At 65.7% G+C, this 226431-nt stretch carries 213 protein-coding genes and 1 pseudogene (2 of these 214 cut by a window edge); 114 read left to right on the forward strand and 100 right to left on the reverse strand.

Annotated elements, in window-relative coordinates:
- The 5 genes from AXYL_RS34065 to AXYL_RS17645 form a co-directional block, all read right to left on the reverse strand.
- Positions 1-564 carry the 5' portion of a M15 family metallopeptidase gene (locus AXYL_RS34065; protein ID WP_013394188.1) on the reverse strand. It extends 210 nt beyond the left edge of the window, so the window shows 564 of its 774 coding nt (coding positions 1-564); its start codon is at positions 562-564; its stop codon lies off the left edge, out of view.
- Between the two features lie 212 nt (positions 565-776).
- Entirely contained in the window at positions 777-1418 is a 642-nt protein-coding gene (locus AXYL_RS17635; RefSeq protein ID WP_041653880.1) for an ABC transporter substrate-binding protein, read from the reverse strand.
- A gap of 86 nt (positions 1419-1504) precedes the next feature.
- The gene (locus tag AXYL_RS17640) at positions 1505-2068 is read right to left on the reverse strand and encodes a hypothetical protein (protein WP_013394190.1); all 564 of its coding nucleotides are present in this window, start codon (positions 2066-2068) and stop codon (positions 1505-1507) included.
- 302 nt (positions 2069-2370) lie between these two features.
- Entirely contained in the window at positions 2371-2754 is a 384-nt protein-coding gene (locus AXYL_RS34365) for a c-type cytochrome (RefSeq protein ID WP_013394191.1), read from the reverse strand.
- 90 nt (positions 2755-2844) lie between these two features.
- Positions 2845-3753 carry a LysR family transcriptional regulator gene (locus tag AXYL_RS17645; protein ID WP_013394192.1) on the reverse strand — a complete coding sequence of 303 codons (909 nt, stop codon included), beginning with the start codon at positions 3751-3753 and terminating at the stop codon, positions 2845-2847.
- 158 nt (positions 3754-3911) lie between these two features.
- Between AXYL_RS17645 and AXYL_RS17650 the strand changes: the two genes are divergently transcribed.
- Both AXYL_RS17650 and AXYL_RS17655 read left to right on the forward strand, forming a co-directional pair.
- Positions 3912-4832: an alpha/beta hydrolase gene (locus tag AXYL_RS17650; protein ID WP_013394193.1), complete on the forward strand. Its 921-nt coding sequence runs from the start codon at positions 3912-3914 to the stop codon at positions 4830-4832.
- Between the two features lie 101 nt (positions 4833-4933).
- On the forward strand, positions 4934-5581 hold the full coding sequence (locus AXYL_RS17655; RefSeq protein WP_013394194.1) for an SDR family oxidoreductase: 648 nt from the start codon (positions 4934-4936) through the stop codon (positions 5579-5581).
- Positions 5582-5628: 47 nt separating this feature from the next.
- On the opposite strand, the gene AXYL_RS17660 is transcribed toward AXYL_RS17655, so the two are convergent.
- The 4 genes from AXYL_RS17660 to AXYL_RS17675 form a co-directional block, all read right to left on the reverse strand.
- Positions 5629-6468 (reverse strand): hypothetical protein, encoded by an 840-nt coding sequence (locus AXYL_RS17660; protein ID WP_013394195.1) that lies wholly within the window; start codon positions 6466-6468, stop codon positions 5629-5631.
- A gap of 91 nt (positions 6469-6559) precedes the next feature.
- Positions 6560-7171, reverse strand: a complete 612-nt coding sequence (locus tag AXYL_RS17665; RefSeq protein ID WP_013394196.1) for an LON peptidase substrate-binding domain-containing protein — start codon at positions 7169-7171, stop codon at positions 6560-6562.
- 9 nt (positions 7172-7180) lie between these two features.
- Positions 7181-7588, reverse strand: a complete 408-nt coding sequence (locus AXYL_RS17670) for a carboxymuconolactone decarboxylase family protein (RefSeq protein WP_013394197.1) — start codon at positions 7586-7588, stop codon at positions 7181-7183.
- Positions 7589-7694: 106 nt separating this feature from the next.
- On the reverse strand, positions 7695-8039 hold the full coding sequence (locus AXYL_RS17675) for a GFA family protein (RefSeq protein WP_013394198.1): 345 nt from the start codon (positions 8037-8039) through the stop codon (positions 7695-7697).
- A 90-nt stretch (positions 8040-8129) separates the two neighbouring features.
- Here AXYL_RS17675 and AXYL_RS17680 point away from each other — a divergent pair, with 90 nt between their 5' ends.
- A complete protein-coding gene (locus AXYL_RS17680) occupies positions 8130-8558 on the forward strand; it encodes a VOC family protein (protein ID WP_013394199.1) in 429 nt (142 codons plus the stop codon).
- Between the two features lie 45 nt (positions 8559-8603).
- Positions 8604-10043 carry an MFS transporter gene (locus AXYL_RS17685; RefSeq protein WP_013394200.1) on the forward strand — a complete coding sequence of 480 codons (1440 nt, stop codon included), beginning with the start codon at positions 8604-8606 and terminating at the stop codon, positions 10041-10043.
- Between the two features lie 63 nt (positions 10044-10106).
- Here the strand turns inward: AXYL_RS17685 and AXYL_RS17690 are convergent, their stop codons facing one another.
- Entirely contained in the window at positions 10107-11297 is a 1191-nt protein-coding gene (locus AXYL_RS17690; RefSeq protein ID WP_013394201.1) for a M20 aminoacylase family protein, read from the reverse strand.
- A 96-nt stretch (positions 11298-11393) separates the two neighbouring features.
- Positions 11394-12365 carry a Bug family tripartite tricarboxylate transporter substrate binding protein gene (locus tag AXYL_RS17695; RefSeq protein WP_013394202.1) on the reverse strand — a complete coding sequence of 324 codons (972 nt, stop codon included), beginning with the start codon at positions 12363-12365 and terminating at the stop codon, positions 11394-11396.
- Between the two features lie 215 nt (positions 12366-12580).
- On the opposite strand from AXYL_RS17695, the gene AXYL_RS17700 reads away from it, so the two are divergent.
- Entirely contained in the window at positions 12581-13297 is a 717-nt protein-coding gene (locus tag AXYL_RS17700; RefSeq protein WP_013394203.1) for a GntR family transcriptional regulator, read from the forward strand.
- A gap of 27 nt (positions 13298-13324) precedes the next feature.
- Here AXYL_RS17700 and AXYL_RS17705 read toward each other — a convergent pair whose 3' ends face one another.
- A complete protein-coding gene (locus tag AXYL_RS17705; protein WP_041653882.1) occupies positions 13325-14170 on the reverse strand; it encodes an IclR family transcriptional regulator in 846 nt (281 codons plus the stop codon).
- Positions 14171-14350: 180 nt separating this feature from the next.
- On the opposite strand from AXYL_RS17705, the gene AXYL_RS17710 reads away from it, so the two are divergent.
- Both AXYL_RS17710 and AXYL_RS17715 read left to right on the forward strand, forming a co-directional pair.
- A complete protein-coding gene (locus AXYL_RS17710; RefSeq protein WP_013394205.1) occupies positions 14351-15988 on the forward strand; it encodes a GMC family oxidoreductase in 1638 nt (545 codons plus the stop codon).
- 87 nt (positions 15989-16075) lie between these two features.
- Positions 16076-17413 (forward strand): MFS transporter, encoded by a 1338-nt coding sequence (locus AXYL_RS17715; RefSeq protein ID WP_013394206.1) that lies wholly within the window; start codon positions 16076-16078, stop codon positions 17411-17413.
- Positions 17414-17466: 53 nt separating this feature from the next.
- On the opposite strand, the gene AXYL_RS17720 is transcribed toward AXYL_RS17715, so the two are convergent.
- The 3 genes from AXYL_RS17720 to AXYL_RS17730 all read right to left on the reverse strand — a co-directional run bounded on the left by AXYL_RS17720 (position 17467) and on the right by AXYL_RS17730 (position 21170).
- Positions 17467-18477 (reverse strand): aldo/keto reductase, encoded by a 1011-nt coding sequence (locus AXYL_RS17720; RefSeq protein WP_013394207.1) that lies wholly within the window; start codon positions 18475-18477, stop codon positions 17467-17469.
- A gap of 419 nt (positions 18478-18896) precedes the next feature.
- Positions 18897-19949, reverse strand: a complete 1053-nt coding sequence (locus tag AXYL_RS17725) for a serine hydrolase domain-containing protein (protein ID WP_013394208.1) — start codon at positions 19947-19949, stop codon at positions 18897-18899.
- A 24-nt stretch (positions 19950-19973) separates the two neighbouring features.
- Positions 19974-21170 (reverse strand): pyridoxal-phosphate-dependent aminotransferase family protein, encoded by a 1197-nt coding sequence (locus tag AXYL_RS17730; protein ID WP_013394209.1) that lies wholly within the window; start codon positions 21168-21170, stop codon positions 19974-19976.
- Positions 21171-21392: 222 nt separating this feature from the next.
- On the opposite strand from AXYL_RS17730, the gene AXYL_RS17735 reads away from it, so the two are divergent.
- The 7 genes from AXYL_RS17735 (at position 21393) to AXYL_RS17765 (ending at position 29046) form a co-directional block, all read left to right on the forward strand.
- Positions 21393-22127, forward strand: coding sequence for a GntR family transcriptional regulator (locus AXYL_RS17735; protein WP_413772874.1), 735 nt, complete (start codon positions 21393-21395; stop codon positions 22125-22127).
- Between the two features lie 100 nt (positions 22128-22227).
- A complete protein-coding gene (locus AXYL_RS17740) occupies positions 22228-23799 on the forward strand; it encodes an ABC transporter substrate-binding protein (protein ID WP_013394211.1) in 1572 nt (523 codons plus the stop codon).
- A 65-nt stretch (positions 23800-23864) separates the two neighbouring features.
- The gene (locus tag AXYL_RS17745; RefSeq protein ID WP_013394212.1) at positions 23865-24782 is read left to right on the forward strand and encodes an ABC transporter permease; all 918 of its coding nucleotides are present in this window, start codon (positions 23865-23867) and stop codon (positions 24780-24782) included.
- 1 nt (position 24783) lies between these two features.
- The gene (locus AXYL_RS17750; RefSeq protein WP_013394213.1) at positions 24784-25695 is read left to right on the forward strand and encodes an ABC transporter permease; all 912 of its coding nucleotides are present in this window, start codon (positions 24784-24786) and stop codon (positions 25693-25695) included.
- A 2-nt stretch (positions 25696-25697) separates the two neighbouring features.
- Positions 25698-26687 (forward strand): ABC transporter ATP-binding protein, encoded by a 990-nt coding sequence (locus AXYL_RS17755; protein WP_013394214.1) that lies wholly within the window; start codon positions 25698-25700, stop codon positions 26685-26687.
- Positions 26684-27655, forward strand: a complete 972-nt coding sequence (locus tag AXYL_RS17760) for an ABC transporter ATP-binding protein (RefSeq protein WP_013394215.1) — start codon at positions 26684-26686, stop codon at positions 27653-27655. The genes AXYL_RS17755 and AXYL_RS17760 overlap by 4 nt, the downstream gene beginning before the upstream one ends.
- On the forward strand, positions 27652-29046 hold the full coding sequence (locus AXYL_RS17765) for a M20 family metallopeptidase (RefSeq protein ID WP_013394216.1): 1395 nt from the start codon (positions 27652-27654) through the stop codon (positions 29044-29046). Before AXYL_RS17760 ends, AXYL_RS17765 begins: the two co-directional genes overlap by 4 nt.
- Positions 29047-29094: 48 nt before the next feature.
- Here AXYL_RS17765 and AXYL_RS17770 read toward each other — a convergent pair whose 3' ends face one another.
- Positions 29095-29991, reverse strand: coding sequence for a LysR family transcriptional regulator (locus tag AXYL_RS17770; protein WP_013394217.1), 897 nt, complete (start codon positions 29989-29991; stop codon positions 29095-29097).
- A gap of 112 nt (positions 29992-30103) precedes the next feature.
- On the opposite strand from AXYL_RS17770, the gene AXYL_RS17775 reads away from it, so the two are divergent.
- The gene (locus AXYL_RS17775; protein WP_013394218.1) at positions 30104-30499 is read left to right on the forward strand and encodes a hypothetical protein; all 396 of its coding nucleotides are present in this window, start codon (positions 30104-30106) and stop codon (positions 30497-30499) included.
- Positions 30500-30546: 47 nt separating this feature from the next.
- Here the strand turns inward: AXYL_RS17775 and AXYL_RS17780 are convergent, their stop codons facing one another.
- Entirely contained in the window at positions 30547-31167 is a 621-nt protein-coding gene (locus AXYL_RS17780; protein WP_013394219.1) for a TetR/AcrR family transcriptional regulator, read from the reverse strand.
- A gap of 77 nt (positions 31168-31244) precedes the next feature.
- Between AXYL_RS17780 and AXYL_RS17785 the strand changes: the two genes are divergently transcribed.
- From AXYL_RS17785 to AXYL_RS17795, 3 genes are all read left to right on the forward strand, one after another.
- Complete coding sequence (locus AXYL_RS17785; RefSeq protein WP_013394220.1) at positions 31245-31703, forward strand: hypothetical protein; 459 nt, start codon at positions 31245-31247, stop codon at positions 31701-31703.
- A 119-nt stretch (positions 31704-31822) separates the two neighbouring features.
- A complete protein-coding gene (locus AXYL_RS17790; RefSeq protein ID WP_013394221.1) occupies positions 31823-32404 on the forward strand; it encodes a hypothetical protein in 582 nt (193 codons plus the stop codon).
- A 128-nt stretch (positions 32405-32532) separates the two neighbouring features.
- A complete protein-coding gene (locus AXYL_RS17795) occupies positions 32533-33504 on the forward strand; it encodes a tripartite tricarboxylate transporter substrate binding protein (protein ID WP_013394222.1) in 972 nt (323 codons plus the stop codon).
- Positions 33505-33564: 60 nt separating this feature from the next.
- On the opposite strand, the gene AXYL_RS17800 is transcribed toward AXYL_RS17795, so the two are convergent.
- The 3 genes from AXYL_RS17800 to AXYL_RS17810 all read right to left on the reverse strand — a co-directional run bounded on the left by AXYL_RS17800 (position 33565) and on the right by AXYL_RS17810 (position 34739).
- Positions 33565-33882: a hypothetical protein gene (locus tag AXYL_RS17800; protein ID WP_013394223.1), complete on the reverse strand. Its 318-nt coding sequence runs from the start codon at positions 33880-33882 to the stop codon at positions 33565-33567.
- Positions 33872-34378: a DUF523 domain-containing protein gene (locus AXYL_RS17805; RefSeq protein ID WP_013394224.1), complete on the reverse strand. Its 507-nt coding sequence runs from the start codon at positions 34376-34378 to the stop codon at positions 33872-33874. The genes AXYL_RS17800 and AXYL_RS17805 overlap by 11 nt, the downstream gene beginning before the upstream one ends.
- 94 nt (positions 34379-34472) lie before the next feature.
- Entirely contained in the window at positions 34473-34739 is a 267-nt protein-coding gene (locus AXYL_RS17810; protein WP_013394225.1) for a hypothetical protein, read from the reverse strand.
- A gap of 98 nt (positions 34740-34837) precedes the next feature.
- Between AXYL_RS17810 and AXYL_RS17815 the strand changes: the two genes are divergently transcribed.
- Positions 34838-35632, forward strand: coding sequence for an AraC family transcriptional regulator (locus tag AXYL_RS17815; RefSeq protein WP_013394226.1), 795 nt, complete (start codon positions 34838-34840; stop codon positions 35630-35632).
- A 26-nt stretch (positions 35633-35658) separates the two neighbouring features.
- Here AXYL_RS17815 and AXYL_RS17820 read toward each other — a convergent pair whose 3' ends face one another.
- The gene (locus AXYL_RS17820; protein WP_013394227.1) at positions 35659-37389 is read right to left on the reverse strand and encodes an NYN domain-containing protein; all 1731 of its coding nucleotides are present in this window, start codon (positions 37387-37389) and stop codon (positions 35659-35661) included.
- Between the two features lie 102 nt (positions 37390-37491).
- On the opposite strand from AXYL_RS17820, the gene AXYL_RS17825 reads away from it, so the two are divergent.
- From AXYL_RS17825 to AXYL_RS17835, 3 genes are all read left to right on the forward strand, one after another.
- Entirely contained in the window at positions 37492-38055 is a 564-nt protein-coding gene (locus AXYL_RS17825) for a GNAT family N-acetyltransferase (RefSeq protein ID WP_041655700.1), read from the forward strand.
- Positions 38056-38281: 226 nt separating this feature from the next.
- A complete protein-coding gene (locus AXYL_RS17830; RefSeq protein WP_013394229.1) occupies positions 38282-39172 on the forward strand; it encodes a motility protein A in 891 nt (296 codons plus the stop codon).
- Positions 39169-40131: a flagellar motor protein MotB gene (locus AXYL_RS17835; protein WP_013394230.1), complete on the forward strand. Its 963-nt coding sequence runs from the start codon at positions 39169-39171 to the stop codon at positions 40129-40131. Before AXYL_RS17830 ends, AXYL_RS17835 begins: the two co-directional genes overlap by 4 nt.
- Positions 40132-40166: 35 nt before the next feature.
- On the opposite strand, the gene AXYL_RS17840 is transcribed toward AXYL_RS17835, so the two are convergent.
- Both AXYL_RS17840 and AXYL_RS17845 read right to left on the reverse strand, forming a co-directional pair.
- On the reverse strand, positions 40167-40598 hold the full coding sequence (locus AXYL_RS17840; protein WP_013394231.1) for a hypothetical protein: 432 nt from the start codon (positions 40596-40598) through the stop codon (positions 40167-40169).
- A gap of 108 nt (positions 40599-40706) precedes the next feature.
- Positions 40707-41258, reverse strand: coding sequence for a flagellar motor protein MotB (locus tag AXYL_RS17845; RefSeq protein ID WP_013394232.1), 552 nt, complete (start codon positions 41256-41258; stop codon positions 40707-40709).
- 319 nt (positions 41259-41577) lie between these two features.
- On the opposite strand from AXYL_RS17845, the gene AXYL_RS17850 reads away from it, so the two are divergent.
- Positions 41578-42495, forward strand: a complete 918-nt coding sequence (locus tag AXYL_RS17850) for a helix-turn-helix transcriptional regulator (protein ID WP_013394233.1) — start codon at positions 41578-41580, stop codon at positions 42493-42495.
- Here AXYL_RS17850 and AXYL_RS17855 read toward each other — a convergent pair.
- The 4 genes from AXYL_RS17855 to AXYL_RS17870 form a co-directional block, all read right to left on the reverse strand.
- Positions 42492-43265, reverse strand: coding sequence for a hypothetical protein (locus AXYL_RS17855; RefSeq protein WP_013394234.1), 774 nt, complete (start codon positions 43263-43265; stop codon positions 42492-42494). The two genes, AXYL_RS17850 and AXYL_RS17855, sit on opposite strands and share 4 nt — an antisense overlap.
- A gap of 10 nt (positions 43266-43275) precedes the next feature.
- Positions 43276-44718 (reverse strand): DUF1254 domain-containing protein, encoded by a 1443-nt coding sequence (locus AXYL_RS17860; protein ID WP_013394235.1) that lies wholly within the window; start codon positions 44716-44718, stop codon positions 43276-43278.
- A gap of 191 nt (positions 44719-44909) precedes the next feature.
- Positions 44910-45341, reverse strand: coding sequence for a hypothetical protein (locus tag AXYL_RS17865; RefSeq protein WP_013394236.1), 432 nt, complete (start codon positions 45339-45341; stop codon positions 44910-44912).
- 62 nt (positions 45342-45403) lie between these two features.
- The gene (locus AXYL_RS17870) at positions 45404-45856 is read right to left on the reverse strand and encodes an Lrp/AsnC family transcriptional regulator (protein ID WP_013394237.1); all 453 of its coding nucleotides are present in this window, start codon (positions 45854-45856) and stop codon (positions 45404-45406) included.
- 100 nt (positions 45857-45956) lie between these two features.
- Here AXYL_RS17870 and AXYL_RS17875 point away from each other — a divergent pair, with 100 nt between their 5' ends.
- Together AXYL_RS17875 and AXYL_RS17880 are read left to right on the forward strand one after the other, a co-directional pair.
- Positions 45957-46589, forward strand: coding sequence for a LysE family translocator (locus AXYL_RS17875; protein WP_013394238.1), 633 nt, complete (start codon positions 45957-45959; stop codon positions 46587-46589).
- A gap of 64 nt (positions 46590-46653) precedes the next feature.
- Entirely contained in the window at positions 46654-46956 is a 303-nt protein-coding gene (locus AXYL_RS17880; protein WP_013394239.1) for a flavin reductase family protein, read from the forward strand.
- Between the two features lie 478 nt (positions 46957-47434).
- On the opposite strand, the gene AXYL_RS17885 is transcribed toward AXYL_RS17880, so the two are convergent.
- A complete protein-coding gene (locus tag AXYL_RS17885; RefSeq protein ID WP_013394240.1) occupies positions 47435-49210 on the reverse strand; it encodes a SulP family inorganic anion transporter in 1776 nt (591 codons plus the stop codon).
- Positions 49211-49370: 160 nt separating this feature from the next.
- Between AXYL_RS17885 and AXYL_RS17890 the strand changes: the two genes are divergently transcribed.
- From AXYL_RS17890 to AXYL_RS17925, 8 genes are all read left to right on the forward strand, one after another.
- Complete coding sequence (locus AXYL_RS17890) at positions 49371-49799, forward strand: SgcJ/EcaC family oxidoreductase (protein WP_013394241.1); 429 nt, start codon at positions 49371-49373, stop codon at positions 49797-49799.
- Positions 49800-49918: 119 nt separating this feature from the next.
- Complete coding sequence (locus tag AXYL_RS17895) at positions 49919-50272, forward strand: YciI family protein (protein ID WP_013394242.1); 354 nt, start codon at positions 49919-49921, stop codon at positions 50270-50272.
- A gap of 220 nt (positions 50273-50492) precedes the next feature.
- Positions 50493-50903 (forward strand): YciI family protein, encoded by a 411-nt coding sequence (locus AXYL_RS17900; protein WP_013394243.1) that lies wholly within the window; start codon positions 50493-50495, stop codon positions 50901-50903.
- Positions 50904-50946: 43 nt separating this feature from the next.
- Complete coding sequence (locus AXYL_RS17905) at positions 50947-51474, forward strand: SRPBCC family protein (RefSeq protein ID WP_013394244.1); 528 nt, start codon at positions 50947-50949, stop codon at positions 51472-51474.
- A gap of 32 nt (positions 51475-51506) precedes the next feature.
- A complete protein-coding gene (locus AXYL_RS17910; RefSeq protein ID WP_013394245.1) occupies positions 51507-51914 on the forward strand; it encodes a VOC family protein in 408 nt (135 codons plus the stop codon).
- Positions 51911-53188 carry an RNA polymerase sigma factor gene (locus AXYL_RS17915; protein ID WP_013394246.1) on the forward strand — a complete coding sequence of 426 codons (1278 nt, stop codon included), beginning with the start codon at positions 51911-51913 and terminating at the stop codon, positions 53186-53188. The genes AXYL_RS17910 and AXYL_RS17915 overlap by 4 nt, the downstream gene beginning before the upstream one ends.
- Positions 53189-53237: 49 nt before the next feature.
- Positions 53238-54107, forward strand: a complete 870-nt coding sequence (locus AXYL_RS17920; protein ID WP_237709909.1) for an AraC family transcriptional regulator — start codon at positions 53238-53240, stop codon at positions 54105-54107.
- Positions 54108-54189: 82 nt separating this feature from the next.
- Positions 54190-55149: a DMT family transporter gene (locus tag AXYL_RS17925; protein WP_013394248.1), complete on the forward strand. Its 960-nt coding sequence runs from the start codon at positions 54190-54192 to the stop codon at positions 55147-55149.
- A gap of 56 nt (positions 55150-55205) precedes the next feature.
- Here AXYL_RS17925 and AXYL_RS17930 read toward each other — a convergent pair whose 3' ends face one another.
- Positions 55206-56384, reverse strand: coding sequence for a CynX/NimT family MFS transporter (locus AXYL_RS17930; protein ID WP_013394249.1), 1179 nt, complete (start codon positions 56382-56384; stop codon positions 55206-55208).
- Between the two features lie 107 nt (positions 56385-56491).
- Here AXYL_RS17930 and AXYL_RS17935 point away from each other — a divergent pair, with 107 nt between their 5' ends.
- Positions 56492-57436 (forward strand): LysR family transcriptional regulator, encoded by a 945-nt coding sequence (locus tag AXYL_RS17935; protein ID WP_013394250.1) that lies wholly within the window; start codon positions 56492-56494, stop codon positions 57434-57436.
- Here the strand turns inward: AXYL_RS17935 and AXYL_RS17940 are convergent.
- On the reverse strand, positions 57397-58194 hold the full coding sequence (locus tag AXYL_RS17940; RefSeq protein ID WP_013394251.1) for a DUF169 domain-containing protein: 798 nt from the start codon (positions 58192-58194) through the stop codon (positions 57397-57399). The genes AXYL_RS17935 and AXYL_RS17940 overlap by 40 nt on opposite strands.
- Before the next feature lie 173 nt (positions 58195-58367).
- On the opposite strand from AXYL_RS17940, the gene AXYL_RS17945 reads away from it, so the two are divergent.
- Positions 58368-59117: an SDR family oxidoreductase gene (locus AXYL_RS17945; protein WP_013394252.1), complete on the forward strand. Its 750-nt coding sequence runs from the start codon at positions 58368-58370 to the stop codon at positions 59115-59117.
- A 47-nt stretch (positions 59118-59164) separates the two neighbouring features.
- On the opposite strand, the gene AXYL_RS17950 is transcribed toward AXYL_RS17945, so the two are convergent.
- Complete coding sequence (locus tag AXYL_RS17950) at positions 59165-59944, reverse strand: DNA alkylation repair protein (protein WP_013394253.1); 780 nt, start codon at positions 59942-59944, stop codon at positions 59165-59167.
- Complete coding sequence (locus AXYL_RS17955; RefSeq protein WP_193353235.1) at positions 59941-60471, reverse strand: MarR family winged helix-turn-helix transcriptional regulator; 531 nt, start codon at positions 60469-60471, stop codon at positions 59941-59943. Before AXYL_RS17955 ends, AXYL_RS17950 begins: the two co-directional genes overlap by 4 nt.
- A gap of 125 nt (positions 60472-60596) precedes the next feature.
- Here AXYL_RS17955 and AXYL_RS17960 point away from each other — a divergent pair, with 125 nt between their 5' ends.
- Complete coding sequence (locus AXYL_RS17960; RefSeq protein WP_013394255.1) at positions 60597-61112, forward strand: GNAT family N-acetyltransferase; 516 nt, start codon at positions 60597-60599, stop codon at positions 61110-61112.
- Between the two features lie 18 nt (positions 61113-61130).
- A complete protein-coding gene (locus AXYL_RS17965; protein WP_013394256.1) occupies positions 61131-61604 on the forward strand; it encodes a bleomycin resistance protein in 474 nt (157 codons plus the stop codon).
- 48 nt (positions 61605-61652) lie between these two features.
- On the opposite strand, the gene AXYL_RS17970 is transcribed toward AXYL_RS17965, so the two are convergent.
- The 4 genes from AXYL_RS17970 to tetR all read right to left on the reverse strand — a co-directional run bounded on the left by AXYL_RS17970 (position 61653) and on the right by tetR (position 66308).
- Complete coding sequence (locus AXYL_RS17970; protein WP_013394257.1) at positions 61653-63632, reverse strand: TRAP transporter large permease; 1980 nt, start codon at positions 63630-63632, stop codon at positions 61653-61655.
- A complete protein-coding gene (locus AXYL_RS17975; RefSeq protein ID WP_013394258.1) occupies positions 63629-64252 on the reverse strand; it encodes a TRAP transporter small permease subunit in 624 nt (207 codons plus the stop codon). Before AXYL_RS17975 ends, AXYL_RS17970 begins: the two co-directional genes overlap by 4 nt.
- Positions 64253-64332: 80 nt before the next feature.
- On the reverse strand, positions 64333-65457 hold the full coding sequence (locus AXYL_RS17980; protein WP_013394259.1) for a TRAP transporter substrate-binding protein: 1125 nt from the start codon (positions 65455-65457) through the stop codon (positions 64333-64335).
- 197 nt (positions 65458-65654) lie between these two features.
- Positions 65655-66308, reverse strand: coding sequence for a tetracycline resistance transcriptional repressor TetR (tetR, locus tag AXYL_RS17985; protein ID WP_013394260.1), 654 nt, complete (start codon positions 66306-66308; stop codon positions 65655-65657).
- A gap of 120 nt (positions 66309-66428) precedes the next feature.
- Here tetR and tet point away from each other — a divergent pair, with 120 nt between their 5' ends.
- Together tet and AXYL_RS17995 are read left to right on the forward strand one after the other, a co-directional pair.
- Positions 66429-67610 (forward strand): Tet(A)/Tet(B)/Tet(C) family tetracycline efflux MFS transporter, encoded by a 1182-nt coding sequence (tet, locus tag AXYL_RS17990; protein WP_041653896.1) that lies wholly within the window; start codon positions 66429-66431, stop codon positions 67608-67610.
- A gap of 56 nt (positions 67611-67666) precedes the next feature.
- Positions 67667-68404: a hypothetical protein gene (locus tag AXYL_RS17995; RefSeq protein WP_013394262.1), complete on the forward strand. Its 738-nt coding sequence runs from the start codon at positions 67667-67669 to the stop codon at positions 68402-68404.
- Here AXYL_RS17995 and AXYL_RS18000 read toward each other — a convergent pair.
- The 4 genes from AXYL_RS18000 to AXYL_RS18015 are packed head-to-tail and all read right to left on the reverse strand — an operon-like array spanning position 68391 to position 72432.
- Complete coding sequence (locus tag AXYL_RS18000) at positions 68391-69056, reverse strand: glutaminyl-peptide cyclotransferase (RefSeq protein ID WP_041655708.1); 666 nt, start codon at positions 69054-69056, stop codon at positions 68391-68393. The genes AXYL_RS17995 and AXYL_RS18000 overlap by 14 nt on opposite strands.
- A 35-nt stretch (positions 69057-69091) precedes the next feature.
- Positions 69092-70321, reverse strand: a complete 1230-nt coding sequence (locus AXYL_RS18005) for a hypothetical protein (protein ID WP_013394264.1) — start codon at positions 70319-70321, stop codon at positions 69092-69094.
- Between the two features lie 51 nt (positions 70322-70372).
- Positions 70373-71773: an ATP-binding protein gene (locus AXYL_RS18010; protein ID WP_013394265.1), complete on the reverse strand. Its 1401-nt coding sequence runs from the start codon at positions 71771-71773 to the stop codon at positions 70373-70375.
- Positions 71770-72432, reverse strand: coding sequence for a response regulator transcription factor (locus AXYL_RS18015; RefSeq protein WP_013394266.1), 663 nt, complete (start codon positions 72430-72432; stop codon positions 71770-71772). Before AXYL_RS18015 ends, AXYL_RS18010 begins: the two co-directional genes overlap by 4 nt.
- A 429-nt stretch (positions 72433-72861) precedes the next feature.
- On the opposite strand from AXYL_RS18015, the gene AXYL_RS18020 reads away from it, so the two are divergent.
- The 13 genes from AXYL_RS18020 (at position 72862) to AXYL_RS18080 (ending at position 87827) form a co-directional block, all read left to right on the forward strand.
- A complete protein-coding gene (locus AXYL_RS18020; protein ID WP_237709910.1) occupies positions 72862-74559 on the forward strand; it encodes an HAL/PAL/TAL family ammonia-lyase in 1698 nt (565 codons plus the stop codon).
- A 40-nt stretch (positions 74560-74599) separates the two neighbouring features.
- Positions 74600-75583, forward strand: a complete 984-nt coding sequence (locus tag AXYL_RS18025; RefSeq protein ID WP_013394268.1) for a Bug family tripartite tricarboxylate transporter substrate binding protein — start codon at positions 74600-74602, stop codon at positions 75581-75583.
- Positions 75584-75596: 13 nt separating this feature from the next.
- Positions 75597-76601 carry an ornithine cyclodeaminase family protein gene (locus AXYL_RS18030; protein ID WP_013394269.1) on the forward strand — a complete coding sequence of 335 codons (1005 nt, stop codon included), beginning with the start codon at positions 75597-75599 and terminating at the stop codon, positions 76599-76601.
- A 10-nt stretch (positions 76602-76611) separates the two neighbouring features.
- Complete coding sequence (locus AXYL_RS18035) at positions 76612-77430, forward strand: phosphate/phosphite/phosphonate ABC transporter substrate-binding protein (protein ID WP_013394270.1); 819 nt, start codon at positions 76612-76614, stop codon at positions 77428-77430.
- A 194-nt stretch (positions 77431-77624) separates the two neighbouring features.
- Positions 77625-78554 carry a LysR family transcriptional regulator gene (locus AXYL_RS18040; protein ID WP_041655711.1) on the forward strand — a complete coding sequence of 310 codons (930 nt, stop codon included), beginning with the start codon at positions 77625-77627 and terminating at the stop codon, positions 78552-78554.
- Positions 78555-78711: 157 nt separating this feature from the next.
- Positions 78712-79545, forward strand: coding sequence for a DUF3348 domain-containing protein (locus AXYL_RS18045; protein ID WP_013394272.1), 834 nt, complete (start codon positions 78712-78714; stop codon positions 79543-79545).
- 10 nt (positions 79546-79555) lie between these two features.
- Positions 79556-83245 (forward strand): DUF802 domain-containing protein, encoded by a 3690-nt coding sequence (locus AXYL_RS18050; protein WP_013394273.1) that lies wholly within the window; start codon positions 79556-79558, stop codon positions 83243-83245.
- Positions 83242-83892, forward strand: coding sequence for an OmpA family protein (locus AXYL_RS18055; RefSeq protein WP_013394274.1), 651 nt, complete (start codon positions 83242-83244; stop codon positions 83890-83892). Before AXYL_RS18050 ends, AXYL_RS18055 begins: the two co-directional genes overlap by 4 nt.
- Positions 83882-84556: a DUF2894 domain-containing protein gene (locus AXYL_RS18060; protein WP_013394275.1), complete on the forward strand. Its 675-nt coding sequence runs from the start codon at positions 83882-83884 to the stop codon at positions 84554-84556. The genes AXYL_RS18055 and AXYL_RS18060 overlap by 11 nt, the downstream gene beginning before the upstream one ends.
- Positions 84557-84745: 189 nt before the next feature.
- Positions 84746-84991 carry a ParD-like family protein gene (locus AXYL_RS18065; protein ID WP_013394276.1) on the forward strand — a complete coding sequence of 82 codons (246 nt, stop codon included), beginning with the start codon at positions 84746-84748 and terminating at the stop codon, positions 84989-84991.
- Entirely contained in the window at positions 84992-85783 is a 792-nt protein-coding gene (gene map / locus AXYL_RS18070; RefSeq protein ID WP_013394277.1) for a type I methionyl aminopeptidase, read from the forward strand. It abuts the gene before it with no gap.
- A gap of 105 nt (positions 85784-85888) precedes the next feature.
- Positions 85889-87109, forward strand: a complete 1221-nt coding sequence (locus tag AXYL_RS18075; RefSeq protein WP_013394278.1) for an MFS transporter — start codon at positions 85889-85891, stop codon at positions 87107-87109.
- 94 nt (positions 87110-87203) lie between these two features.
- The gene (locus tag AXYL_RS18080) at positions 87204-87827 is read left to right on the forward strand and encodes a glutathione S-transferase family protein (RefSeq protein ID WP_013394279.1); all 624 of its coding nucleotides are present in this window, start codon (positions 87204-87206) and stop codon (positions 87825-87827) included.
- Positions 87828-87840: 13 nt separating this feature from the next.
- Here AXYL_RS18080 and sodC read toward each other — a convergent pair whose 3' ends face one another.
- From sodC to AXYL_RS18100, 4 genes are all read right to left on the reverse strand, one after another.
- On the reverse strand, positions 87841-88365 hold the full coding sequence (gene sodC / locus AXYL_RS18085; RefSeq protein WP_013394280.1) for a superoxide dismutase family protein: 525 nt from the start codon (positions 88363-88365) through the stop codon (positions 87841-87843).
- Positions 88366-88819: 454 nt separating this feature from the next.
- On the reverse strand, positions 88820-90139 hold the full coding sequence (locus AXYL_RS18090) for a DUF445 domain-containing protein (RefSeq protein ID WP_013394281.1): 1320 nt from the start codon (positions 90137-90139) through the stop codon (positions 88820-88822).
- A 58-nt stretch (positions 90140-90197) separates the two neighbouring features.
- A complete protein-coding gene (locus tag AXYL_RS18095; RefSeq protein WP_013394282.1) occupies positions 90198-91586 on the reverse strand; it encodes a GntP family permease in 1389 nt (462 codons plus the stop codon).
- Between the two features lie 159 nt (positions 91587-91745).
- On the reverse strand, positions 91746-92675 hold the full coding sequence (locus AXYL_RS18100; RefSeq protein ID WP_013394283.1) for a LysR family transcriptional regulator: 930 nt from the start codon (positions 92673-92675) through the stop codon (positions 91746-91748).
- Positions 92676-92879: 204 nt separating this feature from the next.
- Here AXYL_RS18100 and AXYL_RS18105 point away from each other — a divergent pair, with 204 nt between their 5' ends.
- The 7 genes from AXYL_RS18105 (at position 92880) to AXYL_RS18135 (ending at position 102803) form a co-directional block, all read left to right on the forward strand.
- Positions 92880-95000 carry a 3-hydroxyacyl-CoA dehydrogenase NAD-binding domain-containing protein gene (locus AXYL_RS18105; RefSeq protein WP_013394284.1) on the forward strand — a complete coding sequence of 707 codons (2121 nt, stop codon included), beginning with the start codon at positions 92880-92882 and terminating at the stop codon, positions 94998-95000.
- Positions 95001-95025: 25 nt separating this feature from the next.
- Positions 95026-96207 carry an acetyl-CoA C-acyltransferase gene (locus AXYL_RS18110; protein ID WP_013394285.1) on the forward strand — a complete coding sequence of 394 codons (1182 nt, stop codon included), beginning with the start codon at positions 95026-95028 and terminating at the stop codon, positions 96205-96207.
- Between the two features lie 9 nt (positions 96208-96216).
- Positions 96217-97413 carry an acyl-CoA dehydrogenase family protein gene (locus tag AXYL_RS18115; RefSeq protein WP_013394286.1) on the forward strand — a complete coding sequence of 399 codons (1197 nt, stop codon included), beginning with the start codon at positions 96217-96219 and terminating at the stop codon, positions 97411-97413.
- Positions 97414-97422: 9 nt separating this feature from the next.
- Complete coding sequence (locus AXYL_RS18120) at positions 97423-98556, forward strand: acyl-CoA dehydrogenase family protein (RefSeq protein ID WP_013394287.1); 1134 nt, start codon at positions 97423-97425, stop codon at positions 98554-98556.
- Between the two features lie 15 nt (positions 98557-98571).
- Positions 98572-100503, forward strand: a complete 1932-nt coding sequence (locus AXYL_RS18125; RefSeq protein ID WP_013394288.1) for an acyl-CoA synthetase — start codon at positions 98572-98574, stop codon at positions 100501-100503.
- 38 nt (positions 100504-100541) lie between these two features.
- Complete coding sequence (locus AXYL_RS18130) at positions 100542-101528, forward strand: tripartite tricarboxylate transporter substrate binding protein (protein WP_013394289.1); 987 nt, start codon at positions 100542-100544, stop codon at positions 101526-101528.
- Between the two features lie 291 nt (positions 101529-101819).
- Positions 101820-102803 (forward strand): tripartite tricarboxylate transporter substrate binding protein, encoded by a 984-nt coding sequence (locus AXYL_RS18135; RefSeq protein WP_013394290.1) that lies wholly within the window; start codon positions 101820-101822, stop codon positions 102801-102803.
- A 17-nt stretch (positions 102804-102820) separates the two neighbouring features.
- Here AXYL_RS18135 and AXYL_RS18140 read toward each other — a convergent pair whose 3' ends face one another.
- Positions 102821-103435 carry an ATP-binding cassette domain-containing protein gene (locus tag AXYL_RS18140; RefSeq protein ID WP_013394291.1) on the reverse strand — a complete coding sequence of 205 codons (615 nt, stop codon included), beginning with the start codon at positions 103433-103435 and terminating at the stop codon, positions 102821-102823.
- Positions 103436-103745: 310 nt separating this feature from the next.
- Between AXYL_RS18140 and AXYL_RS18145 the strand changes: the two genes are divergently transcribed.
- Positions 103746-111293 (forward strand): autotransporter-associated beta strand repeat-containing protein, encoded by a 7548-nt coding sequence (locus tag AXYL_RS18145; RefSeq protein WP_013394292.1) that lies wholly within the window; start codon positions 103746-103748, stop codon positions 111291-111293.
- Positions 111294-111425: 132 nt separating this feature from the next.
- Here the strand turns inward: AXYL_RS18145 and AXYL_RS18150 are convergent, their stop codons facing one another.
- Positions 111426-112022 carry a short chain dehydrogenase gene (locus AXYL_RS18150; RefSeq protein WP_013394293.1) on the reverse strand — a complete coding sequence of 199 codons (597 nt, stop codon included), beginning with the start codon at positions 112020-112022 and terminating at the stop codon, positions 111426-111428.
- Positions 112023-112150: 128 nt separating this feature from the next.
- Between AXYL_RS18150 and AXYL_RS18155 the strand changes: the two genes are divergently transcribed.
- Entirely contained in the window at positions 112151-113044 is an 894-nt protein-coding gene (locus tag AXYL_RS18155; RefSeq protein ID WP_013394294.1) for a LysR family transcriptional regulator, read from the forward strand.
- A gap of 30 nt (positions 113045-113074) precedes the next feature.
- Here AXYL_RS18155 and gcvA read toward each other — a convergent pair whose 3' ends face one another.
- Positions 113075-114010: a transcriptional regulator GcvA gene (gene gcvA, locus AXYL_RS18160; protein WP_013394295.1), complete on the reverse strand. Its 936-nt coding sequence runs from the start codon at positions 114008-114010 to the stop codon at positions 113075-113077.
- Between the two features lie 162 nt (positions 114011-114172).
- Here gcvA and AXYL_RS18165 point away from each other — a divergent pair, with 162 nt between their 5' ends.
- The 6 genes from AXYL_RS18165 (at position 114173) to AXYL_RS18190 (ending at position 120129) form a co-directional block, all read left to right on the forward strand.
- The gene (locus AXYL_RS18165; protein ID WP_013394296.1) at positions 114173-114847 is read left to right on the forward strand and encodes a cupin domain-containing protein; all 675 of its coding nucleotides are present in this window, start codon (positions 114173-114175) and stop codon (positions 114845-114847) included.
- Entirely contained in the window at positions 114844-115950 is a 1107-nt protein-coding gene (locus tag AXYL_RS18170; protein WP_013394297.1) for a flavin monoamine oxidase family protein, read from the forward strand. Before AXYL_RS18165 ends, AXYL_RS18170 begins: the two co-directional genes overlap by 4 nt.
- Entirely contained in the window at positions 115950-117002 is a 1053-nt protein-coding gene (locus AXYL_RS18175; protein ID WP_013394298.1) for an alcohol dehydrogenase catalytic domain-containing protein, read from the forward strand. Before AXYL_RS18170 ends, AXYL_RS18175 begins: the two co-directional genes overlap by 1 nt.
- Positions 117003-117027: 25 nt before the next feature.
- A complete protein-coding gene (locus AXYL_RS18180) occupies positions 117028-118251 on the forward strand; it encodes an MFS transporter (protein WP_013394299.1) in 1224 nt (407 codons plus the stop codon).
- Between the two features lie 57 nt (positions 118252-118308).
- A complete protein-coding gene (locus AXYL_RS18185; RefSeq protein WP_013394300.1) occupies positions 118309-119337 on the forward strand; it encodes a MerR family transcriptional regulator in 1029 nt (342 codons plus the stop codon).
- A 105-nt stretch (positions 119338-119442) separates the two neighbouring features.
- Entirely contained in the window at positions 119443-120129 is a 687-nt protein-coding gene (locus AXYL_RS18190) for a GntR family transcriptional regulator (protein ID WP_013394301.1), read from the forward strand.
- Positions 120130-120187: 58 nt separating this feature from the next.
- Here AXYL_RS18190 and AXYL_RS18195 read toward each other — a convergent pair whose 3' ends face one another.
- Complete coding sequence (locus tag AXYL_RS18195; RefSeq protein WP_013394302.1) at positions 120188-121075, reverse strand: LysR family transcriptional regulator; 888 nt, start codon at positions 121073-121075, stop codon at positions 120188-120190.
- Between the two features lie 154 nt (positions 121076-121229).
- On the opposite strand from AXYL_RS18195, the gene AXYL_RS18200 reads away from it, so the two are divergent.
- Positions 121230-122741 carry an MFS transporter gene (locus tag AXYL_RS18200; protein ID WP_013394303.1) on the forward strand — a complete coding sequence of 504 codons (1512 nt, stop codon included), beginning with the start codon at positions 121230-121232 and terminating at the stop codon, positions 122739-122741.
- A 33-nt stretch (positions 122742-122774) separates the two neighbouring features.
- Here AXYL_RS18200 and AXYL_RS18205 read toward each other — a convergent pair whose 3' ends face one another.
- The gene (locus AXYL_RS18205) at positions 122775-124058 is read right to left on the reverse strand and encodes a cystathionine gamma-synthase family protein (RefSeq protein ID WP_013394304.1); all 1284 of its coding nucleotides are present in this window, start codon (positions 124056-124058) and stop codon (positions 122775-122777) included.
- A 241-nt stretch (positions 124059-124299) separates the two neighbouring features.
- Between AXYL_RS18205 and AXYL_RS18210 the strand changes: the two genes are divergently transcribed.
- Complete coding sequence (locus AXYL_RS18210) at positions 124300-124728, forward strand: Lrp/AsnC family transcriptional regulator (RefSeq protein WP_013394305.1); 429 nt, start codon at positions 124300-124302, stop codon at positions 124726-124728.
- A gap of 49 nt (positions 124729-124777) precedes the next feature.
- Here AXYL_RS18210 and AXYL_RS18215 read toward each other — a convergent pair whose 3' ends face one another.
- The 13 genes from AXYL_RS18215 to AXYL_RS18275 form a co-directional block, all read right to left on the reverse strand.
- A complete protein-coding gene (locus AXYL_RS18215) occupies positions 124778-125791 on the reverse strand; it encodes a response regulator (protein ID WP_013394306.1) in 1014 nt (337 codons plus the stop codon).
- A 34-nt stretch (positions 125792-125825) separates the two neighbouring features.
- Positions 125826-126836, reverse strand: coding sequence for a chemotaxis response regulator protein-glutamate methylesterase (locus tag AXYL_RS18220; protein WP_041653914.1), 1011 nt, complete (start codon positions 126834-126836; stop codon positions 125826-125828).
- The gene (locus AXYL_RS18225) at positions 126833-129091 is read right to left on the reverse strand and encodes a hybrid sensor histidine kinase/response regulator (RefSeq protein ID WP_013394308.1); all 2259 of its coding nucleotides are present in this window, start codon (positions 129089-129091) and stop codon (positions 126833-126835) included. Before AXYL_RS18225 ends, AXYL_RS18220 begins: the two co-directional genes overlap by 4 nt.
- Positions 129088-129750: a chemotaxis protein CheW gene (locus AXYL_RS18230; protein WP_041653917.1), complete on the reverse strand. Its 663-nt coding sequence runs from the start codon at positions 129748-129750 to the stop codon at positions 129088-129090. Before AXYL_RS18230 ends, AXYL_RS18225 begins: the two co-directional genes overlap by 4 nt.
- Positions 129743-131017 carry a CheR family methyltransferase gene (locus AXYL_RS18235; RefSeq protein ID WP_013394310.1) on the reverse strand — a complete coding sequence of 425 codons (1275 nt, stop codon included), beginning with the start codon at positions 131015-131017 and terminating at the stop codon, positions 129743-129745. Before AXYL_RS18235 ends, AXYL_RS18230 begins: the two co-directional genes overlap by 8 nt.
- Positions 131014-131535 (reverse strand): chemotaxis protein CheW, encoded by a 522-nt coding sequence (locus AXYL_RS18240; RefSeq protein ID WP_013394311.1) that lies wholly within the window; start codon positions 131533-131535, stop codon positions 131014-131016. The genes AXYL_RS18235 and AXYL_RS18240 overlap by 4 nt, the downstream gene beginning before the upstream one ends.
- On the reverse strand, positions 131535-133154 hold the full coding sequence (locus AXYL_RS18245) for a methyl-accepting chemotaxis protein (protein WP_013394312.1): 1620 nt from the start codon (positions 133152-133154) through the stop codon (positions 131535-131537). The genes AXYL_RS18240 and AXYL_RS18245 overlap by 1 nt, the downstream gene beginning before the upstream one ends.
- Before the next feature lie 248 nt (positions 133155-133402).
- Entirely contained in the window at positions 133403-134869 is a 1467-nt protein-coding gene (locus AXYL_RS18250; protein WP_013394313.1) for an amidase, read from the reverse strand.
- A gap of 102 nt (positions 134870-134971) precedes the next feature.
- Entirely contained in the window at positions 134972-135367 is a 396-nt protein-coding gene (locus tag AXYL_RS18255) for a hypothetical protein (RefSeq protein WP_013394314.1), read from the reverse strand.
- A gap of 110 nt (positions 135368-135477) precedes the next feature.
- Complete coding sequence (locus AXYL_RS18260; protein ID WP_013394315.1) at positions 135478-137748, reverse strand: ATP-dependent DNA helicase; 2271 nt, start codon at positions 137746-137748, stop codon at positions 135478-135480.
- Positions 137745-139388 carry a VRR-NUC domain-containing protein gene (locus AXYL_RS18265; RefSeq protein ID WP_013394316.1) on the reverse strand — a complete coding sequence of 548 codons (1644 nt, stop codon included), beginning with the start codon at positions 139386-139388 and terminating at the stop codon, positions 137745-137747. The genes AXYL_RS18260 and AXYL_RS18265 overlap by 4 nt, the downstream gene beginning before the upstream one ends.
- Positions 139389-139457: 69 nt before the next feature.
- Positions 139458-139970 (reverse strand): AAA family ATPase, encoded by a 513-nt coding sequence (locus AXYL_RS18270; RefSeq protein WP_013394317.1) that lies wholly within the window; start codon positions 139968-139970, stop codon positions 139458-139460.
- Between the two features lie 259 nt (positions 139971-140229).
- The gene (locus AXYL_RS18275; protein ID WP_013394318.1) at positions 140230-141129 is read right to left on the reverse strand and encodes a LysR family transcriptional regulator; all 900 of its coding nucleotides are present in this window, start codon (positions 141127-141129) and stop codon (positions 140230-140232) included.
- 133 nt (positions 141130-141262) lie between these two features.
- On the opposite strand from AXYL_RS18275, the gene AXYL_RS18280 reads away from it, so the two are divergent.
- Both AXYL_RS18280 and AXYL_RS18285 read left to right on the forward strand, forming a co-directional pair.
- Positions 141263-141766, forward strand: a complete 504-nt coding sequence (locus AXYL_RS18280) for a carboxymuconolactone decarboxylase family protein (protein ID WP_013394319.1) — start codon at positions 141263-141265, stop codon at positions 141764-141766.
- Positions 141763-142122 carry an Atu4866 domain-containing protein gene (locus AXYL_RS18285; RefSeq protein WP_013394320.1) on the forward strand — a complete coding sequence of 120 codons (360 nt, stop codon included), beginning with the start codon at positions 141763-141765 and terminating at the stop codon, positions 142120-142122. Before AXYL_RS18280 ends, AXYL_RS18285 begins: the two co-directional genes overlap by 4 nt.
- A gap of 95 nt (positions 142123-142217) precedes the next feature.
- Here the strand turns inward: AXYL_RS18285 and AXYL_RS18290 are convergent, their stop codons facing one another.
- The 3 genes from AXYL_RS18290 to AXYL_RS18300 are packed head-to-tail and all read right to left on the reverse strand — an operon-like array spanning position 142218 to position 146036.
- Positions 142218-143531, reverse strand: coding sequence for a c-type cytochrome (locus AXYL_RS18290; protein WP_013394321.1), 1314 nt, complete (start codon positions 143529-143531; stop codon positions 142218-142220).
- Between the two features lie 12 nt (positions 143532-143543).
- The gene (locus AXYL_RS18295; RefSeq protein WP_013394322.1) at positions 143544-145319 is read right to left on the reverse strand and encodes a GMC family oxidoreductase; all 1776 of its coding nucleotides are present in this window, start codon (positions 145317-145319) and stop codon (positions 143544-143546) included.
- A gap of 3 nt (positions 145320-145322) precedes the next feature.
- Entirely contained in the window at positions 145323-146036 is a 714-nt protein-coding gene (locus AXYL_RS18300; protein ID WP_013394323.1) for a gluconate 2-dehydrogenase subunit 3 family protein, read from the reverse strand.
- A gap of 282 nt (positions 146037-146318) precedes the next feature.
- Between AXYL_RS18300 and AXYL_RS18305 the strand changes: the two genes are divergently transcribed.
- The 4 genes from AXYL_RS18305 (at position 146319) to AXYL_RS18320 (ending at position 148795) form a co-directional block, all read left to right on the forward strand.
- On the forward strand, positions 146319-146891 hold the full coding sequence (locus AXYL_RS18305) for a hypothetical protein (protein WP_013394324.1): 573 nt from the start codon (positions 146319-146321) through the stop codon (positions 146889-146891).
- A gap of 166 nt (positions 146892-147057) precedes the next feature.
- A complete protein-coding gene (locus AXYL_RS18310) occupies positions 147058-147654 on the forward strand; it encodes a hypothetical protein (protein WP_013394325.1) in 597 nt (198 codons plus the stop codon).
- Entirely contained in the window at positions 147651-148232 is a 582-nt protein-coding gene (locus AXYL_RS18315; protein WP_013394326.1) for a hypothetical protein, read from the forward strand. The genes AXYL_RS18310 and AXYL_RS18315 overlap by 4 nt, the downstream gene beginning before the upstream one ends.
- Complete coding sequence (locus AXYL_RS18320) at positions 148229-148795, forward strand: hypothetical protein (RefSeq protein WP_013394327.1); 567 nt, start codon at positions 148229-148231, stop codon at positions 148793-148795. The genes AXYL_RS18315 and AXYL_RS18320 overlap by 4 nt, the downstream gene beginning before the upstream one ends.
- A gap of 1 nt (position 148796) precedes the next feature.
- On the opposite strand, the gene AXYL_RS18325 is transcribed toward AXYL_RS18320, so the two are convergent.
- A complete protein-coding gene (locus AXYL_RS18325) occupies positions 148797-150089 on the reverse strand; it encodes a hypothetical protein (protein WP_013394328.1) in 1293 nt (430 codons plus the stop codon).
- Positions 150090-150196: 107 nt separating this feature from the next.
- Here AXYL_RS18325 and AXYL_RS18330 point away from each other — a divergent pair, with 107 nt between their 5' ends.
- Positions 150197-150652 (forward strand): GNAT family N-acetyltransferase, encoded by a 456-nt coding sequence (locus tag AXYL_RS18330; RefSeq protein ID WP_013394329.1) that lies wholly within the window; start codon positions 150197-150199, stop codon positions 150650-150652.
- On the opposite strand, the gene AXYL_RS18335 is transcribed toward AXYL_RS18330, so the two are convergent.
- Positions 150645-152258: an ATP-binding cassette domain-containing protein gene (locus AXYL_RS18335; RefSeq protein WP_013394330.1), complete on the reverse strand. Its 1614-nt coding sequence runs from the start codon at positions 152256-152258 to the stop codon at positions 150645-150647. The two genes, AXYL_RS18330 and AXYL_RS18335, sit on opposite strands and share 8 nt — an antisense overlap.
- Before the next feature lie 137 nt (positions 152259-152395).
- Positions 152396-153286 carry a LysR family transcriptional regulator gene (locus AXYL_RS18340; RefSeq protein ID WP_013394331.1) on the reverse strand — a complete coding sequence of 297 codons (891 nt, stop codon included), beginning with the start codon at positions 153284-153286 and terminating at the stop codon, positions 152396-152398.
- 184 nt (positions 153287-153470) lie between these two features.
- Here AXYL_RS18340 and AXYL_RS18345 point away from each other — a divergent pair, with 184 nt between their 5' ends.
- From AXYL_RS18345 to AXYL_RS18375, 7 genes are read left to right on the forward strand one after another with little or no spacing between them, the layout of a single operon-like run.
- Positions 153471-154415, forward strand: a complete 945-nt coding sequence (locus AXYL_RS18345; RefSeq protein ID WP_013394332.1) for an ABC transporter permease — start codon at positions 153471-153473, stop codon at positions 154413-154415.
- Between the two features lie 6 nt (positions 154416-154421).
- The gene (locus tag AXYL_RS18350; RefSeq protein ID WP_013394333.1) at positions 154422-155276 is read left to right on the forward strand and encodes an ABC transporter permease; all 855 of its coding nucleotides are present in this window, start codon (positions 154422-154424) and stop codon (positions 155274-155276) included.
- 1 nt (position 155277) lies between these two features.
- Positions 155278-156933 carry an ABC transporter ATP-binding protein gene (locus AXYL_RS18355; protein ID WP_013394334.1) on the forward strand — a complete coding sequence of 552 codons (1656 nt, stop codon included), beginning with the start codon at positions 155278-155280 and terminating at the stop codon, positions 156931-156933.
- 31 nt (positions 156934-156964) lie between these two features.
- A complete protein-coding gene (locus AXYL_RS18360) occupies positions 156965-158095 on the forward strand; it encodes a C45 family autoproteolytic acyltransferase/hydolase (RefSeq protein ID WP_013394335.1) in 1131 nt (376 codons plus the stop codon).
- 40 nt (positions 158096-158135) lie between these two features.
- Positions 158136-159689: an ABC transporter substrate-binding protein gene (locus AXYL_RS18365; RefSeq protein WP_013394336.1), complete on the forward strand. Its 1554-nt coding sequence runs from the start codon at positions 158136-158138 to the stop codon at positions 159687-159689.
- A 10-nt stretch (positions 159690-159699) separates the two neighbouring features.
- Entirely contained in the window at positions 159700-160740 is a 1041-nt protein-coding gene (locus tag AXYL_RS18370; RefSeq protein WP_013394337.1) for a CapA family protein, read from the forward strand.
- Between the two features lie 28 nt (positions 160741-160768).
- On the forward strand, positions 160769-161893 hold the full coding sequence (locus tag AXYL_RS18375) for a C45 family autoproteolytic acyltransferase/hydolase (protein WP_013394338.1): 1125 nt from the start codon (positions 160769-160771) through the stop codon (positions 161891-161893).
- Here the strand turns inward: AXYL_RS18375 and AXYL_RS18380 are convergent.
- A complete protein-coding gene (locus tag AXYL_RS18380; RefSeq protein WP_013394339.1) occupies positions 161878-162786 on the reverse strand; it encodes a LysR family transcriptional regulator in 909 nt (302 codons plus the stop codon). The two genes, AXYL_RS18375 and AXYL_RS18380, sit on opposite strands and share 16 nt — an antisense overlap.
- A 111-nt stretch (positions 162787-162897) precedes the next feature.
- Here AXYL_RS18380 and AXYL_RS18385 point away from each other — a divergent pair, with 111 nt between their 5' ends.
- The gene (locus AXYL_RS18385) at positions 162898-163512 is read left to right on the forward strand and encodes a nitroreductase family protein (protein ID WP_013394340.1); all 615 of its coding nucleotides are present in this window, start codon (positions 162898-162900) and stop codon (positions 163510-163512) included.
- Between the two features lie 40 nt (positions 163513-163552).
- Positions 163553-164539: a zinc-binding dehydrogenase gene (locus AXYL_RS18390; protein ID WP_013394341.1), complete on the forward strand. Its 987-nt coding sequence runs from the start codon at positions 163553-163555 to the stop codon at positions 164537-164539.
- Positions 164540-164694: 155 nt separating this feature from the next.
- Here AXYL_RS18390 and AXYL_RS18395 read toward each other — a convergent pair whose 3' ends face one another.
- The 6 genes from AXYL_RS18395 to AXYL_RS18420 form a co-directional block, all read right to left on the reverse strand.
- Positions 164695-165219 (reverse strand): helix-turn-helix transcriptional regulator, encoded by a 525-nt coding sequence (locus AXYL_RS18395; RefSeq protein WP_013394342.1) that lies wholly within the window; start codon positions 165217-165219, stop codon positions 164695-164697.
- Between the two features lie 4 nt (positions 165220-165223).
- Positions 165224-165499: a hypothetical protein gene (locus tag AXYL_RS35320; protein WP_041655717.1), complete on the reverse strand. Its 276-nt coding sequence runs from the start codon at positions 165497-165499 to the stop codon at positions 165224-165226.
- A gap of 240 nt (positions 165500-165739) precedes the next feature.
- Entirely contained in the window at positions 165740-166153 is a 414-nt protein-coding gene (locus AXYL_RS18405) for a PaaI family thioesterase (RefSeq protein ID WP_013394344.1), read from the reverse strand.
- 42 nt (positions 166154-166195) lie between these two features.
- The gene (locus tag AXYL_RS18410; protein WP_013394345.1) at positions 166196-167413 is read right to left on the reverse strand and encodes a multidrug effflux MFS transporter; all 1218 of its coding nucleotides are present in this window, start codon (positions 167411-167413) and stop codon (positions 166196-166198) included.
- Positions 167414-167444: 31 nt separating this feature from the next.
- The gene (locus AXYL_RS18415; RefSeq protein ID WP_013394346.1) at positions 167445-168578 is read right to left on the reverse strand and encodes a thiolase family protein; all 1134 of its coding nucleotides are present in this window, start codon (positions 168576-168578) and stop codon (positions 167445-167447) included.
- Between the two features lie 21 nt (positions 168579-168599).
- Positions 168600-169400, reverse strand: coding sequence for an SDR family NAD(P)-dependent oxidoreductase (locus tag AXYL_RS18420; protein ID WP_013394347.1), 801 nt, complete (start codon positions 169398-169400; stop codon positions 168600-168602).
- Positions 169401-169524: 124 nt separating this feature from the next.
- Between AXYL_RS18420 and AXYL_RS18425 the strand changes: the two genes are divergently transcribed.
- Together AXYL_RS18425 and AXYL_RS18430 are read left to right on the forward strand one after the other, a co-directional pair.
- Positions 169525-170478 carry a GlxA family transcriptional regulator gene (locus tag AXYL_RS18425; RefSeq protein WP_013394348.1) on the forward strand — a complete coding sequence of 318 codons (954 nt, stop codon included), beginning with the start codon at positions 169525-169527 and terminating at the stop codon, positions 170476-170478.
- 93 nt (positions 170479-170571) lie between these two features.
- A complete protein-coding gene (locus tag AXYL_RS18430; protein ID WP_013394349.1) occupies positions 170572-172185 on the forward strand; it encodes an NAD(P)/FAD-dependent oxidoreductase in 1614 nt (537 codons plus the stop codon).
- 63 nt (positions 172186-172248) lie between these two features.
- Here AXYL_RS18430 and AXYL_RS18435 read toward each other — a convergent pair whose 3' ends face one another.
- From AXYL_RS18435 to AXYL_RS18455, 6 genes and pseudogenes are all read right to left on the reverse strand, one after another.
- The gene (locus AXYL_RS18435; protein ID WP_013394350.1) at positions 172249-172485 is read right to left on the reverse strand and encodes a tautomerase family protein; all 237 of its coding nucleotides are present in this window, start codon (positions 172483-172485) and stop codon (positions 172249-172251) included.
- Between the two features lie 52 nt (positions 172486-172537).
- Positions 172538-172885, reverse strand: a complete 348-nt coding sequence (locus tag AXYL_RS18440) for a hypothetical protein (protein WP_013394351.1) — start codon at positions 172883-172885, stop codon at positions 172538-172540.
- 84 nt (positions 172886-172969) lie between these two features.
- Positions 172970-173050, reverse strand: a pseudogene (locus tag AXYL_RS35325) (VOC family protein); the annotation flags it as partial.
- Positions 173051-173110: 60 nt separating this feature from the next.
- Complete coding sequence (locus AXYL_RS18445) at positions 173111-174319, reverse strand: hypothetical protein (RefSeq protein WP_013394353.1); 1209 nt, start codon at positions 174317-174319, stop codon at positions 173111-173113.
- 59 nt (positions 174320-174378) lie between these two features.
- Positions 174379-175386, reverse strand: coding sequence for a hypothetical protein (locus AXYL_RS18450; RefSeq protein ID WP_013394354.1), 1008 nt, complete (start codon positions 175384-175386; stop codon positions 174379-174381).
- A 23-nt stretch (positions 175387-175409) separates the two neighbouring features.
- The gene (locus AXYL_RS18455; RefSeq protein WP_013394355.1) at positions 175410-176015 is read right to left on the reverse strand and encodes a hypothetical protein; all 606 of its coding nucleotides are present in this window, start codon (positions 176013-176015) and stop codon (positions 175410-175412) included.
- 158 nt (positions 176016-176173) lie between these two features.
- Here AXYL_RS18455 and AXYL_RS18460 point away from each other — a divergent pair, with 158 nt between their 5' ends.
- The gene (locus AXYL_RS18460; RefSeq protein ID WP_013394356.1) at positions 176174-176974 is read left to right on the forward strand and encodes an aminoglycoside adenylyltransferase family protein; all 801 of its coding nucleotides are present in this window, start codon (positions 176174-176176) and stop codon (positions 176972-176974) included.
- Positions 176975-177470: 496 nt separating this feature from the next.
- Positions 177471-179561 (forward strand): TonB-dependent siderophore receptor, encoded by a 2091-nt coding sequence (locus AXYL_RS18465; RefSeq protein ID WP_237709911.1) that lies wholly within the window; start codon positions 177471-177473, stop codon positions 179559-179561.
- Positions 179562-179676: 115 nt separating this feature from the next.
- On the opposite strand, the gene AXYL_RS18470 is transcribed toward AXYL_RS18465, so the two are convergent.
- The 4 genes from AXYL_RS18470 to AXYL_RS18485 all read right to left on the reverse strand — a co-directional run bounded on the left by AXYL_RS18470 (position 179677) and on the right by AXYL_RS18485 (position 184270).
- Positions 179677-180201 (reverse strand): sigma-70 family RNA polymerase sigma factor, encoded by a 525-nt coding sequence (locus AXYL_RS18470; RefSeq protein ID WP_013394358.1) that lies wholly within the window; start codon positions 180199-180201, stop codon positions 179677-179679.
- A gap of 64 nt (positions 180202-180265) precedes the next feature.
- A complete protein-coding gene (locus tag AXYL_RS18475) occupies positions 180266-182650 on the reverse strand; it encodes a TonB-dependent siderophore receptor (RefSeq protein WP_237709912.1) in 2385 nt (794 codons plus the stop codon).
- 124 nt (positions 182651-182774) lie between these two features.
- The gene (locus AXYL_RS18480) at positions 182775-183761 is read right to left on the reverse strand and encodes a FecR domain-containing protein (RefSeq protein ID WP_013394360.1); all 987 of its coding nucleotides are present in this window, start codon (positions 183759-183761) and stop codon (positions 182775-182777) included.
- Positions 183758-184270 carry a sigma-70 family RNA polymerase sigma factor gene (locus AXYL_RS18485; RefSeq protein WP_013394361.1) on the reverse strand — a complete coding sequence of 171 codons (513 nt, stop codon included), beginning with the start codon at positions 184268-184270 and terminating at the stop codon, positions 183758-183760. Before AXYL_RS18485 ends, AXYL_RS18480 begins: the two co-directional genes overlap by 4 nt.
- A gap of 382 nt (positions 184271-184652) precedes the next feature.
- Between AXYL_RS18485 and AXYL_RS18490 the strand changes: the two genes are divergently transcribed.
- Positions 184653-185861, forward strand: coding sequence for an MFS transporter (locus AXYL_RS18490; RefSeq protein ID WP_013394362.1), 1209 nt, complete (start codon positions 184653-184655; stop codon positions 185859-185861).
- A gap of 63 nt (positions 185862-185924) precedes the next feature.
- Positions 185925-186248 (forward strand): Rid family hydrolase, encoded by a 324-nt coding sequence (locus tag AXYL_RS34370; RefSeq protein ID WP_013394363.1) that lies wholly within the window; start codon positions 185925-185927, stop codon positions 186246-186248.
- A gap of 623 nt (positions 186249-186871) precedes the next feature.
- On the opposite strand, the gene AXYL_RS18500 is transcribed toward AXYL_RS34370, so the two are convergent.
- The 5 genes from AXYL_RS18500 to guaB all read right to left on the reverse strand — a co-directional run bounded on the left by AXYL_RS18500 (position 186872) and on the right by guaB (position 194002).
- Complete coding sequence (locus AXYL_RS18500; protein WP_013394365.1) at positions 186872-187765, reverse strand: LysR family transcriptional regulator; 894 nt, start codon at positions 187763-187765, stop codon at positions 186872-186874.
- A gap of 53 nt (positions 187766-187818) precedes the next feature.
- Positions 187819-189423, reverse strand: a complete 1605-nt coding sequence (locus AXYL_RS18505; protein ID WP_013394366.1) for a sulfatase — start codon at positions 189421-189423, stop codon at positions 187819-187821.
- Between the two features lie 8 nt (positions 189424-189431).
- Complete coding sequence (locus AXYL_RS18510) at positions 189432-190454, reverse strand: Bug family tripartite tricarboxylate transporter substrate binding protein (RefSeq protein WP_013394367.1); 1023 nt, start codon at positions 190452-190454, stop codon at positions 189432-189434.
- 377 nt (positions 190455-190831) lie between these two features.
- On the reverse strand, positions 190832-192424 hold the full coding sequence (gene guaA / locus AXYL_RS18515; protein WP_013394368.1) for a glutamine-hydrolyzing GMP synthase: 1593 nt from the start codon (positions 192422-192424) through the stop codon (positions 190832-190834).
- Between the two features lie 117 nt (positions 192425-192541).
- Positions 192542-194002 carry an IMP dehydrogenase gene (guaB, locus tag AXYL_RS18520; RefSeq protein WP_013394369.1) on the reverse strand — a complete coding sequence of 487 codons (1461 nt, stop codon included), beginning with the start codon at positions 194000-194002 and terminating at the stop codon, positions 192542-192544.
- 192 nt (positions 194003-194194) lie between these two features.
- On the opposite strand from guaB, the gene AXYL_RS18525 reads away from it, so the two are divergent.
- Positions 194195-194839 (forward strand): DUF2239 family protein, encoded by a 645-nt coding sequence (locus AXYL_RS18525; RefSeq protein WP_013394370.1) that lies wholly within the window; start codon positions 194195-194197, stop codon positions 194837-194839.
- A 63-nt stretch (positions 194840-194902) separates the two neighbouring features.
- On the opposite strand, the gene AXYL_RS18530 is transcribed toward AXYL_RS18525, so the two are convergent.
- Positions 194903-195496, reverse strand: coding sequence for a LysE family translocator (locus AXYL_RS18530; RefSeq protein ID WP_013394371.1), 594 nt, complete (start codon positions 195494-195496; stop codon positions 194903-194905).
- A 120-nt stretch (positions 195497-195616) separates the two neighbouring features.
- On the opposite strand from AXYL_RS18530, the gene AXYL_RS18535 reads away from it, so the two are divergent.
- Entirely contained in the window at positions 195617-196567 is a 951-nt protein-coding gene (locus AXYL_RS18535) for a GlxA family transcriptional regulator (RefSeq protein ID WP_013394372.1), read from the forward strand.
- Between the two features lie 120 nt (positions 196568-196687).
- The gene (locus AXYL_RS18540) at positions 196688-197068 is read left to right on the forward strand and encodes a DCC1-like thiol-disulfide oxidoreductase family protein (RefSeq protein WP_013394373.1); all 381 of its coding nucleotides are present in this window, start codon (positions 196688-196690) and stop codon (positions 197066-197068) included.
- A 453-nt stretch (positions 197069-197521) separates the two neighbouring features.
- On the opposite strand, the gene AXYL_RS18550 is transcribed toward AXYL_RS18540, so the two are convergent.
- On the reverse strand, positions 197522-198241 hold the full coding sequence (locus AXYL_RS18550) for a carbonic anhydrase (protein WP_013394375.1): 720 nt from the start codon (positions 198239-198241) through the stop codon (positions 197522-197524).
- Between the two features lie 192 nt (positions 198242-198433).
- Between AXYL_RS18550 and AXYL_RS18555 the strand changes: the two genes are divergently transcribed.
- The 3 genes from AXYL_RS18555 to AXYL_RS18565 all read left to right on the forward strand — a co-directional run bounded on the left by AXYL_RS18555 (position 198434) and on the right by AXYL_RS18565 (position 199904).
- Positions 198434-198646 carry a hypothetical protein gene (locus AXYL_RS18555; RefSeq protein WP_013394376.1) on the forward strand — a complete coding sequence of 71 codons (213 nt, stop codon included), beginning with the start codon at positions 198434-198436 and terminating at the stop codon, positions 198644-198646.
- A 155-nt stretch (positions 198647-198801) separates the two neighbouring features.
- Complete coding sequence (locus tag AXYL_RS18560; RefSeq protein WP_237709914.1) at positions 198802-199302, forward strand: hypothetical protein; 501 nt, start codon at positions 198802-198804, stop codon at positions 199300-199302.
- Between the two features lie 2 nt (positions 199303-199304).
- A complete protein-coding gene (locus AXYL_RS18565) occupies positions 199305-199904 on the forward strand; it encodes an OmpA family protein (RefSeq protein ID WP_013394378.1) in 600 nt (199 codons plus the stop codon).
- A gap of 27 nt (positions 199905-199931) precedes the next feature.
- On the opposite strand, the gene AXYL_RS18570 is transcribed toward AXYL_RS18565, so the two are convergent.
- Genes AXYL_RS18570 through AXYL_RS18580 form a run of 3 tightly spaced genes read right to left on the reverse strand, consistent with a single transcriptional unit; the run spans position 199932 to position 202445 of the window.
- Positions 199932-200432, reverse strand: coding sequence for a RidA family protein (locus AXYL_RS18570; protein WP_013394379.1), 501 nt, complete (start codon positions 200430-200432; stop codon positions 199932-199934).
- 8 nt (positions 200433-200440) lie between these two features.
- Complete coding sequence (locus AXYL_RS18575) at positions 200441-201412, reverse strand: Bug family tripartite tricarboxylate transporter substrate binding protein (protein ID WP_013394380.1); 972 nt, start codon at positions 201410-201412, stop codon at positions 200441-200443.
- Positions 201413-201437: 25 nt separating this feature from the next.
- A complete protein-coding gene (locus AXYL_RS18580; protein WP_013394381.1) occupies positions 201438-202445 on the reverse strand; it encodes a membrane dipeptidase in 1008 nt (335 codons plus the stop codon).
- Positions 202446-202543: 98 nt separating this feature from the next.
- Here AXYL_RS18580 and AXYL_RS18585 point away from each other — a divergent pair, with 98 nt between their 5' ends.
- From AXYL_RS18585 to AXYL_RS18595, 3 genes are all read left to right on the forward strand, one after another.
- Positions 202544-203425 (forward strand): LysR family transcriptional regulator, encoded by an 882-nt coding sequence (locus tag AXYL_RS18585; protein ID WP_013394382.1) that lies wholly within the window; start codon positions 202544-202546, stop codon positions 203423-203425.
- Positions 203426-203441: 16 nt separating this feature from the next.
- On the forward strand, positions 203442-203651 hold the full coding sequence (locus AXYL_RS18590; RefSeq protein WP_013394383.1) for a hypothetical protein: 210 nt from the start codon (positions 203442-203444) through the stop codon (positions 203649-203651).
- A gap of 283 nt (positions 203652-203934) precedes the next feature.
- A complete protein-coding gene (locus tag AXYL_RS18595; RefSeq protein WP_013394384.1) occupies positions 203935-204165 on the forward strand; it encodes a hypothetical protein in 231 nt (76 codons plus the stop codon).
- A gap of 71 nt (positions 204166-204236) precedes the next feature.
- On the opposite strand, the gene AXYL_RS18600 is transcribed toward AXYL_RS18595, so the two are convergent.
- Complete coding sequence (locus tag AXYL_RS18600) at positions 204237-204587, reverse strand: hypothetical protein (RefSeq protein WP_013394385.1); 351 nt, start codon at positions 204585-204587, stop codon at positions 204237-204239.
- A gap of 223 nt (positions 204588-204810) precedes the next feature.
- Between AXYL_RS18600 and AXYL_RS18605 the strand changes: the two genes are divergently transcribed.
- From AXYL_RS18605 to AXYL_RS34375, 9 genes are all read left to right on the forward strand, one after another.
- Positions 204811-205788, forward strand: a complete 978-nt coding sequence (locus AXYL_RS18605; protein ID WP_013394386.1) for a LysR family transcriptional regulator — start codon at positions 204811-204813, stop codon at positions 205786-205788.
- Complete coding sequence (locus AXYL_RS18610) at positions 205785-207248, forward strand: flavin-containing monooxygenase (RefSeq protein WP_013394387.1); 1464 nt, start codon at positions 205785-205787, stop codon at positions 207246-207248. Before AXYL_RS18605 ends, AXYL_RS18610 begins: the two co-directional genes overlap by 4 nt.
- Entirely contained in the window at positions 207245-208219 is a 975-nt protein-coding gene (locus AXYL_RS18615; RefSeq protein ID WP_013394388.1) for an ABC transporter permease, read from the forward strand. The genes AXYL_RS18610 and AXYL_RS18615 overlap by 4 nt, the downstream gene beginning before the upstream one ends.
- Positions 208216-209130: an ABC transporter permease gene (locus AXYL_RS18620; protein WP_013394389.1), complete on the forward strand. Its 915-nt coding sequence runs from the start codon at positions 208216-208218 to the stop codon at positions 209128-209130. The genes AXYL_RS18615 and AXYL_RS18620 overlap by 4 nt, the downstream gene beginning before the upstream one ends.
- Positions 209127-210134 (forward strand): ABC transporter ATP-binding protein, encoded by a 1008-nt coding sequence (locus AXYL_RS18625; protein WP_013394390.1) that lies wholly within the window; start codon positions 209127-209129, stop codon positions 210132-210134. The genes AXYL_RS18620 and AXYL_RS18625 overlap by 4 nt, the downstream gene beginning before the upstream one ends.
- On the forward strand, positions 210131-211144 hold the full coding sequence (locus AXYL_RS18630; RefSeq protein ID WP_013394391.1) for an ABC transporter ATP-binding protein: 1014 nt from the start codon (positions 210131-210133) through the stop codon (positions 211142-211144). Before AXYL_RS18625 ends, AXYL_RS18630 begins: the two co-directional genes overlap by 4 nt.
- A 65-nt stretch (positions 211145-211209) precedes the next feature.
- Positions 211210-212781 (forward strand): ABC transporter substrate-binding protein, encoded by a 1572-nt coding sequence (locus tag AXYL_RS18635; protein ID WP_013394392.1) that lies wholly within the window; start codon positions 211210-211212, stop codon positions 212779-212781.
- Positions 212782-212784: 3 nt separating this feature from the next.
- Positions 212785-214092: an acyl-CoA thioesterase/bile acid-CoA:amino acid N-acyltransferase family protein gene (locus AXYL_RS18640; RefSeq protein ID WP_013394393.1), complete on the forward strand. Its 1308-nt coding sequence runs from the start codon at positions 212785-212787 to the stop codon at positions 214090-214092.
- Positions 214093-214110: 18 nt separating this feature from the next.
- Positions 214111-215280, forward strand: a complete 1170-nt coding sequence (locus tag AXYL_RS34375; RefSeq protein WP_013394394.1) for a CMD domain protein — start codon at positions 214111-214113, stop codon at positions 215278-215280.
- A gap of 87 nt (positions 215281-215367) precedes the next feature.
- Here the strand turns inward: AXYL_RS34375 and AXYL_RS18650 are convergent, their stop codons facing one another.
- Together AXYL_RS18650 and AXYL_RS18655 are read right to left on the reverse strand one after the other, a co-directional pair.
- Positions 215368-215997, reverse strand: a complete 630-nt coding sequence (locus AXYL_RS18650; protein WP_013394395.1) for a LysE family translocator — start codon at positions 215995-215997, stop codon at positions 215368-215370.
- Positions 215998-216031: 34 nt separating this feature from the next.
- On the reverse strand, positions 216032-216436 hold the full coding sequence (locus AXYL_RS18655; protein ID WP_013394396.1) for a VOC family protein: 405 nt from the start codon (positions 216434-216436) through the stop codon (positions 216032-216034).
- Between the two features lie 230 nt (positions 216437-216666).
- Here AXYL_RS18655 and AXYL_RS18660 point away from each other — a divergent pair, with 230 nt between their 5' ends.
- The 5 genes from AXYL_RS18660 (at position 216667) to AXYL_RS34885 (ending at position 223847) form a co-directional block, all read left to right on the forward strand.
- Entirely contained in the window at positions 216667-217527 is an 861-nt protein-coding gene (locus AXYL_RS18660) for a class I SAM-dependent methyltransferase (protein ID WP_013394397.1), read from the forward strand.
- 109 nt (positions 217528-217636) lie between these two features.
- Positions 217637-218212 carry a hypothetical protein gene (locus tag AXYL_RS18665; protein ID WP_013394398.1) on the forward strand — a complete coding sequence of 192 codons (576 nt, stop codon included), beginning with the start codon at positions 217637-217639 and terminating at the stop codon, positions 218210-218212.
- A gap of 1770 nt (positions 218213-219982) precedes the next feature.
- A complete protein-coding gene (locus AXYL_RS34385) occupies positions 219983-221449 on the forward strand; it encodes a GNAT family N-acetyltransferase (RefSeq protein WP_202798609.1) in 1467 nt (488 codons plus the stop codon).
- 423 nt (positions 221450-221872) lie between these two features.
- Complete coding sequence (locus AXYL_RS18675; protein WP_041653939.1) at positions 221873-222454, forward strand: ATP-binding protein; 582 nt, start codon at positions 221873-221875, stop codon at positions 222452-222454.
- 394 nt (positions 222455-222848) lie between these two features.
- Positions 222849-223847 (forward strand): hypothetical protein, encoded by a 999-nt coding sequence (locus tag AXYL_RS34885; protein ID WP_148260611.1) that lies wholly within the window; start codon positions 222849-222851, stop codon positions 223845-223847.
- A 550-nt stretch (positions 223848-224397) separates the two neighbouring features.
- Here the strand turns inward: AXYL_RS34885 and AXYL_RS34890 are convergent.
- Both AXYL_RS34890 and AXYL_RS18685 read right to left on the reverse strand, forming a co-directional pair.
- Positions 224398-225378 (reverse strand): hypothetical protein, encoded by a 981-nt coding sequence (locus AXYL_RS34890; RefSeq protein WP_013394405.1) that lies wholly within the window; start codon positions 225376-225378, stop codon positions 224398-224400.
- A 359-nt stretch (positions 225379-225737) separates the two neighbouring features.
- Positions 225738-226431, reverse strand: the 3' portion of a protein-coding gene (locus AXYL_RS18685) for a hypothetical protein (RefSeq protein WP_041653945.1). Its footprint extends 197 nt past the window's final position; the window shows 694 of its 891 coding nt (coding positions 198-891); its start codon lies off the right edge, out of view; its stop codon occupies positions 225738-225740.

The raw sequence follows: 226431 nt of genomic DNA on the forward strand, positions 1-226431 counted from the left end.
GCCGGGTTTCGCAGCCAAATTGAATCCGGGAAGACGCTTGACATACCCATCCCACAACATCTTCTGCTCCGGATAGGATCGGAACCCGCTATTGATAGTGAGGTTGACCCCCGACGACTTCGCCTCACCAACCATTTCCAGATATGGCGAAACAGTATCAATGGAAAGACGCTCAATTTCCATCTTCGAATCGATTATTTCGACGACGTCAATCTGGCCAATGTAGGCGCCATGCGACCAGGCGGCATTAGAACCGAACTTTCCACTTCCAGCCGCGGGCTTGAGCAGATCCAGTGTCTCATTGATAAACCCGCCGTCGACGTTCTTTGTCGAGGTCCAGCCAAGTGGCTCGCCATCTTCTCGGACGGCATGCGCAAACAACGCGACCTTCTTTGCTCCAGTCTGCAAGCGTTGAATCGCATCAACACGTACGACAGTCCCTTTCGGTATTATTCGGATTTTTCCGTTGGCCGTTTCGAAAGCCATGAGATTGTTTGCTTGCCTCAACCGCGCGTCGGGATCCGAGACGGTGAAGCTGTTGCTGAGATAGCTACGTTCAAGCATAGGTCCTCCATTTAGGCGCTTGCCTGAAATCAGATCGGAACACTACGACACACCTAGCTGTGCAAAAAATAAAATGGGTACCAGACTAAAATTTCCGCAATATCCAGATAGCGAAACTGTTGTCCAACACCATTTCCTGAGCGCGGATCAGCCGGCCGGTAGCAGACCGGGCGGCTTTCGAATTCGGCCGCATGACCGGCATTGTGGCCAGATCAGTTATCGACCCGTGCGCGAAGTTTTTCCAGAAAACTTTCGACCGAACTGGACTTGATAATGGACTTGAAATTCGAATAATGGGCCTGCTGAACGGACATCCCGCTCACATACATTTCGACCATCTGCCATTTACCATCTATATAGAGAAGTTGAAACTCCATGGTGAACTCGTTGGCCTTCGATTTCGCCGAATAGTAAATGCAGTCCGCCATCTTCAGCGTGAGGCAGGTGATCTGGATCACAGCAACCGAGCTTGGCTTGCTTCGGAACATCTCCCCAGACTCCAATACAAACTGCGAGGGCAACAGGCCTTCGAAGGCGCCTTGGAGGGTCCTCATCAAGAACCGGCTATAAAGTTCAACGGCTTCTGCCTGCCTTGCCGCTGACATCGATCCCCATGCGGGTCCCAGTACAACTCGCGTCATGGTCTCGGTTGCTACCAGGCGCTTGAAGGTGGGGCCAACACGTTGAGCGAACGCTTGCTTGGTCTCTTTCTGCGGGTTCGCCATAGCTAGAAGTGCCACTGCAACCCCTTTGGCATCGGCATCCGGTTTTTGAGAGGGCTGCGCGGTTCCACTTCCGGGCGATCCCATCAAAAGAAAGCTCAGCAGCAGAAGTTTCGCAAGCACGTATTGCATCTTTTTTTCATCCAGCAGCCGTGGAGAATGCACGCGTCCTACGCAAGACGCCTGTGCTCGGTGAGCAAACTTCGAGTCGCGGGACACTACTGTTTAGCGCTCGCGGCCTCCCGGCCAGGCTTTGCCGCGTTGCTGCCGGCCTTTAACTTCGCGCGCTCCGCGTTGCAGTCGAGTTCCAGCACCACCTTCCCGGTATTCTTTTCCGTGACCTTCGACGCCAGCTTCAGGTCTTTCGGATTGCCCCGATCCTTGCATGCTTCGTATGCATAGCCTTTTGCGGAAGAGAGTAGTAGCCCAGGATGGCGCGGAGCGGTAACCGCCGCTTTCCACTGGCCGGATTGTTCCTGCCAGTACGCCTGATACATCGTGGTGTCCTGCGGCGGGTTTGTTGCCGCCTGGAGTTCCTTGGTTTTAGCTCGCTCCGCGTTGCAGTCCAGTTCCAGCACGACCTTCCCGGTAGCCTTCTCCGTCACTTTCGCGGCGCGGTTCCAAAGCTTGGGGATACCGCGATCCAGGCAGGCCCGATGCGCAGCTCCTTCTGCAAAATTCAGATCGGTCCCAGGTTGATTTGCCGCAGGCCCCTTCCACACTCCCGCAGGATCCTCCCAGGTGGCGACGTATTGCGCGTCAGCCGGACCAGCCAGCAGCATGCCTATCACGCCCGCACCGCATAGCCAATTCCTCATGATCGCCCCCCATTCTCTTTTTGAACGAGTAGGTTATTCGTGATCGCGGTGTAAGTAACTAGCCCGGAAGGAGCAATCCGATGCTTCCGGGCGATACGGTGACACAGCCCTAAGCTCCCCTTTCCCGGCCCGATCCATCAAGTCCGTCGAATCTGATGCAGGCCACCTCGTCCGCCTTGATCCGGATCGCAAAAACTGACCAGTCTCAGCCCTGGCGGCTCGATTTCGAACGAGTTAGATAGCGCAGTCAGCCTGTCAACACGCCATCATCGGCTTTTGGAAATCACATCGCTCATGTACTTGTTCAAATCCCGAAAATCCTGAACGGTCCAGGAGTGCGGCGCCAGCTTCACGCCGTTCTCTCTCAACGTTCTCGGAATCAGATCTCCGTTCGGACGAAGGATTACCGACGAGACTATGACGCCCGGATATTCATTGAGTCGCTTCTTGAACGCAGTCGTTGTGAGGTCGGGCGTGGGAGGATTGCTTTTCTTGGCCAGTGGCCCCGAGCCCTTGATATCTGCGCCGTGGCACATCGCGCATCTCTGGGTGTAGAGATTCTTCCCGTTGAGGCTCTGTGCGAAAGATAGTGATGGTTGAGTCAACACCCACGCTCCTAGCGTGGCGAGGACTAATTCTCTTGCTTTCATTTGTCCTTGTCGTATCAGGCAAATTGGCGGGCCGCCGAGTATAGACTCGTAGCAAGAAAATTGGTGCCAGACTACAGTTCCGAAGCACAGTCAGCGGCCCTCGCGCTTCTCGACCAGAAAATCAATCAACGCGCGCACCTTGGCGGGCATCTGAGCCCGAGTTGGCGCATAGATATAGAACCCCGCGAAGGGCTTGCACCAGTTGTGCAGCACACGCACCAGCGCGCCGGACTCCAGATGTTGCTGGACAGCGATGTCGATGTGCTGCATGAGTCCAGCGCCTTGCAACGCGGCACGGATCATTCCGTCGTCGTCGTTGGTGATGATGCGGCCCTGAGGCTCCACGGTGAAGGTGTGGCCGCCGGCCTCGGGCGAGGTGAATTCCCACGGGTGGATCGCACCCCGGGTCTGCCTGAAACGCAGGCAGTTGTGCCGGGACAGGTCTGCCGGTGTGACGGGCAAGCCATGTTGCTCGAAGTACGCGGGCGTGGCCACTACCGCCATTTCCAGCGCTGACGTGATCGGCACCGCCACCATGTGTTCGGCCAGGCTCTCGCCTATGCGTATGCCGGCATCACAGCCTTCGGCCACGATGTTGGCCAGCGCATCGTCCATGACCAGTTCCAGTTGGAGTCTGGGGTAGCGCGTACAAAACTCCTGCAAATGGGGGTCCAGCAGCGTTTTGGCCGCTACGCGCGAGGTGTTCACCCGCACCAGCCCGGAGGGCTCGTCACGCATGTCGTGCATGGTGCGTACCGTGCGCTCCACCGCGATCAATGCCGGATACCACACGTCATAGAGACGCTGGCCTTCTTCGGTCAGCGACATGTCCCGCGTCGTGCGGTACAGCAGCTTGACGTTCAAGCGGCGCTCCAGTGCCTTCACGTTCTGCGACAGATTGGCGCGAGAGACCCCCATTTCAGCCGCGGCTTTGGTAAAGCTGCGGTGGTGGGCCACATGGGCGAACCAGGCCAGGGAAGGAAGCAATGACGGGTCCATGCAACGCTCATTGTCAATTTGGAAATACTACTGTAGTTCGAATTGGGGGCTATGGCTAACCAAATGCACGGCGTACAGTGCATTCATCGGGCTTGGGCTTGCGCCTTCAGACAGAAGTGGCCCGGCAATTCCTACTTAGCGGCCACCAGGAGCGCATCATGCAAAGCGTCAAGATCAAGCACACCTACTGGGACATTGCGGCGGACCTGTACTTCCCGCCGGATTTCGACAAAAGCAGGAAGTACCCGGCGATCATCAGCGCGCACCCCATAGGAAGCTGCAAGGAGCAGACCTCGGGCAAGGTCTACGGCGAGGCCCTGGCCAAGGCAGGTTTCGTCGTCATCGCCTTCGATGCCAGCTTCCAGGGCGCCAGCGGCGGCGAACCGCGTTTCACCGAAGACCCCACGCTGCGCGTCGAGGACTTTCGGGTGGTGTGCGACTACCTGGTGACGCTGCCCTATGTGGACGAAGAACGCATCGGCGTGCTGGGTATTTGTGGAGGCGGCGGCTACTCCATCAACGCCGCCATGACCGAGCGCCGGATCAAGGCCGTGGGCACCGTCACGGGCGCGAACTATGGCCGCCTGATGCGCGAAGGCTTCAGCGGATTTGATCCTATCGGCGCGCTGGAGGCCATGGCCAAGCAGCGCACGGCAGAGGCCCGGGGGGCCGCGCTGCGCGTTGACGACCTGCTGCCGCCCTCGCCCGAGGCAGCCAAGGAAGCGGGCATCAAGGAAATTGACGTGCTTGGCGCCACCGAGTACTACCGCAGTGACCGTGGCCGCGCGCCCAATGGCCTGAACCGTGCGCTGCTCTCGCACCAGTCCGCGGCCATAGGCTGGGATGCTTTTCACCTCTGCGAGACCTTGTTGACGCAGCCCTTGATGGTGGTGGTCGGCGATCAGGTCGGGGCCTTTGGCGCCTACCGCGACGGCTGCGAGATCATTGGCCGCGCCGCCTCGAAGAAGAAGGAGTTGGTCGTGGTCGAAGGCTGGTCGCATTATGACCTGTACGACAAGCCCGAGCCCGTCGGCCAGGCGTTGGCCAAGCTGATCCCCTTCTATCAGGAAAACCTGTAGACGCAGGCTGAGCGCGAGCCTGCTGCTCCCCGGCCTTCTGCGAGAACAAGCCATCGGCCCCGCCGGAGACGGCTGGGCCGATTCATTTGGAGAGGAACAACATGACCAAGGCCATGACCAAGGTATTGATCCTGGGCGCGAGCGGCCAGATTGCCCGCTGGGTCGTACAGATGCTGGGCGAGCGCAAGGATCTCGAACAGACTCTGCTTGTGCGCGACCCCAAGAAGCTCACCAGCGCGGAACCCGCCAACGCCAGAATAGCCATCGGCGATGTGATGGACAAGAAGCTGCTGCCCCAGCTTATGGAGGGACAGGATGTGGTCTATGCCAATCTGGCGGGTGACGTGGACAAACAGACTGCGCACATCCTGGCGGTGATGAGGTCCAAGGGCGTCAAGCGCCTGATCATCGTGAACTCGCTGGGCATCTATGACGAAGTGCCAGGCAAGTTCGGCGAATGGAACCGCCACGAGATCGGCCAGTACCTGCCGCCTTACCGCAAGTCAGCGGATCTGATCGAGGCGTCCGATACCGACTACACCATCTTGCGTGCTGCCTGGCTGCAGAACGAAGAGGAAGTGGACTACGAGATCACCGGGCGGGACGAGCCATTCAAGGGCACCGAAGTATCGCGCAAGAGCGTGGCAGCGTTGGTGACGGAACTGGTAGCGCACCCCGAGCGGCTGGTGCGCGCCAACGTGGGGGTGAACAAGCCCAATACCGCCGGCGACAAGCCAGCTTTCGCTTGATTCGAAGCTTCTCTACTCAGTTCCCGCCCCCTACGCCACCCAAGCCTTCAATCATCCCCTCCCGCCGACGCATTCCGAGCCTCAGCCAGCGCCACCGTCAAATGCATCACCTTCTTCTTAAGCTGATCCCGCTCATCCGTCAGCCGGGTCAGCAGTTCGCGCAGCCGCACCACCTCGGCCGGCAAATCCGCAATATTCTCAACAGGAATATCCGGCACAGCCTCCCGCGGCGGCGGCGCCTTGGCTTGGCGGACTTCCCGGGCAGCCTGCTGCAATTCCTTCCTGCCGCCAGCCACTGCCGCAGCCTGGCGCTCGGGCGGCAACGTCGCCACAGCCGCCGCAGCATTGATGGAGATAGCCCCATCCTTGACCGCCCGCACCAGTTCCGGCGCTGCAGCCTTCTGTATCTTCTCGATCTGCCCCAAGGTATTGCTGCTGATACGCGCAGCCCGAGCCAGAGCCTGGCGGCTCAGCGCCTGCGACACGACTGCGGCCGGCAACGGCGGCGGTTCGCCGGAGTCTTCGTCCCAAGGCGGATCGTCGGACGCGGGCGCCGAGGGGGTGCGCGCCTGCAGGATTTCCTTCTTGCGCAACGCCAGCACCCCACGCTGGAAGTCGGACACGCTACGCCGGCCCAGGTGGTTTTCGATCATCCATAGGTGCACGTCCTCGATGGACTTGAACGAGGTGTTCTGGCGGGTCTCGAAGGGGATGCCGTGCTGCATGCAGAGCGCATGGCGGTTGTGGCCGTCGACCAGCAGATCGCCCCATAGCACCAGGGCGTCCCGGCAGCCTTCGGCCAGCAGGCTGCGTTCCAGCGCTTCGCGCTCGTCGTCGGTCAAGGGGTCTATGTAGGCGCGCAGGCCCTCGTCTATCCTGATTTCCATGGTGTCCAAATACGGTTACGCCGAGGCCCGGCACGCAATACGAGCCATACGAGGCCCCTGGCATCTGCCCTAAACCAGCCCTTGATCTGTCCTAAGCCAGCCCCTGCCCCCGCAGCACGTCCTGGATTGCCGCCAGGCGCGCCACCGGATCGGTCATGGCGAGCAAGGCGGCCTTGTCGTCGGGCGGCAGCGGCAGCAGTTCGCACCAGCGATCGGCGACCCAGCCGCTGTCGTCGAGCCGGAACGGCGGGCCCAGGGGCATTCTTTCGGGGGACACCCCGTCTTGCTGCCATTGGGCGACCAGGCGTCCCAACGCGTCGGCGCTAGGCTGCATGGCCGCCGGCACGGGCGCGGGCGGGTCGTCGGGGATGGGCTCGGCCTGGCCCATCCAAAGGCCGTATTTTGCCACCTCGCTGGAAAGCAGCCGGAAGCGGCTGGTGCCGACGCAGCGCAGCTCCAGCAGGGCCGGCATGGGCGCGTCCCACGATTCGATGCGCGCCATCGTACCGACCGGCGCCAGCGTCTCCATGCCCTCCGGCGTGCGAACCTCCTGGCCCGACAGCAGGCCCACCACGCCGAACTCGCTGCCGTCCGCGATGCATCGTCGGATCATGTCCAGGTAGCGCACCTCGAAGATGCGCAAATGCAGCACGCCGGCGGGAAACAGCGCGTTGGATAGCGGAAACAGCGGAATCAGAGACATGGCGGCCTCCTATTTCACGATGAATGCCTCGTCGACAGGCACCTGCATGGCCGTGACCATGGCGTTGGTCTGCGCGGCCATGCCGATCACGCCCAGCAGTTCGGCATGCTGGCCGTCGGTCATGCCCTTGGCGCGGGCGGCGGCGGTGTGGGAGTGGATGCAGTAAGTGCAGCCGTTGGCGGTGGACACGGCGATGTAGATCATTTCACGCACCAGCGGCGAGAGTTCGCCGTCGGCCATCATGACCTGTTTGAGCTGGCCCCAGACCCGCTCCAGCTGCGGCGGATCGTTGGCCAGGGCGCGCCAGAAGTTGTTGATGAAATCCGACTTGCGCGTGGCGCGAATGTCTTCGAACACGGCCCAGGCTTGCGGGCTTTTGCGTACGTCTTCGTCGGACAGCAGTGTTACGGTGCTCATGCGGCGCTTCCCTGGAAACTAGTTCAATTCGATGAAAAGACATGTCACGCACTCGCCATATCGCGCGGCGCGGCCATGCCCTATGATGTAGCCCGGTTCGCGGCGCTCAGACGCTGCGGCCGTCGTACGGAATGCGGGGCCAGGCGTTCAGATCCACGTTTTCCAGGCAGCGCACGTTCACCGCCGCGGTCTCTTCGCCCTTGGCGCCTACGCCAAAGCCGAATGGCGCGCAGCCGCAATTGGCGCAGAAATGGTGTGAGATCACGTGCTTGTTGAACCGGTAGGTCGACAAGCCGCTGGCGGGCGTGGCAAGGCGCACGCTGGCGCGAGGCACGAACCACAGCAGATAGCCTTTACGGATGCAGTGCGAGCAATTGCATTCCAGGACCTGGGACGGTTCGCCGTCGACTTCAAATGCGATCTGTCCGCAATGGCAGCTTCCTTTCAGCATGGCCGGGCTCCTTGGTATGTGAGGGTCGGGCTTCCATCATAGAGCGGCGCCGCCCTCCTGGCACCGTCCGTTCACCACTCTGGAGAGATCATGCCCCAACTATCCGCCTACCTCAGCTTTGACGGCAATTGCGCCGAAGCCATGCAGTTCTACGAACGCGTGCTGGGCGGCCGGATGGAGGCCATGATCCGCTATGCGGACGCGCCGCCCGACGCCGCCATGCCGGTCCTGTCGGACGAAGACGCCGGGCGCATCATGCACGCACGCCTGGGCCTGGACGAGCAGACGCTGATGGGCAGCGATGCCACCGCCGGGCATCCTTACCCTGGCAAACAGGGCGTGGCCCTGTCCCTGGCCTATCCCACGGTCTCGGACGCGCAGCGCGTCTTCGAGCTGCTGGCCGATGGCGGCAGTATTACGATGCCGCTGCAGAAGACCTTCTGGGCCGAAGCCCATGGCTCGCTGATAGACCGCTACGGCACCCGCTGGATGGTCAGCGGCGGGCGCGTTTCCCACTAAGAAGCAAGACGGCGGATCGAGCCGCCATCCACGGAGCAACAACTGATGACGCATGGAATACACGGCAAGCAACGCTGGTGGGCGCTGATGGTGCTTTGCCTGGGCGTGTTGATGATTGTGCTGGACACCACCATCGTGAACGTCGCCCTGCCCTCTATTCGCGAAGACCTGCATTTCACCGAGACCTCGCTGGTCTGGGTGGTGAATGCCTACATGCTGACGTTCGGCGGCTTCCTGCTGCTGGGTGGGCGGCTGGGCGACCTGCTGGGCCACCGCCGCATGTTCCTGGCGGGCCTGGTGGTCTTCACCATCGCCTCGCTGGCCTGTGGCCTGGCGCAGAACCAGGCCCTGCTGATCGGCGCACGCGCCGCGCAGGGGTTGGGCGGCGCGGTGGTGTCGGCGGTGTCGCTGTCGCTCATCATGAATCTGTTCACCGAAACGGGCGAACGGGCGCGCGCCATGGGCGTGTACGGCTTTGTCTGTGCAGGCGGCGGCAGCATCGGGGTGCTGTTGGGCGGGCTGCTGACCAGCGCACTGTCCTGGCACTGGATCTTCCTGGTCAACCTGCCTATCGGCGTAGTGGTCTATGCGCTGTGCCTGCGGCTGATTCCGGCCGCCCGGCCCGCCGCCGCGGGTACCCGGCTGGACGTGGCCGGCGCGCTCAGCGTCACGGCCTCGCTCATGCTGGCGGTGTATGCCGTGGTCAATGGCAATGAAGCCGGCTGGACGTCGACGCAATCGCTGACCCTGCTGGGCGCGGCCGCCGCGCTGATGATCCTGTTCCTGACCATCGAGGCGCGGGTGGAATCGCCGCTGATGCCGCTGGGCCTGTTCCGCCTGCGCAACGTGGCCACCGCCAACGTCGTGGGCGTGCTGTGGGCTGCTGCCATGTTCGCGTGGTTCTTCGTGTCGGCGCTGTACATGCAGCTGGTGCTGGGCTATAGCCCTATGGAAGTGGGCCTGGCCTTCCTGCCGGCCAACCTCATCATGGCGGCGTTCTCGCTGGGCCTGTCGGCCAAGCTGGTGATGCGCTTCGGCATCCGCGCGCCGTTGGCCACGGGCCTGTTCATGGCAGCGTTGGGACTGGCGCTGTTTGCGCGCGCGCCGGTGGACGGCAGCTTCGCCGCGGACGTGCTGCCCGGCATGCTATTGCTGGGCCTGGGCGCGGGCGTGGCCTTCAATCCCATGCTGCTGGCCGCGATGAGCGATGTGGAGCCCAGCCAGTCGGGCCTGGCTTCGGGCGTGGTCAACACCGCTTTCATGATGGGTGGCGCATTGGGCCTGGCGGTGCTGGCCAGTCTGGCCGCGGCGCGCAGCGCGGGCCTGGCCGCCGCAGGCGCGGCGCCGAGCGTGGCGCTGAATGGCGGCTATCAGCTGACCTTTCTGGCGGGCGCGCTGATCGCGGGGCTGGCCGCGGTGCTGAGCGCGCTGCTGGTGCGCACACGCAACCATGAGTTGTCGGTCCAGGCCGGTACCACACACTGAACCCGGATTTTGCGGCACGCGGGCGGACAGGCATTGCCCTGCCCGCCCGCGCCGCCATTGCCGCTACTTGCGCGGCATCCAGTTTTCCGCCAGCTTCACGAAGGCGCTGGCGCCGATCGGCAGCAGCGCATCGTTGAAGTCGTAGCTGGTGTTGTGGACCAGGCACGGACCTTCACCGTGGCCAGGTTCGCGGTGGTCGCCTTCGCCGTTGCCGATGAAGCAATAGCTGCCGGGCACCTCTTCCAGCATGAAGGAAAAATCCTCGGCCGCCATGATGGGCGCCTGCACCAGCACGCGCTCCTGCCCCACCACCTGGGTCAGCGCGTTGCGCATGAAGGAGGTCTCGGCTTCGTGGTTGATGGTCGACGGATAGTGCCGCGTGAAAACGAATTCGCACTGCGCGCCGAACATGCCAGCCACGTGCTGCGCGACCTCGCCCATGCGGCGCTCGATCAGGTCCAGCGTTTCGCGGGTGTAGGCGCGCACCGTGCCGCGCAGTTCGCAGGTGTCGGGGATGACGTTGACGACCCCGCCCGCCTGCACTGTGGTTACCGAGATGACTGCCGTCTCCAGCGGTTTCTTGTTGCGGCTGATGATGGTCTGGAAGGCCTCGATCATCTGGGCCGCCGCGGGTATGGGATCGATGGCCAGGTGCGGCATGGCCGCGTGGCCGCCCTTGCCGCGTATGGTCACGTGGAATTCGCTGTTGGACGCCAGCACCGGCCCCGCGGACGAGGCGAAGCAGCCGACCGGGATGCCCGGCATGTTGTGCATGCCGAACACGGCTTCCATGGGAAATTTCTCGAACAGGCCGTCGCGCATCATCTCGCGCGCGCCGCCGCCGCGCTCTTCGGCCGGCTGGAAGATCAGGTAGACCGTGCCGTCGAAGTTGCGATGGCGCGCCAGATGCTGGGCGGCGCCCAGCAACATGGCGGTGTGGCCGTCGTGGCCGCAGGCGTGCATCACGCCGGGATGCTTGCTGGCGTGGCTGAACTGGTTGACCTCGTGCATGGGCAGCGCGTCCATGTCGGCGCGCAGGCCCAGGGTGCGGCCGGAGTCGCCATTGCGGATCACGCCCACCAGGCCGGTCTTGCCGAAGCCCCGATGCACCGGGATGTCCCAGCTTTCCAGCAGCTGGGCCACCAGGTCGGAGGTGCGGTTCTCTTCGAACGCCAGTTCCGGATGCGCATGGATGTCCCTGCGGATGTCGCGGATGGACGGGGAGTTTTCAACAATCTCTTCGATCAGGTTCATAAGCTGCTGCGGGCTCCGCAAGCGGAGCCCGGAATTAGAGGGCTGTTACGCACTGACGCGAGCCTTGCGCAGGCCCTCGGGTTGGAAAGGGGGAATTCAATCGGGCTTGATGCCCAGCTTGCGCAGCACGGGACCGGAAGTATCCCGCTCTGCAGCAACCCGCTGGGCAAAGGCCGCCGCCGCCAGATGGTACGGCAGCGAGCCGTGGCTGGCGTACATCTGCTTGAGCGCGCCGTCCTGCTGCGCGCGGCCGATTTCTTCGTTGAGCCGCTGCACGATGGCGTCCGGCGTGCCGGCGCGCGCGGCCACGCCCAGCCACACCGCGCCCTCGAAGCCCGTGAAATGGCTGGCGGCCAGCGTCGGCGCCTTGCCGAAAGCCGCATCGGGCACGGTTTCGCTCATGGCCAGCACGCGCAAGCGTCCTTCCTTGACCATGGGCTCCACCAGGGCGGTGCCGGCGAAATAGATTTCCGTGTCGCCCGCCAGCACGGAGTTCAGCGCGCCGGTGCCGGTCTTGAACGGCACGTGCATGATGTCGACGCCGGCCTGTTCACGCAGCATCTCGAACAGCACATGGGGCGGGCTGCCGTTACCCGAGGACGCGTAATTCAGCCGGCCAGGCTTCTGGCGCGCCAGCGCCAGCAACTGGTCCAGGGACTTGGCCTGCAGCTTGTCATTGACCGTGAGCGCCATGGGGATGACCGCCAGCGGGCTGACCGGCTGCAGGTCGCGCGCCGGATCGTAGGTCAGGGCCGGAAAAATGTAGGGGTTCCACACCAGGTGGGCGTTGGTGACCAGGGCCAGCGTGTGGCCGTCGGCCGGCGCGGATTTCAGCTGCTGCATCGCCAGCATGCCGCCTGCGCCGGGCTTGTTTTCAACCACCACAGGCTGGCCCAGGGCGTGGTGCAGGCGCTCGGCCAGGGGCCGGGCGAACAGGTCCGGCAAGCTGCCGGGACCGCCGTTGACCAGGATCGTCACGGGCCGGGCGGGCCAGTTCTCGGCGCTGGCCCAGGGGCTTGCGGCAAGCGCCGCGAACGCGGCCACGCAGGCCGCCATGCGGCGCAACATCGGTCTCCGCGCGGGCGTTTTGGACGGATTGCGGGTGCGCAGCCGGGCCTGCCGGACGTCGTGTAGCCGTATCACTCTGCTTGTCTCCTGGTTGCGCCTGCCGCCGGCTTCATGCCGGTCGTCGTCTCGACGCTTTTTTCTACGATAAGCAGCATAAATCTCGGCGTCAATAATTTTTATCGAGATTTTTTTATCACAGTGATAAAGTAGCCCCCATGTCAGAAGGCGCCACCCTCCCTCCGCTTGCCCATTCCGCCTCGGCCAACACCCTGGTCGGCGCGGCCTATGTCAACCTGCGCCGCGACATCATCCAGGGCGTGCACCCGCCAGGATCGCGCTTGCGGGTCGAACACCTGAAGGACGATTACGGCGTGGGCGCGGGCACGCTGCGCGAAGCGCTGGCGCTGCTGGTGTCGGATGCACTGGTCATCGCGCAAGGCCAGCGCGGCTTTCACGTCACGCCGATTTCGCTGGAAGACTTCCGCGACATCACCGAGAACCGGGTGCTGCTGGAAACCCAGGCCTTGCGGCAGTCCATCGCCCTGGGCGACGACGACTGGGAAAGCGCCGTGCTCGCCGCCTTCCACCGCCTGAGCAAGGCCGAACAGCGCCTGGCCGCTGACCCCGACACCCGATTCGAGGAATGGGAACAGCGCAATCGCGAATTCCACCGCGAACTGATCCGCGCCTGTCCCTCGCGCTGGCTGCATCATTTCCTGGGCATCCTGTACCAGCAGGCCGAGCGCTACCGCCGCCTGACCGTCACGCGCAAGCCCATCGCCCGTAACCTGGACGACGAACACAAGGGCATTCTGGACGCCACGCTGGCCCGCGATGCCGACCGCGCCTGTGACCTGCTGGCTGCTCATATCCGGCTTACCTACGACGCGGTGGCGCGCTTGCCGCCGGACCTGTTCAATCCTCAAGCCTGAACCGCGGCCCGCCCGCGAAGCGCGCGGTCAAGCCGCGCCGGCGCGATGCTGCGCCAGCACCTCGTGCATGGATCTTGCCGCGCGTTCCAGTACGGGCACCGCGCGCAGCAGATCATCGAGCATGACCCGGGCGGTCGGTGCATGGCAGGCCACCGCCGCCACCACCCGGTCGTCCGCATCGCGCACCGGCACGGCCACGGCGCTCATGCCGCGCACGAACTCCTCGTTGTCGATGCCTATGCCGCGCGCGGCCAGCCGCTCAAGCTCTTCTTCCAATCGGGCCGGGTCCGTCAGCGTGCGCGGCGTGTTGCGCGTGAGCGGCAGGCGCGCCAGCACCCGCCCGCGCTCCAACCGATTCATGGACGCCAGGAACAGCTTGCCGCTGGCGGTGCAATGCATGGGCACATGGCTGCCCACCGCGAAGAACAGACGTAGCGGCTCCTCCGTTTCCACCCGCTCCATGTAGATCACGCGATCGCCGTCAGGCGCCGTCAAGTTGCAGGTTTCGCCCAAGGTGCCGACAAGCTGTGCCAACACGGCGCGGCAGGCGCGCGAGAAGGCAGATGCGCGCAAGGTGGCGAGCGCCAGCGTGGCGGCCTGCGGCCCGGGCACGAAGCCGTTCTCGGTGGGCGTGGCGGCGACATAGCCGGCGCGCTGCATGGCCGCCAGCAGGCGCATCAAGGTGGTCTTGGGCATATCCAGCCGCTGCGCCAGTTGCGCCAGGGTGGGCGGATGCTGGGCTCGCGCCAGGTGGTCCAGCACCACCAGCGCGCGCAGCGAACGCGCGGCTTCCTGTTGGGTCGCGGCGTCGTCGGCCTGCTGCGCCGATGCTGCACCGCGATTTTGAAACTGAATCTGCATATTCTGTTCCACTTTTCCGCCCCTGCGCCTGTTGTGCTTTGTTCTGCGCGCGTGCTTCCTAGAATCGCCACAAATGACGGAGCACCCAAGCCCCGGCATCGATCCAGTATATAAGTGCGCCCCACAACGACAAGCAGGGTAAACGCGCCGTAGGCCAGGCGCAGCGCCCGGCTGCAGGGAGAGCTTGCGGACATGTCCGATACCGTGGATTACATCGTGGTTGGCGCCGGCTCGGCCGGATGCGTGATGGCCAACCGGCTGAGCGCCAGCGGCACGCATAGCGTCTGCCTGCTGGAAGCCGGCCCCAAGGACAGCAACCCGTGGATACACATCCCCATCGGCTACGGCAAGACCATGTTCCACAAGGTCCTGAACTGGGGCTACTACACCGACCCCGACCCCGGCATGCTGGACCGGCGCATCTATTGGCCGCGCGGCCGCACGCTGGGCGGCTCCAGCTCCATCAACGGTTTGATCTACATCCGCGGCCAGCGGCGCGACTACGACGCCTGGGCCGCCGCCGGCAATCCCGGCTGGAGCTGGGACGAATGCCTGCCCTACTTCCGCAAGCTGGAAAACAATGACCTGGGTCCTGGCCCCACGCGCGGCACCGAAGGCATGCTCAACGCCACCTCGATCAAAACGGCGCATCCGCTGGTGGAAGCGCTGATCGGCGCCGCGCAAAAGCTGGGCCTGCCGCATGTGCAGGACTTCAATACCGGCGACCAGGAAGGCGTGGGCTACTACCAGCTCACCACGCGCAACGGCCGCCGCTGCTCCACCGCCGTCGCCTACCTGCGCCCAGCGCAGGGCCGCAGCAATCTGCGCGTGGAGACCGACGCCCACGCCATGGCCGTGCTGTTCGAAGGCAAGCGAGCCTGCGGCGTGCGCTACCGGCGCAACGGCCAGGTGCACACCGTGCGCGCCCGCCGCGAAGTCGTGCTGTGCGCGGGCGCCCTGCAGTCGCCGCAGCTGTTGCAGTTGTCCGGCGTCGGCCCCGCAGCCCTGCTGCGCCAGTTCGGCATCGGCGTGGTGCGCGACCTGCCAGGCGTGGGCGAGAACCTGCAGGACCACTTGCAGATCCGTCTGATCTACGAAACCACCCGCCCCATCACCACCAACGACCAGTTGCGCAGCCTGACTGGCCGCGCCCGCATGGGGCTGGAATGGCTGCTGTTCCGCGGCGGCCCGCTGGCCGTGGGCATCAATCAGGGCGGCGTGTTCTGCCGGGTCGATCCGGCCAGCCGCACGCCCGACACGCAGTTCCATTTCGCCACGCTGTCCGCCGACATGGCGGGCGGCAAGGTGCATCCGTTCTCAGGCTGCACCTATTCGGTGTGCCAGCTGCGGCCCACGTCGCGCGGCCGGGTCCAGCTGCGCAGCGCGGACCCCTTCGAGGCGCCGTCCATGCAGCCGAACTACCTGTCCACCGAACTGGACCGCCACATGGCCGTGGCCGCGGTGAAGTATGCGCGCAGACTCGCCGCCACCGAGCCGCTGGCCGGCCTGATGAAGCGCGAGTTCCGCCCCGGGCCGGAGGTGCGCACGGACGACGAGATCCTGCACTTCTGCCGCGAATACGGCGCCACGATCTTCCATCCGTCCGGCACCGCCAAGATGGGACCGTCCAGCGACCCCATGGCCGTGGTGGACGAGCGCCTGCGCGTGCATGGCGTGGCGGGACTGCGCGTGGTGGACTGCTCGATCATGCCCACGCTGGTGTCAGGTAACACCAACGTGCCCGTGGTGATGCTGGCCGAACGCGCGGCCGATTTCATGTTGCAGGACCTCAGGCAAGCACAGCCGCAGGCGCTGCGCGTCGCCGCCTGAATCGGAGATGACGGACCCCGGATAGCAGAACCCCCAAGGCGCAGGACAACGCAGATTGCCCGACCGCCCCACCAAAGGAGACTAGACATGGCCAAGCAAAACGAAGCCGCGGTGCGCAAAGTCGTCGCCGCGTCGCTGATCGGCGCCACCATCGAGTGGTACGACTTTTTCCTGTACGGCGTCGTCGCGGGCATCGTGTTCAACAAGCTGTACTTCCCCACCGGCGACCCGACGATCTCGACCATGCTGGCCTATACCACCTTCGCCGTGGGCTTTATCACCCGGCCGCTGGGCGGGCTGATCTTCGGCCACTTCGGCGACCGCATCGGCAGGAAGAGCATGCTGGTGATGACGCTGATGATCATGGGCATCGCCACCTTTCTGATCGGCCTGGTGCCGACCTACGACAGCATCGGCATCTGGGCGCCCATCCTGCTGCTTCTGCTGCGCGTGTTCCAGGGCATCGGGCTGGGCGGCGAATGGGGCGGCGCGGTGCTGATGGCCTATGAATACGCCCCGCCCGGCAAGAAAGGCTTCTACGCCTCGCTGCCGCAGATCGGACTGGCGATCGGACTGTGCCTGGCCTCTGGCACGGTGGCGCTGCTATCCACCCTGCTGACCGACGAGCAGTTCATGGCCTGGGGCTGGCGCATCGCCTTCCTGGCCTCGGCCGCGATGGTGCTGGTGGGCATGTACATCCGCCTGAACATCAAAGAGACGCCGGAATTCGCGGCGGTCAAGGCCAACAACGCCGAAAGCCGCATTCCCTTCTTCGACATGCTCAAGCGCTATCCGGGCAATGTCTTCAAGGGCATGGGCGCGCGCTACATCGACGGCGTGTTCTTCAACGTGTTCGGCGTGTTCTCGATCTCGTACCTGACGCAGACCGTACAGATCACGCGCACCGAAGCGCTGATCGGCGTGATGGCCGCGGCCCTGGTGATGTGCTTCTTCATCCCCTTCTTCGGCCGCCTGTCCGACCGCATTGGACGCACCCGGGTCTACTTCTGGGGCTCGCTCATCACTGCTGCAGCGTCCTTCCCCGGCTTCTGGCTGATGCTCAACAGCCAGGGCAGCGTGATGCTGATCTGGCTGGCCATCATCATTCCGTTCGGCATCCTGTACGCCGCCGTGTACGGGCCGGAAGCGGCGCTGTTCTGCGAGCTGTTCGACGCCAAGGTGCGCTACACGGGGATTTCCTTTGTCTATCAGTTCTCCGGCATCTTCGCCTCGGGCATCACGCCCATCATCGCGACCGCGCTGTTGAAGACGGGCGGCGGCCAGCCTTGGCTGATCTGCCTGTACGTGCTGTTCGCGGGGGTGGTGTCGGCGGTGTGCGCCATGCTGATCGGACGCGGCGCGCAGCCGGCGGAACTGGAGGCGGCGGCAAATGCCATGCCCCGCGGGGGATTGGGCAAGGCTTGAACGTGAAAGCGCCGGCCGCACGGGCCGGCGCTTTCTGCCTGAGGTTTATTGCTTCAGGCGGTTGCCACCGGACGGCCGTAGAACGGATAATTGGGATCGTTGTAGCCGTGGGTCGACGCGTGGCCCGGCGTGACCCAGTCATTGACGACGGCCTCGTCCTCGGCCGTAATCTTCACATCCAGGGCCGCGTAGTAGTCCTCCATCTGCGCCAGCGTGCGCGGACCGGCGATGACGGCGGTGATGATGGGATTGGCCAGCACCCAGGCGGTAGCGAAATGCCCCGCCTGCGTGCCACGGGCGGCGGCATGCGCCACCAGCTTTTGCGCGATTTCCAGGGACTCTTCGCGGAACTCAGTGGCCAGGATGCGGCGGTCGCCGCGTCCGGCGCGGCTGTCGGCCGCGGGCGCCTGGCCCGGCAGGTACTTGCCGGTGAGCACGCCGCGCGCGATCGGGCTGTAGGGCACGACGCCCAGGCCGTAGTGCTTGCAGGCGGGCAGGATCTCGACTTCGGGGCCGCGGTTGAGCATGTTGTAGTAAGGCTGGCACACCACGGGTTGCGGCACGCCGAGCTTTTCGCACAGGCGCATCACTTCGGCGATGCGCCAGCCGCGGAAGTTGGACAGGCCAAAGCTGCGCAGCTTGCCGGCGCGGATCAGGTCGCCCAGGGCCCACAGGGCCTCTTCGAGGTTTTCCTCGTGGTAGTCGCGGTGCAGGTAGAGGATGTCCATGAAATCGGTGCCCAGGCGCGTGAGGCTGTCCTCCACGCCGCGGATGAGCCACTGGCGCGAATAATGGGCCTGGTTCGGGCCTTCACCGACGGCGTTGCCGATCTTGCTGGCGAGCACCCAGTCGTGGCGCTGGCCTTTCAGGAGCTTGCCGACCACTTCTTCGGAGCGGCCGCCGTTGTAGACGTCTGCGGTGTCGATGAAGTTCAAGCCATGGTCACGCGCGGACGCGACGATGCGGGCGGCTTCGTCGTCGGGGGTTTGCTCGCCGAACATCATGGTGCCCAGGCAGAGCGGAGAGACGCGGAGATTGCTGCGGCCGAGGCGGCGGTAGTTCATGGTTGGCTTCCTCTCATTCACGGAAATGGATTAGACGCGAGCATGCAACGGTAAGCCCGCGCCCGTCAAATTTGCACCTAAGGCATTGTTGGTTGGATTGTTGATGATCGGTTTTGTAAGGCCGCGGTTCTTGAACCGCCGGCGTCCGGACTGCGGGATTCCGATGCTCGCCCCGGTGGGGCTGCGCTTCGGATCCCTCCGTCCGGCCACCGGCTCACGCCATCTGCCCATGAACAGGGGTCCAAAACCAAGGCATTGGGCAACTGTCAGCCGAGGACCCCGGAGCCATCCGAAGCGCAGCCCCGCCGGGGCGAGCATCGGAATGGCGCAGGGCAGCCTCGGCGGCTAAAGAACCCTGACATCGGCAAGCTCGAAGCCCCTCCCCATATCCCGAACACCAAAAGCCAAGCCAAAACTCCCTACACGCCAGCGTCCACCGCCGCCAGGATCTTCCCGAACAAAGCATCCGCATGGGCCGAATCCAGCCAGCGCACGATCACCACCATCTGCCGTTCCGGCTCCACCCAGGTAAACGAGCTACCCGCCCCCACGCCAAAGAAGCTGGAAGCCGGCACGCTCGGGAACACGCGGCCTTCATGATTCAGCCAGATCAAATAGCCGTAATACGGCGCGATCGCGCATGGCGTGCGCATATCCCGGATCCACTCGCTGGACAGGATGCGGCGGCCGTTGGCCATACCGTCGTTCAGCAGCATCTGGCCGATCAGCGCCTGGTCGCGGGCGCTGATGGACATGCCGCCGCCCCAGTGCGAGCCGCCCGGCACGGAGGGCATGCGCTGGCCGTCGATCTCGACCCAGGCGTTGTCGTAGCCCACCCATTGCCAGTTTTCGCTGGCGCCGATGGGCCGCGTGACGGCTTCGCGGAAGACTTCGGGCAAGGGTTTGCGGAACAGGTGCAGCAGCGCATACGACAGCTGGTTGATGCGCACGTCGTTGTATTCCCAGTACGTGCCGGGACGCTGCAAGGGCCGGGCCTCGCCCTTCTTGCCGTCCGGCGGCACGCCGAAGGTAACGGCGCGGTAGCGGTCGGCCTGGTCGGATACGCCGAAGCGTTCGCCTTCCCATTCGCTGGTCTGCTGCAGCAGGTGACGCCAGGTGATGTCGGCGTTCTGCCCTTCGTCGAAACCAATGCCACGCACGCGCTTGCCCACAGGTTCGTCCACGTCCGGCAACAGACCGCGGTCGTGGGCCACGCCGGCCAGGATTGCCAGATAGAGCTTGGCCACGCTGAACGTCAAGTCGGCGCGCTCGGGTTCGCCCCAGGACGCGATGGTCTCGCCGCGCACGGTGACCACGCCGGACACGGGGCCGCGGTCGTGGATCGGGCCCAGCAGGCGGTTCCAGGGCGGCGGATCGTTCAGGTGCACGCCGAAGTTGCCCTTGACGCTGCGGTCCCAGGCGGATTCGTGGTCGTTGGCGAACTGGATCGCCTGCTGCATGAGTGTGTTCATTGTTTCCCTCGTTATGTGTGTATCTCAGGCCGGGGCGCTTGCCCGCCCCCCGGCCAGGAATTCCATTGCCGCCTGCACGCCGCCGGGCCGATGCGGCACGCCTGCCGCGGCCAGGCCCATTTCCACGCCGGCCAAGGTGCCGCACAGCGTCAGGTCGTTGAAGTGACCCAGGTGGCCGATGCGGAACACGCGGTCGGTCAGCTTGCCCAGGCCCTGCCCCAGCGACATGTCGAAGCGTTCCAGCACCACTTTGCGGAAGGCGTCGGCGCTGTGGCCTTGCGGCATGATCGCCGCAGTCAGGGCCGGGCTGTGCGCGGCCGGGTCCAGGCTCAGCAGTTCCAGCCCCCAGCCGGCCAGGGCCAGGCGCGTGGCCTGGGCGTGGCGCTGGTGGCGCGCGAAGACTTGCGACAGGCCTTCTTCGCGCAGCATGGCCAGGGCCTCGTGCAGGCCGTAGAGCAAATTGGTCGAAGGCGTGTACGGAAAGTAGCCGCGGGCGTTGGCCGCGAGCATTTCGCGCCAGTCCCAGTACGAACGCGGCAGCCGTGCCTGGTCGGCCGCGGCCAGGGCGCGTGCGCTGACGGCGTTGAAGGCCAGACCCGGCGGCAGCATCAGGCCCTTTTGCGAACCGGCCACGGTCACGTCCACGCCCCATTCGTCGTGGCGGTAGTCGATGGAGCCCAGCGACGAGATCGTGTCCACCATCAGCAGCGCCGGATGCGCGGCGCCGTCAATCGCGGCGCGCACGGCTGCAATGTCGCTCGTCACGCCGGTAGAGGTTTCGTTATGCACCACGCACACGGCCTTGATCTCACGTTCCTTGTCTTCGGCCAGGCGGGCGGCGATGGCCGCCGCGTCCACCGGGTGGCGCCAGTCGCCTTCCAGGAAATCCACTTCCAGTCCCAGCCGCCCCGCCAGCTTGCGCCACAGGCTGGCGAAATGGCCCGTCTCGACCATCAGCACGCGGTCGCCGGGCGACAGGGTATTGACCAGCGCGGCCTCCCAGGCGCCGGTGCCGGACGACGGGAAGATCACCACCGGCGACTGTGTCTGGAACACCTGCTTGATGCCTTCCAGCACCGCCAGGCCCAACGCGCCGAACTCCGGTCCGCGATGGTCGATGGTGGGCTGGTCGATGGCGCGCAGCACGCGGTCGGGTACGTTGGTCGGCCCCGGAATCTGCAGGAAATGCCGGCCGGACGGATGACTGTTCAGGGTAAGCATGCGTAGTCCCAAAGTGGAATATTTTTGTATACCAACAAAAGGCGCCAAGCAAACAAGCAAGGGTTGCCCGGCATGCGGACTTGCGGCATGCGTCACTCTATCCCATTGTTTTTACGTTAATAACCTAGGGTATACACCCATCGGGCGATACGGAAGTACAGGTTTATAGTTTCGCAAAACACGGGGAATTTTTGTATACCAATGAGCAGCGTTTCCAGCCTGATGCCTGATTCCGGCGCCGCCAGCGTGGCTGCCGAAACCGCGCCGCCGACTGCGGCCCGCGGCGCGGGCAACGGCCGCACGCTGCCGGCTACGGTGGCCGGGCAATTGCGCGAACGCATCATCCAGGGTGAATTCCCGCCCGGCACGCGGCTGAACGAGCGCACCCTTTGCGACCTGCTGGGCGTGTCCCGCACGCCCTTGCGCGAAGCCTTTCGCGTGCTGGCCGCCGAAGGGCTGGTGCAAATCGAACCGAACCGCGGCGCGCAGGTGGTGGCGCTGTCGGAGGCGAACATCCGCGAAGCCTTCGAGGTCATAGGCGGGCTGGAAGCCATGTCCTGCCGGCTGGCCTGCGAACGGGCCACGGACACCGAGATCGCCGAGATCCGCGCGCTGACCTACGAAATGATGGCCAGCCACGCGCGCCACGACCTGCCGACCTACTTCCAGACCAATCGCGCGATCCACGAACGCATCAGCCTGGCCGCGCACAACAGCCTGCTCAAGCAGCTGTACGACGCCCAGAATGCGCGCATTCAGAACCTGCGATTCGTTTCGAACGAGAACCGCCAGAAATGGGATCTGGCGATGCGCGAGCACATCGAGATGGCCGAGGCCCTGGACGCGCGCGACGCCGACCGGCTGGCCGGCATCATGCGCCAGCACTTGCAGCGCAAGTGCGAGGCGGCGTTGAAGACCCTGGCCCAACCGCCCGCGGCAGTGGCCGATTCGGGCTGACGCCCCCTCTTGCGCAAGCAGGACAGCGGGCCGAGCCGCCCGCATGAATAGAAGATGTCAGATACGCAGTACGTGCAGTGACTTCCACAGGAGCCTCACCATGACTGATTTCCGCATCACCCCCGCAGCATCCGCGCCGACCCGACGCAGCCCCATCCCCCTCAAGGCCCTGACCGCCGCCCTGCTGGCCTGCGCCACGCTGGCGGCCCAGCCGGCGCTGGCCGGCAAGAAGGACGACACGCTGCGCATGGCCTACGACCAGGCGCCCGAGAGCGTGGACCCCTACTACAACAACGTGCGGATCGGCGTCATCATCGCCGCCAACGTCTGGGACACCCTGCTCTACCGCGACCCGGTCACCAACGAGTACAAGGGGCAGCTCGCCAAGAGCTGGAAGCAGGTCGACGACAAGACCATGGAATTCGAACTGCGCCAAGGCGTCAAATTCCATAACGGCGAGGAGTTCGACGCGGACTCGGTGGTGTACACGCTGAACTACGTGGCGGACCCGAAGAACAAGGCCGTGACGCAGCAGAACGTGGCCTGGATCGACAGGGTCGAGAAGATCGACAAGTACAAGGTGCGCCTGATCACCAAGGAGCCCTTCCCTGGCGCCAAGGAATACCTGTCCACCACCGCCGCCATCCATCCGGCCAAGTACTACCAGGAAGTCGGCCCCAAGGGCATGAACGCCAAGCCGGTGGGCTCGGGGCCCTACAAGGTGGTGGACTACCAGCCGGGCAAGTCCATCACGCTGGAACGCAATGCCGACTACTTCAAGGATTCGCCCAAGGCTCAGCCCAAGATCGGCAAGGTGGTGATCCGCTTCATCCCCGACCGCCAGACGCAGATGGCCGAAGTCATCTCGGGCGGCGAGGACCTGATCATGAGCGTGCCCAAGGACCAGGCCGAACAGCTGGGCGGCATGCCCTCGCTGCAGATGGTCACCGGCAACACCATGCGCATCGTGTTCATGCAGATGAACATCCAGGAAGGCACGCCGGCACCGCAGCTGAAAGACGAACGCGTGCGCCGCGCCATCATCCACGCGATCGACCGCGAGTCCATGCTGAAGAACATCGTGGGCGAAGGCGGCGGCCTCATCAACACCATCTGCACGCCTTCGCAGACGGGCTGCACGCAGGAAGGCGCGCCGGTCTACAAGTACGACCCGGCCCAGGCCAAGAAGCTGCTGGCCGAGGCCGGCTACCCCAACGGCTTCGACATCGACCTGGTGGCCTACCGCGAGCGCAACCAGACCGAAGCCATCATCAACTACCTGCAGGCGGTGGGCATCCGCGCCAAGCTCAACTTCCTGCAGTACGCCGCCATGCGCGACATGATCCGCGCCAACAAGGCCTCGCTCACGCACCAGACCTGGGGCTCCAACCTGGTCAACGACGTGTCCGCGTCCACGCCGGTGTACTTCGCCTTCGGCAACGACGACGTCACTCGCGACCCGCAGGTGCGCGACCTGCTCACCAAGGGCGACCGCACCATCGACAGCCCCGCGCGCAACGCCGCCTACAAGCAGGCGCTGGACCTGATCGCGCAGAAGGCCTACGCGGTGCCGCTGTGGACCTTGCCTGCCTACTACGTGGCCACCAAGGACGTGAACTTCAAGCCCTATTCGGACGAACTGGTGCGCTTCTGGGACATGAGCTGGAAGTAAGGCGCGGCCCCGCGCCGGCCCTGCATCGCGCCGGGCCGGCGTGAGTCCAACGAAGAGGAAGCCCTATGCTGTATTTCACGATCAGGCGCCTGGGCCTGGCGGTGCTGGTGGCGCTGACGGTCTCGATCCTGGCGTTCCTGCTGCTGCACCTGTCCGGCGACCCGGCGCTGGCCCTGGCCGGCGAAGGCGCGCGCCAGGCCGACATCGACATGATCCGCAAGACCTACGGCCTGGACCGGCCGCTGGCGGTGCAGTACGCGGACTGGCTCTGGCACATCCTGCAGGGCGACTTCGGCACCTCGGTGTATTTCAAGACCGAGGCCGGGCCGCTGATCCTCTCCAAGCTCAAGACCACGCTGCTGCTGGGCATGGGCGCGCTGGCCTTCGCGCTCTTGATCTCGATTCCGCTGGGCGTGCTGGCCGCGCTGTACAAGGGCAGCCTGATCGACCGCATCTGCCTGGCGGTCGCCGTGCTGGGGCAGGCGCTGCCCAACTTCTTCTTCGCGCTGATCCTGATCATGCTGTTCTCGATCTCGCTGCGCATCCTGCCGGTGTCGGGCAGCGGCAGCTGGCAGCATTTCGTCATGCCGGCGATCGCACTGGGCTACTACGTCGCGCCCGCCTTCATGCGCCTGATACGCGCCGGCATGATCGAGGTCCTGGCCGCCGACTACATCCGCACCGCCCGCGCCAAGGGCCTGCCGGCGCGCAAGATCGTCTTCAAGCACGCGCTGCGCAACGCCATCGTGCCGGTGGTGGCGCTGGCCGCGGTGCAGCTGGGCTACCTGCTGGGCGGCTCGGTCGTCATCGAAACCATCTTCGCGCTGGACGGCCTGGGCTACCTGGCTTACCAGAGCATCACCTACAAGGACTATCCCGTGATGCAGCTGATCGTGCTGCTGCTGTCGGTGCTCTACGTGCTGCTGACCCTGGCGGCCGATATCGCCAACGCGTGGCTCGACCCGCGCATCCGGGTGTCCTGACATGAATACGCCTACCCTGACCCCGTCCGCTCCCGGCGTCCAGCCCCCGCTGGAACTGTCGGCGTCCGCCCTGCGCTGGCGGCGGCTGCGCCGCAACAAGGCGCTGCTGGCCGGCGGCGGCATCCTGCTCGTCATCGTGCTGATCGCGCTGTTGGCGCCCTGGATCTCGCCGCATGATCCTTATTTCCAGGACCTGGCCTACCGCACGGCGCCGCCGGTCTGGTATGCCAAGGGCACCTGGCTGCATCCGCTGGGCACCGACCAGCTCGGCCGCGACTATATGTCGCGCCTGTTCTACGGCGCCCGCATCTCGCTCTTGATCGGCATCAGCGTGGCGCTGATCTCGGGCCTGATCGGCACAGCCATGGGCATGGCGGCCGGCTACTTCGGCGGCAAGGTCGACATGGCGGTGTCGTTCCTCATCACCACCCGTCTGTCCATGCCCGTCATCCTGGTGGCGCTGGCTACGGTGGCCATCGTCGGTGGTTCGCTCTGGGTGGTGATCCTGGTGCTGGGGCTGCTCAAGTGGGACCGCTACGCGGTGGTGATGCGCAGCGCCACGCAGCAGGTGCGATCGCTGGAGTACGTAGCGGCGGCGCAAGCCGCGGGCGCCTCTACCTGGCGCATCGTCTGGGGCGAAGTGCTGCCCAACGTGGTGCCGCAGCTGATCGTGATCGCCACGCTGGAAGCCGCCAGCGCCATCCTGCTGGAAGCGTCGCTGTCCTTCCTGGGCCTGGGCGTGCAGCCGCCGCTGCCGTCCTGGGGCTTGATGATCTCGGAGGCCAAGGCCTATATGTTCTTCTCGTTCTGGCTGATTGCCATCCCCGGATCGGCGCTGGCCTTGCTGATCTTCGCGATCAACCTGGCCGGCGACGGGCTGCATCAACTCCTGACGCCTGAAGAGAGGGGCTGAGCATGAGCGACACGGACATCGTGCTGGACGTGCAGGGCCTGACCGTCGACATCGCCACGCCGCGCGGCGCCCTGCACGCGGTGCGCGACGTGTCGTTCCAGGTCCGGCGCGGCGAAACGCTATGCCTGGTGGGGGAATCCGGCTGCGGCAAGTCCATGACTTCGCTGGCCATCATGGGCCTCCTGCCCAAGGCCGCGCAGCGCAGCACCCGCCGGCTGTCGGTACTGGGCGAAGACCTGTCGGCCGCGCGCGGGCGGCGCATCAACGCGCTGCGCGGCAGCAAGATGGCCATGATCTTCCAGGAACCGATGACGGCGCTCAACCCCGCCTACGCCATCGGCGAGCAGTTGACCGAGCACTACATCCACCATTGCAAAGCCAGCGCGCAGCAGGCGCGCGACCGCGCGGTCGAGCTGCTGGAGAAGGTCGGTATCGCCTCGGCCGGGCAACGGTTATCCCAGTACCCGCACCAGTTGTCGGGCGGCCTGCGCCAGCGCGTGATGATCGCCATGGCGCTGATGTGCGGCCCGGAACTGCTGATCGCCGACGAACCCAGCACCGCGCTGGACGTCACCATCCAGGCGCAGATCCTGCGGCTGCTGGCCGACCTGCAGGCCGAACTGGGTATCGCCATGGTGCTGATCACCCACGATCTGGGCGTGGTCGCGCGCATCGCGCGTCAGGTCGCGGTGATGTATGCCGGACAGATCGTCGAGGAAGGACCGGTGGCGGAACTGTTCGCGTCGCCGCGCCATCCCTACACCCAAGGACTGTTGGGCTGTATTCCCGTGCCCGGGCGCACGCCGCCCGGCGAGGCGCTGGGCACCATACCCGGCGTGGTGCCGGCGCTGGTGGGCGAGTTGCAAGGCTGCGCCTTCCGCGACCGCTGCCCACATGCCCAGCCGCAATGCCGCGATGAGGTGCCCGTGCATGGTGCCGCGTCCGGCCAACAATGGCGCTGCATCCTCGAATCCGAAGGAGTCCCGGCATGAGCCCCTTGCTGCAAGCCGAGGCCGTCAGCAGGCAGTTCTCGATCCGCTCGGGCATGTTCCGGCCGCGCAGCACCCTGCATGCGGTCAATGGCGTGGACCTGGCGGTGGAGCGCGGTGCCGTGCTGGGTATCGTGGGCGAATCCGGTTGCGGCAAATCGACGCTGGCCCGCATGCTGCTGGGCCTGACGCCGCCGACCGAAGGCGCGATCCGCCTCGACGGGCAGGACATCCGCAGCCTCGGCCGGCGCGCCCTGGCGCGCCGTGTCCAGCCGATCTTCCAGGATCCGTATTCTTCGCTGAATCCGCGCCGCTCCATCGCCTCCATCGTGTCGCTGCCGCTGGAAGTGCATGGCATCGCCAATCCCAAGCAGCAGAAAGCCATCGAAATGCTGGAACGCGTCGGCCTGCCGCCACGGCTGGCCCACAACACGCCGGGCCAATTGTCCGGCGGGCAGCGCCAACGCGTCGCCATCGCACGCGCGCTGGTGATGCATCCCGAAATCGTTATCTGCGACGAGCCGACCTCGGCGCTGGACGTCTCGGTGCAGGCCCAGATCATGAATCTGCTGATGGACCTGCGGCGCGAATTCAATCTGACCTACGTCTTCATCAGCCACAACCTGGCGGTGGTCGAGCACATCGCCACCCATGTGGCGGTGATGTATCTGGGCCGGGTAGTCGAATCCGCCGCCACCGCGCAGCTGTTCCACGACCCGCGCCATCCCTACACGCAGGCGCTGCTGGCCTCGGTGCTGACGCCCGAACCGGGCCTGGGCATCCCCGACATGGGGCTGGGCCTGTCGTTCCCGGACCCGTTGCGCCCGCCTCCCGGCTGCCCCTTCCATCCGCGCTGCCAACAGGCCATGGCGCAATGCAAGACCGAACGCCCGACATTGATCCGGCGCGAGCAATCCGTGGTGGCCTGCCACCTCTATCCCCCTACCCCCAACGGAGTCCAGCCATCATGACCCGCGCACAAGCCATCGCCCAGGCGGAACAGTGTTTTGATTCCGGCGCGTTCCGCGCCCTGCTGGCGCGCCGCCTGGCACAGCCCACGGAGAGCCAGAATCCGGCGCGCGCGCCCGAACTCGCCGCCTATCTGGAAGCCGAGATCCGGCCGGCCTTCGAGGCGCTGGGATTTACCTGCCGCACGCTCACGCATCCGAAGGCGCTGGCGCCGTTCCTGTATGCCGAACGCATCGAGGATCCGGCCCTGCCCACCGTGCTGGGCTACGGCCATGGCGACGTCATTCGCGGCCTGGAAAAGGAATGGAAGGAAGGCCTGTCGCCCTGGGCGCTGACCGAGTCCGAGGGCCGCTGGTACGGCCGCGGCATCGCCGACAACAAAGGCCAGCACAGCATCAACATGGAAGCGCTGCGGCTGGTGCTGGAAACGCGCGGCAAGCTGGGCTTCAACGCCAAGTACCTGATCGAGATGGGCGAGGAAACCGGCTCCATGGGCCTGCGCGACTTGTGCGAGGAACATCGCGCGATGCTGGCGGCGGACCTGCTCATCGCCTCGGACGGGCCGCGGCTGAGCGCCGAACGCCCCACCATCTTTCTGGGCGCGCGCGGCAGCCTGAACTTCGACCTGAGCATCGAGGCCCGCGCGGGCGGCCACCACTCGGGCAACTGGGGCGGCCTGATTTCCAACCCCGGCATCCAGCTGGCCCATGCGATCTCCACGCTGGTCTCGCCCACCGGCCAGATCCGCATCCCCGAATGGGTGCCGCGCGAGCTACCCGACGCAGTGCGGCGCGCCCTGGCCGACTGCCAGGTGGACGGCGGCGCCGACGGTCCCGAGATCGAACCCTGGTGGGGCGAACCGGGCCTGTCGCCCGCCGAGCGCGTGTTCGGCTGGTGCTCGTTCGAGGTCCTGGCCTACAAGACCGGCAACCCCGACACCCCCGTCAACGCCATTCCGCCGCGCGCTTGGGCCCGCTGCCAGCTGCGCTTCGTGGTGGGCGTGGACCCGGACGACCTGGTCCCCGCCCTGCGCCGCCACCTGGACCGCCAGGGCTTTCCCATGGTCCAGATCACGCTGACGCGCGAGAACATGTTCCGCGCCACCCGCATCGACCCGGAGGACGCCTGGGTGCGCTGGGCGGTGGATTCGCTGGAACGCACCTCTGGCGCCAAGACCGCCGTGCTGCCCAACCTGGGCGGCTCCCTGCCCAACGACATCTTCACCGACGTGCTGGGCCTGCGCACGATCTGGGTGCCACATTCCTATCCTGGCTGCTCCCAGCACGCGCCGAACGAACACCTGCCGCCGGCCTTGCTGCGGCAGGCGTTGAGCCTGATGACGGGACTGTATTGGGACTTGGGCGCGGGCGGCACGCCGGCATTGACGCGCTGAGACGCGACGCCGGGGCCTGTGCAAGTTCAAAAGGAACTTGCGCCGCCCCTAAGGCTTGCCGGACGGCCCCAGTCGCGCCCGCAGGAAATCGATGAAGCGCCGCACCTTGGCGCTGACGTGGCGGGTGTCGGGATAGACCGCGTAAACCTCCTGGCGCGGCAAGGTGTACGAGGGCAGCACGCGTTGCAGTACTCCCCGCGCCAGCGGTTCTTGCAGCAACCAATCAGGCAGCGCGGCCACTCCGCATCCCGCTACGGCAAACGCCAGCAGCGCCGAAGCCGTATCGGCCTGCGCCACCGGCGCCACGCGCAGTTCATGCTCGCGGCCCTTGCCGTCCGTCAGCCGCCAGCGGTCACTGCGCCCCGGCCTGTTGGCCAGCCACGGCAACGCCGCCAGCGCCTGCGGCGTGCGCGGCATGCCGTGCTGGGCCAGCAGCGCGGGACTGGCCACAAGCCATAACCTGAACTGGCCGATCCGCGTGGCGCGGTAGCTGGAGTCTTCCAGCGCCCCCACCCGGATCGCCAAGTCCAGCCGCTCGGCGATCAGGTCCGCATGCGCCGAACCGGCGCGGTAGCTGACCCGCAGGGCGGGATGCTCGCGCGCATACGCCGCCAGCGCCGGCGCCACCACCAGGTTGCCGTAATCCACCGACGCCGTGACCCGCAGGCTGCCCGATAAGGCCGCCTGCCCGGAACGCGCCTCGTCCACGGCGGTTTCGGCGTCGCGCAGCAGGCGGGCGCAATGGCCGTAAAAGCCTTCGCCCGCCTCGGTCAGGGCCAGCCGCCGGGTGCTGCGCGTCAACAGCGCCACGCCCAGTTCCTGTTCCAGCTGCTTGATATTGAAGCTGACCACCGCCTTGGTCGTGCCCAGCGCATCGGCCGCCGCCGTGAACGAACCGGCCTCGACCACCGCCGCATACATCGCCAGACGATTCAGATTGATCATGGAAGGCCGCTACGAATTGTCAAAAAAACACGAACAGTATATCTATTCATAAGGCATTTTTTGCGAACGACAGGACTCCTAGAATGACGCTCCCTCTCTGGAATCCAACCCCATGCCCGACCTTTCCTCGCACTGCCAGCGCCTGGCGCTCGACGCCCATACCCGCATCGAACAATGGATAGGCACACCCGACGCACCGGACAGCCAACTGGCCGATCTGCTGGAGAACTTTGCGCCTGGCTTCAGCATGATCGCGGCCGACGGACAGCGCCTGTCCGCCACGGCCTTGCCCGCCCTGTTCGCCAGCCTGCGCGGCGCGCGCCCAGGCTTGAAGATCGATATCGACGAGCTGGCCGTGCTGCATGCCGACACGGCTTCGGTCTTGCTGAGCTACCGCGAGCGCCATGCCTGGAGCGCCGGCGCCACCCAGCGGCGCGCCACCGTCCTGTTCACGGTTCAGGCCGGCAGCCAGCCAAAATGGGCGCATCTGCAAGAGACCTGGGCCTGAGGATTGAACAGACTGGGACGGCCTCGAGGCCAAAAAAAAGCCTCCGGCTAGGAGGCTTGTCGTTGTCGTTTGCGTATCCCGTCCAATAGCAGATCGGCAATGAATTCCGCCAGGACCAATTGCCGCGCCGCATCCGGCGTCTGCCGCGTGAACCGTTCGATGATGCCCATCAGCGATTGGGCGAACCAGTCGGACGGTATGTCATCGCGGAACAAGCCGGCCTGCTGCTCGGCGCCCACGTTGCCGGCGATCATCGCCACCAGTTCGTCCTTCAGCGCCTCGGCCTCGGCGGCCTGGAAGAAGCCGATGCGCGTCAGGTTGGGATCTTCCTGCAGGATGGCGAGCAGGCCGCTTACGCTCTGGCGCAGACGCCCGGCCAGTTCGGCGCCTTGCAGATCATCGGGCAAGCGCGCCTGGCCGATGGCCTGCCGCAAGCGCTGGGCGAACAAGCCCACCAGTTCGTCGTAGGCCGCCTGCTTGCTGGCGAAGTATTGATAGAAGACAGGTTGGGTCACGCCGGCCCGGGCGACGATGTCGCTGATCCGGGTATGCTGGAATCCGCGTTCCGCGAATTCCGCCGCCGCGACTTCCAGAAGTTGAGCCCGTGTGCGTTCACCCTTGGTGAGACGCTTGTCTTGCGGTAAAGAAGTAGGTCGTGCCGTAATCATCGCGAGAAAATACTACCCTTCGGCGCTTTTAGCCACTGGTTTTACCCACGGCTTCCAGCACGGATACAACCATTGCAATGTCATATCCAAAGTACTGGCCTGCTGTTGTCGCCATCGCCGTCGCCAGCCTGGTCTCGGGTTGCGTGCCCTACCCGGTCTACAAGACCATGCAGCCCGACGCCCACGCCACGGTGCTGGACGAAAATTCCCATCCATTGGCCGATGCCCGGGTCGTGTTGATCAGCAGCACCTTTCCCTATGGGCGGGAACAGTTCCGCAATGAAACCCGCAGCGCGGCCGACGGCGGCGCCACGTTCGAGGCCTTGCGGGAATGGCGCGCTGAATCCATGGTGATCCACGGCTCGCAGGTCTACTTCTGGAACTGGTGCGTGGAAAAAGCGGGTTACGAAACCTACATGACCCTGGACCGCGACGCCGCGTATTTCAAGGACAAGCCGCAAATCACCCTGCGCCCCGGCGAGTCGCATTCCTGCAACAACTGGCCCGACCGGCAGGCGTCGCCCGCGCCCCGCTGAAATCAGTTGAAATCTCGGTAGCGCTTGAGACACTTTATGGCACCGGCCAGGCAGTAAAGTAGGAATACCGGCCCGGGCCAGGCGTTGCGCCCGCCCCGAGACGGATCAGGAGCAAGATCATGAAGCGGTTTTCTGGCCTTATGGCCATCGTCGCGGCGCTGGCATTGGCCATGGCAAGCGCGCCTGCCCTGGCTGGCGGGCGTGGCGGCGGTTATTGGGGCGGCGGATATCACGGTGGCGGATACCACGGCGGTGGATATCACGGCGGATATCACAATTACCATGGCGGCAGCAGCAGTTCCGACGGCTGGTGGATAGGCGGCGCGTTCGCGCTGGCCACCATAGGCCTGCTGCTGGCGGCGGATTCCGGGCCTTCCTACACTCAGGCAGGCGTCTACTCGTCGGGCGTGGGCTACACCAGCCCGCCGGTCTACGCGGCCCCCGTCTACAACGCGCCGGTCTATGAGGCGCCCCCCGTCTATGCCGCGCCCCAGCCCCAGTACGAGCCGGTGCAATACGAATCCGTACCGCCGGTCAACAGCGCGCAGGCCAACGCCACCGTGGACTGCCAGCGCTGGGCCATGAACCAGAGCGGCTATGACCCGGCCACCATCACGCAATGGACCACCCAGGTCATGGTGGACTCCTACAACCGCGCGCTCGATTCCTGCATGACCAGCCGCGGCTATCGCGCGCACTGAAGCGCGATTCCGGGTATTCCCGCTTGTCCCGCCGCGCCGGCCTGCACACACTGCATGCCGGCGCGCCTCATTGGAAGGCCGTTGCCGCGTCCCGGCGGATAGGCCGCCGGGCATGACAAGGGGAAAGCATGTTGAATCTCAAGCGGATCGCGGGGCTGTGCGCCATCGGCGCGGCCTGCGCGCTCTCGGCCGCCGCGCAGGCGCAGGCCGACGCCAAGGCCATGACCATCGTCGTGCCCTATGGCGCGGGCGGCATCGTCGACAACACGGCGCGCGCCTTCGCGCAGAAATTGGCGGCGGAACTGGGCCGGCCGGTGGTGGTGGAAAACCGCGGCGGCGCAGGCGGCATGATAGGCATGAACACGGTGGCGCGAGCCCATGACGAGAACACCCTGGCCTTCACCGCCGTCAGCCCGGTCACGCTGTCGCCGCATGTAATGAAGACGCTGTATGACCCCTTGAAGGATCTGGCGCCCGTGGCGTCCGTGATGTATTCGCCGGTCTATCTGGTGGGCGGCCCGAAGTTCACGGGCAAGTCCTTCCAGGACATGCTGGCCCAGGCCAAGGCCGATCCCGGCGGCCTGTCACTCGCGACCGCCGGCGTGGGATCGCTGGGACACTTGATGCTGGAACAGATCAACGGCCAGGCGGGCGTGCGCATCACGCACGTGCCGTACAAGGGCATGGCGCAGATGGTGCCCGACGCCCTGGGCGGCCAGTTCACGCTGATGCTGGTCAATGCCTCCGGCCCGGTCAATGCGCTGATTGACGAGGGCAAGCTCACCCTGCTGGCCGTGGGCTCGCCAGCCCGGCTGCCGGCGCGGCCCGGCACGCCCACCTTGGCCGAACTGGGCTATCCCATGGCCAACATGACTTCCACCTTCGGCTTTTTCGCGCCGGCCAGCACCAGCCCGGATTTCCGCAAGCGCATGAATGGCCTGATCAACCGGATCGCCGCCATGCCGGACATCAGCAAGCCGCTGACCGACGCGCTGAACATCATGTCGCCCGGCACGGTGGAGCGGTTCGCGGCCCAGGTGCAGAAGGAATATGCCGACAACGGCCTGATCGTGAAGCAGGCCAACATCCGCAGCGAATAGGGGCAGGCCGCAGGCCGGCAACCCACGCGGCGGGATTCGGGAGTTCGGGGATGCGGCGGTTCAGCGCCGCCAGCCCCGCCAGGCGCACAGCAGGCCGACGGCCAGCAAGGCGCCAGCGGGCAAAACCCAGACGAATCCGGCATCCGTGTAGACCACCTGGTCGACCGAGTCGTAATAGCGGCCCAGCTCGTTGAAGTCCCACTTCAGGTATTGCGCGTACCAGGCGTAGAAGAAGAAGGCGGACAAGGCCAGGCTGGCCGCGCCGGCCACGCGCAGCAGGCCCTTGCTGCATCCCGCGCGCACCGCGGCCTTCCACGCCAGGACCGCGCAGCCCGCCACGGCCGCCAGCACCAGCAGGTCGCCGACGTCAACGCCCATCGGCCGCCTCCAGGCCGTCCAGACAGGCCTGGGCTTCCTGCCATTGCTTTTCGCTGAAGACGCGCAGGCCAGCTCGTTGCAGCAGTTCCGCCGTCACGCCCACGCCGGGCTGCTTGCGGCCGGCGAAATGGCCGTCGTACACGTAGCCGCTGCCACAGGAAGGACTGCCCTCTTTCAGCACCGCGATGCCGATGCCCTGCCTGCGCGCGGCCTCCAACGCCGCTTGCGCGCCGTGCACGAAGGGCGCGGTCACATCCTCGCCGGACACCGCCATGACGCGGGCGCGGCCGGCCAGCACCGCCGCCGCGTCGGCGGCAGGCTCGATCTCGGCCGGCGGGCGCGGTACCGGCATGCCGCCCGCCATTTCCGGGCAGACGGCCACCACCCGCCCCTCGTCGCGCCACCGGCCAAGCACGGGGTTGTCGTGGGACGCGCTGCGTCCGTCGTAGCGCACGGGGTTGCCCAAGAGGCAGGAACTGACCAGAACGTATTGCATGCGTAATCCGACGTGTTGGGCTGCCAGGCCCGAATCCAAAGCATGCATGATAGAGCACCCTGCCTGGCAGCCTGGCTGCCCGCCAGCCCCGGGATCAGCAGCCGGTCGCGCCGCTGTCGCGCATCCAGGCGCGCAGGGCGGGATCGCGCACTTGCAGCACTTCGAACAGGCCCAGCGCGTTCAACGCGGGCAAGGCCTCCTGGATGTCCTGCCGCGCCACGGCCACGGCTTGGGCCGGCGCCTGCGGGTCGAGGCAGACGCGGGCGTTCGCGAGGAAAGCCCCCACGGTCCCCTTCCTGACCTCCACGCCCTTGAAATCGCCTCGTTCCACGCCGTCCGGCAAGATGTCGCATGCCTTCATGTTCAACTCCTGTTGGTGTCCGATACAGGCGTTACGATAGACGGGACCCGCATGGCAGGTCTGCGTTGATCCAGCCATTCAATACCGTCTTTCTGCCAATGGCAATTCCTCCTCCCCGCCCTCCCTTGCTCGATCCCCAACGCGCCCGGTCGCGCGGCGGCCCCAGGCTGATCGCCGTGCGCAGCCAGGACGGCGCGCTGCGCCACACCGCCATGCACCAGCATGCGCGAGGGCAGTTGCTGGGCGCCTATCGGGGCTTGCTGACGGTGTATGCGGGGGACCTGCAATGGGTGGTGGCGTCCCGGCAAGCCGTCTGGATTCCCCCCAACCAGCCGCATGGGCTGTACTCGCACGGCGTCTACGCCGGCTATAGCGCGTATCTGAGTCCCGCGGCCTGCGCCGGGTTGCCCGCTGCGCCCTGCGTGCTGCATGCCTCGGATCTGCTGGTGGCCGCGGTGGACCGCGCCGCATCCTGGGGCGACGACACGATGGGACCGGCGCGCAACCGCCTCATTGAAGTGATCCGGGATGAAATCAGGAGCTTGCCCCAAGCCGGCCAGGCGCTGCTGCTGCCCCGCGACCCGCGCTTGCAGCGGCTGGCGCTTGCGCTGTCGGACCAACCTTCGGACGTGCGGACGCAGGAGGAATGGGCCGCCGCGATCGGCATGTCGCCGCGCACGCTGGCGCGCCGCTACCTGGCGGAAACCGGTATGACCTTGGGGGCATGGCGCCAGCGCGCCCGCCTGATGCGGGCGCAGGAAATGCTGGCGGAAGGCGCCGCCGTGACCACGGTGGCGTTGGAACTGGGATACGACAACGTCAGCGCCTTCATCGCCATGTTCAAGCGCGAACTGGGCGCCACGCCGGGCCGCTACAACGGCCCAGGCGGCTAAACGCTGTCAGCCCTGAAGCCTGGGCTTCAGGATTCCTCGGCCGTCTTGCTGGCCCGGCGCGCGCGGGGAGCGGCCTTGCTGGCGGTCTTGCTGGCAGCCTTGCGGGCGGGCTTGGCGGGAGCCTCGGAAGCCGGCTCGGCCGGCGCCGGATTCGCAGGCGCAGTCTTGGCGGCGGTCTTCTTGGCCGCGGGGCGGCTGCGGGTCGCGGCGCGCTTCGCTGCGGGCTTGTCAGCTGCGGGCGCTTCCGCCGCAGGCTGGTCCGCGACGGGCTTGCTGGCCTTGGGCTCTTCCCTGACGGCAGTCCTGACCATGCCGCCCTCGAACGGATCGGATATCTTGGCAGGCGTCTTGCTCGCGGGCTGGCTGCGGCTTTCGGCGGCGGGCGGGGCAAAGGTCCATTCAGCGATATTCACGGCCGGCAGCGGCTGGCGCGCCTGCGGCAAGGGCTTGGGCATGGGCGGCAGGCGCGAGGGCTGGACAGGCTTCGACTCCTGCGCCCGCACCAGTGCGTCGGCCCGCAAGGCGTCCACCCTGGCGGCTTCCGCTTGCTCGCCAGCCTTTCTGGCGGCGTCGGCCTGGGCGCTTGCTTGCGTTGCTGCCGGCGATTGCGCGGCGATTGCAGCCGGCGCCTTGGTCGGCGGTGCGGAGTCAGTTTCGGCGGCCTCGGTGGAAGACGCTACGGCTGAAGCTTCGGCCGGCGCCACAGCGTTTTCGCCGCTGGCGCCCTGCTCGGCGACCTGGCCGGTTCCCCTGCTCTCGCCACCCGACTTGCGCCCGCCACGCGACTTGCGGCCGGAGCGGGAGCGGGATTCTTCCTGGGCCGCGCCGCCTTGCGCATCGCCGGCGTCGGCCGCAGCCGGTTGGCGGGCCGGGGCGGAACGGGAGGCGCCATCGGCGGTGGCGCGATTCGCGGCCGGCGCGCCGCTTGCGCTATCGCGGTACACATAGGTGCCGGCGTTTTCCTCGCGTCCGACTTCCAGCAGGCCGCGCGACTGCGCCTCGTCCAGCAGGTTGCCGAAGGCGCGGAAGCCGTAGTAAGACTCGTTGAAATCCGGCCGGCGGCGCTTGAGCGCGTCCTTCAGCGCCGACGCCCAGACCTTGCCGCTGTCGCCGCGCTCGGCCATGAGCGCTTCGAAGGTTTCCGCAACCATCTCGACGGCCTGGGTCTTGCGGGCCTCCAGCTCTTCCTTGCGGCGGCGTTCTTCGTCGGGCGTGCGGCGTTGCTGGCTTGCGCCGGCGCCGCCACGGTTGTCTCGGCGCGCGTCCGCCGCGCGCTGGCCTTCGCGCGCCAGGTCGTCATAGAAGATGAATTCATCGCAGTTGGCGATGAGCAGGTCCGAAGTGGACTGCTTCACGCCCACGCCGATCACCTTCTTATTGTTCTCGCGCAGCTTGGACACCAAGGGCGAAAAATCGGAATCGCCGCTGATGATCACGAAGGTGTTGACGTGCGACTTGGTGTAGCAGAAGTCCAGCGCGTCCACGACCAGGCGGATATCGGCCGAATTCTTGCCGGACTGGCGCACATGCGGAATTTCGATCAGTTCGAAATTGGCCTCGTGCATGGGGGCCTTGAATTCCTTGTACCGCTCCCAGTCGCAATAGGCCTTCTTGACCACGATGCTGCCCTTGAGCAGCAGGCGTTCCAGCACCGGCCGGATGTCGAATTTCTGGTACTTGGTGTCGCGCACGCCCAGCGCCACGTTCTCGAAATCACAGAAAAGCGCCATGCTGACGTTTTCGTTGGGGGTATTCATGTTTTGCTCCAATGCGATGGCGGCTGTCGGGCGAGACGCCGCCAGATGACGCTCATGATATACATATCTGCCGCCCATCCGCGGCGCACCTACCCAGCAGCCATGCCAGAAGCTCCCTTGTTCCCGGCGCTTGCCACCGATCGTCTCGTCCTGCAGCCCCTGGAAATCGGCGATGCCGAGGCCATCCAGCGCCTGTTTCCGCAGTGGGAAGTGGTGCGCTACCTGGTCGATCAAGTGCCATGGCCCTACCCGCCCGACGGCGCGCGCCACTATCTGGAGCAAGTGGCGATCCCTGCGATGCGGCGAGGCAAGGAGTGGCACTGGTCCATCCGCACCCGCCAGGCGCCCGGCAGCCTGATCGGCATCGTCAGCCTGATGGACGACGATCCCTGGAACAACCGCGGTTTCTGGCTGGACCCCGCCCATCACGGCCACGGCTACATGACCGAGGCCAGCGAAGCCGCCACCGCCTACTGGTTCGAGGTGCTGGGCAAGCCGCTGCTGCGCGCGCCCAAAGCCGCCGTCAACGTCCCCTCGCGCAGGATTTCGGAGCGCGGGGGCATGCGCCTGGTCGGTACCGAGGAACGCGGCTACGTCAGCGGCCGCCTCCCTACTGAAATCTGGGAGATCACCCGCGAGGAATGGCTGGCCCGGCAAAGCCGCTAGGGCCGGCGCAAGGCCGCAAGCGCGCCGGCGCAAGCGGAGGGCGTTTGATGAATAAACCCGTCCCCATTATTTCCTGGACCGCGCCGGCCCGATAGCCGGTCCAAGCCGCCGCTTACCGCCCTTTTCGCCCCTTTTTCCGGCCAATTGACCCAGGCCCGTCATGGCTAGAATTCCCGAAAGTCCGGCATTCCGCGCATGGAATGCCTATGTTTATCGGGCAAGATCCATGAATCCGTCTACCGTCATCGGCGCCGCCGTCGGCCTGCTCACCCTGGTTATCGTCGTGGCCCTGGCCGCCACCGACCCCGGCATGTATATCAACCTGCCCGGGCTGGCCATTGTGCTGGGCGGCACCGCGGCCGCCGTGTTCATCGCCTACCCGCTGTCCGAAGTGCTGCGCGTCTTCAAGCTGGTGCGCACCGTCTTCCGCAACGACCAGCACGACCAGCAGCGCGACATCGAAGAGCTGGTGTCCATGGCCCAGCTGTGGATGAACACCGACGTCCGCAAGGTCGAGCAGGAACTCAAGAAGGTCAGTAACCCTTTCCTGCGCACCGGCGTGCAGCTGATCATCGACAACACGCCCGAAGACCAGATCATCGAACTGCTGCAATGGCGCGTGGCCCGGCTGCGCGCCCGCGAGCAGGCCGAAGCCCAGATGTTCCGGGTCATGGCCACCTTTGCCCCGGCCTTCGGCATGCTGGGCACCCTGGTGGGCCTGATCAACCTGATGTCGGTGCTGGGCGACGGCAGCATGCAGATGATCGGCCAGCAACTGGCGATCGGCCTGATGACCACCTTCTACGGCATTCTGCTGGCCAACCTGGTCTGCAAGCCGATCGCGCTCAAGCTGGAACGCCGCACCGCCAGGCGCGTCGAATCCATGAACATGGTGTTGCAGGGCATCGCCATGATGTGCGAGAAGCGCGGCCCGGCGGTGGTGCGTGAAACCCTGAATTCCTTCGTCATGCACGTCGAGGACGAGATCTACGACGGCGGCGCGGACGCCAAACCCCAGGCCGCCGCGCAAGCCAAGACGGAAGGCCAGGCCAAGTCCGCCGCCAAGCCCGCAACCCAGCCCGTCTCCATCGCCCGCCCTGCCGCCGCGCGCCAATGAGCCTGATTTCCCCCACCCTGGCGCAGCGGATCGAACAGGCCCGCCAGGCCCAGCTACGCGCCGAGAAAACCGCGGCGAACGGCGGCTGGCGTCCCAGCAAGAGCGACCGCAAGGACCGCTACGCCCGCTGGCACGTCGAAGAGACCGTCGAGCAAGACTCGGAAAACTGGCTGCTCAGCTACCTGGACCTGATCACCCTGCTGCTGGCCATGCTGGTCGTGCTGCTGGCGCTCACGCGTCTGCACGGCGGCGCCTTCGGCCAGTCGGAACAATCCGTGGAACTGGTCGGCACGCTGGCCGAAAGCGGCCTGCCCGCCTACGACGGCGAATACTCCGAATTCGATGCCGTGCAGATTCCCGCAAGCTGGGCGCAGGCCGAGGCCCCGGCGGTCGCCGTAGCCGCAGCCGCCGCCTCGGCACAACCGGCCCAGGAAGGCGAGGTCGTCGCCGAAGCCGCCCCGCCGCTGCGAGCGCCCTCCAAGGAATCGCTGGGCCTGGGCGACCTGGGCAAATCGGTGGACGTGATCATCAACGAACAGTCCGTCAGCTTCCGCATCAGCAACGAACTGCTGTTCCCGTCCGGTCAGGCCACGCTCAGCCCCACCGGCCTGGACGTGATCAAGCGCCTGGCGGCCATCCTCAACAAGAACGAGTACCAGGTTTCGGTCGAGGGCCACAGCGACCCCGTGCCCATCCAGACCCGGCAATTCGCGTCCAACTGGGAACTGTCCAGCAGCCGCGCCACCAGCGTGCTGCGCGAGCTGGTCCGCGACGGCGTATCGGCCCAGCGCCTGCGCGCCGTGGGCTATGCCGAGACCCGCCCCATCGAGTCCAACGACACCCAGGCTGGCCGCGCCGCCAACCGGCGGGTGGAACTCATCATGGACATCACGGCGCCGCAGAAGGCGGCGCAGAGTGCGGCGCCTGCCACGCCGGCAAGCAACGCCAGCCAAGGCTAGGCGATCGAACGGCCGCAGCACGCACAAGTGGTGCGCTACGGCATTCTTATGCTTCTTGATCGGTCGTTCTGGATCGCGGCAAAGAAGAATGCCGTGGTGAGGCCAAATAGAATGAGCCCGTTCACCGCCTCAATGGCTCCGACCAACTGCCAATGAGGCGGCAGGAACGCCGGCGCGTGCCCATAACTTGTTATGGCCTCCAGCGAATAGAGCATTGCTTCGGTAAGACTATGGACGGCGCCTATGTGTACATAGAGCAAAGCCCACGCAAACGCCTCTAAAGCGTGGAGGACCGCCGCAAATAATGCAAAGATTGCAACGGATAAGCCAAAGAGTATCTTGCTTCGGCCCCAATGGGACGGCGCAGCAGCCAGAATCCTGGCCATGGTCATGAATGCCGTGACATGCATGACGATAGTTGCGACGAATAATGGCAAACCCCAAAGCCAATCATCTTCCCAAATCATGCCGCGCCTCCCGGCCCTGGATCGTCCGATCAGAGAATTTCCCCAACATTCAAATCCGGAACAATCCCAGGCCTCGTTCACAAGCGCGCTCTGGCTGGAAATAATGGGCTACGGACGTCCGGCCGACGTAATCACGATCTCGACACGCCGGTTCTGCGCCTTGCCTTGAGGCGTCGAGTTGCTCGCCACGGGGCGAGCTTCACCAAAACCTTGCGCCGAAATTGAATTCGGCGGCACGCCCTTCGAGGTCAGGAAACGCGCGACGTTGTCCGCTCTTGCGGATGACAGTTCGAGATTGGAGGGGAACTGCGATCTCAGCTCCGGGCCGATGGGTTCGTTATCGGTGTATCCCTGCACAACGACTTGCTGCCCCGGCAGATTGGAAAGTGTAGGGGCAATCTTTGCGAGAGTCTGTTCACCTTTCGGACTAAGCCTCCAGCCGCCTTCCGGGAAAAGTATCTCGTTGACCATCGTCACCTTGAGCTCATTTTGCAATTGCGTGATCTGCGCGCGATCGCCGCTCAACTCTGCCGTGAGCTTTTGGTTGAGGGCGGCATACTCAGCCGCCATCTGGGCTTCTTTGTCATAGGTCTTTTTGGTAACACAACCCGAGACCGCCAGCATTAAGCACGCCATTACAGCAAGTTTGCCTGGTTTCATATTTCTCTCCGCCGATGTTGTAAAACGGCAGCGCGAGCGGCTGGCTCGTTCCGCCGAATGTAATATTGGATTCGCACGACAGGACCGACCTCTGCAAGTCTCAAAAAAGAGAGTTGACAGGTTCCACGTAACTACATGGCAAAGGTAGTCAGAAGTGAACCAAGTCACCACTCATTTGACGCCAGCGTCCTGTCGATCCTATCCAGGTTCCGGCGTTCTGGCTCCTCCCGTGAAATCAGTCACGACCTTGGCAGGCGTATCCGGCCTGGTCAGGCATACATTCGGCGACAGGGTTTTGAGGTATGCCAAAGAAGCCGTGATGCTTGATATCGAGCTGATCGAGAACCAGGAATGCTTCATTCCTCAGGTCGTCATGACAGACTTCCTGTGGGAGATCGAACGGCGTTCCGGAGAGGCCAACCTGGCCCTGCTTGCCGCCCCGTGCCTGTCGCTCACGACCTATGGTCGCTGGGGAGAATATGTCCTGGCTGCCGACAACCTGGGCGAGGCGATTGCGCGGGCCGCGTCCTCATTGGGCTATCACAGCACAGGCGACCGGTTGCAGCTCACGATAGAACAGGGCATTGCCCGAATCAGCTATTTCCATGCCATGCGAGGCCGTCGCGGCTACGCGCATATTGCAACCGGCACCGCGGTAGTGTTGCTCAGCCTTTTGCGCCCCTATCTGGGAGCGGACTTTCTTCCCATTCAGATTGAACTGGATATACGCCGTCCAACGGCGTCCGCCCCTTTCGAGGATACTTTCCTGTGCCCCGTCGTGTTCGAGACCGAAGCCGTATCCGTGTGCATTGATGCCCGCCTATTGCAGCGCCCGGCCAAGGCGGGTATTCGGTCGCGCCTGGTGACGATCGACGACGTCGCGCGGGTGCTCCTGGAACCTGCCGACCTGGGAAACTTTCTGGGAGTGGTCGTCGCGCATATCCGCGCGCAGGTCCAAAGCGGCGTCGTATCGATCGACAGCACGGCGCGGGCGTTGGGCAGCAGCGTGCGGACGCTGCAACGGGTGCTGCGCCGCGATAGCGGCTCGGACTTCAGAGAACTCGTGAACGTCATCCGCATGCGCCGCGCCAAGGAATTACTGGCGGGGACAAATGCTTCGATCACAGAGATTGCAACGGAATTCGGATACTCCAGTCCGGCGAATTTCGCTCGCGCATTTCGCAATGCCGCCGGCGTGGCGCCGCATGAATATCGGCTGAGTCAGAAGACAGGCTAGAAACGAATGGTCAAACCCGCCATCGGCCCCTGCAGCACGGCGTCGAACTTGAAACCGCCGCGGTTGTAATCCACGCCCAGGGCGCGGTAGCCGACGGCGGCGGATACGCTCTTGCTGAAGTTGTAGCCGACACCCAGCCCTACATCCCAGTCAGCATCGGCGCCGCCTGCACCGATCAGGCCCCAACCGGTGATGTAGAACTTCTGGGTCAACACGTAGTTTCCCCGCACGCCCACCAGCCCGTCGACCCAGGTGGCGCCGTCGCTGGTCTTCCTGCCATTCAGATGCGCGCCTTTCAAGGTGACGTCGGTATCGACCGACCAGACCCGCAAGCCCGCCACGACATCCAGCTGGTGTGGCGAGTTTTCAAGGACGGAATAACCGACTCCGATGAGTCCCGCAAACGTCGACGTCTGCACCTCTGCGCTGGTGGCCAGAATGCCGTGCGGCGTATCGCCCTGCGAACCGATTTTCGTGTAGATCAAATCGCCGAAAATACTGTATCGCCCCTTGCGCGCGTCGCCGATAAGCATGGCTCCGAAGTCAAGGTTATCGAACAGTTTGTCGAATCCCGCGTCGAAATCGATGACGGGGGAACGCGACTGAGAGGTCTTGCCCGACAGTCCGGCTGCCCAGAAATACGGCGTGACCGAAAACTTCCATTCGCTGGAAGGCTGGGAGTCCGCCGCGGCAGACTCCCGTTCCGCGCCCGCCACGGAACCGGCATAGAGCAATCCGCAAACCAGGCAGCCTGTGATCTTCTTTTTCATCGTTAGAGATTCAGCTGACTCTTCTTACCGGCGGAATGGTCCACGATCCGTTGATAATCGAAGGATCGCTCTCATTGGGCCAATACAAGCGCATCATCAGGATGAATTCCCCCTTGGGCGCCGGCAGCCAATTCGACTCCAGGCCTGGGCCGGGAGATTCATGCTGGATGAGCAAGTCGATCGATCCGTCCGCTTTTGCTTTCAGCGGCTGGCGCGCGCTGATCGAATAACGGTTGAGCGGGTTATCGACAAAGAAGTAGTCCGCGTCATACATGGTCAATGACCAGAATCCGGAAACCGGCGGCGTAAGCCCCTTCTTGAACGACAGCACGTACTTTTCCGAGCCGTTGTAAACGCGCTTGATTGCGCCGGTGTCCGACTTCAAGGACGTGGGATAGACGGCATCCTGGGGCCGGTTGGCGCCCAAGCCGATCGCGGTGATCAGGGCTCGCTGGATATAGTTGGTGCCATAAATACCCGTCTTGGTCGTGAATCCCCAGCCGTCGACGTCCTGGATGTCTCCGCCGCTGGACTTGAAGTGCGTCATGATCCGCCCGAAACCTACCTGCGGAACACGTTTGGCAAGAGCGGGATCGAATTTGGATTTGTCGAAGTCCTGGCCCGGCACGATACCCATCGATGCCAGCTTTGCCACCAGGGGCGCGTCCGCCGCGCTCGGCGGGTTTCTTTTCAGCAACTTGGCAAACAAGGTGAAGTATTCGATCGCGTCCATGTTGTTGACCTGATCGCGAACGGACGCTTTCATATCGATGGCAGGATCGACCTTGCCTTGGGGCGCGTTCCAGTTCTTGCCCCAGGCGCTGAGGGGACAGAGCTTTACTTCGTCTTGCAGCTTATGGACTTTGGCATAGTCTTCCGGCGTGCCTGAACAGTAGATGCGGCCCAGCAGCCACACGATGCTGGTCGGGGACTTGTATTGCGTCATGCCATTGGGAACGGTCCCCTCCCAGCCTGGGCCCGTCACCACGAAGGTTTGCGGACCGGTGCCCGTCGTGCGCTTTCCAGGCACGTCAAACACGGTCGTCCAACCGTCCAGCATCGGGAACAGCGCGTAGCGGTCGTCCAGATCGGGCAGGCTGACGACCCAGGGCTCGTCGCCCACATCGAAAAAGGCCGTGGTGTAGAGGGTGTCGGCGTTCGGCGCGGTCACGTCGCGGAATTTGGCGTCGGGATATTGGCGCAGCTTGATGAGATGCCCCATGGGCGCGCGGGTGCCCTTGGGCTCCGCGACGTTGGTGATAACCCGCCGGGTCATCTCCATCGTCACCAGGGGATAAGCATAAATATAGGCTTCGGTCGCCAGTGCAAACTGCTCATCGCCTTCCGGGAAATTCGCGACCAGGCCATCGGCCGCGCGTGCGGAAGCGCCCAAGGTGGCGGTTGCCAGCAAGGCGACGCCACCGGCATTGAATTCTCGACGTGTTAGCTTCATTCACATGCTCCGACAGAATTACTTATAAAAACGTGGAACAGACACAAACCTGGACAGCCATTGCCCAGCGAAGAAAGAAACACCCGCAGCGTAGGAGAAGGGGAATAGGCTCGCCACTCATTTTGCGCCACGCCCTCCAACGGGCGGGCGCGAAAGCAATGGACCTGCTTCCGGTGGGCAGAATGCCCGGGTCAGACGATGCCGTGCTTCCTCAGCACTGCCTGCTCGTCGCCCGACACCCAACCGAAAACCCTGGGCGCGCCATCCAGTAATTGGACAAAGTAGTGCACGTCAAAATCGATATGCGTATCCGGCTGGCCCGCGCGCGCGTAGATCGCCGTCCAAGCCACGTGCGCTACGCAATGCAGTTCGTCTATCGGCGACAACCGGATATTTCTGATCCGCATTTCCTTCGTGCCTATCGCGCGATAGTGTGCATATCCTTGCGCCATTGCCTGTCTTAGCTGGTTGTCGTTCTTCCCGGACATCACGCCGGCCGGAGACGCCGCGATGAAATCAGATGCATAAAGGGATGCCATCTCCTCCATGTCCACGTCTCCTTGCAAGGACTGGTTGAAAAAGCGTGCATATCGCTCGAACAACTTTTCTACGATCGGCTTCATTGCGCCCTCCTCTGATTGGATTCAGCTATTGCGGCCCACTCTGCCGTCCGCCCCTCGGGGCCTCACAGCGGCACTGGCCGGTTCCGCAGCACGTTCTTCATCACCAGCGTCGAGCGCAAGCGCAACACGCTAGGCAGCGCCGACAACACCCGGTCGTAGAGCGCCTGGAACGCCGGCAAGTCCTGGGTAACGACATGCAGCATGTAGTCCGGGTCGCCGAACAGCCGCTGCGCCTGCACTACCTCTGGAATGTCGCGCAAGGCGGCTTCGAACGCCGACACCCGGTCGCTGCTGCCTTCGCGCATCGTGACGAAGACGATGGCTGAGAAGTTCAGCCCGACGGCCGCCAGATTGATGTTGGCGCCGTAGCCGCTGACCACGCCCGCCTCTTCCAGCGCCCGCAGCCGCCGGTGGCAGGGAGACAGGCTCAAACCGACCCGTTCGGCCAGGTCCGTGATGGAAATCCGGCCATCCTGCTGCAGTTCAGCAAGAATCTTTCTGTCTAAGTCATCCATAAGGAAGATTCTACCCGGATATGGGGTTTTTCAGGTAGATAGCGGGAGCACTTCCCCGCTCATCGCCGATAACATTCCCCGCCTGTGGTTCATTTGGGGTATGCAGTTGGAAACCGGCAATCTGGTGGCGTTTTGGCTTGTTTCGCTTTCGTTGGTTGTCGTCCCGGGCGCGGATTGGGCGTATGCCATATCCGCCGGCTTGCGGGACAAGGCAGTGCTTCCCGCCGTGGCGGGCATGTTGACCGGCTATCTGATGATCACCATGGTGGTCGCGGCGGGGATAGGCGCCCTGGTGGCGAGCGAACCCGCCATCCTCACCGTCCTGACCCTGGCCGGCGCGGCGTATCTGTTGTGGCTGGGCGCCAACGTGCTGGCCCATCCCTCCGAGCCCCAGGCCGGCGATGCGCAAGCCTCGGAACATTGGATGGCCTGGGCGGCGCGCGGTTTCGCGGTCAGCGGCGTCAATCCCAAGGCCATCCTGCTGTTCCTGGCCTTGCTGCCGCAGTTCACCAGCCGCGATGGCGCGTGGCCGATTTCCACGCAGATCACGGCCCTGGGCATCTTGCAGATCCTGAACTGCGCGGTCATCTACACCTTGGTGGGCCTGGGCTCGAAGGCGATCCTGCAAACGCGGCCGACGGCGGCGCGCCGGGTGAGCCAGTTCTCGGGCCTGGCCATGATCGTCATCGCGCTGATTCTTTTCGGGGAGCAGATCGCCGTCCTCATGGCTTGATCGGCCTGATCCCCTGGATGCCCGCCGCCCGCGCCCTCCAAAACTTCCCCGGGCGGGTCGATTCGTGGTCAATATCCTGTCGGATGAACAGATCAAGATTTCCAACCAATTCGCTCAGCGAGGCACGGACAAGCGGCACGAAGTCGAGTTGCAGGAATCGCCGCTAGGCAATCCGATCACTGCCGGCAGCCCGCACTGGCTTGATTGCGAGATTTATGCCGAACACGCCGCTGACGATCACCTGATCGTGATTGGCGAAGTGAAGGCGCTGAACCAGCAAGAAGCTGCTTCAACGGCGTTTCCCCAGCTGGACGGCTCACCGTTGCCCGCGAGCATTGGAATGGCGCAGGGTAGCCTCGGCGGCTAAAAAAAAGAACCCTGACATCCACGAGCTCGAAGCCCTATCGCCCCTGCACTTCGATTATGGGAGGCAGCGTTCTTGAGCCGCCGCCGTCCGGACTGCGGGATTCCGATGCTCGCCCCACTGGGGCTGCGCTTCGGATCCCTCCGCCCGGCCACCGGCTCATGGCATCTGCCCATGAACGGGGTCCAAAACCAACGACGATTGGGCTACTGCCAGCCGAGGACCCCGGAGCCACTCCGGAAGCGCAGGCCCCACCGGGGCGAGCATCGGAATGGCGCAGGGCAGCCTCGGCGGCTTAAGAACCCCGACATCCGCAAGCTCGAAGCCCTACCGCCCCGCACTTCAGTTTTGAAAGGCTGGGGTTCTTGAGCCGCCGCCGTCCGGACTGCGGGATTCCGATGCTCGCCCACTGGGGCTGCGCTTCTGGATCCCTCCGCCCGGCCACCGGCTCATGGCATCTGCCCATGAACGGGGTCCGAAATCAAGGCATCCGGCAACTGCCTGCCGAGGACTCCGGAGCCATCCGAAGCGCTGCCCCACCGGGGCGAGCATCGGAATAGCTGTCCACCGCGCTCCCCACCGTGGGGTGGAACCGGTCGTCGCCGAATATCTCGGTCAACTCGAAGCGCTTGAGCTTGTCGCGCACGGGATCCTTCATTTCCGCGAAATGGAGCGCGGCGCCGCGCTGGGCCAGGCTGCGGCTCAGTTCGCGCAGCATGTCCGCCGAGGTGACATCGACGCTGGTGACCGGCTCGGCCGCCACCACCACCCGGCGCACCGGCGTGGGCGAGGCGTCCACGGCTTCCATCAGGCGTTGCTGGAACAGCTCGGCATTGGCGAAGAACAACGGCGCGTCCCAGCGGAACAGCACCAGGCCGTCGATCAGCGAGGCATTCGGATAGCGCTTCAGGTCGTGGTAGCCGCGCAGGTTGGGCACCCGGCCCAGCACCGCGTAGTGCGGGCGCCAGCCGTCCCACAGGAATTCGATGACGGCGAGGACCACCGCCAGGCAGATGCCAGGAATGGCGCCGAACACCGCCACGCCGGCAAAGCATGCCATCGACAGCCAGAATTCCCATTGCTGGATGCGGTAGATGCGCCGCAGGTCCTTGAATTCGAACAGGCCGATGGCCGCGGCGATCACCACGGCGGCCAGCGCGCTGTTCGGCAGGTAACGCAGCAGATTCGGCGCCGCGACCAGCAAGACCGCCACCGCAATCGCGCCCACCACGCCCGTGAGCTGCGTACGCGAACCCGCCGCCTCGGCAACCGGCGTGCGCGACGCGCTGCTGCTGATCGGAAAGCCCTGGAAGAAGCCGGCCGCCAGGTTGGCCACGCCCAGGCCCACCATTTCCTGGTTCGGATCGACCCGCGTATTGGTGCGCGCGGCATAGGTGCGCGACAGCACGCTGGTATCCGCGAACGCGATCAGCGCCACCGCGCAGCCGCCCAGCGCAATCTTGACCAGGTCCGCGTTGCTGAGCCATGGCAAGGCGAACTTGGGCAGCCCCTGCGGAATCTCGCCCAGCACTTTCACGCCCTGGGAATCCAGGTGCAACAGGCTGACCGCCAGCGTCGCCAGGATCACCGCGATCAGGATGCCCGGCACGCGCTCGAAGCGCTTGAGCAGCAGGATCACCGCCAGGGTCGCCGCCCCCACCGCGAAGCTGTACCAATTGGTCTGGCCCTGATACACGGCCTGTCCCAACTGCACCAGTTCGCGCAGCGGACCAGCGTCCTCGATGGAGATGGCGAACAGCTTGGGCAACTGGCTGACCAGCACCGTCAAGGCAATGCCGTTCATGTAGCCGTAGCGGATCGGCTTGGACAGCAGCTCGGTGATGAAGCCCAGCCGCAGCAAACCCATGACGATGCAGAACAGCCCGGCGACCAAGGCCATCAGGCTGGCCGCGGCCACGGCGCGCATGGGATCGCCTTCCGAAACGCTGAGCACCACCGCCAGGATGGGCGCGGCCAGGGCGGAGTCCGGCCCCAGCACCAGAATGCGGCTGGGGCCGAACAGCGCATAGGCCAATAGCGGGATGATGGTGGCATAAAGCCCATAGACGCCTGGGACGCCGGATGCTTCGGCATAGGCGATGCCGACTGGCACCAGCATGGTGGTCAGCACCAGGCCCGCGGCCAGGTCCTTCGGCAGCCAGGCGGCCTGGTACGACCGGAGCATCGCCAGCCCGGGCAGCCAGCGCAGCCAGCCGGCGGCGGACATATCCTTGGAGGCGGAAGTATGGGATGCCATGGGACCTTCGCAGTGTGGACGGGCGTGCCGGCAGCGCGTGTCAGGCTGCAAATCCGGTAGCGCCGATTCCGTAGTCTGACGCATTATTCATGCTTGCGGCCGTCCATGGCGGCGCACGGCACGGCATCCTTTCCTTATACAGGCACGGGCAAGAATCCACATGACGCAAATGCACAATCCCGAAGACGTCCCAGGCGCGTTCCAGGCCGCCTGGAACGATCATGACATGCAGGCGCTAGGCGCGTTGTTCCATGAGGACGCAACGTTTGTGAACCGGTTCGGCCACTATGTGCGCGGCGTCGACGAAATCGTCAAGATGCATGCTCCCATTCACGCCACCATCTATGGCGATTCCACGCTGGCGAACGAACTCGTCGGCGTGACGCCGATCGGCGCCGACGCGGCGATCGTGCACTTCTGGAGCCGCCTGGCGGCCGGCGCGGCCCATCCGGCGGGCGCGCATGCCGTCGACACCATGATTCTTGCCGTGCTAACGCGGCAGGCCGGCGCCTGGCGCATCAAGGCACTGGAGAACGTCACGCTGGTGAATCCCCGTACGGGCGTGGCTGTGCTGAGGGATGGCGGCTGAGCCTGCCGCCTACCTCTGCTTACAAACAACGCCTTTTGGCGCGCGTCGCGGGATGGTCCAGGCGCAACAAATAGCGGTAATCTGGCGAACCTTATCAGCAGTCCGCACTGGAAGATCCCATGTCCTATCTGCTTTTCATCGTCGAACCGGTGGGCCAGCGCGCCCAACGCACGCCCCAAGAAGGCCGTGAAGCCTATGCGCAGATGCTGCGCTATGCCGAAGACCTGAGCTCGCGCGGCCTGCTGGCCCGCGCGGAATCCCTGAAGTCCGAATCGGAAGCCGTGCGCTTGCAGATCCGCGACGGCGAACGCTCCCTGCTGGACGGTCCCTATGCCGAAGCCAAGGAAATGATCGGCGGCTTCTTCCTGTTGAACTGCGAAACCCGGGAAGAGGCGTTGGCGCTGGCGGCCGAATGCCCGGCAGCGCAATGGGCCACGGTGGAAGTCCGCGAACTGGGTCCGTGCTTCATGTAGCGGCCTCCAATCGGCTGCCTTACCGTTCAGCGGCATAACCGCGCCGCCCGCCCGTTCGAGGGTCGACGCCCGATTCCCTTTTCGGGCCTCGTCACCCGCAGGCCAAACCTAGTACTTACCCTAGGTTCATCATTTTCTTGTCGATCCCGCGTCTCGCCGTTCGTCGTGCCAGTACAAGCCCACCCACGGGCTGTGTTTTCTGAATCGAGGAGTCTCAGAAATGCGATACATGATCATCGTCCGGGCCACGCCGGACAGTGAGGCCGGCGTGATGCCGCAGGAAAGCCTGCTCGCCGCCATGGCGACCTATCACGAGGCGCTGGCCAAGGCCGGCGTGCTGCTGGACGCCAACGGCCTGCACCCTTCCTCCAAGGGCTGGCGGGTGCAGTACGACCAGGGCCAGCGCAAGATCGTCGACGGTCCGTTTGCCGAGACCAAGGAGCTGATCGCCGGCTACACCATGATCCAGGTGCGTTCGCGCGAGGAAGCCATGCAATGGGCGCTGCGCTTTCCCGAGCCCTTCCCCGGCCAGCCCTGCGCCGTCGAAGTGCGCCAGGTCTTCGAGCTGGACGAGTTCGGCCCCAGCGAGGGCGTCGAACGCTACCGACGGATACCCGGCAACGGTCAATGAGCACTATCGCCACACTCCCCCTACCCATCAACGGACTTCATTCATGCTGAAAACCCTGCTGCTCATCGTTCTGGCCGCCATCGTGCTGGTACTGGCCTACGCGGCCACGCGCCCGGACACCTTCCGCGTCGAACGCAGCGCGCAAATCCAGGCGCCGCCGGCGCGCCTGTTTCCCCTGATCAACGATCTGCATGCCTTCAACACCTGGAATCCCTACGAAAAGAAGGACCCCGCGATCAAGGGTACCTATGGCGCGGTGACGGCCGGCCCGGGCGCGACCTACGCATGGGAAAGCAAGGAAGTGGGCGTGGGCCAGATGCAGATAGAAAGCGCCGTGCCGGACGCTTCGGTGGCCATGCGGCTGACCTTCATCAAGCCCTTCTCCGCCGTCAACCAGGTCAACTTCACCCTGGCGCCGGCCGGCGACGGCACGCGAGTCACCTGGGCCATGGAAGGCCGGCTGAACTATGTCGCCAAACTGATGCACCTCTTTTTCAACATGGACAGCATGGTCGGGAAGGATTTCGAAGACGGGCTGGCCAACCTCAAGACCCTGGCAGAAAGGCGCTAGGACAACCACACTAAAAAGGAAGCGGGAACATCATGCACAACCAGATCTTCGTCAATCTCCCCATCAATGACATGCAGAAATCGCAGGCCTTCTTCAAGGGCTTGGGCTTCAGCTTCAATCCGCAATTCACCAACGACCAGGGCGCCTGCATGGTCGTGAGCGAGAACATCTACGTCATGCTGCTGGTGAAGGATTTCTTCCAGACCTTTACCGGCAAGCCGGTGGCCGACGCCACGAAATCCACCGAGGTGCTGATCGCGCTGTCCTGCGACAGCCGCGCCGAGGTGGACGAACAGGTGGCGCGCGCCCTCGCCGGCGGCGGCACCGCTCCGCGCCAGCCCCAGGACCACGGTTTCATGTACGCCCACGGCTTCGAGGACCTGGACGGCCATGTCTGGGAGCTGGTGTACATGGTTCCCGGCGAAGTGCCCAACGCATGACGCAGGAGGCCGTGCATCGCGCCATCGAGGCAGTCTGGCGGATCGAGGCCGCCAGCGTCATCGCCGGCGTCGCGCGCCTGGTGCGCGACGTCGGGCTGGCTGAAGAGCTGGCGCAGGATGCCTTGGTCGCCGCCCTGGAACGCTGGCCCGAAACCGGCGTGCCGGACAACCCGGGAGCGTGGCTGATGACTACCGCCAAGAACCGCGCGCGCGACCGGCTGCGGCTGAACGCGCTGCATACGCGCAAGCACGAGCAGATCGGGCACGAGCTGGAGGCCCTGCAGGCTGACGTCGAGCCCGACTTCGTCGACGCGCTGGACGCCGCGCGCCAGGACGACATCGGCGACGACCTGCTGCGGCTGGTATTCACCGCCTGCCACCCGCTGCTGTCCACCGAGGCGCGCGTGGCGCTGACCCTGCGCCTGCTGGGCGGACTGACCACGGCCGAGATCGCGCGCGCCTTCCTGGCCTCGGAATCCACCATCGCGCAGCGCATCGTGCGCGCCAAGCGCAGCCTGTCCGCGGCCAACGTGCCGTTTGAAGTCCCCAGGGCCGAAGAGCGGGCGCCGCGCCTGGCGTCGGTGCTGGAAGTCATCTACCTGATCTTCAACGAGGGCTATTCGGCCACCTCCGGCGATGACTGGGTCCGTCCCGCGCTATGCGACGAAGCGCTGCGCCTGGGCCGCATCCTGGCCCAGCTCGCGCCCGGTGAAAGCGAGGTCCACGGATTGACCGCGTTGATGGAGCTGCAGGCTTCGCGCTTGCACGCGCGCACCGACGCGCAAGGCCGCCCCGTACTGCTCATGGAACAGGATCGCGGCCGCTGGGATCCGCTGCTGATCCGGCGCGGACTGGCGGCGCTGGCGCTGTCGGACAGCCTGGGCGCGCCGCGCGGCCCTTACGCCTTGCAGGCCGAGCTGGCCGCCTGCCACGCCCGCGCGCGCACGCCGGAGGAAACCGACTGGCCGCGCATCGTGGCGCTGTACGACGCGCTGGCGCAGGCCATGCCGTCGCCGGTGGTGGAGCTGAACCGCGCCGTCGCCGTGGGCATGGCGTTCGGCCCGCAGGCCGGGCTGGACCTGGCCGACCATCTGGCCGGGGAACCGGCGCTGGCCAATTACCACTGGCTGCCCAGCGTGCGCGCCGACCTGCTGGCCAAGCTGGGACGCAAGGCCGAAGCCCGCGCCGAGTTCGAACGCGCGGCCGGCATGACGCGCAACGCGCGCGAACGGGAACTGCTGCTGGCACGGGCGCGCGACATGTCCGACTCATAGCCGCACGAGCCGGACGCCGCTGCGCCGGCCAGCATGCTTAAATCCAGCCATGCGCCCTGCCGACCATGTCGCTTCCGATCCTGCCGCGCCCGTAATGCCGGGCGTGCCGCAGGCGTTCGAGCATCCCGGCGACCGGGCCGAGTTCCGCCAGGCGGCGCACCAGCCCGGCGTGGAGCTGTACCGCGCCCACATCATCCGCTACGCCTTCGAGCCCCACACCCACGAAGCCTACGGATTGGGCGCGATCGAGGCCGGCGTCGAGCGCTTCCGCTACCGTGGCGCGGAGCATCTGGCGCCCTCGGGCTCGGTGGTGCTGATGAATCCCGACGAATTGCATACCGGCCGCGCCGAAACCGAGGGCGGCTGGCGCTATCGCATGGTCTACCTGGACCCGGACGTGGTGGCGCGCGTGGCCGGCGAAAGCGGCTGGTGGTTCGATACGGCCGTCGGCCATGACGCCGCCGGCGCGCAGCGCGTCACCACGCTGCTGGACACCTTGTGGCAGGCGCGCGAGCCATTGGCTTTCGACAGCGCGCTGTACGCGCTGCTGGGAGAATTCCGCCGCCATGCGCGCGTGCCGCACGCGGCCCGCGACGAAGGCTCGCCGCGCTTTGCGCCCGTCATCGATTACCTGCGCGCGCATCTGGCGCGCCGCCTGACGCTGGACGAACTCGCGGCCGTGGCCGGGCTCAGCCCCTTTCATTTCCTGCGCAGCTTCCAGGCGCAGTACCACGCCACGCCGCAGCAGATGCTGATGGCGCTGCGGCTGTTCGAGGCCAAGCGCCGGCTGGCCGCGGGCGAGCCCCCGGCCCAGGTGGCGCTGGCGGCGGGGCTGACCGACCAGGCCCACCTGACCCGCGCCTTTTGCCGCCGCTACGGCGTCACGCCCTCGCGCTATCAGAAGCAAGTCCGCGCCTGAGTCGCGCGCAGCAATCTGGTACAAGACGCGCCGCCCGCGCGCTCGCTAGACTGCCGCCATTCGTGACCTGGAGCGACGTCGTATGTGGGCTGGAACCCTTTACGCCCTGGCCGCCGGCCTGATGTGGGGCCTGGTGTTCGTGGGGCCCCTGCTGCTGCCGGAATACCCCGCCGCGCTGCAATCCGTGGCGCGCTATCTGGCGTTCGGCCTGATCGCGCTGCCGCTGGCCTGGCTGGACCGCCGCGGACTGCGCCAGTTGCAGCGCGCCGACTGGATCGAAGCGCTGAAGCTGGCCGCCATCGGCAACCTGCTCTACTACCTGTGCCTGGCTAGCGCCATCCAGCGCGCGGGCGGCCCCGTACCCACCATGATCATCGGCACCCTGCCCGTGGTCATCGCCATCAGCGCCAACCTGCGCAACGCCCGGCGCGACGGCCGGCTGCCATGGAAGCGGCTGGCGCCCGCGCTGGCCTTGATCGCGCTGGGCATCGCCTGCCTCAACCAGGTCGAGCTGCAGGCCCTGCGCCAGGAGCCCGACGCCGACATGTCGCGTTACGCCATCGGCGCGCTGCTGGCGCTGGGCGCGGTGGCCTGCTGGACCTGGTATCCGCTGCGCAACGCGGACTGGCTGCGCGCCCACCCCGACCGCAGCCCGCGCACCTGGGCCACGGCCCAGGGCGTGGCGACGCTGCCGCTGGCGCTGGCGGGCTATCTCGTATTGTGGGCCGGCATGGCCGCGGCTGGCAGCGACTTTCCCATGCCGGCCGGCCCCCGGCCCGAAGTCTTCCTGGCCTTGATGGCCATCATCGGCCTGTTCGCGTCCTGGCTGGGCACCTTGTGCTGGAACGAAGCCAGCCAGCGCCTGCCCACCGCCCTGGCCGGACAGCTGATCGTGTTCGAAACGCTCGCCGCGCTGGCCTATGCCTACATGCTGCGCGGGCAGATGCCCCAGCCACTGACGCTGATCGGCATCGCCTGCCTGATGGTGGGCGTGCTGCGCGCGGTGCGGATCAAGCCGGAACCGCTGCCCGCGGCTGCATAAGGCCGCGCCACACGGAGCATCGGTCCAGACCGGTGCTCGCGACAACCGCGCGACGTCTACAGCCCGGGGCCTTTCAAGCGCCGCAGGCGCCATGCCAGGAAGACCCCGCCCAGCCCGGCCGCGGCCACGATGAGCGAAGCCACCGACCAGCCGTAGCGGTCGATCGCGCCGCCTACCGCCAGCGGGCCTATCACCTGGCCCAGGCCGCTGCCCTGCATCACCAGCCCCACCGAAGCCGGCGTCAACGCGGGCCGCGGCGCCAGCAACGGCGCCGTGCCGAGCAGCGTGGCCGGTATCAGCCCGCCCACCGCCGAGAACAGCACGCACAACAGGAAGGTGGGCATGGCCGGCAGCACGGAGCGGAAGATCAGGAGCGCCACCGCGCCCATGATCAGGCTGGCGCAGGCGATCAATGTCGAACGGCGCCAGCCGCGTGCCAGCAGCACGCCCGCGCCCAGGTTGCCGACCACGTTGGCAGCGCTGGCGATGGCGCTGTACAGGCCGGCGGTCGCCAGCGGCAGGCCCAACTGCTCGGTCAGCAGCACGGGCAGGAAGGTGAACAGCGCGAAGAACATCAGGCTGTAGAGCGTGAACGACAGCGCCAGCAGGCGCGGACCGGGCGTGCCCATGGTATCGACCGTGTCCTGCCGCAAGCCCCGCCACGACAGGCTGGCTCCGCCCGGGTTGGCCGGCGCCAGCGCCGCCACGCACACAATGGCCACCAGCACCGCCGCGCCCGCGCACCACCAGTAGGCCTGCCAGCCGCTGAAGGCTTGCGAGGCCAGCATCGCAATCGCCATGCCGGCCGGCATGTAGCAGCTCCACAGCGCGAAGGCGAAGTCGCGGGTGGACGCCGTCACCATGCGCTGCAGGGCCGCGGGCCCCGCCACGGTAATCATCAGGAAGCCCAGCCCCTCCACCACCCGCGAGGCCAGCAGGACACTGTAGGCGGTCGCCATCGCGCCTATCACCGAACCCACCGCCGTCGCCACCAAACCCGCCAGCAGCATGCGTCGCGCGCCGTAGCGGTTGATGACGCCCCCGGCCGCGATCCCGCCGACCAGCCCCAGGATAGAAAACACCGCGGCCAACGCACCAATGGAGGCCAGGTCCAACCCCATGTCCTTGCGCAGCAAGGGCGCGGCGATGATGACCTTGCCCACTTGCAGCGCCGCCACCACGCCCGCCCCCACGATGGCCAGCACCGCCGACCAGCGCGTTCCTTCCTTGCCCATCCCTGTCTCCCTTGTTTTGCGACCCAGCCAGGATGCCAGCGCAAGCCGATCCTGGTAAGTGATAATCTTTTGATGTACTTGATCGATTTAATAGATCAGCCGGCAAGATGATAGACGCCCTGACCCTGGACCAGTTGCGCGTGTTCGCCGCCGTGGCCGACGCCGGCAGTTTCCGCGCGGCCGCGCGCCGCCTGTCGCGGGTGCAGTCGGCCGTCAGCCACGCCATCGCCAATATGGAAGCGCAGCTGGGCGTGACGCTGTTCGACCGCAGCGGCCACCGGCCCGTGATGACGCCAGAAGGGGCTGCGCTGCTGGCCAACGCCCGCGACATCCTGCTGCGCGTGGACGCCATGCGCGCCCGCGCCCAGGGCCTGGGCGAAGGCGTCGAGCTGGAACTGTCGCTGGCAGTGGACACGCTGTTTCCGATCGCCGAGGTGGGCGCCGCCCTGAACGCCCTGCGCGCGGCCTACCCGTCCGTCGCCGTCCGGGTTTCGGTGCTGCCCCTGGGCGGCCCGGTGGAAGCGCTGCTGACACGCAGCCACACGCTGGCCATCGTCGCCGGCGACCATTTCCGCAACCCGCGCATCGTGATGCAGGCGCTGTCGTCCGTGCAGATGGTGGCGGTGGTCGGCGCCGGACATGCGTTGGCGCAGCGCGTCGCCGCCGACATCCCGCTGGGTCCGGCGGACCTCGCCGATCATGTGCAGATCGTGCAAATGGACCCGTCCTCGCTGACACAGGGCCGGGACTTTGCGGTGCTGTCGCCGCAGACCTGCCGCGTCAGCGGCCAGGACACCAAGCACGCCCTGATCCTGGCTGGCGTGGGCTGGGGCCGGCTGCCGTTCTGGCAGGTGCAGCGCGATCTGGCCGAAGGCCGGCTGCTGCGGCTGCCGACCGACAGCCTGGGCCGCGGCAGCCAGGTGGCCAGCGAAACCTATCTGGCGCACCGCATCGACCAGCCCCTGGGACCCGCTGCCCGCGTGCTGGCGGCCGCCTTGCGAGCCGCCGCGCATCAGGGCTTGGATGCCGGGGACGCCGGCGCGCGCGCATAGCTGACGCCCATGCCGGCGCGCACGTCGTTCTGGATGCCGTAGGGCGGAATCGGATAGCGCAGACCGTTGGCCGACAAGGCCTTCATGCCCTCGATGGCGATGGGCAGGTAGCGCGGCGGCAAGGCCATCAGCATTTCCTCGTCGGGCACGCCGCCGTAGCGGCGCTCCGCGTAACAGGGCAAGGACAGGCTGGGTTCGCCGGTGGCCAGCGCCCGGCCCCAGGAGTCCGCACAGGCCGTCTCGCCCACCACGCTCCAGTCGAAGCGTCGGTAATTCTTCCATTGCAGGCCGTTGATCAGGATGATCATCTGGCCCGGCGTGGCGTAGATCAGGCAGATGTCGGGCGGGTCCAGCCGGCCCGCGGCCAGCGGCGACACCACCAGCCCGCGATATTTGCCCGCAGGTACACAGGACAATGCCTCCTGGCGCGCCTGGGCGTCTTCCTGGGTGGCGTGCCACACGCCCACGTAATCCTCGCCGCGCTTCCAGGCTTGGTCCTGCGGCCCCAGGCCGATCACGGCGCGGCATTGGGCGCCGACCAGGTCGTCGCCCGTGATGCCTACGGTCCAGCCGAGCCGGGCGGCCATGCCGACGATCTGGTCGGTGGTGTGCGTGGCCTGCGGCCGCCGCAAGCCCTTTACCGCCGCCATATCTTCTTCACGTTCGTAGAGCTTCATGCCGATGACCGTGGTCTTCAGGCGCAGCAATTTGTTCAGTTCATCGACCAGCGATGCCCAGTTCAGTGTCGTCTCTTCCATGCCCGTCCCTTGGACTGTTGTGCGCGGACTTTGCCGCATTGCCGCAGATTGATCGCGGTCAGCGATGACTATAACGAATCGCCCGCCGGGCGCTTGATTGATCTATCGTGGAATGCGGCAATCCTGCCAGCGGCACGCGCGCAGGACACTCCCCGGCTTCCAAGGAGCCCACCATGAACCGTTTCGAACAGAAGACCGTCCTGATCACCGGCGGCACCAGCGGCATTGGCCTCGCCGCCGCCCAGGCGTTCGCCGCCGAAGGCGCCCGCGTGGTCGTCACCGGCCGCGATGCCGCGGTGCTGAAGCAGGTGCGCGCCAGCCTGGGTTCCCATGCGCTGGCGCTGCGCAACGACGCCGGCGCGCCCGGTGCCCCCGCCGCCCTGGCGACCGAACTGCGCCAGGCCGGCATCCGCCTGGACGCCGTGTTCATCAACGCCGGCGTGGCGCGTTTCGCGCCCCTGGCCGAAGCCACCGAAGCGCTCTGGGACCAGACGTTCTCGACCAACGTCAAGGGCGCCTTCTTTCAATTGCAGGCGCTGGACCCGCTGCTCAATCCGGGCGCGTCCATCGTGCTGAATGGCTCGATCAACGCCCGTATCGGCATGCCGGCATCCTCCATCTATGCCGCCAGCAAAGCCGCGCTGATCTCCCTGGCCAAGACCCTGTCAGCGGAACTGCTGCCACGCGGCATACGCGTCAACGTCATCAGCCCCGGCCCCGTCGCCACGCCGATCTACGACAAGCTGGGCCTGGACGCCGCTGCGCTGGAAAAGACCGCCGCCAGCATCCGCGCCCAGGTGCCGCTGGGCCGCTTTGGCACGCCGCAGGAGATCGCCTCGACCGTGCTGCACCTGGCCTCGCCCGAGTCCGCCTTCATCGTCGGCACCGAGATCATTGCGGACGGGGGCATGAGCCAGTTGTAGGCCCTGGCTGGCCGGGTTGGCGCGGGCTTATCTGCCGATACCTGCGGCTAGGCTCCGATGGAACGCAGCGCGCGCTTGCAGATGCGTTGCGTCGCCTCGGCCGGCTTGCCTTTGGACCAGCGCGCGCAGACCTCGCGTACCCAATCCGGCTGGTCCTTGCTGGCGTCGTTCAGCCAGTTTGCGACCGAGTCCTGCACGTAGACGGCCGGGTCGGCCCGCAGCGGCTCAAGCAGGGGCAGCGCCCTGCCGGGATCGGCCTTCAAGGCCGCAATGTGCGCGCACCAGACCCCGCGCGGCCGCAGCGACTCGCTGGCGTAACGGCGCACGCGTTCGGAGGCATCCGCCGTCCAGGGCTGCAGCAGTTCCAATGCCGTGTCCAGCTCGGCCGCCAACTGCGGGCGCAGCGCCAGCCAGGCCCATTCCCGCACGCCGAAATGCGCATCGTCGGCCAGCGGCCGGATCAACGCCAGCCGCTGCTTCAGGGTCAGATCCGGCATCATCCCGACCATGAAGCAGGCCCAGCCCCGGACGGTATCCGAGCGGTGGCTGCGCAACGGTTTGAAGGCGTCCTTGCCCAGGCCCTCCTGCAAGTGATGCGCTGCAGCGGCCATGCGCTTGGAGATCCCCATCCCAGCCTGGGCGCGCAGCGCGGCGATGGCCTCGGCGCCCACCTGCGGGGCGGCCGCCTGCATCAGTTCGGCAAAGTCCACAGCCAGGCATTCAGTCAGGTTGCCGGCCGGTTCGCCGGCGTTCAGCTGCGCCAGGCGCTCGGCGCTGATGTCCTTCACGCCCCGGCCCGTCGGCGCGGCTGAGGTCTTCTTGCTCATTGCGTAGTCTCCTGCCCAGTAGCCCGGCCCGAGTCGGTTCCTTGCCAGATCTTGCCCAGCAGCGCGCGCAGGCTGGCCCGGTCCGCAAGGCTCAAGCCCGCGAACAAGGAGCCTATCCAGTCCGTATGCGTCTTGAACAACTGCCCGGCCTCGGCCCGCCCCTTGGCGCTGAGCTTCACGATAATCTTGCGCCGGTCCTCCTTGCCAGCGCGCCGCAAGACGAATCCGTCGCGCTCCAGGCCGTCCAGCAGGCCCGTGACCGTGGCCCGTGTGACACCGGCGCCATCGGCCAGCTCGTGCGGCGACATACCGTCCGCCTGCTCGTGCAACAGGAACAGCAGCACGAACTTCCCTTCCGACAATTGGCGCGGCGCCAGCCGGGCGGCGCAATCCCGGTCGATGGCGTTGGCCAGCGACAGCAGCTGAAAGCAAAGGCCTATCCCGTCCGCCGTCGGCAGGCCGCGCCTGGCCGCGACTTCAAGCAGCGCGCGGTGCTTGGGTTCCAGCATGTGTTGTGCGTCTTGCATGTGGGATCTGACCCTGTGATTCTCGACGTCCATATAATAAGGTGCCTAACTATTTTTCCGCAAGATGGCTGCTGCAGTTCGAACCGCTATCATCCTGGCTACTCAAGCAGTCGACGACTGAATCCATGCCCCTACCCTCCCGCGTGACCCTGCGCCGCATGCAGGAAGACGACATCCCGATGCTGCTGGCCATGGAATCGGATCCCGAGGTCATGCGCCACAGCACCGGCGTCAAACCGGCAGACGAGGCGCGGCGGCAAGAGCTGCTGGCATGGCTGCGTGAACCGCTGACCCGGCTGGGCCATTGGGCGGTCGCGATCGATGGCGCCGCAGTGGGCTGGGTGAGCCTGGTCCCTCTGGCAGGCACGGACAGCATCCAGCTTGCCTATCGGCTGCAACGCGCGGTTTGGGGACGGGGGTACGCCAGCCAGGCAGCGAAGCAGTTGTGCGAATACGCCTGGCGCGAGCTTGAAGTGGCCGAACTCGTCGCGGTGGTCTGGCCCGACAACCAAGCCTCCGTTCGCGTCCTGGAGAAACTGGGTTTCACGTTCCGCACGCGCGAGCGCCACTACGACCGCGACACCTTCGTTTATGCACTGCCGCGTCCTGTCGCCGAATCCGACCTATCATTGCGGCCCTGATCTCCCCATGCGCCATTCATGCAGAAATCCGCCATGAACTACCCCGTGCTTCCCGCGTCCGAATTCTCCGCCGCCCGTGTCGTGCCCGAGCTGCTGGTGTCCGACATCCACAAGAGCCTGCATTTCTGGTGCGGGCTCTGCGGGTTCTCGATAGCCTACGACCGCCCGGAAGACCATTTCGCCTATCTGGACAAGAGTGGTTCGCAGGTCATGCTGGAGGAACACGGCCACGGCAGGAACTGGATCACCGGCCCGCTGGAAGCGCCGCTGGGACGCGGGATCAATCTGCAGATCGAGGTGCCTTCGATCACGCCGATGGTCGACGCCTTGCGCGGCGCCGGGTGGCCGCTGTACATGGAACCCGAGGAGAAGTGGTACCGCGCCGGTACGACCGAGGTCGGCGTGCACCAGTTCCTGGTGCAGGATCCCGATGGCTATCTCATCCGCTACTCGGCGGGCCTGGGCAGGCGCGACGTTCCGCCGGCGGCCTGAGCCACGGCGGCTTGGAGGCGGCGTCCCAGCCGCCTCCAATCAGGGTCTTCAGCGGTACAACACCGTCGGCAGCCACATGCCTATGCCCGGAAACACGTACAGCAGGAAGATCGCCACCACCTGGATGCCCATGAACGGCATCATGCCCAGGAAGATCTGGTTCAGCGTCACGTGCGGGGGCGACACGCCCTTCAGGTAGAAGGCCGACATGGCGACCGGCGGCGACAGGAAGGCCGTCTGCAGGTTCAGCGCGACCAGCAGGCCGAAGAACAACGGGTCGATGCCGAAGGTGTTGAGCAGCGGCACGAAGATGGGCATGAAGATCACGATGATCTCGGTCCATTCCAGCGGCCAGCCCAGCAGGAAGATGATGATCTGCGCCAGCAGCAGGAACTGCAGCTGCGACAGCCCCAGCGACAGCACCCATTCCTCGATGATGCGCTGTCCGCCCAGCAGCGCGAACGCGGCCGAGAATATCGACGAACCGACGAACAGCCAGCACACCATGGCGCTGGTCTTGGCCGTCAGGTACACCGATTCGCGCAGTACCGGCAGATTCAGCCGCCGGTACGCCAGCGCCAGCAGCGCACCGCCCATGGCGCCCATGGCCGCGGCTTCGCTGGGGGTGGCCAGGCCGAAGGCGATGGATCCCAGCACCGCCGCGATCATCACCGCCAATGGAAAGAACGAGGACATCAGCATCTTGAAGATTTCCAGCCGCGCCCACGTCAGCATCGCATAGAACAGCACCAGGATTGCCGCGCATATGGCCGCGAAGATCCAGAAGCCCTGGGGTGCGGCAATGCCCTCGTCGGCGGCTGCCGGCGTCTGCGCGGCGGCGGATGCGGCTGGCGCGCCCGGCGGCTCGGCCAGGCCGCCGGCTGTTGCGGGCGGGTTCGAGGGGGGCTCAGCCAGGCCGCCGACGGCAGCCGGCTCGTTCGCAGGAGGCTCGGCCAGTTCGTTGGACGGCGGCTCCGCCAGGCCGTCGGCTGGCGGCTCGCTGAACTCCGAATCGAAGCCGCCCGATCCCAGCTGCAGCTCGGCGGGAATCTCGTACACCACTTCCGGACGCGTCGACGCCTGGTACACCACGGCCAGCAACAGCACCGTGACCGCCAGCGGCGCCAGCGCCAGCGCCATGTTGCGCAGCAGGAAGCCGAACGGCACGTTCTGGTTGCGGCGCCCCTTGAACATGGCCGCCAGCATGCCGGACACGGCGCGGGTATAGCCGCCCGAGGCCAGCGCCGCCGAGTTCGCGGACAGCGGCACGCCGCGTTCCTCCTTGGGCAGCGGCGGCGCCATGTCGGGGCGCAGCTTGGCCACGATGATCACGTAGATCATGTACAGCACCGCCAGCATGATGCCCGGGAACAGCGCCCCCGCGTATAGCTGCACCACCGACACGCCGGTGGTCGCGCCGTACACGATCAGCATCACGGACGGCGGCAGCAGGATGCCGAGGCAGCCGCCCGCCGTAATGGCCCCGGCCGTCAGGCGCACGCTGTAGCCGGCCTTGAGCATCGCCGGCATGGCCAGCAGGCCCATCAACGTAACCACCGCCCCGACAATGCCCGTGGCGGTGGCGAAGATCGCGCAGGTCGCCAGCGTGGCCACGGCCAGCGCGCCCGGCACGCGCGCCAGCGCCAGGTGCATGGAGCGGAACAGCTTTTCGATCAGGTTGGCGCGTTCGACCAGATAGCCCATGAACACGAACAGCGGAATCGAGATCAGCGAGTCGTTGGTCATGGTGGCGTAAGTGCGCTGCACCATCAGGTCCAGCGTCTGCCCGACCGAGCGGCCCGCATCCGAACTCTGCATGTAGTACGCCAGGAACGTGAACAGCACGCCCATGCCCATCAGCGTGAACGCCGTGGGAAAACCCAGCATGATCGCCACCACGATCAAGGCCAGCATCAAGAGGCCGATATGCCCGGTGGTGAGATTGTCCCAGGGAGTCAGGAAGGCAATCATCAGCACCACCAGGCCGATGCACGACAGGCCGAACCATAGCGCCTTGTGGATTTTCATGGCCGCGGCTCCCCTGACGTGACGTAGCGGTCGAGCTTGGCGATGTCCTCGTCCTTCACATGCACCATCTGCTTGAGCTTGTCGACGTCCACTTCCTCGACGTCTTCCGCGCGCGAGGGCCAGGCCCCGCGCCGCAGGCACAGCACGCAGCGCAGCACTTCCGCCACGCCCTGCAGCAGCAGGACCGCGCCCGCGATCGGAATGAATGCCTTGAAGGGATAGATCGGCGGCCCGTTGGCCATCAGCGAGGAATGCTCGCGGATGGCGATGGAATAGCCGGCGTAGTACCAGCCGGCCCATACCAGCGCGATCACGCCAGGGAAAAAGAAGACGATGAACAGGACCAGGTCCAGGCCCGCCTGCACGCGCGGCGGCAGGAAGCCGTACAGGATGTCCCCGCGCACATGCCCGTTCTTGGCCAGGGTGTAGGCCCCCGCCATCATGAACAGGATGCCGTAATACATCATCTGCATATCGAACGCCCAGGCGCTCGGCTGGTTCCACAGGTAGCGCGCGGCCACCTCCCAACAGACATGCAAGGTCAGGGCGACGATCAACCAGGCAAAGGTCTGTCCGACAAAAGTGGAGATACGGTCTATGAAACGTACGATGCGGATCATCTCACTTCCAGGTCAAGACGCATGACATCCCGCCGCGCGCCGATGAACGGCGCGCGGCGCGGGATACAGGTACCGGTCCCTCAGGCGGGTTTAGTACTGCGCGAGAAGTAGTGGTTGTAGGCCATGCGGAAGTTGACCGAGGTGTCCCCGTGCCAGCGCCCCACCCGCTCGGCGAAGGCGCGCTGCGACTCCAGCACCTTCTTGAACAAGGGATTTTCGGCCGAGCGCTTGGCGATCATCTCGTCCCAGATCTTCAGCTGCTGCTGCAGGATGGCGTCGGGCGTCTTGTAGAACTTGACGTTGTGGTCCTTCTGCAGCTTGCCGTAGTCCTGCGAATAGCGGTTCGCCGCCTTCCAGGACATGTCCGCACTGGCCGCCTGCGCGGCATTGCGCAGGATGTGCTTCAGGTTGTCGGGCAGCGCGTCGTACTTGGCCTTGTTGAACAGGATTTCGAACTGCTCCGCGCTCTGGTGGAAGCTCTGCAGCATGCAGATCTTGGAGACGTCCTGGAAGCCCAGCGCCAGGTCCGAGGACGCGTTGTTGAATTCCGCCCCGTCCAGCAGGCCGCGGTCCAGCGCCGGCACGATTTCCCCGCCCGGCAGCGCGTTCACGGCCGCGCCCATGGCGGTGTACATGTCGATGGCCAGGCCCACGGTGCGGAACTTGAGGCCCTTGACCTCCTCCATCTTTGTGATGGGCCTTTTGAACCATCCGAAAGGTTGAGTCGGCATGGGACCGTACATCAGCGACACCACGTTCACGCCCATGGCCTTCTGGATCTCGACCAGCAGTTCCTTGCCGCCGCCGTATTCATGCCAGGCGAGCAGCATGTTGGCGTCCATGCCGAAGGACGGACCCGAGCCCCACAGGGCAACCGCCGTGTTCTTGCCGTACCAGTAAGCGACCACGCCATGCCCGCCGTCCAGCGTGCCTGCGGACACCGCGTCCAGCAGATCGAAGGCCTTGACCACGGCGCCGGCCGGCAGGATCTCGATCTTCAACTGGCCGCCGGCCATGTCGTTGACCTTCTGCGCATAGTCGCGCGCGAACTCGTGGAAGATGTCGTTGGCGGGCCAGGTGCTCTGGAAGCGCAGGGAAACCGGCGCATTCTGCGAGCGGGCGACGGCCGGAAATCCGAGCGCGGCGGCCCCGGCGACGGCGGCGCCCGAGATGAACTTGCGGCGGGGCTTTGTAACGTGTTGCATGGCTTGTTGTCTCCTGAATTAGGACTACATGGACCAGCTTGTAGTTACTACTCCTGCGTGGGCGCGGGATGGTGAAGCCTGCTGCGGGATCCCGCGGGCGCGGTTGCGGACGATACGCAAAGCGTGTGCTGATTAAACCTTTCTGACTAATCGCTGACAATCAGCTTTGTGTCAGGAATTACCCTAGACACGGGGCACTAGTGCTTTCGTACGGTCCTTCCTCGAGCGGCAGACTTCACGCACCGCTGCTCCAGGCCGCCGACGATGGCGGCAAGCCCATATTCGAAAGCCGCATCAGGTCCAGCGGCGTCGAATGCCTGCAAAGCCTGGGCCAGCAATGGCGTCGCGGACGACGGAGCCTGCTGCGCGCCGGCCCGTCGTTCCTGTTCGTCGCCCGCGGCCGCCTGCTGTTCGAGCACGGCGCCGACGGTGAAATAGCTGATCGTCGTCAGCGCGTAAGCGGCGTCGGCTGGCGCGAATCCCTCTTCGCACAGAAACGCCAATTGCGCCTCCACGGCTTCGAATTGCGGTTCGCTCGGTCGGGTGCCGGCGTGTATGCGCGCGCCGTCGCGATAGGCCAACAAGGCCCGCCGGAAGCTGCGCGCATTGCCGTTCAGGAAAGCGCGCCAGCTATCGCCCGGCCTGGGCATCGAGTACGTGTGGCTCTCCGACAGCATCGCCTCGCCCAAGCGGTCCAGCAGCGCGCGCTTGTTCTTGAAATGCCAGTAAAGCGCGGGCTGCCGGACGCCCAGGCGATCGGCCAGCTTGCGCGTCGTCAGGCCATCCACCCCCACCTCGTCCAGCAGGTCCAGCCCGGCGCGGATCACGGCATCCAGCTGCAATTTGGTCATGACGCTTCCTCGTGGAACTTGATAATTTATCAATGATAAATTATTGTGCCGAAAAATTTATCAACGATAAATAAATACGAATCAGCACATGAAATCCACACCCCTACCCGAAGGCCGGACGTGAGAGCCGGCCATGCCCTGGTTATCCTGAGCACCGTTGCGCTGGACGCGGTCGGCATAGGCCTGGTCATGCCCGTCCTGCCCGGCCTGCTGCGAGGCCTGGTCCACTCGGAGGAGATTGCCGGCCACTATGGGGCCTTGCTCGCGGCGTATGCGCTGATGCAGTTCCTCTGCGCCCCGGCGCTGGGCGCGCTGTCCGACCGCTATGGGCGGCGGCCGATCCTGCTGCTCTCGCTGGCGGGCGCCGCCATCGACTACCTGATCATGGCGACGGCCCCGACCCTGCTGGTCCTGTATCTGGGGCGGCTCGTCGCCGGCATCACCGGCGCCACCGGTGCGGTGGCGGGCGCCTGCATCGCCGACCTCACCAAGGAGGGCGAGCGGGCGCGCTACTTCGGCCTGATGAGCGCCTGCTTCGGCGTCGGCATGATTGCCGGTCCCGTCATCGGCGGCCTGTTGGGCGGCATCTCGCCGCAGCTGCCGTTCCTGGCGGCCGCGATCCTCAACGGCCTGAATTTTCTGATGGGGTGCTTCCTGTTGCCGGAGTCGCATCGCGGCGAGCGGCGGCCGCTGTCGCTGAAGGCGCTCATGCCCGCTTCCTCTTTCCTGTGGGCGCGCGGCAAGACGGCGGTGATCGCCTTGATGGCCGTCTTTTTCGTCATGCAGTTCGTGGGACAGGTGCCCGCCACGCTGTGGGTCATATATGGCGAAGACCGCTACCAGTGGGATGCCGCCACGGTCGGCCTGTCGCTGGCCGCGTTCGGCGCGCTGCACGCCCTGGTCCAGGCGCTGGCCACCGGCCCCGCCACGGCGCGACTGGGAGAAAAGCGGACGCTGTTGCTGGGCATGGCCGCCGATGCCCTGGGCTATGTCCTGCTGGCGTTCGCGACGCGCGGATGGATGGCCTTCCCCATCATGGTCCTGCTGGCGTCGGGCGGCATCGGCATGCCGGCGTTGCAGGCCATGCTGTCGGCGCGGGTCGAGCAGGAACGCCAAGGCCAGTTGCAGGGCGCGCTCGCCGCGTTGTCGAGCCTCAGCGCGATCGTCGGGCCCCTGGCCATCACGGCGCTCTATGCCGCCACGCTGAACGTGTGGAAAGGATGGGCATGGATCGCGGGCGCCGGGCTGTATTTTGCCTGCCTGCCGGCCTTGCGCCGCAGGGCTTCGCAAGGCAAGTCTTAGTAGGACGGCACCAGTCACGCGCTACTATCGCGGAACCACAATCGGCAAGGAAAGGAATGAACCAGAAGCAGCGCGCCGCCAATCGCCGCCGGATTCCACGCAAGGCCTGGGCCTTGGGCCTGATCATCACTGGCGCCGCGGGTTTTTATGCATGGTGGCAATCACCCCTGGGTCCCGGCCTGACCGAAGGCAAGATGCGCAAGATCCTGGTCGAGGCCACGGGGCAACCGGCATATGCGCCGGTCGGCGCCTGCGTCAACGTCGTGGGCGTGCGGCCCTTGCCCACCGATGTCTACACCGCGTTCCTGGAAAGCCAGGACAGGATCGTGCAGGGGTTGATCAAGCATCAGCTGGTCACGGTCAAGCGCGTCAGCGCCAACGGCGACGGCGGGCCACCGCAAGCGGACGAAGATCCCGAGGACGCGAGCAGCCGCATGGAGCTGACGGATAAAGGCCGGCCCTACTACACGGACGGCGAGGCCCGCCTCAGTTCCAAGCTGGTCTATACCGCGAAGTTCTGCGCCCCCGGCCTGCAGATCGGCAAGATCCTCACCCATACCAAGCCGCTCAAGAATCCATTCGACGACAACCCCAACCTGGTCTCGGCGGTGAAGTTCGAATGGCGGCTGGAGCGCAGCACCGCGGACTGGGCGGCCGATCCCGCCTTCCGTCCGTACCTATCCGGCTTTGCGCCGGAGGACCAGCCGGACGAATGGCAAACTGAGTACATCATGCTGGAACGGAAAAACGGCGTGTGGGAACTGGGAGACAGGCCCTACATCATCCGTTGGTGAGCGCGGCGTCGTCGGACTCGGCTGGCGGACGGCGCACCGCTCTCAGCTTGCCGCTTTCGCCGCCGCCGCAGAAAAAGCAGCCGGCGCCATCCGACTCCAATCCGGATACGCCGATACCGGCCGGCATTTCCACGCTTTGCAGCACTTCGCCAGTCCGCGCATCCAGCTGCCGCAGATCACTGGCGCCATCCTCCCAGGTGCCATGCCAGAGCTGCCCGTCGACCCAGGTCACGCCGGTGACGTAGCGGTTGGATTCGATGGTGCGCAGCACCCGGCCCGTTTCAGGATCCACCTGGTAGATCTTGCGCTGGCGGTACTCGGCCACCCACAGGCTGCCCTCGGCCCAGGCCATGCCCGAGGCGCCGCCGCCGCCCGGCGCCGGGATGCGGGTCAGCACCCGGCCGCTCTCTGGCTCCAGCTTGACGATGGTGCCATCGGAGATCTGATAGAGATGCTTGCCATCAAAGGCCGTGCCCGCGTTGGCGACCAGGTCGATGGAGGCTTGCGTGTTGCCGCTGTCGGGGTCCAGGGCGATCAGTTTTTCGCCGGTGGCGAACCACACCTGCTGGCCGTCGTAAGTCACGCCGTGCACTGCCTGCACGCCGGGAAAGGGACCGTACTCGCGGATGATCTGGGCTTTCGTTCGTTTCATTTCGATGTCCTTGAACTGGAGTTCGAGCATTCATGCTAGTCGGCAGCCAGCGCGGCCGGGAGTAACAAGGTTGTCGTGAATCCCGGCACCGGCGGCGTCATCCAGCGGCGCGCCCGGCCCTGGCCGCAAGCCTGCACCTTGCCGGCCACCGCCAGCGCGTCCAGCGTGCGCTGCACCGTGCGCTGGCTGGCGCCCAGCGCCAGCGCCAGGGCGGAACTGGACCAGGCTTCGCCGTCGGCCAGACAGGCGAGCACGGCTCCCTGGTCCCTGTCGCCGTCGCCAGCGGGTCGTGCCAACAGCGCGACCCCTCTGCCCTCTTGCGGCTTCAGGACAAAGCCGCCGCGCGCGGCGCTGATGCCGGCCACGCCGTCCAGGGCCGCACGCAGGCGCCCGATCTCGACGCGCAGGCGCGCGCGGTGCGTCTCGTCGAAGTAGGCGGTACGGAACGCCTGCTCGATGAGCGTTTCCCTGGGCGCCGGCTGCGGCCAGGCTTCAGCCAGGACGCGGGCCAGCGCGAACAACACCGGGCGACTGGCCAGCGGGATTGCCCGGCCCTCGCTGCGCACCGCGTGGCGGCAACCGTCGACCACCAGCGTGTCGGAGGCCAGCAGCGCCTCCACTTCATCCAGCAGGATGGGCCGCTGGACGCCCTGCTCGATCAGCCGCGCCGCGGGCGTGTTCAGGAGCAAGGTCGCGTGTTCGACCTCGGCCATCAACGCGGGGATGCCGGCGACGCGGGCGGCCAGTTCCGCCTGGGTCAGCGCGGCGCGCGCCGGCCCCGTGCGCAGCCGCCGCAAGGCGACGCCGGCGGCGATCAGTTCGTGGATGGCGCGGGACGCCGGGGCCAGGGCGGCAGGGTCCAGCAAGGCCAGCGCATCCTCGGCGCGATCGAGCCGGCCTAGCAACAGCTCGCGGCGGGCCTGCAGATGCCGCGCATGCGCGGCGTTGGCCGGGTCGCCGTGGGCGTCCAGCGCGGCGCGCGCGGCCTCCAACGCCTTTTCCGGCCAGGCCAGGTCGCGCGATACCAGGGCGATCTCGGCCTCGGCCACGACGCAGCGGGCGCGGGCCAGCACGTTCTTGGGATCGAAGTTCCGCGCCGCGCTGCGCAGCAGGGTCCGGGCGCGGCGGAACTCGCCCAGTTGCGCCAGGGCGATGCCGCGCAAGGCCAGCGCGGGCGCATCGTCGCGCAGGGCCACAAGGTTCAAGGCGCCCAGCGGATTGCCGGCGGCCAGCGCGCGCGCCGCCGAGGTGATCAGAAAATCCATGGAAATCCCGCCACTGCCGCCGCTCCCGCAGTCCGCTTACCGGCAACTAATCTACCACCTGGCGCGGCTTTGCAGCGGCGTCCCCAAGCCAGGCGCGCGGCCCGCAGGCGGGAAAGTCACCGTCAGCGCCACGCCCGCGCCGCGCAGGCCGTCGCCCAGGTCGACTGCGGCGCCATGCTGCTGCGCAATCTGCGCCACCAGGGACAGGCCGATGCCGCTGCCACCCGCCACGCTGCCCGGGGCGCGATAGAAGCGGTCGAACACGCGCGCGCGTTCCTCCGGCGCAATGCCCGGGCCATCGTCGGCCACGCGCAGGCAGGCCCCGCCGTCTGCCGCAGGTCCGCAAGTCACCGCGATCTGGCCGCCGCTCTGCGTATAGCGCACGGCATTGTCCAGCAGGTTGCGGACCAGCACGCCCAGGGCGTCCAGCCGCCCGCGCACCACGCAGGCCTGCACGTCCAGCTGGATGCGCAGCTGCTTGCGGGTCGCGTCCGTTTCCCAGTCGCGCACCAGCATGGCGACCAGCGCATCCAGTTGGACCTGCTCGGGCTCGTCGGCGCTGGCGCTTAGCGCGTCCATGCGAGCCTGGTCCAGCAATTGTTCCGACAAGCGCGAGGTGCGCTGCGCGACCAAGCGCAATTTCTCGATGGCGGCCGGCGCATCGGCGGAGCCGGCGCTGCGGGCCACCAGTTCCGCGTGCGCGCTCAGCGCGGCCAACGGGGTGCGCAGCTCGTGCGCGGCATCCTCAAGAAAGCGGCGCTCGCGGTCCATGCCGCCCTTGACCCGCAACAGCAGCTGGTTGATCGAGCGGATGAAGGGACGCAGTTCGCCTGGCATGCCGGCCATGGGCAGCGGGGCCAGGTCGAACGGCCCGCGCCGCGCGATGGCCGCGCCGGCGCGGTCCACCTTGCGAAACGCGCGGCCGACCACCCGCCAGCTCACCACGGCCAGCAGCACGAACAGGACGGACACGATGACCAGCCCGCGCTTCAGGCTATACAGCGACTGGGCGCGCAATTCGCTCTGCGGCCGCGCCACCTGCACCTGCACCCGCCCCTGCGCGTCGGAGACCGCGTACACGCGCCAATCCATGCCGTCGGCGGACACGTCGGCATAACCATCCTGGAAGCCGCCGCTCAGGGGGTGTTCGGGGGACTCGGGCGAGCGCAGCAGCAGCCGGCGGTCGGCCAGCGACCACAAGTGGAAACGGATCTTGTCGCCGTCGACACGGCTGGACGCGGGCGGGGTGAAACGCTCGGACGGCGCCGCGTTGCCCAACAGGCTGACCGGCAGCGACGCCAGCATCTGGCTGGCCGCGTCATGCAGCCACCGATCGCGCGCGCCGGTCTGCGAGCGCGTGGTTTCGTACTGCTGGAAGGCGAACACCGCGATCCAGGACAGGGTCATCGTCAACAGCAGCGTCAGCGTCAGTTGCTTGCGCAGCGTCTTCATTCGGCCGCCTCGATGCGATAGCCCAGTCCATGGACGGTGAGGATCAGCTTGTCGCCCAGCTTGCGGCGCAACTGATGGATATAGACCGCCACCGTATTGCTTTCGATGGCGCCGCTGTCGCCATAGACGGCAGCCTCCAGCTGTTCGCGGCTGACGGTGTGGCCGATGCGTTCCATGAGCGCCAGCAGCGTGCGGTACTCATGCGCGCTGAGGCTGACCTCGACGCCGTCGCGCGTCACCGCCCTCTTGGCCGGCTCCAGCACCACGTCGCGGCAGCGCAGCGCCGACACCACGGCGTTGCTGCTGCGCCGGACCACGGCGCGCAGCCGGGCCAGCAGCTCGTCCAGCTGGAATGGCTTGACGATGTAGTCGTCGGCGCCGGCATCCAGGCCCTGTATCCGTTCGCTCAGCCGGTCGCGCGCGGTCAGGATCAGGACCGGCGTGGCGTCGTAGCGCGCGCGCAGGTGCTTCAGGACCGCCAGCCCGCTGCCGTCGGGCAGGCCCAGGTCCAGCAGCACGGCATGAAAGCCGTGCTCCACCAGGGCCAGCCGCGCCTGCGCGACATCGCGCACCCATTGCACGTCGGCGCCAGACTGCGCCAGGCTGGTGTGCACGGCGTCGCCCAACATGGCGTCGTCTTCAACTAGCAGGACACGCAAGAAATCTCCAGGACCATCAACGATGCCGCAGCATGCCGGCTGCGGGTTAAGAACTTATTAAGAATCCATGCCGCGCGCGCCCATCTGGCTGCGGGCGGCCAGCTGCGGGCGGCGAGCTGCGGGCGGCCATGGACTTGAGCGCAGCATTTTAATTCGGCACCTTGACTGTACTTGTATATACGAGTTAAATAAAACCCGCCGATACCCGCAACCCCGGAACGCGCCATGAGCGCCGCCCGCCGCACAGCACCTGGGCAACACCCCCCTGCCTTCGAGTACGTGCCTGCAGTCGGCCCGGATACGCCCCATCTCACGCTCTAGTCCCTCTTCTCCCCCCTTTCCTCCGCTCGAGGAGTAGTGATGCGTCATCTTCCAGTCGTTGAAGTTTGCGTTTCGAGAAGTTTTTCACCCAGGTTCGCGGGTCCGCTGTTGCTGGCCCTTGCCTTGTCGGCAGCGTTGCAAGCCGCCCCGGCCTGGTCCGCCACGCCCGCCATGCCGGCCGCCGCCGGCGACACGCGCGCCGCCGCCCGGCAAGCGCCCTTGACGCTGGACGGCCGCTCGCTCACTGCCGCTGACGTGGTCGCCGTCGCGCGCGGCGGCCGGCCCGTGGCGGCCACCGAGGCCGCGTGGCAGCGCGTCGCCCGGTCGCACGATCTGCTGCTGGAATACGGCCGCCTGGGACAGCCCGTGTACGGCCTGAATCGCGGCGTGGGCCAGAACAAGGACCAGACCATCTTCTCGGGCGACACACTGTCGGACGAGGCCCGGGCATTGTCCGCGGCCTTCAACCACCGCATGCTGCTGTCGCACACCGTGGCCTACGGCGAGCCGGCGGCAGCGGACACGGTGCGAGCCGCCATGCTGATAAGGCTGAACACGGCGCTGGCCGGCGGTACCGGCATGAGCCCGCCCCTGGTTCGCCAATACGCCGATTTTCTCAACCAGGGTTTGACGCCGGTAGTGCTGGGCCAAGGCTCCGTGGGCCAGGCCGACATCACCATCCTGCCCCAGATCGGCCTGGCCATGATGGGCGAAGGCATGGTCGAGATCGGCGGCAAGCTCCTGCCGGCGGCCGAGGCCATGCGCCAGGCGGGCCTGGCGCCAGTACAGCCTTATGCCAAGGACTCTCTGTCCCTGCTGAGCTCCAACGCCTATGGCGCGGCCCTGGCCATCCTCGCGGCGCACGACGCCAGCCGGGTGCTGGACCGCGCCGATGAGGTGGCGGCCCTGTCGCTCGAAGGCCTGAACGGCAACATCGCGCCCTTGCTGCCCGCCACCCAGGGCCAGCGTCCCTATCCGGCCCAGCAGCAGGTGGCCCGTCGCATCCTGTCGCTGCTCGAAGGCAGCGCGCTCTGGCAAACGGACGAGCAGCGGCCCCTGCAGGATCCCCTGAGCTTCCGTACCGTGAGCCAGGTGCATGGCGCCGCACGCGAAGCGCTGCGCCAACTGGACGCGCAGTTGCTGGTGCAGATCAACAGCTCGGATGACAACCCGACCGTGGCGCTGGATGTGTCGCCGCCGGCCGGCGCCACGCCGCAGGAAACCCGCTATTACGTGACTCAAGGCAAGCTGCGCGGCGCCGTGTTGCCCAGCGCCGGATTCGACCCCACCGCCTGGGTGGTGCCGCTGCAGTCGGTAGGCGTGGCGCTTTCGCAGGTGGCCCAGTCGTCGGCGCAGCGCGTACTGCGCATGGGCGACCCCGCCTTCACCAAGCTGCCGCGCTTTCTGTCGCCCAATGACACGACCCTGGCCTACACCACGATCCAGAAGCCCGTGTCGCTATTGGCCACCGAGATCCGGACGCTGTCGCAGCCCGTCTCGTCCGACGCGCTGGCGGTCGCGGGCAATATCGAAGACGTGGCCACCAATGGCCCGCTCGCCGCGCAACGCGTGGGGCAGCAGACCGGACGGCTGCGCACCCTGCTGGGCATAGAGCTGATCCATGCGGCGCAGGCCGTGGACCTGCGCACGCGCGCCGACCCCCGGCGTCCGCTGGGCAAGGGAACCGGCGCGGTGCTGGCGGCCTTTCGGGTGGAAGTGCCGTTTCTTTCGCAAGACAGAAGACTTGCCGACGACATTGCGCGCGCCGACCGGTTTCTGGACCAGGCGCGCGACGCCGCGCTGTAGACGCCGCGCCGCCGCCTGACCAACAACAAGGGGAATGAACATGAACAAGTATCTCGCGCTGTGCCTGAGCGGCACGCTTCTGGCCGCCACGCTGTCCGCGCCCGCGGCTGCCGCCGAAGGCAAGTATCCCGATCGGCCCGTCACCATCGTCGTGCCGTTCGGCGCGGGCGGCATCGCCGACGCGTTGCCCCGCATCGTGGGCCAGGAGCTCAACGGCAAATGGGGCGTGCCGGTCATCATCGAAAACAAGGTCGGCGCCTCCGGCAATATCGGCATGGACTTCGTCGCCCGTGCCAATCCGGACGGCTACACGCTGGCCCTGGCGCCGGCTGGCAACCTGACCGTCAACCCGCTGCTCTATACCAAGCTGCCCTTCAACACGGCCCGCGACTTCGCGCCGGTGACCATGCTGGCCACTTCGCCCAATGTGCTGGTGGTCAACGACAAGGTGCCGGTCAAGACCTTCACCGAACTGGTGGCCTATGCGCGCCAGCATCCGGACAAGCTCAACTATTCCTCGCCCGGTCCTGGCAGCGGCGCCCACCTGGCGGGCGAACTGCTCAACCAGTCGGCCGGCATCGTCACGCGCCACATTCCGTACAACGCCATGGCTGCCGCCGTCAACGATGTGGTGGCGGGCAATGTGGACATGATGTTCGCCGGTGTCTCGACCGTGCTGCCGTTTATCCAGTCCGGCAAGCTGCGCGCGCTGGCGGTCGCCGGTCCGCAACGCCTGCCGCAATTGAAGGACGTGCCCACGGTGGCCGAAAGCGGCTATCCGGGCTTCGACGTGACCTCCTGGTACGGCATCGTCGCGCCGGCCAAGGTGCCGCCCGCGATCCTTGACCAGTTGCAGGCCGACATTGCCGCCGTGCTGCAGAAGGAGTCCGTGCGCCAGAAGTTCGCCGGCCTGGGCGTGGAGCCCGCCGGCTCGAACCGCGCGGATTTCACCCAAACGATCCAGCAGGAAACCGATAAATGGGCGGCCATCGTCAAGCAGGCCGGCATTCAACCGATCCAATAACCGAGGAGACATCATGCAATCCATAGACATCACCTACCTGAACGGCCCCGACGTGCGTGCGCTGGAGCTGACCGACGCGGAAATCCTGGCCGCCGTGCAAAGCGCGCTGGACGCCCAGGGGCGAGGCAAGACCGTCATCGAACCGCGCATGCACCTGGTGCCGGAGTCTTCCGCCAAGGGGCACTTCAATGTGCTGCGCGGCTATATTGAGCCGCTGCACGTGGCAGGCGTGAAAGTGGTCAGCGACTTCGTCGACAACTACAAGGTCGGCCTGCCTTCGGAAATGGCCCTGCTCAACCTGTTCGATCCGGTCAATGGCAAGCCGCTGGCCGTGGTCGACGCGACCGCCATCACCGACATGCGCACCGGCGCGGTCACGGCGCTGGGCGCCAAATATCTGGCGCGCAAGAACAGCAAAGTGCTGGGCCATATCGGTTCGCGCGGCACCTCTTACTGGAACGTGCGCCTGCTCGACAGCCTCTACGACTTCGACGAGATCCGCGTGCATTCGCGCCGTCCGGAAAGCCAGCAGGCCTTCGGCGAGCGCCTGTCGCGCGACCTGGGCAAGCCGGTAAAGGTCGTCAATAATTGGGAATCCTGCGTGCGTGGCGCCGACATCGTGGTCGAAGCCTCGCGCCTGCCCGAACCCACGCCTTTGCTCAAGACCGAGTGGATCAAGCCCGGCGCCCTGGTCATGCCCTATGGCACCATGAGCGCGGTGGAGCTGAGCCTGACCGACATCATGAGCAAGGTGGTGGTCGATGACTGGGGCCAATGCCGCAAGGGCCTGCCCTACGGCGCGCTGCGCGCCCACGTCGACAGTGACCGCATCACCGAGGAAAACCTGCACGCCGAACTGGGCCAGATCGTGGCGGGCCTGAAGCCGGGCCGCGAGCGCGATGACGAGACCATCCTGTTCTGGCACCGTGGCCTGTCCACTACCGACATCGCGCTGGGCCATGCCATGCTGGAGAAGGCCCGCAAGATGGGCCTGGGCCAGACCTTGAAATTTGCCTAGGCGAAGCGCCATGGATCTCATCACTTCGACGCGCATGTACGACGTGGCGCCCGCGGCGCGGGCTGCCTGGCATGCGCTGCTGCAGGCCGCGCACGCCCGCGCCGGCCTGGACGTGCACTTCGTCGAGCACGGCTGGCCGACGCCCATCGGCGAACTGTGGGAGCGGCCGGGGCTGTGCGGCGTCTTCATATGCGGCTGGCCTTATGTCACGGCGCTGCAGGCGGGGCGGGCCTTTGGCGCCGTCGCCGCAGTGGTGCCGGACTGGCCGGCCTACGAAGGCCTGCCGCGCTACCGCAGCGAATTCCTGGTGCGCGCCGACTGCGGCTGGTCGTCGCTGGCTGACGCGGCCGGCAGCCGTTATGGCTGGATGGTGCGTGACTCGCAATCGGGCTGGAACGCGCCGCGCGCGGCGCTGGCGGGGCTGGCCGCGGCCGGCGGCGCCCTGTTCGCGGCGTCCAAGGGCCCCTATGGCAACCCGCGGGGCCTGCTGCGCGCCCTGGCCGACGGCGAAATCGACCTGACCGCGGTCGACGGCTGGTACCTGGATCTGCTGCGCGCGCACGATCCGGCCGCGCTGGCCGGATTGCGCACGCTGGCGTATACGCCCTGGACGCCGAATCCCTTGCTGGTGGCCGGACCCGACGTGGATCCGGCCAGCGCGCAAGCCCTGTCGGACGTCCTGCTGACCATGCACGAGGATCCAGCCCACGCGCCGCTGCTGCGCGCCGCCCATGTGGCGCGCTTCGCGCGCCCTGACCCCGCGTCGTACACGGTCCTGAGCGACATGGCGCAAGCCGCAACGGCGGCCGGCTATCCCGAGATACGCTAAAGCCGGGGCAGGCGCCGCTTTGCGCAGCAGGTGTACTGCCCCGATTCCCTGGAACGTCGGCGCTTTAAAGAATTATTAAAACCCCGTGCCGACAATGCACTCCTGCGACGGCGGGCCCCCGGCCCGCCGCCAGCACGCACCCTCAGCAATGAAAGATGGCGCTGATCCGTCCGGACCGCGCGGGAGATGCATATATGAAACGCCTGCATGGCATGGAATTGTTCGCCGAAGTGGCGAAGGCGCATAGCTTCAGCCGGGCCGCCGCGGTCCTCGGCATGCCGACCTCCACGGTGTCGCGCCAGGTGGCCGAACTGGAGCGCGCGGTCGGCCTGCGGCTGCTCAGCCGCAACACGCGCCGAGTGGAATTGACCGACGCCGGCCGGCTGTATTTCGAGCGCTGCCGCCGCATTGTGGCCGAAGCCGAGATCGCCCACGAGGAATTGCGCGAGCAACTGGAAATTCCCAGCGGCCCGCTGCACGTCCAGTTGCCGGCGGCATACGCGTTGGACGCCTTGATGCCGGCCTTGGTCGAATTCGGCAGCCACTACCCCGAAATCCGCCTGCAACTGAGCGTGACCGGCCCCGAGTTCGCCGAGCACCCGCCCGAGATCGGCGACGTGGCGATCCGCCTGGGCGAACTGCCCGACTCGTCGCTGGTGGCGCGCCGACTCGGCGCGGTCCATGCCAGCCTGTACGCCGCGCCCGCCTACCTGGCGGCCCGCGGCACCCCCGCCTGCCCCGCCGACCTGGCGCGCCACGACTGCATCGGCCTGCGCGCCGGCGGCGGCCAGCCCGCGCCCTGGCCGCTGCAGCGCGGCCGCGAGCAGTTGCTGGTTCCAGTGGAGCACCGCTATGGCGCCAACGACGCCTGCATGGCCCGGCAGCTTGCCGTGCTGGGCGCCGGCATCGCGGCGCTGGGCGGAGACGAAAGCGGCCGGCTGCGCTCCGGCGAGCTGGCGCGCGTGCTGCCGGCCTGGAGCCTCGGACCGATCGAGGTCCATGCCGTGACCGAGACCCGCCTGTTGCCCGCCCGGACCCGCCGGCTGATCGATTTTCTGGCCGATTACCTGGATGGCGCCGCGCGTTGCCACACACCGCGCCTGGAGGTGCGCCGCGCGGCCTAGGTTTTTCCCTGCGCGCACGGGCCCTCACCCCCGTCACAATATTGCATCCCGAGGCGATACGGCCCCCTTTTTCACCCGCGGGCCGCCCCTCCTGTCCTCCTTCGGCCCTGGCGCCGCCCTCCACCGTGTAAACTCCCCCCTTTTTGACTCTGGTGGTATGTTGCAGGCCCCACAGCGCACAGGTTTAAGCGGCCCGACGCTCATTCGCTTGCTGACTCGCCTGACGGATGCCGACGTCCCGCAATCCAGGCAATCGCTTTCAGACCATCTGAGCCTATGGCTCGGCTGGACGGACGCGATCGCGCTCTCCGCGGCGCTGAATACCAGCCCGCCGGTGATCGCCCCCGGCGCGCGCATGTTCAGCAGCGCCGAGGAGCGCGACTGCGCCCGCGTGCGGACCACGTTGGCCGACGCCATCGCCAGCGACACCGCGGCCACGGCCGCCAAGCGGCCCGGACCGGGACAAGCCCGCGCCCCCGCCAAGCAGTTGGCGGCGCTGGCCGAGGCCGAAGCCGACTACGCGAATTTTCGCCAGCGCTATCTGTCGTTGCAGCACACGATGGAAACCGCCGTGGGCAATCTGCGCAGCCGCCTGCGCGGCATGGTCGCGGCCAAGAATGGCGAAATGACACGCCTGGCGGTGGTCGACGCCATCATGGACCGCGCCCTGCTGCCCAAGGAACGCGCGCTATTCGGCGTGATTCCGAAGTTGCTGCAAGGCCATTTCAACCGCTTGCGCGAGGCCGAGGCCGCTGCGTTGGCCGAGGCTGCCGCATTGGCGGAAGCTGAGGCCCAAGCCGCGGTCGACGTCGAGGCGCAAGGCGATGCCGCAGCCGAGACAGGCGCGGCGCCCGCAGTGGCGCAGGCACCGATAACGCCAGGCGCCTGGCTGGACACGTTCCGCAAAGACATGCGCAGCGTGCTGCTGGCCGAATTGGATGTTCGTTTACAACCGGTCGAAGGGCTGCTTGCCACCCTTCGCGCCAGCTAACCGGGACACTATGTCCAAATATCTGACTAATCTCGTTGTTTTCTTGGCGGGTCTGGCCGTCGTGGGCTGGATCGGCGCGGGCTATGCGGGCAACAACCCGCTGGCGCTGGCCGTGACCTTGCTGATAGGCGCCTGTTACGTGGGCGGCGCGCTCGAACTGCTGCGCTACCAGCAGGCGACCTCCTCGCTGACGCGCGCGCTTTCGGGCCTGTCCGATGCGCCCGGCAATCTCGGATCCTGGCTGGACCAGTTGCCGCCTAGCCTGCGCAACGCCACGCGCCTGCGAATCGAGGGCGAGCGCGCGGGCCTGCCCGGACCGGCGCTGACGCCGTATCTGGTGGGCCTGCTGGTCTTGCTGGGCATGCTGGGTACCTTCCTGGGCATGGTCGTGACCCTGCGCGGCACCGGCCTCGCGCTGGAAAGCGCCACCGACCTGGCCGCCATCCGCGCCTCGCTCGCCGCGCCGGTCAAGGGCCTGGGCTTCGCCTTCGGCACCTCGATCGCAGGCGTCGCCAGCTCCGCCATGCTGGGCCTGCTGGCGGCCCTGTGCCGCCGCGAACGCGTGCGCGCAGCGCAATTGCTGGACAGCAAGGCAGCCACCACGCTGCGGGTGTACTCGCAAGGCTACCAACGCGAGGAATCCTTCAAGCTGCTGCAACGCCAGGCCGAAGTCATGCAGCGCCAGGCCGACGCCATGCCGACCCTGGTCGACCAGTTGCAGACCATGATGAACAGCATGGCGCAGCAGAATCAGGCCCTGAGCGACCGCCACATGGCCAGCCAGGACGCCTTCCAGGGCAAGGCCGAAGCGGCCTACTCCCGCCTTGCCGCCGTCATGGAGCAATCCATGAAGGAAAGCGTGTCGCAAAGCGCGCGCTCGGCCGGCGCCGCCCTGCAACCGGTCGTGGAAGCGACCATGGCCAGCCTGTCGCGCGAAACCGCGTCCCTGCAAGACACCGTGACGCAAGCCGTGCAGCGCCAGCTGGAAGGCCTGACCTCGGGCTTCCAAGCCACCACCAGCAATGTCGCCGGCATCTGGAACCAAGCCCTGGCCGGACAGCAACGCGCCAGCGAGGCCCTGTCCCAGGACCTGCGCGCCTCGCTCGACCACTTCGCCCAGACCTTCGAACAACGCTCGGCCGCCCTGCTGGACAGCGTGTCCTCGCGCCTGGAGGAATCGTCGGGCAGCATGTCCCACGCCTGGACCCAGGCGCTGTCGCGCCAGGAGCAGGCCAGCGAGAAACTGGCTGGCGACAATCTGCAGGCCCTGACCGCGGCCGCGGCCAGCTTCGAGCAGCATTCGGCCTCGCTGCTGCGCACCCTGAACCAATCGCATACCCTGCTGCAATCCGACCTGGCTTCGCGCGACCAGCAGCGCCTCGCCGCCTGGACCGAAACGCTGGGCGCCATGGGCGCCACGCTGCGCCAGGAATGGGAACAGTCCGGCGCGCAGGCCGCCGAACGCCAGGAGGCGATCAGCGCCACATTGGCGCAGGCCGTGCACGACATTACTGCGCAATCGCAGGTCCAGGCCCAATTGCTGGAAGGCGTGTCGGCCCGCATGGAAGCGGCCGCCAACGGCGTCTCGCAGCAATGGGCCAGCGCCCTGGCCCGCCAGGAACAGGCCGGCGAAAAGCTGGCCGGCGACAACCGCCAGGCCCTGGCTGCAGCCGCCGCCACCTTCGAACAGCATTCCGCCGCACTGTTGCAAACGCTGGACCAGTCGCATGCCCAGTTGCAGGCTGCGCTGGCCTCGCGCGACCAGGAACGCCTGGCCGCCTGGACCGGCACGCTGACCGCCATGGGCGCGACGCTGAGCCAGGAATGGCAGCAGGCCGGCGCCGACACCGTGGCCCGCCAACAGGCCGTCAGCGACACGCTGGCCCAGACCGCGCGCGACATCGCGGCCCAGACCCAGGCCCAGGCCGGTCTGCTGGAAAGCGTATCGGCCCGCCTGGAAACGGCGGCCGGCAGCGTCACCCAGGCCTGGACCGAAGCCCAGGCGCGCCAGGAACAGGCCAATGCCAAGCTCGCTGGCGACAACCAGCAGGCACTGGAAACCGCCGCGGCCACCTTCGAACAGCATTCCGCAGCTTTGCTGCAGACGCTGGACCAGTCGCACACTGAATTGCAAGCCGCGCTGGCCTCGCGCGACCAGGAACGCCTGGCCGCATGGACCGGCACGCTCACCGCCATGGCCGCCAAGCTCGGCCAGGAATGGGAACAGGCCGGCACCCAGGCCGCCCTGCGCCAGGTGGAAGTCAACGACACGCTGGCCCAGACCGCGCGCGATCTCACGGCCCAGACCCAGGCCCAGGCCGGCCTGCTCGAAAGCGTATCGGCCCGCCTGGAAACGGCCGCCACCGGCGTCACTCAAGCCTGGACCGAAGCGCAGGCGCGCCAGGAGCAGGCCAATGCCAAGCTGGCCGGCGACAACCAGCAGGCGCTGGAATCGGCTGCTGCCGCCTTCGAACAACACTCCGCGGCCCTGCTGCAGACGCTGGACCAGTCGCACACTGAATTGCAGGCCGCGCTGGCTTCGCGCGACCAGGAACGCCTGGCCGCCTGGACCGGCACCCTGACCGCCATGGCCGCCAAGCTCGGCCAGGAGTGGGAACAGGCCGGCACCCAAGCCGCCCTGCGCCAACTGGAAGTCAACGACACCCTGGCCCAGACCGCGCGCGACATCACTGCGCAGACGCAGGCCCAGGCTGGCCTGCTGGAAAGCGTATCGGCCCGCCTGGAGACCGCCGCCACCGGCGTCACCCAAGCCTGGACCGACGCGCAGGCGCGCCAGGAGCAGGCCAACGCCAAGCTGGCCGGCGACAACCAGCAGGCGCTGGAAGCCGCCGCCGCTGCGTTCGAACAGCATTCCGCCGCCCTGTTGCAAACGCTGGAGCAATCGCAGACAGACCTGCAGACCGCGCTCGCCGCCAAGGACGAAACGCGCCTGGAAGCCTGGACCGGCAAGCTCGGCGCCATCGCCGACTCGCTGCGCGCCGAATGGGAGCAGACCAGCTCCTACACGGCCAGCCAGCAGCAGCAGATCTGCGACACCCTGGCCATCACCGCGCAAGACATCAGCGCACAGACCCAGGCGTCCGCCAACGACACCATCGCCGAAATCGGCCGCCTGGTGCAGGCTGCCTCCGAGGCGCCACGCGCCGCCGCCGAGGTCATCGGCGAACTGCGCCAGAAGCTCTCCGACAGCATGGAGCGCGACAACGACATGCTGGAAGAGCGCACTCGCCTGCTGGAAACCCTGGGCACCCTGCTGGACGCCGTCAACCACACCGCCGCCGAACAGCGCACGGCCGTGGACGCACTGGTGTCCTCGTCGGCGGACCTGCTGGACCGCGTCGGCACGCAGTTCACCGAACAGGCCCAGGCCGAAACCGGCAAGCTGGCCGAAGTGGCCGCACAGGTCGCCAGCGGCGCGGTCGAAGTGGCCAGCCTGGGCGAATCCTTCGGCACGGCCGTGCAGCTCTTTGGCGAGTCCAACGACAAGCTGGTCGCGCACCTGCAACGCATCGAAGCGGCGCTGGACAAGTCCATCGCGCGCGGCGACGAACAGCTGGCCTACTACGTGGCGCAGGCCCGTGAAGTGGTCGACCTGAGCATGGTGTCGCAGAAGCAGATCATCGAGAACCTGCAGCAGCTGGCCATCCAGCGCGCGACGGCCGGAGCGGAAGCGGCATGAGCGAGGACATCGACGGCGGCGTGGAGCCCGCAGTCCCGGCCTGGGCCGTCTTCGGCGACCTGATGTCGGTGCTGCTGGGCGCCTTCGTCCTGATCCTGGTGAGCGTCGTCGCGGTGCAGTTGCAGCTGTCGACCCAGCTCGAGGAAGAGGTCAAGCAGCGCCAGGTCGAAACCCAGCGCCGCGAGACGCTGGAACAGGCGCTGGCGGGCCCCCTGGCCGCCGGCCGCGTGACCCTGATCGACGGCCGCATCGGCATCAGCGGCAGCGTCTTGTTCGCGCTGAACTCCGACCAGTTGCAGCCGGAAGGCCGCGAGGTCCTGAAGAGCCTGATCGAACCCCTGTCGGCCTATCTGAAGTCGCACAACGAAATCCTGATGGTCAGCGGCTATACCGACGACCAGCAGGTGCGCGAAGGCAACCGGCGCTTCGCCGACAACTGGGACCTGTCCGCGCAGCGCGCCCTGACCGTGACGCGCGCGCTGATCGACGAGGGCGTACCTTCGTCGGCCGTGTTCGCCGCGGCCTTCGGCTCCGAACAGCCGGTGGCCGCGAACACCGACGAGGAAGGCCGGGCCAAGAACCGCCGCGTGGAAATCGCGCCCATCCCCAAACCCTCCAGCGACGCCGGAACCAAGCATGGCCAGTGACGGCACGCGCGGCGAAATCGTCGACGCCCGGGCCGTGCTGGACGCCTGGCGGGAAACCGGCGCCGACCGCATCGCGCCGGTCCGCTTCCAGTTCATGGACGCCCTGCAACGGCGCGCCGCCACGCAAGACGGCCAAGCCCGCAGGCTGCTGGACGGCAAGCTGACGGCACTGATCCAGGCCTATGAGGCCGAACTGGACGGCGCTGCCGTTAAGGCTCTTGCAGCCTCCAATGAATGCGCTCATGAAGGCGCCACCGCGGCGGCTCCCGCCGCTTGCGAACTCGGACCGCTGGCGACGCTGACCGCCTACATGGCCGACCCCGGCGCCGACGCGCGCGGCGCCACGGACCTGCGAGCCTCCTACCCAGAACTGGAAGTGCTGGAGTACTTTCGCGGCGTCTGGTCGCGGGTCAGCGCGGACCGGCAAGTCCGGCAGTCCCAGGAGCAGGTGCACAAGAACGCCGGCCCGCTCAACTCCAACCAATTGGTGCACCGGGCGCTGTCGCTGATGCGCGAGGTGTCGCCGGGCTATCTGCAGCAGTTCCTGTCGTACACCGATGCGCTGATGTGGCTGGAACAGGTACAAGCCGCCACTGCGCCCGCGCCCAAGGAGGCCGCGCCGCGCGCCGGCGCCAAGAAGACGACGCGCGGCAAAGGGCGCTAACAGCGCCGGGGTGCGGCCCCGAGCGATGCGCCCCCTCCCTGCCGCCCACCAGGCGGTCCCGCCAAGCGCCCCCCCTCCTTGGCCCTCCCAGGACGCCCCCAACAGAGCGCGTCCTCCCGATTTGCGCCCTTCCCCCCATCGGCAGTAAGATACGTTCCATATACAAACCATATATGGATCGCTAACTCCATGGGCATCGTCAAGATTTCCGAGCAGATGCATGAGAACCTCCGCGTCGCCAGCGGCGCGCTCAGCCGCTCCATCAATTCCCAGGCCGAACACTGGATGCGCATCGGCATGCTGTCCGAGCTCTACCCCGAACTGCGCCACGCCGACATCTGCCAACTTCTGATCCGCATCGAACAGGCGGAGGGCTTCGCCATCGCCTCGCTGTCCCAGGGGCTGCCGCAGGCCGCCCAGCAGGAGGCCGCATAAATGGCAAAGAAGGTTTCCATCAAGTCCGCCGCCGACATCGAAATGGCCCGCAAGGCCGGCGCCATGGCGGCGGAAGTGCTGCACATGATTGCCGAACACGTCCGCCCGGGCGTCACCACCGATGAGCTGGACCGCATCTGCCACGACTACATCGTCAATGTGCAGAAGGCGATTCCCGCCAACGTCGGCTACCACGGCTTTCCCAAGACCATCTGCGCCTCGGCCAACCACGTGATCTGCCACGGCATCCCGTCGGCCAAGGTGCTGAAGAACGGCGACATCCTCAACATCGACGTGGCCGTCATCAAGGACGGCTGGTTCGGCGACACCAGCCGCATGTACTACGTGGGCCAGCCCAGCCCGCTGGCGCGCCGCCTGGTCAACACCACCTACGAAGCCATGCGCGCCGGCATCATGGCCGTCAAGCCCGGCGCCACGCTGGGCGACATCGGCCACGCCATCCAGACCGTGGCGCACCGCGAGCACTTCAGCATCGTGCGCGAATACTGCGGCCACGGCATCGGCCAGATCTACCACGACGATCCGCAGGTGCTGCACTATGGCCGCCCGGGCGAAGGCATGGTGCTGCAGCCCGGCATGATGTTCACCATCGAACCCATGATCAACGCCGGCAAGCCCCAGACCAAGCAGCTGCCCGACGGCTGGACCGTGGTCACCAAGGACCGTTCGCTGTCCGCGCAGTGGGAGCACATGGTGGTCGTGACCGACACCGGCTACGAGGTGCTGACGCCCTGGCCGGACGGCTTCGGCGACTATCCGCCCATCCCCTGATATTCTGACGCGGCGCGCCGGCCCTGCCCATGGCAAGGAACGGAGTGCGGACAGACAAGGGCACGATCATGATCGTGCCCTTGCCGTTTCCGCCGTCCGTGTCCCATGTCCGCTCTGCTCTCCGCGTTCCGCCGTCTGGCCGCCTCCAACCTGGCCGCCCAATTCTCCGAACAGATGGCGCTCGCGGCCGCGCCGCTGGTCGCGGTCCTGGCGCTGGGCGCCAGCGCAGCAGAGACGGGTTATCTGCAAACCGCCCAGACCCTGCCCTTCCTGCTGCTGTCCCTGCCCGCCGGCGTATTGGCCGACCGGATGTCGCGACGCGCGCTGATGACCGCCGCCGAGTACGTACGCGCCGCCAGCCTGCTGGGCCTGCTGGCGCTGCTTGCAACGGGGGGACTGAGCCTGGGCTGGCTGGCCGCGCTGGGCTTCCTGGGCGCGGTCGGCACGGTCGCCTACAACGTCGCCGCTCCAGCGCTGGTGCCCAGGCTGGTCGCGCCCGCCGAACTGGCCAGCGCCAACCGCTGGTTGGAGCTCGCTCGCAGCGCCGCCTTCTCCGCAGGGCCGGCCGCCGGCGGCGCACTGGTCGGCTGGATGGGCGCGCCCTCGGCCTATGTCCTGGCCACCGTGCTGTCACTGCTGGCAGCCCTGCTGTTGGCCGGCCTGCCCCACGACAGGCCCGGACCGGCGCCGCGCCGCCGCCTGCTGGAAGAACTGCGCGAAGGCGCGGCCTTTGTCCTCACGCACCCGCTGCTGCGCCCGGTGCTGGTGACCGCCGTCTTCTTCAATACCGCCTGGTTCGTGCTGCAAGCCGTCTACGTCGCCTACGCCATCGAACGGCTGGGCCTGTCTGCGGCGGCCGTCGGCCTCACGCTGGGCGTGTATGGCGGCGGCATGGTGGCCGGCGCCCTGCTGGCGCCGTGGCTGGCCCAGCGGCTGAGCTTCGGCGGCATGATCGCCGTCGGCCCGCTGGCCGCGTTGATCGCAAGCGTCATTCTGCTGTCCACCTTGGTCTATCCGTCCGGCGCCTGGGCTGCGGCGGGCTTCTTCCTGTTCGGTGCGGGTCCCATACTCTGGACCATCACCACCACCACGCTGCGCCAGGCCATCACGCCCAATGCCCTGCTGGGCCGGGTGTCCGCCGTGATCCTGACCGCCACCTTCGGCGCCCGCCCCGTCGGCGCACTGATCGGCGCCGCGCTCGCCGCGCGGGTCGGCGTCGAAGCCTGCCTATGGGTGTCGACCGCCGGCTTCGCCGTGCAATTCGTGGTGCTGTACACCTCGCCCGTGCTGCGCCTGCGCAGCCAGCCCGAGGCCGGCGCCTGCTGAAGGCTGTTGCGCACGGAAAACCGGCAATCTGTACCTGCCCGCGTCAACCGCGGCCCGCTAGACTGCCACGGTCAATCGAAACGATGCCGGCAAGATGCTGAAAATCCTGGGTAAGGCGTCATCCATCAACGTGCGCAAGGTCCTATGGACCTGCGCCGAACTGGACCTGCGGTTCGAACGCGAGGATTGGGGTTCCGGTTTCCAGCCCACCAGCGATCCCGCGTTCCTGGCGTTGAATCCGAACGCGATGGTGCCCGTCATCCGGGACGGCGACTTCGTGCTGTGGGAGTCCAACAGCATCATCCGCTACCTGGCCTCGCAATACGGCGGCCAACGCCTGTACCCCATCGAGCCCAGGCTGCGCGCCCGCGTCGACCAATGGATGGACTGGCAGGCGACCGACCTGAACCGCTCCTGGAGCTACGCCTTCATGGCCCTGGCGCGCGAATCAGCCGCCCACCGCGACCGCGCCGCGATCGAGGCATCCTGCCGCGAATGGGCGCGATTCATGGAGATACTGAACCGGCGCCTGGAACAGGCCGGCGGCTACGTCGCCGGCCCCGCGTTCTCGCTGGCCGACATCCCCGTCGGCCTGTCGGTCAACCGCTGGTTCCGCACGCCCTTCGACAAACCGCAACTGCCGGCCGTCGCCGCCTATTACGACCGGCTCGCCGAACGCGAAGGCTACCGGCTGCACGGCCGCAACGGCACCGCCTGACGCGACCAGGCGGCTACTTCACCACCCCGCAAACCAGCCGACCGCCCCCACCGCCCAGCGGCGCCGGCGTATCGCTGTAGTTGTCGCCGCCCACGTGCACCATCACCGCACGACCCTTCACATCGGCCAGCTTCAGATGCGGCGCCACCACGGCCTTCGTGGCCGTGCCATCCGCGGCAACCACGATGAAAGGCAGATCGCCCTGATGCCCGTCGGTCGCCATCGGCCCCTTGTGCGCCTTGGTGCCCTTGGGATCGAAATGCCCGCCCGCGGCGCCGCCAGCCGCCATCTGGTTGTTCACCATGCCAGGCTCGCACGAGCCCTTCTCATGCACATGGAAGCCGTGTTCGCCGGGCGGCAAGCCCTTCAAATGCGGCGTAAGCTGCAGCCCGCCCTTGGTGTCCTTGAGTGAGATTGTGCCAGCGCTCTTGCCCACGCCCTCCGCGCTCAGGAACGACATCGACACGTCTTCCGCCAACGCCGCGCCAGACGCGCCTGCCAACGCAAGCGCCGCGACCAGCATCGAGATTTTCTTCATGGGGTGCCTCCAAGATACGCGCCCGCAAGCCGCGGACGCCCGATGGTGCATGGACGACCCGTTGCCGCCCATGCCGCAAAAAACAATAGCATTCGGGTCACAGCGTCTGCCAGCAATCTTCGTTCCTGATACAAACGTAGATCTTGCCGTGATGATGGCTTGCGCGCATTGAATGGCGGCTTGCTACGCGCGGGGTTCTCGCGCCTCACCCATCCTACGGATCGTAGGGTTCCCCAAGCACCGTCCCGTCGCATTCGCGCCAGCGTACAAAATCCCGACGCCTCACCCAACGTACGTCAACTGCGGCCGCCCGGGCGGCCGCAATTGACGGGCATCGCAAGACTCGAAACCAAACACCGCTGCAGCAGCGCCAAATACCAAGACGCACGTAGCCCGTCGGCGCGGGCGGCCTACGAAGCACTGGAAGCAGCAACCATCTCACAAGGCAACCGCATCACCCTCGAACCATTAACACCACCGCATGCAGCGCCACGCCTATCAATCCGCCCACCAAGGTGCCATTGAACCGGATGTACTGCAGATCCCGCCCCACGCTGAGCTCAAGCTCGTCCACCAGATGCCGCTCGTCCCAATTCTTCACCGTGCGTGAAATATGCTCCGTAACCCCGCTGCGCAAGCGCCCCGTCAAGCGCCGCGCCCCGCCCAGCACGTGATTGTTGATCGCCTCCCGCAATCCCGGATCCTCCCCCAGCTTGCGCCCCAAAGCGAGCAAAGCGCTCTCCAGATGCCGTGCCAGCGCCGAATCCTCGGACGACAGATCCCTCCGCAGCGCAGCATGGATATCGTCCCAAAGTCCCTGCACATACTCCTGCACCTTCGGATGATCGATCGCCCGCTGCTTCAGCGCCTCCACCTGCGCCGCCAAGGCCGGATCATCCTTCAACCGCCGGATGTAATCCTGCACCCAGGCCTCATAATCCCGCCGCACCGGATGCCCCGGCTCGGACAGCACGTCCCGCAACTCCTCCACCAGCGCCCGCGCCAGCCGGTCCGCCAGATTGTCCGCAATCCCGTCCACCGACTTGACCACGTCCACCGCCGCAATGATGCGCGGCCACTCCTTCTTGGCGAACTTCACCAGCAGATTCGAAGCCCGCGCCTTCACTTCTTCATCGCCCAGATAGCCGCCCAGCCGCTCCAGCGCCGCGTCCAGCAGCTCCTGATGCCGCCCGTCTCGCGTCAGCAGACCCAGCACCTCGCCCGCCGTATCCGCCGCATCCCAACGCCGCAGATTCTTCACCACGAACTCCTGGATCACCCCCCGCACCGCCCGGTCATCCAGCAGATCCAGCGTCTGCAAGGCCACATTGCGCGCCCCTTCGCTCAAAGCGCGCGCCTGCCGCGGACGCCCCAGCCAGCGGCTCAGGCGCGCGGCCGGATCGAACACCCGCAACTTCTCCATCAAGGTGTCCGGATCCAGGAAGTGGTCGCGCACGAACACCGCCAGGTTGTCGCCGATGCGGTCCTTATTGCTGGGAATGATGGCAGTGTGCGGAATCGGCAGGCCCATCGGCCGGCGGAACAGCGCCACCACCGCGAACCAGTCGGCCAGCGCGCCCACCGTGGCCGCCTCGCAGAACGCCCGCACCCAGGCCCATGCGCCCTGCCCGCCCATCACGTGGCTAGTGATGAAGCCGCAGACCATCGCCACCAGCAAGGCCAATGCGGCGATCTTCATGCGCCGCAACTGGGCGCGGCGCGCCTCGGAAGCCAGCGCGGAATGCGTGGCGGCGGAACGGGGCGTCTCTGTCATGGGGTCTCCGGCTTGGACAGACCCAGCATAACGTAGCGGCCCCCGCAGCCCCCGGACGTCAGCCCAGAGGCGGCAACAGGTTGAACAGCAGGACCATGACCAGTCCCACCACCGACACGATGGACTGCACCACCGAAATTGTCTTGGTGGCTTCGCCCATGGTCATGCCGAAGGACTCCTTCACCATCCAGAAGCCCGCGTGATTGGCGTAATTGAAGAACAGCGAACCGCAGCCGATGGCCAGCGCCAGCAGCGGCAGGTTCAGGCTGGGATCGGCGCCCGCCAGCGGCGCCAGCAGGCCCGCCGCGCCCACGATGCCGACCGTTGCCGAACCCGTGGACACCGACAGCAGCATGGCGATCAGCCAGCCCAGCACCAACGGCGGCAGCGCGAACTGATGGGTCAGGTGCACGATGGCATCGCCCACGTGGGCGCTGGTGAGCACCTGCTGGAACGCCCCGCCGCCCGCGATGATCAGCATGATGCCGGCGATCGGCTTGAGGCTCTTGCCCAAGCCATCGCGCAGCTTTTCCGCGTCGCCGCCCCGCATCAGCACCAGGGTGACAGCGGCGAACAGCACGCCCAGCAGCATCGCGACCAGCGGGTCGCCCAGGAAAGCCGCCACATGCATGGCGCCGGAATCCTTGGGCAGCAGCATCTCGGCGCCCGCGTGCACCAGCATCAGCAAGGCGGGCAGCAAGGCCGCCAGCACACCCAGGCCCACGCTGGGCGCGCCGCGGCCGGCGGTTTCCTGGCGGGCCGTGGTGAACTGTTCAAGCAGCGCCTCGTCCGGGCGCGTCGTCATCCGTGGCGCAATGAAGGCGCCATACAAGGGACCGCCGAACACCATGGCCGGCAGCGCCGCGATGAAGCCATAGATCATGGTCGGCCCCACCGTGGTCTTGAGCGTGGCGATGGCCGTCAGCGGGCCGGGGTGCGGCGGCACCATGCCGTGCATCGCCGCCAGGGCCGCTATCACCGGCACGCCCACGTACACATAGGCCGACCCCTTGAAGCGCTCCTGGCTTTCCAGCTTGCGGGCCACGCTGAAGATCAGCGGCAGCATCACCACCAGACCCACCTCGAAGAACATCGGAATGCCGATGACGAACGCCACCAGGGTCATGGCCCAGGGAATCATGCGGGCAGAGGTATGGCGCAGGATGGCGTTGGCCAGGCGTTCGGTCGTGCCCGAATCCGCCAGGATCTTGCCCAGCATCGCGCCCAGCGCGATCACCACGCCCACCGCGCCCAAGGTCTTGCCCGCGCCGTTGCTCAGATTCTTGACGATGGCCACCGGCTCCATGCCGGTGGCGAACCCCACGCCGATGGAGACGATGAGCAGCGCCAGCAACGGATGCATGCGGATGCGCGAGACGATCAGCGCAACCAGCACCAGCACGCTGGCCAGCGCGGTAAGAAGCAATTGGATGTCGGAGGAGGACATGGACGGGCCTGGGAAAAATGGGCGCGGCCCTGCGGCCGTTTGCAGGCCGCGTGCAGGCCATACGCCGAAAGAAACACGGATTTTATTCCCGCCAAGCTGAACGCCCAGTCAGGAAAGCCGCAAGCCCAGGGGCCTGTTCACACCGCGACGAAGCAGGCATCAACCCGCCGCGCCCAGCAGTCCCGGTCTGCCTTCGTGGGCGGCCTGGGCCCGTTCCAGGATGAATTCGATGATCATCGAGATCGCCCGCGGATGGTGCCGGTTGGGCATGTACAGCATGTACATGCCGCGTCCAAAAATGCTCAGCCGCCATTGCGGCAGCGCGGCCACCAGATCGCCGCGCGCAATGTCGTCATGGACCACGTAGTCCGGCACCACGCCCACGCCCAACCCCGCCAAGGTCGCATCGCGCAGGAAAGCGTAGTTACGCGAGATCACGGTCGGCTCCAGTATCACGTGCTGCCGCGGCTGGCCGCCGTAGTAGGCGGAAAGCCGCAAGGGCCGTCCGATGACCGCGGCGCTGATGGTGGGCGTGCGCGCCAGCTCTTCCGGATGCTGCGGCAGGCCGCGGGCGGCGGCATAGGCCCGGGACGCGCAGGCCACGTAGCGGACCTGGCCCAGCTCGCGCGCCACCAGGTTCTGCGGCGGTTCGGACATGATGCGTATCGCGATGTCGACCTCATCGCGCAGCAGGTCGTCCACACTATTCTCGAACAGCACGTCCAGCACGATGTCCGGATAGGTCCGCTTGAACTCCAGCAGCCAGGGCGTCATCACGAACTGCCCGTAGCCGCTGGGCACGCTCAGCCTGACCTTGCCCTGCGGCGTCTTGCCCAGAGTCTCGACGGATTCGCGCGCCGCCGCGAGTTCGTCCTGGATGCTGCGGCCATGCTGATACAGCTTCAGTCCGATTTCCGTGGGCTCCACATGCCGGGTGGTGCGGCGCACTAGCTGCATGCCGACCGAGCGCTCCAGCTGATTCAGGTGGTAGCTGACATTGGCGCGCGTCATCTTCAGGCGGCGCGCGGCCTCGCTGAGATTGCCCGCGTCCAGTATTTCCACCAGCAATGTCAGGGATTTGGTGTCCATCCAGGGCCTCCTCGCCAGGGTGATGCACCCGCCAATTGTCAAATTTTTTTGACTTCAATGTCAATTATCGATGCCATTGTCAAGACTTCTTTACTGCGAAAGAATGAGGCCAGAAAAGACGGGCCGTTCCTGGCCCACCAGGCTGAGTCCTGGCGGCCGCCCCTGGCGCCGCCGCCACGGCAGACCTCATCGGAGACACTGTCCATGACAGACAGCGCAAGCACCGGCGCAGCCAACACGCGCCGCTATGACGACATCCTCGTCGTCACCATCGACCATCCCCCCGTCAATGCCCTGAGCGCCGCCGTGCGCGCCGATCTGGCCGCGGCCATCCGCGACGCCCAGGCCGACCCGCAGGTGCGCGCCATCCTGCTCCTGGGCGCGGGCAAGAACTTCATCGCTGGCGCCGACATCCGCGAATTCGGCAAGCCGCCGCAACCGCCCATCCTGCCCGAGGTCTGCAACCAGATCGAGGCCAGCGCCAAACCGGTGGTGGCCGCGCTGCATGGCGCGGCGCTGGGCGGCGGACTGGAAGTGGCGCTGGCTGCGCACTACCGCGTCGCGCTGGCGGGCGCCAGGCTGGGCCTGCCCGAGGTGAACCTGGGCCTCTTGCCCGGCGCCGGCGGCACCCAGCGTGCTCCGCGCCTGATGGGCGCGCAGGCGGCGTTGGACCTGATGCTGAGCGGCAAACACCTGACCGCCGGATCGGCCCGGGAAGCGGGCCTGGTGGACGCGTTGTCCGACGAAGCCGATCCGCTCGACGCGGGCCTGGCCTACACCCGGCAACTGTTGGCGCTGGGCGCCGGCCCGCGTCGCACCCGCGATGCCGGGGCGCTGGAAGACCGCGTCGCCGCGCTGGCCCAGGTCGACGCCGCCGCCGAACGCGTCGCCCGAACCACCCGCGGGCTGTACTCGCCCGCCAAGATCGTCGAGGCCGTGCGCGCCGCCATCGAGCAGCCTTTCGAGGAAGGCCTGCGCACCGAACGCGCCCTGTTCCTGCAATGCCTGGACAGCCCGCAGCGCGCGGGACTGGTGCACGCCTTCTTCGCGGAGCGCGACACGGCCAAGATGCCGGGGCAAGAGCCCGCCCGGCCGCGGCGGTTGGAACGCATCGGCATCGTCGGCGGCGGCACCATGGGCGCGGGCATTGCCGTGTCGGCGCTGGACGCCGGCTTTCCCGTGACCATGGTCGAGCAGGATGAGGCCGCGCTGGAACGCGGCCGCGGTCGCGTCGCGCAGGTCTACGAGCTGCTGGTCAAGAAAGGCCGGATCGGCGCCGACGAGCGCGACGCCCGCATGGCGCGCTACACCGGCTCGACCCGCTACGAGGCGCTGGACGACGCCGACCTCATCATCGAGGCCGTGTTCGAGGACATGGCGGTCAAGCAGACCGTGTTCGCGCAGCTGGACCGCGTCGCCAAGCCCGGCGCGGTGCTGGCCACCAATACCTCGTACCTGGACGTCAACCTCATCGCCGCCGCCACGCGCGGGCCCGCCGACGTGCTGGGCCTGCATTTCTTTTCGCCGGCCAACATCATGAAGCTGCTGGAAGTCGTGGTGGGCGACCACACCGCGCCCGACACCGTGGCTACCGGCTTCGAACTGGCGCGACGACTGCGCAAGATCCCGGTGCGTGCCGGCGTGTGCGATGGCTTCATCGGCAACCGCATCCTGGCCGTGCACCGCCAGGCGGCCGACATGATGATGGAGGACGGCGCCTCGCCCTACGAGATCGACGCCGCCGTGCGCGCCTTCGGCTACCCCATGGGGCCCTACCAGATGGCGGACCTGGCTGGTGGCGACATAGGCTGGGCCACGCGCAAGCGCCGCGCGCCCACGCGCGACCCCGCGCTGCGCTATGTGCAGATTCCCGACCGGCTGTGCGAACGCGGCTGGTTCGGCCAGAAGACGGGCCGCGGCTTTTACCTCTACCCCGACGGCGCGCGCCAGGGCGAACAAGATCCCGAAGTGCTCGCCCTCATCGACGCCGAACGCGCGCGCGCCGGCGTCACGCCGCACGCCTACACGCAAGAAGACATCCAGCGCCGCTACCTGGCCGCCATGATCAACGAAGCGGCCAATGTGCTGCATCAGGGCATCGCCCAGCGTCCTTCCGACATCGACGTGGTGTTCCTGTCCGGCTACGGCTTTCCGCGCTATCGCGGCGGCCCGATGCACTACGCCGACAGCGTGGGGCTGAACCGTGTACTGGCCGATATCCGCGGCTATGCGCAGGAGGATCCCGCCTTCTGGAAACCCTCGCCGCTGCTGGTGCAACTGGCCGAATCCGGCCGCAATTTCGCCACCCTGAATCCATCCGCCTGACCCCGATACCAGACAGGAACACGCCATGCGCGAAGCCGTCATCGTCTCCACCGCCCGCACCCCCATCACCAAAGCGGGGCGTGGCGAATTCAACCTGATCGCCGGCCCCACCCTGGCCGCGCATGCCGTGCGCGCCGCCGTCGACCGCGCCGGCATCGATCCCGCCCTGATCGAGGACGCCTTCATCGGCTGCGGCTACCCGGAAGGCGCCACCGGCCGCAACATCGGCCGCCAGGCCGTGATCCGCGCCGGCCTGCCGGTCAGCGTGGGCGGCGCCACCGTCAACCGCTATTGCGCCTCGGGCCTGCAGGCCATCGCTTCGGCCGCCAGCCGCATCGTCATGGACGGCGCCCCCGCCATGATCGCGGGCGGCGTGGAGCTGGTGTCGCAAATCCGCAGCCGCGACGACGGCGTCAGCGGCATGGATCCGTGGATCGTGGACCACAAGCCCGAACTCTACCTGCCCATGATAGAAACCGCCGACATCGTGGCGGCCCGCTACGGCATCAGCCGCGAAGCCCAGGACCATTTCGCCGCGCAAAGCCAGGCGCGCACCGAGGCCGCCCAGGCCGCGGGCCGGTATGTGGAGGAGATCATCCCCGTCACCACCATCATGTCCGTCACCGACCGCGCCACCGGCGCCGTCAGTGAACGCGAAGTGACCGTGGACCGCGACACCTGCAACCGCCCCGGCACCACCTATGAAGCCCTGGCCTCGCTGGCCCCCGTGCGCGGCGCCGGCCAGTTCGTCACGGCGGGCAATGCCTCGCAGTTGTCGGACGGCGCCGCCGCCTGCGTGCTGATGGAAGCCGCCGAAGCCCAACGCGCCGGCATCAAGCCGCTGGGCGCATTCCGCGGACTGGCGATCGCCGGCTGCGAACCCGACGAGATGGGCATAGGCCCGGTCTACGCCGTGCCCAAGCTGTTGGCGCGCCACGGCCTCAAGGTGCAGGACATCGACCTCTGGGAATTGAACGAAGCCTTCGCCTCGCAAGCCTTGTATTGCCAGGAAAAGCTCGGCATCCCGATGGACCGCTTGAACGTCGACGGCGGCGCCATTGCCCTGGGTCACCCCTTCGGCGTCACCGGCGCCCGCCTGGCCGGCCACGTACTCATCGAAGGCCGCCGCCGCGGCGCCCGCTATGCCGTCGTCACCATGTGCGTGGGTGGCGGCATGGGCGCGGCCGGCCTGTTCGAAATCTACTGAGGATCCCCCATGGACCTGGAATTCACCCCCGAAGAAAACGCCTTCCGCGATGAAGTGCGGACCTTTCTTGCCAGCCACCTGCCCGAACGCCTTTCCGCCAAGGTCGTACAAGGCAAGCTGCTGACGCGCGCCGACATGGTCGAGTGGCACGCCATCCTCAACCGCCAGGGCTGGCTCGCCAGCCACTGGCCGATGGAGTACGGCGGCACCGGCTGGAGCGCCGTGCAGAAGTACATCTTCGAAAACGAATGTGCGCTGGCCGGCGCGCCGCGCATCGTGCCCTTCGGCCTCAGCATGCTGGGCCCGGTGCTGATCAAGTACGGCACCGAGGCGCAACGGCGCCACTGGCTGCCGCGCATCCTCGACGGCAGCGACTGGTGGTGCCAGGGCTACTCCGAACCCGGCGCGGGCTCCGACCTGGCCTCGGTCAACACCACGGCGGTGCGCGACGGCGACAGCTACATCGTCAACGGCCAGAAGACCTGGACCACGCTGGGCCAGTACGCCAACATGATTTTCTGCCTGGTGCGGACGTCGCAGGAAGGCCGGCGCCAGGAAGGCATCAGCTTCCTGCTGATCGACATGGCCAGCCCCGGCGTGGAAGTGCGCCCCATCATCACGCTGGACGGCGAACACGAAGTCAACGAGGTGTTCTTCTCCGATGTGCGGGTGCCGGCCACCAATCTGGTGGGCGAGGAAAACCGCGGCTGGACCTGCGCCAAATACCTGCTGACCTATGAACGCACCAACATCGCCGGCGTCGGCCAATCGACCGCGGCGCTGGCGCGCCTGAAGACCGTGGCCCAACGCCAGCGCAAGAACGGCCGGCCGCTGGCCGAGGATCCGGACTTTGCCGCGCGGCTGGCGCGCGTCGAGATCGAGCTGGCCAATATGCGCACCACCAACCTGCGCGTGGTCGCGGCCGTGGCCGGCGGCGGCGCGCCCGGCGCCGAAAGTTCCATGCTGAAGATACGCGGCACCCAGATCCGCCAGGAGATCAGCGCGCTGAACCGCCGCGCCATGGGTCCCTACGCCCGCCCCTTCGTGCCCGAGGCCCTGCACGACGGCTACGGCGCGCCGCCCATCGGCCCCGAAGGCGCCGAGAGCGCCGCCGCGCAGTACTTCAACAACCGCAAGCTGTCGATCTTCGGCGGCTCCAATGAAATCCAGAAGAACATCATCTCCAAGATGATCCTCGGACTGTAAGGGCCGGCCATGAACTTTGAACACACCGAAGACCGGCGCATGCTCTCCGACATGCTGCGCCGCTTTGTCGCCGAACAGAACGACTTCGCCACGCGCGACCGCAATGCCCTTTCAGAGCGCGGCTACAGCCTGGAACTGTGGCAGCGCTACGCCGAACTGGGCGCCGTCGGCGCGCTGTTTGCCGAAGCGGATGGCGGGCTGGGCGGAACCGGCTTCGACATCTCCGTGGTGTTCGAGGCGCTGGGCCGCGGCCTGGCCGTCGAACCCCTGCTGGACGCGTTGATGGTCGGCAGCGCCATCGCCTCCGCTGGCACGCCAGCCCAGCGCGAAGCGCTCGAAGGCCTGATCGCCGGCACCATCACCGCCGCACTGGCCCACGCCGAACCCGACTCCGGCTACGAACTGGCGCATGTCGAAACCCGCGCCGAACGCAACCAGGACGGCTGGGTGCTCAACGGCGCGAAAGCGGTGGTCGCGGCGGGCGAACACGCCGACCTGTTTCTGGTCCCGGCCCGCAGCGCGGGCGGCCCGGACGACGAGGCCGGCATCAGCCTGTTCCTGGTCAGCGCCGGCACGCCCGGCCTGACGGCGCGCGGCTATGGCCTGATCGACGGCGGGCGCGCGGCGGAACTCGTTTTCTATGGGGTGCAGCTTGCCCCGGAGGCGCTGCTGGGCGAGGCCGGCGCCGGCTACCCGCTGCTGGAGCGCGCCGCCGGCCGCGGCATCCTGGCCCTGTGCGCCGAAGCCGTGGGCGCGATGGACTGCGCCCGCGACGCCACCCTGGAATACCTGCGCACGCGTCGCCAGTTCGGCGCCCCCCTCGGCAGCTTCCAGGCCTTGCAGCACCGCATGGCCGACGTGCTGCTGGAGATCGAACAGGCGCGCTCGGCCGTGATCAACGCTGCGGCCGCGCTCGACCACCCCGACCGCGCCACCCGCGAGCGCGCGCTATCCGCCGCCAAATACACCATCGGCCGCATCGGCACCCTGGTAGCCGAAGAGAGCATCCAGTTGCACGGCGGCATCGGCATGACCTGGGAGCTGCCGCTGGCGCACTACGCCAAGCGCCTGGTCATGATCGATCACCAGTTGGGCGACGAAGACCATCACCTGCGGCGCTACATTGCGCTTGGGCAGGCTTGAAAGGAGGCCCCCGCAATGACCCAGGTCCAAGCCGCCCCGCCCCTTTCGCCGCCCTTCGCCGCGCCCTTCGCCGTGCGCAGCGCCGCGGACGTGCAGCGTCTGCAAGCCCGGCCGCTGGCCGAGACGCTCACGGTGCAAAGCACCTATGAAATCTTCCGCAATTCGGCCGCGGCCTTCGGCGACAAGACCGCGCTGACCTTTCTGCGCAGCGCCGACCCCGGCGACGCGCCGCTGCGCTGGAGCTACCGCGAACTGCTCGCCGGCATCCACCAGACCGCCAACCTGCTGCATGAGCTGGGCGTGGGCCCGGACGACGCCGTCGGCATCCTGCTGCCCGGCTGCCTGGAGTACCACCTGGCGCTGTGGGGCGGCGAGGCCGCCGGCATCGTCCAGCCCTTGAACCCCTTGCTGGCCGAAGACAAGCTCGTGTCCCTCATGACCACGGCGCGCGCCAAGGTCCTGATCGCCTACGGGTCCGACGTCGAATGCGGTTCCTGGTCCAAGGCGCTGCGCCTGCGAGAACGCGTGCCTACGCTGCACACGCTGCTGCGCGTGGCGCCGCTGGACGAGCCGTCCCCGGCCCGCCCCGCGCTGCCCGACCATGCGCTGGATTTCAACGCCGCGCGCGCCACGCAACCGGCCGACCGCCTGGTCAGCGGCCGCGCGATCCAGGCGGACGACGTGGCCGCGTACTTCCATACTGGCGGCACCACCGGCGCGCCCAAGCTGGCCATCCACACGCATGCCAACCAGGTCTTCAGCGCCTGGGCCGCGGTGCAATTGCAGAACGCCGGACCGGACGACGTGGTCATCAACGGCTATCCGCTGTTCCATGTGGCGGGCGTGCTGCCGGCATCGCTGGCCGCCCTGTCGGCGGGCGTGGAAACCGTCATTCCCACCACCCTGCTGCTGCGCAACCGCGACGTGCTGCGCAACTACTGGCGCCTGGTCGAACACCATCGCGCCACCTCGTTGCAAGGCGTGCCCACCATCCTCGCGGCGCTGGCCGAAGTGCCGCTGGCCGGCGCCGACATCTCCTCGCTGCGCTATTGCCGCACCGGCGCCGCGCCCCTGCCCGCCGAACTGGCGGCCCGCTTCAAGCGCCTGTTCGGACTGCACGTCAACGAAAGCCTGGGCATGACGGAAATGGCCGGCATCTCGACCATCTCGCCGCCCGGCTGCGAGTTCCCGGTAGGCTGCGTCGGCTTTCCGCTGCCCTATGTGCAGGTCCGCATCGTCGGCCTGGACCTGCCGGCCGGCACGCCCGCGCGCGACTTGCCCGCTGGCAAGGCCGGCATGGTGCTGTTCAAGGCGCCCAACGTCATTCCCGGCTTTCTCGACCCCGACGACACGGCGCGCGCCTTTACCGAAGACGGCTGGCTGATCAGCGGCGACGTGGGCTATATGGATGACGCTGGCCGCCTGCACCTGCAAGGCCGCGCCAAGGACCTGATCATCCGCAGCGGCCACAACATCGATCCCAAGACCATCGAGGACGCGCTCGCCTCGCATCCCGCTGTGCAGCTCTGCGCCGCGGTCGGCGCTCCCGACGCCTATGCCGGCGAACTGCCCATCGCCTTCGTCACGCTGGCCGAGGGCGCGCAGGTACAGGAAGCAGAACTGCTGGCCTACGCCGCCGAACACGTGGACGAGAGCCCGGCGCGGCCCAAGCGCGTCATCGTGCTGGACAGCATGCCCATGACCAATGTCGGCAAGATCTACAAGCCCGATCTGCGCCGCCTGGCCACCGCCGTATCGGCCCAGGCCGTGGTGGCGCACACCCTGCAGGACGCTGGCCTGATCGACGACGGCACGCTGTTCCGCGTAGAGGCCAACGCGCAACCCGAGGTCTCTGTGCTTGCCGACCCCCGTGCGCCCGAAGCGCTCAAAGCCAGCCTGCGCGACGCGCTGGCCCGGCTGCCGGTAAAAGTCGCGCTGCGCGACTGAGCAGTTCCCCACACAACAACACCCCAGGAGACAAACCCATGACCCACCAGCCCCTGCGGCGCGCCTGCCTCGGCGCCGCGTTGCTCGCTATGGCCGGCGCCGCCCTGCCTTTCGCCGCCGCCGCGCAAGGCGCCTACCCGTCCAAGCCGATCACGCTGATCGTGCCCTTCCCGGCCGGCGGTTCCACCGACCGCCACCTGCGCATCGTGGCGCAGGACGCCTCCAAATACCTGGGGCAGCCCGTCATCGTGGAAAACCGGCCCGGCGCCGGCGGCACCCTGGGCCCCGCCACCATGGCCAAGACCGCCAAGCCCGACGGCTACACCGTCACTCTGTACACCCTGGCCATGCTACGCATGCCCTACATGCAGAAGAGCAGCTGGGATCCCATCAACGACTTCAGTTTCATCCTGGGCCTGTCGGGCTATACCTTCGGCTTCACCGTCCGCTCCGATTCCCCGTACCAGACCTTCAACGAGTACATCGAGGCGGCGCGCAAGGCGCCCGGCACCATCGACTACGGCTCCACCGGCATCGGTTCCTCGCCGCACCTGCTGATCGAGGAGGTCGCCATCAATGCCAAGGTGAAACTGAACCATGTGCCCTTCAAGGGCAACGCCGACATGCAGCAAGCCCTGCTGGGCGGCCACGTCATGGCACAAAGCGATGCGACCGGATGGGACCAGTTCGTGGACTCGGGCAAGATGCGCCTGCTGGTCACCTTCGGCGAAAAGCGCACCACGCGCTGGCCCGACGTGCCCACGGCCCAGGAGCTGGGCTACAAGGTGGTCTCCACCTCGCCCTACGGCCTGGCCGGCCCCAAGGGCATGGACCCCGCGGTGGTGAAGACCTTGCATGACGCCTTCAAGAAGGCGCTGTTCGACCCGGCGAGCATGGACGTCATGAAGCAGCTGAACCAGGAGCCCGCCTACCGCAACAGCCAGGACTACAAGGAATGGGCGCAGGCCACCTACGTCAAGGAAAAAGGCCTGATCGAGTACCTGGGATTGATGGCGAAGGATTGAACTGGCGGCCAGGAAGCCGAACTCTCCATTTCAAGAAGACTCCCGGACGCCACTTGGCAGTCGGCCGTTGTGACTTGGCACACGGCCGACCTCAGGGAGATCAATTTAATCTTGATTGACGCAGGAAGCCGGCCTGCACAACGATGGCGCGCTGTTTCGCGTAAAAGCCGACGAACAACCCGATATCGCAGTCCAGGCCGACGCGCGTGGACCCGATTGCCGGTCAAGGTCGCCCTGCACGACTCGGCAATTCCCTGCCCGCGTACAACAACACCCCAAGGAGACAAACCCATGCCCCAGCAGCCCCTGCGGCGCGCCTGCCTCGGCGCCGCACTGCTCTCGATCGCCGGCGCCGCCCTGCCTTTCGCCGCCGGCGCGCAAGGCGCCTACCCGTCCAAGCCCATCACGCTGATCGTGCCCTTCCCGGCCGGCGGTTCCACCGATCGCCACCTGCGGATCGTGGCGCAGGACGCCGCCAAATACCTGGGGCAGCCCGTCATCGTGGAAAACCGGCCCGGCGCCGCCGGCACCCTCGGCCCCGCCACCATGGCCAAGACCGCCAAGCCCGACGGCTACACCATCAGCCTGTACACCCAGGCCATGCTGCGCATGCCCTATATCCAGAAGAGCAGCTGGGACCCCATCAACGATTTCACCTTCATCCTGGGCCTGTCCGGCTACACCTTCGGCTTCACCGTCCGCGCCGATTCTCCGTACAAGACCTTCAATGAGTACATCGAAGCGGCGCGCAAGGCGCCCGGCTCCATCGACTACGGCTCCCCCGGCACCGGCTCGTTGCCGCATCTGCTGATCGAAGAAGTCGCCATCAACGCCAAGGTCAAGCTGAACCACGTGCCGTTCAAGGGCAACGCCGACATGCAGCAGGCCCTGCTGGGCGGCCATCTCATGGCGCAAAGCGACGGCACCGGCTGGGACCAGTTCGTGGATTCCGGCAAGATGCGCCTGCTGGTCACCTTTGGCGAAACGCGCACTACCCGCTGGCCCGACGTGCCCACCGCACAGGAGTTGGGCTACAAGGTCGTGTCCACCTCGCCCTACGGGCTGACCGGCCCGAAGGGCATGGACCCCGCGGTAGTCAAGACGCTGCACGACGCCTTCAAGAAGGCGCTGTTCGACCCCGCCAGCATGGACGTCATGAAGCAGCTGAATCAGCAGCCCGCCTACCGCAACAGCCAGGATTACAAGGAATGGGCGCAGGCCACCCACGTCAAGGAAAAAGTCCTGATCGAGTACCTGGGCTTGATGGCGAAGTAATCAGGGCGGCGCCGCCTTCAGCGCAGCGCCGCAACCTCGACTGATCTGGCGCCGCAGGCTTCCACCAGCTCGGGATCGTGGCTGGCGAACAGCACCACCCGATCCTGCGCCCAGATCTTGAATTGTTCGGCCAGCACCCCGCGCGCCTGCGCGTCCAGCCCGTTGCTGGCCCCGTCCGCAATGATGACAGCCGGGTCGCCCAGGGCCGCGGCCGTCAGGTAGACCTTGCGCCGCGTGCCTGTCGACATCTGCTCGAAGCGCTTGTCCAGATGCGGCTCCAGCCCCAGCCGGAAGGCCAGGTCCAGCACGCTGTCGGCCAGCGGCACGTTCTTCTCTGCCGCGACCTGTTCCAGCAATCCGCGCCCCGTCTGCGCGGGCTGCGCCATGCAATTGTCGGGCACATAGGCCAGGCGGGCCCGCGCTTGCGCCGGCGCCTGGGCCAAGGAATGCCCGTCGATCCAGACATCCCCCGAATCCGGCGCGATCGCGCCCGCGATGATGCCCAGCAGCGTGGACTTGCCGGTGCTGTCTTCCTCGCACAGCGCCACGCATCCGGGCCTGAAGGTATGGGTCAGCCCCTGGAAGACGAGATGGTCGCCGTAGCGCTTGCCGAGATTGTCGATTCGTAGCATGGCCGGGAGTGTACGCAGGAACACGGCGCTCGGCCATCGCCGCCTGGGCGTGGCGTCAACGCAGCAAATGTGAACTGAACTCAAATTTTTCCCCATTGACGATGTGGGAATCCGCATTTTTGCCGTACATTACGCAGCGTAAATAAATGTTAATTTTCAGCAAAACATTTCGAATTTTGTAACGGTTGCCTCGCCTGTTGCTGCCCTTGGCCCGCTGAGCGACCTACCACCAAGACGCATTTAGTTTCATTTAAATCAATCAACGTCCAATCCTGCCGGCCCGGCTTTGGTGTCGGCATAGAAGAGATCAATGAATCACGTCTATCGAGTAGTCTTCAACGCCGCCGCCGGCGTGTGGCAGGCCGTCAGTGAAATCGCCCGCGGGCCGGCAAAAAGCAGCAGCCCTGCCCGGCGCCTGCGCCGTAGCGCCGCGCAACTGACGGGCGCAGTGGGCATTGCACTGGTCGCCACGGGCGCGCAAGCCGCGGGTGGGAATCCGCCGCTGCATTGGGATGGCAGTCATTCCGTCGCGAACGGCACGGTGGATGGCGCCTCGGGGATCTGGGATTACGCCAATACCAACTGGACCTCCAGCGACGGGTCGGACAACCAAGCCTGGACCGGCGGCGACGCGGTGTTCGAAGGCGCAACTGGCACCGTGGCGGTCGGCGGCCAGCACAGCGTCAGCGGCATGACATTCCGCACCGATGGCTACAGGCTCGTGGGCGGCGCCAATGGCCAGCTGAACACCAGCGGCGGCATGGTTATCACGGTCAACCCAGCCGTGACCGCCACCTTGGGCGTGGCGATCGGCGGCAGCGGTTCGTTGATCAAGTCCGACTCGGGCACGCTGGTGCTGAACGGCGACAACAGCTACAGCGGCGCGACACATCTCAGCGCAGGCCGTCTGGTGGTAGGTAGCAATACGGCTCTGGGTACTGGAGACCTGCTCGCCTTCCCCAGCACCGTGCTCGATGCCAACAGGCAGGTGGCCCTGAATAACAACGTGCAATTGGTGATAGGTGGATTGGAGATAGGCGGAAGCGCCGACCTCACCTTGAACGGTACGGTTGGCGGCCCAGGCTGGCTGATCAAGAACGGCGCGGCCAACCTTACCCTGAACGGGACCAATAGCTACCTGGGAGGCGTCACGCTGAACGCCGGCACCTTGACGGTGGGCAACAATCAAGCCTTGGGCGGCGGCGCCCTGACCGTTGGCGGCAACTCGACCCTGACGGCCAACCAGGCTACCTCCCTGGTCAACCCCATCGCACTGAACGCCAACCTGGCGGTGACCGGCGACAATGACCTGAGCCTGAATGGCTCGATTTCTGGCCCCGGCCAATTGGTGAAATCCGGCAACGGCACGCTCAGCCTGGGCGGCGTCAACACCTCCTCCGGTGGTGTCGCCCTCAGCGGCGGCACCTTGGAGCTCAAACACGGTAGCGGGCTGGGAACTGGGATGCTGGTCACCAGCGGCACCGCCACCCTCAAGAATTCCCTACAGGGCGCCGCCCTGACGATCCCCATCAGCGTCCATGGCGACCTGACCGTGGACACGCCGCAATCGCTGCTGCTGGCCGGCCCTTTGAGCGGCACCGGCAAGCTGACCAAGACCGGTGCGGATGCATTGATATTTCATGCCAATAGTTCCTACGGCGGCAGTTTCGATATCGCCCAAGGTGTCGTCACTTTCAACACCAACACCTCTTTGGGGTCCCCTTCCTCCGTCAACCTGGCCACGGGCACCACCCTGAACCTGCCCGGCAACACCAGCATAGGCTCCCTGACCGGTGCAGGCATCACGAACGTCGGCCCGGGCAGGCTAAACCTAGGCGGCAACAACCTCGACAGCGTGTACGCCGGTCAATTCGTCGGCCTAGGCACACTGAACAAGGTCGGCACCGGCACGCTGGAACTTGCCGGCAGCAGCGACATGGTCGGCTTCAGCCAGGTCAGCGGCGGGACCCTGCAGGTCACCGGTGTATTCAATGGCGCCGGCGTGGCGGTGGGCAACGGCGCGACCCTGACCGGCAGCGGCACAGTCAGCGGCCAGGCGAACATCGCCAACGGCGGTCACCTGGCGGGCGCCAGCGGCAGCACGCTGAACCTCGGCAGTCTCGTCCTGTCGCAGACCTCCAACATCGATGTGACGCTGGGTACTCCCATCACGGGAGGTACGTCGCTCTTCACCGTCGGCGGTTCTCTGACCCTGGACGGCACCCTGAACATCACCGACGCCGGCGGCCTCGGGGATGGCGTGTACCGCCTGTTCACGTACGGCGGCACCCTGACCAACAACGTCCTCGCCTACGGCACCTTGCCGGGCACATGGACCGTAGGCGAACTGAATCTGCAGACCGCGACAGGCAATGAGGTCAATCTGCTGGTCAGCTCGCCGAACCAGCGCACCCTGTTCTGGGACGGCAACATGGTGGTGCCCAACGGTGTTGTCGAAGGCGGCACCGGCGTATGGAGCGCCGGCGCCACCAATTGGACCAATTTCGACGGCACGATCAATAGCAACTGGACCAGCCAGTTCGCCGTCTTCCAAGGCAACACCGGCGTCGTGCTGGTGCAGGGCGAACATACCGTCAACGGCATGCAGTTCATGACCGATGGCTACAACCTGGTGACAGGCGCCGGCGGCAGGCTCAATGCGGTCAACCGCGATGGCGGCAAGTTCGCCGTGCGGGTCGATCCGGGCGTCACTGCGGCGATCAACGTGGACATCAATGGCACCGGCACCCTGCAGAAGCTGGACCAGGGCACGCTGGTGCTCAATGGCAACAATGGCTATCAGGGCGGCACCTTGCTGGCAGGCGGCACGCTCGTGGCCGGCAGCAACAACGCGCTGGGCACGGCGACCCTGACCGCTACAGGTGGCACCACGCTGGGCAACAACAAGGTGCTTACGCTGACCAACGGGATCGTTGTCGAAGGCCAGTTGAACCTGGGCGGCATCCATGACCTGACCCTGAACGGCGACATCGCCGGCAACAGCGGCGGCCTGAACAAGAACGGCAGCGGCACCCTGACCCTGGGCGGCAACAACGCCTTTGGCGGCACGATGGCGCTGAGCGCCGGCAGGCTGGTGCTGGCCTCCGGCAATCCGCTGGGTAACAGCATCTTGAACACCTTCTCCGGCACGCAGCTGGACAACAGCGTGGCATTGAGCCTGAACAACACGGTCAACCTGGCTGGCGACCTGAACCTCGTCGGCAACCAGGACCTCACTTTGAGCGGCCTGGTCAACGGCACAGGCGGCCTGACCAAGCGCGGCACGGGCAAGCTGACCTTGAACGGCGCCAACTCTTTCCAGGGCGGTGTCGACCTGACCGGCGGCAACCTGGCCGTGGGCCACGATGCCGCGCTCGGCGAGGGCACGCTGACCGTGCGCAACGCGGGAACCCTGGAAGCCAGCCGCGCGGTGACCCTGGCCAACAACGTGCAACTGAGCGCCTCCCTGGCGCTGGACGGCAGCAATGATTTCACCCTGAACGGGGTGATCAACGGTTCCACCGAGCTGGTCAAGAACGGCGCCGGCCGACTCACCCTCAATGGCGATAACCGCCATAGCGGCGGCACCACGGTCAATGACGGCAACTTGAGCCTGGGCAATGCCGCGGCGCTGGGCACCGGCATGCTGACTGTCACGGGCAACACGCAACTGGATACCGCCGGCCCGATGCGCCTGGGCAATACCGTCAACGTCGATGGCGCGCTCACGGTGGCGGGCAACAACAGCCTGATCCTGGATGGACAGCTCAACGGCAACGGCACGCTGCGCAAGTTCGGCACGGACGACCTCTCGCTTACCAGCAGCGCCAACACCTTCAGCGGCATGATCGATCTGCAAGACGGTAGCCTGACCACCGCGGGCAACAACGCGCTGGGCCAGAATGCCACCGCGAACGTGGCAGCCGGCGCCAATCTGTTCATCACCAATCTGGCTCGTCTGGCCAGCCTGAACGGCAATGGCACCGTGACGGTCTCGAATGGGAACAACCTGACCATCGGCGCCAACGGGGCCAACAGCAACTTCGGCGGCCAGCTCAACGGTATGGGTAGGTTGACCAAGCTCGGCACGGGATCGCTAACCCTTTCCGGCGTCAACGGCCTCACGGGCATGACCTCCGTCGACGCCGGCAGCCTGCGGGTCGACGGCTCGCTGGCCAGCACAGAGATATACGTCAACAACGGCGCCAGCCTGGGCGGAGCCGGCAGCATCGCCGGCGACGTGACGGTCATGGGCGGCGCCAGCCTTAACGCAGTGGGCGGCAACACCCTGTCGGTCGGCAGCCTGAAGCTCTACGGCAACTCCACGCTGAATGCCAGCCTGGGCGCCCCCGCCCTCGGCGGCGGCGCTGCCTTGGTGAACGTAGCCGGCGACCTGACCCTGGGCGGCACGCTCAATGTCAGCGACATCGGCGGCTTCGGCACCGGCGTGTACCGGCTCATGAACTATGGCGGCGACCTGTACGACAACGGCATGCGCTTCGGCAATATTCCCGGCAGCGTGCAAGCGGCCGACCTGACCTTGCAGACCGCCATCGCCAAGCAGGTCAACCTGCTGGTCGCCGCGCCCAACGTCACCGTGCAGTTCTGGGACGGCGCGCAAACCACCGGCAACGGCGTGATCGAAGGCGGCAGCGGCACCTGGGACGGCGCCAACGCCAACTGGACCGGCGTCGACGGCAACGGGAACCGGTCCTGGGCCGGCAAGTTCGCGGTCTTCCTGGGCGCTGCGGGGACGGTCACCGTCGCCGGCGCGCAAAGCACGACGGGCATGCAGTTCATGACCGACGGCTATGTCCTGGAGCGCGGCTCGCTGGGTTCGCTCAACCTGGTCAACGGCGGTCAGGGCTATGCCGCGGTGCGCGTCGATCCCGGCGTGACCGCGACCATCAACGCCCCGCTCGTTGGCAGCGGCACGCTGGCCAAGGTTGACGCCGGCACCCTGGTGCTCAACGCGTCCAACGGCTACACCGGCGGCACGGCGCTCAACGGCGGCACGCTGGTGCTGGGCAACGACAAGGCGTTGGGCAATGGCCTGCTGACCGCAGCCAACGGCACCACGCTGGACAGCAACACGGCAGTCACCGTGCGCAACAAGATCGCGCTGAACGGCGCGCTGACGATCGCCGGTTCCAACGCCATGGACCTGAACGGCACCGTCGGCGGCGCCGGCGGCCTGATCAAGAACGGCGCGGCCAACCTGACCCTCAGCGGCGTCAACAGCTACGTCGGCGGCACCCTCCTGAACGCGGGCGGCCTGATCGTCGGCAACGGCGCTGCGCTCGGTTCCGGCACGCTGACGGTAGGCGGCGCAGCCACGCTGGACAACACCCAGGCGCTGGCGCTGGCGAACAACATTGCCCTGACCGCCGGCCTCGCCGTGCAAGGCAGCCACGACCTGACGCTCAACGGCAACATCTCGGGCGCGGGCAGCCTGACCAAGAACGGCGCCAGCACGCTGACGCTCAACGGCACCAACAGCTACACCGGCGGCACCTACGTCAACAGCGGCACGGTAGCGTTGGGCGCAGGCAGCAGCCTCGCCGCCACCGGCGTCGTGACCGTCGCCAGCGGCGCCACCTTCGACCTGTCGGCAGGCCAAGGCGCGCAGGTGTTCGGCACCCTGGCGGGCGCTGGCAACATCAAGATGGGAGCCAATTCGCTGTTGGCGGGCGGCTCGGCCGACGGCATCTTCAGCGGCTCGGTCAGCGGCACGGGCACCCTGGTCAAGCAGGGCTCGGGCACGCAGACCCTGACCGGCGCCAACAGCTATACCGGCGGCACGCTGGTCGCGGACGGCACGCTGCGCGCGGGCTCCACCACGGCATTGGTCCAAGGCACCGGCTATCAAGTGCTGACGGGCGCCGTGCTGGACCTCAACGGCAACGCGCTGCTGGCCAGCAGCCTGAGCGGCGGCGGCACCGTGGCGCTGGGCGGCGGACGCTTGACCGCGGACATCGCGGCGGGTAGTGCGTCCACCTACATGGGCATCGTCGTGGGCAGCGGCGACCTGGTCAAAACCGGCGCTGGCGCACTCGCGCTGACCGGCGGCAGCGCCTTCACGGGCGGCGTGCAGCTCAAGCAAGGCAGCATCGCCCTGGGCCATGCGCAAGGCCTGGGTACGGGCACGCTGGCCATGGACGACGGCACCGTCATCAGCCTGATCGCCAACGGCATGACCATCGCCAACAACCTGGCCATGACGGGCACGAATGACCCGGTCATCGACACGGGAGCGAACAATGCCACCTGGGCCGGCGCCATCACGGGCGGCGGCTTCCTCACCAAGCAGGGTAGCGGCGTGCTGACCCTGACCAGCGCGGGCAATACCTACACCGGCGCGACGGACGTCGCGCAAGGCACGCTCAAGGCTGGCGCCGCGAATACCTTCAGCAGCGCCTCCGCCCATACCGTGGCCAGCGGTGCGGTGCTGGACCTGGCCGGCTACAGCCAGACCGTGGCCAGCCTGAACAACAGCGGCGTGGTCAATCTCAGCGGCAGCACGCCGGGCGCGGTGCTCAAGGTCACAGGCCCCTACGTCGGCAACAACGGCAAGCTGGGCGTTTCCACCGTGCTGGGCGCGGATGGCAGCGCCACCGACAAGCTGCTGTTGAGCGGCCCCAGCGCCATCGCCAGCGGCAACACCGCGGTGCAGATCACCAATGCCGGCGGCCTGGGCGCGCAGACCGGCAGCCAGGGCATCCAGGTCATCGCCACCGAAAACGGCGCCAGCCTGCAGCCCGGCAGCTTCACCCTGGCGGGCAATCACATCGATGCCGGCGCCTACGAGTACCGCCTGACCCAGACGGCACAAGGCGCCGCGCTGCACTCGACCAACACCCAGGTGCCCCCCGGCCCCGGCGTGACTCCGACGCCCGCCTACCGCGAAGAAGTCCCGCTGCTGTCCTCCCTGCCCGCGCAACTGCGCCAGGCGGACATGGCCATGCTGGGCGACATGCGCAAGCGCATGGGCGACGACGTCGCCCAAGGCGCCATCGACCAGGACCCGAACCACCGCGCCTGGGCCCGGGTGCTGCGCACGGCCCCCACCATCACGCAGCAAGGCACGGTCAACCCCGAGAGCAGCGGCCACCTGACCGGCTTCCAGGCCGGCGTGGATGTGTACGCCAGCCGCAACCTCAAGGCCGGCCTGTACGTGGGCCAGCTGGACGGCGACATGGGCGTGCGCGGCTTCTCCAGCGGCATGGAGCGCAAGTACGCTGGCTACAACAACCTGCGCGGCCGCTACGTGGGCCTGTACGGCACCTGGCAGCACGACTCGGGCCTGTACGCCGACGCCGTGATCCAGGGCGCCGACTACCGCAGCAGCCTGCGCACGGCCGACACCGGCGCCGGCGCCACCACCAAGGGCCACGGCTGGCTGGCCTCGCTCGAAGTGGGCAAGCCGATCGACCTGGGCAGCAGCTGGCAGCTGGAGCCACAAGCTCAGATCATCTACCGCAAGCTCGACCTGGACGACACCACGATTAGCCTGGCCAAGGTGAAGAACGACGCGGACGACGACTGGACCCTGCGCCTGGGCGCCCGCGTCAAGGGCAGCTACAGCATCGGCGGCACCGTGCTGCAGCCCTTTGCGCGCGTCAATCTGTACAAGGCCAGCAACACCACCGACGTGGCCAGCTTCAGCGCGCCGGCCGGCACCACCGACATCCGCGCCAAGGGCGGCTACACCTCGACCGAACTGGCGGTCGGCGCCATGGTGCAGTTGACCAAGAACACCAGCCTCTACGGCGACGTGGGCAAGCTCTGGGCCAACAGCGGCGACAGCCGCGTCAAGAGCGGCGCGCAGGGCTCGATCGGCTTGAAGGTGCTCTGGTAAGCCTCGTCGCGTGGGCCGGGTAACCGGCCAGCGCCATGACCAAGCCCGCAGCGATCCATCCGCTGCGGGCTTTCTTTCGGCATGACCCTGACAATACGAACCGCTATTGCCGCATCGAAAGTACCGGAGACCTCACCACACCCGGAACACCCGCCCCGTCTGCACGCCTTCCACGCTGCGGCTATAGGCCGACGCGACCCGGCTGGCGGGCGCGGATTCGAAGCCCGGGAAGTACGGGCCGTAGCTGTCCAGCGATTCCGTCAGGACCGTGGGGCTGACCGAATTGATGCGGATGCCGCGCAGCTCCACGGCGGCGCCGCGCACGAAGCCGTCGATCGCCATGTTCACCGCGGAGGCGTTGGCGCCGTAGCGGATGGGCTCATCGCTGACGATGCCGCTGGTGAGCGTGATGGAACCGCCCTCGTTGACGTAATGCTGGCCGATCAACGCCAGGTCCACCTGGCCCAGCAGCTTGTCGTGCAGGCCGATCTTGAACTGCTCCGCCGTCATTTCCGCCAGCGGGCCGAAGTGCAGGCTGCCGGTAGTGGAGACGATGGCGTCGACCTTGCCCACGCGCTCGAACAGGGCGCGGATGCTGTCGCTCCGGGTTACGTCGACTTGATGCTCGCCACGGGATTTGCCGACGGCGATGATGTCGTGGCGTTGGCCCAGCTCTTGGGCGACCGCGCGGCCGACGGTGCCGGTGGCGCCGATCAGGATGATTTTCATGGGGACTCCGATACATGTTGTGGGGTGCGCCCGCGGTACCGCCAGCGCCTGCATGCATTCTGGCCAAGGGCGCGTTCCGGAAAAATCCTAGAATGGTGGGTTCACTTCACACTCAGGGTGCGGAATCCATGGACCGCTTGCTCAGCATGGAAGTCTTCGTGGCGGTGGTCGAACTGGGCAGCCTGACGGCGGCGGCGGCCCGCCACGAGATGTCGCCCGCCATGGCAGCCAAGCACATCAAGGGCCTGGAAGCGCGCCTGGGCCTGAGGCTGATGAACCGCACCACGCGCCGCCAGAGCCTGACCGAAGCCGGCCAGGCCTATTTCGCGCGCTGCAAGGTGATCCTGTCGGACATCCGCGACGCGGAACAAGGCGCCGAGGCCATGCGCTCGGCGCCGCGCGGCCATCTGCGCATCACCTCCACCGTGACCTTCGGCTCGTTCGCGCTGGCGCCCGCCATCGCCGAGTACCTGTCCGAGTACCCCGACGTCAGCGTCGACCTGGCGCTGAGCGATGCGGTCGAGGACGTGGTGGCCTCGCGCTACGACCTGGCGGTGCGCATCGGCGAACCCGCCGATTCCGGTCTGGTCGCGCGCAAGATCGGCCGCTATCAGATGATCATTTGCGCGGCGCCGGCCTATCTCGAACGCCATGGCACGCCCGAGACCGCCGGCGACCTGGCGCGCCATCAATGCCTGGATTTTTCCTACTGGAACCGGCGCACCGGCTGGCGCCTGAACGCGGACGAAGGCAGCGGCGCGGCCTACCCCGCTGGCCGCTTCGTGTCGAACAACGGCCAGGCGCTGCGGCAGGCGGCGCTGGCCGGATTCGGCATCGTGCTGCAGCCGGAACTGCTGCTGGCCGAAGACGTGCGCGCGGGCCGGCTGGTGCCGATCCTGCAGTCCGCGTGGCCCGCCGCCAGGCCGATCACGATGCTGTATCCCAAGGACCGCAAGGCCCTGCCCAAGCTCACCACCTTCGTGGAGTTCATGGTGCGACGGTTCAGCCGGCCAGCCAAGTAGGCGCGCAAATCAACGCTCGGCAAGCTGCCGTCAGGCTTGCGGCGCTGTTTGGAGGCAGGCGCCGGCCTCCTGGAACAACCAGTCGCGGAATGCGGCAAGCCTCGGCAACTCGCGGTCCTGCGGCCGATAGATGACGTAATAGGCAAGCGCCGACGCGACCTTCATCCGCGGAAACAAGCGCACCAGACGGCCCGCGGCCAGATCGTCATGCGTCATCACGCTGCGGGCCAGCGCGACACCGTGACCGTCGATCGCGGCTTGCAGCACCGCGGCGGAATTGTTGATCTTCATGCCGCGCGCGGTGGACACCCCTTCCACGCCGGCTTTTTCCAGCCACATGGCCCAGGTCGGAAATCCCAGCTGCCCGTCCATCGACAGATCGTGGATCAGTGTCTCGCCCGCCAGATCCGCCGACTGCCTCAGCGATTTCCGGCGCCGCAACAGTTCCGGGGAACATACCGGGTAGACCTCCTCGTCCATCAGCTTCTCGGCCGCCAGGCCGGGCCATGAACCGGCGCCGTAGCGCACGCCGATATCGATCTGCTGGGCCACGAAATCGACGGGCTTGAGGTTGGTGTCCAGGCGCACGTCGGTATCGGGCCAGGCCAGCTGGAAGCGTTCTATCCGGGGCAGCAACCACTTGGCGGCGAACGCCGGACTTACCGCCACGGTCAACATGCCGCTGAGGGAACCTTCCTTCAGGCGCTCCAGGCCCAGGGCCAGTTTGCCCAGCCCCGCCTGTATCTCGGGCAGCGCGCGTTCGGCCGCCGCCGTCGGGACTAGCCGTGCCTTGCCGCTGGCGCCGCGATGGAACAAGGGCGCGCCCAGCCATTGCTCGAGCGTGCGCACCAGCTGGCCCACCGCGGCGGGCGTGACGTGCAGCTCGGCCGCGGCGGCAGAGAAACTCTGGTGGCGCGCGCTGGCCTCGAAGGCGCGCAACGCGTTGAGGTGTGCGATCGACTTCATACGATAAAGATTTTCTTTTAATAGGAAGTAGTTTATCTGGTTTGCCGGCAAATGCGGACTGACCAAGAATACGCCCTGACGACCACAGTTCTGCCATCGAAAAAAGGTGCTGGAGCAAGCAAGCTTGCACATCACTTCAGAAACAGCTTTTCTACCAGCATCATGCTTATCAATGCCGATTTCTCGCTCAACGTCATCGTGACGCCTGACCAGCAACCCTGGGTGCCATCGCCGCAAAGCGGCGTAGAACGCGTGCTGCTGGACCGCATCGGCGGCGAGCAGGCGCGCGCCACCAGCATCGTGCGCTATGCGCCGGGCAGCCATTTTCCGTGGCACGCGCATCCCGGCGGCGAAGAGATATTGGTGCTGTCGGGCGCCTTCTCCGATGCCGGCGGCGACTTTCCGCAAGGCTGGTATCTGCGCAACCCGCCCGGCTCCGGCCATGAGCCGTCCAGCAGGAACGGCGCCACCCTCTTCGTCAAGTTGCGGCAAATGCCGCCGGACGAGCAGTCCGCCGTGCGCGTCGACACGCGCGATCCGGCCGCCTGGACGCGCGAAAACGGCAACGCGGTTTGCCCGCTCTACTCCTCGTCCGTCGAGCAGGTCCGCCTGCTGCGCCTGCCCGCCAATGCGCCGCTGCTTGAGGCCGCGCCCGCTGGCGCGGAAGCGCTGGTGCTGGCGGGGTCGATTGCCGATGCGCACCGCTCGTACCCGCAAGGCAGTTGGCTGCGCCTTGCCCGCGGCGCTCAGGCCGTACTCGCGGCCGGCACTGCGGGCGCGACCGTCTATCTGAAGACCGGCCATCTGCCGGATCCAAATGGCCGGAGCCTGTCATGACAATACAAGCCGACACCGTCATCATCGGCGCAGGCCTGAGCGGTCTGTACGCCGCCTTTCTGTTGGAACGGCATGGCGCCGACTACCTGCTACTGGAGGGACGAGACAGGCCTGGCGGCCGCATACTGGGCGCCGGCTCCTACGATCTGGGCCCCACCTGGTTCTGGCCCGCGATCCAACCCGAGCTGGACGCCATCGTCCGCGATCTCAGCCTGCCCGTCATCCCGCAGTACGAGGCGGGCGCCCTGACGGTCGAACGTTCGGGACCGCCCGCGCGCATGCCAGGCTACCCCAGCTACCCGGCTTCCATGCGGCTGGCGGCGGGCATGAGCAGTCTGGCCGAGGCCCTGCGCGCGCGCCTCGATCCGGCGCGCATCAAGCTGGGCCATACCGTGACCCGGCTGCATGCCACCAGCCACGCCGTCGACGTGCATGCGCATGATCGCGAGGGGCGGACCCATGTCGTTCGCGCCTCGCGCGTGCTGCTGGCCGTCCCGCCGCGCCTGGCGCACGCCCGTATCGCCTTCGATCCGCCGCTGCCGGCCGCATGGGCGGCGCAATGGCGCGACACGCCGACCTGGATGGCGCCGCACGCCAAGTACCTGGCCGTCTACGGTGCGGCATTCTGGCGCGAGCAGGGCCTGTCCGGCGCAGCGCGCAGCGCCCGGGGGCCGCTCGCCGAGGTCCACGATGCCAGCACGGATCAAGGACCGGCCCTGTTCGGATTCCTGGGCGTGCCCGCCGCGGCGCGGCGCTCGGCAGGCCAGGACGAGCTGATGGCCCATTGCCGCGCGCAGCTCGCGCGGTTGTTCGGCCCCGAAGCGCTGACGCCGGTCCAGGAGCATTTCAAGGACTGGGCGCAAGATCCTCTTACCGCCACGCCCGCCGATGGCATCGACAACAGCGCGCACGCGGCAGCGCCCGGCATGACGGTGGACGCCGGCCCATGGCAGGACCGGCTGACCGGCATCGCCAGCGAATGGTCCGGCGCGTTCCCCGGCTATCTGGCTGGCGCGGTTGACGCTGCCGCCAACGGCGTCCGATGGTTGCTGCGCGGATCCGCAAGCGCATCCCCCTCCACTCTCCCCAGAGACTCCGCCTGATGAAAACTCCCGCTGCCACCTATCGCGCGATCCAGAGTCCCGCTCCCGGCCAGCTTGAACTGGTGCAACGGCCCACGCCTCAACCTGGGCCCGGAGAAGTCCTGCTGCGCGTCGAAGCTTGCGGCGTCTGCGGCGCCGACGCCGCAGACATCGACAATCCCGCCTTGCAGCGGCCCCGCGTCCCAGGACATGAAGTCGTCGGCCGCATCACCGCCCTCGGTCCTGGTGCCGACATCAATTGGTCGATAGGCCAGCGCGTCGGCGTGGGCCGCCTGGGCGGCCATTGCAATGCCTGCCCGTCATGCCGCAAGGGCCTGTTCAATCTGTGCTCGAATCAAGCGGTGATGGGCGCGACCCGGGACGGCGGCTATGCCGAGATGATGCTGGCCCTGGCGACCGGGCTAGTCTCCATCCCCGAGGAGCTGGACTCCGCGCACGCCGCCCCGATACTCTGCGCTGGCATCGCCACGTTCAACGCGCTGAGGAAATGCGGCGCGCAAGCCGGCGATCTCGTCGCCGTGCTGGGGATCGGCGGCCTGGGCCACATGGCGCTGCAATACGCGCGCCGCATGGGCTTGAAGGTCGTCGCCATCGGGCGAGGCGGCGACATAGCCGCTGACGCCTTGCGCCTGGGCGCGCACGTCTACATCGACACCCACGAAGAAGACGCCGCGCAGCGGCTCCAAGCCATGGGCGGCGCGCAGGCGCTGATCGCCACCGTCACCGACACGCAAGCCATCGCCGAGGCCATGCGCGGGCTGGCGCCGCAAGGCCGGACGATGCTGCTGGGCGTGGGCCGCACTCCGCTTGAGGTCGCGCCGGGCTTTCTGGTGGGCGGCGAACGCGTCATTGCCGGGTCCATGACCGGCACGCCCTGGGAAACTGAAAAAGCGCTGAATTTCAGCGTACTTGCAGAGGCGCTGCCCATGGTCGAGACTCTAGCCCTGGAACGCGCGCCCGATGCCTTGCAGCGCCTGAAGTCCGGCGATGCGAAGTTCCGGGTGGTCCTGACCATGGACGCCGTACAGCAAGTCACTACCGATACCAACTAAAACCGCAACCCTCGAGGAGACCCACTTGTCCGCATCAACACCGGCGCCATCGGCCGCGCCCAGCGCTGAACTCACGCCAGAGGCGCAGCGCGGCAACATCGCCCGGCTGACCATCGCCCAGGCGCTGGCCGGCGCCAACGCCGTGGTGGTCTACGCCACCGGCGCGATCGTCGGCGACATGCTGGCGCCGGACAAGGCGCTGGCGACCCTGCCGATTTCCATCTTCGTGGTCGGCATGGCCGCCTGCATCCTCCCCATGGGCGCCATCGCCCGCCGCTACGGCCGGCGGGCGGCCTTTCTTACCGGCACGGCCTGCGGCGTGCTGGTGGGCCTGCTGGCCGCCGCGGCCATCGTGCTCAGTTCGTTCTGGCTGTTCTGCCTGGGCACCTTCTTCGGCGGTGCCTACGCCGCGGTGGTGCTGTCGTTCCGCTTCGCCGCGGCCGACGGCGTGACCCCCGCGCGGCGCGCCCGCGCCCTGTCCTTCGTGATGGGCGGCGGCGTGCTGGCCGGCGTGGTCGGCCCGCAACTGGTCACGTACACCATGTACCTGTGGCCCGTCCATATGTTCGCGGCGACCTATCTCGTGCAGGCCGCGGTCGCGGCGATCTCGGCCCTGGTCCTGCTGGGCGTAAGCCTGCCCATGCCCAGCGCGGCCGAAGTCGCGGGCGGACGCCCCTTGGCGCTAATCGCGCGCCAGCCGCGCTTCATCACGGCGGTGATCTGCGGCGCGGTCACCTACATGCTGATGAACTTCCTGATGACGGCCGCGCCGCTGGCCATGCACATCTGCGGCCATACGCAGGAAAGCGCCAACCTGGGCCTGCAATGGCACGTCATCGCCATGTACGGCCCCAGCTTCTTCACCGGCAGGCTCATCACGCGCTTTGGCGCCGGACGCATCGTCACGGCCGGCCTGGTGCTTACCGGCCTGTCCGCGGCCATCGGCCTTACCGGGATCGACGTGGCCCATTTCTGGGTGACCTTGATCCTGCTGGGCCTGGGCTGGAATTTCGGTTTCGTGGGCGCGTCGGCGCTGGTGCTGGAATGCCATCGGCCCGAGGAGAAAACCAAGGTGCAATCCCTGAACGACTTCATCGTCTTCGGCACCATGGCGGTCGGCTCCTTCGCGTCGGGCGGCCTGCTGGCGGCCTACGATTGGGCGACCGTGCTGTGGGTGTCGTTCATCCCGCTGGCGATCGCCGCGATCGCGCTGCTGGCCGGCGCCGCGAAGGTTCGACAACAGGCTTGACCCTCACGTAACGTCATGTCCCAGAGTCCGTTACGCGCCATCAACAGGAGGAATGTCGTGCAACTGAAAGTAGGAGAACTGGCCAGGCGGAGCGGACTGACGGTCCGCACGCTGCACCACTATCACGCGATCGGCTTGCTCACGCCTTCGGCGCGCGCCGACAACGGCTATCGGCTGTATGGCCGCGACGACATCGCCCGGCTGCATCAAATCCAGGCGCTGCGCCGCTTCGGATTGCCGCTGGCCGAAATCGGCGCTTATCTGGACCAGCCCGACACTCCCTTGGACGAGATCATCGCCAAGCAGATCGCGATGCTCGATCGCCAGATCCAACAGGCCTCCCGGCTGCGCGAGCGTCTCGCCCAGCTGCAGGGCCAGTTGGCACAAGGCAGGGAACCGGAACTGGCCGATTGGCTAACCACTCTGGAACTCATGACCATGTACGACAAGTATTTCTCCCCCGACGAACTGGCCCGCCTGCCCATGTACCGCAGCAACCAGAATGCCGACCCCGCCTGGCTCGCGCTGATCCAGGAGGTGCAGGCGCAGATGGACGGCGGCGTCCCGCCCGAGCAAGCACAGCCGCGAGCGCTGGCCTTGCGCTGGATGACCCAGCTGCTGCGCGACACCAATCGCGACCCGCGCCTGCTGGTCAAGCTGAACCGGATGCACGAACGGGAGCCAGCGATGCAGGCGCACATCGGCATCTCGCCGGCCATGCGCGACTACGTGCTGCGCGCCTTCTCGGAAAGCAAGCTGCGGATCTATGAAAAGTATCTTGCGCCGGACGAGGCCCGGTACATGCGGCAGCACTATGACGACCGCATCGGCGAATGGCCCGAACTGATGGCCGACGTGCGCGACGCGCTCGACGCGGGCGCGGCGCCCGACTCCGCTACAGCGCTGGCGCTGGCCCGGCGCTGGCTGGATCTGTTTCGCAGCTACGCCGGCGACGACCCCGCCACCCAGGCGAAGTTCCGCCATGCGCTGATGAGCGAACCCGAGCTCACCGCCGGCACCTGGACCGACGACGCCACCCTGTCGTTCATGCGGCAGGCCATGGGCGCGCTGGCGGCGCGGCGCTAGGCGGCACGGTCTTCCAGGCCATATGGGCAGGCCGTCGTTCCCCGGCGGGCCTGCCCTTTTGCTAGACTGACCGGCCCGAGCCAGGCCTCACCCCCTTACCCCACCATGTCCCAGGAACCCCGCCCCGACCCCAGCGCCGACGATATCGCCAAGGAAATCTCGGCGGCCATCGTCGCGCACAAGCTGCCGCCGGGCACGCGGCTGCGCGAGGAAGCGCTGGCGGGGGTGTACCAGGTCAGCCGGACCAAGATCCGCGCCGCATTGCTGATGCTGTCCAAGGACAAGCTGATCCATATCGTGCCGGACAAGGGCGCGTTCGTGAGCAAGCCGGACGCGAACGAGGCCCGCGAAGTCTATGCGGTGCGGCGCATCCTGGAAGCGGCCCTGGCGCGCGAATTCGTGGCGCGGGCCACGGCGGCCGACTATCGCCGCATCGACGCGCACCTGGCCGCGGAACGCCAGGCGCTGGCAGGCGGCGACGTGCAGGAGCGCAACCGGCTGCTCGGGCACTTCCACATCCTGCTGGCCGAGACCGTGGGCAATTCCGTGCTGACGGGGATGCTGCGCGAATTGTCCGCGCGCAGCGCCGTCATCACCGTGCTGTACCAGAGTTCGCACGACGCCAGCTGCTCGTCGCAAGAGCATCACGCCTTCATCGAGGCCGCCCGCGCCGGCGACGCGGAGCGCGCCTGCGCGCTGATGGACGCCCATCTGGAACACGTGCAGACGGCGCTGAACTTCAAGAATGGCGGCCGGACTGGCGGCGACCTGGTCAGCGCGCTGCTCAGCTAAAGCCAGGGAGACCTGCGCCTGGCGTCCTGTCATGCGGGCGCATCGACGAGACACAGCACTAGCCCTGCCCCTGCGCGCCCGCCCGCAGCAACTGGCCCATGCGTTGCTGCAGCCATAGTTCCGTTTCACTCAGGCTGCCGCCCCGCAGCCACAGCGTGCGCACCGACAGCATGGGCAGGAACAGGTCCGCGCAGCGCACGCTGACGAGCTCGTTGCTGAAACCCTGGTATTCGCCGATGTTCAGCGGCAGGATGGCCCAGCCCACGCCATTGGCCGCCATGGCGGCGATGTTGTAGCTGCTGTCGGCCCGCCAGACCGAAGGGCTCAGCACCACCTGATCGACGCCGTCCATCTGCATCAGCAACTGGCGGTGCCGCGCCAGGTCGTTGCGCCCGACCTCGGGCAGCGCGGCCAGCGGATGGCCCTGGGCCACGAAGATGCCTTGCGCCACATTGCCCAGATGGCGGTGCGCGAAGGCGCTGCCGGGATCGCCACGGTCGAACTGGAAGGCCAGGCTGGCGCGGCCCTGCTCCACGTAGTCCGCCACCTCCGTCGCGGTGCCGTTGAGCTGGGTCAGTTCCAGCGCCGGATAACGTTCGGCCAGTTCCTTGAGCAACTGGTCGGCCACCAGATAAGGCAGGCCTTCGTCCAGCGCGATGGCCAGGCGCGCTTCGCGCCCGCCGGCAAAGGACAAGGCGCGCTGCTCCAGCGCGCCGGCCTGCCGCAGCAGTTCCAGCGCTTCCTGCAGCATGACCTCGCCGGCGGCGGTCAGGGTGGCGTTGCGCCGCGACCGGTCGAACAGTTCCAGGCCCAGGTCAGCTTCCAGCAGACCCACCGCCGTACTGACCGCCGACTGCGCCCGGCCCAGCCGCCGCGCGGCCGCCGAGAACGATCCGGATTCGGCTGCGGCGACGAAATGGCGGAGCTGGTCCAGTGTCCATTGCACGTTTCGATCCCTCCCTTATCCATCTATTTTATAGATGACTCTTAACTTTTTTCCACCAATTACAAGATGGATAATCCCGTTCTCTGAGACCCGGCCATCCCGGCCCCGCCCGCGCACGCGGCGCGGCAGGCGTTTCAGTTTCAGGAGTAGAACCATGCAGCGGACTGAACCGAACGCTGTCGCCACGGCCGCGCCCGGCCGCTGGCTGGTGCTGGCCATCGTGTCCAGCGCCTTGCTGTTGATCGTGGTCGACATGACCGTCCTCTATACCGCCCTGCCCCGGCTGACGCATGAATTGCACGTCAACGCGTCGGAAAAGCTGTGGATCGTGAACATCTATGCGCTGGTCGTGTCCGGCCTGCTGCTGGGCATGGGCACGCTGGGCGACCGCCTGGGCCACAAGCGTCTGTTCATGGCGGGGCTGGTCGTGTTCGGCATCGCCTCGCTGGCGGCAGCCTATTCGCCCGGCGCCGCCACGCTGATCGCAGCGCGCGCGCTGCTGGCCGTGGGCGCGGCCATGATGATGCCGGCCACTCTGTCCATCCTGCGCCTGACCTTCGCCGATGAACGCGAGCGCGCCATTGCCATCGGCGTGTGGGCCTCGGTGGCCTCCGGCGGCGCCGCGGTCGGCCCGGTCGTGGGCGGCGTGCTGCTGGAGCATTTCTGGTGGGGGTCCGTGTTCCTCATCAACGTGCCCATCGTGCTGCAGGCCCTGCCGCTGGCCTGGCGCTATATCCCGGCCAGCTGCCCGGACGCCTCACGGCCCTGGGACCTGCTGGGCTCGCTGCAAGTGATGGCCGGCCTGATCCTGTGCGCCTACGCGCTGAAGGAACTGGGCAAGACCGACCCTTCCTGGCTGCATGCCGGCCTGGCGTGCGCGGCGGGCGCGGCCATGCTCGCCGTGTTCGTGCGGCGCCAGCGCGCGCGGCCCTATCCGCTGATCGACTTCGCCATCTTCCGCAACCTGAGCTTCAGCTCGGCGGTGGCGGCCGCGCTATTCGCCGCCGCAGCGCTGCTGGGCATGGAGCTGGTGTTCAGCCAGCGGCTGCAACTGGTCATGGGCATGTCGCCGCTGGAAGCCGCGCTCTTCATCCTGCCGCTGTCGCTGGCCGCCTTTATCGCCGGTCCGCTGGCGGGTTGGCTGCTGGGCCGCGTCAACAGCTCCACCATGCTGTTCGTGTCGCTGCTGGTCTCGGGCCTGGGCATGACCGGCTATCTGTTGAGCTACGACGCGGCGCTGCTGCCGCAGATGGTCAGCCTGTGCGTGCTGGGCGCGGGCATAGGCGCCACCATGACGGCGGCATCCAGCACCATCATGCAAAGCGCCACGCCCGAGCGCGCTGGCATGGCGGCCTCGATCGAAGAGGTCTCGTATGAGCTGGGTGGCGCCCTGGGCGTCACCCTGATGGGATCCATCCTGTCCGGCGTGTACGCGCACACGCTCGCGGTGCCGGCAGGTCTGCCGCAGTCCGATATGGCGCGCGACAGCCTGGATCAGGCGCTGATCGTGGCGGACGGGCTGTCGTCGGACCTGGGCATGGCACTGACCCGCCTGGCCAAGACCGCCTTCGACACCGGCTACGCTGCGGTCATCGCCACCGCGGCGGCGATGCTGCTGGTCACGGCCGGGTTCGTGCTCTTGAACCGCCGGCGCATGGCGGCTTGAGGGCAGGCCCGCGCCGCAGGCCTGCGGCACGCATCAGCAGTTGCGGAAGGCGTGGTCCATGTCGGCGATCAGGTCTTCCTCGTGTTCCAGCCCGATGGACACGCGGACCAGCCCTTCGGACACGCCGGCCGCATCGCGTTCGTCCGCCGGCACGCCGGAATGCGTGGTGGACGCCGGATGGCAGATCAGCGATTCGGTGCCGCCCAGGCTGACGGCCGACTTGAACAGGTGCAAGGCGTTGATGAAGCGGAACGCCTTGGCGCGCCCGCCGTCCAGCACGAAGGCGAAGGTCGAGCCCGGCCCGCTGCACTGGCGCTTGTAGACTTCCTGGTAGGCCCGGTCGGTGATCATCTCGGGATGGAAGATCCGCACCTTTTCATGCGGATTGCCCGACAGCCATTGGGCCACCTTGGTCGCCGTGCGCGCGGCCTGCTTCATGCGCAGCACCACCGTCTCCATCGAGCGCGTGATCATCCAGCAGGAATGCGGGTCCAGTTGCGAGCCGAAGGCGCTGCGGATGGCGCGCACCTTCTTGACCAGCGCCTTGCTGCCGGTGACGGCGCCCGCGACCAGATCGCTATGGCCGCCCACATACTTGGTCAGCGAATACACGCACATGTCCACGCCATGCTCGGCCGGCTTCTGGAAGATCGGACCCAGCAGCGTGTTGTCGCACACCGACACGGGACGGTAGCCGTGCCGCGTTTCGAAGGCGTCCAGCTCGTTCTTCATGGCCTCGAAATCGACCAGCGCATTGGTCGGATTGGCCGGCGTTTCGACAAAGAAAAGACGCACCGGCCCCTGGGCCGCCGCGGCCTCCAGCGCCGCGCGCATGCCCTGGGCCGACAGGCCGTCCCCGATGGCGTGCGAGCCTATGCCCCACTCCGGAAAGATCTTGGAAATCAGGGTTTCGGTGCCGCCGTACAGCGGCACCGACTGCACCAACTGGTCGCCGGGGCGCAGGAACGCCAGGAACACCGCGCTGATCGCCGACATGCCGCTGGAGGTCACGGCCGCGTCTTCCGAACCGTCCAGCAGCGCCAGGCGATCTTCGACGATTTCCAGGTTGGGATGGTTGAAGCGGCTGTACACCAGCCCCGCCGATTCGCCCTGCGGCAAGGGCTTGCGGCCCGAGACCAGGTCGAAGAACGCCGCGCCGTCCTCGGCCGAGCGGAAGGCGAAGGTGGACGTCAGGAACACCGGTGGCTTGACCGCGCCTTCCGATAGAAAGGGGTCGAAACCGTAGGACATCATCTGGGTTTCCGCATGCAGCGGGCGGCCGAAGATGTCCTTCTTGTGATAGCTGGAGTAACTCATGGTGTGCCTCTCTGTCTGGTTTCCGGGTGCCCGGACGGGCCGCCGGGCAGGCGCGTCACGCATGCGAAGACGATAGCGCCCCCCGCCTCGGGCTGCATGGAAGTATGGCGGCAGGCGCAGGCAAGATTCTTTCCATTTGCATCGCCAGACAGGGATAATGGGAAACGATATTTCCTACGCCCAGGATTTCATGAAAGACACTGCCTTGTTACATCAACTTGACGCGATCGATTGGAAAATCATGAAAATCCTTCAAGAAGATGGCCGGCTCAGCAACGCCGAACTGGCCGAGCGCGTCTCGCTGTCGGCTTCGCCCTGCTGGAAACGCCTGAAGCGCCTGGAGTCGTCCGGCGCCATCCGCGGTTACCAGGCCGTGCTGGACCGCCGCGCGCTGGGTATCGGGGTGGTGGCCTTCGTCAGCATCTCGCTGGAGAACCACACGGAGAAGACCTGCCAGGCCTTCGAGGCCAGCGTGCTTGCCATGCCCGAGGTCCTGGCCTGCCACAACACCACCGGCCAGCACGACTATCTGCTGCACATCGTGGCGCGGGATTTCGACGCCTATTCGGAGTTCGTGCGCAGCCGCCTGCGCACCCTGCCCGGGGTCAAGGAGCTGCTGAGCACGCTGTCGATGCACGAGGTGAAGTCCTCGACCAGACTGCACCTGTAAGGCGGCTGCCGCTTGCCTGGGGAGGTAATGGGGGCCGCCGGCCCCTTCGCTACATCACGCCGGGAACCACGCGATTGCGGCCCTGGCGCTTGGCTTGATAAAGGCCGCGGTCGGCCACCTGGATCAGGTCGGTGCAAGGCTGTTCGCCCTGGGGTACCGCCGTGGCCGTGCCGATGCTGACCGTCAGCCAGGGCCCGTCGCCGGTGTCCTTCTGCGGAATCTGCAAGGCTTCCACGGCGCGCCGCAGCTTCTCGGCGGCCAGCCGCGCGCTGCCCGCCGGCGTGCCGGGCAATACCAGCGCGAATTCCTCGCCGCCGAAACGCGCCGCCAGGTCGGTGGACCGGTCGCAACTGGCGAAGATGGTGTTGGCCACCCGCTTGAGCGCCTCGTCGCCCGCGATGTGGCCGTAGGTGTCGTTGTAGGCCTTGAAGTGGTCCACGTCGATCATGAGCATGCTGATTTCGCGGCCGTCGCGGCGCGCGCGCTGCCATTCGGCGTTGAGGTATTCGTCGAAATAGCGACGGTTGCCCAGGCCGGTCAGGCCGTCGGAATTGGTCAACCGGCGCAGTTCCATATTGCTTTCCAGCAACTGCTGCTGGCTCTGGCGCAAGGCCTGGTAGGCCTCGTCGCGCTGCACCAGCGCCAGGTAGGAGCGTGAGTGGTAGCGGATGCGCGCCACCAGTTCGATGGAGTCGGGCAGCTTCACCAGATAATCGTTGGCGCCGGCGGCAAAGGCCGCGCTCTTGATCGCCGGGTCTTCCTTGGTGGACAGCACGATGATGGGGATGTCGCGCGTCACGGGATGGCCCCGATACTCCTGCACCAGGCTCAGTCCGTCCACGCCCGGCAGCACCAGGTCCTGCAGGATGACGGTGGGCCGGGTCTGGATCGCCACGGCCAGCGCCTTTTCGGGATCCGAGCAATAGTGGAAGTCGATATTGCCCTCCGTGGCCAATGCGCGCCTGATGGCCTCGCCGACCATTACCTGGTCGTCGACGAGCAACACCATGGCCGCATGCGAATTCAGGTTCGCCGAAGCCGAGCTGTCAATGGGAGGTTGCATAGTGAGTCCTTGAATTCTTTCGAGGTCCGTCCGCTCAGGCAAAGGCCTGGATCAAGCGGGGAGCGATTTGGTCCAATGGGCTGATTTCCACGGCCGCCTGCATGGCGGCCGCGGCCTTGGGCATGCCGTAGACGGCGCTGCTGGCCTGGTCCTGCGCAATCGTCAGATAGCCGCGCTCGCGCAGCGCCTTCAGCCCGCGCGCGCCGTCCTGGCCCATGCCCGTCAGCAGCACGCCGACGGCCATGCCGCGCCAGTGCTGCGCCACGCTATGGAAAAAAACATCGATGGAAGGCCGGTACAGGCTTTCCTTGGGGGTTTCGGTGTAGCGCAGCGTGCCGTCCGCCAGCATGTGGAGATGGTCGCCGGTGCCGGCCAGCAGTATCTGGCCGGGCTCGGGCCACTCGCCCTCGCGCACCAGCCTTACCGGCAGCGGCGCCTGCTCGTTGAGCCAGTCCGCCATACCCGCGGCGAACGAGGCGTCCACGTGCTGCACCAGCACGATGCCGGCTGGGAACCCCGGCGGAATCCCCTTCAGCAACTGCGCCAGGGCCGGCGGGCCGCCGGCCGAGGCGCCGATGACCAGCAGGCGCTTGGCGTCCGCCTGCTGCATCGGCCGGGCCACCGGCGTAAGCGCAGGCCGCTTGCCGTAGCGGCCGATCAGCCAGCCCACGTTGCGGATCTTGCGCAGCAGCGGCGCCGCCGCCGTGCGCATGTCGCCGCTGCCGATCACCGGCGTATCCGCCGCGTCCAGCGCGCCATGGCCCATGGCGTCGAACACGCGCGAGGTATGGCGCGCCACGTCGGCCGTGACCACCACGATCGCGCAGGGCGTTTCAGCCATGATGCGGCGCGTGGCTTCGACGCCATCCATGATGGGCATGATGAGGTCCATCAGCACCACGTCCGGCCGGTCGCGAGCGCATTGGTCCACGGCCTCCTGGCCGTTGGTCGCGACCCAGGCGAGCTCCAGCCCCGGCTCCAGCGCGATCGCGCGCCGCAGCACTTCCACCGCCATCGGCATATCGTTGACGATTCCGACTCTCACGTGCGCGCCTTTCCGATCAGGTCTTCCACGGCGTCGAGCAGCGCATCGTCATGGAAGCTGCCCTTGGCCAGATAATAGTCCGCGCCGGCGTCCAGCCCGCGCCTCCTGTCCTCTTCCCTATCCTTGTACGACACCACCATCACCGGCAGGCCCTGCAGCTTGGGATCCGCCTTGATGCGCGACACCAGCTCGATGCCGTCCATGCGCGGCATGTCGACGTCGGTCACCACCAGGTCGAACGCCTCGCTGCGCAGCATGTTCCAGCCGTCCATGCCGTCCACCGCGACAGCCACGTCGAAGCCGCGGTTCAGGAGCAGCTTGCGCTCCAGCTCGCGCACGGTGAGGGAATCGTCCACCACCAGCACGCGCTTGCGCCGCCGCGTCTGTTCGGCCGCGCCCGCGCCGTCCACCCGGGTCAGTTGTCCGCCTGCCACCAGCTTCTGCACCGACACCAGCATGTCTTCCACGTCCAGGATCAACAGCGGCGTGCCGTCGTCCATCAGGGCGCCCGCCATTACATCCTGCACCTTGCCCAGGCGCGGATCCAGCGGCTGCACCACCAGCGTGCGTTCGCCCACGTAGCGGTCCACGGCGATGCCATAAAGCCGGTCGTGGTCGCCCACCAGCACCACGCACACGGTTTCCCGGGCCGGCGCCGAACCGCTCTTGCGCAGGATCTGCCGCGCGGAGACCAGCCCGATCTGGCGATCCATGAAGCGGAAATGCTGATGTCCTTCGAGCTGTTCGATGTCCTCGGCGCGCACTTGCAGCGCGTGGTTGACGTAGGCCAGCGGGAAGGCGTAGATCTCATCCTGCACCTCGACCAGCAGGCTGCGCACCACCGACAGCGACAAGGGCATCTCCAGCATGAAGCGGGTGCCCTGCCCGGTCAGCTGCTGGATGCGCACCGCGCCGCGCAACTGGCGCACCATGGTCTGCACCACGTCCAGCCCCACGCCGCGCCCGGATATCTCGGTGACCTCGCCGCGCGTGCTGAAGCCCGACAGGAACAGGAATTCCAACAGCTCGGCTTCGGTCAGCCGGGCCGCGGTTTCCGCGCTGGCCAGCTTGCGCTGCACCACTTCCACGCGCAGCCGGTCCAGCGATATGCCGGCGCCGTCGTCGCTCAACTCGATCAGCAGCATGCCGGCCGCGTGGCGCGCCGACAGCCGGATGCGGCCTTCGGCCGGCTTGCCCGCCGCCAGCCGGTTCTGCGGCATTTCGATGCCGTGGTCGACCGCGTTGCGCAGCAGATGCATCAGCGGCGCATCCAGCTTTTCCAGGATGTCGCGGTCCACCTGGGTGGACTCGCCTTCGAGTTCCAGGCGTACCTGCTTGCCCAGCGCGCGGCCCACGTCGCGCACCATGCGCGCCATGCCGCCCACCCCGTCGCCGAACGGCCGCATGCGGCAGGCCAGCGCGGTGTCGTACAGGCGTTGGGCCAGGTGGCCCATGCGCCAGCCGAATTCATCGACCTCGCTGGTGCGCTGCGACAGCTCCTGCTGGCATTGCTCGACGATACGCAGGGCATCGTCCAGCGCGGCTTGCGCCTGCGCCTCCAGCGCCTGTCCGGCCAGCGCCGCGCGCACGCCGTCCAGCGCCTGGACCGCGCCCGCCTGCATGCGCTTCAGGCGCAGCATGGACGCGCCGAAAGGCCCGATCCAGTGCGACTCCACCAGCGTCTCGCTGGACAGGCCCAGCAATTTGTTGAGCGTGTCGGCCGTCACGCGCAGCACGCGTTCGCCCTCGCCCAGCCCCATGTCGGAACTGCGCCGCACCGGCGCCGCGGCCGGCGGCTCTTCCACGGCCGGGATCGGTGGCAGGAAATCCGCAGGCTTGGGGGCCGGCGCCGCGGCCGACGCTGCAGGCGGCGCAAGGGGCGCATTGCTCAGCCGCGCCACCAGTTCGTCGATCTCGCTGCCCAGCTCCGCGCCCGGCGTGGCCACGCGCTGCAACAGGTCCGCGCCCATCAGCAAGGCATCGATGTCCGCCGCCTGCAGGCGCAGCCGCCCTTCCCGCGCCTCGACCAGGCAATCCTCCATGGCATGCGCGATACGCACCGCCGGATGCAGGTCGACGATGCGGGCCGCGCCCTTGAGCGAATGCGCCGCGCGCATGCAGGCTTCCAGCTGCGGCGCCGAGGTCGGGTCGTGCTCCAGCGCCAGCAGGCCGTTGTTCAGCACCTGCACCTGGGTGCGGGTCTCGAGCTGGAACAATTCCAGGAGCGAGGCGTCGCGCATCTGTTCCGGATTCACGCCAGGCTCCGTTCCAAAGCTTGCATCAGCAAGGTCTCGTCCAATACGCCGACCGCGCGGCCTCCGCAGCGGGCCATGCCGCGCGAGTATTTCAGGCTCGCGCCCTCCACGGTCGCCGGCAAGGATTCCAACCGGTCCAGGTCCACGGCATGGATGCCCTCGACCTCGTCCACCGGTGCCACCACTGCCCGCCCCGCGCCGCCCAGCAACAGCATGCGCGCCGTGGCCGGCCGTTCGCGCGGATCCCCCGCCGGAGCCTCCAGGCCCAGCAGGCGCGCCAGCGACACGCATACCGTCAAAGAACCGCGCACGTTGGCCACGCCCAGCATCGCCGGATCGCGGCGGTGCGGCAGGCTCAGGATGCGGCGGATGCCCGCCACTTCATCCAACGCCCGCGTCGGCAGTCCGAGCCATTCGCCCTGCACGCGGAACACCAGCAGCGAGGACAAATGAGCGCCTTCCTCCGCTCTCGCGTCGCCCGCCGCGTCTGCCATCTGCGGCGGCAGGCGGTCGAGGATGCGCTTGGCCGCCGCCGCGTACACCGGACAGTTGCGACAGTGCACGTGGTCCGCCAACTGCCCGCAGCTCTTGTCGCCGCGGATGCCGATGCGGTTCCAGCAATCGTCCACGTCGGACAGCGCGCCCAAAGTCTCATCCACGTCGCAGCTCCCCGCGCGCCGCGCGCGCCTGCAGGCGGCGGGCCGCTTCGTGATCGCCGTCCGACGCCACCAGCGCGGCCAGGTGCAGCAAGGCTTCGCGATGGGTCGGATCCAGGTAGAGCGCCTTGCGGTAGGCAACTTGCGCCTGCCGCGCATCGCCCGCCGCGTCCTGCAGCAGGCCTTGCAGATACAGCGCCTCGGCGCTGGCGCCGTGGCTGTCGATGTGCGCCCGGCACTGCGCCATGGCGTCCTGCACCCGGCCCTGATCGGCCAGGGACGCGATATGGCGCAGGGATGCCTGCGCGCCGCCCTGACCTGCCGGCGGCGCCGCAGGGACTACCGGTATGGGAGCGTGCGCCAGGGGCAGGCCGGGCTCAGGCGCCTGCGTCAAAGGCCGTCTGGGCGGCGCCCAGCTATGCACGATGGGGCGCGCCGCCGGCGCTACAGCGGGCGCGGCGGGCGGCGGCAGCGGCTTGGCCAGGAAAGCGAACGAGCGCGCCATCGGCACCGCGGGCAGCCTGCGCCCGGTCAACAGCGTGGTCTCGGCCGGGCCGACGAAGAGCACGCCGTCTTCGCGCGTGAACCCGCGCAACACCTGCACCGCGCGTTCCTGCGTGGCGGAGTCGAAGTAGATGAGCAGGTTGCGGCAGAACACGAAGTCATAGGGCGCCACGCCGGCCAGCAGAGCGGGATCGAACAGATTGCCCGGCTGGAACCGCACCTGCCCCATCACCTGGGCGGCCAGTTGATGGCCGTCGGCCGTCTCGGAGAAATAGCGGTCGCGATAACCCAGATCATCGCCGCGGAAGGAGTTGCGGCCATACAGGGCGCGCTGCGCGAACTCAACCATGCGCACGCTGATGTCGAAGGCGTCGATCTGGAAACGTTCGGCAGGCACGCCCGCGTCCAGTAGCGCCATCGCGATGGAATAAGGCTCTTCGCCGCTGGAACAAGGCACGCTCAGCACCCGCAGCACGCGGCTCTCCGCGCCCGTGGCATACAGGCGCGCCCGCGCCAGCGCGGCCATGGCCGCCTGCGATTCGGGATAGCGGAAAAACCAGGTCTCCGGCACGATGACCGCTTCGATCAGCTGCTGCATCTCGGCGGGCGACGCCTGCACCTGCCACAGATAATCCTGTTCGTCGGCGACGCCGGCCAGGCCCATTCTGCGCCGTACCGCGCGCTCCACGGCGGCCTTGCCGATGGAGCCGCTGTCCAGGCCCATGCGCCGCTTGAGCAAGGCGCTGAAATCGTCGATCAGCATCATGGCCGCGCCTCGCCCGCGGCATCCGCGGGAAACAGCAGCGCCCGCACCGGCGCGGGCAGCAAGTCATCCACCTTGACGGCCTGCACCATGCCGCCGGCATCGCTATGCACTGCGCCCAGATAGCGCGCGCCCGGATTGTCCAGGCCGCCGGACTGGAACGCGGCGGGATCGTAGTGCACGGTTTCGGTCGCCTGCTCCAGGATCAGCCCCAGCAGATGCTCCGGCGCGCCGGGGACCGCCCGGTAGCGGACCAGCGCCAGCCGCGTGCTGGTCACGGCGGCCGCCGCGCTCCCGCCCGCCAGCGCGCTCATGTCGATGACGGGTATGGCGACGCCGCGGCGGTCCATGACGCCGGCCACCCAGGCCGGCGCGCCCGGCACCTGCTTGAACTCGCGCAGGCCCAGTACCTCGGCGATGTCTCTCGCGTCCAGCGCATAGCGGTCGCCGCCGATGCGGAACAGCAGGTACAGCCGGCGTCCGGCCGCAGCAGAGAGAGTGCACTCGGCCATGGCAGCCATCACACCTTGAAGCGCGACACGCCGCTGCGCAGGTCGTTGGCCACCAGCGTCAACTCTTCGATCGCCAGCGTGGACTGGCGCAGCGATTCCACGGTCTGCTGCGCGGCGTCGCTCAACTGCTGCAGGGCCTGGTTGATCTGCTCGGCGCCGGTGGCCTGCGCCTGCATGCCTTCGTTGACCATCTGCACGCGCGGCGCCAGGGTCTGCACCTGCTGGATGATTTGCGACAGCTGGTCGCCCACCTGCTGCATGTCGGCCATGCCGCGCCGCACTTCTTCGGAGAACTTGTCCATGCCCATGACGCCGGCCGACACCGACGACTGGATCTCGCGCACCATCTGCTCGATATCGTAGGTGGCGACGGCGGTCTGGTCCGCCAGCCGGCGGATCTCGGTGGCCACCACCACGAAACCGCGGCCGTACTCGCCCGCCTTCTCGGCCTCGATCGCCGCGTTCAGCGACAGCAGGTTGGTCTGGTCAGCCACTTTCGTGATCGTAGTGACTACTTGCGTGATATTACCGGCCTTCTCGTTCAGGATCGCCAGCTTGGCGTTGACCGAGCCCGCTGCGCCCACCACGTTGCGCATGGTGTCCTCCATGCGCGCCAAGCCCACCTGGCCGCTGCCCGCCAGGGCCGCGGTCTGCTCGGCCGCGCCCGAGACTTCGGCCATGGTGCGCACCAGCTCGCGCGAGGTGGCGGAGATTTCGCGCGAGGTGACGCCGATCTCCGTGGTGGTGGCGGCGACCTCGGAAGCCGTGGCCTGCTGCTGCTTGGAGGTGGCCGCGATCTCGGTCACCGAGGTGGCCACCTGCACCGCCGAGCGCTGCGTCTTGCCGACCAGTCCGGTCAGCTCGTCCACCATGCCGTTGAAGCCGGTTTCAATGGCGTTGAATTCGTCCTTGCGCGCCAGCGTCAGGCGCCGCGTCAGATCGCCCCCGCCCGTGGCTTCCAGGGTCTTGACGATGGCCCGCATCGGGTTGGCGATGGCGCGCATCAGCATGATGCCGCAGATGATGGCAGCGATGATCGCCAGGGCCAACGACACCAGCATGCGCACTTCGGCGCTGTCCACCGACTGCCTGATGGCGGCCGCCGCGTCATCGGCCTGCTTCTTGTTTTCCAGCACCATCCTGGCAAGGATGTCGCGGCCCTTGTAGAACGCGGGCCGCAGTTCCGCCTTGATCAGCGCCTGCGCTCGCGCCGGGTCCGCCAGCATGGCCGGTGCCAGCACATTGGCGCGGATGCGCTTGTATTCCTGCAGTTCCTTCTCGAACTCGCTGAACATTCCGCGATCATCTTCGCGCCCGATGGTGCGGCGGTACTGTTCCGTATGGTCCGCCAGCAATTTATCCGTCTCGGGCAGTCCGGCCAGGATGGTGTTGCGCTCCTGCTCCGTATCCATGTTCAACGCATCCTGCACCACCACGAAACCGGCGAACCAGGAGGCGCGGATCGAGGTGCTGTAGTAGATGCCTGGCACGGCGTCGTTGTTGATCAACTCGACTTCCGACTCGATGACCAGCAGGCGCCGGTAATCCATCACCACCATCAACGCCATGATGGCCAGGATCGCCAGGAAGCTGGCCAGGATGCGCTGGCGTAGTGTCAGATTCTTCATGCCGGGAAACCTCTATGCAAAATCAACTCGTCGATTGGGCCGAAATATTCTGGAACAGAACAGGGGACACAAGGCTGTCCATTTATTACGGGATGTTGTGAGTTGGATGACAATTATTGCAAAGGCAAAGGCCCCCAGCCACGGAAAACGCTGAATTTGCGGCAAATATGGCGGTTTGCGTCGGGAAAAAGCAAAGCCCTCTTACAAGGGCTTGTCTTTTCCCGCAACAATGCGTACCGGACCCGTTTTCAGGCGGTATCGCCCCACAGTGTGGCGGGTGGCCTGGATTCCACCCAGTCGCGCGCCTGTCCGTAGGCATGCGCCAACTGCAGCACGGCCAGGTCGGCCTGGGGCGGTCCGATCAGTTGCATGCCCATGGGCAGCCCGGCTGCGTTGAACCCCACCGGCACGCTGATCACCGGGCAGCCCGCCAGGGTCCAGGGCGTGACGGTCTCCATCCAGCGGTGATACGTGTCCATGGGGCGCCCGGCGATCTCCTTGGGCCAGTCCAGCGCCGCATCGAAAGGAAACACCTGGGCCGACGGCACAGCCAGATAATCCACGTCCTCGAACATGCGCAGCACGGTCTGGTACCAGGCGCTGCGCTCTTCAGTGGCCTGGTAGACCTGCCGCGCCGTCATGCCCTCCAGCCCTTCGACCTCCCAAATCACGGCCGGCTTGACCAGCTTGCGCGTTTCGGGATTGTGGACCAGGGGGTGGAGCTGTCCGCCCACCATCAGATGGCGGTGGGCCAGCCAGATCCGCCACAGGCGTTCGCCGGCAAACGGCACCTGGTAGTCGACCGCCTCGCAGCCTGTCTGCGCCAGATCGGCCAGCGCCTGCTCGCACAGTTCCAGGATGCCTGCCTCCATCGGCAGGTAACCGCTCCAGTCGCCCAGCCAGCCCACGCGCTTGCCGCGCAGGTCGGCGTCCAGCGGCTGGGCGAACTGGGCCGGGTCGCCGGTCAGGGACAGCGGCACGCGCTTGTCCGGCCCCGCCATCACGGACAGCAGCATGGCCACGTCGCGCGGCGAACGGCCCATCGGCCCTTCGTAGGCCAACTGCTTGAGGAATACCTCGGTCGACGGCCCATAGGGCACCCGGCCGGCCGAGGGCCGCATGCCGTAGACGTTGCAGAACGCCGCGGGATTGCGCAGCGAGCCGCCGAAATCACTGCCGTCCGCCACCGGCAGCATGCGCGCCGCCAGGGCCGCCGCCGCCCCGCCGCTGCTGCCGCCCGCGGTCCTGGACGGATCGTAGGGGTTGCCGGTGACGCCGTACACCGGGTTATAGGTATGCGAGCCCAGGCCGAACTCCGGCACGTTGCTGCGGCCGATGAAGATGGCGCCGGACGCACGCATGCGCTCGATAATGATGGAGTCGTGCGCCGTGACCTGATCCTTGTAGACCAGCGAGCCCATGGACGTGACCATGCCGCGCACCGCGGTCAGGTCCTTGGGCGCTTGCGGCATGCCATGCAGAAAGCCCAGCCATTGGCCCGCGGCCAGCTGAGCATCGCGCTCATCGGCCTCGCGCAGCAGTTCGTCGCTGTCGCGCCGGGCGACGATGGCGTTCAGCTTCGGGTTGACCCGGTCGATGTGAGCCAAATAGGCGGCCATAACCTCGCGGCAGGACACCTGGCGCTGCCGGATCGCCTCGGACAGCGCGTGGGCGGGCATGGCCACGATGTCATTCAACGGGGCGGCGATGGACATGCTTGTCTCCTTTATGGCGCACCTCGAAACGGGGCGCCTTGTCATATTGGGCGGCGCTGGCCGGACACCGGCCGCGCAGGCAGACAATATTACGCCCGCGGATCAGGAGGGCTCGTTGGACACCGTATCGAACCCCGACTTTCCTTTCCTGTCGAACAGGCAGGACGCGACAAACTCGCGTTTCCTGCCGCTGGCGTCCGTGAAGGTGTAGTCGGTGCTGATCATCCATACCAACGGCCCGACGTCCTGCATCACGTCGTAGACGTCGGGAACGTCCAGGTCGGTCGCCTGGTACAACGGCGAGCTCTGGTCTTCGGCGACCATCTGCTTGAGGATCGCGGGAGTTTCCTTCCTGCATAGCGTGATCAGGTCGCCCGCCTTTTTCTTGGACCACAGGTCCGCGTCCGTGTAAGGCAAGTCGCGCTCGCGGGCCAAGGCGGGATTGGACGCCAAGACGCAGAGCAGGCCGCAAGCAGCCAGGAAACGGGAACGGGTCATCGATGCATCCGAAGTCAGAAAAACGAAGGCCGGATGATACGCGAGGTAGGCGCAATCCCTTGCGCCAGATCGAGACACCGCCAGCCGCTGACGGAACTGCGCCCGCCTGATCAGTCCACCCGCCACCAACCTGGCAGCAGGCCGCGCACCTTGGCGCGGCGATAGCGGTCGTCGATCAGGTGCACCGTGCCCACGTCGTGCTCGGTGCGGATGACGCGGCCCGCGGCCTGCACCACTTTCTGCATGCCGGGATACAGGTAGGTGTAGTCGTAGCCGTTCTCCACGCCATAGCGCTGGTCCATGGCGCGCTTCATGTTTTCGTTCACGGCATTTACCTGCGGCAGTCCCAGCGTGGCGATGAAGGCGCCGATCAAACGCTTGCCGGGCAAGTCCACCCCTTCCGAGAAAGCGCCGCCCAGCACCGCGAAGCCCACGCCCTGCCCGGCTTCTGTAAAGCGCGCCAGGAAAGCGGCGCGGCCGGCCTCGTCCATGCCTGGGGTCTGCAGCCAGATCGGCACGGCGGGGTGGCGCTCGCGCATCAGATCCGACACCTGGCGCAGATAGTCGAAGCTACTGAGAAAGCCCAGGTAGTTCCCTGGCCGCTCCGCGTATTGCCGCGCAATCAGCTCGACGATGGGTTCCAGCGAGCGTTCGCGGTCGCGATAGCGCGTGGACACGTTGCCCACCACGCGCACCGCCAATTGCTCGGCCTGGAACGGCGCGGCCACGTCGAGCCAGGGCGTGGCCGCGGGCAGGCCCAGCGTGTCACGGTAGAACTGCTGCGGGCTCAGCGTGCCGGAAAACAGCACGGTAGCGTGCGCCGCCGCGTAGCGCGCCGCCAGATACGGCGCCGGGATCACGTTGCGCACGCACAGCACAGAAGGCGGTGTCTTGGCGCCGGCGGCGCTTGCCTCCGACCGGGTCACATCGAACAACGCGTGCGAGCCGAACTGTTCCGCCAGCCGCATGAACTGCAAGGCCTCGAAGTAGAACGCCAGCACCGGATCGTCCTGCGGCAACGGCGATTCGGCCATGTATTCCATGATCGCGCCCACCGCCTTCTGCACCGCGGCCAGCACCCCGGCCGCCACCTCGTCATAAGCCTGATAGCGTTCCGCCTGCTTCTTGTTGAGCGCATTCCAGGAGCGTTGCAGTCCGTCCAGGGATTTCTTCAGCGCCTTGGGCGCGGCGTAGCGCGCGGCCGCCAGCGAGGCCTGGTCGAGCTCGCCCGTGTACATGCGACGCGCCCGGTCGACCAGGTTGTGGGCCTCGTCCACCAGCACCGCCACCTTCCATTGGTAGACCTGCGTCATGGCGTACAGCATTGCCGTGGCGTCGTAGTAGTAGTTGTAGTCGCCCACCACCACGTCGCTCCAGCGGATCAGCTCCTGCGACAGGTAGTACGGGCAGACCTGGTGCTCGCGCGCGGCGGCCGCTACCGTGGCGGCATCCAGGCGCGCATGCGCCAGCGCGGCCTCGCGCGCCTGCGGCAAGCGGTCGTAGAAGCCCTGGGCCAGCGGGCAGGATTCGCCGTGGCAGGCCAGGTCCGGATGCACGCAGGTCTTGTCGCGCGCCTGCAGGTCCAGCACCCGCAGGCCAGGCGCGGCGGGCTGCGCGTTGACGGTGTCCAGCGCTTCCAGCGCCAGGCCGCGCCCCGGGCTCTTGGCCGCCAGGAAGAAGATCTTGTCCAGGCCCGCGCCCGGGCTGGCCTTGAGCAGCGGGAAGATCGTGCCCAGTGTCTTGCCTATGCCGGTGGGCGCCTGGGCCATCAGACAGCCGCCGTCGCGTGCCGTGCGGTAGGCAGCCACGGCCAGCTCGCGCTGCCCGGCGCGGAATTCGCCGTGCGGAAACTTCAGCGCCTCCAGCGCCGCATCGCGTGATTGGCGGTGCGCCAGTTCGGTCGTCGCCCAGGCCAGGAAACGTCCGCATTGCTCGCGAAAAAACGCTTCCAGCGCGGCGGCCTCGTGCGTTTCCGCCAGCACCGTCTCTTCCTCGGTGACCACGTTGAAATACACCAGCGCCACGCGCAGGCTACCGAGTCCGCGCGCCTGGCACAGCAGATGTCCGTATACCTTGGCCTGTGCCCAATGCACGGCGCGGTGGTTGTCGCGCACGCTGTCCAGCTGGCCGCGGTAGGTCTTGATCTCTTCGAGCTGGTTGGCCGCGGGGTCGTAGCCATCGGCGCGGCCGCGCACCAGCAGGGTTTCATGCTGCCCGGACAGGGCCACTTCGGTCTCGTACGCCGGCCCGCGGCGGCCCGTCACGGTCGCGTGGCCCGCCATGCCCTCCAGGCCCGTGGGCGCGGGCGTGAAGCGCAGGTCCAGGTCCCCTGTCCGCGCCGTAAATTCGCACAGCGCGCGCACCGCCACCGCGTAGCTCATGCCGCGTCCTCGCGCCAGCTGACGTGGCACACCCGCACCGGCATGCCGTGCGACACGCAGTACTGCAGCCAGCGGATCTGGTTGTCCTGCAGCTTGTCGCCCGGACCCTTGACCTCGATCAGCTCGTAGCGGCGCTCGGACGGCCAGAAGCGGATCAGGTCCGGCAGGCCGGAGCGGTTGGTCTTGACGTCGCGCAGCAAGCGTTCAAAGAACAGCTTCAGATGCGCGGCCGGCAGGCATTCCAGCGCCTGCGTCAGCAAGTCCTCGGACAGCGAACCCCAGAACACGAAAGGCGATTGCAGGCCCGACTTGTCGGCGTAGCGTTGCAGGATCAAGTCCCGGTAGTCCGGCCTGTCCAGCTGCGCCAGGCATTGCGCGAACAGCGCCGCGCGGCGCTGGTGGAAATCCGGCGCGTCCAGGTCGGCAGGACCACGTTGGAACGGATGGAAGAAGGCGCCCGGCAAGGGCGCGAATACGGCCGGCCAGCACAGCAGCCCGAACAGCGAATTAATCAGCGCGTTTTCCACGTAGTGCACGGGCGCGTCGTCCCGGTGCAGATGGTCGCGCGTGACGAACTCCACCGGGGCGGGCTCGGTCGGCCGAGCCAGCGTCAGGTCGGTGCGCAGCAAGGCGGGAGCCGGCTCGCGCGCCGGGACGCCCTGCCCCGCGCCCCGATACAGGCGCGGCCACATGCGCGCCAGGCGCTGGCTTTCCTCTTCGCTTTCGGGCGCGGCCTGCGCCTGCAGCGCCAGGGCCAGCGCATCATCGGGCCGCGCCATGCGCTCATACACGCGGATGCGGCGGTGGCGCGCGCCGGGATACGCGCAGGCCTCGTATACGCGTTGCGCCGCGTCCCAGTCCCGCGCCCGCTCGCAAGCCTGCCCGATGCGCAGCAGCACCTTGGCGCGGCGCTTTTCCAGCCAGGGATTGCCGCTGGCACAGGCCTGCACGGCCTGCATCAACGCATCGGCGTCGGCCCCTTCGTCCAGCGCCACGCGGCAGGCGTGCAGCGCCAGATAACAATCCACGTCTTCCCGCGTCTGGAAGGCGCGGGAAGATGCGTCGAACGGCACCGTCTCGTACTGGAACACGCCCAGGTCGGCCAGCACGAACTCCGACCAATCCTGATGCAGATTGCCGAAGAACATCAGGCGGAAGCGCTCGCAGATATCCGTCACGGTCACGCGCCAGACCGGCTCGTCCGCGCCCGGGTTCCATTGCGCGTAAGGCCGCGCCTCCGCGTTGGCCGCGCGCGCGGCCTCCAACAGATCGCCCTTGCGCGAGGCGAATCTGACCGGCACATCCGCAAACATGCGGTTCAGCTCCGGCTTGGTGTGCAGGCCGAACAACTCGTCCAGCGTCATCGGCGCCCGCGCGTCCAGCCAGCCCAGCGCCAACAGCGGCTGGGCTGCCGCCTCGGCCGCGCCGATCTCTTCATAGACCAGCCGGCCGGCGCGGAACCACGGGCCGCGCCGCATCAGCATGCGCACCATCAGCGCCTGGGAGGCCTGCGGCAAGGCCGGGAAATCCGCCATGAAACGGCGCTCGGCGTCATCCAGCAGGTCGGCGTAGCGCTCGCCCACCCACGTCAATGCGCGCTGGAAGTTGTGCAGATAGTAGTAGCGGTAGGCGGGAAACATCGGCCGGGCCGGATAACTGGATATTTATCCAGCAATCATAGCAGGCGCGGCCGGCTGGCGTGCGCCGCTTCAGTCCTGCCCGTGACGCAGCAGATGGAACCCTTCGCCTTCGTCCGGCTCGACGAAGTACGCGGTGATCGCGTCGTACTGTTCGTCCGTGGTGGTGTAGGGATGCGTGCCCGACGCGTTGCGGGCGCGCAGCCTGGCCTTGCAGACCTCGTCGGGCAGATCCAGGTAATGCAGCCGATGGGCGCAGCCGGCATCTTGCGCCACTTGGCGCAGCCATTCGCGGCTGCGTCGCGTGTTGGCCGGGAAGTCCAGCACCACCGACAAACCCGCCCGCACCAGCGCCGCCACGTGGCTGCCCATGGCGTTGCGCAGACGGCTGGCGCAGCGGGCGTAGTCGGCCAGGTCCACGATTTCTCCCGGATAGAGCGCCGCCAGCCAGCTGTCCTCGCTGAGCAGGATGGTGCCGGGCTGCGCCGCCAGTTGCTGCGCCAGCGTGGATTTGCCGGAGCCGATCTTGCCGCACAGGAAGTGCAGCATGGGCGTGGCCGAGGGGGAAGGATCAGTGGACATCATGAAGTGCTCTCCTGGGAAAAACTGCAGACAGGAGGCGGGCAACAAAAAACCCGCCTCTGGCGGGTTTATGTAGCGATGTACCGACGCGCGCTAACCCACCATGGACCTGATGGTGGTAATAATCAGCGCGAGGGAAGTTGCGGGACTATGCATGTAGCGTAGCGTGCGCCCGGCATCGGGGCTTGTCAAATCGCCCATGAAAAACGCGGCCCCGGCCATGAGTCCTTCGCCAGCTGCTGACCCGACACGGTACGCCCGTTCATCCACCTTGGCGAAACGCCTGCACGTGCTCAATCAAGGCTCGAAGCTTGGGAGGAATATTTCGCCGGCTGGGATAATAGAGATAGAAACCGGGGAATGTCGGACAGAATTCGTCGAGCAAAGAAATCAGTTCTCCGCGTGCAATGGTTGGGCGAAAGCTCTCTTCCATGCCGAAGGTGATTCCGGCTCCGGCAACCGCAAGCTTGATCATCAGTGCCATGTCGTTGGTAGTGATTTCCGGCTCAACCTGGACGCTGAAATCTTTGCCATCCTCTGCAAACTCCCAGCGATAGGGAACCGCCTTCGGCGCCGGGCGCCACCCGATGCAGCGATATCTCGGGAGATCCCGGGGATGCATGGGCATGCCATACCGATCACGGAAGGCCGGAGCGCACACCACCATTTGCCGTTCGTCGCCAACGATGGGAATCGCAATCATGTCCTGCTCGATCACTTCGCCCAGGCGAACTCCGGCATCGTAGCCTTCCGCCACGATGTCGAACTCCTCGTCAGTCACCGTGACGTCGAGCTGGATTTCCGGATTCGCCTGCGAAAACGTGCTCAACATCGCTCCCGAAAGAAAGCGCTCGGCAATCGAAGATACCGTCAGACGTAGCTGCCCTCGCGGAGGTCCCTGGAGGTTCACCGTGGCCTCGAAGGCTGTTCGCATATCGGCCAAGGCCGGGGCCACTTCGGCAAACAACCGCTCTCCCGCTTCCGTCAGACTGACGCTGCGCGTCGTGCGCCGAACCAGCGCAACGCCCATCATGCTTTCCAGCCGCGCGATCGTTTGACTTACTGCCGAACGCGAGACGCCGATGCGATCCGCCGCCGCCCGGAAATTCTTCTCTTCAGCCACGAACACAAACGTTGCCAGCGCATTGAAATCAGCGTCCATTGGTTAGCAAACCTTCCCAAGCCATAAAGCAGCGGCCAGCTTATCACGCCAATCAAGAGTACCTACAGTGCTGCTCATGGAGTTCATCTCTCCATGGAGTACACAAAAAAACCTCTCGAAAAGGAGATCAGTCATGGCTCGTGGAATGCCAACCATTGCCGGGATGATCCTGGCGACTTCGGCGCTGGCAGGATCCGCTTTGGCAACCGGAACCCCCGCCGTCACCGACACTACCGAGCGCCGCATGCAGCGGGGCTCGGAGGTCCTGCGCAGTCTGAACAAAGGCGCTACGCAGCCAAATCTGGAGCGCATGCGCGCCGAGTTTCCATTCCTGGCTCAGGCGACCGAAGGCTATGCATTGGGCGATGTCTGGTCCCGGGACGGCCTTGATCCCCGCATCCGCCAGATTGCGGCCGTCGCGGTGTTCGCGGCTATGGGTGAATTCGCTTTCATGAAGATCCATGCCCAATACGCCCTGAACATTGGAGTCGCCGAAGAAGAACTGAAGGAAGCCATATATCTGGTGACCGTGCCTGCCGGCTTTCCTCGCGCGATTACCGCGTCGCAAGCTCTGTCCGAAATCTTCGCCCAGCAGCGCGCGGCTACGGCCCAGGAATTCCGGGGGACGAAGCCATGATCCGCCCCTCCGTGCTTTACGCGGCCATTGCCATCGTCGCCGCAATTTCCGCCCCTCTCCAGAAAAGCGCCGCCCAGATGACTAACAACACCGCTCCCGCCACCCGACAAGTGGCAAACCATCCCTACGCCGGCATGTGGGTGACCAAGGATGGCCGGATACGCCACAACCTCCTGCCGAGCGGCCGCTATGACGAGGCGCGCGGAGAAATCGAAAGCGCCTATCAAGGCCGATACGAGGTAAGCGGCAACCACATTGAATACTGGGATGACACCGGCTTCACCGCCGATGGGGATTTCATCGATGGTGTCTTGCACCACGGCGGAATGATCTTGTATAGGCGCCAGCAAGAATAGGCGTCGCGCTTGGACTTTGGATTTGAAGCGGCGCCGGCAAACCGCGTGGCCTGCCGGCGCCGCCTTCCATCACGCTACGCGATGGAGCGGGGATATCAGCGTGCCGGCTGCGGCGCGGCCCCCACGTCCTTGCGCACCTTGGCCACGTCGGCCGCGGTGACGGCCGCCGCCTGGTTGCCCCAGCTGGACCGCACGAACGTCACCACCTCGGCGACCTCCTTGTCGCTCATGCGCCAGTCGAAGCCCGGCATCGCATAGGCGGTCGGCGCCGCCGTGGTGGCCGGCATCTGCGCACCCTTGAGCACGATGTGGATCAGGGAGGCGGGATCCGCCGAGTTCACCGTGGAGCTGAGCGCCAGCTGCGGGAAGGTCTCCGTGTAGCCCTTGCCCGTGCTGCGGTGGCAAGCCGCGCAGTTGTTGAGGAAAGCCATCGCGCCGTCTCCCTTGTCCTTGCCCGTGCGCAGCGCCTGTGCCACGGACTCGTCATAGGCCAGCGGCTTGGTCGCATCCTTGTTCACCGGCGGCAGGCTCTTCAGGTAGGCCGCGATGGCGTTCAAATCGGCGTCGGACAGATGCTGGGTACTGTCGCCTACGACCTGCGCCATGCCGCCGAAGGCGCCGGAATGGCCGTTGCGGCCGGACTTCAGGAATGCCACGATGTCGGCCTGGCTCCAGCCGCCCAGGCCGTCGGTGGTGTCGCCGCGCAGGTTCTTGGCCAGCCAGCCTTCGACCACGCCGCCCGACAGGAAGGCCGAACCGTCCGCCTCGGTCAGCGCCTTTTCCTGCAAGGCGATGCCGCGCGGCGTGTGGCAAGTGCTGCAATGGCCCAGGCCTTCGACCAGGTACTGGCCACGCAGCAGCGCGGCGCGGTCGGCACCTTGCGTGTCGGCGGTCACGGGCGCCGTGGCCACGTCGGGCGCGAACATCCAGCGCCACACGCCCAGCGGCCAACGCATCGACAAGGGCCAGATGATGTCGGTGTCCTTGTTCTCCTGCTTGACCGGCTCCACGCCGTGCATGAAGTAGGCGTACAAGGCCTTCACATCCTCGGGCGTGACCTTGGCATAGGCGGTGTACGGCATGGCCGGATACAGCGAGTGCCCGTCCTTGGCCACGCCGTGGCGCACGGCCCGGTCGAAGTCCTCGTAGGTATAGCCGCCGATGCCGGTGTCCTTGTCGGGCGTGATGTTGGTGGAATAGATCATGCCCAGCGGCGAATCGATGCCCAGGCCGCCGGCGAACGGCTTGCCGTCCTTGGCCGTGTGGCAGGCGATGCAGTCGCCGGCGCGCGACAGGTACTCGCCCTGCTTGATCATCTGCGCGTCGGCGGCGGCAGGCGTGCCGTCGGCGGCGAACGCCGCGCTCGCCGCCAGGGCGGAAAGAGCCGCAACAATGGTCTGCTTAATCATTGTGTCGTCTCCTTAAGCCTGGACCAGCGGGCCGGGGTTCTTCAGGTACTGGTCGCGGATGGCCTGCGCCGACCAGTAGGCCAGCGCCCCGACCAGGCCGGTGGGGTTGTAGCCCATGTTCTGCGGGAACGCGCAGGCCCCCATCACGAACAGGTTGGGCACGTCCCAGCTTTGCAGGTACTTGTTGACCACGCTTTCCTTGGGGTTGGTGCCCATGATGGCGCCGCCCGTGTTGTGCGTGCTCTGGTAGACCCGCGTATCGTAGCGCGCGCCCTTCTTGCGCACCCCCACGGCGTACTTTTCGGGCTTCATGGCCTTGGCCACTTCTTCCATGCGCTTGCCCATGTAGCCCAGCATGTCGAATTCGTTGTCATGCCAATCGAAGGTCATGCGCAGCAGAGGCTGGCCAAAGCTGTCCTTATAGGTCGGGTCCAGCGACAGATAGGCGTCGCGATACGACATCACCGAACCGGAAATGCCTATGGTCATGTGGCGCTGGTACGCGTCCTGCACGCCCGCCTTCCAGCCCGTGCCCCAACTGGGCGTGCCCGGCATGGTGGGCGTCTGCTTGATCGGACGGCCGCCATAGCGCACGTGGCGGATGCTGGCGCCGCCCAGAAAGCCCAGCGGGCCATGGTCGAACTGGTCACCGTTCAGGTCGTCCATGCCCACGCCGCCCGCGCCCGTGCCCACGAAGGGGTTGAGCTGGGTGCCCTTGGGCAGCAGCACGCTGACGCCGCCGTTCATCTGGTAGGCGTAGTTCTTGCCGACCACGCCTTCGTTGGTCTTGGGGTCGTAAGGCTTGCCGATGCCGGACAAGAGCAGCAGGCGCACGTTGTGCATCTGGTAGGCCGACAGGATCACCAGGTCGGCCGGCTGCTCGATCTCGCGGCCTTGCGCGTCGATGTAGGTCACGCCCACGGCCTTCTTGCCGCTCGAGTCCAGGTTGACCTTGATCACGTGGGATTGCGTGCGCAGCTCGAAATTGGGTTTCTTCAGCAGCACTGGCAGGATGGTGGTCTGCGGCGAGGCCTTCGAATACATGTAGCAGCCGTAGTTCTCGCAGAAACCGCAGAAATTACAGGGCCCCAGGCGCACGCCGTACGGATTGGTGTACGGCCCCGAGGCGTTGGCCGCGGGCGCCGGATACGGATGAAAGCCGACTTCGCGCGCCGCCTTGTCGAACAGCTGCGCGCCGTAGGTGGTGGTCAGGGGCGGCAGCGGAAATTCCTTGCTGCGCTTGCCCTCCAGCGGATTGCCACCTGCGACGATCTGGCCGTTCAGGTTGCCGGCCTTGCCGGAGGTGCCGCACACGTATTCGAACTTGCTGAAGTACGGTTCCAGCTCATCGTAGGTCACGCCGAAATCCTGGATGGTCATGCCTTCCGGAATGAAGCTCTTGCCGTAGCGCGTTTCGTAGCGGGAGCGCAGCTCCAGCTCTTCGGGCAGCACGCGGTAGTGCATGCCGTTCCAGTGGAAACCCGCCCCGCCCACGCCCGTGCCCAACAGGAACGAACCATTCTGCCGATACGGCACGGCCACGTCGTCGACGCCGTGGCGGATGGTCACGGTTTCCTTCGACAGGTCCTGGAACAGCTTGCCGCGCACGGAGTACGCCAGCTCGTCGGCGACCTTGGGATACTCGGCGTCCTTGGGCGTGTCCTGCATCGCGCCGCGCTCCAGCGCCAGCACGTGCAGCCCTGCCTCGGTCAACTCCTGGCCGAGGATCGCACCGGTCCAGCCGAACCCGACCAGCACCGCATCGACTTTGTCTTTTTTGATCGCCATGGCTTAACCCTTCTCCCCAGAGATCGACACGGGGCCGTAGGGATACTTCGCGTTGGGCTGGTCGGCCCAGTCCATGAAGTCCGCGCGCGCGCCCGGGAAACCCACCATCTTCCAACCCACCATGTTCTTGTTCCCGCCATACATGGGATCGGCGAAGAACCCTTCCTTGGTGTTGGAAAGCAGGAAACTGAAGAACGTCGTGGCAGGCACGCTTTCGAACTTGATCTTGCCGCCCTGCAGATCCTTCAGGATCTGTTCCTGCAGCGGCTTGTCCAGTTCGGCGTAGGCCTTGCCGTGCGTCTTCACGCACCAGGCGTCACAGGCCTCGATGCCGTGGCGGTAGACCTCGCGCGGATTCTGGCTGAGTTGATAGCCCAGTTCCGGCACCTGGTCGGTATGGAACGGACCTTGCATGTACCAGAGCTTGCCGTGGCCGAACGGCGTTTCCATCTGCCGGTCGATGAACTCTGGTACGCCGGCCTCGATGGCGCCGGGACCGTACTCGTCAGCGGGAATCAGATGATCCACCGCGGCCACGATGAAGGCCCATTCGGCCTTGGTGAAATAAGTGGGTGCGTAGGGCTTGGCGGCGCGCGCGGCGGCGCCATCCGACTCGTTGGTACAGCCCGTGGTCATTGCGCCCACCGCCAACGTCGACGCCGGCACGATGGCCAACGCCTGCAGGAACCGCCTGCGCGGCTTTGCGTCTTCTGTCATAGACATCTCCGTGAATACTCCAAGTTGTCCTAGCGCGCTAGCGAACATGAACCTGGAAACACGAACCGCCGAGCTAGTGACAACACGCTCTTCGCTTACCGAAAACCGACCCTTTCCCTACAACTGGAGCCTGGGAAAAGGTGCGCACATTATGCGCTCTTTGAGTCATCTGATACGCTCAAATGACCATATCAGATCGATTTTCTTGACATGCAAATAAGTTTTGCATTAAGGACAAAGTAAGAGGCTTTGCACTAGACCCGCATGACAACGGATTCACCCATGAACGAAAAAACCAAGACTTGGCGCAGCACCACGACGACGCGCAGCTGGAGCACCACGAAGGACCTGACGCCCGAACAGCGCGCCAACATCGAAGAGTTGCTGGACGGCGGAATGGATGGCGCTTCGGTGAGCCAAACCTGGAGCTATGCCGGCATCGAGAACGGCGAGTCCTTCAAGGTCGAGATCAAGGACGGCGCGGTCACGGTGAATGGCCGCAAGTACGACAGCCTGGACGAAGTCCCGCGCGCCGAACGCGAGCGCATCGAAGCGCTGCGCGCCGGCCAGGGAGACGGCGGCCTGTGGGACATGCTGCGCAACGCCGGCGTGGACGTGGAAAACCTGGCGCAGGGAATGAAGCAGCACGAGGCCAAACCGGAGTTCGTGATCGAAACCGATGATCCCGCGCCGGCGCAGGCGCGCGCATCGGCCGAAGCCGTTCCATCCCATGTGAACGCGGGCCTCCCGCCGGGCGCCGTGCCGGTCAAGAGCGGCGGCCTGCGCAGAACGCTGCTGATCGGCATTGCGATCGGCCTGGGCTGGTGGGTGGCGCGGGCGCTGAACCTGTTCTGAAGCGTTCACGTCCAGGCGTTGCCCATGAATTGTTTCAAAACTTGGCCTGAGCGCACCGCACTGCCCTGCGCGACACGCATGGAAACATAAGGACAACGCCCGGCAGGAGCCACGCGCCTACGATCTGGAATTCCCGATGCGCGCCGCCCGCGCGCCAGGAGTCCGGATGCGCGTACTGCACTCGCTCAGAGCCCGTGTCGCCGCCAGCCTGGCAGGCATAGGCTCTCTGATTGCCGCCGCCAGCGTCGCGCTGTACGGCGCCTACGGCAAGCTCAACCGCGCGTCCGAACCCTTGTACAGCGCCGATGCCCCGATCCAGACCGGACAATGGCAGGTGGTGCCGCGCCGGGCCTGGACCGCCTCCAGCCCCAAGGTCTACGGCGTGCCCGTCAAGCCCGGCGCCACGGCGCTGGTAGTCGAGGCCGATCTCACCAATCGCACCGCCGAATCGAGCGCCGACTATCTGGGACTGTTGCGCTGGAATGCGCCGCTCGGACCCGCTGCCGGAAAACCCATGGTGGTGGGCCTGCGCGACACGCAGCAAATGCCTTACCTGCAACCCGGCCTGCCCGAGCGCATGGCCTTTGTCTGGATACTGCCGCCGTCAGCCGCGGCTCCCGCGCGCACCGCCCTTGCCGTGCAGAGCAAGATCTACAAGCCCGTGGACAATCTGTACGGCGCGCCCGGTTGGTTCAATCCCGCCAACGTCGGCCGGATCGAATTGCCCGTAACGCCCGACGGCAAGCCCGAGGCCGCGCCATGAGCGCGCGCCTGGGCACGCTGCTGCTGGTGCTGGCCGCGGCGCTGGCCTTGTATGCCATGCAGCGCAGCACGCCCCGCTACATGGCGCTGACCGGTCCCATCACTGTCCGCGGCGCCATGGGGCAGACGGTGAGCGCCAGGCAGTTCGACGTCACCGTGGAGCGCGTGCAGTTCGCGCAGCAATTGAACTACCGCAGCCTGAGCGCGCCGCAAACGCGCGGGACCGGCGGTGTATGGGCCATCGTCTGGCTGCGTCTGGCGGCCCGGAACACCTCGGCCACCGTCGGCGAAGCCGCCTGGCTCGGACCCGACGGCCTGGCCTACCGCCACACGGACCGCCTCGCGCTCGCGCGCAATCAACCGCCCCATGCCGTGGAACCGGGCCTGCCGCGCACCGTGCGGCTGGTGTTCGAGATCCGCCCGGACCAGGCGCGCGGCGCTACGCTGCTGCTGTCCGCGCGCTATGGCCCGCGCCTGGACTCGCAGGCGCGCATCGCGCTGGACGACGTGCCGCTGGATGCCTCCGGCCGGCCCGTCGCCGCCGCCAACTACGACCTCGAACAAGAGGCCGTCCCATGAATGACCCGGCCATGAACGAACGCCGCTGGCGCCGCCGCAGCCTGTGGCTGCTGCCTCCCTTGCTGCTGCTGACCTTGTACTGGAGCGGCCACGACAGCGTGGCTCGCTGGCTCGACGGCCGCGAACTGCAGCCGCGCGAGGTCGCGGCCGGCACCCAGGCGCTGCTGGGTGGCGCGCAGTGGCAATTGCAGCAATTCGCCGTGCTGGAACCGCCGGCCGGCCGCGGCTGGCAACCCGGTTCCCGCGCCGCGCTGGCAGCCTTCTCCGTGCAGGTGCAATCCACCGATCTGCCCACGCGCTGGCGCGGCTGCCGCATCGCGCTGCACGATGCGCAGGGGCGTACCTGGCTGCCCGCCATCGCGCCGGCGCTGCGCCTGCCCCGCGGTACGGCGCGCGGCTGCGTGGCCGCCGCCCACAGCGGCGCCGCGTCGGGCGCCAAGGTGGAAATCATGGAAGCCTTCATGGTGCCCGCCGACGCGGCCGCGCCCTGGTCTATCACCGTATCTATCGATGCCGAGAGGCCTGCTTACCTGCGCTTTGCGCCGCCGGACCCGCCCGGCTGAATCAGGCTGCCGGCGCAGGCGCCGGACTGCGCATCTTCCACGGCGCGTAGGCGCATTCCAGCACGGCGGCGAGAAAGCAGATGCGCAAAGGCTCGATCAACAGACCCGTGGACGAATCGCGAAACGGGCTGCCGAACAGCAGCGAAACGCCGTGCGCCAGCACCTGCCAGGTATCCAGGTCATGCGGGCCGATCAGGCGCGTCGCGCCGTACCACAGCCATGCGGCGCCCCAATCGATCAGCCGATAGCCCACGATGAGCGTCACCAGCAGCAGCGCGCTGCTGTGAAAGGCCAGGCGCACGCCGCTGGCCAAAGGCAGGTAGCGCTTGCGGTAGCCGGCCACGAAATGCTCGACGAAATCGCGCAGAAAGCGCGGCACCGCGCGGTAGCGATCGCCCAGCCGTTGCAGCCGTTCATAGCGCCGCAGGTCGGCATCGTCGCGCACGTCGTAGCCATAGACCAACGCGGCCATCACCAGCCATATCACCGGCAGCAAGGCATAGAAGAACAGGCTGACCAGCGCCACGCCCACGCCGCGCCCTTGCGCCTCGACCGGCGTCATGCCCGCCGCCCAGGCATTCGTAATGGGCGTCAGCATATTCATCAGGGACTGCAGCAGCGCCTCCAGCCCGCGCCGGTCGGCCAGCCATTGCCAGGCCTGGTCCTTCCAGCGGCTGATGACGTACAGGCCGATCAGGATCCAATTGGTCTCGCACAGCACCACCAGCCATTGCCAGCGGCCTTTGCCCGTGCGGTCGCGCGCCATCACCGCCGCCTTGCGCACCAGCCAGGAAATCGCCACCGAGACCAGCAGCCAGCGCGAATCCAGGGCGTCCAGCACATTGCCGTGCTCGCCCAGCGGATCCAGCCCATAGGCCAGGCGCGAGTACTGCCGCACGATGTCGCCGAGAAACCCCCAGGCGGCGTAATAGGCGAAGAACGGTAGCAAGGCCACGGTCAACGCCCGCCCCAGCCGCCCGTCCGTACTGGCGGACGCGGTGTCGCCAGCGCGCGCGGTGTCGCCAGCGCGCGCCGCCGCTTGCGCGTCGCGCAAGGCCGGGAGGCCGGGCAGCAGCACCAGAAACATCGCCACCGTGGTGACCAGCTGTGCCAAGGCAACCAGCGTAAGTACCGCCAGGCCGGCCAGATGATTGGCAAAGCCCGTCTGCGCCGCCACCCACAGCAGCACATCGCGGGCCAGCGTGCCTGCCAGCACCAGCGCCATCAATTGCGGCCAGAACCGCAGCCACAGCCGGCCAGTCAGCGCCCATGGCGCGAGTACGGACTCGAGCATGCCTACACCCTGCAGTGCGCGGATTGAAGCGGTCGATATTAATGCCGCGCCGGCGCGAGGAATGTTACCGCTCGCCACGATTGCGCACAGGGTGTCAATATACGGGCATGAGCACACTGACCTTCCGCCCCGCCACCGCCGACGACGTCCCGGCCTGCGTGACGATCCGCGGCCAAACCAGAGAGAACGCGTTTTCCGTCGAAGAACTGCGCGCATTGGGCATCACCGTGGACAGCTGGGCCGCCGGCGTCCTTGCGGGAGACCTTCCCGGCTTTGTCGCCTGCGCGGACGGCCGGGTGACAGGCTACTGCTACGGCGACCGCGACACCGGCGAAATCGTGGTCCTGGCCCTGCTGCCCGAAAGCGAGAACCAGGGCGCGGGCAAGACGCTGCTGCAGCTGATGGTCCGGCATCTGGCAAGCCTGGGGCACCAACGCCTGTTCCTGGCATGCGCCAGCGATCCCGCCGTGCGTTCCCACGGCTTCTACCGCCACCTGGGCTGGACGCCCACGGGAGAACGGGATGAAGCCGGCGACGACATACTGGAACTGTCGATCAGATAATCTCCAGCCGCCATCCGTCGCTGCCCGCAAGCAGGCGATGCGTCAGGCCCAGGCTGTCCATGAACGCGTCGTCATGAGACACCACGACCAAGGCGCCCCGGTACGCGCGCAGCATTGCCTCCAACGCCTGCATCGACGGCAGATCCAGGTGGTTGCTGGGCTCGTCCAGCAACAGCAGTTGCGCGGGCGGGTCCGCATACAGCGCGCAGGCCAGTGCGGCCTTCAGCCGTTCTCCTCCGCTGAGCGCGGCACTGGGTACGGCAATCTTGCGCGCGTCCAGGCCAAGCTGGGCAAGGCGCGTGCGCAAGTCAGCTTCCGACGCGCCGCGATTGGCCGCCTGCAACTGCTCCAGCACCGGGCGCTGCGGCGCCAGCGTGGCCAGTCCCTGATCCAGATACACGGCCTCTACCGCGACCCGGCATGTCCCGCCCGATGCCTGAAGCTGCCCAGCCAATACTTTGAGCAAGGTCGACTTGCCGCAACCGTTCGGGCCGACCACTCCCACCCGCTGCTGTCCGCCCAGCATCAGGTCGATGCGGCGCGTGGCGGCCGGGACAAAGGGCAGTTCCACCCCATCCAGCTCAGCGATGCGCCTCTGCGCAGGCATGGCAGTTGGCGGCGCATGCAGCACGATGGCGTCCTGGTCCTCGACCTGTTCGGCCGCCTCGCGCACACGCAATGTGAGCTGCTCACTTGCCGCCGCATGCTGGCGGCGCAGCTTGCCCGCGGAGGTTTCGCTGCGCGCCTTCTGCCGGTCCAGCAGAATCTTGGCCTGATTGGCTTCGCGCCCCTGCCGGTTGCCGCGCGCCTGCCGCCGCTCCTGGCGCTCGCGCTGCTCGCGCAGGGATTGTTCCTCGCGCTGGCGTTCATGCTTGCGCTGCTCCAGCAGCGACAGCGCGTTGCGCCGCTCCTCTTCCTTGCGCTCGGCATAGAAGCTGTAGCCGCCCCCGTACCCACGCAGCCCCAACGTCGACAATTCCACGATGCGCTGCATCGCTTCGAGCAGTTGCCGGTCATGGCTGATCGCCAGCAAGCCGCGCGGCCAGCGTTGCAGTTGCTCGATCAACGCCAGCCGGTTTGGCCTGTCCAGATGATTGGTGGGTTCATCCAGGATCAGAAAGTCGGCCTCCGACAGCAAGGCGCCGATCAGGGCGACGCGCATGGCTTCGCCGCCGCTGAGCGTGGCGGCCGGCGTCGCGGCGTCGAGATGGCCCAGGCCGCAGCGCTCCAGTTCCTGCTGCAATGCCAGGCGCACGTCCCAGCGATCGCCGAGAATGTCGAAGTCCTCGGCGGCGGCGCTGCCTGCTTCGATGCGTCCCAGCGCATCGAGCCTGGCCTGCACGCCCGCCAGCGCCGCGACGGTCCCGGCTACGCGCGGGGCGGCCTGCTGGGCCAGATAATGCACGCTGCCCGAACGCACGCAGCGGCCGGAGGCCGGCGGCAACTGGCCGGCAAGAATGCCGGCCAGCACGCTCTTGCCCACGCCATTGCGGCCCACCAGCCCGGTAGGCCGCAGGTCGAACTGTTCGTTGAGACCGGAGAAAAGCGTCCTGCCGTCCGGCAGAACATAGGACACGCCTTCCAGCGCGAGATAGGGATTCGTCATGTGCGGTTCCAAGGATGCCAAGAACTCCCCCTGCTCTTTGGGGGTGGGTGGAGACTGGCCGTCGTGCAGACGGCGGCATCAATGACGCATGGCGAATGACTCCTGGTGGGGTGATTGATCCGACATTGTAATGGCGATTACCGCCTGACCTGGGCGTCCTGCTCGATCGTGGCAAGCAGGACGCGCCTGAGCGCGCTGGTCAGGTGGCTGCGCGCCTCGTTCTCGAACAGTCCGACGGTCCGTTGCGCGGACGGGTCATCGAAATAGGTCACGCGTAGGCGCGGATCTTCCTCCCAGTGCGCCGCCCGCGTGAGCGGCACGATGGTCACGCCGACATCCTGGTGGACCAGTTCGACCATGGTCCGCAGTGAATTGATTTCCAGGAAATCGCCGAACTTGAGATGGTTCCTGCGGATGAAGGCATCGATCAGCGCCCCCGTATGCGTATCGCGCGAAGGCCGCAGGAACAGGCGCCGCGCCATCAGGCTGGCAATGTCCGCCTTGCCCGCCGCCTGGCGGTTGGCGATGAACACGAAGGGTTCCGTGTAGAGCGGGGTCCATTGCGTGCCGGAAGGCAGTTTGTGGGCATTCTTGACCGCCAGGGCCGCGTCCAGTTCCCCTGCCCGCACCCGCAGCGACAGGTCGCCGGAAAAACTGATCACGGGCTGCACGTTCAGCTTGGGATGCGAGTCCCGCAAGGTCAATACGGCGCGCGCCAGGAACGCCATAGAGGTGCCCACCGATCCCACATCGATGGAACCCACCAGCTCGTCGCCGCCGGGGCCGTCGCGCAGATCGTCGTACACCGCCAGCAGTTGCTCCGCGCGCGGCAGCAGGCGGTGTCCGCCTTCGCTCAGGGACACGATCTTGCCGCTGCGGTCGAACAGGCTGACGCCCAGGTCGTCTTCCAGCGCGCGCATCTGCAGGCTGACCGCCGCGGGCGTCAGCGACACCCGTTCCGACGCGGCGGCGAACGAGCCGCTGCGGGCCACGGCAACAAAGGTGCGAAAGAAGCGGATCGAACTCATGTGACGGGCGCCCTATCGGTAAGAAGAACTTTATATACCACAAAGTAATTTTAGTTTTACTTCTTTATGACAGGACGTCAAAGTTACGCCATCCCGCAGCCGAGCCGGCATACGCGGTCCCGTCAACCGTATCGTCACCATCGCGCCGCGCCGCCGGCGCCGGGACGTGAGCTACGAGCCCCCTATGCTTCGCTTCGCACTCTCGCGCATCGGAATGGCCATACCGACACTGCTGATCGTGTCCGTCGCCGTTTTCGTGCTGATCCGCTTGATCCCCGGCGATCCGGCCCAGCTGCTGCTGGGCGACCTTGCCGACCCCGCCAGCCTGGAAGAACTGCGCCAGCGCATGGGCCTGGACCAATCCTGGCCCGCCCAGTTCGCCTTGTGGTTCGGCAATCTGCTGCATGGCGACCTGGGGAAATCCATTACCACCGGCCAGGCGGTGCTGGCCCTGGTGTGGGACCGCTTCCTGGTCAGCGCTCCCATCGTGCTGGCCGCCGTGGCCGCCGCCGCCCTGGTCGCGGTGCCGGCGGGCATCATCGCCGCCTGGCGCCAGAACCGCGCCGCCGACATCGCGCTGGTCGGCATGGCCACGCTGCTGGTGTCCATTCCCACCTTCTGGCTGGGCCTGCTGCTGTTGCTGCTGCTGGGGCTGAAGCTGGAATGGCTGCCGGTCGTGGGCTACGTGTCGGTGTCGGAGGACGCGGTCGCGGGCCTGCTGTACCTGGCCATGCCCATCCTGACCCTATTCCTGCATGAGATCGGCGTGCTGATGCGCATGGCGCGCGCCAGCGCCCTGGAAGTCCTGCGCCTGGATTACGTAACCCACGCCCGCGCCAAGGGCCTGAGCGAACGCGCGGTGCTGACCCATCACGTATTCAAGAACTCCTTCGGCCCCACCTGGACCCTGATCGGCCTGGTGCTCGGCAATCTGCTGGGCGGCATCGCCGTGGTGGAAACCGTGTTCACGATACCCGGCCTGGGCCGTCTCCTGGTCGATTCCATCTTCGCCCGCGACTACCCGGTGATCCAGGGTTGCCTGCTGTTCGTCGCGGTCATCTATGTGCTGGTCAACCTCTTCGTCGACCTGCTCTATCCCGCCTTCGATCCCCGCGTTGGAGCCGAGTAAACCGCCATGCAACTGACCGCCATCAATCCCATCAAGCCCCGGCGCCGCCGCCTGCCCGCCAATGCGGCCATAGGCGGAGTCATCATCGCGATCGTCGTGGGCGCCGCCCTGCTCGGCGCGGTGTGGACCCCGCGCGACCCGCTGGGCATCAGCTTCGCGTCGCGGCTCAAGCCGCCTGGCGCCCAGTTCTGGCTGGGCACCGACGAATTCGGCCGCGACGTGCTCAGCCGCCTGATGGTCGGCGCCTCGACCAGCGTCTGGATCAGCCTGCTGACCGTCTCGTTCTCCGTCGTGCTGGGTACCGCCATCGGCGTGCTGACCGGTTTTGTGCGGGGCTGGACCGACCGCATCATCATGGCCTTCAACAACGCCCTGCTGGCCTTTCCCGGCCTGCTGCTGGCACTGGGCCTGCTGGCGGTGGTGGGCGCCAACAAGTACGGCATCATCCTGGCGCTGGGCCTGGCTTACACGCCTTCGGTGACGCGGATCGTGCGCGGCACGGTGCTGTCGCTGCGCGAGAAGGAATTCATCGAATCCTCGCGCGTGCTGGGCAACTCCGAGCTCTACACCATGTTCCGCCACGTGCTGCCGAATTGCGTGGCGCCGCTGACGGTGCTGGCCACGTCCATGTTCGGCTGGGTGATCCTGGCGGAAAGCGCCCTGTCCTTCCTGGGCCTGGGCGTGCCGCCGCCCGCGCCGACCTGGGGCAACATGCTGGCCTCGGCCCGTCCGTTCATGGCGCAGGCTACGTATCTGAGCATCTTCCCCGGCATCTGCATTTCGCTCACGCTGCTGGGCATCAACCTGCTGGGCGACGCCGTGCGCGACCGCCTGGATCCGCGCATGCGCACGGGTGAATGACATGACGAACAAGAACATGGACACCGGCGCGACGCTGGCAGAGGTCAACGGCCTGACGCTGACGGTGGGCGCGGGCGGCAGGGAAATCGTCAAGCGGGTCAGCTTCTCCATCAAGCCCGGGGAACTGGTCGGCATCGTGGGCGAATCGGGCAGCGGCAAGACCCAGGCGGCGCGCGCCTTGCTGGGCCTGACGCCCCCGCCGCTGGTGCGCGCGGCGGGCTCGATCACGTTCGAAGGCAAGTCGCTGACGGATGCCAGCCCCGCCGCCTTGCGCAAGCTGCGCGGGGCGCGCATCGGCATGGTGTTCCAGGAGCCGATGACCTCGCTCAATCCCTCCATGAAGATCGGCCGCCAGCTCGACGAAGGGCTGGCGCTGCACCGCAAGGACCTGTCCGCCGCCGCGCGCAAACAGCTGATACTGGCCATGCTGGCGCGGGTCGGCCTGCGCGACCCGGCCGCCGCGCTGGACGCCTGGCCCCATGAATTCTCAGGCGGCATGCGCCAGCGCATGATGCTGGCCGCCGTGATGCTGCTGGAATCGGCCCTGCTGGTGGCGGACGAACCCACCACCGCGCTGGACGCGGTGGTGCAGCGCGACGTGCTGGAACTGATGCTGGAACTGACCCGCGCCCGCAACACGGCCGTGCTGATGATCAGCCACGACCTGCCCATGGTGGCCAAGTACACCGAGCGCATGATCGTGATGCGCCACGGCGAAATCGTGGAAACCGGCACCACGCAGCAGATCCTGGACCGCCCCGCGCATCCGTATACGCGGCAATTGCTGGCGGCCATGCCCATGCGCGGCCCTGCACGCCCCATTCCGCCCGAGGCGCCCATCGTCGACGTGCGCCAGCTGCTGGTGGACTACGCAGGCCGTCAGCGGCTGTTCGGCCGCACCCAGGCCAAACGCGCCCTGCACGGCATAGACCTGCAGATCCGGCCGCGTGAGGTGGTGGCGGTGGTCGGCGGATCCGGCTCCGGCAAGACCACGCTGGGCCGGGCCATTGCGGGCTTGCTTGCCCCCACGGACGGCGGCATCTACTTCCGCGGCAAGCCCATTGCGCAAACGGGCGCCGCCTGGAACGACTATCGCCTGAACTGCCAGATGGTGTTCCAGGATCCCTACTCCTCCTTGAACCCCCGCATGACGGTCGGTGAACTCACGGCCGAAGGCCTGCGCCAGGTGGACGGCATGACGGCGGCGCAGAAGGCCGAGCGCGTCCAATCCGTGCTGACCGAGGTGGGGCTGGGCCCGGAGTACGCCCGGCGCTACCCGCACGAACTGTCGGGCGGCCAGCGCCAGCGCGTCGCCATCGCCCGCGCCATCGTGCGCCGCCCCGCCTTCGTGATCGCCGACGAGCCGGTCTCGGCCCTGGACGTCACGGTGCGCGCGCAGGTGCTCAAGCTGTTTGCCGAATTGCAGCAGCGCCACGGCTTTTCCTGTCTGTTCATCAGCCACGACCTGGGCGTGGTCGAGCAGGTGGCGGACCGCGTGGTTGTGATGCAGGACGGCCAGATCGTCGAACAAGGCCTGCGCGACCAGATCTTCGACGCGCCCCAGCATCCCTACACGCGTAAGCTGCTGTCGGCCATTCCCGTCCTGGAAGCCAACGACACCGGCGGCGTGCGCCTGAAGTGGCGGTTCGATCAATGATGTCCACGGCTCCGCACGCACAGGAACAGACATGACGGCAGCAGCGTTCTTCCCTCTGGTTGAAGTGTCCGGCGCGCCCTACGAGCGCGGACTTCAGCATGGACGCCTGGCAGGCGGGCGCGTGCGGCGCAGCGCCGACATCTACGCCCGTGCGTTGCAGCAGTTCCGGTACTCGCCCGCCGACCTGCAACGGCTCATCGCGCGCTTCTCGCGCGCCGTCGAGGACTTCGAACCCGACTACCTGGAAGAGATGCGCGGCATCGCCGAAGGCGCCGGCGTTTCGTTCGAAGACGTGCTGATGATCAACGCCCGCACCGAAATCGTCGCCCAGGCCCGCCGCGCACATCTGGCCGCCGGCGCCGCGCCGCAAAGCGACGAATGCACGGGCGCCGCCATCCTGCCGGAACGCAGCGCCAACGGCAATTTCCTGCAGGGCCAGAACTGGGACAACCGCCAGGATTGCGCCGACACCATCATCATCCTGCGCGTGCTGCGCGACGACGGCCCCGACGTGCTGACGTTCGTCGAAGCCGGCGGCCTGGCGCGCTATGGCATGAACTCCGCTGGACTGACCCTGAACGGCAACGGCATGTCCTCCAGCCGCGACTACCTGCAGGACGGCGTGCCTCTGCCGCTGGTACGCCGCAAGGCGCTGGAACAGGAACATTACGCCCTGGCCCTGCAGGTCGTCACCGGCACACCCAAGGCCTGCTCATGCAACCTGATCCTGGGCACCCAACTGGGCCTGGCGCTGAGCCTGGAATGCGCGCCCGACGAGACCTTCCTGGTCTATCCCGAGGACGGCCTGCTGGTCCACGCCAACCACTGGACCAGTGCCGTCGCGCTCGGCAAGCTGCAGGAGACAGGCATCGCCAGTTCGCCGGAAAGCCTGTACCGCGATCAGCGCGTGCGCCAGAGCCTGTCCGCCGCGGGCCGCAAGCTCGGCGTGCAGGATCTCAAGACCGCTTTCGCCGACACCCACGCCACCCCGTTTTCCGTCTGCCGGCCGGGGCGTGTCAGCGCCCAGGGCTATGCGTCCTGCACCACCGCCACGCTGATCATGGAACCCGCCGCCGGCGTGCTGGAAGTGGCGCGCCTGCCTTGGCAGGGCGCCGCCTACGCCCGCTACGGGGTGGCACGCGGATCGTCCCCTTCCTATTGAACGTCTTCCAGCTGCAAACCGCTCACAACAAGGATCCATCATGAAACGACCTCTGTATGCGTACACCGCCCTGGCCGCCCTCCTGACGGCCGCCGCGCCTGCCCTGGGCGCCACCGTGCTGCGTGCCCACCAGGACGCGGACATCCGCAGCAGCGATCCGGGCGTCAACCGCGACGCCAATACCGATGGGGTAATCCTGCATGTCGTCGAAGGCCTGGTCGGCTACGACGCCAAGGGTCAGCCCGCTCCCCTGCTGGCGGAGAAAATCGACGTCTCCGAAGACGGCAAGACCTACACGTTTCATCTGCGGCAGGGCGTGACCTTCCACAATGGCGCGCCTATGACCGCCGACGACGTGGTCTGGAGCTGGAACCGCTACATGGATCCCAAGACCGGCTGGCGCTGCCTGACGGACTTCGATGGCCGCATCGGCCTGAAGGTGGAAGGCGCCGCCGCCACCGATCCCGCCACCGTCGTGTTCAAGCTGGACCGGGCCGCGCCGCTGTTCCTTGATTCGCTGGCGCGCAGCGACTGCGGCATGACCGCCATCACCCACCGCGACTCGGTCAAGCCCGACGGCACCTGGGACAAGCCCATAGGCACCGGCCCCTTCCGCTTCGCCGAGTGGCGCCGCCGCGAATACGTCAGCCTGACGCGCTTCGAGAACTACGCCAACCGGCCGGGCAAGCCCGACGGCTACGTGGGCTCCAAGCGTCCCCTGGTCGACGAAGTGCGCTTTGTCGTGATCTCCGACCCGGCGACGGCAAAAACCGCCCTGGCCAGCGGCGCCATCGACGTAATGTCCAAGGTGCCATATTCCGAGGTCGCGGAACTAGCGGAAAACAAGGCCATCAGCACGAACGTGTCGCCCCAGCTGGCGCCTTCCACGCTGACGATCCAGACCCGCGACAAGCTGCTCTCCAATCCCTATCTACGCCAGGCCATCGCCGCGGCACTGAACTACAAGGAACTGGTCGCAGGCGTGACCTACGGCCTGGCCGAACCCAACAACTCGCTCGTGCCCGTGGCGTCGCCCTACTATGGGGAAGCCGAAAAGAAAGGCTATGTCTACGATCTGGCGCGCGCCAAGGCGCTGCTCGCCAAGGCCGGCTACAAGGGCGAGAAGATCGTCATTTCGACCAACAAGCGCAATCTGCCGAACTATGACGCGGCGGTGATCACCCAGGCCATGCTGCAGCAGGCCGGCATCAACGCCGACATTGAAGTGCTGGAATGGGGCGCCCAACAGGACAAGTGGCAGAAGGGCAACTACCAGATGATGTCGTTCTCGTACTCCAGCCGCATGGATCCCGCTCTGAGCTTTGAAGCCGTCACTGGCGACAAGGCCAGCCAGCCGCGCAAGCTGTGGGACGATCCCGGCGCCCGCGCGCTGCTGGAAAAAGCCACCAACGCCACGGCGCCGGCCGAGCGCCAAGCCCTGCTGGACCAGCTGCACCGCCTGATGCTGGAGCAGGTCCCGATCATCCCCTTGTTCAACACGCTGAGCACGGGCGCATACCGCAAGAACGTCCAGGGTTTCGAATCGTCGATCTTCGGCGCGCCGCTGCTCTGGGAAGTCTCGAAGACCGAATAGGAACGCCGCCATGAATCAAACCCTGTACCTGCTGGGCGACATCAACCTCAAGGGCGTGCCAGACGCCAGCGGCCTGTTCGATCACGTCCGCCAGCCGCTGCGTGTAGCGGACCTGGTGTTCGCCAACCTGGAATGCTGCCTGTACGACCTGCCCGAACACGCCCAGGAGCGGCGCGGCTTCTATACCTCGCCGAGGCACGCGCAGGCCCTGCGCGAAGCCGGCCTGCAGGCGGTCGGCAATGCCAACAACGTCAACATCGGCCACGAGGCGGTGCTGTCCACGCTGGCCGCCTTGCGGGGCGCTTCCCTGCCCAGCGTCGGCGCGGGCGCCAATGCCAGCGAGGCCCGCGCCCCGCTGATCGTAGTCAGGGACGGCGTGCGCTACGGCTTCCTGCAGCGCACCGCCGTGTACTGGCCGGACAATCATGAGGCCAGCGCCCACCATGCCGGCGTCGCCATCATCCGCGCGCATACCGCCTACCGGCCGCGGCTGGAAATGCAGGCGGCGCGCACGCGCCCCGGCGTGCCGCCCGAAGTGCTGACCTGGGCCGACCCGGAGTCGCTTGCGCAGTTCCGCGCCGACGTGGCGGCGCTGCGGCAACAGGCGGACATCGTCATCGCCTCGCTGCACTGGGGCTACCGGCGCGAAGTGCTGCAGTACCAGCGCGAGTACGCGCATGCGGCCGTCGAAGCCGGCGCCGACATCGTGCTGGGACACGGTCCGCACATGATCCTGCCGATCGAACTGCATCGCGGCAAGCCCATCCTCTATGGCAGCGGCAACTTTTCCTTCCAGGTTGCCCACCAGGCTGACGCGCATACCGAATGGACCGGCATGACGGTCCGCGTCGACATCCGCGACAAGCGCCCCGCCGCCATGCAGTTCCGTTTCGTGCAGCGCAACAGCGCCAACCAGACCGTGTTCGTGCCCGCGTCCGAAGTGGCGCAAGAACGCGACCTGCTGATGCGCGCGTCCGCCGCGCTGGGCGCCGACCTGCATATCAGCGCCGACGGCCTGCAACTGGACCTGGCCGGCCCCGCCGCCTCCTGAACCTCCGTTACTCCGAATTGATGCTCCCATGAAATACGCCCCGTTTCCTCTCGTCTCGATCTCCGGCAGCCCCTTTGAACGTGGCGTGCAATACGGCCGCGCCGTGCCCGAACGCATCGCTCACAGCGCCCGGCACTATCGCGGCGAACTCGACAAGATCGGCACTCCCCCCGCCACCCAGGCCGCCCTGATCAAGGAGTTCGCCGACCAGATCCAGAAGTTCGACCCCGCGCACACCGAGGAGATGCGCGGCATCGCGGAAGGCGCCGGCTGCGCCTTCGACGACGTGGCGCTGATCAACGCCCGCACCGAGGTCATCGCCAAGGCACGGCTGCAGGCCAAGATGGGCAACCTGGATCCCGCCGAAGGCGAATGCACCGCCGCCCTGGTCATGCCCGGGCGCAGCGCCACGGGCAATCTGATCCATGCCCACAACTGGGATTGGGAGCCAGACGCCTGCGACAGCACCATCGTGCTGCGCGCCACCCTGGAAACCGGCATCACCTTCCTGACGCTGGTGGAGGCTGGCGGCCTGGCGCGGCACGGCTTCAACTCGGCCGGCATCGGCCTGACCGGCAACTATCTCAGCAGCGACCGCGACTACACCCAGTCCGGCGTGCCGCTGAGCAGCGTGCGGCGGGCGGTCCTTAGCCAGCAGCACGTCGCCATCGCCATGCAACTGATCGCCGCCACGCCCAAGGCCTGCTCCAGCAACATGATCGTCAGCCAGGCCGGCTGGGTGATCGACTTCGAATGCGCGCCCGACGAGAGCTTTACGCTGCTGCCGCAGGACGGCCTCTTGACCCACTCCAACCACTTCATGAGCGAAGTGGCGCTGGGCAAGCTGCGTGAAGCTGGCCTGAAGAATGCCGTGGACACCTACTACCGGGCCTGGCGCGTGCGCCAGTTGCTGGACGCCTGCGGCCCCCGGATCACGGTGGCTGACGTGCGGCGCGCCCTGGCCGACGACTGGGCCACGCCCTATTCCGTTTGCCGTCCGCCGCGCGGCACCTTGACGGGCGGGCGCTCGGCCACGGTGGCGACCCTGGTGATGGACACTGCCGGCCACACCATGGATATCGCCGCCATGCCCTCTTTCGGGCAGTTCTTCACCCGCTATGGTCTGACGGGCGAGGCCTATTCCATCGACTGATCGGGCAGGCAGGACCGAGCCCGCGCTTCGTCCTGCCAATACTCGCGGCAAAAATCCAGATACGCCCGCACAACGGACGAAGGATGCCGGTGCGAGGGATACAGCAAGTTCAGTTCCTGTTCCGGCAAGGGGTACCCATCGAGCACGCCCACGAGCCGCCCCGCGCGCAGGTCTTCGGCGGCAAGGAACAATGGCAATTCCGTCACGGCCTGGCCGGATAGCGCGCGATGGCGCAAGTGGGCGTAGTCGTTCGTGGACAGGATCGGGCGTGGATGGAACGCCGTTCCCCCCAGATGCCATACCGGCGGTTCGTAGCCTGCGCGCGCCCAGGCCGCGCAGGGCAGCCGGTGCAGGTCTTCCGGCACAGCGGGATAGCCCAGCCGTTCGAGCAAGGAGGGACTGGCGACCAGCCGGTGCCGGTACTGCAGGATTTTCCGCGCAACCATGGACTCATGTTCGATCGCGCCCACGCGCAAGGCCACATCGATGCCGTCGACAATCAAGTCGACGCGCCGCTCCGTCGTGTGGACAAAGAGCCGTATGCCCGGATAACGCTGCTGGAACGCAGCCAGCAGGTCCCACCAGATATCGAACGACGGCGGCAGCGACAGGCGCAGCAGTCCCTCCAGTTGGCGCTGCGCATTGAGCACCGCCTCTTTCGCGTCCATCAAGGCCTCGATGCCGCGGCTGGCGTGCTCGTATAGCCTGGCGCCGGCATCCGTCAACTTCGTTCCCCTGACTGAACGCTCGAACAGCTGCACGCTGAGCTGCTTCTCGAGTTCGCGGATGCGGCGGCTCAAGGTGGGCAACGGCACACCGGTGCGCGCTGCGGCAGCGGACAAGCTGCCTGCGTGCACCACGGCGACGAACATCTCGACCGCGTTGAGGTCCATTCATTCCTCTCAATTTCGATAGGAAGTTTATCGGTTTTGGCGATTCCGGCAAACCTGCGCTATCGGCATAGTGAGGGCGTGTTCCCTCTAATCCGATCACTGGAGATCGCCATGAAAACCGTAGAAACACTATTGAAATCAAGAGTTTCCACCAATAAATATGACTCTGACCGCACTTTATCAGACCTTGAAATCGATAAGCTCATCCAGCTGGCGACCCTGGCCCCCTCTGTCTTCAATGTCCAGAATTGGAAGTTTGTGGCGGTACGCAGCGCCGCCGGCAAAGCCAAGCTGCTGCCGCTAGCCTATGGTCAGGCAAAGGTCGCCGACGCCGCCGTCACGTTCATTGTTTGCGGAACGCTCGCGCCCCATGCCACGCTGCCCGCCGCGCTCCAGCCCTCGGTCGAGCGCGGCATTCTGGACGACGCGACCCACGCGGGCTGGGTCGCCGCCGCGAACAGCATGTACAGCGACAACCCGGCGCTACAGCGCGACGAAGCCATACGCTCGGCCTCGCTCGCCGCCATGACGTTGATGCTGGCGGCGCAGGATCGCGGCCTGGCTTCCGGGCCCATGATCGGGTTCGATCCGCAAGGCGTTGCCGCGGCTTTTGGCCTGCAAGCCGACGAAGTGCCGGTCATGCTCGTGACCGTCGGCTACGCCGCTCCCGGCAACTGGCCGCAGAAGCCTCGTAAAGCCACTGCCGACGTCCTGTCCTACGCCTGACCCGTCCACACACACACTTGATTCTGAACAAGGAAAAGCCATGAAAGCCTATGTCATTGAGCAAGCCGGTGGCCCGGAAACGCTTCAGATCCGCGACATCCCGCCAGTCGCGCCGCAAGCCGGTGAAGTGCGCATCCGCGTGCGCGCCTTCGGTCTGAACCGCGCCGAAACCTACTTGCGCGCCGGCAAGATGGGGCCGATAGACGCCCCGCGCGTACCCGGCATCGAGGCGGTCGGCGAAATCGTCGAAGACGCTTCCGGCACCTTCCGCATCGGACAGCGCGTGGCCACGGCCATGGGCGGCCTGCAGTTCACCCGGCATGGCAGCTATGCCGAAGAGGTCACCGTGGCGCTGGCCAACGTGATCGACCTGGACGGAACCACGCTGTCGTGGGAAGAGCTTGCCGCCCTGCCGCAGGCATACTTGACGGCCTGGGGCGCGCTGGACAAGAGTCTGGCGATCAAGTCCGGACAATCGCTGCTGGTGCGCGGCGCGACCTCGACCGTGGGTCTTGCGGCCGTGTCCTATGCGAAATCCGCCGGCTTGCGGGTGGTGGCGACGACCCGCTCCCCAGGCAACGAAGCGCGTCTGCTGCACGCCGGCGCGCACCAGGTCATCGTCGACACTGGCGCCGTGGCCGGGACCGCGCGGCGTAACTTCCCCGATGGCATCGATGCTGCGCTGGAGGTCGTCGGCGCGGCCACCTTGCGCGACACCGCCAGCGCTTTGCGGCCATTCGGCGCCGTCGCGGTCGTCGGACTGCTGGGCGGGCCTCCCTTGCTTGAACAATTCAACCTGATGGCGGATCTGCCCCCTGCCGTGCGGCTCAGCTTTTTTCCGAGCCAATTGTTCGGTACGCCCGCCTTGCCGCTGGACAAGGCGCCGTTGCGCTCGATTGCCGACGACATCGCCCGCAAACGCCTGCCGTCGCTACTGGAGCGCACCTTCGCATTCGACGAAGTGCGGCAGGCTCATGCACTGATCGAAGGCGGCCGCGCACCCGGCAAACTCGTCGTGCGCATGTAATGCCGCAAGCATGCCGATTCGCGCACGGCGCTCCGGCCTCCCCCCGGCGTGCTGCGTGACGATCCGCACAACGCCCGACCATGGCTGCAAGACAATCTGCCCGCGCGCAACTGCCGTGCACCATGGCCGGCAGGTCCCTGAGCGAGCGGCGGTCCTCAGGCCAGCAAGGCGTCCAGCTCGCGGAAAACTGGCGCCGTCAGCCGCTGCCCTTCTTTCGCCGCGTTGACCTGCAAGGCCACGCGCGCCACGTCCATGACACTTTCTGCTTGCGGATAGTCGCCCTTGGCCTGCAGCCAGGCCAGCACGTCCGCCAGGTGCCAGATCGAGGTGCTGCCCTCGTGGACCGGCAGCGGAAAGCTGTCTGGATAAGCCAGCATGAGCTTGCGCATGTTCTGACGCGAGACGCCCACGATTTCGGCCACGTCGGTCAAACCCACCAGATCGGGCGCGGCCTCGATCAGCTTCGCGGATGGTTCCGCGCGCCTGACGTCCGCAAGCGCCGAGCGCACCGCGGCTTCCGCGCTTTTGGCTTCTCGGGTGAACTCGAGCGCCAGGCGTCCCGGCAGCCCGGTGCCGACCAGGGCATCATCGCAACCGGCCGCGCCCAGGCGTTCGACCAGCGCATCCATATCGTGATCGGCGTCGGCAAGCTGGTACTTCAAGGTAAAGGTGTATTCCATCGCGCTACTCCCAGATGCCGCCGCCTGCCTCGGGCAGGTCACGGCGCGCAGTACAGTTGTTCACGACGCGCCGCAAGGCGCGCGCATGATTGCCAGGATTCCTTGGCGTGCTCCAGACGCTGGTGATGCAGAATTCGCCGCAGCGGCATTCCGCAACATTGCTGGGGCAATAGATCCGGCCCCAGGCGTGGCTGCCGCCAACTTCCACGCGCCAACCGTTTCCTTCGGCGTGGCGGAGTGCTGCCTCTACCTCTTTCTTGGGATGGGACGGACGAGCCATCATTGGTATCTAGTATGAAGACGTTCAATTCGGTTGTCAATAGACAACCATAAACAGCTTCAGGGATGCCAGTGGCGCGAATAGCGTCCTTTGCGGCCACGACCGCTGGCCCTGAAAGCCGACGTTGCAGCTTATCGAGGGCACTCGCGGTAACCAAGGCGGAATCCGTCTGAAAAACGGACGAAAGGACTGGAATGGCTTGCGGGTTCTACCGCTGCGGCCCCTCGCGAGGCCGCGCGTTCACCAGAGAATGATCTGCGAACAGCGGAATAGCGACAGCTTGCGGCCGCTTGCGTCGACCACGGTCGCGGACCAGATCTGGGTCGTGCGCCCCATGTGTTCCGCCACCGCTTCAACGGTCAGCACGCCTTCCTTGGCGGTGCCCAGGAAGTTCGATTTCAGCTCCAGCGTGGTGAAGCCCTTTGCGCCTTCCGGCAGATGCGCCAGGGTGGCATAGCCGGCGCAAGTGTCGGCCAACATCACCTGGCTGGCGGCATGCAGGTATCCGTTGGGCGCCATCATCCACGGCGCCACGGTCATTTCCATGGACATGCGCCCCTCTTCGATCGACAAGGGCCGTACGCCGAAGGTGTCGGGCAGCGTGCCTTGCTGGCGTTGGAAGAGGCGATCTATGGTTTCACTGGAGCGCAGCATGGCATGTTCCTATGCAGAGGGTTGTCGCGAAGAAGGAAAATACTATCCCAGGCGCCGGCGCGCCATCAGCGCCGCCAACGCCAGCATCGAGGCCACGGCCAGCACCAGGCCCAGGGTCGTCGCCGGACTGCCGCCCGCCAGGCTGGCCAGTGCCGTCATGCCGCCCGCGCAAGCCATCTGCAGGCCGCCCAGCAACGAGGACGCCAATCCTGCCTGGCGGCTGAACGGTCCCAGCGCCATGGCGGTACCCAGCGGATTGACCAGCCCCATGCCGAACAGGTACAGCGCCACGGCGGCCGTGAACTGCGGCAGGCCGCTATCCTCGCCGCCCGCCAGCAAGGTCAGCGCGCCGGCCAGCGCCACCGCGCAGCCGGCCCGGGCCACACCGGCCGCGCCAAAACGGTGGGCCAGGCGCGGCGCCAGCATGCCGGCGGCGAACACCACGAACACCGTGCAGGCGAAGAACAACCCCAGCTGCAGCGCGCTCAGGCCGATGCGCCCCATGAGCATGGCTGGCGTGGCCGCGAAAATGGCGTACAGGCCGCCGATGACCACGCTCACAGCCAACGCCGGACGAATGAACCGCCGGTCCCGCGCCAGGTCCGCATAGCCGCGCAGCACGGCGGCCGGCGTCGCCGCCGCCCGCCGGTCGGCCGGGTGCGTTTCCCCCACCGCCGCCACATAGGCCAGCGCCAGGACCAACCCCAGGGCCGCGACCAGCGCGAAGCTGGCGCGCCAGCCCGGCCCATACTCCATCGCGCTGCCCAAGAGCGGCGAGAAGCCCGGCGCTGCGGCCATGGCCACCATCGTCAGCGCCAGGGTGCGCGACAGCGCTTCGCCTTCGAACAGGTCCCGCGCAATCGCCCGCGACAGCACCGCGGCCGCGCATACGCCCAGGGCTTGTATCACCCTGCCCGCCACCAGCAGCGGCAGGGTCGGCGCCCAGGCGCAGACCAGGCAGCCGACGATGAACAAGGCCAATCCGCCCAGCACCGGCGCACGCCGCCCCCAGCGGTCCGATACCGGCCCGGCGAGCAACTGCCCGATGGCGAAGGCCAGGAAAAAGCTCGACAGCACCAGGCCCATGTCGCGCGTGTCCACGCCGAGTTCTGACGCCATGCGCGGAAAGGCCGGCAGGATGATGTTGGTGGACAGCGGCCCCAGGGCGGCCAGCCCGGCGAGCACGGCCAACAGGCGGCCGGTCAGCCTGACGGGAGCGGCGGCGTCGCGGCCCAGGGAAAGGGAGGTCGGGTTGTTCATGGTTCGATGAGGTCAGGTTGTCGATCGAGATTCAGGGCCGTTCCAGCACCGTGGCAATGCCCTGCCCGCCGCCTATGCATTGCGTGGCCAGCGCATAGCGCCCCTGGCTGCGAGCCAGCAGCGCCGCGGCCTTGCCGGTGATGCGCGCGCCCGTGGCGCCCAGGGGATGGCCAATGGCCAGGCCGCCGCCGTCGATGTTCACACTGGCCATGTCCAGGCCCAACTCGCGGATGCAGGCCAGCGCTTGCGACGAGAAGGCTTCGTTGATCTCCACCACGTCCAGGTCGGCCACCGCAAGTCCCGCGCGCGCCAGCGCCTTGCGCGTGGCAGGTATCGGGCCTATGCCCATGACAGCCGGATCCACGCCCACGGTCGCGAAGCTGCGGATGCGAGCCAGCGCCTCCAGGCCATGGCGCGCCGCAAAGTCGTCGCTGACGACCAGCACCGCCGCCGCGCCGTCGGTCAGCGGCGACGAGGTGCCCGCCGTGACCGCGCCATCGGCGCGGAACGCCGGCTTGAGTCCCGCCAAAGCCTCCAGCGAAGTACCCGGGCGGATGCAACCGTCGGCATCGACCAGCTCGCCGTCCGGCAAGCGGATGGGCACGATCTCGGCGGCCAACAGTCCCTGCTCGCGCGCCCCGGCGGCCTTGCGGTGGGATTGCAGCGCCAGCAGTTCTTGGTCGGTGCGGCTGACATTCCAACGCTGCGCCACGTTCTCCGCCGTCTCGCCCATGGAGAGGTAGGCGTCGGTCGTCGCCTGCAGCTCGGGATTGGGCGAAAAATTGAAGCCGCCCTGCGGCACCATCGTCATCGACTCCACGCCCACGCAGAGAAAAGCCTCGCCCATGCCCGCCTCGATCTGCGCCGCCGCGATGTGCACCGCCTGCATCGACGAACCGCAGAAGCGGTTCACGGTCATGCCGCCCACCTCCTGCGGCAGGCCGGCAAGCAGGCCGACGATGCGCGCCAGGTTGTTGCCTTGGGCGGCCTCCGGATAGGCGCAACCGAGGATCACGTCCTCCAGCAGCGCGGGATCCAGATCCGTGCGCCGCAGCAGGCCCTGCACCACCTGCGCGGCTAATGTGTCGGGCCGCACATCGGCCAACCGGCCCTTGCGGGCAAAGTGGAAAGGCGAGCGCGCATAGGCGGCAATCACTGCTTTCATGGTTTCAGCCCCAAGGAATGGTCAGACCGCGGCCGCGTAGCGCTGCGCAACGGTATTGCTGGACAGGTGTCCCGCCATGGTCAGGCGCGCGGCTTCGAAGGCATCCCATTCCTCGCTAGCATGCAGCGAGGGGATCGTGACCTTCTCGCCGCGCGCGAAGCCCAGCAAGGCGGCATCGACCAGATCTTCGGCACGCATCACGATGCGCTGGTCCAGCGTTTCCACCGGCAGGCCGCCGATGGCCCAGAAGTCCGTGGCCGTGGCGCCGGGCAGCACCGCCTGAACCTGCACGCCGGTCCCGGCCAGCTCGTGCTGCAGCGACTGGCTGAACGCCAGCACGAAAGCCTTGCTGCCGCCGTAGACGCCGTTCAAGACCTCGGGCGCGAGAGCCACGATGGAAGCGATATTGATGATGGCGCCCCGGCCGCGCGCCACGAAGCCCGGGACGGCCGCATAAGTCAGCCGCATCGGCGCGGTGACGTTCAGTTCCACCATGCGCGTCATCTGCTCCACGTCGCTTTGCAGCAGCGGCGTATGCGTGCCGATGCCCGCGTTGTTCACCAGCAAGGTGATGCTGGCATCCTGGCGTAGCTGTGCTTCCACCCGCGCCAGCGAAGCGCGGTCGCCCAGGTCCGCCGGCAGCACCTCTACCGCGCGGCCGGTGCGCGTACTGATGTCGCTGGCCAGAGCGTTCAGTCGCTCGCGATTGCGCGCGACCAGAATCAAGTCGTAGCCCTGCTGCGCGAGTTTGTGCGCGTATAGCGCGCCGATGCCGCTGGATGCGCCCGTGACGAGAGCGGTGCCGAGTTGGGTTTGTGCCATGGTGAGACTCCTGGGGAGGTCATTGCGATGGGATCCATGTTGGGGCTTGCCGGGAATGGCGTAAATGACGTATATAGCCATTAATAAGGACATACGCAGGACATAAACCTGCAAGGACGCCCCCATGCACCGCATCGGTTACATACTCCCCGAAGGCTTCCAGATCATTGGCCTGGGCACGCAGGCCGTGTTCGAACTCGCCAATGTGATGGCGCGCGAACCCCTTTATGCCCTGGACAGCTATGCCCTGGAGGGCGCTGTGCGCGCTTCGGCGGGCCTGACGGTGCAGGCCCGTCCGCTCACCGCCCGCAGCCAGGCCGACACCTGGCTGGTGACCGGCGTGCTGTCTCCCCTTTCCAGGCCCGTGGCGCCCGAACTCCCCCGGCTGCTCGAAAAACTCGCGCCCCGCTCGCGCCGCGTCGCCGGCCTGTGCACCGGCGCATTCCTGCTGGCCGACGCCGGTCTGCTGGATGGACGGCGCGCCACCACGCACTGGCATTGGGCCGACGCCTTGCAGCAGCGCCACCCGCGCGTGCAGGTCGAGGCCGACCGCATCTATATCGCCGACGGGCCAGCTTGGACCTCCGCCGGCATGACGGCGGAAATGGACCTGGCGCTGGCGCTGGTGGAAAAGGACCTGGGCGCCGATGTCGCACGCTCGGTGGCGCACCGCCTGGTCATGCACCAGCGCCGCTCGGGCGGCCAATCGCAGCACTCGGAAATGCTCAGGCTTGCGCCCAAATCCGACCGCATCCAGCAGGCGCTGGAGCATGCCCGCCGCAACCTCGCCCAACCCCTGAGCGTGGAGGATCTGGCCCAGGCCGCCAGCCTGAGCCCGCGCCAGTTCAGCCGCGTGTTCACGGCCGAAACCGGCCAGTCGCCCGCCAAGGCCATCGAGGGACTGCGGCTGGAGGCCGCGCGCCTCATGATAGAAAGCAGCCGCCACCCGCTGGAGGTGGTGGCCAGGGAGACCGGTTTCCGCGACCGGCGCCACCTGCGCGAGGCTTTCCTGCGCGGCTTCGGCATGCCGCCCCAGGCCCTGCGGCGCGACGCGCGTACCAGCCCGCCCGCCTCCTGAGCCGGCGCCAAGCAGCCGGCCGCCGCCTGCCTGCGGTCCAGTACAATCCGCGTTTGGCGACGTTGTGCTCGCCCGTTTTGTCTGGATCCCTGCATGTTGCGACTGTCTGAAATCAAGCTGCCGTTGAATCACACGCCCGAGGAATTGCCTGCCGCGATTCTCAAGAAACTAGGCGTTCCGGCCAGCGACCTGCGCGCCCACACCGTGGCCTCCCGCAGCTACGACGCGCGCAAGAAGCACAACATCCTGCTGATCTACACGCTGGATATCGACGTTGCAAACGAGGCAGCGCTGCTCCAGCGTTTTCACGACGACCGCAACGTCAAGCCCACGCCCGATACCGAATACAAGTTCGTCGCCCAGGCGCCCGCCAGCCTGGACAAGCGCCCCATCGTCATCGGCACCGGACCCTGTGGCCTGTTCGCGGGACTGGTCCTGGCGCAGATGGGTTTCAAGCCCATCATCCTGGAACGCGGCAAGGCCGTGCGCGAACGCACCAAGGACACCTGGGGCCTGTGGCGCAAGCGGGTACTGAACCCGGAGTCGAACGTGCAGTTCGGCGAAGGCGGCGCCGGCACTTTCTCCGACGGCAAGCTGTACAGCCAGATCAAGGATCCCAAGCATTACGGCGAAAAAGTACTCAAGGAATTCGTGCTGGCCGGCGCGCCGGAAGAAATCCTCTACGTGAGCAAGCCGCACATCGGCACGTTCCGCCTGGTCGGCATGGTCGAAGTCATGCGCGACACCATCACCAAGCTGGGCGGCGAGGTCCGCTTCTCCAGCAAGGTCGAAACCGTGCAGCGGGAAAACGGCCGGATCACCGGCGTAACCCTGGCCGGCGGCGAACATATCGAGGCCGACCACGTCGTGCTGGCCATCGGCCACAGCGCGCGCGACACCTTCCAGATGCTGCATGATCAGGGCGTGTTCATGGAAGCCAAGCCGTTCTCCATCGGCTTCCGCATCGAGCATCCGCAATCGCTGATCGACCGCGCCCGCTTCGGGCCCAACGCCGGCCATCCGATCCTGGGCGCGGCGGATTACAAACTGGTGCATCACGCCAACAACGGACGCTCGGTGTACAGCTTCTGTATGTGCCCGGGCGGCACCGTGGTGGCCGCCACCTCCGAACCCAACCGCGTGGTCACCAACGGCATGAGCCAGTACTCGCGCAACGAACGCAACGCCAACGCGGGCATCGTGGTCGGCATCTCGCCCGAAGTCGATTATCCCGAGCATGTGCTGGCGGGCGTGGACTTCCAGCGCCAGTGGGAATCCCAGGCGTTCGAGCTGGGCGGCCGCGACTACAGCGCGCCGGGCCAATTGGTCGGCGATTTCATTGCCGGCAAGGCCTCGACCGAATTCGGTTCCGTGCAGCCGTCTTACACGCCGGGCGTGCATCTCACCGACCTGGCGACCGCCCTGCCCGAATACGCCATCACCGCCATCCGCGAGGCGCTGCCGGTGTTCGACAAGACCATCAAGGGTTTCGGCATGCACGACGCCGTGCTCACGGGCGTCGAAACCCGCACGTCATCGCCTATCCGCATCAAGCGCGACAACGAAACCCTGCAGAGCATCAACACCGAGGGTCTGTTCCCGGCAGGTGAAGGCGCGGGCTATGCCGGCGGCATCCTGTCGGCGGGCGTGGACGGCATCAAGATCGCCGAGGCGGTGGCCATGAGCATCATGAGCCGGCAAGGGTAATCAGACGCGCTTGCGGCGCCCGGGTTCCTGCATGGCAGAGCCTTGCAGCCCGGGCCGGCATTCCTAGCCCCTGCCTTGCGGTTTGGCGCCCGGCGTCGGCGCCCTGCCCGCCCGCATCTCGGTGGTCGTCACTCCCCCGAAGCCCCAGTTGTCCGTATCGATTTCCTCGATCACGACATGCGTCCACTCCGGCGGCTTGTGCAGCACGCGTTCTAGCGTCTCGGTGACTTCCCGGATGACCTGCGCCTTTTGCTCGGCGGTAACGCCATCGCGGGTAATGCGGATACTGACGAACGGCATGACTTTCTCCTGGTTGAAGTGCCTGTGCCCGTCGCCACGCCGGAGGTCGTTCTCAATCCAGCTTGGGATCAGGAAACGGCAGCTTATCCTGGGAAACGCTGGGCTGCGCTTTCCACTTGCCGTCCTGCTTGTAGAAATCCATCTGGTTCTCGCTGATCGCGGCCCCCAAGGTCACCGCGACCGTGCAGGCGACCTGGCCCGGATACGTGGCATCGACCGCCGGAATGCAGGTACCCAGCTTGACCTTGGACGGCCGGGGCATGCCCGTGTCCGCCAGCATGTCGACGATCGCATCCGTCGCTTCGGGAATGGAAGGCAGGACCAGGTCCTGGGCCCGGACCATGCCGCCCGCCCCCAGCAATGCAACCATCGACGCCACGGAAATCAAGGGCTTGAACATGCGCCAGCTCCATCAGAATTGAGACCGGCGCAGCTTAAAGGAAGCGGCCTCGCACCACCGTAACAGAGCGATACGCAACTATTCCTAAGGCAGCATCTGAGGGTTGTAGACCACTTCCCACAAATGTCCGTCCGGATCCATGAAGTAGCCCGCGTAGCCTCCTTGAATAGCCTGTGCGAAGCAATCCACGCCCGCCGGCCGCGGCGCGGGGCGGGAAGCAAAGCCTCAGTAGTCCCTCGCCTCGTCGAACCAGCGCTGCGTCTGCGCATCGCTTACGCCCAGCCGTTCGACCTGGGCAAGCTGGCTGAACTGCCACACCGCCTCGCCTATGTCTTCGCGCTCCGCGGTCTCGATGCCCTTCATGCCGTTGAAGTGGCGGGCAAAGGCGGAGATTGCGGCTTGCACCTCGGCGGCATTGCTTGCGCTTTCCAGCGCCGACCGGGCCGTGTCGTAGGCCGAATTCGCCGACTTCGCCATGCGGCTGTTCCAGCCCGAGAATGGCCGGCCGTACTCGCTTTGCCACCACTCCCGCTTGCGCAGTTGGGAGACGGAGTTGTAACCGCCCCATGCGCGGACCTTCTCCCGCGCCTTCATCTGCGCCTTCAAGCGCTTGCCCGCGGCTTCGTCAACGTTGTAGGCGATGAACCTATCCAGCGCGGGCCAACTGGCCAGTTCCGGCAAGCCGTCCAGATCGGGCGTGAACCGGATCTCCAGACTCGTCAGGCGCGGCAGGCGGGCAAGCGCCTCCCAGCCGCTGAAGCCGCCCCAGAGCGACAGACTCTCCAACGCCGGAAAGCGATCGATTTCCTGCAGCGAAATGGGCTGCCCCAGCGGCGCGCCGTGCAGCGCCAGCGCGCGCACTTCCTGCAGCGGGCCGAGGTCGGGCAAGGCGTAAGGCGTCGCGCCAGTCCGGCGCCCCAGCGCCGGCCGCAGCAACAACATGTCGGGCAGTTCGCCCGCCACGGCAACGCGCGTCAGGTCGCCAAACAGTTCCAGGTCACGGACCTGAGGCAACCTGGCTTCAAGATGCCCCGCCACCTGATCCAGCCGGATGCGCAGCGTCTCGATTCTTGCCGCGCCTGCGTCGATGGCGCGCCTGCCTGAGTATGCCGGCGCCCAGCTGAACTGCTCGATTTCACGATCCTGCGACCAACCGAAGAAACCGCTGTCGTTGCCGTAATAATCGATATGCCGCGGCCACGGCGAGCCGGCAGGCGTGGAGAACGGTTCAAATGCAGCCCAGTTGATGGCCTCGTCGCCAGCCACGTGCAGATCAGCCTTCTTGCCCATGCTGGCCGGGCCGATGATCAGATTGCCGCGCCCTGCTTCGCGTGCGAAGACATGGCTGCCCGCCGCGGTCAGGCTCACAAGATAATGCCCTGCCTCGCTCACCGAGCCTGCGGGCTCGCCGGACACGTCTATGGGTACGGACACACTACTCTCCTTTTGCTTGGCGGAATCCACTGATGACAATCCCGCCGATTCATTGACGCCTACGCAGGCTCGCCGTCCACACGGAAGAACAGTGCAGTCTGCCCCTTCAGGCCGCCATCCAGGAATTCGAACTCGACGCGCCTGCCCGGTTCGACCACGTCGCCCAGGTATTCGACCCGATACATCACGCCGCCGATACGGTAGTTGTGGACCAACGAGACGATCGATGAATTGGGGCTGCGCAACCGATAGACCACGGCCTCTTCGACCACTCCCCGCACACCATGTTTGTATAGCCCCCGCTGCAGTTTGCGACTGCGCATGCCGAACAGCATCCCCAGGATCGCAAAGATCGCCGCGACGAACAGCAGTGGGGGCAAAAACAGCCCTCCCACCAGCGGCACAAGGGCAAAGATCAGCATGAACTTGCGCGCGTCCAACTCTTCCCTGCGCACGACCGCACGGTCGGCATCGCTGATTTCCTCGACAGCGACCAGGGACTCCGCGCTCATGGGGTACTCCGCCCGCAACAGCACGGCGGGCGCGTCTGGCTGCAGGGTCAGCAGGTGCAGGCGCACGGGCAGATCCGTCAAGCCCACGGCCGTCGCCGGCCCGTGCCCGCTACGGGTGTCGCTGGCGATCTCGTTCCAGAACGGCAAGGCTGCCTCCACGCGCTGCTCGCCGAATCCGTAGCACACGCCCGGCGTCGAGCCACCCGGACCGAATGAGGTCAGCCGGCCTGAAACGATCTGCTTGGCCAGCCGTCCCTTGAGCGCCCGGTCGAGGCTGCGCCAGCCCTGCGGCATGCGCAGCAGCTTGCGCCCGAAAAATGCCGCCAGCGCTCCCATCACGGTGATGGCCGCCAGCAGTATCGCGCCCACGCCGAAGTCCAGCGTGCGCCACTCGGACAGGCCAAGCGCGACAAAGGTCAACACGGCAAGCGCCAGCAGCAGCACCACGAAGACGCCGAACCCGGCCATCAGCAGTCTCCCGCGGCTGCATTTGCGCAGCAGCAGGATGTCGTCGTCAGTAAGCGGGGCGTCCTCGACTTGCAGGGTCTGGTTCATGCGCTGATCGCTGCCTCCCTTGCTCAATAGGTTCCGATGGGAACCTCGATCTTCAGCGGCGCGCCGCCATGGGCTGGGCGCAGGCTATACGTGTAAACGCCGCCATCATCGTCGGCGAGCGCCGTATCCTTGCGCTCCACGGCATAGCGCTGGCCATCGATCTCCAGCGTGCGTGCTGCGGCCGCATCGGCATGGTCGGGCACCAGCAGCCCGCCGACCCCGTCTCCGACATCGGCGAACTCGTAGTCGCGCAACTCGCCGTCGACCCGCAGCAACTGCACGCGCGGCCGGTAAGGCGCCGCGTCCAGGTTCCAGCCATTGGTCAGATCGGTGATCCAGGGGCCCGGAATGTCGTAGACGCTACCCAGCTGCTCTTCGGAAACTTCGGGCCCTGCTACGACCAGGCAGCACACCACCTTCCCCGCGCGGGAGTCGTAGACCGCCCAGTTGCTGCCGATGGCCGCCACGCTGGGCAGCATCGAGAAATGGAATTGGCGGTTGAACTGGCTATCCGACACCTGGCGCCAGCCACCGATATTGGCGGGTTGCGCCGGCGATTGCGCCTGGCTGGCCATCGTCATCAGGACGGCTGCGGCCAGGGCGCCTGCTCGGAACAGTAAACGGATCATCTCGGTGCCTGTCTTGGGCTCATGGGGATCATGGGACTCGGGCCTAGCGCCGGCATAGTACCAGCGCCAGCTTCGCGGCCGTGGCCTGCGGGAACGAACAGTTCGCCGCTACAGCCATCGGTCTGCCGGCTGCGCGAAATCTTGGCTACTATCGACGCATGGCCCTACTGATCCCTCCTCCCATCGTCCCCCAGATCGCGCAAGCCAAAAGCCTCATCGAACGGCATCTCGGCACTGGCCTTGTCGCCATCCACCTGTTCGGCTCCGCCGTGGACGGCGGGCTGCAACCCCACAGCGATATTGACCTGCTCGTCAGCGTGGCCCAGCCGCCCGGCGAGGCCGCACTCCGCGCTTTGGCCATGGCCTTGCTGGCCGTATCCGCTCCACCGGGTTCATCGCCCAGCTTGCGCGCACTGGAAGTCACCGTACTGGCGCGTGAACAGATCGTGCCCTGGCGCCACCCGGCCCGGCGCGAACTCCAGTTCGGCGAGTGGCTGCGCGCCGACCTGGAGGCGGGCGTGGTCGAACCGCCCATGATGGACCACGACCTGGCCATCCTGCTCACCAAGGCCCGCGGCCACAGCATCCCCATCATGGGCCCGCAGGCCGACCAGATTTTCGAGGCCGTGCCCCGGGAGGATCTGAGGCGGGCGCTGCTCGACACCGTTGCGCAGTGGAACGCGCCCGAAGACTGGGCCGGCGATGAAAAGCACATCATCCTCGCGCTGGCACGCATCTGGTACACGGCCTTATCCGGCGGCATCGCCTCCAAGGAACTGGCGGCGACGTGGCTGCTGGAACGGCTGGAACCGCCCTATCGCCCCGTCCTCGGCAAGGCACGGGCGATCTATCTGGGGCAAGAGGAAGACGATCTGGCGCAGCGGCATCAGGCCGAAACAGCGGCGTTCATCGTCCACGCGCGCGGCGCGATTGAACGGACTTGTGCCGCTTCACGATAGTTGAAGATCGAAAGGGTCCGCATGCTCCCGCGGCTCACGCACGCGCCGGCTTTCTATTGGCTCTTCTGCAGCAAACCAGGCAAGGCCCAGGTGCGTTGACAGCCGCAACCAGGCGCTAAAGCGGGATCGGCTAGCGCATCCCCTCAGTGTTGCTGGAACCGCGCAATGTCGACGTCCACGGGCGGCCTTAAGACGACGCGGCGTGCGCTGGCCTCGACACGTCGACACGTTGAACGGCGGCCATTCTGATTCGTCTATTCAGGAAGAGCGCTTTGCACGCCGGGCCTGCCCCGGCTTTCTCCTTCACTGGACGCAGCCTCCATTGCCCGGAGCACGCCGAATGCGCGCGCCGTCGTAATCGACGGCGGCCGCTCAGGCAGCTTGAGGCTCCCCCAAAGGCCAGCCTGGAACCAGGCGCGCCCGACACACTGAAAACATCATGAAAGACCAAAAAAACACATCACGTACAGTCTTTACACTACGCCCGCAACACGCATTGACGCTATTGGGTCTGGTCGCCGCCGCGCCGGTGCTTGCACAACAGACTGCAGGGGAAACCATCAGCACATTGCCCAGCGTCACCATCAGCGGCACGGCCGATACCGGCACTGGTCCAGTGCAGGGCTACGTGGCGGAAGACACCACATCGGGCAGCAAGACCGACACGCCGTTGCGCGAGATTCCGCAATCCGTCTCGGTGGTAGGCGCGGAGGAAATGCGCGATCGCGGCGTGCAAAGCGTGTCGCAGGCGATTCAGTATGTGCCGGGCGTGCAGGTCACCAACTTCGGTGGCGCCGAAGTGCGCAACGACTGGATCGTGCTGCGCGGCTTCGACGCCAAGATCACCGGAGACTACCGCGATGGCCTGAACCAACTGCCGTATGACCAGATCCGGGCGCGCACCGACCCTTACGCGCTCGAGCGCGTCGAGGTGATCCGTGGCCCCTCCTCGGTGCTGTACGGGCAGGTGGCGCCCGGCGGCCTGGTCAATCGCATCACCAAGCGCCCGACGCTGGATCCTTTCGGCGAGATCGTGCTGCAAGCCGGCAATTTCGACCGGCGCCAGGCCGCGTTCGATATCGGCGGCCCGATAGATGAAGACCGCAAATACCTGTACCGCCTGACCGGCGTCCTGCGCGATGCCGGCACCCAGGTGGAATATGACGGCGACCACCGCTACCCGGATGACCTCGGATACATTGCGCCGGCCTTCACCTGGCGCCCGAATTCAGATACCTCGTTCACGCTGCTGACCCACTACCAGCACGACGAGACCGATGGCGAATCGCGCCCGGTCTTCCCGACCCACGTCCCCGTTGGCGACTATGGTTTCAACCGGTACGACCGCAAGCAATACGCGATCGGCTACGTGTTCGAGCACCGCTTCAACGACAGCATCATGCTGCGCCAGAACGCCCGCTACCAGCACGGCAAGCTTGACCAGCGCGACCTCTACAGCCTGGGGCTGCGGCCCGACGGCCACACATTGCGCCGCTACGCGCTGGTATCCAAGGAAAGCGCCGACGGTGTGGTCGTGGACACGCAAGGAGAGTTCCGCTTCAATGCCGGCCGCGCCGCCCATACGCTGCTCGCCGGCTTCGACTATCGATTCCAGGATGGCCAGCAATGGTATCGGCAGGGCCTCGCCCCCGACCTGGACCTGGACAATCCGGTCTACGACCAGAATATTCCGTATCCGGGCGCCGCCAATGCCATCATCGACCAGAAGGACGTCAACCGGCAGTATGGCCTGTACCTGCAGGACCAGATCAAGATCGATCGCGTGGTGGTGACGGCCGGTCTGCGCCACGATTGGGCCAGGTCCGACAGCCGCAACCGCATGACCAGCACGACAACCCGCCAGAACGATACCGCTCTGACAGGTCGCCTGGGGCTGGCCTACCTGTTCGATTCCGGCCTCACGCCTTATGTCAGCTATTCGACCTCTTTCAACCCGCAATCGGGCGTGTCGATGGACTCAACCCCGTTCAAGCCGACCAAGGGCGAGCAATACGAGTTCGGCATCAAGTACCAACCTCCGGGTTCCAGGAGCATGGTGGCCGCGTCGTTCTTCGACCTGACGCAACGCAATGCGCTCACCCCCGACCCCCGCAATACCAACTTCAGCGTCCAAACCGGCGAGATCCGCTCGCGCGGAATCGAACTCGAAGGCAAAGCCAACCTGACCCGCAACCTGGACGTGCTGGCCTCGTATACCCTCAACGACGTCACCGTGACCCAGAGCAACAACCCGCTCGAGAAGGACAACACGCCCATCGTGACGCCGCGGCACATGGCCTCGGCCTGGGTCAACTACACCTTGTCCGACACCGCGCTGCGCGGATTGGGCATGGGCGTCGGCGTGCGCTATATCGGCAAGACCTATGTCAACGTCGCCAACACCATGGAGAACGGCTCATCGTTCATGGTCGACGCCGGCCTGCATTACCAGCTCGACAAATGGCGTTTCGCACTCGACGCCACCAACCTCTTCAACCGCGAGACCATCGTGTGCCGCAACAACCAGACCAACTGCCGGTACGGCCTGGAGCGGACCTTCATCGCCAGCGTGGCGTACCGCTGGTAGACGGCCAGGTGGATCCTGGTCTGGCCGGGCTCATGGAACTGGCCGCCGTCAGCGACGGCCAGCCCATACGCGGGGCGGGCCGGCACTGCCCCCGCTCCGCTACGACGCCGCCCCGTCAATCCGGCTGCAGGCATTCGTGGCAGGAACTCAGCGCCAGATGGGCGTCGCGGATCATGAAATTGACCAGCGCTGTCGAAACCCCCAGCTCACGCGCCACGTCACGCTGCGTGCATCCTTCGAACCGGTGCAGTTCGAAGGCCCGGCGGGTACGTGCCGACATCTGCGTCAGCGCGGCGCTCGCCATCCTGAGCGCCTGGCTGCTCACCGCGGCGTCTTCCGCCAGCGAGGCCGACACCGCGTGGCGACCGGCTTCCTCGTCCGCGAAAAGCCGTTGCTCCAACGCACGGCGCCGATGGCAATCGATCGCCAGATGCCGCACGGTCTGGTACAGGTAGGCCGCCGGCTCGCACACGCCTTGCGGCACCGCGCCCTCGAGCAGCTTGACATAGGCATCCTGCACCACGTCCTCAGCCAACTCCTGCGAATCCAGAATACGCAGCGCCGCACGCACCAGCTGCCGCCGGTTCGCCGCGTACAGTGCGGTCAGTGCTTCCATCGTCGGCGCAGTGCCCGTAACCATGTGTACCTCCTCGAGCGCCAGGCGCCCAGGTCATAGTCCGACACCGCCCCTTGATGGAGCGGCATCAATATCGATAAGTGACTGTGGCGAATACCGTGCGGTCCACGCCATAGCGGCAATTGCTGCGATCTCCCCGGCAGACCGCGGTCTGCCGGTTGAACACATTGCTGGCATCCAGCGCCAGGCGCCAGGCGCCTGCGTCGTACGCGAGCGCGGCGTCCACAAGGGTGGCGGCGTGGTTCTTCATCGTGTTGGAGGCGTCCACGTAGGTAGAGCCGATATGGCGCACCCCCATGCCCGCGCTCCATCCCGCCAACCATCCATCAAGCGAATGGTTCAGCCAGAGGGACGCCATCTGGCGCGGCGTCACGATAGGCATCTTTCCCGCCGTGCCGTCGTTGGCCTGCAGATTCTTCACATCGTTGAAGGTGTAGGCGGCCAGCGCATCCCAGCCTCGCGCCAGATTGACCTTGGCCTCGAATTCGACGCCGCGCGCGCGTACGCGGCCGGTCGTGACGCTGAAACCAGGATGCGCCGGATCGGGATCGGCGCTCAGCACGTTGCGCTGCCGCAGGTCGAACAAGGCCAGCGTGTACAGGCTTTGCGATTGCGGCGGCTGGAACTTCACGCCCACTTCGAACTGCTCGGCGCGGGACGGATCGAATGGCTTGCCGTCGTAGGAGGCGCCCGCCTGCGGCACGAACGAGGTCGCATACCCCACGTAGGGCGCGAGACCAGCCCCCGCCGCATACGACGCGCCCGCCCGCCACGTGTAGAAATCGCCGCTGCCACGCGTACGAGTATCGGCAAGCCGGTTATCGGTCACGTCGCGATAGCCGTCCCGCCGCAGGCCAAGCAGTACGGTCCAGTCCCCCGCCTGCATCATGTCCTGGAGATAGAGTCCCCACTGCTCGCTGACCTGCCACACCTTGATGATCGACGGCGCGCCGGGCGGCAGCCCGATGTCCTGGCCATAGCGCGGGTCCAGCAGGTCCAGACTGGGCGCGGCCGCCTGCTGATAATGCTGACGGCCCGACAAGCGCCTGACATCCAGCCCGGCCAGCACCGTATGGCGCAGCCCGCCCCCTTCGAAGTCGCCTTCGATCTGGCTGTCCAGCGCCAGCCCTTCGGCGCGCTCCCGTGCCTGGAGCTGCGCGCGCGCCAGCGTACGACCGTCGCTGGCGAGCGCTCCGGCGTATAGATTGCGCAGCAGCATGTCACCGTGCTGGTAGCGCGCATTCTGGCGTACCCGCCAACGGGCGTTCAGGCGATGCTCGAGCTGGTACCCCAGACTGAAGAAATCGCGGTCGTTGCGGTCGTAGTCGTAGTCGCCCACCAGCACCCGCAGAGGGTAGTAGGCGCGCGATTCACCGTCGTTGCGATCATGCTGGTAGTGCATCAGCAAGGTGAACGAGGTGTCCGCGTCGCGCCAGCCAAAGGCAGGCGCCACGTAGACCAGGTTGTCCCGGTAACGATGGCCGCTGTCGTACTTGTCCTGCGTACCTGCTTCCCTGGCTGTCGCGGTCAGGCGGAAACGGGCCTGTCGGCCCTCGTTGATAGGGCCGCCCAGGTCCAGGTAAGCCTGCTTGTGCTCGAACGATCCGAACTGCAACGCCGCTTCGCGCAGCGGCGTCTCGGGAGGACGTTTGGTGACGCGATTGACGATACCGCCCGGCGCGGTCTGTCCATACAGCGCCGACACCGGCCCGCGCACGACCTCGATCTGTTCCAGCGCATAGGCCGGCACCCGTGCGCGGATCTGGTCGTAGGGCATCTGGCTCAGGCCGTCGCGATAATCCCCGGTCAGCTTGGCATCGAAGCCGCGCAACACGATCCAGTCGTTGCGGACCTCGGTACCGCCGTAATTGTCGATCTGCACACCCGGCGTGTATTGCAGCGCCTGCGTGACCGAACGGACCCCTCGCGCCTGCATGTCGGCGGAAGTCACCACCGACACCGACTGCGGCACCGAGGCCAACGGTGCCAGAATCTTGGTGGCGGCGCGATCCTCGAGCTGGGTGAAGCTCCGGACCGTGCCCTCGACCTGTGTGACCGGCAGGATCGACACCGCGGGCATCCAGATCCGACGGACACGGAAACTTCCCGGCAGGTCTTCGTAGACTTCCAGGCCGTGACCGCTCAATACCGCCTCGAAGGCAATCGCGGGCGCGTAGGTGCCGTCCAGGCCGTTGCTGCTCAGGTCACGGGTGACAGCGGGATCGAAATAGACCAGCACGCGCGCCTGGCTGGCAATCTGCTGGAGCACCTGGGTCAGCGGCCCCGGCGCAACGTGAAAGCTGCGCGTGGCGGCCGCCTGCTGGTCGGACTGCGCCCCGGCCAACGGCATGGCCATGAGCGCGCCCAGGAGCAGCATCCGCGCGCACAGCTGCCGCCCCGCCATGGCGTGGGGCGCGTGTACGCGACGTCGATCGGCTGCTCCGATAACCATGGATTCCAGTTGTTTCCCGTGCAATTGAGTCCTCTTGATTGAAAGGACACGCCAAAGCCGGAAACCGGAAAGTTATCGACGAAAGAATTTTCCCGGGATCCGGGCAAATGGAGAAGTTGAACTGTTACCGAGCCGAAACGCGCACCCAATAAGGGCTACGCCGGGTCACCGTGACAGGCAGCAGGCGGGCCACCGCCTGTAGCGCCCTGTCGGTGTCATTCAAGGGAAACAATCCAGAGATCCGCAACTTCGCCGCCGGCGCATCACAGGAAATCAACCCGTGCCGGTAGCGGCTCAGTTCGGCCAGGAACCGGTCCAGCGGCATGTCATCGGCCGCCAGTTCGGCATTGATCCAGGCCGTGTCGGCCAGCGCCACCGGACGGACGGGCTCGACTTCCCCGGCGCCGTAGCGCGTGGCCTGCCCCGGTTGCAACAGCAGCCGGCTGCCGCCCGCCGCCGGCTCGATCTCCACGAGTCCTTCGAGCAGCGCCACACGGGTCTGCTCGCCGTCCAGGCGCACCATGAAGCGCGTTCCCAGCGCTCGCACGCCTCCAGCGGGCGTGTCGACCCGGAATGGCATGTCGGCATAGCCGGCCGCATGCCCGGTGCGAATCTGGATTTCGCCACGGCGCAGGCGCAGGCGGCGTGTCCGTCCGTCATACAGCACGTCGATCGCGCTGTCGGTGTTGAGCAGGACCTCGGTGCCATCATCCAGCATGACCGTGCGCTGCTCCCCTACTCCCGCCACGTAGTCGGGCGAGATCCGTACCCAGCGCTTGCGGTCGGCCGTCCAGACCAGGCCGCCGGTACAGGTGACTAGCCCCAGCATGGCGATGAGCGCGCGGCGGCCCTTGCGCCGGTCGCCCGTCAGCGCCTGATAGGCGGGACTGCCCTCCAGTTCTCGCATCCGGCCGTCGGCGCGCATCAAATGCGCCCAGGCCCGCTCATGATCGGGATCCGCCTGGCGCCAGCGTTCCCAGGCCTGCCTGTCTTGCGCGGTCTCGGCGCCGCTCGTCAACAACACGTACCAGCGCGACGCCTGCTCGGCCACGTGTGGCGCTAGCGGCAGTCCCCCAGCGTAGGCAACGGGCGTAGCGCTCGCCCGCTTCACGCAAGACCGTCCTGGGCAAAGAAGCAGGTCTGGACCGCGCGCACCATGTAGTTGCTCACGGTGCGGGTGGTCACCCCCAGCCGCGCCGCAATATCCTCATGCCTGAGCCCCTCGAGCTGCGCCAGCAGGAACGCCTCGCGCACCTTCGCCGGCAAGCTGTCGAGCGCGCGATCGATGGCCAGCAGGGTTTCAATCACGAGGTGGCGCGACTCAGGGCTGGGTTCGACGCGCTCGGGCAAATTGGCCAAGGCATCGAGATAGGCACGTTCGATGATTTCGCGCCGATGGTGGTTGGACAGCAGCCGGCGGGCAATGGTAGCGAGAAAGGCACGCGGCTCGACCAGCGGCGGGATTTCCTTGGCGGCCAGCACCCGCATGAACGTATCGTGTGCCAGGTCTGCGGCGCAGTCGGAATTCGCGGTGCGATAACGCAGCCAGCGCGCGAGCCACGAATGGTGCTCCGCATACAGTACCGCTGTGCGTTCTCGCAACCCCGCTACGCCGGACATGAACGTCTCCCCGCAATGTTGACTCGGACATTAATCAGTAATGATAACCATTATCTATATTATGGACCAGGGCTGCATCCGAGTTGAGTTCTTGCCGGCATCAGAGATATGACCGCGGCGTCATGCACCAGCCCAGGCCGGCAGGACAAGGCTAGATCCTTGGCCTCCGCTTTCTCCATGGTCAGGACCTCGGACGAGCCACAGCTCAGGAGCTTCGCCGCGCATCGCGCTTTGACATATATACATACGACCGTATATATTTAATGCAAGCTGGAACTCAACTGCAGATCGGTCACGCAACAGCCCGGCGGTTCGCTACAACCCACACAAGAAATCACAAACTTGGCGCGGCGCCCACGTCGCAGCGCCAGAAGGACTAGTCATGTTCGACTCTACAGTGCCGTCTTCAAGCAAGGTTCCCCGTCCAGCGGCAAAAAGCCAGTGGCTCGCAGTTTCCATGCTCGCCTTCGGCGTGTTTGTCGTCGGAACCGGCGAGTTTGTGCTGGCGGGTCTGCTACCGCTGCTCAGTCGCTCGCTTGAAATCTCCCCCTCCGTCGCGGGCCAGGTGATCACGATATTCGCGCTGACCTGCGCGATTGCAGGCCCGATCCTGACGACCGCGACGGTGCGCTGGCAACGCAGGACAGTGCTGGTCGCCGCATCGGCCGTGTACCTCCTGGGCAGCGCCTGGACCGCGCTGGCGCCCTCTTACCTGCAAGTCCTGCTTGGGCAGGTCGTGGCCGCGCTGGGCGTGGGCATGTTCGTTCCGACAGCCACCGTGACCGCCGCCGCCATGGTCGCGCCGGAGCATCGGGGCAAAGCCATCGCGCTGGTGGTCAGCGGCTTTACTGCGGCGACCGCGTTGGGCGCGCCCTTGGGTACTGCCTTCGGCGGGGTGTTCGGCTGGCGATCGACCATGTGGCTGGCAACGGGCTTGGCCGCGATCGGCGTCATCGGCGTCTTCCGCGCCATTCCCGCGACGCTGGCCGTTGCCGCTGCCAATGGTTTGCGACAGCAAGTCCGCCTTTTGCTGCAGCCCCGGATCCTTGCCGTGCTAGGCGTGACCCTCCTGGCGTTCACGGCGGTCTACATGCCCTACACCTACATCGGCATCATCTTTGAATCGGCCACCCAGGCGAACAGCTTCTACCTGGCGGGGCTGATGACGACCCTAGGCATCGTGGGGACCATCGGCAACCTGGGCGTCGGGATGCTTGCGGACCGCATCGGCGGCCCGAAAGTTGTGATCCTTGCCCTGCTTTGGTTGGTTGTCGCCATGCTGGTCTTGCCGCTGGCGACGCAAAGCCTGCCAGCGGCGTTCGTGATGATTGCGTTCTATGGAATTGCAGCCTTTGCCATCACGACGCCACAGCAACACCGCCTGATCGCGCTCAAACCTGATGCCGCAGCCGTCCTCATCTCGCTCAACCAGGCCATCCTCTATCTCGCCATCGCACTGTCCGGATCGATCGGCGGGCTTGGAATCGAATGGGTCGGAGCGATCAATCTGGGCTTTATTGCCGCGGCCCTGGCAGCGGCTGCGTTGTTGCTATCGGTTTTGACGAGGTCAACGCCCCATAAGCCTCATTGACCCAAACGTTGTCTGATTCCAACCTTCACACAGGCGGGATTGGAGCCGGCGCGGACCGAACCCATGGGCGAGGCGGCGTTCTGCGACGAACTGCGCGAGGTGTTCAAGCAGATCGAGCGCCTGCTACTGGCTTGCGACGCGCAGATGGAAGATGCCATCGAGCTGCAGATGTTCCATGTATTCGGCAGCGGCCGCCTGGAACTTGACAAGGCTGGTCAGTTGGCCGCCATAAGACGGGTCCGTGATGAGTTTTTCTTCGCTCCGTATCCTGCCTCGGTGGAACTGAAAGTTGCTGATTTGAACCCCGATGGCGGGCTGGTAGAGATCGAGGCGGTGGCCTTTGCACCGCTCAACCGCACAGTTGGCGCCGAGTCTCCCACCCCGTAACGCCGCACGCCCGCGGGTCGATTGCTCGAACGCTTGCAGCCCCGCCAGCATGTCGCCAAGCGCCGAGAAATGAGGGCCGAGATAGTGGACGATGCCCTCGCGCATGGTGGCCTGGCCGACAAAGACTGGCGATCGGCGCATACCTGGACGCCCTGCCTGATTGCCAAGGATGCCCTCCTGCAGCATGGCCAGCCCATCGGCGCCAAGCGGCTCGTCAAGCTTGCCACAGTGCTCGGCCGTAACGTGGGCGAACCGCTTGACTCTATCTGCCTGAGCGACCTCGCGCTCGAGCAGGAAGCTCGCACGCGACTCCTTGAACGTAAACCAGGTAGCGGCGCGCATCAGTACGTCCTCGCCAAACTGGCGGTCCAGTTCCGTGAGCGCCTCAAGAAGGTTGAACCGCAGCGATTGAGTCAGAACCTCGGAGCGTCGAATGATAGGGCAGAAAGCCGGCGTACCCGACAGGTTATTGTTGATGCGCCAACGACGATCGCGAACGGCTTTGATACGCGTCAGATAGGCACTCGAAGAGGGCTGCTGCTTCTCGATGCCTGTGCGCGGTCCTCCGGAAAGCCTGAAGAACTACCTGGAGGTCAGCTAGTGGCCTCCGCAATTCGGCGGCGCTACCCTTCGGCGGCGCCGTGCTCCAGCGAATGTATGAAGGCCTGGGTCAATGCAGTCAATGGCGACTGGCTACGGGTCACCAGCAACGGCGTCATAGGCCACTCCAGCCCCTCGACCTGCACCACTTTCAGGCCGAAAGCAGCAGCATCGGCAAGCAACGACTGTGGGCACATGCCCAGCCAATCCTTGCTGCTCAGCAATGGGAACATGGCGCGTATGCCGGTGCCGTCGACTTCCACCTGAATATGGGGACAGGACAAGCCTGCCTGCTCGAAACAAGCCTCAAGTTGGCTGCGCGAGAGGACACCGCGCCGAGCTGCCAGCCAGACATAGGTTTGCAAGTCCTCCAAACGGGAGTGAGCATGCTGGTGAACCGGATGCGTCCGCCGCGCCACTACCCTAAGGGTATCGGGAGCCAGCTTGATGCTGCGCACATCGGGCGATACGGTGTCAGCCGTGACCACGCCGAAGTCCACGAATCCCGCCCGCAAAGCACGTAGCAAGCGGTCGGGCGGCATGACGCTCAGGTTCAGCCTGGCAGCAGGCCGCAGCTCCGAAAAGCGCACGAACGCCCGGCTGACCAAAGGCTCCCAAACCGGAGTCGCACCCACCCGAAGCGTGGCCACTTCGCCCGCGATCACGTCGCCGACGACCCGGAACGCTGCCTGGTATTCCCCTTGCAGCCGGACCGCGTAGGGCCTGAGCGCGAGTGCAGCCTCCGTAGGAGCCATGCCGGCGGGCGTGCGCGCGAACAACTCGGCATTGAGCGCGGCCTCGAGCCGGTGGACGCACTTGGTCAGCGCAGGCTGCGATACGCCGAGGAACGCGGCTGCCCGCTGCAAGGACCCATGTTCCAATATCGCCAGAAAACACTCCACATCCCGAATATTCATGCCCGCGTCCGCAAGTTGCCGTTGCGTGGCTGCGTCGCGCTACCAAATGCCGATCAGGCTATCCGGGTAGGCCGCGGTGTCTCGCTCACCACATCCATCAGTCTATAGGCTAACGAAGCCATCAGCTCCGCCTTGAGGGCCGCATGCGTCGGAACGTCCCACAAATTGTGTTCCTCGTGGGGATCGGTCGCCAGATCGTACAACTCGCCCCAATCGACGCCGCGGTACAAGGTCAGGCGATGGCGTTCGGTCACCAGGGTCCGCGCCCGCACCGGTTCGGAAAATCCCAGAAAGGCTCGCTGGCTTTCCTCCTCGATCAGCAACGACTCGCGGCATCCCGACGGGTTCCCCGCCGCGAGCGGCCCCAGGTCCCGTCCCTGCATGCCCCGGACCGGGGCCAAGCCGGCCGCTGCCAGCACCGAAGGCGCGATATCGATTGAACTGCCGAGGGCCCCGACGCGCGACTCGGCGGATCGGCGCGGATCATGCCAGATGAAGGGCACTCGAATCAGGCCCTGGTAGTGGATCGGGCCCTTGAGCATGATCCCGTGGTCGCCCATCAGGTCGCCATGATCGCTCGTGAACACCACGATCGTATTCTCGGCCAGGCCGGTCTCGTGCAGTGTTTCCATGATGCGTCCGACCGCATCGTCGATCATGGTCACCATGCCATAGGTCAATGCGATCATGCGGCGCGCCTCGTCCGGTAGCACTGCAAAGAGACGCGGCCCTTCCAGCGGCGCACTCCCGGCAGTGCGCTCATCGTGCAGCCAGCGCACCGTGGGCGGCGCTCCTGCGCCGGGCGAGCGGCAGGTCGGAGGCAATGGAATCTCGTCCGGCTCGTACATGCCCCAGTAGCGTCCTGGCGGCGTGAAGGGATGATGCGGATCAGGAAAGGAGCACTGCAGGAAAAAAGGCCGATTGCCGGAACTGGCGTGGCGCCGCAGGAAGGCTTGCGAGCGCTCGGCTACATATGACGTCGAATAGATCTCCTCCGGCAGGCGCGTCTTCCACGCCTGAGGCACGGCAAAGTGCTCGTCCGCCTCCGCATGGCTTCGCCCGCACAACTGTTCGTAGCCAGGCAGGCGCTCCCTGGCCCAGCGCGCCCAGTCGCCGAAGGTGTCGTCCGAATGGTGGTTGCACAATTCGACGTGCTCGAAGCCGTAGTAAGGCAACGTCAGCGCATGGCCGGGATCGGACCAGCGCGAACGCCGCTCCTGCTCATAGTTCGGCCCGCTGATGTTGTCGGCCCAGGCCTCGGGGAACGCCGGGCTCAGTCGCAGTCCCGGCGGCACAGACGGCGCTGGCAGGCTCGGAGGCCGCTCGTCCATGTTCTGGAAATGCGCCTTGCCTACCAACCCCGTGCGGTAGCCCTCCTCGCGTAATACCTGCGGGAATGTCACCGCATGGCGCGACAATGGAATCCCGTTGGTTCGAGTACCGTGCACCGATGGATAGCGGCCTGTCATGATGCTGGCGCGGTTCGGCATGCACACGGTCGACGCCACATAGAATCGATCGAACACACTCCCCGAAGCTGCGATCCTGTCGATATGGGGAGTGCGTACCACGCGATTGCCATAGCAGCCGAGGTGGTCGGCGCGCTGCTGGTCGGTGATGATGAATAGAAAATTGGGATGGGATATTTTTCCGGCCATTGCGCTGCTCACTGAAACTGGAGATGAGCCTTCGAGGCGACTTCCTCGAGGCGAACTTTTTCCTTGGCGATGAACCGAGACACATCCTGGGACGTGCTCGGCGTCACCACAAACTGGGTGGACTGCATGCGGCGCCTGAACGCCGACATGGCCAGCACCTCGTTCAGATCGTGATTGAGGCGTTCGATGACAGGCGCTGGCGTACCACGAGGCACATGCAATGCAGTCCAGCCGACGATGTCGACAGGCTCGCCTTTTATCGTTAACAATGGAACGTCGGGTAGTTCTTCCAATGGCTGGCGTCCCGTCAACGCCAGCAGGGTTACCCGCCCGGATGACGCGAGGGCCATGGCCGACGTTATCGTTGTCACCATGAGCGGCACATGCCCTCCAACCAGCGCCGAGATAGCCTGGCCGCTTCCGCCAAAGGGCACGTGTGTGAGAGGCAGGCCCGACTCAGTCCGATACAGCTCGATGGCGAAGTGCGCCGGAGTGCCCGCCCCCGGCGAGGCGACATTCAATCCGCCGGGACTCGATTTCGCCAGACGCTCGACATCCTCCATGGACTTGATGGGCGAATCGGCGGCGGAAAGGAACACCAGCGGCGTGTAGCCGATCATTCCCACCGGAACAAGGTCGCTGTCGGGTTGGTACTGCAGCTTATCGCCATGCAGCAGCCGGGCGATGCTGGTGGAACCCGGCACGGTCATCACGAGCGTGTAACCGTCAGGCGCGGACCGCGCGGCCACGGTGGCTGCCAAGGCGCCACCGGCTCCGGCCTTGTTTTCAATCACTACCGGCTGGCCCAGCAGCCGGCTCAGCTCCGGCTGCATCTCGCGCGCAATCATGTCCAGCCCGCCACCTGCGGAAAAACCTACTAGTAGCTTGACGGGCCGATTGGGGAAGTCCTGTCCCCACGCCAGACGCCCTCTCATGGAGCCGGCCAGCGCCATGAACGCACAGCCGGTCACCAGACTGCGCCGCCGCCTGCTGAATGCCTGAGCGCCTGTGTTCTGTTGCGATACAGCCATGGGGTCTCCCTTCCGACATGGATACCGGTATTGCCGGACAGGACATCCAGTTCGGCTTGGGAACCCAGTGTAGGAGCAGCCAGGATGGGGAGATATCACTCGATTCGCGGGTGATATTCCAGCTGGTTATAGGGTATTTTCGGCGGCCTCTTTGGCCGGCCCGTTCTTACCACAATCGTTTCGGCGCCGAGTTTCGATCAAGTACCAGGTCGAACGCGCCACGAAAGGCTCGCCCTGACGCATCTGCCGGTCCAATGCCATCAACGCATCGCAGTACTTGCCACCGAGAAGTCCGGCCCTCACCCCGGCCCACAGCCGACCAAAAAAGAAAAAGGCGCCGAAGCGCCTTTCTCATTCACTGCAAGACAACTGCAGGATCACTCCCACTCAATCGTCGCGGGCGGCTTGCTCGACACGTCATACACCACACGATTGATCCCCCGCACTTCGTTGATGATGCGCGAAGACACCCGAGCCAGCAACGGATGCGGCAGCGGCGCCCAATCAGCAGTCATGAAGTCAAACGTCTGCACCGCACGCAGCGCCACGACGTATTCGTAGGTACGCCCATCGCCCATCACACCCACCGACTTCACCGGCAGGAACACGGCAAACGCTTGCGAGGTCAGTTCGTACCAGGTCAGGCCGCTGGCCTCGTCCTTGGTGTTGCGCAGCTCTTCGATGAAGATTGCGTCGGCGCGGCGCAGCAGTTCGGCATATTCATGCTTCACTTCGCCCAGGATGCGCACGCCCAGGCCGGGGCCGGGGAACGGGTGGCGGTAGACCATCTGCGGCGGCAGGCCCAGGGCCACGCCGAGTTCGCGGACTTCGTCCTTGAACAGTTCGCGCAGCGGCTCCAGCAGTTGCAGGTTCAGTGTGTCCGGCAGGCCGCCCACGTTGTGGTGCGACTTGATGGAGGTGGCCTTGCCGGTCTTGGCGCCCGCGGATTCGATGACGTCGGGGTAGATCGTGCCCTGGGCCAGCCACTTGGCGCTTTGCTGCTTGCCGGCTTGTTCCTGGAACACTTCGACGAATTCGCGGCCGATGATCTTGCGCTTGGCTTCCGGATCCGCCACGCCGGCCAGCTTGCCCATGAACTGGGCGGTGGCGTCGACGTGGATGATCTTCACGCCCATGTTTTCAGCGAAGGTCTGCATGACCTGCTTGCCTTCGTCCAGGCGCAGCAGGCCGTGGTCGACGAACACGCAGGTGAGCTGGTCGCCGATGGCCTTGTGGATCAGCGCCGCGGCTACCGAGGAATCCACGCCGCCCGACAGGCCCAGGATGACTTCGTCCGTGCCGACCTGCTCGCGGATGCGGGCGACGGCTTCGGCCACGTAGTCGGGCATGTTCCAGTCGCCTTCGCAGCCGCAGATCTCGTTCACGAAGCGGGCCAGCATGGCCTTGCCTTGAACGGTGTGCGTGACTTCGGGGTGGAACTGGACGGCGTAGAACTTGCGGTCTTCGTCGGCCATGCCGGCGATGGGGCAGGACGGCGTGGACGCCATCAGCTTGAAGCCCGGGGGCAGCTCGGTGACCTTGTCGCCGTGGCTCATCCAGACCTTCAACATGCCGTGGCCTTCTGCCGTGGCAAAGTCTTCCAGGCCTTCCAGCAGCTTGGTGTGGCCGTGGGCGCGGACTTCGGCGTAGCCGAATTCGCGATGATCGGAAAAGCTGACCACGCCGCCCAGTTGCTGCGCCATGGACTGCATGCCGTAGCAGATGCCGAGGACGGGCACGCCCAGCTCGAACACCGCATGCGGCACGCGCATGGAGCCTTCTTCGTAGGCGGAAGCGTGGCTGCCGGACAAGATGACGCCCTTCAGGCCTTGCGCCATCTGGTCGCGCACGAAGGCGTCGTCGACGTCGCCAGGGTGCACTTCGGAGTAGACGCCGGCTTCGCGGACGCGGCGGGCGATCAGCTGGGTGACTTGCGAACCGTAGTCGAGAATGAGGATGCGCTGGTGCATGGAGACTCTACCGGTAAAGAATAAAACCGCAGTAAATAAAACCGCACCGGCAGAACCGCTGATTCATTTGCGGTTCTGCCGGTGCGCGATGCATGACATTGTAGTTGACTGTACGGATCAGTCGGCGCGGTAGTTGGGCGCTTCCTTGGTGATCTGTACGTCGTGCACGTGGGACTCGCGCACGCCCGCGGAGGTGATCTCCACGAATTCGGTCTTGGTGCGCATGTCGTCGATGGTGGCGCAGCCGCAGTAGCCCATCGAGGCGCGGATGCCGCCGACCAGTTGGTAAATGATGGCCAGCACGCTGCCCTTGTAGGGGACGCGGCCTTCGATGCCTTCGGGGACCAGCTTGTCGGCGTTGTTGGACGGATCCTGGAAGTAACGGTCGGCGGAGCCGTCCGTCATGGCGCCCAGGCTGCCCATGCCGCGGTAGGACTTGTACGAACGGCCCTGGAACAGCACGACTTCGCCCGGCGCCTCTTCGGTACCGGCGAACATGCCGCCCATCATGCAGGCGAAAGCGCCGGCGGCCAGGGCCTTGGCGACGTCGCCCGAGTAGCGGATGCCGCCGTCGGCGATCAGCGGCACGCCCGTGCCTTCCAGCGCCTTGGCGACTTCGGAGATGGCATGGATCTGCGGCACGCCCACGCCGGCGACGATGCGGGTGGTGCAGATGGAGCCAGGGCCGATGCCGACCTTGACGCCGTCGGCGCCGTACTCGACCAGCGCACGCGCGGCGGCGGCGGTGGCGATGTTGCCGCCGATGACTTCAACCTTGGGGTAGTTCTGCTTGACCCAGCGCACGCCTTCCAGCACGCCCTTGGAATGGCCGTGGGCGGTGTCGACGATCAGGACGTCAACGCCTGCCGCAACCAGCTTTTCCACGCGCTCTTCGGTGCCGGCGCCCACGCCCACTGCCGCGCCCACGCGCAGCTGGCCCTGGGCATCCTTGCTGGCCATCGGGTGTTCGGTGTTCTTGACGATGTCCTTGACGGTGGCCAGGCCACGCAGTTCAAAGCCGTCGTTCACGATCAGCACGCGCTCCAGGCGGTGCTTGTGCATCAGGGACTGCGCCTCTTCCAGCGTGGCGCCTTCCTTCATGGTGACCAGGCGTTCCTGCGGCGTCATGATGTTGCGCAGGGGCTGGTCCAGGTTCTCTTCGAAGCGCAGATCGCGGTTGGTGACGATGCCGACCAGCTTGCGCCCTTCGACCACCGGCAGGCCCGAGATGCCATGCTGGCGCTGCAACGCAATGGCGTCGCGCACTTTCATCTGGGGGGTGACGGTGACCGGATCGATCACGATGCCGAATTCGTGGCGCTTGACGCGGGCGACTTCACGCGCCTGGGCGTCGGCGGACAGATTCTTGTGGATGATCCCGATGCCGCCCTCTTGCGCCATGGCGATGGCCAGACGCGATTCGGTGACGGTGTCCATGGCGGCGGACACTAGCGGGATGTTCAGGCTGATATTGCGAGTGAGGCGCGTAGCCAGGGAAGTGTCGCGAGGCAGGACCTCGGAATACGCAGGCACCAGCAACACATCGTCGAAGGTGAGCGCTTTTTGTACGAGACGCATGGGTAACTCCGGGCGCAAAGCAAGATTATACGCCGCTTGGGTGTTTTGCCTAGGTGTTGTCCCTAGGTTGGCGGGGATATTTCTATACGCCGCAGTGGCGGATTGCCGCCTCGCAATATTTTTACCCGGATATATTGACTTGTATTTTTACCCGGATCATAATTAGCCTGCCATTTTTATCCGGACAAAATAATGAACCAACTATCCGTACCCCGCCACACCGATCCGCACACTGCCTTCGCCGGCCACCGCATACTTACCACTGGCCCCCTGGCCGAGGTGGCGCTCGCCGTTAAACGGGCCATGGACTCGGGCAGCGACGCCGCCATCCTGGTGTTCGACGACCAATCCGGCAAGCAGGTCGACCTGGATCTGAGAGGCGACGACGCCGCCATCGCGGAACGTCACCGCGCCCGCATCGAGCCGGCGCCCCTGGCCGCCGGAATGCCCGCCGACGTGGCAGCCGACCAGACGCAACCGCGCGGCCGGGGCCGCCCCAAGTTGGGCGTGGTGCCGCGTGAAGTCACGCTGCTGCCGCGCCATTGGGACTGGCTGGGCGCGCAGCCCGGCGGCGCGTCCGTCGCCTTGCGCAAACTGGTGGAACAGGCCCGCCGCGATAATGAAGCACAGGACCGCCGGCGCGAGCGCCAGGAGGCGGCTTATCGCTTCATGTCCAGCATGGGCGGCAATCTGTCCGGTTTCGAGGAAGCGACGCGGGCGCTATATGCCGGCGACCGCGAGCGCTTTGCGCAGCAGATCGCCACATGGCCCGAGGATGTGCGCGGCTATGCCATGGGGCTGGCATGGGGCGGCTCCGGCGACAGTAGCGCGGAGTGATCCCAAGCGCGAATTGGGCGCGGCGCGGACCCGCCGCGCGCTTCCCGCCAGAACCCCGCGCCATCACCGCAACATCGGCCACAACGTCAGTGCCAATAGCCCTCCCATGGCGATGTTGAACCATTTCAGGCGTCCAGGCTGCGCGAGGAATCCGCGCAGCGCCATGCCGAAGCCGGCCCACAGCGAAACGCTGGGCAGGTTCACCAGCGCGAACACCAGGCACATCCAGGCCAGCGACGCCCACGGCGCCGCAGCGTCAACATAGACTGCCACCGAGGCCAGCGCCACGATCCACGCCTTGGGGTTGATCCACTGGAACAAGGCCGATTCCATGAAGGTCAGCGGCCTGGCCGATGCCTGGCCCGTGCTGATCGAACGCGACAGCGCGATGCGCCACGCCAGGTACAGCAGGTAGGCCGCCCCGCCTATCTTCAATGCCGCGGACAACGGCGGCCAGGCCTGGAACAGCGCCCCCAGGCCCAGCCCTACCCCCAACAGCAGCGACGTAAAGCCGACGGTGATCCCCAGCACCTGGGGCAAGGTCCGGCCGAAGCCGAAGTTGGCGCCCGAGGTCATCAGCATGACGTTGCTGGGGCCCGGCGAAACAGAGGTCACGAAGGCGAACACCGTCAGGGCAAGCAGATTTTCAAAGGACAAGACAAGGCTCCGGTGGCACGCGGCGCAGGTTTGCGCGCCGACGATCAGACAGCGGCATTGTGGGTCCGGCCCAGCCTTATTAATATTGGCGGTTTTGACATCTTTGATAGCGTTCTTGCCATGAAGATCCAGATCCTGGCCCTGGAGGGCGTGTTCGATACCGGCCTGTCCACCATCCTGGATGTGTTCGCGACAGCCAACGAGCTGTCGCCACTGCTGCCCGCCCCCGTGCTGCCGTTCGACACACGGGTGGTCGGCCTGCGCCGCAAGGTGCGCACCTCGCAGGGATTTGGCGTGCCCGTTTCAGGCAGTCCGGACCCGTCGGACCCGGGCTGGCTTGTCATCCCGGCCATCGGCTGCAAGATGCCCGAAACGCTGGTGCCCGCGCTGGGCCGCGCCGACGTGCGCGACGCTGGCCGGATGCTGCGCGAGCGCGGCCCTGGCGCGAACACCGCCGCGGCCTGCATCGGCACCTTCGTGCTGGCGGAATCGGGCCTGCTGGACGGCCACAAGGCCACCACCACCTGGTGGCTGGCGCCGCTGTTCCGGCAGCGCTATCCGGCGGTCGACCTGGAGGACAAGCACATGCTGGTGCGCTCGTCGTCGTTGCTGACGGCGGGCGCGGCCTTGAGCCACATGGACATGGCGCTGTGGCTGGTGCGCCAGGCCAGTCCCGAACTGGCTGCGCTGGTGGCGCGCTATCTGATCGTGGACCAGCGGCCGGCGCAATCCGCCTATGTCATCACCGACCATCTGACGCATGCCGAACCGCTGGTGCAGGCTTTCGAGCGCTGGGCCCGCGCGCATCTTGCGCAGGGGTTCTCGCTGGATGCCGCGGCGCAGGCGCTGGGCGCCAGCAAGCGCACGCTGGCGCGCCGCACGCAGGAGGTGCTGGGCAAGAGCCCGCTGTCGTTCTTCCAGGATTTGCGCGTGGAGCGCGCCGCCCATTTGCTAAAGACCAGCAGCCTGTCGCTGGAGCAGATCGCGGCCCAGGTCGGCTACGCCGACGGCGTCACGCTGCGCAACCTGCTGCGCCGGCGCCTGGGCCATGGGGTGCGCCAGATGCGCTGATGTCCCGCACCCGGCCCGCGTGCGCAATGCCGGCGGTGGGCGCGTTCAGCGATATGGGTTTTAATCGGAGATAAGCGGCGGGCGCGCTTTTCGCGCCTGCGCATTTCCACACGGTGCGTCATGGCCATCGCAAAGAACTTCCTGCTCTACGACGGAGACTGCCCTTTCTGCTCGAACTACGTGCGGATGCTGCAATTGCAGAAGGCCGTCGGCCCCATCGATCTGCTGAACATGCGCGACCATCCCGATCTGGCGGTGGCCTACAAGGCGCAAGGCTACGACCTGAACCAAGGCATGCTGCTGCATCTGGATGGTCAGGACTATTGGGGCGCCGACTGCATCAACCGGCTGGCGCTGATCAGCACCGGCAATGATCTGTTCAACAGCGTCAACGCGGCCGTGTTCCGCAATCCCTGCCTGTCGACGGCGCTTTACCCGTTCATGCGCACCGGCCGCAGCCTTGCACTGACGCTGCTGGGCAAGAAGAAGATGCAGATGTAGGCGCGCTGGCCCGTCGCCGACGCGGCGCGCGGGAATGGCACCCGGTTGAAGACCGTACGCGCTAGGCCGCGCCCATCGCTCTTGCCAGAGGCTCTTCGGCCATTTGCGCATCCCCATTGGCGTCGCAGCGACGCCACCCCGATGCTGGGTCGCGCTTGTCGTCGAAATAATCCCAATCCGTGCCGCACACCGCGCAGGTGAACGCTAGTTGCTGCACGCCTCGCTGCGTCTCTCCAGCTGACCGCACTACGCCCAGGCTGATCAGGTCTTCATGTCCGGGCGCATCGCGCCGGTCCGCTACGATAGCCTCGCATTTTTTGCACGCCCCCATGCTCCTTCCCCTTTCAATATCCTTTCAGCGGATATTACGAAGGGAAAAACGTTTAAAGCTCAGCAATTCTCACCGTTCCGGGGCCGGCCGGCGCTGTAGTTCAGCCAACCCCGTCGGCTACGTCAGACCAGCGTCACCTTGCCCGTGGCCAGGCTGTACACGCCGCCGACCACTCCCAGCTTTTTCTGCTGCACCATCTCCTGCAAGAGCGGCTGCGCGTTCTTCAGGCGATCGACCGCCATGCGCACATTCTCCTGCACGGCCGCGGCCATCAGATCCTTGGCGCCCGACTTGCTCGCGAGTTCGACGGCGGGCTTGATCGCGTTCACCAGGGCCGGCAAATGACCCGGGAATTCGGTCTTGTCCTTCCACGCCTTGATGGTCGCGTCCACCGCCCCGCAGTTGTCGTGGCCCAGCACCAGGATGAGCGGCGCGCGCAGCACCAGCGTGCCGTACTCCAGGCTGGCGAGGCCGTCTTCGTTCACGAAGTTGCCAGCCACGCGCACGATGAACAGGTCGCCCGGGCCTTGGTCGAAAGCCAATTCAGGCGCAACCCGCGAGTCCGAACAGCCCAGGATGGCGGCGATGGGCTTCTGCTTTACGGCGCGGGCGGCACGTCCGGCGGAGAAATCCCGCATGTTCGGCTTGTTGGCGGCGTAGCGGGCGTTGCCAGCCATCAGGCGCTTCAATGCCGCGTCAGGACCGATATCGTTTGAGGGCACGGCGGCCTGGGCAGCGCCCAGCCAGCCCGAGGCGCCGGCCGCTGCCATTGCAGCAGCTCCAAACAGCAGGCGGCGGCGATTGAAATGCAGGGGATTTGCGCAAGAGGAACAGTCGCACATGAGGCTCTCCTGAAAGACGAACGTCTAGGAAACCAGCGCATGACTATTTTGCCGCTAGCGCGGCGCCCGCGCCTCAAAAATAAGGGTGGAGGGCCCTGAAAGAGTCTGTCGCAATTGGCGCTTGAGATACAGGCACCCCAGGCGTAACGTGGAATGGCGGCATAAGCCGCGTCACCTGCATAGGTACGCACCATGACGCCCAACACCCCCCACCCCAAACCGGCCCAGGCCACGCCCGATTCCGGCTCGCCCGACGCGCACTCGCCGCCGCATGCGGAAAAGGACCGGGCCCGTGCCGATCACCAGCACGAGGAAGCCCGGCGCAAGGCCCTGGTCGGATCCCAGCACAAGGAAAACACGCGCAGCGTCGCAGCTCCGCGCTATCACGGGCACCGCGGCGGATAACGCTGCTGCTGGCTAGATTCCGTAACTTCTTGGAAAAACATCAAACTGCAATAAGCGCCTGAAAGTCGGACCATCACATGTTGGACTTTGGATGGGACCAAAAGCATGAGTCCCGGTCCGGATGCCCTGCCCTGAATGGTTTTCAACGACAGAGGATGCTTATCGTGATTCCTATCAGAAAGACCGCCGCCGCCTGTGCGCTGGGCGCCTTCATGACCCTGGCGGCGGCTGGCCAGGCCGCCTTTGCCCAGGCCCAGGCGAACGCCCCCGCGCCCCTGGCTACCGGCCTGACCGATTCCGGCGTCGCCGAAGGCCAGGTGGTCGAAGCGGTGCGCAGCGGCGACATCCTGTCGATCAAGGTGCGGTTCAAGCCCATCGTCATGGGCAAGACGGAGATGCTCTATCCGCAGATCAGCAAGAGCGACTATGAAAACAGCTTCTACGTCGTGGCTGGCAACAAGAAGCACCTGCTGCTGAGAGACAGCAACGACAAGCCGCTGACCAATCCCAAACTGATGATCAGGACCGAGAAGGACGCCCCGATCGCCGGCTCCTGGCAGGGGAAATTCCCCGCCCCGCCCAAGGAGATCAAAGAGGTCTCGCTGACGATACCGAGCGTCGAGACCTTCGACGCCATCAAGATCACCGACCGCTAGCCATGGCCGGCTACCCGGGCTCGTCAACTCTGCTGGCCGCGGCGTTGCTCGCCGCCACCGGCGGCTCCATGGCGCAGGAGCCACCCTACAAGGCCGAGATCCTGGATCTGCAGGCCACCATCCTGGACTTGAAGGGTCTGCCCTCCGACGCCAGCGGCGGCATCTCGGACCTGAACGCGCAGATAGACGGGCTGGCCGCGCGCCACGACGGCCTGTCGGTGCGGCAGGACAAGAATGCCGTGACCGTCGCCATGCTGGGCGACGTGCTGTTCGACTTCGACAAGACCGCCATCCGTCCCGCCGCCGAGCCTACGCTGCGGGACATCGCCAGCCTGATCAAGGCCAGCTCGGCGGGCACTGTCGCGATCGAAGGCCATACCGACTCCAAGGGATCGGCGTCCTACAACAAGGACCTGTCCCTGCGCCGCGCGCAGGCGGTGGCGCAATGGCTCACGAGCCACGGCGTGGACAAGGCGCGGCTGACGGTGAAGGGACTGGGCGATACCCAGCCGATCCAGTCGAACCGGCTGGCCAATGGCGCGGACAATCCGCAAGGACGGGCGCAGAACCGGCGGGTAGAGTTCGTGCTGCCCAAGCACTGAACAGCGCGGCGCGGGACCGGGTCCTTTTCAGCGGGCCGGGCCTCGCGACTCGTCCGCAACCGCCAGGGCCACATCCATACTGACCAGCACCGGCGCGTTGCGCGGCAACTCGCGCACGCCGATGACCGAACGCGGATGCTCGCCCTGGCGCCCGAAAATCGCCACCAGCAGTTCCGATCCGGTATCGGCGATGGCGGATAGCCTCGTGCTGGCGCGCTCGCCCACCTGGAAGAAGTAGTTGACGCGCAGTATCTGCTCCACCGCATCCAGGCTGCCCTGCGCGTGATGGGCGACCCATGACAGCGCATGCAATACACACAGGCGCACCGCCTCGCGCGCCTGCGCTTCGCCGACCTGCTCGCCTATGGCCCCTTGAACCAGCAACTGGTCCGCGCTGAGCTTGGGAATCTGCCCGGCGACATACACCGTGCTGCCATGCCGCAACGCCGGCAAATAGGCATAGTGCGTGGGCGTGGGCTGTGGCAGGACGAGCCCCAAGGCCTGCAAACGCGCATCGGCTCCGCTCATGACGTTCCTCAGAGACTGCCGGGCAGGAAGTTGACCTGCTTGGCCAGCGTCGCCCAGCGCTTGTTCTCGGCCGCGACAAAATCGGTGAAGGCCTGGGCCGAACCGCCCTTGGTGCTGACGCCCTGCTCTTTCAGGCGCGAGGCCACTTCGGGCGACTGCAATGCGCGATTGAAGTCCTGGTTGAGCTTCTTCACGACCGCCTCGGGCGTGCCGACCGGGGCGACGATGCCTTGCCAGGACGTGATGTCCATGTCCGCCAGGCCGACTTCCTTATAGCTGGGTATGTCCGGCGCGGAATCTATCCGCTCGGACGACGTGACCGCCAGGGCGCGCAGCTTGCCGGCCTGGACGTGCGGCAGCAAGGTAATCACCGGATCCAGGATCAGGCTGATATGTCCGCCCAGCAGATCGTTGATGGCGGGTGCGCTGCCCTTGTAGGGAATGTGGGCCATGCGGATGCCGGCGCGCTGCTTGAACAGTTCGCCTGCCAAAAAGGTGGAACTGGACGCCGAACCGAAGGTCAGTGTGTCCGGCTTGCTCTTGGCATAGGCGATGAACTCTTTCATCGTCTTGGCAGGCACGGCGTTGCCGGTGGCGATGATGTAGGGCTGATCGGCCAACAGGATCACCGGCGCGAAGTCGCGTGCGGCGGAATACGGCAGGCTGCTGTACTGCAGTTCGTTGATCGACATGATGGGCAGGTTGGCCAACAGCAGCGTGTAGCCGTCCGCTGGTGCGCGGGCCACGAACTCGGCCCCGATGATGCCGCTGGCGCCGGGCTTGTTCACCACCAGCACGGGCTGCTTGACGTCCTGGCCCAGCTTTTGTGCGACGGTGCGCACGACCAGGTCGGCCACACCGCCCGGCGGGAACGGCACGACGATCTGTATGCTTTTAGTGGGAAAGTCCTGCGCGCTGGCGTTGCCGACGGCGCCCAGCGCCAGCGTGGCGCACGCAAGGATGCGAATGGCGTTCTTCATGTAAGTGCTCCGAGGTTGCGACCGTTCAGGGATTGCGGGTAGTAGTGGCTTGCGGGCCGAAGCTTGCGTCGAAAAAGCGCATCCAGTTGCCGCCCATCAATAGCGCCACGTCGTCCGCTGAAAACCCGGTCGCGCGTAAGCCCTGCTCGATGTTCTGGAAACCGCGGCTGTCCTGGAACCAGTCCGGCTGCGGCGGAAACCCCGGCTGCGCGGCCGAGCCTTCGCCGTAATCGATGTTCTTGGTATAGCGGCCCGTGCGCATCCACTGCACCACCGAGTCCGGCTGGTCCTGGCACAGATCCGAGCCCAGGCCCAGGTGCTCCACTCCCACCAAGTCCGCGGTGCGCGCCACCATGGCACAGAAATCGTCCAGTGAACAATCCGATTTGTTCTTTAGGTGATGCGGATACAGCGAGAAACCGAACATGCCGCCCGCGCCGGCCAGCGCTTTCAGCACCGTGTCCGACTTGTTGCGCAGCGCCTGCGCCCATGCATGCGGATTGGCGTGGCTGATGGTGATGGGCCGCTCGGACAGTTCTATCGCTTCCAGCGTGGAGCGCTCGCCCGAATGGCTCATGTCGATGACCAGCCCGACCCGGTTCATTTCCTTGATCACTTCGCGGCCCATGCGCGTGACGCCGCTGTCGACCGCTTCATAGCAGCCTGAAGCCAGCAGGGACTGGTTGTTATAGGTCAGCTGCATGAAGCGCACGCCCAGCGTGTGCACCACTTCGACCAGGCCGATGTCGTCTTCGATGGGCGATGGGTTCTGCAACCCGAAAATGATCGCGGTGCGGCCGGACTCGCGGGCTCGCCTGACGTCGTCGCCGCTGCGCGCCTGCACGATCAGGTCGGGATAGCGCTCGAACCACCGGTTCCAGCGTTCGATGTTGTGGATCATCTCGCGCAGGTTCTCGTGATAGGCGATGGTGACGTGGACCGCGTCCACGCCGCCTTCACGCAGTTGGCGGAATATCTTTTCGGACCAGTTGCTGTATTGCAGCCCGTCGATGCGTAAGGCGCTTGCGCTCATTGCTTGCTTCCTGGATTGGCAGTGAGCGGTACTGTAGATTTCCGGCCATAATTCAGTCAAACTAAAATAATTTCGTTTTATTTCATTTTTTCTTAAATATGAAACTAGAGCACTTGCGCATGTTCATGGCCGTGGTCGACGCCGGCGAACTGGCCCAGGCCGGCGACCGAGTCGGCCGCACGCCGGCGGCGCTATCCATGACCCTGAAGCAGCTGGAATCGGAGCTGGGCGGCCCGTTGTTCGAAGGCGAACGCAAGATCCGTCTGTCTCCGCTGGGCCTTTATGTCCGCGCACAAGCTCAGCGGGCCATTGCGGAATTCGACTCGGCCGTGGCCCACATGGTCCGCTATGCCAGCGGCGCGCTCGGAACAGCCAAGGTGGCGGCCGTGCCGAGCGCAGCCATCCGACTGCTGCCGCAAGTCATCGGATCGATGCGCCGGCAGTATCCGCAAGTGCGGGTGGATTTGCGAGACATAGACTCGGCCGCGGTCGGCAAGGCGGTGGCCGACGGAGAAGTCGATTTCGGCATTGCCACGCTGCCGGCGCCCTTGCCCGGCATCGCGACCGAGCCCCTGTTCGAAGACCGTTTCGTACTGGTGTGTCCAGCGGGACATGGCCTGACCAAACTGCGCCGCAACGTGCGCTGGAGCGATATCGATGCCGCGGAGTTCATTGCGAACGGCTTGTGCGCCCGGTTCAACTCCCCGGAAGTCGCCGCATTGGTGGAGGCCTCGCTGCTGACGGTGCGCAACACCACCTCCTTGCTGACCTTCGTCGAACAGGGTTTTGGCGTCACCATCCTGCCTGCTCTGGCGGTCACGACAAGCGCGAAATTGGCGATCGTGCCCCTGGCCGACCAAAGCGCCGTCCGCAGCCTGGAAGTGCTGACCCGCGGCGGTGAGACGCTTAGCCCGGCCGCTCAAGCGCTATTGGGACTCACGCGCAGCATGGCTGCCGAGCTGGCACTGGCCTGGTCATGATTTTTTCGGGACATCGATGAAATTCGACATCTACGGCAGGTTTCAGCTCGACATCCAGCGCGAGGGCTCGGTATGGACGGCGTACCGGTCGGAAGCCGGCAAGCGCGTGCGGGCTGCGGACCTTGCCATTCCTGCCGACGTTCCCGCGGACGGGCTGGCCGAGTACCTGGATGACATCTATCACGAGCTGTCCGGTCCGGGTGACCGGATCGAGCGTATCGGCTAGGGCAGCCGGACTACTCCTCTTCGCCGTAGCCAAAAGGCCAACGGCGCTTGTTCGGCTCGGGCGCGGGTTGCTGACTTTGCATGACGGGCTCCTGAGATTCGATGGACGAATACTACCGGCATCCGCCAAATCGAACTGCAAAGGTTCGCAAAGATCGCGGCAATCATGCCGCAAGAGCCCCATCCACGTTTCTAACACAAGGCAGCCGCGGCCCGCATCGGGGCTAGAACGTATGCCATTTCCTGGACCGGCGCGTAGGATTGAAGCCGTACGGGAGAGCGCCATGCCAGATTCCAGCTGGATTTGCGGCAGCGAGCCGCCGGGTCGCCAGGGATTCTTCGAGACTGAATTCAATACTGGCCAGACCGAAGTCACGATGTACTCCGTATTGGGCTGGATGCCGCCTGCGCATCGCGGATACGTCGTCAGATGGCGCTCGTTGGAACCGGCGGTGGAACAGGCGGAGATAGAGCGCTATCTGTATTACCGGCGCGAGGGGCGCGGGTATTCTTGAGCGCCCCTTTGCCGGTACTGTTACGCGAAAGCCCGCCGTAGCGGGCTTTTTCATGGGCAACCGTCCACGGATCAGGGCAGCTTGGAAGCGACGAACGCGGCTTCGTTCTGATGGCCCGGATACTGGCTGGTCACGCGGCTTGTGAATTCCTGCTTCGTGATCCGATGGCGATAGGCGTCGTGCAGCCACACCAGGAACTGGTCCTGCTGCGCCTTCGTATCCAATGGGATACGGCGATAGTTCGGATTCGCCTCCACCTGGCCCAACAGTTGGTTCATCCAATCCGTGAACGGCTTGTCGACCTCGGCCGCAACCACGCGCGGATCCTCCGGCTGGCTGCTGGCGCACCCCTGCATCAGCGGCAGACTGAACGCCACGGCCACTGCCAGGACAAGACCCGCTTTCTTGAAACGCGTAGACATGCGTACTCCTCAATAAGTGTTCCCGTCGGCCCCCGACTTTAAGCCAAGTCGGCGGACGGTTTTGTGTCCGACGACGGTTTGGCCGCCGCAAGCCCTTGAAATAACTGCAAGTTATGAAATTCCCTGCGGAAAACCCCATCAGGGAATTTACTTATGCTCTTTAATTATTTGCAAAGCGCATACTTGCCGGGCAAGAATTCGTCCTTGGCATAGATCAATACAGATGGAACTTCGTCAACTCGAGGCCTTCGCGGCCGTCATGTCCACGGGCAGCGTCACTGCTGCCGGCCGGCTGTTGGGACGCTCCCAGCCGGCGATCAGCCGGTTGTTGCAGGAACTGGAAGCCGAGATCGGCTATCCCTTGTTTGCGCGCAGCGGCCCGCGCGTGACGCCCACCGAGCAGGGCTTCCTGCTGTATGACGACGTCGAGCGCGCGCTGGCGGGCATGCAGCAGATCCGCAGCCGCGCCGATGAAATCGCCCGTGGCCAGGCCCAGCCGCTGCTGATGGCCGCCACCTCCGCCCTGGCGGCGGGGCTGGTGCCCGACGCGCTCAAGCGCATCGAGGACCGCATCGGCGCCGCCCGCATCCAGCTGCGCAGCGCCTCGCCCGAACGCGTGGTGCACGCCGTGCTGTCGGGCGCCGCGCAACTGGGCGCGACCAGCCTGCCGCTGGAACATCGCGGCCTGACGGTGCATTGGATCGGGCAGGCCCCCTGTGTGGTCGCGTTGCCGGAAAACGATCCGCTGGCCCAGCAAGCCGTGGTGCCAGTGGCCGCGCTGGCCGGGCGCCGCATGATCACGATGGCCAACCCCTACCGGCTGCGCCGCCGCCTCGACGCCGCGCTGGCGCAGAACGCCCAGGCGCTGGGCACCATGGAAACCAATTCGTCCGTCAACGCCCTGGCCGCCGTGCGCGCCGGACTGGGCGTGTCGGTGCTGGAACCGATCACCGCCTACGGCGCCCCCATGCCGGGCGTGGCGATCCGCCCCATCGACCTGGACATCCCCTTTTTCTTCGGGGTCATCACCCCGCAGTCGCAAACGCCGACGCCAGCCTGCCAGGCCATGGTCGACGCGCTCGCCCAAGCCGCCGCGGCCCTGCTGCCCGGCTTCGCCCTGCACGACGCCGCCGAGCATTCGGCCCTCCTGCAGTCGATCTATGGCGACGACGCCCCTCTTACGGAATCCCCCACTATATGAATCAGCCCCTAGCCACCCCGCCGCAAGGCCTGGCCGCGCTGGAAGCGCGCTTGCAGCAAGACCTGTCCTGGCTGGAAATCCCCGCCAAGAACTGGGTCACGCCCCGCCTCGTCGACGGCCAACCGGTGCTGGACGTGGCCGTGATCGGCGGCGGCATGGCCGGCCTGGCCGCGGCCGCCTCGCTCAAGCATCTGGGCATCAACGCCCCGATCTTCGACCAGGCGCCCGAAGGCTATGAAGGCCCCTGGGCCACCACCGCCCGCATGGAAACCCTGCGCTCGCCCAAGCAGTTGACCGGTCCCGCGCTGGGCCTGCCGGCGCTGACCTTCCGCGCCTGGTTCGAAGCGCAGTTCGGCTCCGAAGAATGGGAAGCGCTGGACAAGATTCCGCGCCTGCAATGGATGGATTATCTGCGCTGGTACCGCCGCGCGCTGGACCTGGACGTGCGTAACGAGCACCGCATCCTGGCCGTGCTGCCGCGCGCCGACCAGCTGGTGCAGCTGGACATCGAGTCCCCCGCCGGACGCAGCACGGTGCTGGCGCGCCGCGTGGTGCTAGCCACCGGCCGCGACGGCCTGGGCGGCGCCTATGTGCCTGATTTTGCGAAGAAGCTGCCGCGCAACCGCTGGGCGCATTCGTCCGACGTGATGGACTACAACACCCTGGCCGGCAAGCGCGTGGGCGTGGTGGGCGCGGGCGCATCGGCCATGGACAGCGCGGCCACCGCACTGGAAGCCGGCGCCGCCAGCGTCGACCTGCTGATCCGCCGCAACGACATTCCCCGCGTCAACAAGGGCAAGGGCGCGGGCAATCCCGGCCTGACCCACGGCCACCTGACCTTGCCCGACGAATGGAAGTGGAAGATCCGCCACTACATCAACGCCGCCCAGGTGCCGCCGCCGCGCGGCAGCACGCTGCGAGTCTCGCGCCACCCCAACGCCCGCTTCAACCTGGGCGCGGGCGTGCAGGACCTGGCGCTGGTCTGCGATGAAATCCACGTCACCACGCCCAAGGGCGTGTTCGTGCTGGACTTCCTGATCTTCTCCACCGGTTTCCGCATCGACTGGACCGTGCGTCCGGAGTTCGCCGCGCTGGCGCCGCACGTGCGCGCCTGGGGCGACCGCTACGTGCCGCCGGCTGGCGAAGAAGACCAGGAACTGCATGATTCGCCCGACCTGGGCGCCGTGTTTGAACTACAGGAAAAGAGCCCAGGCGCCTGTCCCGGCCTGGACCGCGTGCATTGCTTCTCCTACCCCGCGGCGCTGACGCAGGGCACGATCTCGGGCGACATCCCGGCCATCAGCGAAGGCGCCAAGCGCCTGGCGCAAGGCATCGCCGGCCTGTTCTACCGCGAGGACGTGGAGACGCACTACGCCAATATGGAAGCGTTCTCCGAGCCCGAAGTGTTCGGCGACGAATGGACGCCAGCCCCGGCTCCGCAAGCGGAGACCGCGCAATGACGGGTTGGTTGCTGCGCCGCATCGCGCAAGCCGCGGTGGTGGTCTTCCTGATGACGCTGATCGTCTTCGTGGGCCTGCACGCCATCGGCAATCCGGTGGACATCCTGATCGGCCAGGACGTCGACCAGGTGGACCGCGCCCGCATCATCGCCGAACTGGGCCTGGACAAGCCGCTGTGGGAACAGTACCTGGCGTTCCTGAACGGTGCCCTGCATGGCAATCTGGGCAATAGCTTCGTCTACAACATTCCGGCCGTGGAACTGGTGATCCAGCGCCTGCCGGCAACTTTCGAACTGGCCATCGCCGCGATGATGCTCACCGTGGTGGTGGGCCTGCCGCTGGGCCTGTACGCCGGCCTGTATCCCGATAGCCGTTTCGCCAAGATGATCATGGCAGGCAGCATCGTCGGCTTCTCGCTGCCGACGTTCTGGATCGCGCTGATGCTGATCATGACGTTCAGCGTGTCGCTGGGCTGGCTGCCGGCCAGCGGCCGCGGCGAAACCGTGGAGTTCCTGGGCTTCCAGTGGTCCTGGCTGACGGCCGACGGCTGGCGCCACCTGATCCTGCCGGCGTTCAACCTGTCGCTGTTCAAGATTTCGCTGGTGATCCGCCTGACCCGCGCCGGCGTGCGCGACGTGCTGCCGCTGGACTTCGTGAAGTTCGCCCGCGCCAAGGGCCTGTCGCCCATGCGCGTGGTCTGTGTCCACGTGCTGCGCAACACCATGATCCCGCTGGTGACGGTGCTGGGCCTGGAGCTGGGCTCCACCATCGCCTTCGCCGTGGTCACGGAAAGCATCTTCGCCTGGCCCGGCGCCGGCAAGCTGATCCTGGACAGCCTGAACGCGCTGGACCGCCCCGTCATCGTGGCCTACCTGATCGTGGTGGTGTGCCTGTTCGTGACCCTGAACCTGATCGTGGACATTCTTTATAAAGTGCTGGACCCGCGGGTGCGGCTGGAGGCCTCGGCATGAGCGCCGTATCGACAAACCCCACTCCCGCGCTGCGCCGCGAATCGCCGTGGCGGCGCAACCTGGCCGAGTTCATGTCGTCCAAGACGGCGGTGCTGGGCCTGGCTGTTGCCACGCTGCTGATCCTGGCCGCCATCCTGGCGCCCTGGATCGCGCCGCAGAACCCCTATGACCTGCTGCAGATCGACGTGCTGGACGCGCGCCTGCCGCCGGGCAGCATGAACGGCCTGGACACCTTCCACTACTGGCTGGGCACCGACGGCCAGGGCCGCGACCTGCTGTCCGGCATCCTGTACGGCCTGCGCATCAGCCTGATCGTGGGCGTGGGCTCGGCGCTCATCGCCGGCATCGTCGGCACGCTGCTGGGCCTGCTTGCCGCCTACGCCGGCGGCAAGACCGACGCGATCATCATGCGCCTGGTCGACCTGATCCTGTCGTTCCCGTCGATCCTCGTGGCCATGATGATCCTGGCCTACCTGGGCAAGGGCGTGGGCAACGTGGTGCTGACGCTGGTGATCCTGGAATGGGCCTACTACGCCCGCACCGCGCGCGGCCAGGCCCTGGTCGAGCGCCGCCGCGAATACGTGGAAGCCGCCCGCTGCCTGGACATCCCCAACTGGCGCATCATGTTGAAGCACATCCTGCCCAACTGTTTGCCGCCGCTGATCGTCATCGGCACCCTGCAGATCGCGCGCGCCATCACTCTGGAAGCCACACTCAGCTTCCTGGGCCTGGGCGTGCCCGTGACCGAACCGTCGCTGGGGCTGCTGATTTCCAACGGCTTCCAGACCATGCTGTCCGGCGAATACTGGATCAGCTTCTATCCCGGCATCGCGCTCTTGGTCACCATCGTGGCCATCAACCTGGTGGGCGACCGCCTGCGCGACGTGCTGAACCCGAGGACCCACAAATGAGCGCCGACCGCGACAACGCCGGCGCGCCGACGCTGGAGGTGCGCAACCTGCGCACCCACTTCCATACCCGCGCGGGCGTGCTGCCCGCCGTGGACGACGTGTCCTTCACGCTGGAACGCGGCAAGATCCTGGGCCTGGTCGGCGAGTCCGGCTCGGGCAAGTCCGTCACGGGCTTCTCCATCATGGGCCTGGTCGACGCCCCGGGCCGCATCGTCGGCGGCGAAGTGCTGTTCCAGGGCCGCGACCTGACCAAGCTGGCGCCGCGTGAACTGCGCAAGCTGCAAGGCAACCGCATCGCCATGATCTTCCAGGATCCGATGATGACGCTGAACCCCGTACTGCGGGTGGACGCGCAAATGATCGAGACCGTGCGCGCCCACAACAAGATGAGCGCGGCCCAGGCCCGCGCCCTGTCGCGCGACACCCTGGGCATGATGGGCATTCCCAGCCCCGAAGAGCGGCTGCTGGCCTACCCGCATCAGCTGTCCGGTGGCATGCGCCAGCGCGTGGCCATTGCGATTGCCATGCTGCACCGGCCCGACCTGATCATCGCCGACGAGCCCACCACCGCGCTGGACGTCACCATCCAGGCGCAGATCCTGTCCGAAGTGCAGAAGCTCGCGCAACAGCACGGCACCAGCCTGATCTGGATCACCCATGACCTGTCGGTGGTGGCCGGCCTGGCCGACGATGTGGCGGTGATGTACGCCGGCCGCATCGTCGAACACGGCACCGTCGACGACGTGCTGGACCGTCCGCAGCACCCCTACACCGTGGGCCTGATCGACAGCCTGCCCAGCAACAACCGGCGCGGCCAACGCCTGCGCCAGATTCCCGGCATGACGCCCAACCTGCTCAACCTGCCCGCGGGCTGTGCCTTCGCGGCGCGCTGCTCGCGCGCCACCGCGGCCTGCGACCAGCAGCCCGGCATCACCCAGGCCCTGCCCGAACACAAAGTGCGCTGCTTCCACCCCACGATCCAGACCAGCGAGGTAATGGCATGAGCACGACCGCCCCTACCCCGCTGATTGATCTCAGCCAAGTCAGCAAGCGTTTCGGCGAACGCCCCTCCGGCCCCGCCACGCGCGCCATGCAGCGCCTGGGCCTGTCCAAGCCGCCCGCCGTGACCCGCGCCGTCGACAACGTGGACCTGATCGTCAACCCCGGCGAAGTGGTCGGCCTGGTCGGCGAGTCCGGCTGCGGCAAGTCCACGCTGGGCCGCATCGCAGCGGGCCTGCTCACGCCCTCCGGCGGCGAGATCCGCATCAACGGCGTGCGCCCGGCCGACATGAACTCGGCCCAGGCCCATGCCGCGCGCCTGCAAGTGCAGATGATCTTCCAGGACCCCTACGCCAGCCTCAACCCGCGCCTGCGCGTGGACGAGATCGTGGGCGAAGCGGCCCGCATCCACGGCCTGGTCGGCAACGGCGACTTCGACGACTACGTCAGCGCCCAGCTGGAACGCGCCGGCCTGGACCCCGCGCTGCGCCAGCGCTATCCGCACCAGTTCAGCGGCGGCCAGCGCCAGCGCATCGGCATCGCCCGCGCCCTGGCCGTGCAGCCCACCATGCTGGTGTGCGACGAAGCCGTGGCCGCGCTAGACGTGTCGATCCAGGCGCAGATCCTGAACCTTTTCATGGACCTGCGCGAAGACCTGGGGCTGACCTATCTCTTCATCAGCCATGACCTGGGCGTGGTCGAGCACCTGTCCGACCGCGTCGTGATCATGTACCTGGGCCGCGTGGTGGAAACGGCCACGGTGGAAGAAGTCTTCCGCCATCCCAACCACCCGTACACGCAAGCCCTGCTGGCCGAGATCCCCAGCCTGAAGTCGCGCCACAAGACCTTTACCGCGATCAAAGGCGAGATCCCCAGCCCGCTGAATCCGCCCGGCGGCTGCCATTTCCATCCGCGCTGCCCGCATGCGATGCCGCGCTGCAAGACCGAGGTTCCCACCTTGAAGGGAATCGCCATCAACCACCTGAGCGCCTGTCACCTGAACGACATGGCGTGAACCCAGTCGCCGCGCCGCGGCTCCCGGATTAACCGCCAGTTCCCCCTATACCAAGGACTCCGAACATGAAACGCCTGCTTCTCACCACCCTGACCGCCGCCATCCTCGGCGCTTCCGCCGCCGCCAGCGCCGACGACCTGTCCATCGGCTTCGCCGACCCGCTGTCGTCCCTGGACCCACAGTTGAACAACCACGCCGGCGACCGCTCGGTGGCCCTGCACTTCTGGGACCTGCTGATCGAGAACAAGTGGAACAAGCTGCAGCCCGGCCTGGCCGTCAGCTGGAAGCCGCTGGACGACAAGACCTGGGAATTCAAGCTGCGCGAAGGCGTCAAGTGGCAGGACGGCACGCCCTTCACCGCCGACGACCTGATCTACTCCTACACCCGCGCGCGCGCCGTGCCGGGCAGCGTGGCCACCTATGCCGGCTACCTGCGCACCATCGACACGATGACCGCCAAGGATCCGCTGACGCTCATCGTCAAGACCAAGGCCCCCAACCCCGACCTGCCGCTGAACCTGGCCTCGGTGCACGTGGTCAGCAAACACGTCGGTGAAAAGTCCACCACCGAGGACTACAACTCGGGCAAGGCCATGGTCGGCACCGGCCCCTACAAGTTCGTGTCCTACACCCCCGGCGACCGCGTCATCATGGAACGCAACGACGGCTACTGGGGCGACAAGCAGATCTGGGACAAGGTCAACTACCGCTACATCAACAACGCCGCCGCCCGCACCGCCGCGCTCTTGGCTGGCGACGTGGACGTGATCGACAAGGTCTCGGTGTCCGACCTGGCCAAGCTGCAAAAGGCCGCCAACGTGTCGGTCTACCCGTACGACGGCCTGCGCGTCATGCTGCTGCAGCCCAGCTTCAACCCCGCGCCCAACCAGTACATCACCGACAACAACGGCAAGCCGCTGGACAAGAACCCGCTGCTGGACGTGCGCGTGCGCCAGGCCCTGAACCTGGCCATCAACCGCAAGGCCATCGCCGACCGCATCCTGCAAGGCGCCGCCACCGAAGCCAACCAGTGGATGCCCAAGGGCACCATCGGCTACAACCCCGACGTCAAGGACATCCCCAACGACGTCGCCCAGGCCAAGAAGCTGCTGGCCGAAGCCGGCTACCCCGACGGCTTCAAGCTGACCATGCACGTGCCCAACGACCGCTACCCGCAAGGCCCGGAAACGGCCCAGGCCGTGGCGCAGTTCTGGACCCGCGCCGGCGTCAAGACCCAGGTGGAAGTCGTGCCATGGGCCGTGTACTCGGGCCGCGCCAACAAGAACGAATTCGCGGTCAGCATGCTGGCCTGGGGCAACGGCACCGGCGAAGGCAGCTACGCGCTGGTCAACATCCTGGCCACCGCCGACGCCAAGAAGGGCCTGGGCGCGTCCAACTGGGGCCGCTACAGCAACCCCAAGGTCGACGCCGCGCTGGAGCAATCCACCTCGGAATTCGACGTGGCCAAGCGTGAAGCCATCCTGCGCGACTCCGTCAAGATCGTGTACGACGACGTCGGCATCATCCCGCTGTTCCACTACAAGAACATCTGGGCCACCAAGAAGGGCCTGAAGGTTACCCCCATGACCAGCGACCGCACGGCCGCCATGATGGTGACGAAAGAATCAGGCAAGTAAGCCATGACGCCCACCCTCACCATCACCCCGGCCGTCGACCTGATCGACGTGCCGCGCCAGATCCGGGTCGAACACGTCGCGCCCGGCCAGACGGTGGAGATCACCGCCCTGACCCGCCGCAACGGCGTGCTCTGGCAAAGCCAGGCCGCCTTCGTGGCGAACGCGAACGGCACGGTCGACCTGGGCCGCGACGCGCCCGTGTCCGGCGACTACGCCGGCGTGGCGCCCATGGGCCTGGTCTGGTCGCAGTCCCCCGTGGACTCGTCCAGCCGCGAACACTTCAACCACCCGGTGACCGAGGCCCTGGTCACCGACGTGGTGGCGCGCGTCGCCGGCTCGCAGGCCCAGGCCTGCTTCACCCAGCGCCTGGCGGCTGACGGCGTCACCCGCCAGGACGTGCGCGAAGAAGGCCTGGTCGGCACGCTGTACCTGCCGCCCGGCCCCGGCCCGTTCCCTGCCGTCATGATCCTGAACGGCTCCGGCGGCGGCATCAACGAACCGCGCGCGGCGCTGTATGCGTCCCGCGGCTATGCCGCCTTCGCCCTGGCCTACTTCAAGGCGCCGGGCCTGTCGGACTACATCTCCAACACCCCGCTGGAATACTTCCAGACCGGCCTGCGGTGGCTGCGCGAGAAGGTCAGCCCCAAGCACGACTTCGTCGCCATCAGCGGCCAGTCGCGCGGCGGCGAACTGGTGCTGCTCTTGGGCGCCACCTTCCCCGAGGAAGTCTCGGCCGTGGTCGCCTACGTGCCCGGCGCCGTGGTCCACAGCGGCCAGAACGCCTGCGATCCCAAGATCGGGCGCGAAGGCCCCACGTGGCTGCTGGGCGGCAAGCCCATTCCCCACGTCTGGGAAAACAACCGCACCGCCACCTGGGCGCCCTTCGACGAAGGCCCCTCGCCGCACCGCCACGAGAAAGCCATCCTCACCGCCCTGCAAGACCCCGACGCCGTGGCCCGCGCCCGCATCAAGGTCGAAGACATCCAGGGCCCCGTCATGCTGCTGTCCGGCACCGACGACGGCTCCTGGCCGTCCAGCATCTATTCCAAGATGGTGCAGGACAAGCTGGCCGAGGTGAACCACCCCTATCCGGTCGAGTGGCTGGACTACGAGAACGGCGGGCACTCCATCCTGTTCCCCTACGTGCCCACCACCCAGCTCGTCTACGCCCACCCCGTGTCCGGCAAGATCAGCACCAGCGGCGGCAACCCCAAGGACAACGCCCGCGCCGACCAGGAATCCTGGGAAGGCGTGAAGCGGTTCCTGGACGCGGCTGTCGCAGCTGCCAACCCCGCCCGCGCCGCCAAGTAAAGCATCAAGGAGATCCGCATGGCTGAACCCATCGTCTACAACGTCACGGACGACCTCGTCGACCGCCTGATCGGCCTGGCCCCGGGCGCCAAGACCTACGAAGTGCGCCACTACCGCGAAAAGGTCGCCGCCGCCACCCAAGGCAGCTACGACGCCCTGTTCGACCCCGCGCTGCCCGGCCTGTCCCTGGCCGAGCGCCTGCTGGTCGCGCTGTACGCCACCCGCATCACCCCGTCGCCGCTGCTGGCCGCGCACTACCGCGCCCGCCTGAACGACGCCGGCGCCCCCCCGGCCGATATCGCCGTCGCCGAATCCGGCAAGCCGTCCGACGCCGCCACCCCGCGCCTGGCCGCCATCCTGGAATTCACGCGCAAACTGATCGAGAAGCCCGTCGAAGGCGACGAAGCCGCGCTGAAGACCCTGCCCGCCGCCGGCGTCTCCACGCCCGCCGTGGTCACGCTGTCCCAGCTCGTTGCCTTCCTGTCCTACCAGGTCCGCCTCGTCGCCGGCCTGGAAGCCATGAAGGCCCTGGAAGCCGGCCCTGCGCGCGCCGCCAGCGAGCCGCCCGCGCCCTTCCCCGCCAACACCGCCGCCACCGCACCCGGCGCGGAGATCAAGGCCCACGGCTTCACCAACGAGTCGCTGGAGTGGAAGGCCTGGCTGGACGTCGTCAACGTCGAAACCGCCACGCCCGAACAGGTCGCCGTCCTGGAAGAAAGCCACCCCAAGGCCAAGGTCTCGGACTACTACCTATTCCTGGTGCATCAGCCCGAAATCCTGCGCCAGCGCTCCACGGCGTTCAACGCCATCATGTATGCGCCGGGTGGCCTGTCGCGTGCGGAGCGTGAACTGGGTTCGACCTACGTGTCGCGTATCAACGGCTGCGTGTACTGCGCGTCCGTGCATGCCCAGCGTTTTGAGCAACTGGCCAAGCGCAATGAGGTCATCGCGCAGGTGTTCGAGGATCCCGCGACTGCCGGCACCACGGCGCGGGAACTGGCTATCGGCAAGTTCTCGATCCAGATCACCGAGGCGCCTGCCTCGGTAAATGCGGACAGCATCCAGGCTTTGAAGGATGCGGGCTTGAATGAAGGTGAGATCCTGGATCTGCTGCATTCGGATGCGATCTTCGCTTGGGCGAATCGCTTGATGTTGAATCTGGGCGAGCCGGTTTTTCCGAAGGCTTGATCCTGTGGCGTCCGGCCGATTGCGTGCCGGACGCTATGCCTGGAGCTTGTCATCGCCGACACTGGTCGGCGATGACAAGCCGCCATATCAACGCTGCCAGGTCAGCAGCTTGACGCCCGCAACGGCAAACACCACGGCCACCGTCCCTTCGATCCAGCGCCGCAGCCTGGCGTACAGCGCAATCATTGGCGCGGTCGAGAACGCGATGGCATAGCCGCCGAACACCATCACGCCGAGCAACGCGCAACCGCCGATGATGGCGGGTAAGGTGCCGTTCGACGCGCTCTCCCCCAGCCCCAGTGACATGATCGCCATCCAGGCCAGCACCGCCTTCGGATTGCCGATATGCATGAGCACGCCCTGTCGGTAGAGCACCCGATAGCGCGGCGTCACACGGCCCGTTTCCACGTTCACAAAGGCCGCGCCCGGCCTCAGCGCCGACCTGCCGGTGCGGAACGCCAGATAGAGCAGATAGACTCCCCCCACCACCTTGATGATGAATAGCGCCTGGGCGGAAGCCGCCAGCACGGCGGAAATCCCAGTCGCAGCCAGCGTCGCCCAAAACAACGAACCCGTAATGACGCCCGCCGCCAGCGCCAGAGCCGGCACACGGCCGTCACGCATCGCCGTTGCCATGATCGCCATATTGCTGGGTCCGGGACTGGCGGTGGCAATCAGATAGGTGCCGTACACAAGAGCAAGCTGACTCACGAGCATTTGCGTTTCTCCAGGAATGTCGGGCCTCTCCGCTTTACAGCGGGAGGTCTCCGCGATGAACGATATGGACCTTGTTGCCGTCAGGATCGCGCAGATACGCGCCAAAGTAGCCGTCACCGTAATGAGGACGTACCCCCGGCGCACCCTCGTCCGTCCCGCCCTGCACCAGACCGCCCGCATGGGCCGTGCTCACGGCTTCCTGCGTAGGAGCCAGAAAAGCGACCATGCTGCCATTACCCACCGTCGCCGGCTCGCCATCGTAGGGCATGTAGACGTAGAAGCGCGGCAGCAGCGCCTGACCAGTCACCCAGCAAAGCGCCAAGGGCCCGCCATCCGGCGTGACAACGCGACGCTTCAATCCAAGCGGAAGCAGCACCGCGTCATAAAAACGGCCCGCGCGTTCTAGATCACGCGTCCCGACAGTGATATGGCTGAACATTTGACGACTCTCCACGCGCCCGCCCTGATGGTCAGGCGCTTTCAGAAATGCATGACATGCCTCAATCGCATCGGGCATGTTACTCGCATGCCAGATAACCTGGATCGCAAAATACTGCACAGTCCAGGGCCGGTTTTCCCGGTTCGCCAGCGTCGGCGGCGTTTTCGTTAAACTGACGCTTTCCGCCTACTTATGCGCCCCGCCCATCGCGGGGCGCATTGCCTTACCCCATGTCCGACAAAACCCACGACATCCGCCCCGGCCAGTCGATCGAACTGCTCAAGGCCCTGCACATCCTGACCCGCGACGGCAAGATGAACCAGGACAGCCGCCGCAAACTCAAACAGGTCTACCACCTATTCCAGTTCATCGAACCGCTGCTCAAAGACGTCCAACAACAACGCGGCGCCGTCACCCTCGCCGACCACGGCGCGGGCAAGTCGTACCTGGGCTTCATCCTCTACGACCTGTTCTTCAAGGAACAGCCCGAGGCGCTGAAGAACGGCTCCCACATCTACGGCATCGAAACCCGCGAAGAGCTGGTGAAGTCGTCGGAAGAACTGGCCAAACGGCTGGGGTTTGGCGGCATGTCGTTCCTGAACCTGTCGGTCGCCGATTCGATCACGTCGGACAAACTGCCCGCCACAATCGATGTGGTCACCGCCCTGCACGCCTGCAATACCGCCACCGACGACGCGATTCATTTCGCCTTGGAGAAGAAAGCCAAGTACATCGTCGTCGTGCCCTGCTGCCAGGCGGAAGTCGCTTCGGTGCTGCGCAAGAACAAGGCGAAGGCGCTGGCCGATCCGCTGGCTGAGATTTGGCGGCATCCGCTGCATACGCGGGAGTTTGGGAGCCAGATCACCAATGTGCTGCGCTGTCTGCAACTGGAAGCGCACGGGTATCAGGTCAGCGTGACTGAGCTGGTCGGGTGGGAGCATTCGATGAAGAATGAACTCATCATTGCGCAGTACAAGGATTTGCCGCGCAGGAAGCCGGCTGAGCGGCTGACGGAGATGCTGGATAGGATCGGGTTGCAGGAGTTGAAGGATCGGTTCTTTGTGCCGCAACCTGCAGAGGCGGCGGCGTAAGCGCCTGTCCTGCATCATGCCGCAGCGTCAGCATCCGTGGTGCGTGCCGTAATCTGCTGTCGGATGCACCGCATGACGCGGTGAACGCCATTCGAGCAACATTCCCCACATGTCTTCTCGCCCGCGCAAGGCATCCCCAGAACAGACGGCGCTGCTAACAGCGGCCTTCCCCGCGCGACTGCGAGCCGAAGCAGCGCATATCGCCGAGGAGATCTGCCCCTCGGTCATGAGCGGCCGCGGCTTGTCCGTCATCGTGCAGGACGAGCCATTGACGCTGCCCTATCGCGTTCAGCATGGGGGCAGCGATTCCCTGTTTTCCAAGCTGGACGAACCCCAGGCTCTGATCTACGCGTGCATGCAGTCACGCCATCACGACGGCCACGTGCGCCAGCGCCAGATTGAGCGGCTGGCTGGGGCATCCGAACCTTGGGTTGTGCCGTTCGTGGTGCAGCTCTGCAGCGAATACCTCGTTGAAATCCTGCAGGACATCGAGGCGCGCTTGCCCTTGCTGGACAAGCGCGTCTATGGACCGGTTCTTCGAAGCAATCCGGCCTTTCTGGATCTGGCGCAGCAACGCATGACCAGCTACTGGGATTGCTACTACCGGCGGCGCGGAGTCAGAAGCGAAACCTATGTCGGGTTTCGCTTGTTCAAGCAGTTTCACGACTGGCAAGTCTCCGGCTAGGACCTCACCAGCCTGAAACGCCCGATCCGCGGATCAATTGCCAGAGCTGCGGCGCAACCGATCGGACGAGTTCTTGTTCAAGCGCTTCGCCTCGTCTTCCGCGTAGTCTTCCTCACCCTCTTCGTACTTGCCTTCATACATGCAGCTGCTGCGGTTCCATCCGCACTCGCCGCCTAATGAACAACCGGAACCCAACGCGGCGAGAAACAAGAAGATGCTGCAACGGCCTAATCTTTGAATCGACATATCGCTCCCTGGTGATCGGGGTTAGTGTACGGGATGGGGATGACGACTGAGCCGGCGTGACCTGAGCCTGAACTGGAAACGACCGCCACCCATGGCGCGGATTTCGGCTCAAGTGTGCTCAATTTGGCACGGGTCACGCTTGATTGCGATGCCCGTCGGACTCGATACTGGCACCGCAATCCCACAAAGATCGCCCAGATTGACAGCTGGAAAAGACGGACGACATGGTCGCTGCAATGGCGGCTGCCTTCTCTTCTTTACGTCAAGCCTGGAGCGACTGATGGACGATCACCCTTTGACTCATGACCGATGGGCCACGCCGGACGATCCGGAGCTCGTCTCCGTACGGTTTGCTGAACTTCGGAAAACGGAACGGGCTTGCTTGGGAATTTGGGCAATAAGTCGAATTGTTGGGAATAGTGCAAATGAGTTGGATCGCACTAGCACCCAGCCGCTAGATTCTTGGATTATCTCCAATCTGCTAGGCGCGGTTGAAAGTCTCTGCGATCACATTGCTGACGTTGTGGGGTCTGCGCTTGCGGAGCCTACAGGAGAGCTTCAAGTCGCGACGGAGCAGAAGCCAATTCATTGAATGACTTGCCTAGAACGAGCCCACGTCCAAGTGGCACGGGCTCGTCTTCCGGTGGCACCTAGATCGAATAAGAAAAAGTCTGCTTACGAGCCGAAGCGCCCCCTCATGGCACCTTGCACGATCCTCCGCACTCTGGCTGAGTGAACGCAATAACGTCTTTCAGACTTCGCTAGCATTTCGCAATTGATAGGTGCGTCCTTCCGTTGGGGAGCCCCATCGACCAAACATTAAACGGTCGTCCTGAACTCTGGAATTTCGTCTTAGCGCCCATGCAAAAAAACACTTCAACACGGTAACGAAGTGTTATGCAGTACTATCGTCGAGCAAATTGACTTCAAGGCCCGACTCGACCGAAAAGGCGTGAGCCACCGCCGATCGAGTGGCCCTTTCCGGCAACATGAAACATTGTAACGGTGCGGTTCAATGAATACTGACGAACGTTGGCTCCTTCTCAATATGCTCGATGAAGAACTACTAAAAGGGGGGCGTTGTTCTATCCGAATGGTGTTCTTTCATCGTTCGAGAAACCGATATTGCTTTCGTCAACGGCGCACACTTAGCGACAATTTGCACCGCGGTTTCCGGTATTGAGGCTCACCTCCGATCGGAATCTACAGCGAAAGGCAGTGACCGCCTTGTGCAGTTGATAGAGAATTCGCCAATCTCGGACGACTTAAAGGCGGATCTCCATAAGCTACGAAAATACAGAAATCGCTGGGTACATGTAGATGAACCTTGGAGCGACAGAATGTTGATCGACGAACCTACCGCAATGGAAAGCGAGCTCGAGAACATGGCATTCTTTGCAGCGCGAACCCTGCGAAAGGCGATCTATGCAAACCAATGTATCTAAGCATTGTGCTCCTTAGGCCAGCCGAAACATCTTTCACAAATGTCAGGGGGTGAAGGTGCCGCAACGTTTAAGATTCTTGTTGGATACAAACGTTCTTATCCCACTTCAAGATTCACTTCAAATTCTTGAAGGCAGCCTAGCTAACTTCGTACGACTGGCAAGCATTGGTGGTCATCAGTTGATGTATCACCCGGCGAATATCGCTGACTTCGAACGAGATCCTAACGCGGACCGCCGCCAAAGAAATCTCCAACGAATCAGACAGTACCCCGCACTAGTTGCGCCGGCGTCATGCATTTGGAACACTCCCGAGACTGGCCCAAACGACGCATGTGACAATGAGCTTCTCTATGCACTTCACTGTGATGCCGTTCACGCATTAGTTACGGAAGATCGAGGCATCCATGCGAAGGCCCGCTTACTTGGGCTTGCGCGTCGAGTCTACACAGTGCAGACGGCGGAAGACTGGCTAAAGCGTCTTCACGAAACGCGTCAGATCGTTTTGCCGAACATCCAAGACGTGCCATTGCACAGTCTGACGCCAGAGTTGCGTGGAACTTTTTTTGACAGTCTACGAGAGGGCTATCCAGCGAAGGCTGGCCGCGATGGCTTCGATGATTGGTTCCGCCGCAAGGCAAGAGAGGATAGGTACGCATGGATATACCGACACGATAGCGGCGCCTTGGGTGCCCTTTGCATCTATCAGATCCAGAACGATGAGATTCTGAACGACGCTGGCGATGTCCTGTCCGGCCCGGCTCTAAAGCTATGTACTTTCAAGGTAGGCGAAGCCGTTCGTGGCCGGAAGATTGGTGAGCTGTTTCTCAAAGCAGCTTTCCGCTTTGCGACTGAAAACCAATGCCAATACCTTTTCATCACAGCAAAGGCACAGAGCCAGGATTATCTTATTCGAGTTTGTTCGGATTTTGGTTTCGAAGAACGTGGCACCTATCGCGGAGACTTGGTGCTGGTCAAATCCCACCCTGTCGGCCAGCCACCGGCAGAGAGTATCACTCCGATCGAATATGTGAGACGGTATTTTCCGCACTACAGGTCAGACTCCTCAGTGCAAAAATTCCTCGTCCCGATTCAACCGCGTTATCACGGCATCCTATTTCCTGACTACACATCGATTCAATCTAGTCTTTTTGCTCCTTCAGGCCACGTGGGCAACGCGATTAAGTTGGCATATCTTTGTCACGCACAGACAAAGTCCATACGCCCCGGGGATGTTTTGCTTTTTTATCGAACCAATGACGAAAAATCCGTGACTTCGCTAGGCGTTGTCGAGCGATTTGAAGTTTCCAGCGATGGTGCCGAAATCGCTAGCTTGGTCAGTCGTCGCACGGTCTACAGCCTTGCTGAAATTGACGAGTTGGCGAAGAAGCCAACCAAAGTTATTCTCTTTCGCCTAGTCACCCATCTTTCCAACGGCGTCTCGTATGACCAGCTCATACTAGACGGCGTCGTGACGGGACCGATTCAATCTATTCGCAAGGTTTCTGATGTCTCTTTTTCCAGAGTCCTCGCCGCATCCAAGCGGTAGAGTCGTTCTGCTCTCCATTAAACCAAAATACGCCGACTTGATACTTGCAGGGTCAAAACGTGTCGAGTTTCGTCGGTCTTGGGCTGCTCAGGATGTAAGCGCTATTGTGCTCTATTCAAGCTCACCAATTCGGAAAATCGTTGGCGTAGTAGAAGTACTGGATTCTATCGTCGCATCGCCTTCCTCTCTTTGGATGATATGCCGAAACAACGGTGGCGGCCTGACGAGAGCCGACCTCCGGTCTTACTTTGCTAACAAGTCGAAAGGCGTTGCCGTGCTATTGGGAAAGGTATTAGAGCTGCCTCAACATCTAGAACCGTCCGAGGTGATCAAGGACTTTGCACCCCCGCAATCTTTCCGATATATGGCTAGTATCGAATGCATGAAACTTGAAGAACAGATGAAAAAAAGAAAGGGTCAGCCATGACGCTCTTCGTTGGCGGAGTTCATGCTGTCGGGAAGACGTTCATCCTTAGCTCTGTCTGCAACGAGTTAGGGTTGAGACATGCAACCGCGAGCCAGCTAATCAGAGAGCAACGAGGGTTTGCTAACTGGACAGCTTCTCGACAGATAGAGGATATCGACGAAAACCAACGGACTTTGGTCGCAGCGACTAGACGACTCGAGAAAAACGGCGAAACTATCGTTCTCGATGGACACTTGGTTTTACGTCGGGCGGAGAACGTCCACGAAAAAATAAAAATAGAGACATTTAACCAATTGATGATTCAGGGGGTAATCCTTATCGAGGCGTCCGCCGAAGTGATCACCAATAGGCTTCGCAAGCGAGGAGACCTAACGTGGCAGCACTCCGAGATCGAAGTGTTTGCTCAAAAGGAACTCGAACATGCCGAGGACGTATGTGCGCAGCTAGGCATTTCGCTTGTGAGATTACGCTCCCCGACTTCGTTGGAAATGAAAACAGCACTCGCAGCCCTCATGGCCAAAATGCAAATAAAACAAGAGCATCAGACCACGCCCCCCTCGCAGTCAGGCTTCGCTTGAACGTTCACATTTTTATGGGCGCACACGAGGAAGCGTCATGAATTAAAAGGAAAACGTGTCAGACTACAATCTGTCGGTTTCCCTCCAATGGAAGAATAGTTGAATGGGATTGCATAAGTTCGAAATCTTGCCCGAGACGCTACCACTCCCCAGGCCGCTTTATCTCTGGGCCCGTGTTGAGTCCGTTGATGTTGTGGAACGACCGAACGATAAAAGTACGCCCACGGCAGTATCTCTGGATGCCTTGGCGTGCGAAGATCTTCGAGACTTGGAGTCTCTTACTCCTCTCGAGCCTAAGTGGCTTCGACATATCACTCTACATTTTCCACGCCCAGATTCCCGAGGTGGGCCCGCTGAGTTCGATAGTGGCTACAAGGAGGGCGACTGGCTACGATTGACGCTATCCATTCATGCTCACGGACCACTAGGCTTCATCGAAGGCCCCTTTCCTTCACTTCTACCTGGGGAGGACACGGCGGCCAGCGATCATCCGGTCTTTTTCGGAAGACTCGCCTGGATTCGGCGTACAGAGCCCCACGAAAGCCGCCTGCTATCGGACCGATGTAAGTGTGAAGTCGTCGACCAGTTGGGGCCGAAATCTCTTTCAATCATTTCGGAGGTCGATGGTTCAACAGTGCGATTACCAGACCTTCTGGTGAGAGTTGTCGATGTAGGCCAAGCCAGTTGCAACGCCATTCATAGTCAACACCATCTCAGTCGTGTGGTGGGCTACTTCGACGTTGGTCGTCCGCTATGGTTTCAATCCAAATCGTGGCCGACTACGCCCCCTTCCATCCCCACGCCAAAGAATGCTTTCGTAGTTTTATCACACTGGGACTACGACCATTACTCAATGGCCTTGGGATTTCAAAAGGCATTATTGAACCTCAGTTGGTTTGCGCCAGCACCACAACATCCAGGTCCGACGGTCGCAGCTCTGATAAAACGTCTTGGCAGGAATCTGAGTCTCTGCTCTGCAGGCATGCATGCGATCAATAGCAACGTGCGCGTCTATGCATGCACAGGACCGACCAACGATAAGAATCAATGCGGCTACGCCATGCAAGTACAAACAACTCAGGGCAACATCCTGATGGCGGGAGATGCCGATTACCAATACATACCATCGCCAGCGAAGCGAGACCTCAAAGGGCTTGTAATATCCCACCATGGGGGAGGTAACACTGGAACTCCACCAACGCCTTCCGGGCCGGGTAACGCAGTCGTATCGTTTGGTGTACCCAACAAATACCACCATCCCGTAGCCGCACAAATCAAGCAACATACCGCAGCCGGTTGGGTAGTGGTCGCCTCAAATTGGGCTAAACACCCAGATCTGGCACCAATGAAACGAATTGCTGGAGCAACGCGTCGTAAGGATCATTGGCTATAAGAAGGTAAGCGAGGTAAATCAACGCCTGCTATGGTGACCTGCCCCCAGATCTAGTACGGCACCAACATAGAGTCCAAGGGTAAATGGCCATCGTAAAAAATGGTGCCAGACTACAATTTAAGGAGCGAAATTGTAGTCTGACACCATTATTTTCGATTTTCAGACCTTCGGAAGATGGAGCGGGCTTGCCAGGGGATCTGGGCAATTAGCCGAATCGTTGGCAACGGAGCAAATGACTTGGAGACGGCCGGTAGCCAGCAGCTCGATCCTTGGGTTGTCTCCAACTTGCTAGGCGGCATTGAAAGTCTATGCGATCACATCACAGATCTTGTTGAATCTGCTCTTGATGAAGTCAGATTCACCGATGAAGCAAAACCGATTCATTAAGAGATTTTTCTGACAGAGTCAGCATTGACACGATGCTGACTCGCGATAGTACAGCCAGAGCGTCAGATGCAAGAGGGTCAGCTTACGACCCAAAGCGGGCATTCAAGAATGTCGTTCTCTATGGCGAATTTGGAATATAGCGATCTATTTTCGACAGCAATTGTTATATGTTGTCTCCCAGGATTAGTGAATCAACGTTACTTTCAAACTCTCGCTGTTGCGCTGTGTCAGCATTAAGTTTTGTTTCTTGACCTTTCAGATTATCGAGAAAGAAAATAATTGAATCTATATTTTGAAGTAGCTTGCACAGAATCTTAACTCTATCGATACTAGCGTTTGAAGCCTTCGGCCAGCTTACTGTGTACTCGCGCCTTGCGCTATATCCATCATCTCTATCTTCAGTTTTTGCCGTGTTAAGAATTTTTTCTCTTAAATCATTAACATTAACGCACGAACCTATTTGAAGAAGAATCGCGGCGGGACTAATTTTCATGTCTTCCATGCAAAGCTGAAAAATCATGCTGTTGCGATTAAACTCCCCATTCCTATAATTTAGTTCATTATTTAAGATATCAACAATCACGCCTCTGATGTTAATGCAATGCTGACTAAGAATAAATTCAGTTTTGAAATACCCAATATCAACCTTGGTCGTGGCGTGAATGTGGCACAGCAAAACTTCAAAAAAAGTTTCTATCTCACTAGAGAGTTTTAAAATAGCAGAGTTCTTTTCACTCGCCGCCCCCCTCGAGGAATAGTCACTAGCTGAATGATAAATTTCTTTCAAATCAGGAATTCTTGTGTATATCCAATTGAGCACTTCTTCAGCGTCTCTGGATACTTGGAAAGCCGTATGGATAAGCATTGAATCATTTGTTAGCGATCTCAATCTCACCCATGTATTAAATACAGTCCCTCGCTTTACAGTCAAATCTCTGTGATCCCTGGCGGCCAGTTGTTTACTCAGGTTTTCATGAAAAAGACTGACTGCTTTGGAAAAATCAAATATAACTACTTCTGATTTTTCGGTCCTCTTGGAAAACAAATTAACGTAGTCAGCCAGGCCGTGCTCGTCGACCGCTTTTATATATTTACCCGTACTTCTATCCAAGAGCAGTGACCTTACTGCTAAATCAGTGTTCATTAAACGATCCTAGAAGGTTGGTTGCCTACAAATTTCTTAATGCGTGCATTACTCAACTGGTTTGCTGGTCTGAATGTTGAAATCTGAAAAATTGCCGTTTTGATGCAATCGCTTGAATCGCTGTGCAAAAACTTCAGGATACTTCCCACGCAGCGAATGACAGTACGGATAGGTTAATATTATGTCGAAATACAACTTTTTTTCGAATAACCCCCATGAAGAAAAACCTTCATCGACCGCCTTTTGGCAAAAGCGGATTGGACATTGGTTTTCAACCCAGAGCCGCCCGCCGCCCCACGACAAAGCACCGAAACCCAACCCATTTTTTCTCTTAGCGGCATGAGGTTTTGGTCGCGCTACTACGCTGCCGCAGATGGCTTCTGAGCGTTGAAAAAACTCGTTGCTTGAGCCTTTGCTTTCGCCAGTGAGGCCGCGAAGCGATCCGCATTCTCCGGGATTTCCTCTATCATGAAAAACTCTGAGAATCTGCGATCAAGAAAGCCGAATGCCAAAGTCTCCCCTATTTTTTCGATCTCGGCCTGCTGTTCGGAATTTACTGTTTTCGATTCTCGCTTCAATTGTTCGATGATTTTTTCGGCTCGCTCTTTTAGGCGTTCGGGCGTGCAGTCATTTCGGAGGTAAGCATCTGCGAGCTTAAAGAACCAGTCTTCCACCGACGTGGTGAGAAAGCCGCCAACAGTCAGGCGGTGTGCGAGTAGCGCTTGAAGAGCAGCCGGCGCAGTTGGCGTCGTCAAAAGTGCTCTGTAAAAGTCACGGAAGCTACGGAGAAGTTCGTCGGGCAAGACCGTATGAGTAGGGCCGACCAAGGCGAAACAGGGCGCAGGTGCCGTCGGCTTGATGCTGCCCACGAAGTGACCACCAAAGCAAGCCGCTACGCACACAACCAAGTTAAAACGCGTCGCCTCGTTCAGTAAACCGAGCGACTGTGCCAAATCATCCCAGCCCAGGGACGAGCCATCGGCAAACGCGAGGCCGGACTTGTCGCCCCAGCCGTGGGTCTCGATATGTAGGATAGGGAATTCATCGTTATCC

It is taken from the genome of Achromobacter xylosoxidans A8 (assembly GCF_000165835.1).
In the GTDB taxonomy this organism is placed as follows: Bacteria; Pseudomonadota; Gammaproteobacteria; order Burkholderiales; family Burkholderiaceae_B; genus Achromobacter; species Achromobacter xylosoxidans_B.

Bases quoted from the DNA above. Each gene is read 5' to 3' on its own strand.
- AXYL_RS18580 (WP_013394381.1), bottom strand. From the start codon at position 202,445: ATGAGCGCAAGCGCCTTACGCATCGACGGGCTGCAATACAGCAACTGG.
- AXYL_RS18450 (WP_013394354.1), bottom strand. From the start codon at position 175,386: ATGAACCAGACCCTGCAAGTCGAGGACGCCCCGCTTACTGACGACGAC.
- AXYL_RS18270 (WP_013394317.1), bottom strand. From the start codon at position 139,970: ATGATGTCCACTGATCCTTCCCCCTCGGCCACGCCCATGCTGCACTTC.
- AXYL_RS17830 (WP_013394229.1), top strand. From the start codon at position 38,282: ATGAATCCGTCTACCGTCATCGGCGCCGCCGTCGGCCTGCTCACCCTG.
- AXYL_RS17765 (WP_013394216.1), top strand. From the start codon at position 27,652: ATGACCCGCGCACAAGCCATCGCCCAGGCGGAACAGTGTTTTGATTCC.
- AXYL_RS18150 (WP_013394293.1), bottom strand. From the start codon at position 112,022: ATGAAAATCATCCTGATCGGCGCCACCGGCACCGTCGGCCGCGCGGTC.
- AXYL_RS17930 (WP_013394249.1), bottom strand. From the start codon at position 56,384: ATGGGCAAGGAAGGAACGCGCTGGTCGGCGGTGCTGGCCATCGTGGGG.
- AXYL_RS17840 (WP_013394231.1), bottom strand. From the start codon at position 40,598: ATGATTTGGGAAGATGATTGGCTTTGGGGTTTGCCATTATTCGTCGCA.
- AXYL_RS18395 (WP_013394342.1), bottom strand. From the start codon at position 165,219: ATGGAATACACCTTTACCTTGAAGTACCAGCTTGCCGACGCCGATCAC.
- AXYL_RS18535 (WP_013394372.1), top strand. From the start codon at position 195,617: ATGAAGATCCAGATCCTGGCCCTGGAGGGCGTGTTCGATACCGGCCTG.
- AXYL_RS17775 (WP_013394218.1), top strand. From the start codon at position 30,104: ATGCCCGACCTTTCCTCGCACTGCCAGCGCCTGGCGCTCGACGCCCAT.
- AXYL_RS17875 (WP_013394238.1), top strand. From the start codon at position 45,957: ATGCAGTTGGAAACCGGCAATCTGGTGGCGTTTTGGCTTGTTTCGCTT.
- AXYL_RS18170 (WP_013394297.1), top strand. From the start codon at position 114,844: ATGACAATACAAGCCGACACCGTCATCATCGGCGCAGGCCTGAGCGGT.
- AXYL_RS18005 (WP_013394264.1), bottom strand. From the start codon at position 70,321: ATGGATTTTCTGATCACCTCGGCGGCGCGCGCGCTGGCCGCCGGCAAT.
- AXYL_RS18540 (WP_013394373.1), top strand. From the start codon at position 196,688: ATGGCCATCGCAAAGAACTTCCTGCTCTACGACGGAGACTGCCCTTTC.
- AXYL_RS18605 (WP_013394386.1), top strand. From the start codon at position 204,811: ATGGAACTTCGTCAACTCGAGGCCTTCGCGGCCGTCATGTCCACGGGC.
- AXYL_RS18550 (WP_013394375.1), bottom strand. From the start codon at position 198,241: ATGTGCGACTGTTCCTCTTGCGCAAATCCCCTGCATTTCAATCGCCGC.
- AXYL_RS17820 (WP_013394227.1), bottom strand. From the start codon at position 37,389: ATGAATACCCCCAACGAAAACGTCAGCATGGCGCTTTTCTGTGATTTC.
- gcvA (WP_013394295.1), bottom strand. From the start codon at position 114,010: ATGAAGTCGATCGCACACCTCAACGCGTTGCGCGCCTTCGAGGCCAGC.
- AXYL_RS18415 (WP_013394346.1), bottom strand. From the start codon at position 168,578: ATGAAAGCAGTGATTGCCGCCTATGCGCGCTCGCCTTTCCACTTTGCC.
- AXYL_RS18595 (WP_013394384.1), top strand. From the start codon at position 203,935: ATGCCAGATTCCAGCTGGATTTGCGGCAGCGAGCCGCCGGGTCGCCAG.
- AXYL_RS18045 (WP_013394272.1), top strand. From the start codon at position 78,712: ATGTTGCAGGCCCCACAGCGCACAGGTTTAAGCGGCCCGACGCTCATT.
- AXYL_RS17935 (WP_013394250.1), top strand. From the start codon at position 56,492: ATGATAGACGCCCTGACCCTGGACCAGTTGCGCGTGTTCGCCGCCGTG.
- AXYL_RS17755 (WP_013394214.1), top strand. From the start codon at position 25,698: ATGAGCGACACGGACATCGTGCTGGACGTGCAGGGCCTGACCGTCGAC.
- AXYL_RS17995 (WP_013394262.1), top strand. From the start codon at position 67,667: ATGAACCAGAAGCAGCGCGCCGCCAATCGCCGCCGGATTCCACGCAAG.
- AXYL_RS18560 (WP_237709914.1), top strand. From the start codon at position 198,802: ATGCTTATCGTGATTCCTATCAGAAAGACCGCCGCCGCCTGTGCGCTG.
- AXYL_RS18100 (WP_013394283.1), bottom strand. From the start codon at position 92,675: ATGGACACCAAATCCCTGACATTGCTGGTGGAAATACTGGACGCGGGC.
- AXYL_RS17690 (WP_013394201.1), bottom strand. From the start codon at position 11,297: ATGAACCTGATCGAAGAGATTGTTGAAAACTCCCCGTCCATCCGCGAC.
- AXYL_RS18360 (WP_013394335.1), top strand. From the start codon at position 156,965: ATGACGGCAGCAGCGTTCTTCCCTCTGGTTGAAGTGTCCGGCGCGCCC.
- AXYL_RS17770 (WP_013394217.1), bottom strand. From the start codon at position 29,991: ATGATCAATCTGAATCGTCTGGCGATGTATGCGGCGGTGGTCGAGGCC.
- AXYL_RS17940 (WP_013394251.1), bottom strand. From the start codon at position 58,194: ATGGAAGAGACGACACTGAACTGGGCATCGCTGGTCGATGAACTGAAC.
- AXYL_RS17945 (WP_013394252.1), top strand. From the start codon at position 58,368: ATGAACCGTTTCGAACAGAAGACCGTCCTGATCACCGGCGGCACCAGC.
- AXYL_RS18525 (WP_013394370.1), top strand. From the start codon at position 194,195: ATGAACCAACTATCCGTACCCCGCCACACCGATCCGCACACTGCCTTC.
- AXYL_RS17910 (WP_013394245.1), top strand. From the start codon at position 51,507: ATGCACAACCAGATCTTCGTCAATCTCCCCATCAATGACATGCAGAAA.
- AXYL_RS18375 (WP_013394338.1), top strand. From the start codon at position 160,769: ATGAAATACGCCCCGTTTCCTCTCGTCTCGATCTCCGGCAGCCCCTTT.
- AXYL_RS18105 (WP_013394284.1), top strand. From the start codon at position 92,880: ATGACAGACAGCGCAAGCACCGGCGCAGCCAACACGCGCCGCTATGAC.
- AXYL_RS18290 (WP_013394321.1), bottom strand. From the start codon at position 143,531: ATGATTAAGCAGACCATTGTTGCGGCTCTTTCCGCCCTGGCGGCGAGC.
- AXYL_RS18055 (WP_013394274.1), top strand. From the start codon at position 83,242: ATGAGCGAGGACATCGACGGCGGCGTGGAGCCCGCAGTCCCGGCCTGG.
- AXYL_RS18090 (WP_013394281.1), bottom strand. From the start codon at position 90,139: ATGACAGAGACGCCCCGTTCCGCCGCCACGCATTCCGCGCTGGCTTCC.
- AXYL_RS17715 (WP_013394206.1), top strand. From the start codon at position 16,076: ATGGCCAAGCAAAACGAAGCCGCGGTGCGCAAAGTCGTCGCCGCGTCG.
- AXYL_RS18435 (WP_013394350.1), bottom strand. From the start codon at position 172,485: ATGCCGTTCGTCAGTATCCGCATTACCCGCGATGGCGTTACCGCCGAG.
- AXYL_RS18285 (WP_013394320.1), top strand. From the start codon at position 141,763: ATGATCCGCCCCTCCGTGCTTTACGCGGCCATTGCCATCGTCGCCGCA.
- AXYL_RS17640 (WP_013394190.1), bottom strand. From the start codon at position 2,068: ATGCTGCTGGCTGGTCCGGCTGACGCGCAATACGTCGCCACCTGGGAG.
- AXYL_RS17795 (WP_013394222.1), top strand. From the start codon at position 32,533: ATGTTGAATCTCAAGCGGATCGCGGGGCTGTGCGCCATCGGCGCGGCC.
- AXYL_RS34375 (WP_013394394.1), top strand. From the start codon at position 214,111: ATGGCTGAACCCATCGTCTACAACGTCACGGACGACCTCGTCGACCGC.
- AXYL_RS18135 (WP_013394290.1), top strand. From the start codon at position 101,820: ATGCCCCAGCAGCCCCTGCGGCGCGCCTGCCTCGGCGCCGCACTGCTC.
- AXYL_RS18555 (WP_013394376.1), top strand. From the start codon at position 198,434: ATGACGCCCAACACCCCCCACCCCAAACCGGCCCAGGCCACGCCCGAT.
- AXYL_RS17790 (WP_013394221.1), top strand. From the start codon at position 31,823: ATGAAGCGGTTTTCTGGCCTTATGGCCATCGTCGCGGCGCTGGCATTG.
- AXYL_RS18585 (WP_013394382.1), top strand. From the start codon at position 202,544: ATGAAACTAGAGCACTTGCGCATGTTCATGGCCGTGGTCGACGCCGGC.
- AXYL_RS18320 (WP_013394327.1), top strand. From the start codon at position 148,229: ATGAATGACCCGGCCATGAACGAACGCCGCTGGCGCCGCCGCAGCCTG.
- AXYL_RS18040 (WP_041655711.1), top strand. From the start codon at position 77,625: ATGAAACGCCTGCATGGCATGGAATTGTTCGCCGAAGTGGCGAAGGCG.
- AXYL_RS18455 (WP_013394355.1), bottom strand. From the start codon at position 176,015: ATGATCCGTTTACTGTTCCGAGCAGGCGCCCTGGCCGCAGCCGTCCTG.
- AXYL_RS34890 (WP_013394405.1), bottom strand. From the start codon at position 225,378: ATGAACACTGATTTAGCAGTAAGGTCACTGCTCTTGGATAGAAGTACG.
- AXYL_RS35320 (WP_041655717.1), bottom strand. From the start codon at position 165,499: ATGGCTCGTCCGTCCCATCCCAAGAAAGAGGTAGAGGCAGCACTCCGC.
- AXYL_RS18350 (WP_013394333.1), top strand. From the start codon at position 154,422: ATGCAACTGACCGCCATCAATCCCATCAAGCCCCGGCGCCGCCGCCTG.
- AXYL_RS17975 (WP_013394258.1), bottom strand. From the start codon at position 64,252: ATGATCCGCATCGTACGTTTCATAGACCGTATCTCCACTTTTGTCGGA.
- AXYL_RS18030 (WP_013394269.1), top strand. From the start codon at position 75,597: ATGCAATCCATAGACATCACCTACCTGAACGGCCCCGACGTGCGTGCG.
- AXYL_RS18325 (WP_013394328.1), bottom strand. From the start codon at position 150,089: ATGCTCGAGTCCGTACTCGCGCCATGGGCGCTGACTGGCCGGCTGTGG.
- AXYL_RS18255 (WP_013394314.1), bottom strand. From the start codon at position 135,367: ATGACCCGTTCCCGTTTCCTGGCTGCTTGCGGCCTGCTCTGCGTCTTG.
- AXYL_RS18140 (WP_013394291.1), bottom strand. From the start codon at position 103,435: ATGCTACGAATCGACAATCTCGGCAAGCGCTACGGCGACCATCTCGTC.
- AXYL_RS17825 (WP_041655700.1), top strand. From the start codon at position 37,492: ATGCCAGAAGCTCCCTTGTTCCCGGCGCTTGCCACCGATCGTCTCGTC.
- AXYL_RS18575 (WP_013394380.1), bottom strand. From the start codon at position 201,412: ATGAAGAACGCCATTCGCATCCTTGCGTGCGCCACGCTGGCGCTGGGC.
- AXYL_RS18265 (WP_013394316.1), bottom strand. From the start codon at position 139,388: ATGTTTCCCGCCTACCGCTACTACTATCTGCACAACTTCCAGCGCGCA.
- AXYL_RS18475 (WP_237709912.1), bottom strand. From the start codon at position 182,650: ATGGTTATCGGAGCAGCCGATCGACGTCGCGTACACGCGCCCCACGCC.
- AXYL_RS17730 (WP_013394209.1), bottom strand. From the start codon at position 21,170: ATGCTTACCCTGAACAGTCATCCGTCCGGCCGGCATTTCCTGCAGATT.
- AXYL_RS18440 (WP_013394351.1), bottom strand. From the start codon at position 172,885: ATGTTCAAGCCCTTGATTTCCGTGGCGTCGATGGTTGCATTGCTGGGG.
- AXYL_RS17750 (WP_013394213.1), top strand. From the start codon at position 24,784: ATGAATACGCCTACCCTGACCCCGTCCGCTCCCGGCGTCCAGCCCCCG.
- AXYL_RS18280 (WP_013394319.1), top strand. From the start codon at position 141,263: ATGGCTCGTGGAATGCCAACCATTGCCGGGATGATCCTGGCGACTTCG.
- AXYL_RS18510 (WP_013394367.1), bottom strand. From the start codon at position 190,454: ATGGCTGTATCGCAACAGAACACAGGCGCTCAGGCATTCAGCAGGCGG.
- AXYL_RS17850 (WP_013394233.1), top strand. From the start codon at position 41,578: ATGCTTGATATCGAGCTGATCGAGAACCAGGAATGCTTCATTCCTCAG.
- AXYL_RS17650 (WP_013394193.1), top strand. From the start codon at position 3,912: ATGCAAAGCGTCAAGATCAAGCACACCTACTGGGACATTGCGGCGGAC.
- AXYL_RS17635 (WP_041653880.1), bottom strand. From the start codon at position 1,418: ATGCAATACGTGCTTGCGAAACTTCTGCTGCTGAGCTTTCTTTTGATG.
- AXYL_RS17845 (WP_013394232.1), bottom strand. From the start codon at position 41,258: ATGAAACCAGGCAAACTTGCTGTAATGGCGTGCTTAATGCTGGCGGTC.
- AXYL_RS17955 (WP_193353235.1), bottom strand. From the start codon at position 60,471: ATGCAAGACGCACAACACATGCTGGAACCCAAGCACCGCGCGCTGCTT.
- AXYL_RS18075 (WP_013394278.1), top strand. From the start codon at position 85,889: ATGTCCGCTCTGCTCTCCGCGTTCCGCCGTCTGGCCGCCTCCAACCTG.
- AXYL_RS18300 (WP_013394323.1), bottom strand. From the start codon at position 146,036: ATGACAGAAGACGCAAAGCCGCGCAGGCGGTTCCTGCAGGCGTTGGCC.
- tetR (WP_013394260.1), bottom strand. From the start codon at position 66,308: ATGACCAAATTGCAGCTGGATGCCGTGATCCGCGCCGGGCTGGACCTG.
- AXYL_RS18365 (WP_013394336.1), top strand. From the start codon at position 158,136: ATGAAACGACCTCTGTATGCGTACACCGCCCTGGCCGCCCTCCTGACG.
- AXYL_RS18130 (WP_013394289.1), top strand. From the start codon at position 100,542: ATGACCCACCAGCCCCTGCGGCGCGCCTGCCTCGGCGCCGCGTTGCTC.
- AXYL_RS18500 (WP_013394365.1), bottom strand. From the start codon at position 187,765: ATGAATATTCGGGATGTGGAGTGTTTTCTGGCGATATTGGAACATGGG.
- AXYL_RS18410 (WP_013394345.1), bottom strand. From the start codon at position 167,413: ATGAACAACCCGACCTCCCTTTCCCTGGGCCGCGACGCCGCCGCTCCC.
- AXYL_RS17670 (WP_013394197.1), bottom strand. From the start codon at position 7,588: ATGAGCACCGTAACACTGCTGTCCGACGAAGACGTACGCAAAAGCCCG.
- AXYL_RS17920 (WP_237709909.1), top strand. From the start codon at position 53,238: ATGCGCCCTGCCGACCATGTCGCTTCCGATCCTGCCGCGCCCGTAATG.
- AXYL_RS18080 (WP_013394279.1), top strand. From the start codon at position 87,204: ATGCTGAAAATCCTGGGTAAGGCGTCATCCATCAACGTGCGCAAGGTC.
- AXYL_RS18200 (WP_013394303.1), top strand. From the start codon at position 121,230: ATGCAGCGGACTGAACCGAACGCTGTCGCCACGGCCGCGCCCGGCCGC.
- AXYL_RS18655 (WP_013394396.1), bottom strand. From the start codon at position 216,436: ATGTTCAGCCATATCACTGTCGGGACGCGTGATCTAGAACGCGCGGGC.
- AXYL_RS17900 (WP_013394243.1), top strand. From the start codon at position 50,493: ATGCGATACATGATCATCGTCCGGGCCACGCCGGACAGTGAGGCCGGC.
- AXYL_RS18370 (WP_013394337.1), top strand. From the start codon at position 159,700: ATGAATCAAACCCTGTACCTGCTGGGCGACATCAACCTCAAGGGCGTG.
- AXYL_RS17655 (WP_013394194.1), top strand. From the start codon at position 4,934: ATGACCAAGGCCATGACCAAGGTATTGATCCTGGGCGCGAGCGGCCAG.
- AXYL_RS17680 (WP_013394199.1), top strand. From the start codon at position 8,130: ATGCCCCAACTATCCGCCTACCTCAGCTTTGACGGCAATTGCGCCGAA.
- AXYL_RS18355 (WP_013394334.1), top strand. From the start codon at position 155,278: ATGACGAACAAGAACATGGACACCGGCGCGACGCTGGCAGAGGTCAAC.
- AXYL_RS18260 (WP_013394315.1), bottom strand. From the start codon at position 137,748: ATGAGCTACGCGGTGGCGGTGCGCGCGCTGTGCGAATTTACGGCGCGG.
- AXYL_RS18245 (WP_013394312.1), bottom strand. From the start codon at position 133,154: ATGAAGAATCTGACACTACGCCAGCGCATCCTGGCCAGCTTCCTGGCG.
- AXYL_RS18310 (WP_013394325.1), top strand. From the start codon at position 147,058: ATGCGCGTACTGCACTCGCTCAGAGCCCGTGTCGCCGCCAGCCTGGCA.
- AXYL_RS17740 (WP_013394211.1), top strand. From the start codon at position 22,228: ATGACTGATTTCCGCATCACCCCCGCAGCATCCGCGCCGACCCGACGC.
- AXYL_RS18425 (WP_013394348.1), top strand. From the start codon at position 169,525: ATGCACCGCATCGGTTACATACTCCCCGAAGGCTTCCAGATCATTGGC.
- AXYL_RS18405 (WP_013394344.1), bottom strand. From the start codon at position 166,153: ATGCTGCGCTCCAGTGAAACCATAGATCGCCTCTTCCAACGCCAGCAA.
- AXYL_RS17665 (WP_013394196.1), bottom strand. From the start codon at position 7,171: ATGTCTCTGATTCCGCTGTTTCCGCTATCCAACGCGCTGTTTCCCGCC.
- AXYL_RS17890 (WP_013394241.1), top strand. From the start codon at position 49,371: ATGACGCAAATGCACAATCCCGAAGACGTCCCAGGCGCGTTCCAGGCC.
- guaB (WP_013394369.1), bottom strand. From the start codon at position 194,002: ATGCGTCTCGTACAAAAAGCGCTCACCTTCGACGATGTGTTGCTGGTG.
- AXYL_RS18035 (WP_013394270.1), top strand. From the start codon at position 76,612: ATGGATCTCATCACTTCGACGCGCATGTACGACGTGGCGCCCGCGGCG.
- AXYL_RS17965 (WP_013394256.1), top strand. From the start codon at position 61,131: ATGCAGAAATCCGCCATGAACTACCCCGTGCTTCCCGCGTCCGAATTC.
- AXYL_RS34365 (WP_013394191.1), bottom strand. From the start codon at position 2,754: ATGAAAGCAAGAGAATTAGTCCTCGCCACGCTAGGAGCGTGGGTGTTG.
- AXYL_RS17735 (WP_413772874.1), top strand. From the start codon at position 21,393: ATGCCTGATTCCGGCGCCGCCAGCGTGGCTGCCGAAACCGCGCCGCCG.
- AXYL_RS17915 (WP_013394246.1), top strand. From the start codon at position 51,911: ATGACGCAGGAGGCCGTGCATCGCGCCATCGAGGCAGTCTGGCGGATC.
- AXYL_RS17970 (WP_013394257.1), bottom strand. From the start codon at position 63,632: ATGAAAATCCACAAGGCGCTATGGTTCGGCCTGTCGTGCATCGGCCTG.
- AXYL_RS18025 (WP_013394268.1), top strand. From the start codon at position 74,600: ATGAACAAGTATCTCGCGCTGTGCCTGAGCGGCACGCTTCTGGCCGCC.
- AXYL_RS17960 (WP_013394255.1), top strand. From the start codon at position 60,597: ATGCCCCTACCCTCCCGCGTGACCCTGCGCCGCATGCAGGAAGACGAC.
- AXYL_RS18295 (WP_013394322.1), bottom strand. From the start codon at position 145,319: ATGGCGATCAAAAAAGACAAAGTCGATGCGGTGCTGGTCGGGTTCGGC.
- AXYL_RS17745 (WP_013394212.1), top strand. From the start codon at position 23,865: ATGCTGTATTTCACGATCAGGCGCCTGGGCCTGGCGGTGCTGGTGGCG.
- AXYL_RS18065 (WP_013394276.1), top strand. From the start codon at position 84,746: ATGGGCATCGTCAAGATTTCCGAGCAGATGCATGAGAACCTCCGCGTC.
- AXYL_RS17695 (WP_013394202.1), bottom strand. From the start codon at position 12,365: ATGTTGCGCCGCATGGCGGCCTGCGTGGCCGCGTTCGCGGCGCTTGCC.
- AXYL_RS17725 (WP_013394208.1), bottom strand. From the start codon at position 19,949: ATGAACACACTCATGCAGCAGGCGATCCAGTTCGCCAACGACCACGAA.
- AXYL_RS18095 (WP_013394282.1), bottom strand. From the start codon at position 91,586: ATGTCCTCCTCCGACATCCAATTGCTTCTTACCGCGCTGGCCAGCGTG.
- AXYL_RS17815 (WP_013394226.1), top strand. From the start codon at position 34,838: ATGGCAATTCCTCCTCCCCGCCCTCCCTTGCTCGATCCCCAACGCGCC.
- AXYL_RS18570 (WP_013394379.1), bottom strand. From the start codon at position 200,432: ATGAGCGGAGCCGATGCGCGTTTGCAGGCCTTGGGGCTCGTCCTGCCA.
- AXYL_RS18110 (WP_013394285.1), top strand. From the start codon at position 95,026: ATGCGCGAAGCCGTCATCGTCTCCACCGCCCGCACCCCCATCACCAAA.
- AXYL_RS18010 (WP_013394265.1), bottom strand. From the start codon at position 71,773: ATGAAGACGCTGCGCAAGCAACTGACGCTGACGCTGCTGTTGACGATG.
- AXYL_RS17780 (WP_013394219.1), bottom strand. From the start codon at position 31,167: ATGATTACGGCACGACCTACTTCTTTACCGCAAGACAAGCGTCTCACC.
- AXYL_RS18175 (WP_013394298.1), top strand. From the start codon at position 115,950: ATGAAAACTCCCGCTGCCACCTATCGCGCGATCCAGAGTCCCGCTCCC.
- AXYL_RS18235 (WP_013394310.1), bottom strand. From the start codon at position 131,017: ATGATGCTGATCGACGATTTCAGCGCCTTGCTCAAGCGGCGCATGGGC.
- AXYL_RS18315 (WP_013394326.1), top strand. From the start codon at position 147,651: ATGAGCGCGCGCCTGGGCACGCTGCTGCTGGTGCTGGCCGCGGCGCTG.
- AXYL_RS18600 (WP_013394385.1), bottom strand. From the start codon at position 204,587: ATGTCTACGCGTTTCAAGAAAGCGGGTCTTGTCCTGGCAGTGGCCGTG.
- AXYL_RS18250 (WP_013394313.1), bottom strand. From the start codon at position 134,869: ATGTCCATCGCCGCCCCGTTGAATGACATCGTGGCCATGCCCGCCCAC.
- guaA (WP_013394368.1), bottom strand. From the start codon at position 192,424: ATGCACCAGCGCATCCTCATTCTCGACTACGGTTCGCAAGTCACCCAG.
- AXYL_RS17950 (WP_013394253.1), bottom strand. From the start codon at position 59,944: ATGAGCAAGAAGACCTCAGCCGCGCCGACGGGCCGGGGCGTGAAGGAC.
- AXYL_RS17700 (WP_013394203.1), top strand. From the start codon at position 12,581: ATGTCAGAAGGCGCCACCCTCCCTCCGCTTGCCCATTCCGCCTCGGCC.
- AXYL_RS18115 (WP_013394286.1), top strand. From the start codon at position 96,217: ATGGACCTGGAATTCACCCCCGAAGAAAACGCCTTCCGCGATGAAGTG.
- AXYL_RS17870 (WP_013394237.1), bottom strand. From the start codon at position 45,856: ATGGATGACTTAGACAGAAAGATTCTTGCTGAACTGCAGCAGGATGGC.
- AXYL_RS18470 (WP_013394358.1), bottom strand. From the start codon at position 180,201: ATGGTTACGGGCACTGCGCCGACGATGGAAGCACTGACCGCACTGTAC.
- AXYL_RS18625 (WP_013394390.1), top strand. From the start codon at position 209,127: ATGAGCGCCGACCGCGACAACGCCGGCGCGCCGACGCTGGAGGTGCGC.
- AXYL_RS17660 (WP_013394195.1), bottom strand. From the start codon at position 6,468: ATGGAAATCAGGATAGACGAGGGCCTGCGCGCCTACATAGACCCCTTG.
- AXYL_RS18060 (WP_013394275.1), top strand. From the start codon at position 83,882: ATGGCCAGTGACGGCACGCGCGGCGAAATCGTCGACGCCCGGGCCGTG.
- AXYL_RS17685 (WP_013394200.1), top strand. From the start codon at position 8,604: ATGACGCATGGAATACACGGCAAGCAACGCTGGTGGGCGCTGATGGTG.
- AXYL_RS18335 (WP_013394330.1), bottom strand. From the start codon at position 152,258: ATGACGAATCCCTATCTCGCGCTGGAAGGCGTGTCCTATGTTCTGCCG.
- AXYL_RS17865 (WP_013394236.1), bottom strand. From the start codon at position 45,341: ATGAAGCCGATCGTAGAAAAGTTGTTCGAGCGATATGCACGCTTTTTC.
- AXYL_RS18050 (WP_013394273.1), top strand. From the start codon at position 79,556: ATGTCCAAATATCTGACTAATCTCGTTGTTTTCTTGGCGGGTCTGGCC.
- AXYL_RS17710 (WP_013394205.1), top strand. From the start codon at position 14,351: ATGTCCGATACCGTGGATTACATCGTGGTTGGCGCCGGCTCGGCCGGA.
- map (WP_013394277.1), top strand. From the start codon at position 84,992: ATGGCAAAGAAGGTTTCCATCAAGTCCGCCGCCGACATCGAAATGGCC.
- AXYL_RS17805 (WP_013394224.1), bottom strand. From the start codon at position 34,378: ATGCAATACGTTCTGGTCAGTTCCTGCCTCTTGGGCAACCCCGTGCGC.
- AXYL_RS17860 (WP_013394235.1), bottom strand. From the start codon at position 44,718: ATGAAGCTAACACGTCGAGAATTCAATGCCGGTGGCGTCGCCTTGCTG.
- AXYL_RS18215 (WP_013394306.1), bottom strand. From the start codon at position 125,791: ATGCAACCTCCCATTGACAGCTCGGCTTCGGCGAACCTGAATTCGCAT.
- AXYL_RS18635 (WP_013394392.1), top strand. From the start codon at position 211,210: ATGAAACGCCTGCTTCTCACCACCCTGACCGCCGCCATCCTCGGCGCT.
- AXYL_RS18630 (WP_013394391.1), top strand. From the start codon at position 210,131: ATGAGCACGACCGCCCCTACCCCGCTGATTGATCTCAGCCAAGTCAGC.
- AXYL_RS18275 (WP_013394318.1), bottom strand. From the start codon at position 141,129: ATGGACGCTGATTTCAATGCGCTGGCAACGTTTGTGTTCGTGGCTGAA.
- AXYL_RS18155 (WP_013394294.1), top strand. From the start codon at position 112,151: ATGGACCGCTTGCTCAGCATGGAAGTCTTCGTGGCGGTGGTCGAACTG.
- AXYL_RS18210 (WP_013394305.1), top strand. From the start codon at position 124,300: ATGAAAATCCTTCAAGAAGATGGCCGGCTCAGCAACGCCGAACTGGCC.
- AXYL_RS17905 (WP_013394244.1), top strand. From the start codon at position 50,947: ATGCTGAAAACCCTGCTGCTCATCGTTCTGGCCGCCATCGTGCTGGTA.
- AXYL_RS18120 (WP_013394287.1), top strand. From the start codon at position 97,423: ATGAACTTTGAACACACCGAAGACCGGCGCATGCTCTCCGACATGCTG.
- AXYL_RS18460 (WP_013394356.1), top strand. From the start codon at position 176,174: ATGGCCCTACTGATCCCTCCTCCCATCGTCCCCCAGATCGCGCAAGCC.
- AXYL_RS17675 (WP_013394198.1), bottom strand. From the start codon at position 8,039: ATGCTGAAAGGAAGCTGCCATTGCGGACAGATCGCATTTGAAGTCGAC.
- AXYL_RS17785 (WP_013394220.1), top strand. From the start codon at position 31,245: ATGTCATATCCAAAGTACTGGCCTGCTGTTGTCGCCATCGCCGTCGCC.
- AXYL_RS18640 (WP_013394393.1), top strand. From the start codon at position 212,785: ATGACGCCCACCCTCACCATCACCCCGGCCGTCGACCTGATCGACGTG.
- AXYL_RS18675 (WP_041653939.1), top strand. From the start codon at position 221,873: ATGACGCTCTTCGTTGGCGGAGTTCATGCTGTCGGGAAGACGTTCATC.
- AXYL_RS18430 (WP_013394349.1), top strand. From the start codon at position 170,572: ATGTTGCGACTGTCTGAAATCAAGCTGCCGTTGAATCACACGCCCGAG.
- AXYL_RS18165 (WP_013394296.1), top strand. From the start codon at position 114,173: ATGCTTATCAATGCCGATTTCTCGCTCAACGTCATCGTGACGCCTGAC.
- AXYL_RS17895 (WP_013394242.1), top strand. From the start codon at position 49,919: ATGTCCTATCTGCTTTTCATCGTCGAACCGGTGGGCCAGCGCGCCCAA.
- AXYL_RS17925 (WP_013394248.1), top strand. From the start codon at position 54,190: ATGTGGGCTGGAACCCTTTACGCCCTGGCCGCCGGCCTGATGTGGGGC.
- AXYL_RS17645 (WP_013394192.1), bottom strand. From the start codon at position 3,753: ATGGACCCGTCATTGCTTCCTTCCCTGGCCTGGTTCGCCCATGTGGCC.
- AXYL_RS18610 (WP_013394387.1), top strand. From the start codon at position 205,785: ATGAATCAGCCCCTAGCCACCCCGCCGCAAGGCCTGGCCGCGCTGGAA.
- AXYL_RS18145 (WP_013394292.1), top strand. From the start codon at position 103,746: ATGAATCACGTCTATCGAGTAGTCTTCAACGCCGCCGCCGGCGTGTGG.
- AXYL_RS17855 (WP_013394234.1), bottom strand. From the start codon at position 43,265: ATGAAAAAGAAGATCACAGGCTGCCTGGTTTGCGGATTGCTCTATGCC.
- AXYL_RS18665 (WP_013394398.1), top strand. From the start codon at position 217,637: ATGTCTTCTCGCCCGCGCAAGGCATCCCCAGAACAGACGGCGCTGCTA.
- AXYL_RS18620 (WP_013394389.1), top strand. From the start codon at position 208,216: ATGAGCGCCGTATCGACAAACCCCACTCCCGCGCTGCGCCGCGAATCG.
- AXYL_RS18305 (WP_013394324.1), top strand. From the start codon at position 146,319: ATGAACGAAAAAACCAAGACTTGGCGCAGCACCACGACGACGCGCAGC.
- AXYL_RS17720 (WP_013394207.1), bottom strand. From the start codon at position 18,477: ATGAACTACCGCCGCCTCGGCCGCAGCAATCTCCGCGTCTCTCCGCTC.
- AXYL_RS17810 (WP_013394225.1), bottom strand. From the start codon at position 34,739: ATGAAGGCATGCGACATCTTGCCGGACGGCGTGGAACGAGGCGATTTC.
- AXYL_RS18385 (WP_013394340.1), top strand. From the start codon at position 162,898: ATGAAAACCGTAGAAACACTATTGAAATCAAGAGTTTCCACCAATAAA.
- AXYL_RS18125 (WP_013394288.1), top strand. From the start codon at position 98,572: ATGACCCAGGTCCAAGCCGCCCCGCCCCTTTCGCCGCCCTTCGCCGCG.
- AXYL_RS18660 (WP_013394397.1), top strand. From the start codon at position 216,667: ATGTCCGACAAAACCCACGACATCCGCCCCGGCCAGTCGATCGAACTG.
- AXYL_RS17800 (WP_013394223.1), bottom strand. From the start codon at position 33,882: ATGGGCGTTGACGTCGGCGACCTGCTGGTGCTGGCGGCCGTGGCGGGC.
- AXYL_RS18565 (WP_013394378.1), top strand. From the start codon at position 199,305: ATGGCCGGCTACCCGGGCTCGTCAACTCTGCTGGCCGCGGCGTTGCTC.
- AXYL_RS18190 (WP_013394301.1), top strand. From the start codon at position 119,443: ATGTCCCAGGAACCCCGCCCCGACCCCAGCGCCGACGATATCGCCAAG.
- AXYL_RS18240 (WP_013394311.1), bottom strand. From the start codon at position 131,535: ATGGCTGCCATGGCCGAGTGCACTCTCTCTGCTGCGGCCGGACGCCGG.
- AXYL_RS18000 (WP_041655708.1), bottom strand. From the start codon at position 69,056: ATGAAACGAACGAAAGCCCAGATCATCCGCGAGTACGGTCCCTTTCCC.
- AXYL_RS18485 (WP_013394361.1), bottom strand. From the start codon at position 184,270: ATGTCCGGCGTAGCGGGGTTGCGAGAACGCACAGCGGTACTGTATGCG.
- AXYL_RS18340 (WP_013394331.1), bottom strand. From the start codon at position 153,286: ATGAGTTCGATCCGCTTCTTTCGCACCTTTGTTGCCGTGGCCCGCAGC.
- AXYL_RS18345 (WP_013394332.1), top strand. From the start codon at position 153,471: ATGCTTCGCTTCGCACTCTCGCGCATCGGAATGGCCATACCGACACTG.
- AXYL_RS18505 (WP_013394366.1), bottom strand. From the start codon at position 189,423: ATGGCCGGAAAAATATCCCATCCCAATTTTCTATTCATCATCACCGAC.
- AXYL_RS18650 (WP_013394395.1), bottom strand. From the start codon at position 215,997: ATGCTCGTGAGTCAGCTTGCTCTTGTGTACGGCACCTATCTGATTGCC.
- AXYL_RS34370 (WP_013394363.1), top strand. From the start codon at position 185,925: ATGGGCGAGGCGGCGTTCTGCGACGAACTGCGCGAGGTGTTCAAGCAG.
- AXYL_RS18380 (WP_013394339.1), bottom strand. From the start codon at position 162,786: ATGGACCTCAACGCGGTCGAGATGTTCGTCGCCGTGGTGCACGCAGGC.
- AXYL_RS18590 (WP_013394383.1), top strand. From the start codon at position 203,442: ATGAAATTCGACATCTACGGCAGGTTTCAGCTCGACATCCAGCGCGAG.
- AXYL_RS17980 (WP_013394259.1), bottom strand. From the start codon at position 65,457: ATGCAACACGTTACAAAGCCCCGCCGCAAGTTCATCTCGGGCGCCGCC.
- AXYL_RS18490 (WP_013394362.1), top strand. From the start codon at position 184,653: ATGTTCGACTCTACAGTGCCGTCTTCAAGCAAGGTTCCCCGTCCAGCG.
- AXYL_RS18420 (WP_013394347.1), bottom strand. From the start codon at position 169,400: ATGGCACAAACCCAACTCGGCACCGCTCTCGTCACGGGCGCATCCAGC.
- AXYL_RS17885 (WP_013394240.1), bottom strand. From the start codon at position 49,210: ATGGCATCCCATACTTCCGCCTCCAAGGATATGTCCGCCGCCGGCTGG.
- AXYL_RS18615 (WP_013394388.1), top strand. From the start codon at position 207,245: ATGACGGGTTGGTTGCTGCGCCGCATCGCGCAAGCCGCGGTGGTGGTC.
- AXYL_RS17760 (WP_013394215.1), top strand. From the start codon at position 26,684: ATGAGCCCCTTGCTGCAAGCCGAGGCCGTCAGCAGGCAGTTCTCGATC.
- AXYL_RS18205 (WP_013394304.1), bottom strand. From the start codon at position 124,058: ATGAGTTACTCCAGCTATCACAAGAAGGACATCTTCGGCCGCCCGCTG.
- sodC (WP_013394280.1), bottom strand. From the start codon at position 88,365: ATGAAGAAAATCTCGATGCTGGTCGCGGCGCTTGCGTTGGCAGGCGCG.
- AXYL_RS18390 (WP_013394341.1), top strand. From the start codon at position 163,553: ATGAAAGCCTATGTCATTGAGCAAGCCGGTGGCCCGGAAACGCTTCAG.
- AXYL_RS18330 (WP_013394329.1), top strand. From the start codon at position 150,197: ATGAGCACACTGACCTTCCGCCCCGCCACCGCCGACGACGTCCCGGCC.
- AXYL_RS17835 (WP_013394230.1), top strand. From the start codon at position 39,169: ATGAGCCTGATTTCCCCCACCCTGGCGCAGCGGATCGAACAGGCCCGC.